A 230686-nucleotide genomic window follows, 5' to 3' on the forward strand; every position below is an offset into this window, starting at 1 on the left:
AGACTGATCCATTTCGAGCGCAATCATCCCAAGGCCGATCAGGACCCCATCGTCTTGCTGGTAGCGCCGCTCTCCGGCCACCACGCCACCTTGCTGCGTGAGACTGTACGGGCGCTGCTGCCCGACCATCGCGTGTATGTCACCGACTGGATTGACGCACGCATGGTGCCCCGCTCCGCCGGCCCCTTTCATCTGGACGACTACGTCCTGTATGTGCAGGAGTTCATCCAGACACTGGGGCCGACTGTCCATGTCATGTCCGTCTGTCAGCCCACTGTGCCGGTACTGGCCGCGGTGTCACTGATGGCCAGCCGTCGCTCGGCGGTCATGCCCCGCAGCATGATCATGATGGGCGGTCCCATCGACACCCGTCAGTCCCCCACGGAGGTCAATCGTCTGGCCACCACCAAGTCCTACTCTTGGTTCGAGAACAATCTGATTCATCGCGTGCCGGCTAAATACCCCGGCGCGCATCGTCGTGTGTATCCCGGTTTTCTGCAGCATGCCGGTTTTGTAGCCATGAACCCGGATCGCCATGTCAGTTCCCACTACGACTTCTATCAGCATCTGATCAAGGGCGACGACGATGACGCCCAGGCGCACCGCCGTTTCTACGACGAGTACAATGCGGTGCTGGATATGCCTGCCGAGTTCTATCTGGACACCATCCGCATCGTGTTCCAGGAGCACCGCCTGCCTAAAGGTCAATGGCATGTCCATGGCGAACAAGTTCGTCCTCAGGATATTGAAGGCGTGGCTCTGTTCACCATCGAAGGCGAGCTGGACGACATTTCGGGGCAGGGTCAAACCCATTCTGCCCAAGGACTATGCTCGAAAATCGCGCCTGCCCTCAAGCAACAATTTACTGCGCCCAACTGTGGCCATTACGGGATTTTCTCCGGAAGCCGCTGGCGCACGCTGATCTGTCCTAAAATCAGGGACTTCATCCGTCAGCACAACTGATTATCTGGCTTAAGCCGTTTCCAACGGGGCCGGAAGGCCCCGTTTTTGTATTCATGTCCGACACTTTGATACGGCGCATTGACGCCCTGCTTCCCCAGACCCAGTGCACCCGCTGTGGTTACGACGCCTGTCTGCCCTATGCCCAAGCCATTGCGCTTGAGGGTGAGGCCATCAATCGCTGCCCGCCTGGCGGGCAGGAAGGCGTACAGGCCCTGGCCGAGCTGCTGGGTCGTGCCCCCCTGCCTCTGGACCCGGACTGTGGGGAATTCACCGGGCCCAGCCGGGCGGTGATTATCGAAGAACACTGTATTGGTTGCACGCTTTGCATTCAGGCCTGCCCGGTAGATGCCATTATCGGCGCCAACAAACTGATGCATACCGTGCTGGCCGACCGCTGCACCGGTTGTGAGCTGTGCGTCCCTCCCTGCCCGGTAGACTGCATCAGCATGGTGCCTACCGACGAATGGAGCCAGGAGCAGGCTGCCCAGGCCCGCCAGGACACGGAGCAACGTCGCGAACGCCTGCTGGCCCGCCACAAAGAAAGCTCGGACCTGGCCGCCCGTACGCTGGCCAACAAGCCGGTACTGGCCAACCATGCCGACCAGGCCGACAAACGGGAGGCCTCCATCGCCTCTGCGCTAGCCCGCGCCCGTGCCCGGCGCGCCAGCAAAACCGCCGGTGAGACCACACCATGAATGCCGCCAAGCGCTACGAGATTTTCAGCCGTTTTCAGGCAGCCAACCCCAAACCCACCACCGAACTGGAATACGCTGACACGTTTCAACTGTTGATCGCGGTTATTTTGTCCGCGCAAGCCACAGACCGTTCGGTGAATTTGGCAACCGCCCGCTTTTTTCCGGAACATGGCACACCCGAGGGTATTCTCGCGATGGGCGAGGAAGGGCTACGCGAAGCCATCAAGACGATCGGCCTGTACAAAACCAAGGCTGCCAACGTCATCAAAACCTGCAAGATTTTGCTGGAACAACATCAAGGCCAGGTGCCCTGCGACCGCGCCGCTCTGGAAGCCCTTCCTGGCGTGGGCCGCAAAACCGCGAATGTTGTTCTGAACACTGCTTTTGGCTTGCCCACCATTGCTGTGGATACCCATATTTTCCGCGTCGCGAACCGCACAGGGATTGCACCGGGAAAAAATGTGGTGGAAGTGGAAAAAAAGCTGGAACGACTGATTCCCAAACCTTTTTTGCTGGATGCTCATCACTGGCTGATTCTGCACGGCCGTTATATCTGTGTTGCTCGCAAGCCCAAGTGTCCCCAGTGCGGGATAGCGGATCTGTGCGACTTCAAGCCCAAAACCGTTAACACTTAAGTAACAGATCAGTGGTTTGCCAACATTTGTTTACCAATCTGTGAAATAAAGCAAACCATCCTATGACAAACCCGCATGGTTTTGCGGGGCCAGGGCTCTCATACTGAAACGCATAAAGGACTCTGCCTAGCGTTTGCGAGAAATAACATCACCGCAGTCAAAGGCAAAGGACGCGTAACGGGTTCCTGCGCTGATCAGCCAACGTACAGGCCCATTTTGACGACTCACGACAAGGAGCGTTCTCATGATGCAGGCTGCCCTGGATATTGAGAATCTGTACGCTTGGCACCGAGAGTTTCCGCTCTTGCGCGGATTGAATCTACAGGTTGCCTCCGGCGAGATATGCACCGTCTTGAGCCGCAACCGGGCTGGCCGCAGCGCCATGTTACGTGCCATCGTGGGCTTGACGGACAGCCGTCGAGGCTCCATCCGCATTCAAGGCACCGAATCCATTCATCTGAGCCAACATCAGCTGGTGGATCTGGGGGTGGGCTACAGCCCTTATGAGCAAAGCATTTTTACGGGGCTAAGTTGTGAGGAAAACCTCCTGCTGCCTCCGGCTATCGGCACGACCTTGGGCGGCGGGATGTCGTTGATGCAAATTTATGAGCTGCTGCCCAGCCTGGAGCAGCGTCGGCATCATATGGCCACTCAACTATCGACGGGCGAACAAAAAATATTGGCGATTGCCCGACTGCTACGCACAGGGGTCAACCTGCTGCTACTGGACAAAGTCTCGGAAGGTCTGGCGCCGGTGCAGGCCCAGACCTTGATCAAACTCATCTGTACCCTGCGCGACGAAGGCTACACCGTCGTACTGGCCGAGCAATGCCCCCAATTCTCTGCTGCCTTCAGCGACCGCTTCTATGTATTGGAGCATGGGCAGATCGTAGAACGATTTACACGTAGCGAGCTGAGCCACAAATACGAAACCTTGCATGCCCTCCTGGGAGACTGAGACCTTTAGCCAGCGTCTTGCGCCTACATGGGGCCACCACCGCCGCTTGCCGGCCCTGCTCGCAAGTTGGCCGCCCTGCCCCAGCCATGCCCTCAGGCAAAAGCTGAAAAAAAGCACATAAGCCACGGGGTTTTTTATTTCCAGCGGTTTACCAAGTGATGCAAAAAAAACACACGAGGCTTGAATTGGCCTCAGATGATTTCCGCTTCCTTGATCTACAACAAGGTCAGGCAGTCAACTACTTCTGAAGCTTGCTTTGGATCAAGTCCGGGCCCTCTGGCCTCATGCACTCTGTAGGCTTTACACACACCTACGGAGCTCCTATGAAATCCCGCTACTTGTTTCCCGGTCTGCACCTGTCCTTGCTGGCTGCTGGGCTGGCCGCTGTTCTGTATGCCCCTCAAGGCCAAACACATGAAGCGGGTGATTTCTTGCTCAAGGGCGGCGTGACCTGGGTGTCCCCAAAATCCAACAATGGCACGGTTGCAGATGGCACCGTCAAGCTGGACGTGGGCAACAACGCCCGCCCCAGCTTCTCGCTGACCTACATGGCTACCCGCAATATTGGTGTTGAGCTGCTGGGCGCATTCCCCTTCCAGCACAATATCGACAGCAATCTGGGACGTATTGGCAAAACCAAGCACTTGCCCCCTACCCTGAGCCTGCAATATCACTTTCTGCCTGACAGCGACTTCCAACCCTATGTCGGCGTGGGCGTGAACTACACCATGTTCTTTGACACCGAATCGCGCGGTGCGCTGGCCGGTTCCGACCTGAAACTGAAAAACAGCTGGGGGTTTGCAGCCCAGGTCGGCGTGGATTACAAGCTGGACAAGAACTGGTTCCTGAATGCCGATGTGCGTTACATCAGCATCCGTCCCGACGTGCAACTGAACGGCCAGTCCATTGGCAAAGCCAAGCTGGACCCCGTGGTTGCCACCATCGGGGTCGGCTACCGCTTCTAAGCGTTCGCCTCTTCCTGCTCGCGTTTGCCCTGCCCCAAACCCAGATAGCTTTCTATCACTCGGGGATTATGAGCCAGGTCAGACGCGGGCCCTTGCAGCACCACATCGCCCGTCTCCAGAACATAACCGTAGTCAGCCACTTGCAAAGCGGCACGCGCATTTTGCTCGACCAGCAAGATGGCCACACCGGTACTACGCAGTCGGGCGATGATCATGAAGATTTCCCGCACCACACGCGGCGCCAAGCCCAGGCTGGGCTCATCGAGCATCAGGACTTTGGGTTGTGCCATCAAGGCACGTCCCACCGCCAGCATTTGTCGCTCACCGCCTGACAAGGTCCCGGCCAGCTGCGTACGACGCTCTTTCAGGCGTGGGAACAAGGTATAGACCTTGTCCATGGTGTCACGCCATCCAGCTTGACGAGCCCGATACAGACGAAAGCCGCCCAGCAGAAGATTGTCCTCGACCGTCATGCTGCCAAACAATTCGCGGCGCTCGGGCACCAGGGAAATACCGGCCGCCACGCGACGCTCCACTTCCCAATGACTGATCTCCTGGCCCTCGTACTGTACCGAACCGGTGCTGCGTCCCACGCTGGGCAAAGAGCCCATCATGGAATTGAGCAAGGTGGACTTGCCCGCGCCATTGGCGCCGATCACCGTCACAATGCTACCTGCCCGCACGTCCAGGCTGGCCCCCGTCACCGCGGTGACCTTGCCGTATTGAGCGGCCAGATTGTCTACTTTCAGGATAATGTCTTTCGATTGTGCCGAACTCATAGCGCTGCTCCTGCCGAGGCGGGCTCATTGACCTGGTCCAGATCCAGGTCGTCATCAATACCACCCAGGTAGGCTTCCAGCACGGCTGGATTTTCCTGAATTTCCTTGGGCAACCCTTCGGCCAGCTTGGTGCCAAAATCCATGACAACCAGCTTGTCCGTCAAATTCATGACAAAGTCCATGTCATGCTCAACCAGCAAGATACTCATGCCTTCACTGCGTAACTGACTCAGCACTTTGGCCAGCTCCTGCTTTTCTTTGTAGCGCAGGCCGGCGGCAGGCTCGTCCAGCAGCAAAAGCAGCGGATCAGAGGCCAGGGCACGCGCAATTTCCAAAATACGCTGTTGACCCAGGGCCAGATTACCCGCCTCTTCGTACAGGTAGTCGCCCAGGCCCACCCGATGCAGTTGCACCGCCGCTTCATGCAAAAGTTCCGCTTCACTACGACGCTCGGTATGCAGGACAGCGGACACCACGCCCACATTCCGACGCAAGTGAGCGCCCAATGCCACGTTCTCCAGAACCGTCATGGTAGGCAGCAATTGCACATGCTGGAACGTACGGCCCACACCGAGGCGGGAAATCTCGCGTGCAGGCTTGCCATCAATGCGTTGCCCCAGGAAGCTGACCTGTCCACTGGTGGCCGACAGCACGCCGGTAATCAGGTTAAAGGTCGTACTCTTGCCCGCACCGTTAGGACCGATCAGGCCCATGATCTGACCAGCATTCAAGGTGAAGCTGATGTCGTTCACGGCGACCAGACCACCGAACTCCTTGCGGATCTTGTTCACTTCTAGAACCAGCGAACCGGCCTGAGGACGCTCACGCTGAGGCAAAGCTTCGGCTTGTGGAGGAGCTGCCTGATTGCGCTTCTGTGCACCGAAGACCTGTTCCCAGACCTTGTGCAGGATGGGCCACAAACCGTCACGGGCGTACTGCAGAATAAGAACCATCAGGATACCGAAGACGATCAGCTCGAAGTTGATGTCGGTATTGAGCAGTTTAGGCAGCCAGTTCTGCAATTGATCTTTCAGGCTCAGCACCAGGGCCGAACCCAGAACAGCTCCCCAGACACTGCCTGCGCCCCCCAAGACGGCCATGAACAGGTACTCAATGCCGTAGTTCAGGCCAAAGGGGCTGGGCGATACCGCGCGCTGGTAGTGGGCATAGAGCCAACCGGATACGCAAGCCAGCAAGGCGGCATAAACGAACACAATGACCTTGTAGTTGGCCATGTTCACGCCAAAGGACTCGGCCATGCCGCTGCCATGCTTCAAAGCCCGAATGGCACGTCCAGGACGGGAATTGAGCAAGTTGCGTGTGCCCCACATGGCCAGCAAGGCAAAAGCCCAGATCAGGTAGTAAATATCCCGCCCCGAGGACAGTGAAATACCGAAGAACTCCAAAGGAGCAATACCGGAAATACCGTCGTACTGACCCAGAAACTCCAGGTTGCCAAACAGGTAGTACAAGGCCAGACCCCACGCCAAGGTACACAGGGGCAGGAAGTGGCCGGACAAGCGCAGGGTGATCGCGCCCAGAATGTAGGCCACCATCATGGTAATGGCCATGCCAATCAACAGGTTGAACCAGGGCGACCAGCCCAGGCGAGCGGTCAGATAAGCCGTGGTGTACGCGCCCAGACCCACAAACGCAGCCTGACCAAACGAAGTCAGGCCACCCACGCCCGTCAACAGTACCAGACCCAGCACGACCAAGCTGGTCAAGCCAATGTAGTTAAGCTGGGTAATCCAGAATTCGGGCGTTGCGCCCAACTGCGGCAAAATCAACAGAACCGCGATAAACAATAGCGTCAGCAAGTGTCTCATGTGATTTACTCCTCATCATCCACGTGCTTGCTACCGAAGGAGCGCCACAACAACACCGGTATCACCATGGTAAATACAATGACTTCTTTATAGGCACTGGCCCAGAAAGAGGAAAACGCTTCCAGAACCCCCAGGAACAAGGCGCCCAACAGGGTAACGGGATAACTGATCAGACCACCGAAGATCGCGGCCACAAAGCCCTTGAGACCGATCAAAAAGCCGGTGTCGTAGTAAATGGTCGTTACCGGAGCGATCAACATGCCCGAGAACGCACCGATGGCCGCCGCCAGGGTGAAGGTCAGCGAGCCGGACATGTTGGTACTGATCCCCACCAGACGGGCACCGCGACGATTGACGGCCGTGGCACGCAAAGCGCGACCATAAAGGGTCTTGCCAAAAAAACCCCACAAGGCCAGGATCAGCAACACGCAGGCCCCCATCACGAAGAAGGTCTGCGCCGACCAGCTCACCGCCCCCAGGGACACTTCACCTTCCATGAAGGGAGGCGTACGCCAGCCTTCGGGGCCAAAGAACACAAGACCCAGGCCCGTCAAGGCAAAGTGAACGGCTACCGAGGTAATCAGCAGCACCAGCACGCTGGCCTCGGCAATCGGCTGATAAACCAGTCGATACACCATCGGTCCCAGCGGGATCACAACGGCCAACGAGAACAGCACGGCCACCCACAGGGGCAACTGCGCGCTGACAATGGCAGGAGCGGCAAAATAAACCGCTACGGGAATGACGATATTGACCAGGAATTTGCGCGGCATACCGCTCAGGCTGCGGCTGCGCAAGGCAGAGAGCAGCTCCAGCAAAAACACCAGAGCACCGGCGATCAACAGCAAAATAACGGTTCCCGGCATGCGGCCATTGACCACAAAGGCCAGGGTCAAGGCGCCAAAGGTGACGAATTCACCTTGCGGGATGAAAATGACGCGGGTAACCAGGAAAACCAGAACCAGGGCAAGCCCGAGCAAGGCATAGATGGCACCATTCAATATGCCATCCTGCAACAAAATTAAAGCGATGGTGGTATCCATGTCGGACAACATCCTGTACAACAAAAAGGGCGGAGGGCTTACGCAAACGCAGGCCTGTAGCGGGAACGGGTGCCAGAACCTTCCAGCACCCGCCTCGGAAAAAACCGGCTATTGAGCCGGTTTTTGCCTGTCAGATATTACAGATCAGGCTGATAGGTCCATTTACCGTCGACCACTTTCACAATGACGTGGGCCCGTTTATCCAGACCGGCGTGGTCGGTGGCCGACATATTGAACACACCTTGGGAAGCCGCCAGTTCCTTGGTCTGCTCCAGTGCGTCACGCAGGGCGGCGCGGAACTCGGGGGTGCCGGGCTTGGCACCCGACTGCAAGGCTTGCGGAATGGCTTCGGTCACCAGCAAACCGGCATCCCACAGGTGGCCACCAAACGTGTTGATCGAGCCTGCGCCATACTTGGCCTCATATTTTTCCTTGTATTCCATGGCGGTCTTTTTAACCGGGCTGCTGTCAGGCAGCTGTTCGGCAACCAGCAAGGGACCGGCGGGCAAGATCATGTCGTTACAGTCTTTGCCGCAGACGCGCAGCACATCACTGTTGGCTGCCCCGTGGGTCTGGTAAATGATGCCGGCATAGCCACGGCCCTTGAGCTCGCGCTGGGGCAAGGCAACCGGCGTGCCCGAGCCGGCAATCAAAATGGCATCGGGCTTGGTGCCCAGCAGCTTGAGCACTTGTCCGGTCACGCTGGTGTCATTGCGACCATAGCGCTCGGCACCCAGCACCTTGATGCCTTTGGCCTGGGCGGCCTCGGTGATCACATTCAGCCAACCATCACCATAGGCGTCGTTGTAGCCGATAAACCCGAGGGTCTTGACGTTTTGCTTGACCATGGCCTCGGCCAGGGCGCCCGCCATCAACTGGTCGTTCTGAGGCGTCTTGAACACCCAGGTGCGAGCGCCTTCAACCGGCTCAACAATCTTGGCGTTGGCAGCCACACTAATCATGGGAGTCTTGGTTTCGCCGGCCACATCCACCATGGCCAAGGAACCCGGTGTCACGGATGTACCGATCACCACGTCCACTTTGTCATCGGTGATGAGCTTGCGCATATTGCGTACAGCCACCGTAGTGTCTGTGGCATCATCCAGCACAATGTATTCGACTTTCTGTCCGGCCACTTCGGTAGGCAGCAGGCTGACCGTATTGCGCTCAGGAATCCCCAGCGAGGCCGCCGGTCCTGTTGCAGCCACCGTCACCCCCACTTTGATCTGCGCGGACACCGCCACGGGCAGACTCAAAGCCAGGGCTGCAGCCAATGTCGTGAGGCGCCCAGTAGTAATGCAGTTCATCCTTTTCTCCCAATATTTGTTCATTGTTGTGGACCGGATTAACGGTCAAAAAATCGTAATACAGATAATCAACAGCACATACCAGAAACGTATCAAGTCACACGGATTTCAGATATTGGTGTTTACCTTAAATATTAAAAGTTTAAATAGTGCACTAACTAAACGGATTACTGACAGTTCAGGTGGTGCCAACAGGGGTTTTCCTGGTCAGGCAAGCGCAAGACCTTGCACTTTGGAACCCTCTGTTCCAAACACGCTCTAATTGTCGATTACTATGTAGGAATGCGCCTCCTGTAGGCATTGATCTGTTTTTCATAAGGCAGCACACGTGAAAAAAGTACATAAAACCGAGGCTGAGTGGCGCGCCCAGCTCAGCCCTGAAGAATTCTATGTCACCCGTCAGAAAGGCACCGAACGCCCTTTTACAGGCCGCTACTGGGACACCACGACGGCCGGCATCTATCGCTGCGTCGGTTGTGGCACCCCCCTGTTTGCTTCGGACACCAAGTTTGATGCCGGTTGCGGCTGGCCCAGCTACTTTACGCCCCTGAACCCGGACAATGTGCGCGAAGAACTCGACACCAGTCACGGCATGCGTCGTACCGAAGTGCTATGCAATGTCTGCGACGCGCATTTGGGCCACGTCTTTGAAGACGGCCCCCCGCCCACTGGGCTACGATACTGCATCAATTCCCTGTCCCTGACCTTTGAACCTGACGCATGAAGAAGCTTTTATTCGATCTGTTCCCGCTGGTTCTGTTCTTTCTGGCCTTTCGCTTCTCCGATATCTATGTGGCAACGGGTGTGGCCATGGCCGCCTCGATTTTGCAAATCGTATGGCTCAAGCTCACCAGCAAGGCCATCGAGACCTCGCACTGGATCAATCTGGCCGTGATTGTGGTCTTTGGAGGTGCCACCCTGTTTTTCCATAACGATGTCTTCATTCGCTGGAAACCCACGGTGCTGTACTGGATTTTCGCGCTGGTCCTGCTGGGCGGGCGCTACCTGATGCATCGCAACCTGATGCAAAAATTCATGGGCACCCATCTGGTACTGCCAGGCCATGTCTGGGACAAATTAAACCTGGTCTGGGCGAGCTTTTTCGTCGCTATGGGACTGGTCAATCTGTTCGTTGCCTTTTCGGGCCACTTTACCGAGTCCCAGTGGGTCAACTTCAAGGCTTTCGGCCTGCTTGGCTTGATGCTGGTGTTTGTCGTTGCCCAATCCTTGTGGCTGGGTCGCTACCTGCAAGACTCCTCGGACAACTCCACTCCCCCAAAATCCTGATTTCGCCATGACAGACGCACTTGCCTCCCTCATTCACGAACGGCTCCAGGCCCTGGAGCCTTCGGAGCTGGACATCATCAACGAATCCCATCTGCATGCGGGCCACGCTGGCGCACAAGGTGGTGCCAGCCACTTTCGGATCATCATCGCCTCGAAACAATTTGATGGAATTTCAACACTGGCACGACACAGACTTGTGTATGATCGCGTCCACGATCTAATGCCTTTCCCTATTCACGCATTGGCTATTCAAGCCAAACCCACCGCTTAAGGATGCTCATGAAACGTATTGCCGCATTTGCCTTGACCTGCGCCCTGGCTGCTCCCGTCTATGCACAGACGATTGCCACCGTAAACGGCAAAAACATCACGCAAAAAGACCTGGATCAGTTCGTCGCCGTTCTGGTCGAGCAAGGCGCCAAAGACTCGCCCGAGCTGCGTGAGCAGGTCAAACAGGAAATGGTCAACCGCCTGGCCGTGGTGCAAGCCGCTGAGAAGGCCGGTATCGACAAGACCAACCAAGTCCAGCAAGAGCTGGAACTGGCCCGCCAAAGCATTCTGGTCCGTGCCCTGATGGCGGATTACCTGAAGAAGAACCCCGTCACCGAAGCTGACCTGACCAAGGAATACAACACCATCAAGGCGATGGAAGAGGGTCAGCAGGAATACAAAGTACGCCACATTCTGGTCAAGGACGAAGCCGCTGCCAAGGACTTGCTGGCCAAGATCAAGTCCAAGAAAATCAGCTTTGCGGACGCTGCTAAAAAAGACTCCATTGATACCGGTAGCGGCCAGCAAGGCGGTGATCTGGGCTGGGCACCAAGCTCCACCTACGTGCCCGAGTTTGCCCAGGCTGTAGAAAAAATGAAGAAAGGCGAACTGAGCGCAGCCCCCGTGCAGTCTCAGTTTGGCTGGCATATCATTCAGGTGGACGATGCCCGTCCCGTGACCTTCCCGGCGATGGCGGAAGTCAAGCCTCAGCTGGAAGAGATGATGCGTCAGCGCAAGCTGGCCGAATACCAGCAAAAAATCCTGAAAGAAGCCAACATCAAGTAATGGCCTCAACCACCGCTTTGTCTGCTCGATAAAGTGGCTGTCAGGAATAACAACGATGGCGCCTCCAGGGCGCCATCGTTGTTATTGATCACAGCGAGGCTCACGCGCTTTTTCAGACTTGTAGTCCAGGCTCGCTTGCCCTGGGCTGATCACCGCCAGCTTGAAACAAGGAGTAAGGCATCACGAGGCCTACCTGCGTTTGCCCCGACCCTAGTCCCCAGCCAGTAAAGCCAGGAACTGAGCCTCGTCCAGAATGGTCACGCCCAATTCCTGTGCCTTGGTGAGCTTGGAGCCAGCCTCGGCACCGGCCAGGACAAAGGCGGTCTTTTTGGAGACCGATCCACTGGCCTTGCCGCCGGCCTCCAAGACGCGGCGTGTCGCCTCATCACGGCTCATGCTGGGCAATGTGCCCGTGATGACAACCGTTTTGCCCGCCAAGGGCAAATTGGCACTATTTGCGCGAGCCTGCGCCTGTTGGGGGCTCACTCCCGCTGCCAGCAAGGCGTCCAGCGCCTCACGATTATGCGGCTCCTGAAAAAAATGCCGTACAGAAGCAGCTACGACAGGGCCAACTTCATTGACCTGCAACAGCGCCTCTTCATCGGCCTGCTGCAAGGCCTGCAAGGTGCCAAAATGCTGGGCCAGGTCTCGGGCCGTCGTCTCCCCTACATGGCGGATACCCAAGGCGTAAATCAGACGATTCAAGGCTGGCTCACGCACCTTGTTGATCGCTTCAATCAGATTCTCGGCAGACTTGCGTCCCATACGCTCGAGCAGGACAAGCTTTTCGACCTTCAATTTGAAAATATCGGCCAAGGTATGGACCAGTCCGGTTTCCACCAACTGATCCACCAGTTTTTCCCCCAGGCCTTCAATATCCAGAGCTTTGCGACTGGCCGCGTGAATCAGGGTCTGCTTGCGTTGAGCGGGGCAAATCAGGCCGCCTGTGCAACGCCAGGCAGACTCACCCTCCAGCCGCTCCAGGGCGGAATGGCATGCCGGACACTCCTTGACCATTTCAAACGGCACACTGTCTTGCGGACGCTGTTCCAGCACCACAGCGACGACCTCCGGAATCACGTCACCGGCTCGGCGTACCACGACCGTATCGCCAGCGCGCACATCTTTGCGACGCACCTCATCTTCGTTATGCAAGGTGGCATTGGTCACCGTAACCCCGCCCACGAAAACCGGTTTCAAACGCGCCACAGGAGTCACCACCCCGGTGCGGCCGACCTGAAACTCAATATTTTCCACGCGCGTCATTTCTTCTTGCGCAGGGAACTTATGAGCGACGGCAAAGCGCGGGGCGCGCGCCACATAACCCAGTACGCGCTGCGCGGCCAGGGAATTGACTTTATAAACCACACCATCAATTTCAAAGGGCAGGCCGGAGCGACGCTCCTGAGTCTGGGTATAAAAATCCAGCAGGCCCTGTACCCCCTTCACAAGCTTACGATCGCGACTCAGGGGCAAGCCCAGACTCTCGAGCCAGCCCATCATGCCTGACTGGGTATCACGAGGCAGCCCGTCTCCCGTCACGTCCGCAAACAAGGTATTTTGCGGCTGATTCGTAAGTGGCAGGGGGCTGATTTCACCCCATCCATAGGCAAAAAAACGCAAAGGCCGTTTCGCCGTGACTTTGGGGTCCAATTGGCGCAGGCTGCCTGCCGCGGCATTGCGCGGGTTGACAAAGACTTTCTCGCCACGCTTGAGCTGACTCTCGTTCAGACGTTCAAAGTCCGCCCGGTTCATCAGGACTTCACCACGCACTTCCAGCACGGCCGGCAATTGCGCAGCATCGCCACGCAAACGCAAGGGAATGGATTTGACGGTGCGAATATTGCTGGTGACGTCCTCGCCTGTGGTGCCATCACCCCGCGTCGATGCCTGCACCAACAAGCCTTGCTCATAGCGCAGACTGATCGCCAGGCCATCAAATTTGTATTCCGCCAGATAATCAACCCGACGATCCAGGCCCACCATACCAGCCTCGACAAGCGTGTCGGCAACCCGTTTGTCAAATGCCTGGACTTCCTCATCCTCAAAGGCGTTGCCTAAAGAGAGCATGGGAACGGCATGCTGGACCGTCGCAAAGCCATCCAAGGGAGCCGCGCCCACGCGCTGCGTGGGAGAATCGGGGGTAATCCACTCCGGGTGCGCGGCCTCCAGCGCCAGCAGCTCGTTCATCAGTGCGTCATATTGCGCATCCGAAATGCTGGGCGCATCCTGAATGTAATAGGCCCAGTTATGCTGGGCCAGTTCTTCACGTAACTGCTGTACTCGCTTCAAACTCACGAAAAAATCCTGCCTGTACGTTCCTGACCTGCTGTGAAGCCTGCTTGCTCCAGACGCTCGTACAAGGTACGTAGTTGTTCATCAATATTCTGATCCGTGCTCTCGGGCAAGGGGCGGCCCTGGTCATCGAGCACCACACCATCCAAACGGCTGGCCAGATCGCGGGCCACGGTTGCCATTCTGCTGAAGGCGTGATCGTCCGCCGGGCTGTTGGGCAAATCCAGCAGCAGGTCGATGCGCTCGATGCTGGCGGACTGAATATCCTTGGGCTGGGCGCCGTCAAACATGGCCGTGAACCGGGGCTGGCCGGAATCGGCCAGCCAGGCCAGCTGCTGGCCAAACGGCAAGAAGCCCGCGTCCTTGACCATTTGAATGACGGACGAGGCCGGCAGGGGCCCAGGCAAACGCACCGACACGCCGACCAGCGCGTCCAGATCGGCGCAGGTATTGTCCAGGGCGGCCGCACGACGCAGCACCTCATCCTGCTCAGGACCCTCTACCGAGCCGTCAAACTGTTGCGCCAGACCCTGCGCAGCCATCCAGACCTGCGACCACTCAATGGCCGACAAGGGGCCGCTGCGATTGGCCAGCAAAACGGCAATCTGCATGCTGGCGTAGGATTCGCCCGCACGCAAACGGGCACGGTGCCCTCCCCCTTCGCATTCGGCAAAATAACGCACTGGTTTGGCGCCAGTACGCGACACAGCCTGTAGGGCCTGGGCCAAATCCTGGGCATCCACGGGCTGACTGAAACTGATGTCAATCACGGCCTCAGTGGTGCAGTCCACTTCGGACGGATCATGGTCCCCCTCGGTAGAGGCAGGATCACTGCCACGTCCCATGCTGGGCTCGCGCCGCTCCAATTCGCTGAGCTGGCTCATCAGAGGATCGGTGTCCCCGTCCGGGAATTGGCTTTGCATCTGCTGGCGCACCCGGCGGTCTTGCCACCAGTTAAAGACCACCACGAGCAAGATGAGCAAAATGCCCAATAAAATCAGTGCGATTTGCAAATCACTCATTGTCAGTTCCGTCGAATCAACACTACCGGATTAAAAAAAACAGGCTTACACATTGCTCATTTGCATGGCCGCGTCCACATCCACCGCCACGATACGGGACACACCTTGTTCTTGCATGGTGACACCAATCAGTTGTTTTGCCATCTGCATGGCAATTTTATTGTGAGAAATAAACAAAAACTGAGTTTGGTCACTCATACTGGCCACCAGATTGGCATAGCGTTCCGTATTGGCATCGTCCAGCGGCGCATCCACTTCGTCCAGCAAGCAAAATGGCGCGGGATTCAGTTTAAAGAAGGCAAAAACCAAGGCCGTCGCGGTCAATGCCTTTTCACCGCCAGAGAGCAAATGAATCGTGCTATTGCGTTTGCCCGGTGGCTGCGCCATCACTTGGACCCCCGCTTCCAGCACTTCGTCGCCCACCATCGTCAGTTTAGCCTCTCCACCACCAAATAGCCGTGGGAAAAGCTCGCCAAAGTGCTGATTAACGATGTTGAATGTTTCCATGAGCAACTGGCGCGTCTCGCGATCGATCTTGCGTATGGCGTCCTCCAGCGTCTCGATGGCATCACTCAGATCCTTGTGCTGCGCATCCAGGTAGGTCTTGCGTTCCTGGGCAGTGGTCAGCTCTTCAAGGGCGGCCAGGTTGACCGGCCCCAGGCTTTCAATCTGGCGTGAAATACGTTGCACTTCCGACTGCAGCCAGCCCACGCGTTGCCATTCTGGTGTTTTTTCCTGTAACAAGCTCCAGAGCTCGGAACGATTTACCTTTCGGCTGTCCAGTTGTTCTGCAAACTGCTCGACCGCCAGGCGCGAGGCTTGTTCCTGCAACTGCAATTCGGTGACCTGCTCACGCAAGGGGCCCAGATTCTTTTCGTGCTCGGCACGGGCCTGCTCATGTTCTCGTAATTGAGCAGCCAGCGTATCGAGCTGGATTTTTGCCAGTCGAACCGCCTCTTCACGCTCGGCGCGCAATTCCAGCGCGTCCTGCAACCCGGCTTGTGCGGCAGAAGCATCCAGATCCAGCAGCTCGCCTTGCAAGCCCTCCAACTGACCGACAGTGCGCTGCGCCTGCTCCTGCGCCAGGGCCAGATTGCGCTCCAACTCGGCCATACGCTGCACCAAGGCGCGCTCGGCAAACCGGGCGTCCTGTACCGCGCGTTCACGCTCATGCACCGTACGCCGGGCCTGCTCGGCCAGCTCCGCGCCCTGTTCGCCATCCATCTGCGCCTGGGCAAACGCCCCCTGATGCTCGGCCAGTTCTTCGTCCAAGGCTTCAAAACGGGCCTCGAATTCCTCACGGTTCGCCTGCAGCTCTTCACGCTGTACCGCCAACTCCTCCAGCTCCTCGTTGATTCGAGAACCTCGCTCCTGCGATTGCTGAGCTTGTTGCGCCAGCTTGGAATACTCCAGTTGCACATCGTGCATGCGGGCCGTCAGCTCACCGACACGGGCCCGGGCGGGAACCAAACCATTGCGAACCTGCTGCAAAGCCATTTCGGCCTGGGTGCTGGCATGCCCAAGCTCATCCACAATCAGTTGGGCACCACGCAGCTCACGCTCCAGATGAGCAATCTCCTGCTGGCGCGCCAACATACCCGCCTGCTCAGAGTCGGGGGCATAAAAGCGAATACTGTAGCGATCCACCACATGGCCATCCCGCACCACGATGGCCATTTGATCCGTCAATTGCTCACGCAAGCTCAAGGCCTGCTTCAAATCTGGGCAGACATAAATCTGCTGTAACCAGTTGTCCAGCAAACTGCGTAAACCGCCGTCCTGCTGTCGCAAAACCGAGCTCAACAAGGGCAGGTCCAAGCCCGCCTTGCCTGACACCCCCGCCTCAGGCAACTGATAAAAACTTAAACGGGCCGGAGGGGCATCACTGGCAAACGCTGCGGCCATATCCAGCCGACGCAGCTCCAACGCCGTCATGCGCTCGCGCAGGACCGATTCCAGCGCCGTTTCCCAACCTTTTTCCACGTCCAGGCTTTGCCAGAGCCGCTTCATGCTCTCCAGCCCATGCTTGGCCAGCCAGGGCTCCAACGTTCCCTTGCGAGCCACATCCTCCTGCAGACGGCTCAGGGCCAGATGGCGTGCCTCCAGACGAGCCATATCCTGCCCGCCTTGCAAGGCCTGTTGCTGGGCTTGCTTGCGCTCTTCTTCGAGCCGGGGCAACTGAGCCTCCAGATGCTGCATGTGTTCCTGGGCCTGCTGCAGCTGGCTCTGCAGCATGTTCAGATCACCTTGCAAACGCTCCAGATTGTCCGGGTCCGGGGCATTGAGTTCGCACAGCTCTTGCCTGAGGCGTTCCTGACGCTGCTCCAGCCCCTGAATCTGCCGGTCGGCATCGCGTTGGGATTGTGCCGCCAGCGCCAGGTTTTGTTCCAGACGAGCCAGGACCATACGCATTTCGTCACGACGCTGAGCCTGCTCGCGTACATGCTGCTCCAGTTCGGGCAAGGCGGCTTGAGCCTCTTCCAGCAGAATCTGCAGCTCTTCCAGCTTTACCGCTGCTTCTTCGCGCTGCTGCTCGCTGTTTTCCAACTCCTGCTGACAGTGCTCCTGCTGCTCGATCCAGTCATGCTGCTGTTGCTCCAGCTGTTCACGACGTTGAGCCATGCGGCTGCGCGAATCGAGCACATGACGGATTTCCGCCTCCAGGCTGGACACTTGGGAACCCGCTTCGTAAAGCTGGCTTTGCGCCAGATGCAAGGCGTCGCCCGCCTGCAAATGAGCCTGTCGTTGCGACTCCAGGGTCGCTTCGGCATGGCGCAAACCGGCAATGGATTGTTCCAACTTGGTCTGAGCCTGCTCAATGGCCAGAAATCGGGCTTTCTGATCGCTCTGCGCGTTGGACTCTTTCAAGAGCCACAATACATTTTGCTTGAGTTCACCGTCTTGCTGCAGATCGCGATATTGACGGGCCACTTCCGCCTGGGCCTGCAGTTTTTCCAACTGCGCATCCAGCTCCCGCTGAATATCCTCAACACGCAGCAGATTTTCACGAGTGTCGCGCAAACGGCTTTCCGTTTCGCGACGGCGCTCCTTGTAGCGCGACACGCCCGCCGCTTCTTCCAGAAATACACGCAGCTCTTCGGGCTTGGCTTCAATCAGGCGGTTAATCATCCCCTGCCCAATGATCGCGTAACCCCGCGCGCCCAGCCCAGTACCCAAAAAGATGTCATGAATGTCACGCCGGCGAACGGCTTGATTATTCAAAAAATAGCTGCTGGTGCCGTCCCGGCTCAGAACACGCCGTACCGAGATTTCGGCATAGGTGCTCCACTGGCCCGAGGCGCGCCCTTCGGAATTATCGAAAACCAGCTCAACCGAAGCTCGCCCAGCCGGTTTGCGTTGCGAGGAGCCATTGAAAATCACGTCCTGCATGGACTCGCCACGCAGTTCTGACGCTTTGCTCTCGCCCAGCACCCAACGCACCGCGTCGATGATATTGGATTTTCCACAGCCGTTGGGCCCGACCACCCCGACCAACTGACTGGGAGTTGGAATGGAAGTCGGGTCCACAAAGGATTTGAAACCGGCTAGTTTGATCTGGGTTAAACGCACAGGGTAGAAATCAGCTCAGAAAAGACCACTTTTGAACAAGCGCACAGGCGCATTTCGATCTGCCTGGCATTGCGAGTCGTATGATACCGCAGCACCTGCCGCCCACAGCAAAGACACGGAAAAAACAAATGAAAACCACCGCAGGATCAGCGAGGTGATAAGGCAGTAAACTAATTGCTGCCGTCAAGACCGGTTTACCCTGCCCGTTCAAGCAGCCAGACGCTGCAGGCCGAGATCTTACAATGGCGCTTTGCCCGCATCGGCCCGGTCTGAAAATTCGAGCATAGAGACAGGCGCAATGAATTTTCTAATACCACTGCCCCCGCAGTCCCTGTTATTCTTGCTCCCCATCTCTGTTCGTAAATTTCGCACCGGCTCAGGCTTTGTCAAGAAACTCAGGGCGAGCAGCCCACGGCAAGCTTGTTCTGTCTGATAGCTGGCTTTGATTCGTGCCCGTGGTCCGGCGACCGCAGTTTGGCGCACACGCATTCGGGATGTATTTTGAATAAAGGATTTTATCTGGTCATGGCCGCGCAGGCATTGTCGTCAGTTGCCGACAATGCCTTGTTGATTGCCGCCATCGCCCTGATCGCAGACCTTCACGGGCCAATCTGGATGGTCCCCATGATGAAATGGTGGTTTGCGCTGTCCTATGTGCTATTGGCCGCGTTTGTGGGAGCCTTTGCCGACTCGTATCCCAAAGGCCGGGTCATGTTCGCCACCAACGCCATCAAGCTGATAGGGTGCATGCTGATGTTCTGCCATCAGTACTTTGGAATGAGCGACTCCCAGCAACTGGTGCTGGTCTTTGTGTCCTACACCCTGGTTGGCGTGGGAGCGGCCGCCTACTCACCAGCCAAGTATGGCATCGTGACCGAAATGCTCAAGCCTGAACAACTGGTCAAAGGCAACAGCTGGATCGAAGGCCTGACAGTCCTATCCATTATCGCAGGCACCGTACTAGGCGGCATCCTGATCAATCCTTCCATTGCAGGCGCCCTGGCCGAACACCCGTTGATTGCCTCCCTGGCGCAGACTCGTGCCGAAGTTGCCATCCTGCTTATTTCCCTGATTTACCTGGCGGCAGCCCTGTGCAATTTGCTCATTCCCCGCACCAATATCCACTATCCACCACAACAGAAAAATCCCGTCCTGCTGCTCAAGGAATTTCGTACCTATGTACAAATTCTGTGGCGTGACAAGCTGGGCCAGATTTCGCTGGCGGTCACCACCTTGTTCTGGGGCGCTGGCGCAACCTTGCAATTCATTGTGATCGAGTGGGGGGCACAGCATCTGGGCTACCGCCTGGATCAGGCTTCGGTTCTGATGGGGGTGGCGGCATTGGGAACCGTCTTTGGCGCGATTTTTGCCGCTCGGGTTCCCTTGAAAAAATCGCTGGCAGTTCTGCCCGTGGGCGTGGCGATGGGCTTTGTCGTGTTGCTCATGCCGCTGGTCCACGAAAAATGGGCTGTCTATACCCTGCTGATGGCTATTGGCGGTCTATCGGGCTTTTTCGTGGTACCCATGAATGCGCTGTTGCAACATCGTGGTCACGTCATGCTCTCGGCAGGCCACTCGATTGCGGTCCAGAATTTCAACGAACAGCTCAATATTCTGTTCATGCTGGCGCTATACAGCCTGCTGCTATGGCTTCGCTTGCCGATCAATTACATCATTGTGTTTTTTGGCCTGCTGGTGGCATCCCTGATGACCGTCTTTATCATGTGGAAAAACGCTAATCTGCGTGAACATCCTGAGCTGGAAGCCTGCATTGGACAGGAAGGTCATGGCCAAGCCCTGACGGCAAAATAAAGAGGTACAGGCAGAGCGCCCTGGGCCTGCCGCTGCGTGGCGGCGACCCGCTCAGGGCTGAGCCTGCAACTGCCGTAACAAGGACAGATCCCGCCAAGCGTTGGCCTTGTGCTGCGGGCGCAGCAAGAGCGAAGCAGGATGGTAAGTCACCACCAAAGGCACGCTACGGCCCAGCGTGTCGGTGTAACTCAGGACCTGACCGCGCAAAGTTTCCAGATCCTGCTCGCAACCACTAAGCGCCATTGCGGCCACATGACCGACCGCCAGCAAACGTCGCGGCTGCACCAGACGAATCTGCGCATCCAGAAAGGCCCGACATGCAGCCAGCTCCTCCGGGGCGGGAGGACGATTTCCCAATGGGCGGCACTTGACCAAATGCGCTTTATAAATCGAGGCGTTAGGAATGGCGCTGTTGAGCATGGCCTGCAACAACAGCCCTGCCTTGCCATCAAAAGGCTGTGCGCTACGATCATCGCTGGTCCCTGGTGCTTCGCCCACAATCATCCAGTCGGGTTCGGCCACCAGCTCTGACCCAAAGACGACCTGCGCACGACCAGTATGCAGGCCACACTCCTGGCATGCCTGTGCCTGCTCCAACAAGCTGGCCATATCCCGCGCCTTCTCGGGCTGAATCAGCACGGCAGGGCGCTGAACCACCTCTTCGACTGGCACGGGAGCCGCTGGTCGGGCCCCCGATTTACGCAATACCGCCAAAGCCTGATCACGCGCTGACAGCGCATCGCTGGCTGCGCCGGAAACAGCGGCCACCGGCACAGGGCGGTCAGCAGGTGGAACCGCCCGCTCAAGTGCGGGGGCCGCAGCCGACGTACCGACTGGCGGCGCAGGTGCTAGCGCTTGAACGGCAGGCTGGGCCTGGGGCAAACGGGCCAGAAAGGCGCGCTCCAGCCCCAGCTCCAACAGCCAGCTACGCTGTAAGGGGGAGATAGGCTGAAAGTCGATCATGCCTCTGCCTTATCGGCCAGGCTCAAGCTCATCAAGACCGCGTCTTCCCGCACGCCTTCTTTGAAAGGGTAATAGTTTTTACGCACGCCATCGGGCTTGAAACCATACTTCTCATACAAACCGATTGCTGCTGCATTTGAGGCCCGCACTTCCAGAACGAGCCGCTCCACTGCGCGCTGTCGTGCCCATTGGAGACCGTCATCGAGCAACTGGCGCGCCAGACCTTGCCGCTGCTGCTCAGGAGCGACCCCGATCAGCAACAGCTCGATCATGTCCGGGGCCTGCAGCCAAATGGCATAGCCCTGTACCTGCCCCTGCTTATGGATGATCCGGCAGCAATACGCTGTGTTACCCAAGGCATCCGTCACGTTGCCCGCCGTCCAGGGGTGGCTTTCCACGCGCCGTTCTATATCCAGCACGGCCGACACATGCCCGGGCTGCATGGCTTCAATTTGCCAGGGCTGATCCAAAGCGGCCGGGTTGCCGCCCAAGCCCTGCTCGCGCTCCGAAATGGTGTAGGCGACTTTTTCGCGCACATACAACGGCATGGCCAGATCAGGAGCAATACCCTTCCCCTGGTCCAGATCATGCAGGGCCAGGCGTGCAACACTGGCGCTTGTCGCGCGCCATGCCGGCCCGACCTGCCAATCGTGCGCCCGTACAGCCGATGTCAGATCGGGGAACTGCTGCAAGGCATCTCCCACCACCAGAATCTGCTGGTGTCTCGCAATCACGCCCTCGGCCTGCAAACGGGCAATCCAATCAGTAAGCTGGGCGGCATCCAGCAACACCGGGCTTTGCTGCACGGTCCAGGCCGTCTGAGCCGACCAACTGTAGACGGCTGCATACACCTCCTGCATGCGCGCATCCTGCGCCACCACATAGGCTGTATTTTCGACCGGTGAACCACTGGCGGCCGCCGCCAGGAGAGAAGACACGGGCAAGACGGGCAGACCCAGCGCAAAGGCCATGCCCTGAGCGACGCCGCAAGCCACGCGCAGACCGGTAAAACCGCCCGGACCCTGCCCGAACGCAATGGCACTTAAGGCCTGCCGGTCAAGGCCGGCCTGCTCCAGCAACTGCTCGGCCATCGGCAAAAGCCGTTCAGCATGATCACCACTGCCCTCGTGGCTCAGCCCCACAAGCGAGATACCCGCAGGTGTGCGAGACAACAAGGTCAGTTCACAGAGATTGGAGGAAGTCTCCAGGGCAAGAATATGTGCATCCATCACGCTATTTTAGTTTAAGCGGACTGAAAATAGGCGGCTCTGAATACACGGGCAAGGACAAAGCCCGGTTCGAAGCAGTCCGGGACAGCTTGTTTGGCGGACGGGCGTTTTATAGACCAGAGCCAAAACGACCAATGAGACTATTTGCTGCCGTACAATCTCGCCGAAGAATGTGCCAAACCTGCCACAAGGCGCATAAATAGTACAAAACACTTAATGTGTAATATTTTTCTACACCCCCCTATACGCGCTTTCTGATGCCTGTTACATTTTCGCTATGAATACGCCGACCCCCCCCCTCACCCGCAAAATCCTTGTCGTTGACGACGATCCACGCTTGCGCGATTTGTTGCGCCGCTATCTGTCTGAACAAGGGTTCAACGTCTTCGTTGCCGAAGACGGTAAAGAAATGGCCAAACTCTGGCAACGCGAGCATTTCGATCTGCTGGTATTGGATCTGATGCTGCCCGGCGAAGATGGCCTGTCCATCTGTCGTCGGCTGCGCGGCGGACACGACAATACTCCAATCATCATGCTCACGGCCAAGGCCGAGGAAATCGACCGCATCGTGGGCCTGGAGATGGGTGCTGATGACTACCTCATCAAACCGTTCAACCCCCGCGAATTGCTGGCCCGTGTCAACGCTATCTTGCGACGCCGTGGTACCGAGGAACACCCCGGCGCACCTAGTCAGGAAAATGAATCGATCGAGTTCGGCCCGTATGTGCTGAACCTGTCCACACGCACACTGACCCGCAACAACGAAGTTGTCCCGATCACCACGGGCGAGTTCTCGGTGCTGAAGGTGTTTGCCCGCCATCCCAAGATCCCCCTGTCACGCGACAAACTGATGGAGCTGGCTCGTGGTCGCGAATATGAAGCCTTTGACCGCAGCCTTGACGTGCAGATTTCGCGTCTGCGCAAGCTGATCGAACCCAATGCCTCCAAACCCGTGTTTATCCAAACGGTGTGGGGCCTGGGCTACGTGTTCGTTCCAGACGGCGGTAACTGACCTTGTCTTCCGGTCAGCAAGAGGGGCGGCCCACCACGGCCGCCCAACGCCGAGCAAGAAAAAACTCGAGTATCCGGCTAGGTTTATTCAGCCGGTCTTTTTTATTGCTTGCCGCGTTAATGCTCGTCAGCCTGGGTGCCTGGCTGCAAGTATTCTTCAGTATGGAAGAAGGACCGCGTGCTGCCCAAATGGCGCAGCGCGTGGCATCCATTGTCAGCATCACCCGCTCGGCTCTGGTGTACGCGCCCCCGGCGGTACGCCCCGCCCTGCTGCTGGATCTGGCCACCAAGGAAAGTCTGCGCGTGCAGCCACGCGAGAACACCGACGAACTTGAACCCTTGCCACGCTCCAATTACTGGCAGCACGTCTCTACCGAAGTGCGTGGCGCACTGGGCAGCCAGACCCTGATCATGTGGTCGGTCAACAGCGTGCCAGGCATCTGGGTTTCCTTTGATATCAATGAAGACCAGTATTGGCTGGTTTTTGACCGCGAACAGTTAAGCCTGACTGCCGGCGTGGAGTGGCTAGGCTGGGGTGCCACCGCCCTGTTGCTGGCCTTGATCGGTGCCGCGGTCAGTGTGCGTTTCGTGAACCGGCCTTTGGCCCAGTTGGCCAAGGTGGCCCAGCAACTGGCCCGTGGCGAGACTCCCAGCACGCTTCCTGAAAAAGGCCCAGTTGAAATCCGCGACATGAATATCGCGTTTAACCGCATGGCTCGGGACATCCGCCAGACAGAGGCGGATAGGGAAATCATGCTGGCCGGTATTTCGCACGACTTGCGCACACCGCTGGCGCGCATGCGTCTGGAAATTGAATTAAGCCAGGTATCGGACGAAACACGCGCCGCCATTGACGAGGACCTGGCCCAGATCGACCACAGTATTGGTCAATTGATGGAATATGCCCGTCCCGCTACGGCTGTCCCTGAACATGGCATTGATGTTTCGGCCGTGCTCAATGACGTCTACGAACGCGAGCGCACGCATACCGAATCGCTGGGTGGGATTTTGACGGCCTCCGTCGAACCCAATCTGTATGCCCGCATCAGCGCCCACGACCTGAAACGTATCGTCTCCAACCTGATCGAAAACGCCCGTCGTTACGGACGCAGTCCCGAAGATGACCGGGCACGCATTGAGCTGTCTGCCCATCAGCACGGCAATATTCTGGTCATTGCCGTCAAGGATCAGGGCGCCGGTATTGCCAAAGGCGACATCCAGCGCCTGCTACGGCCCTTCTCCCGGGGTGTATCCGCGCGTACGGGGGTCAGTGGTGCCGGTTTGGGTTTGGCGATTGTGGAACGTCTCTTGGGCCAGGTAGGTGGGCACTTTGAGCTTATCAGCGCCCCCTCTGAAGGCCTGACAGCCCGCATTCAATTGCCCCGCATCCGCGCCAGTCGTAATGCACCAGGAACACAAGGCGATAAAGACACCAAAAACGCCTGAACCCACCGGGCCTTGGGTTGAAGGCCGCCTGCTTTTTGCCCAAGGCTTTCTTCAACCCTAGGTCCGATCAGGCTCGATACAGCAAGGCGACTGAAGTCACCGCGATCCCTTCCTGGCGCCCCACAAAGCCAATGGCCTCGTTTGTTTTACCCTTGATATTCACACTGCCGGGTTCCAGTTGCAGATCGGCCTCGATATTGGCCACCATCGCCGCAGCATGGGGAGCGATCTTGGGTTTTTGCGCATGAATCGTGGCATCCACATTCCCTACCAACCAGCCCGCAGCACGTACCTGTTCATAAGCATGACGCAGCAGCACGCGGCTATCGGCACCCTTGTATTTCGGATCGGTGTCGGGGAAATGGCGGCCAATATCCCCCAGGCCCGCAGCACCCAGGATGGCATCGGTAATGGCATGCAGCAAGGCATCGGCATCCGAATGCCCCATCAAGCCATGCGTATGCGGGATGGTGACACCGCCCAGAATCAAGGGTCGGCCTTCGCACAGCACATGCACATCAAAACCTTGTCCTACGCGAATCGGCATGCTCATAACCATTTCTCCATCAGTTCAAAATCTTCAGGCCAGGTGACTTTAAAATTCCGCGCCGAACCCAAGATTAATAAGGGTCGGCTACCCGCCAATTCCATGGCGCTGGCTTCATCCGTCACCGCAAAACCCTGTTCTTTAGCCACCTGCAAGGCCTCACGCAAGGCGTGGGCGGGAAACAGCTGGGGAGTCTGCGCTAGCCACAGCCCGTCCCTGTCCACCGTTTCCTGTACCGCGACCGGCTCGGTGGGGGTTGCGCGCTTGACCGTATCAGCAACGGGTAAAGCCAGCAAACCACCGCGTCGCGCTTGCAAGCAGGTATCAATCAGGCGCGCCAGGACTTGCTTGGGCAAACCGGGGCGCGCAGCATCATGAACCAGAACCCAGGCTTGCTCGTCCTTATCCAGGCTCTGCAAGGTATTGAGCACCGTTTCAGCCCGCGTTTGCCCACCACAAGGCAGACAGACCGTGCGCGGCAAATCTTGCAGTGCGTCGGCGGCCCAGATGTCACCGGGGGCCACAGCCACCCGCACCTGGCTGATACGTTCATCGGCCAGCAAAGCCTGTACCGAGCGGCGCAACATGGGCTGCCCGCCCAGCAAACGGTATTGCTTGGGCAAGCCTTGTGCCTTCGTGGCAGAATCCAGGGCGCGCGAGCCGATGCCGGCAGCTGGAACAATTGCAATCAAGGTAGTCTTCATAGGTGGGTGATTTTATAATGACAATCCTGATGGAAACCGAAAAACAGCACTCCCTGTCCCTGCCCAGCACCCAAGATGTGCTGGCTGCCCTACGTCCTGGTCAACGCTACACGCAACCCATGCCTCCGGGCTCCGGGGATGCCTGCCTGATTGCCGACCTGGCCCGCCAGCATAAGGCGCCTATTCTGGTGCTTTGCGCCGACCCCTTGACTGCCCAAAGGCTGGCCGAGGAAATCCTGTTGTTTGGCCCCGCCCTGCGCGTGCGCCAGTTGCCGGACTGGGAAACGCTGCCCTACGATAGCTTCTCCCCTCATCAGGACCTGATCTCAGAGCGCCTGCGCACCTTGCATGCCTTGACCATGCACGAAGTCGATGTACTGACCGTCCCGGTCACAACCGCCCTGTATCGGCTGGCGCCACCTTCTTTTCTGGCGGCCTATACCTTTTCCTTCCGTCAGGGTGATGAACTGGATGAAGCGCAGCTACGCGCCCAGTTGATGCTGGCCAATTACACGCACATGACCCAAGTCAGTGCCCCGGGCGAATTCAGCATCCGCGGCGGTCTGATTGACCTGTTTCCAATGGGTTCCGTGCTGCCCTACCGTCTGGACCTGTTCGACAACGAGATCGAAAGCATACGCAGCTTTGATATCGATACCCAGCGCAGCCTCTATCCGGTCAAGGAAATTCAGCTATTACCCGGTCGCGAGTTCCCCATGGACGAAGAAGCGCGCACCCAGTTTCGGGCCCGTTTCCGCGAGTTCTTTGAGGGTGATCCGTCGCGCGCCCTGCCCTATAAGGACGTAGGCAACGGCATTGCCTTTGCGGGCATTGAATACTACCTGCCGCTGTTCTTTGAAGAAACGGCGACCTTGATGGACTACGTGCCAGAAGGCAGCCTGGTGATCACGCACGGGGACGCGCAAAACGCCATCGCCCGATTCCAAAGTGATACGCACAGCCGCTTCTCGTTCCTGAAGAACGACCGTGAACGCCCGATCCTGCCACCTGAAAGCCTGTTTCTGTCCGATGAGCAGTTTTTCAATGGCATCAAGCCTTTCTGCCGTCTGAGCCTGAGTGCTCAGGCCGACAATCAGCCGATTGCTCACCCGGACTTTGAAGCCTTGCCCGTCGTGGCGGTCAACCGACGGGATAAAGACCCGCTGGCCCAACTGCGGCAAGAAGTCCTGGACCCGAGAAATCGCACCGTCTTGTGCGCCGACTCGGCTGGCCGGCGGGAAACACTGCTGCAAATGCTGCGCGAGCACAATCTGACGCCCGCGTCAGACTGCCAGAACCTGACGGATTTTCTACAGTCAGACGCGGCTTTTGCCTTGGTCGTTGCGCCCTTGTCTCGCGGCTTTGCCCTGATTCATGACAATCTGAGCCTGCTCACCGAAAATGATCTCTACCCTACCCAGACACGCACGCAAAGCAGCCGCCGCCGCAACGAACGCAGCAGCGATGTCGAGGCCATGGTGCGGGACTTGTCCGAGCTGCGTGAAGGTGACCCGGTAGTCCATGCCGAGCATGGCATTGGCCGCTATTGCGGCCTGAAAGAAATGGATTTGGGTGAAGGCCCGGTCGAATTTCTGCATCTGGAGTACGCCAAAGGCAGCACACTTTATGTTCCCGTTGCTCAGTTGCATGTGATCGCCCGCTACAGCGGCGCCGATCCCGAGCATGCCCCGCTGCATCAACTGGGCTCGGGTCAATGGGACAAGGCCCGCCGTCGTGCCGCCAAGCAAGCACGCGACAGTGCGGCTGAGCTGCTGGCCCTGTACGCCCAGCGAGCCGCCCGTGAAGGTTTCAAATTCAAGCTGCCCCTCAATGACTACCAGGCCTTCTCCGAAGGTTTTGGTTTTGAAGAAACCCCGGATCAGGCCGCCGCTATCGAAGCGGTCATCAACGATATGACGTCCGGCCAGCCCATGGATCGTCTGGTCTGCGGGGATGTGGGTTTTGGCAAGACCGAGGTTGCGCTGCGCGCTGCCTTCCTGGCGGTAGCCAATGGCAAACAGGTAGCCTTGCTCTGCCCGACCACCTTGTTGGCCGAGCAGCATGCCCAAACCTTCTCGGATCGCTTTGCCGACTGGCCCATCCGGGTTGCCGAGCTGTCCCGCTTTCGTTCCACGAAACAAACCCAGGCCGCCATCGCAGGACTTCAGGACGGCAGTGTGGATATTGTCATTGGAACGCACAAGATCCTGTCGCCCGATGTGCGCTTCAAGCATCTGGGCCTGGTCATCATCGACGAAGAACACCGTTTCGGCGTGCGCCAGAAAGAGGCCTTGAAGCAGCTACGTGCCGAAGTCGATATCCTGACCCTGACCGCAACCCCTATTCCACGCACCCTGGGCATGTCCCTGGAAGGCATACGGGACTTTTCCGTGATTGCCACAGCGCCACAAAAACGTCTGGCAATCAAAACCTTTGTCCGTCGTGAAGATGGCAGCACCATACGCGAAGCGCTGCTGCGCGAACTGAAACGCGGGGGTCAGGTCTACTTCCTGCACAACGAAGTCGAGACCATCCATAACCGTCGTGCCCGGTTGGAGGAATTGGTCCCGGAAGCCAGCATTGCCGTGGCCCATGGTCAAATGCCTGAGCGCGAGCTGGAAGCCGTCATGAAAGGCTTCTATCAAAAGCGCTACAACGTACTGCTATGTACCACCATTATTGAAACCGGCATTGATGTACCCACGGCCAATACCATCGTCATTCACCGTGCCGATCGTCTGGGTCTGGCACAGCTGCACCAGTTGCGTGGCCGCGTTGGCCGCTCCCACCACCAGGCCTATGCCTATTTGCTCACCCCAGGTGAGGACGCCATCACCAGCAATGCGAAAAAACGGCTGGAAGCGATTCAAGCCATGGAAGAGCTGGGTGCAGGCTTTTTCCTGGCCATGCACGATCTGGAAATTCGAGGTGCGGGGGAAGTGTTGGGCGAATCCCAGTCCGGCGACATTCAGGAAGTAGGCTATTCCATGTATGCGGATATGCTCAATACGGCCGTCAAAGCCCTGAAAGCGGGGGAGGAACCTGACCTGGATTCGCCCTTCGCCTTGCAATGCGAGGTCAATCTGCATACCTCCGCCCTGCTGCCCGCCAACTACTGCCCCGATGTCAATGCCCGTCTGGGGCACTACAAGACGCTCTCGCACGCCCGCACTGAGGACGACCTGATCCACATTCATGAAGAGCTGATCGACCGCTACGGCCTGCTGCCGGAGGCCGGCGAGAACCTGCTGGCCGTGCATCGTTTGCGCATCAAGGCCGAGCCCTTAGGTATTGTGAAGATTGATGCCAGTGAATCACAGGCGACGATTCAGTTTTCCTCCAAACCCAATGTAGATGCCGTCAGCATTATTGAACTGGTGCAGAAGAACAAACAGGTTCGACTGGCCGGCCCGGACAAACTGAAGATTGATATCACCAAAGGTGAAGAAATCAAGAATCGCATTCAGGCCGTACGCAATGTCTTGAACAGCTTGCGCCAAGAGAAGTAAGCCTTAATCGTCACGCTGGATGCAAAAAGAGCGCTGGACAAAGACAGCGCTCTTTTATGTTTGACCGTAACGCCCCTGACTGATGCATTTAGGCCTGCGAACCGAAACTTCTCAATACAGCCCCACTCCGGGTGCGGATGGACTGAAGCTAACATCCACCCTCCGATTTTGTAGCGCCAAACCACGCTGACGGTTCGTGTCCCTCACACGTCCAAACGGAACCAGTTCAATACGGCATCCAAGGGAGAATGATTCAAGGCAAAGCGGGCCTGCTCCTGCACGACAGGTTTGGCACGGTAAGCGACCGAGTACTTGGCCTTGGACATCATGGGCAGATCATTGGCCCCATCACCGATTGCAATACACTGCTCGGGGCTTGCCCCCAGATCGGCAGCCAACTCCTGCAAGAAGCGCGCCTTGGCCTGCCCATCCACAATGGCACCCAAGACTTTGCCAGTCAATTTACCGTCCACCACTTCCAAGGTATTGGAGTGGGCAAAACTCAGGCTGAAGCGATCTTTCATGCGCTCCGTAAAGAAAGTGAAGCCGCCCGACACCAGCAAGGTCTTCACGCCGTGCGCATGCGCGGTTGCGATCAGGCGCTCAGCCCCGGGATTGGGCTGCAAACGCTCTTCATAAACACGGCTCAGATCGCTGACCGGCACCCCTTCCAGAAACGCCACTCGACGAACCAGGCTTTCAGAAAAATCCTTGATCTCGCCCCGCATCGCCGCTTCAGTAATCGTGGCAACCTGCTCTTTGCGGCCCGCCATATCGGCAATCTCGTCAATGCATTCGATATTGATCAGCGTGGAATCCATGTCCATAGCCAACACGCGCATATCCTTGAGGCGATCGATCTGCTCCAGAAAGGCAAAGTCCATCGCGCCGCTCTTGCACAGGGTCTGCACGTCAGCACACTGCGAGGCATCCGCACCCAGAACGCGGACTGCAGTGGGGCCCAGTTCCTGCACGCCATCGGCTTGCACCACTGCCGCAATTTTTTCGATGATGGCGCTGTCAAGGCGCGGCCCTTGAAGAATGAGATGAGACATCAGATCGTCCACAAAGCAAAAATACAGCACAGGCACTGTGCCAAAAAACCAGTATTGTAGCCTGCCAACGGTCAGTCACAGCCTGGCCTTCACGCATCCCTGTCAGTTTTCAGTCTGAACTCATCCTGCTACGATAAACGCTATTGCGAAATGACCGAGGACGCCCTCCATGTACATCTGGCCCAACCATAGCTTGCTCGATCTGCTCCACATCGAACACCCCATTGTCCAATCTCCCATGGCCGGTGCCCAAGACAGCGAGTTGGCCATCGCAGTCGCTCGTGCCGGTGGCCTTGGCTCCCTGGCTTGCGCCATGCTCAGCCCGGACCAGATTCGTGAACAAGTGGCGCTATTTCGGCAAGCCGTCTCAGCGCCCATCAATCTGAACTTTTTTTGCCATGAAGATCTGCGTTTGGAGCCAGAGGCCCTGCAGGAATGGCGCTTGCGACTGATGCCCTACTACCAGGAATATGGGCTGGACCCGAACCAGGAGCTGCCCAAGGCGGCACGCGCGCCTTTCTCGCCGGTTCATGCTGAACTGGTGGAAGCGATCCGGCCCGAGGTGGTCAGCTTCCATTTTGGCCTGCCCACCGCTGACCTGGTTGAGCGCGTCAAAAAATCCGGCGCTTTGGTCATGTCCAGTGCCACTACCACCGCCGAAGCTGTCTGGCTGCAAGAACACGGTGCCGATATCATCATCGCCCAAGGCGTCGAAGCAGGCGGCCACCGCGGCATGTTTCTTGATAATAAAGTTCATACTCAAGTGGGCACCCTGTCTTTGGTTCCTCAGATTGCCGACGCCGTAAGCATTCCTGTCATCGCGGCTGGCGGCATTGCCGACGGACGGGGCATTGCGGCAGCGCTGGCCTTAGGAGCCTGTGCCGCCCAGATTGGGACCGCCTACCTGTTCTGCCCTGAGTCCAAGATCAGCCCACTACACCGTGAGGCCTTGGGACAGAGCCGCTCGGATGGAACAGCGCTGACCAATCTATTCTCCGGCCGCCCCGCCCGCAGTATCCGCACTCGTCTGATGGACGAAATCGGCCCATTAAGTGACAGCGCTCCTGTGTTTCCTCATGCTGGTTCCGCGCTGAGCCCCTTGCGTATCGAAGCGGAGAAACAAGGCCGCAGCGAGTTCACCTCTCTGTGGAGCGGTCAAAGCGCAGCATTGGGCCGCGCACTGCCTGCTGAGCAATTAACCTTGGTACTGGCTCAAGAAGCTCAGGGCGTATGTAAACGTCTGGGTTTGGCCGGCGCGACTCATGCCCCCCTGGATCAGCCCTGATTAAGGCCAGACCTTGCGACCTGAAGGGCCAGGCCCCCGTCCACACTGGCCGACAGACGGACTAAGTCACACATCCGAGACCTCCCCAAAAAAAAACTCGCAAATAGTTTTGCGAGGTTTTTTTTTACACGTGCCAGTCTTAGTCAAATTTACCCTTGGGATGACGCATCAAGTAGCGATACACAAAGCCGGGGTAGGCCATGACCAAAAACAAAGCGAAAGTAATGGTGTAAAACACCCAGGTCTGCTTGAACGGATTACCAATGCTGGCTTCAAAGGCAAAACCAAATGCGCCCACCATACCGTACAAGGCACACACCTCCAGAAGGCGGGACAGAAAGCCCTTGGAGATCTGTTGATGGCGAGCACGCCACGCGGGAAAGAAAAACAAAGCAGCCGCTAACGCTAAGCCTAGAAGCAGCTTGCCTACCATGAGCGGCAAGGAATTCAGACCCGAGCTGGACGCAATCAAGGTGTAAATGCCCAGTCCCAAAGCCGCCAGGACAAGCAGATACACCAGACCGACTATCAGTTGCAGCCAGGGCGAAAGACCAGACCGTTCGCCCGGCAAGGACCAAGGCAATACCAGCAAGGGCTTTTCCACGAGAAACGGCAGATTAGCCGTTATCACGGAAAGAACAATCAAGACCCAGATGGAAAGGCTTTGGTCCATGGGGCTACCTATTTAAAACTGCAAGGAAGACTGGATCACGCGGATGCAGGTATCCATCAGACCGCCGGGCAACAAACCCAGGCCGATAATCAGCACACCATTTACCAGCATGACCAGCTTGGTCAACAAACCGGTTGCCACCGGATGCTCTTCCCCTTCGGGCTCGTCGAAGTAAACCACCTTCACAACGCGCAAATAGTAGAAGGCGCCGATCAAGGACATGATCACGGCAAACACGGCCAGCCAGATATAACCTGCGCCCACCACCGCCTGCAGCACACTGAGCTTGGCGGCAAAACCGGCCAGCGGAGGAATGCCAGCCAGGGAGAACATGGACAACAGCCAGACCAATGCCAGACCGGGATTGCGACGGTTCAGACCTTTGAGATCGCTGATGTTTTCACATTCAAAACCGCGACGGCTCAGGATCAGAATCAGACCGAAGGTGCTCAGCGTGGTCAGCACGTAGATCACCACGTAGAACAGCGAGGCACCATAGGCTTGAGAGTGAGTCTCGCCGTCAAACACGCCTGCCAGCAAGCCCAGGAAAATGAAACCCATGTGCGAGATGGTCGAATACGCAAGCATACGCTTGAGATTCTTTTGCATGATCGCAGTCAGGTTACCCAAGGCCAGCGACAGCACAGCCATGATCAGCAACATAGGCTGCCAATCCACGGCAATACCGTGCAGGGCTTCAACCAGGAAGCGCATGGTTACCGCAAACGCAGCCAGTTTGGGAGCAGCACCGATAATCAGGGTGACCGTGGTCGGAGCGCCTTGATAGACGTCCGGTGTCCACATGTGGAAAGGAGCGGCCGTCAATTTGAAAGCCAGACCTGCCACCACAAACACCACACCGAAGACCAGCGCCAGACGCTCGGCCTGACCATTGGCAATCACTTCAGCAATGCGTGGGAACTCCAGATGACCGGTAGCGCCAAAAATCATGGACATACCGTACAGCAAGATACCCGATGCCAACGCACCCAGAACGAAGTACTTGAGCGCTGCTTCGATGGACTGACGATGTTCGCGACGCAAGGCAACCAGTGCGTACAGCGCGAAGGACATCAACTCCACACCCAGATAGGCGGTCAACATGCTGTTGGCCGAAATCATGATCATCTGGCCCAGCAGAGCCATCAGAGTCAGGGTATAGAGCTCACCGCCACGCTCCATCATGTCACGCTGTTCAGCGTACTCACGACCGTAAATCAGGGTAGCGGCCACAGCGGCACACGAGAGCAGCTTCAGGAAGTGCGCCATTTCGTCAACGACGAACAGACCACCGAACGAGACGCCGTTCACACCCTTGGACCATTGCCAGGCCACACTGGCCGCAACCACGGCAAGCGTCAGCAGGCTAAGAACAAAGGTCGAGTGGCGCTGTTTGTGTGTGCTGAACGCATCAAAAATCAGCACACACGAAGCCAGAACCAGGAGCAGGATCTCGGGCAAAGCCAGAGAAAAGTTAAAGGTAGTATCCATAGTGATTCGGCCTACAGTTTCGAGATGGAGACGTGTTGCAGCAACGCTTCAACCGAAACGTGCATGACCTCGGTGAATGGCTTGGGATACACACCCATGCCCAACACCGCAATCGCCATTACGCCAAGAACGAAGAACTCACGGCCGCTCAGATCGCTCATGCCAGCCACCTTGTCATTACCCACGGGGCCAAAAGCCACGCGCTTGAGCATCCACAACGAGTAGGATGCACCGGTAATCAAAGCAGTGGCTGTCAACAAACCGATCCAGAAGTTGTATTCGACCGCACCCATGATGACGGTGAACTCACCGATAAACCCGCTGGTGCCAGGCAAACCACTATTGGCCATGGAGAACAGCACGAAGAAGGTGACAAAGCGCGGCATAACCTTGACCACACCACCGTAATCGGCAATCTGGCGGCTATGCAGGCGGTCGTACAAGACACCAATACACAGGAACATGGCGCCAGAGACAAAACCGTGCGAGATCATTTGCATGATCGCACCTTCCATCCCCGTGGTGTTGAACACGAAAAAGCCCAGCGTGACAAAACCCATGTGAGCCACAGAGGAATACGCCACCAGCTTTTTCATGTCGTCCTGAACAATGGCAACCAGACCGATATAGATCACCGCGACCAGGGACAGGGCAATGATGATGCCGGCCAGACCTTGGGAGGCATCAGGCGCAATCGGCAGGGAAAAGCGCAGGAAGCCGTAAGCACCCAGTTTCAGCATGATGGCAGCCAGAACCACGGAACCGCCCGTGGGCGCTTCCACGTGAGCATCGGGCAACCAGGTGTGAACGGGCCACATAGGCACTTTCACGGCAAACGCCATAAACAGCGCAGCAAAGATCATCACCTGCGTGGTGTAATCCAGCGGCACTTTGTGCCAGGTCAGGATATCGAAGGTACCGCCAGACACATTCCACAAATAGATGAATGCAATCAGCGTCAGCAAGGAACCCAGCAGGGTGTACAGGAAGAACTTGACCGAGGCATAAACGCGGTTGGGGCCACCCCAGATACCGATGATCAGATACATCGGGATCAGCGTGGCTTCAAAGAACACGTAAAACAGCAAGCCATCCAGAGCCGCGAACACACCTACCATCAGACCCGACAGGATCAGGAAGGCGCCCATGTACTGGGCCACACGGCTGGTGATCACCTGCCAGCCCGCCAGCACCACAATCACAGTGATGAAGGCGGTCAGCAGAACAAACCACATGGAAATCCCGTCCACGCCAAGGTGGTAATTCACCTTGAAGGCGTCAATCCAGGGAGCCAGTTCGACAAACTGCATGTCAGCCGTGGCGGGATTAAAGCCCGTGTACAGAGGAATCGTGACAATCAGACCGGCAATCGAACCCAGCAGCGCCAGCCAGCGGGTGAAGGTGGGACGATCATCACGCCCCAGAGCCAGCACCAACAGGCCAGCGACGATAGGTACGAAAATCGCCAGCGTTAACCAAGGAAGAGTAGAAGACGCCATATCGCTAGCCATTTACCGAACTCGCCAGTACAAAAAAGGTTAAGAGCGCCAGAATCCCGAGGATCATGGCAAAGGCATAGTGGTAGACATAGCCGGACTGGATATGACGGCTGATTGCAGCCACCCAGCCCACCACGCGCGCACTACCATTGACCACCAGGCCGTCGATCAGGCCGCGGTCAGCACCTTTCCAAAGGCCCGTACCCAGGCAGCGAACGCCGCGAGACAGCACCTGCTCGTTGAACCAGTCAACGTAGTACTTGTTCTCCAGGATACGGTAGATAAAAGAGCAGTTCTTCTTGATGGCTGCAGGCAAGGCAGGATTGACCAGGTACATGTACCAGGCCACCACCGCACCAGCCACAACCAGCCAGAATGGCAAGGTCACAAAGCCGTGCAGAGCGTAAGCCATCCAGTCAGTCCAATGGCTGGCCAGGGTCGCCATGGCAGGATGATCCGGCAGAACCGTCACAATACCGTCAAAGTAGCCACCGAACAGCAAGGGTTCAACGAACCAGATACCGGCGAAAATGGACGGAATGGCCAGCAGAACCAAAGGCAGTGTCACCACCCAAGGCGACTCGTGCGGATCACCACCATGAGCGTGATGATCGTCATGACCATGATGCTCATCGTGCTTGACGTCACGGAAGCGCTCTTTGCCGTGGAACACCAGGAAGTACAGACGGAAGGAGTACAGCGAAGTGACGAACACACCGATCAGTGTGGCGTAGTAAGCGTAGGTCGAACCCCAGATACCGGCGTCGCCTGCCGCTTCGATGATGTGCTCTTTCGAGTAGAAGCCCGAGAAGAACGGCGTGCCCACCAGAGCCAGCGTACCGATCAGGAACGTCAGCCAGGTGATTGGCATGTACTTGCGCAGACCACCCATGTTGCGGATGTCCTGATCGTGATGCATGCCAATGATGACCGAACCAGCACCCAGGAACAGCAAGGCTTTGAAGAACGCGTGCGTCATCAGGTGGAACACCGCCGCCGAGTAGGCCGACGCCCCCAGAGCCACGGTCATGTAACCCAGCTGGGACAAGGTGGAGTAAGCCACAACACGCTTGACGTCGTTCTGGATAATACCCAGCAGGCCCAGGAACAAGGCACCCGTAGCACCGATCACGATAATGAAGGACAAGGCGGTCGTCGACTGCTCAAAGACAGGCGAGAAACGGGCCACCATGAAGATACCGGCCGTCACCATGGTCGCGGCGTGAATCAGCGCCGAGATAGGAGTGGGACCTTCCATGGAATCTGGCAACCAGCTGTGCAAAGGCACCTGAGCCGACTTACCCATGGCACCCACAAACAGGGCCAGGGCGGCCACCGTCAGCAATTGCCAGTCAGTACCGGGGAATGTCAGGGTACTCAGTTCCTGAACCTTGGCGAACACGTCGCTGTAGTTCATCGAACCGGTGTAGGCATAGAGCAGACCGATACCCAGGGCAAAGCCGAAGTCACCCACACGGTTGACCAGAAAGGCCTTCATGTTGGCAAAAATAGCGGTCTTGCGCTCGTACCAGAAACCGATCAGCAGGTAGGACACCAGACCCACTGCTTCCCAACCGAAGAACAGCTGCAGCATGTTGTTGGACATGACCAGCATCAGCATCGAGAAGGTAAACAGCGAGATGTAGGAGAAAAAGCGCTGATAGCCCGGATCGTCCTTCATGTAGCCAATGGTGTAGATGTGAACCATCAGCGACACGGACGTCACCACGACCATCATCAGGGCGGTGAGCTTGTCGATCAGAAAACCGATATCCCACTGGATGCTGCCAATGGTGATCCAGGTGTAGACCGGACCATTGAACGTCTGGCCTTCCAGGACCTGCAGCAAGACCATGACCGAGCCGATAAAGGAAATCAGCACGCCCGCGATCGTGATCAGGTGAGCGCCTGTCTTGCCGACAAATCGACCCAGAAAGCCGGTACCGAACAAACCGGCTAGCGCCGAGCCCACCAGGGGAGCAAGCGCAATCGTTAAGTAAAGATTTATGGAGTTCATTAGTGTGCTATCCCATCAACCCTTGAGCTGGTCGAGATCCTGGACATTGATCGAATTAAGGTTACGGAACAACAGAACCAGAATTGCAAGACCAATGGCCGCCTCGGCCGCAGCGACCGTCAGGACGAAAAAGACAAACACCTGACCTGCCTCATTGCCCATCCACGTGGAGAAGGCCACGAAATTCATGTTGGCCGACAAAAGAATCAGCTCAACAGACATGAGCAAAACAATCAGGTTGCGACGGTTCAGGAAAAAGCCAAACAGGCCAATCGTGAACAGCACAGCGCCCAGGACCAAATAGTGCGCAAGCGTCAGCGTCATCATCATTTGTCTCCTGGCACGACAGCGTCAGCCGAACTGGACACCGACGGCTTTTCGGTTTGAGAAGGAATGGAAACCATGCGCAGACGGTCTTTCGAGCGAACCTTGACCTGTTCGCTGGAAACGGTGCGTTTGACGCCTTCACGTTTACGCATCGTCAGTGCAATGGCCGAGATCATGCCAACCAGCAGCACAATACCGCCCAGCAAAACAGCCAGGACGTACTGGGAATACATCAGCTCGCCAATAACGCGCGTGTTGTTGTAATCCGCAGCCACGGCTGCAGCAGGGGCAGTGGTGAACCACAGCTTGGTCAGCACAAAGCCCATTTCCAGAACCATGATGGCGCCGATCAACAGCCCCATAGGCACGTAAGCCTTGAATTTCTGGGCAGCGGACTCCTGACGCACATCCAGCATCATGATGACGAACAGGAACATCACCATCACGGCACCCACGTAAACCACAACCAGCAGCAGGCCCAGGAACTCGGCCCCCATCGTGATCCACATCATGGCAGCGGTGAAGAACACCAGAATCAAATGCAATACGGCTGTAACCGGGTTCTTGGCGGCGATCACGCGATACGCGGCCACCACCATCACCAGCGCCAGCACATAAAACAGAACAGTAGTAAATAACATGAGTGTAGAGCTCCGGCCTTAGCGATAAGGTGCATCTGCGGCACGACGACGAGCGATCTCGTCTTCGTAGCGGTCACCGATAGCCAGCAGCATGTCCTTGGTGTAGTACAAATCGCCGCGTTTTTCACCGTGGTATTCGTGAATATGCGTTTCCACGATCGAATCGACCGGGCAGCTTTCCTCACAGAAACCACAGAAAATACACTTGGCCAGATCGATGTCATAACGTGTGGTGCGGCGGGTGCCGTCCTCGCGCTCTGCCGATTCGATGGAGATGGCCATGGCGGGACAGACGGCCTCGCACAGTTTGCAGGCGATGCAGCGCTCCTCGCCGTTCTCGTAGCGACGCAAAGCGTGCAGACCGCGAAAACGTGGCGAAGCGGGCGTGGTCTCAACGGGGTAACGCAGCGTCACTTTACGCTTGAAAAAATACTTCCCCGTCAGGCGCATGCCTTTGAGCATCTCGGACAGCATCAGGCTGCCGAAGAAATCTTTGATTGCTTCCATAATCTTGCCCCTTAGCCTTAATGCCAGATGTTCCAGGGCGTCTGCATCCAGATCGCCACAATAACCAGCCAAACACCGGTCAGCGGGATAAATACTTTCCAGCCCAAACGCATGATCTGGTCATAGCGGTAACGTGGGAACGTCGCACGGAACCAGATGAACATGGAGACGACGACAAAAGTCTTCAGCCCCAGCCACAACCACCCCGGAATCCAGGTGAAGGGAGCGAACTCGACAATCGGAGTCCAGCCACCCAAGAACATGATGGACGCCAGCGCCGACAGGAAAATCATGTTGGCGTACTCACCCAGGAAGAACAGAGCGAAACCCGTACCGGAGTACTCCACCATGGGACCGGCCACAATTTCCGATTCGCCTTCCACCACGTCAAAGGGGTGACGGTTGGTTTCAGCAACAGCGGAAATCACGTAGATCACAAACAGTGGCAGCAAGGGCAGCCAGTTCCAGGACAGGAAGTTCAAGCCCTTGTCCGCAAAATAACCCTGGGTCTGACCGACCACGATGCCCGACAGATTCAAGGTGCCGGAAACCAGCAACACCGTGATCAAGACAAAACCGATGGCCAGTTCGTAGGACAGCACCTGAGCAGCTGCACGCAGACCGCCCAGCAAGGCGTACTTGGAGTTGGATGCCCAACCCGCCACGATCACACCATACACACCCAGCGAGGTGATCGCCAGAATGTAGAGCAGACCGGCGTTCACGTCAGACAGCACCACATCGGGGCTAAAAGGAATCACAGCCCAGGCGGCCAGAGCGGGCATCAGCGTCACGACGGGTGCCAGCAGGTACAGGACCTTGTTGGACTTCGCAGGAACGATCAGCTCTTTGGTCAGAAGTTTGAAAACATCAGCAAAAGGCTGCAGCAGGCCGCGGTAACCGACACGGGTCGGTCCCAGACGAACGTGCATGAAGCCAATCATCTTGCGTTCCCAATAGGTCAGGTAGGCAACACACAGAATGACGGGCACCGCAATAGCGACAACCTTCAGCAGCGTCCACACCACATACCATGCATCCGGACCCAGCAGGTCCGTACCGTAGCTATTGATGGCAGAGAGAAAATCCATGTTATGCACGCTCCACTGTCAATTGACCGAATGCACTACCCAAAGCGGCAGTTTCAGAAAAAGCGGTGGCAACACGCACCGAGTTCAATGCCACGGTGTCATCCAGTTGAGCAGGCAAGCTGACTTCGCCTTGCGACGAACGAACCTTCACCAGATCACCGTCAACCAGACCCAACTGAGCCAGGGTGGCAGCAGCCATACGAGCTGTGGGCGGTGCCGAAGCCGGTGTTTGCTGAAGCGGAGCCGAACGACGTACCAGCGCATCGCTACGGTAAATAGGCACATCAGCCACACGCTCCAGGCCACTGCCTTCAGGCAGAACGCTGGCAGCCAGATTGATCTGATTGGACAGACGCGATTCCACACCGGCAGCCATGACAGAGTCACGCACCGACTCGGAGGTTTCGTCATCGAAACCGTCCAGCTGGAACAGATTGCCCAACACACGCAAAACTTTCCAGGCAGGACGTGTATCACCCACGGGAGCGGCTGCCCCCTTGAAGCTTTGTACACGGCCTTCGGCGTTGACAAAGGTGCCAGAGGTTTCAGTGAAGGGAGACACGGGCAACATTACATCGGCCCACTGCTCGGCAGCGGAACGATACGATGTCAGCGCCACCGAGAACGTAGCGGACTTCAATGTCTCGACAGCACGTTCGCCCAGATCGCTGTCCAGAGCAGGCTCAACGTTCAGAACCAGATAAGCACGCAAGGTTTGAGCCAGCATTTGCTCGGCGGTCAAGCCACCCTTGCCCGGTACGGCGTTAGCCAGATAACCACCCACGGTGTTACCACCCGCAGTCAGGAAACCCAGCTTGGCACCGCTAGCCTTTGCAATCGCATGAGCGTTGGCCGCAATCACGCTGGCCTGATCCGAGTTGACCGCCATATTGCCCAGCAGGACAGCGACACGCTCGCCAGACACCAGGCTGTCAGCGATCTGCTGAGCCTCAGCAGACACCTGCACGCTTTCCAGACCAGCAGGAACCGCAGTCTCCTTGGCCTTGGCAACCGCAACCAGCACTTGAGCCAGAGAATTGGCCAACTGGCTTGGAGCCACGGTCATACGACCAGCAATCGCATTGAACAATGGATTATCGGCAGCCGAATCGATAAAAGAAACCTGTGCCCCCCGTTTGACAGCCTGGCGCAGACGCTGAGCCATCAAGGGATGATCTTTACGCAGGAAGGAGCCCACAACCAGAACGCGATCCAGCTCGTTCAAGGCAGTCAGAGGCATACCCAACCAAGGTACACCGGCCAAGGCGCCATCCAGACGGGCATCGGTCTGACGCAGACGGAAGTCTACGTTTTCAGTACCCAGAGCACGGCCCAGACGAGCCAGCAAAGCCAGTTCTTCAGTGGTGGAAGTCGCCGAACCAATACAGCCCAACTGATCCGCACCAAACTTCTCGCGCACAGCGTTCATGCCAGCCACAATGGTCTGCATGGCGTCGTTCCAGGAGGCCTCGCGCCACTGGCCGTCATCACCACGCACCATGGGACGGGTCAGACGATCTTCGGTATACAGGCCTTCGTACGAGAAACGGTCACGGTCGCTGATCCAGCATTCGTTGACTTCCTCGTTCTCGAAAGGAACGACACGCAGCACTTTGTCCATCTTGGCCTGCAGCACCAGGTTGGCACCCACGCTGTCGTGCGGGCTAACGCTGCGACGACGGGCCAATTCCCAGGTACGGGCATTGAAGCGGAACGGCTTGGACAGCAAGGCGCCAACGGGGCAAACGTCAATCATGTTGCCCGACAGCTCGGACTCCACTGCCCGACCCACAAAGGTCGTGATCTCGGCGTGTTCGCCTCGGTTGAGCATGCCAACCTCTTGCACACCGGCGATTTCTTCGCCTGTACGAACACAACGCGTGCAATGAATGCAACGCTGCATGGCATCCGTGGAGATCAGCGGGCCCATGGACTTGGCAGCCACAACGCGCTTCTCTTCCTTGTAGCGCGACTCGGAGCCACCGTAACCCACGGCCAGATCCTGCAGTTGACACTCTCCCCCCTGGTCGCAGACAGGGCAATCCAGAGGGTGATTGATCAACAGAAACTCCATGACGCTCTTTTGAGCGGCAATGGCTTTTTCCGAACGAGTACGCACAACCATGCCGTTGGTGACGGGAGTGGCACAAGCAGGCAAAGGCTTGGGCGCTTTTTCCACATCCACCAAACACATGCGGCAGTTGGCGGCAATACTCAGTTTTTTGTGATAACAGAAGTGCGGCACGTAGACCCCGGCGTCATGGGCAGCCTGAATGACCATGCTGCCTTCCGGGGCGTCAACTTTAATGCCATCGATGGTGAGTTCTACCATTACGTTGTCCTGGCCTACAAATATTGAGGCACCACACAGCCTTTATGCTCGATGTGGTGTGCGAACTCGTCGCGGAAATGCTTAACGAAACTGCGCACCGGCATGGCAGCAGCATCACCCAGGGCGCAAATGGTGCGACCCATGATGTTATGTGCGATGTCGTCGAGCATGTCCAGATCTTCCGGACGACCTTGACCGTTCTCGATACGATGCACCATACGCCACAACCAGCCTGTGCCTTCCCGGCACGGCGTACACTGGCCGCAACTTTCGTGATAGTAAAAATAGGACAGACGCAGCAGGGACTTGACCATGCAACGTGTCTCATCCATCACAATGACGGCACCCGATCCCAACATGGAACCCGCCTTGGCAATCGAGTCGTAGTCCAGATTGGTGGCCATCATGATGTCAGCCGGCAAAACAGGCGAACTGGACCCACCCGGGATCACCGCCTTCAGTTTGCGACCATCACGCATGCCGCCAGCCAATTCCAGCAAGGTGGCAAACGGTGTCCCCAGAGGCACTTCGTAGTTACCGGGACGCTCTACGTCACCGGTAATGGAGAAGATCTTGGTACCGCCAGCGTTGGGGATACCTACTTCCAGGTATTCCTGACCACTGTTGCGCAAAATCCAGGGAACGGCCGCAAAGGTTTCGGTGTTATTGATGGTCGTTGGCTTGCCATACAGACCAAAGCTGGCGGGAAAGGGAGGTTTGAAACGGGGCTGACCCTTCTTGCCTTCCAGAGACTCCAGCAAAGCGGTTTCTTCACCGCAAATGTAGGCGCCATAACCGTGGAACGCATGCAGCTGAAAGCTGAAGTCCGAACCCAGGATCTTGTCACCCAGGAAACCGGCCGCACGGGCCTGCTCCAGCGCTTCTTCAAAACGCTGATAAATTTCGAAGACCTCACCGTGGATGTAGTTATAGCCAACGGTAATGCCCATGGCATAAGCCGCAATAGCCATGCCTTCGATCACGATATGCGGGTTGAAACGCAAAATGTCGCGGTCTTTGAAGGTACCTGGCTCGCCCTCGTCCGAGTTGCAGACCAGGTACTTCTGGCCTGGCAGGCTGCGGGGCATGAAGCTCCACTTCAGACCCGACGGGAAACCTGCGCCACCACGACCGCGCAAGGCCGAGGTCTTGACCTCTGCGATCACGTCTTCAGGCTTCATGCCGGTGGTCAGCACCTTGCGCAAGGCTTCGTAGCCACCGCGCTTGACGTAATCTTCCAGGCCCCAGTTATCGCCATTCAAGCCAGCCAGAATCTGCGGCTGGATGTGACGATCATGAAAAATCATGCTGCGCGACAGGTCGCCACCAGGGTTGGGTTCCAGTCCCTGTGCGAACTTGCGCAGAATGTCCGGTGCAATCATGCCGATTCTCCGTATGTCTTCAATTCTTCGAGCATGGCATCAATGCGCTCGGCTTCCATGCGCACGCACATGTGCTGATTGTTCAGCAACATGACGGGCGAATCACCACATGAACCCATGCACTCCCCCATGATCAGGGAGAACTGGCCATCTGCCGTGGTTTCACCGTAATCGATACCCAGCTTCTCTTTCAGGTACTCGCCGGCCTTGACGCCATCACGCAGCGCACAGGGCAAGTTGGTGCAAACGGAAATGGTGACGCGGCCAACGGGTTTGGTGTGGAACATGTTGTAGAAGGTCGCAACCTCCTGCACGGCAATAGGCTCCACGCCAATGTATTGGGCAACATCCTCGATAATTTCTGGCGATACCCAGCCTTTTTCCTGCTGGGCGATGGCCAGGGAGGCCATGATGGCAGAGCGACGTTGATCTGCCGGGAACTTGCTCAGTTCCTTATCTATCTGTTGGTAGGCTTTTTCGGAAAGCAACATAATTCGGTTCCGTTTTTCCAGGCGCGACCTTAACGGTCGATCTCGCCAAACACAATGTCCTGCGTGCCGATGATCGTGACCGCGTCGGCAATCATGTGACCGCGGCTCATTTCATCGAGGGCCTGCAAGTGGACGAAGCCCGGAGCACGGATCTTCATGCGGTAAGGCTTGTTACCACCGTCAGATACCAGATAAATGCCAAACTCGCCCTTGGGATGCTCCACACCGGCATACACTTCGCCAGTAGGCACGTGCATACCTTCGGAGAACAGTTTGAAATGGTGGATCAAATCCTCCATCCCGGTTTTCATGCGTTCGCGCGAGGGTGGCGCCACTTTGTGGTTATCCGTGATGACAGGGCCGGGATTGTTGCGCAGCCACTGGACACACTGACGGATGATGCGATTGCTCTCGCGCATTTCAGCGATACGAACCAGATAGCGGTCGTAAGAGTCACCGTTGCGACCCACGGGAATATCAAATTCGACGCGATCGTACACTTCATAGGGCTGCATCTTGCGCAGATCCCACTCCACGCCCGAACCACGCAGCATGGGGCCGGTAAAGCCCAGCGCCTTGGCACGATCGGGATCGACCACGCCCACACCCACCAGCCGCTGCTTCCAGATACGGTTATCCGTCAGCAGGGTCTCGTACTCGTCCACACAGGCTGGGAAGCGATTGGTGAAGTCCTCAATGAAGTCCAGCAGCGAACCCGAACGGGCTTCGTTCATGGCCTTCAATTCTTTGTCGGAACGGTACTTATTGGCCTTGTACTGAGGCATCGTGCCGGGCAAGTCGCGGTACACACCACCTGGACGGTAGTAAGCGGCGTGCAACCGAGCGCCAGAGACTGCTTCATAGCAGTCCATCAGATCTTCGCGTTCGCGGAAAGCGTACAGGAACACCGCCATCGCACCCACGTCCAGCGCATGCGAACCGACCGACATCAGGTGGTTCAGAATGCGGGTGATTTCGTCAAACATGACGCGGATGTACTGAGCGCGCAAAGGAACCTCTACGCCCACCAGACGTTCCACGGCCATGCAGTAGGCGTGTTCGTTAACCATCATGGACACGTAGTCCAGACGATCCATGTAAGGCAGGGTTTGCAGGAAAGTGCGGTGCTCGGCCAGCTTCTCGGTGGCGCGGTGCAACAGACCAATATGGGGGTCGGCACGCTGAATAACTTCGCCGTCCAACTCGAGCACCAAACGCAACACGCCGTGCGCAGCCGGGTGCTGAGGACCAAAGTTCAGGGTGTAGTTTTGAATTTCTGCCATGATGCTTATCGCCCAATTCCGTAATCATCCTCGCGCACCACTCGCGGCGTGATCTCACGCGGCTCAATGGTGACGGGCTGGTAAATGACCCGCTTCTGCTCGGTGTCATAGCGCATTTCGACGTAACCGGAGATGGGGAAGTCTTTGCGGAACGGGTGACCGATAAAACCATAGTCGGTCAGAATGCGACGCAGATCAGGGTGGTTCTCGAAAATAATGCCGTACAGGTCGAACGCCTCGCGCTCGAACCAGTTCACCGAAGGCCAGACCTCGAACAGGGTCGGCAATGTTGGAAAATCATCGTTGGGCACAAAGCAGCGCACACGCAGGCGCCAATTGTGCTTCAAGGACATCAGGTGCAGCACAACGGCAAAGCGATGAGGGAACTGACCCGCGGCCGCCTGATAGGTAGGCGCTTTCCAGGCGGAGTAATCAATCCCGCACAGGTCAATACAGGTTTCAAAGCGCAAATCAGCATGGTCGCGCAGCAAGGTGCAGGTATCAACCCACGCATCAGCCGGCACTTCCAAAGTGAGCTCATTGCGCGCTTGCGTCAACGCAGCCTGCTCGCCCAGGATGGAGAGCAGGTTGGTTTTTAAAGTTTCTAGCCGTGTCATAGTCTTGTTTAGCCTGTTCTAACCGTTCAGCGTGCGATGGTATTGGTCAAGCGGATCTTGTTCTGCATTTGCAGCAAGCCGTAAACCAAGGCTTCAGCGGTCGGAGGACAGCCCGGCACATACACGTCCACCGGAACGATGCGATCACAACCGCGCACAACCGAATAGGAGTAGTGGTAGTAGCCGCCACCATTGGCACAGGAGCCCATGGATACGACCCAGCGTGGCTCGGCCATCTGGTCGTACACCTTGCGCAAGGCAGGCGCCATCTTGTTGCACAGGGTACCCGCCACAATCATCAAGTCAGACTGACGTGGGCTGGGACGGAAAATAATGCCAAATTGGTCCAGGTCATAACGAGCCGCACCAGCGTGCATCATTTCCACTGCACAACAGGCCAGACCAAATGTCATGGGCCACATAGACCCTGTTTTTGCCCAGTTCAGAAACTTGTCTGCACTGGTCGTCACAAAACCTTCTTTGAGAATGCCGTCGATAGCCATAGTAGTTGCCTTTTGCCGGATCAGAGCCAGGGAAGACCCGGCCTGTCCTGTTGCTGACCAAACCCGCTGTCATCAAGACGCATCCTCGTGCCCCTTATGCCCAGCAGCAGACGCGAAAACCCTCAGGCGGGTCCTCTGTGGATGGGTTACTCCCAGTCCAGAGCGCCTTTTTTCCATTCGTAGATAAAACCGACCGTCAAAACGGCCAGAAACGCCATAACGGTCCAGAAACCAACCAGGCCTACTGTTCCATTGGCCATGGCCCAGGGAAACAGAAAAGCGATTTCCAGATCGAACATGATGAACAGAATCGCGATCAGGTAGTAACGGATATCCACCTTCATGCGCGAATCGCCGAATGCTTCAAAACCGCATTCGTAAGGAGAGAGCTTTTCAGCATCGGGCCGGTTGGGACCGAGCACTCGACCGACCAAAAGTAGCGCCAGGCCAATCCCAGTGGCAACGATGATAAATAGCAAAACGGGAAAGTACTCTTGCAGGTTCATGCAAAGCATCCAATCGCAGTAAATAAACTCTTGGATTGTAGCATTTTGAGAGCACAGTTTTGGGGGATAACCCCAAAGCATTACATCTATGCGCGGGTGTTGCACCCACGCCGCAAAAACTGTCAGCTACCTGACCAAAAACCCTTCAACTATTGATTATTTATTCTATTAAGGGTTGCGATTTAAGATCATGATTACCCATCTTACTCCGTTTTGTAAGGAAAATGTCAGCAATTAGGCATTAGAAAACAAATTTTCCTTATTAATTTGTAAGCAAGAAGAACACAGCAGATGCCTGTCGGCCCCAAAAGCTCCACTCCAACATCCAGCACAAAATACACTCAAGCCCGATATAGCCCGGCATGCACACCTAAAGCTTTCGGCCAGCCCAAAACCTGCCGTCTACGCATATCCTTCCACACATCCAAACTCGCAGCCGCAGCTCAAACCTACCGCAGCCGGCAACCGACTTCACCTGCGCGCACCCTCCTACAAACCAGCAATAAAAAAGCCATCCCGAAGGATGGCTTTTTTTACTTCTGCAGTTCAGGCAAGTCCTAAGACCTGCCCTTCGCAACGCGTAGACATGCTACGCGAAACGATTAGAACTGGTGACGCAGACCAACGCCGACCAGAGTCGACTTGCCGTCTGGCAAGAAGTGAACGTTCTTGGCGTAGGAACCAATTGCGTACACGTTGGTGCGCTTGCTCAGTGGGTGGCTGTAACCCAGGCTGAAAGTGTGCTGTTTCTTCATTTCCCACGAAGCACCGGTGTTAGCCAATGCGTCTGGAGCCGAACGAGGATCAGCCATCGTCCAGGAACCCATCACAGTACCGGCACCAACTGGAGCGGACAAGCCGACCAGGTAGGTATTAACTTTCAGGCCTTTCAGGTTGCTGGTGTCAATGCCAACACCGCTGAAGGACTGAGCTTCGAACAGACCGTCACGAGTTTGACCGAAAGCCAAGTGAGCTTTCACAACTTCAAAGTCGTAGCTACCGCCGATGTTCCAGGACTTGACAGTGTCGCCGCCAGTCACAGGAGCACCAACTGCAGCGCGGTTTTCACGAGTCTTGTACTGATCGTATGTCAGAGCAACACCGATAGGGCCGTTAGCGTAACGCAGACCGGTAGTGATACCGCGCTGGTTGCGCTCCAGACCATCTTCAGGGCTTACGCTGTTGGTGATCTTGTACTCTTCAGGACCATTGGTGTTGAAGGAGTAACCAACGCCGAACTGGAAGCCGGAGAAGTTAGGGGTTTGGTACATGACCATGTTGTCGTAACGAACGGTGTTAGCAGCTGTGAAAGCAGCACCGATGTTAGCTTGGTCGAAACCACCGCCGAATGGATCGGCTACGCCTGGCAGGTACTTGGAGGCGATGTTAGTTTGACGACCGAAGTCCAGTTGACCCCAGCTGTCACCAGCCAGACCCAAAGTGGCTTGACGACCGAACAGACGGTCACCTTGCTTGTGGGTACCGGTACCCAGATCGAAACCGCTTTCCAGAACGAACACAGCACGCAGGCCGTCACCCAGATCTTCAGAACCCTTCAGGCCCCAACGGTTGCCGGACTGGATGCCATTGATCATGCCGGTTTTCTTCTGGCTGATAGACTCCATACCATCACGGTTAGAAGCATAAGAATCAACACCTTTGAACTTCTGGTAACCGATACCACCGTCCAGAATACCGTACAGGGTGACAGACGTTTCTGCGTGTGCGACGCCAGCGAAGCCGGCCATCAGAGCAGCAGCGAGCAGAGTCTTTTTCATGTAAGAAATCTCCGTAGATTTGAGTAAATCAGAGCAGCCCAACTACAACAGTGCTGCTGCTCTTTCTAACTCCGCGATGGGAAGTTAACGTTATTGCATCAAAATTCCCGTCGCTTGACTACGAAAGCCTTCGGAAACGTGAATCTTTGTGCACAGGCTGTTGGCTATACACAACAAAAACCTGTTTAAAGAGGCTTTCCTGGCCGCTTTGAGTGAAGGCGACAATTAGCGGGCTAAGCCGGAAATCATCTTAAGAACTTGCTTTAAGTCCTTACAGCAATGCATCGCCAATACTGGATTCTGACAAAATAGAGCCGACCCCGCCAGAAAGCGCAACCACCCACCCACGCCCCCATCACCTCTCCAGCAAAGCCTCCATCCAAGACATCGGGTTTTCAGCTTTTCCATAATGCGGGAATTTTTACGACGGCCAGCCTGACCGCTATCAAATGAGCCAGGAAAGCGGTGAGACGAGTCCAAATCGCTCCACATTCCACACCCTCACCCCCACCGCACCGACAGCCTGGCGTCAAAAAAAGCAAAAAAAAACCTGTCCTTTTCAGGATCAGGTTTTATTTCAAAGCCGCACAAGCGCACAGCTTTTTGTTTGGTGCCGACGACGAGACTCGAACTCGTACAGCTTTCGCCACTACCCCCTCAAGATAGCGTGTCTACCAATTCCACCACGTCGGCAAGCAATCAAGACAGCGATATTAGCACGATAAAAGTGAGACTGTCAGCACAAAACAGCCTAAAACACTTAAAAAAGCCGGTACTGGGGCATATTTCACACAATCAGCCATAAACAACAAAGCCCGCCTTGAGGGCGGGCTTTGTCTGCTTACTTTTCAAACTGCCTTGTGATCTTTCCAGCCTCTTATAGAGAGAGACCAAATGCTCACAAGCCAGTCGCATTTACTTGGCCGCAGGAGTCGCGGGCACTTCCTGACTTTCCGAAGCTGCTGGAGGCACAGCCGCCGGTACGGAGGCTGCAGGCGCGGGCGCTGGAACTGAGGCTGCCCCCGTTGGAGCCGCACCCGGCACAGAGGATTCGTAACCTTGCATCACACCTGCGTCTGCCTTTTGCGCAGGATGGTGAGCCACCCATGCCAAACCGCCAGTAGAAGCAAAAAAGACGATAGCCGCCCATTTCGTCATACGCGACAGGAAGTTGGCCGCACCCGCAGCGCCAAAAACGCTACCTGCGGAACCACCACCAAAAGCAGATCCCATATCTGCGCCCTTACCCTGCTGCAACAGAACCAGACCAATAATCAACAGCGAGGAGATAACCTGCACCGCCATCAGAACGGAAGACATCCAATCTTGCATTTAAAGACTCCAGACCCTTTAAGCGGCCACAATACGTAAAAATTCTTGCGCATCCAAAGATGCACCACCCACCAAGGCACCATCAATATCCGGCATGGCAAATAGCTCAGCGGCGTTATCCGCCTTCACACTGCCACCATACAAAATGCGCACCTGATCCGATTCCATATAGGCACGAATCTGTTGGTGCATTTGCTGCGCTTGCTGCGGCGAAGCCGTCAGACCCGTGCCAATAGCCCACACGGGCTCATAAGCCAACACCAGACGAGACACGATCTGCGCGCCCAGCGCTTTAATCGGTTCGAGCTGGTCTTGTACCACGCAGACCTCCTGCCCTGCCTGGCGATCAGCTAACTGCTCACCAACACAGACTATCGGCGTCACGCCCGCATCCAAGGCAGCCAACACCTTGGCCGCAACCTGAGCGCTACTTTCCTGATGATACTGCCGACGCTCAGAATGCCCGACAATGACCCAGCGGCAACCGATATCGGCCAGCATCGCTGCCGAAATTTCCCCGGTGTAAGCTCCCTTGGCATGAACACTCACATCCTGAGCACCGACAGCAATAGCCGATCCTTTCAGGATACTCACCGCCTGAGGCAAATACACGTAAGGAACGCATACAAGCACATCACACTCTGCCTGCATCTCAGGCCGAACAAGCAGTTCTTGCAGCAGACGGCTGTTGCCATCAAGCGAGCCATTTAATTTCCAATTGCCCGCAACCAGTCGTTTACGCGAAGAATGTACGCTCATTGCTCCCTTGATGCCAGTCAGAAAGTTACACCAACGCCTACAAATCAAGGCGCAGCTAACCGGCTATTGTAGCGCGAGCCAATCATTTACGCGCATCTTTAGCTGAAAATTCCTTTCTTCAGCGCTAGAAAACGGGTGGCCGTGCCACCCTTTGCTGCTTTTAGGGAACAAGAATGATCTTGCCAACCTGCTCACCCGCCTCCATCATGGCGTGCGCCTCACTGGCTTTCTCCAGGGGGAAAGTAGCGTGAATCAACGGTCGTACCCGCCCGGCCTCGAGCAAAGGCCAGACATGCGTCCTCAGGGCCCGCGCCAACTGGGCCTTGAACGTAACGGGCCGAGAACGCAGGGTAGAGCCGGTAATCGTCAGGCGTCGGCGCAAAATCTCACCACAATTAATGGTCGCCTTCACGCCACCCAACATCGCAATAATGACGATGCGGCCATCGTCCGCCAAGCAAGCCAGATCGCGATTGATATAGTCACCGGCGACCATATCCAAAATCACATCTACGCCACGGCCTTCTGTTTTGCCTTTAATGACTTCTTCGTAAACCTGTGTTTTGTAGTTGATACCAATTCCGCCGAGACGATTGATGGCTTGCACACGCTCATCGCTGCCCGCCGTGGCATAAACCTTATGCCCTAGCGCCACAGCAAGCTGAATGGCGGTGGTTCCAATACCACTTGCTCCACCGTGAACCAGCAAGGTTTCGCCTGCGCTTAACTGCCCACGCTCAAATACATTGCTCCAGACTGTAAAAAAGGTCTCGGGCAAACCGGCCGCCTCCAGCACACTGAAGCCGGCGGGCACCGGCAAACATTGCTCTACCGGGACCACGCAGTACTCGGCATAGCCGCCACCGCTTACCAGCGCACACACCCGATCACCTATCTTGAACTCACTACCCTGCAGATCGCCGGACACGATTTCACCCGCTACTTCAAGCCCTGGAATATCAGAAGCCCCAGCAGGTGGCGGATAGGCGCCGGCACGTTGCAACACATCAGGCCGATTGACACCCGCCGCCAACACCTTGACCAATACCTCCCCGGCACCCGCCTGCGGCATCGGTCGCTCGCCAATTCGCAATACTTCTGGTTTTCCAAACTCGGTAATTTCCACTGCTCGCATGCCTGCTCCCTGTGATATCTCTACTATTTGCTTATCGCGGCCCGGATAGAAAACACCATGCGGCCACCATACCTGCTGCAATCTATCATATGCGCCGCTACAGGTGCCCGGCTTCGTAGAGGAAAACCGATTATTTCCATGACGTTGGCGAATTTATACGTTACACTTTAAGGCTTTCCTGGCCGCGGTGCTTAAAGGCACTAGTATGCGTCCAGTAAAAGTGCGATTGATAGGAAGCGTGCCAGAGCGGTTGAATGGACCGGTCTTGAAAACCGGCGATGGGGTAACCCATCCGTGAGTTCGAATCTCACCGCTTCCGCCATCAACTCCCGCTGCATCCATGGCGGAATTGGTAGACGCAAGGGACTTAAAATCCCTCGATCCTTGATCGTGCCGGTTCGATTCCGGCTGGATGCACCATATATTCTCGATAGTGGCGGATATCTTCGCCCGCGATAAAAGCATCCGTTTTTATTCGCTCATGGCCTCTGTCCAGTCATAAAAAACCCGCCCTAAAGCGGGTTTTTTTATGTCGACTCCCGGCCGAAAGCCAAGCCTGCGATGCAGGCACTTAGCAGGCACTACTTCAAGCAGCAGCCGCTCACCCCCAATGTCCTCCCCTGCCCGCATCGTACACACCAAGGCTGGCCCTTGCTAAGCCCCATGCAATACAGGCACAACAAAAAGCAGGGATGCCGCCAGCAACCTCCCACTAACTGCTACTGCTACTGCATCAATAATGTAGTCACCCAGACTTCCGGCACTGCACAGCACGTGCTGCCTTTGCTCTGTCTTACAGATGGCCGGGCACAAAAAAACCCGCCTTTGAGCGGGTTTTTCTTTCACCAAACAGCAGACTCTATCAAGAAGCAGCAGGAGCAGCCGGGCCGCCTTGAGCTTCAATGCCACCAATAGCCTTGATCGACAGACGCAGACGACCTTTCTCATCAGCCTCAATGATCTTGACCTTCACAATCTGGCCGACTTTCAGTACGTCATTGATATTGGCAATACGGTAGTTGGCAATCTCAGAGATATGCAGCAAACCGTCACGACCTGGCAGAACCTGAACGATCGCACCAAAATCCAGCAAGCGCATCACTGGGCCTTCGTATTCCTGACCCACTTCAACTTCAGCCGTCAGTTCTTTGATACGACGCTCCGCTTCGCGAGCCTTGTCCAGATCAGCGCTGGCGATGGTAATCGTACCGTCGTCCGAAATATCGATCTGCGTGCCCGTCTCTTCGGTCAGAGCGCGGATGGTGGCACCACCCTTACCAATCACGTCACGAATCTTCTCGGGGTTGATCTTCACGGTCAACATGCGAGGAGCAAATTCGGACATCTCGGTACGGGAACCGTCGATGGACTCTTTCATCTTGCCCAGGATGTGCATACGGCCTTCATGGGCCTGAGCCAATGCAACCTGCATGATTTCCTTGGTAATGCCCTGGATCTTGATGTCCATCTGCAAAGCAGTAATACCTTTCTCGGTACCGGCCACCTTGAAGTCCATATCACCCAGGTGATCCTCGTCGCCCAGAATGTCGGTCAGTACGGCAAACTTGTTGCCTTCCTTGATCAGACCCATGGCCACACCCGCCACGTGATCTTGCACCGGAACACCCGCATCCATCATGGACAGAGAGCCACCGCACACGGACGCCATAGAAGACGAACCGTTGGATTCGGTGATCTCGGACACCACGCGGATGGAGTACTGGAAATCCTCAGCTGCTGGCAGCAAAGGGGTCAGAGCACGTTTGGCCAGACGACCGTGACCAATCTCACGACGCTTGGGGGCACCGAAACGGCCGGCTTCGCCGGTAGCGAAAGGAGGCATGTTGTAGTGCATCATGAAGCGATCGCGGTACTCACCCATGATCGAGTCAATAATTTGCTCATCTTGCTTGGTGCCCAGCGTCGTCACCACCAAAGCCTGGGTTTCGCCACGCGTAAACAAGGCGCTACCGTGAGCACGAGGCAATACGCCCAAACGGATGCTGATAGGACGAACAGTGCGGGTATCGCGACCGTCAATACGGGACTCGCCACTCAAGATGCGCGAGCGCACAATCTTGCTTTCCAGATCAAACAGCATGTTTTCAACAGCCACCATGTCAGGCTGTTCCTGACCGTTAGCCTCTGCTTGAGCCAGAACGGTTTCTTTGGCGTGGGCGTATACCGCGCGAAGCTGCTCCGTGCGAGCCTGTTTTTCACGCGTTTGATACGCTTGCTTCAAACCTTCCTCGGCAGCGGCGCTAACCGAAGCCAATAGGCTTTCGTTGACAGCAGCCGGCTGCCAATCCCACTCGGGCTTACCTGCTTCCTCAACCAGCTCATGAATGCAGTTGATGGCAGCTTGCATTTGCTCATGAGCAAACACCACACCGCCCAGCATGACTTCCTCAGACAATTGCTTGGCTTCGGACTCAACCATCAAGACAGCTTGTTCGGTACCGGCAACCACCAGATCCAGATCCGAAGACTTCAGCTGAGTGGCCGATGGATTCAGCACATACTGACCATCGATGTAACCAACGCGCGCCGCGCCCACCGGACCATTGAAAGGAATACCCGAGATGGCCAGAGCAGCGGACGCGCCAATCATGGCAGCGATGTCTGGGTCAATTTCAGGGTTGACCGATACGGTGTGAATGATGACCTGAACTTCGTTGTAGAAGCCCTCGGGGAAAAGAGGACGCAAGGGGCGATCGATCAGGCGGGAGATCAGGATCTCGCGCTCGGACTGACGACCTTCACGCTTGAAAAAACCACCGGGAATTTTGCCGGCAGAGTAGGTTTTTTCAACGTAATCCACGGTCAAAGGAAAAAAGTCCTGACCGGCTTTCGCTTTGCTGGCGCCCACAACGGTGGCCAGCACAACAGTATCTTCGATGGAAACCAGCACGGCACCTGACGCCTGACGTGCGATTTCTCCGGTTTCCAGCACAACGGTGTGCTCACCGTACTGGAAAGACTTGGTGACTTTATTGAACATTAGGAGAATCCTTACAATAAAAAAACCGTGCACACAGCGAAACCAGTTCGCCGAATGCACGGTTGTTTAGCGGGGAGCCAGCCCCGGTATCACTTACGCAGACCGAGTTTTTCGATCAAAGCACGGTAAGCGTCTGGATTACGACCTTTCAGGTAATCCAGCAATTTGCGACGACGGCTAACCATGCGCAACAGACCACGACGGGAGTGGTGATCTTTGTTGTGAGCCTTGAAGTGGCCGGTCAATTCGTTGATGCGAGCGGTCAGCAAAGCCACTTGCACTTCTGGGGAGCCTGTATCGCCTTGTTTACGCTGAAACTCGGAAACGATATCGACTTTTTTGATATCTGCAACTGCCATTTTATATAGCCTCTAAGACTTGCGTTAGGACCGAGGTGCCCTAACGTGTTGAAAATGAAATTGAGTACACCGGCCCAACGGGCCCGTGCAAGCAAACGATTATAACGAAAAACCAGGATCAGCGTTAAGCATTTCGCCTTGCGCCTCCACTGAAGCCAACAACTTTAGTTGTTTCCACGCCGTAGTCGCGCCAAGGCACGGGCACGACGCCAACGCCAGGCCATCACAAACCATCCCGACAGCCCGTACAGGCAGAACAGACCAAACAGAAAGACGGGCGGATCGGTCGACACAAATACAAAGACCAGCACAAACAGCAACATGCCCCAAAATGGAACGCTGCGGCTGATGGCAAAGGACTTGCCGCTATAAAACGGCGCGTTGGATACCATGGCCAGGCCGGCGTAAATAGTCAGACCAAAGGCTACCCAGGGGATCACATTGACTTGCAGCGACAATTTATTGTCCACGGCCAGCCAGACAAAACCGGCTACCAGCGCGGCGGCGGCCGGACTGGGTAGACCTTGAAAGAAACGCTTGTCGACCACTTCAATATTGGTGTTGAAACGAGCCAGACGCAAGGCGCCACCCGCCACATAGATAAAGGCGGCCAACCATCCCCAGCGTCCCAAGCCCTGCATGGCCCAAACATACATGACCAGCGCAGGAGCCGCACCAAAAGAGATCATGTCTGCCATGGAGTCATACTGCTCGCCAAAAGCAGACTGCGTATTGGTCAGCCGAGCAACCCGCCCATCCATCCCATCGAACACCAAGGCCAGGAAAATGGCGATGGCCGCCGCTTCAAAGCGACCGTTCATCGCTTGCACAACGGCATAAAAGCCCGCAAACAAATTGGCGGTGGTAAAGGCGTTGGGCAAAAGATAGATGCTACGCCGACGACGGGTTTCATCATTGAGCAAATTGGGCATAATTTATGCTTTAAGAGTTGTTGCTAAAGACTGAACACTCGAATGTAGCATTGTCCACAAGGCTACAGAGCGCAAATAGTTCAAGCAAATATAAGCCAGGACAAGCAAAAAAGACCGAGAGGCCTGCGACCAGGGCGTTCGCGAAGAACGAGTAGATTTTATCGAACTCGCTTGCGCAGCACGCTGACAAGGACGCGATGCTCACAGCAAGAGCACTGCATTTTATCGCGCAGTCATCAATACAGCCACAAGACAAGGACACAACGCGGGTATGCCTCCCTTGGCCTGGGCAGCCGCGCTGCGCGCCCAACGCGTCCTGCAATAAAAAAACCGGCAGACGCCGCGAGACGTCAGCCGGTTCAGGTTCAAGACCAGAGCAGACTAGGCGCCTGCCCCGATATCAAACTTAGTTCTTGGACTTATCGACCAATTTGTTGGCCGCAATCCAAGGCATCATGGAGCGCAGCTTGCTACCCACTTGCTCAATCTGCGATTCGGCATTGATACGACGACGCGAGATCAAGGTAGGAGCGCCGGCGGCGTTTTCCAGGATGAAGTTCTTGGCATAAACGCCGGTCTGGATGTCTTCCAGGCACTTGCGCATAGCCTTGCGGGTTTCTTCGGTAACAATCTTCGGACCGGTCTCGTACTCGCCGTATTCAGCGTTGTTGGAGATCGAGTAGTTCATGTTGGCGATACCGCCTTCGTAGATCAGGTCCACGATCAGCTTGAGCTCGTGCAAGCACTCGAAGTAAGCCATTTCAGGCGCGTAACCCGCTTCTACCAGCGTATCGAAGCCTGCTTTGATCAGCTCAACTGCACCGCCGCACAGAACAGCCTGTTCACCGAACAAGTCGGTTTCGGTTTCTTCGCGGAAGTTGGTTTCGATGATACCGGCACGACCACCGCCGTTAGCCGATGCGTAGGACAGAGCCACGTCGCGAGCAGCGCCGGTCTTGTCCTGGTAAACAGCGATCAGGTGAGGAACGCCGCCGCCTTGGCTGTAGGTGCCACGAACCGTGTGACCAGGAGCCTTGGGAGCAATCATGATGACGTCGATATCGTCACGGGGCACAACCTGGCCGTAGTGAACGTTAAAGCCGTGAGCAAATGCCAGAGCGGCGCCAGGCTTGATGTTCTCGGCAACCTGGTTGCGGTAAACCTCAGCAATGTTTTCGTCGGGCAACAAGATCATGACGACGTCAGCGCTCTTGACGGCTTCGGCCACTTCCTGAACTTTCAGGCCAGCGTTCTCGGCTTTGCTCCAGGAAGCGCCGCCTTTGCGCAGACCCACAACCACATTCACGCCGGACTCGTGCAGGTTCAGGGCGTGGGCGTGGCCTTGCGAACCGTAGCCGATGATGGCAACGGTCTTGCCTTTGATCAGGGAAAGATCACAATCCTTGTCGTAGAAAACTTTCATTTCAGGTGCTCCAAATTTAATAATTTCGCTTAAACAGCAATTCGAGAATGGCCGCTCATGCAGCAGCGGCACAAAAAGGACCTTGACTCATTACTTCCAGGACGGGGACACCGGCGTCTACACAGCACCAGACTGTGCATACCCTTTATAAGGCGCTGCCGTGAACGGCAGCCCCTTGAATAAAAGCGGTCATTCTGTCCTGAAAGAGCCTTGGCTTACAGCTTTAAGACACGCTCGCCACGGCTGACACCAGAGACTCCGGTGCGCACTGTTTCAAGAATGGCCGTGCGATCCAGCGCATTAATGAAAGCAGCAATTTTGTCTTGAACACCGGTCAGTTCGATGGTGTATGTCTTGTCCGTCACATCGATGATGCGGCCACGGAAAATATCCGCCATGCGCTTCATCTCTTCACGTTCCTTGCCGACAGCCCGCACCTTGATGAGCATCAGTTCACGCTCGATGTGAGGGCCTTCGGACAGATCCACCACCTTGACCACGTCAACCAGACGGTTCAAGTGCTTGGTGATCTGCTCGATGACGTCGTCCGCCCCTCGCGTCACGATGGTCATGCGAGACAGGGTGTCGTCCTCGGTAGGAGCAACTGTCAAGGTCTCGATGTTATAACCACGAGCCGAAAACAGGCCAACCACACGGGACAGTGCGCCGGGCTCGTTTTCCAGAAGGATAGAAATGACGTGTTTCATGATTCTCTCCTTACAGATCGTCAGGGCCCAAGAGCATTTCTGTCAGGCCACGGCCTGCTTTCACCATCGGGAACACGTTTTCGGTTTGGTCCGTGATGAAGTTCAGAAATACCAGGCGGTCTTTGTGCGTGGTGAAGGCTTCGCGAATAGCGGGGACCACATCGGCTGGCTTGTCGATTTCCAGACCCACGTGACCGTAGCTTTCCACCAGTTTGACAAAGTCAGGCAATGCATCCACGTAGGACTCGGAATAGCGCGAGCCGTAATCGATCTGTTGCCACTGGCGCACCATGCCCAGATAACGATTGTTCAGACAAAGAATCTTGGGACTCAAGCGGTACTGTTTACACGTAGACAGTTCCTGGATATTCATCTGGATGGAGCCTTCACCGGTGATGACGGCAACATCCTGGCCTGGATTGGCCATCTGCACACCCATTGCGTAAGGCAAGCCCACGCCCATCGTGCCCAGGCCACCGGAATTGATCCAGCGACGAGGCTTATTGAATTTGTAGTACTGCGCCGCCCACATCTGGTGCTGACCCACATCGGAAGTCACGAATGCGTTGCCGCCCGTCACTTCCCACAGGGACTCCACCACAAATTGCGGCTTGATCAGTTCGTCCGACTTGGCGTAGGCCAGCGAGTTCTTGCCCCGCCAGACATTGATCTGCTTCCACCAGTCGCTCAGGGAAGGCTGGTGCTGCGATTCCTGACGGCTTTGCGCATACAGCTCATTGAACTCGGTCAGCACGTCTTTGACACAGCCCACAATCGGCACATCCACTTTCACGCGCTTGGAGATCACGGAAGGATCAATATCGATATGAATGATCTTGCGCGGATTCTGACCGAAATGACGGGTATTGCCGATCACGCGGTCATCAAACCGCGCACCGACAGCGACCAGCACGTCGCAATGCTGCATGGTCATGTTGGCTTCATAGGTACCGTGCATGCCGGGCATGCCGATGTACTGGTCGGCCGTGCCGGGATAGGCACCCAGACCCATCAAGGTCGTGGTGCAGGGTGCGCCACTGAGCTTGACCAGGTCATTGAGTTCGCTTTCTGCATTACCCAGCACCACGCCACCACCCACGTAGATCAGCGGGCGCTCGGCGCTGTTGAGAATCTGGACAGCCTTTTTGATTTGCCCCTGATGGCCCTTGGTCACCGGCGCATAGGAGCGCATCTTGACCTCGCCACGCTTGGGCGTGTACTTGCACGTTGCGGTCGTAATATCTTTGGGGATATCAATCAGCACGGGGCCTGGACGGCCGGTAGTGGCAATAAAGAATGCCTTGCGAATGGTATCGGCCAGATCACGGACATCGCGCACCAGAAAGTTGTGCTTGACGCAGGGACGGGTAATGCCAATGGCATCACATTCCTGGAAAGCATCTTCGCCAATGGCCTGCGTGCTGACCTGACCACTGATGATGACCATCGGAATGGAATCCAGGTACGCGGTCGCAATACCGGTCACGGCATTGGTGACGCCCGGGCCACTGGTTACCAGTGCCACGCCAACTTTCTGGGACGAACGGGAATAGGCATCCGCAGCATGAACAGCGGCCTGTTCATGACGCACAAGAATGTGCTGGAAGCGGTCCTGCTTGAAGATTGCGTCGTAAATATAGAGAACGGCACCACCCGGGTATCCGAAAACGTGTTCTACGCCTTCGTCCGCGAGCGTGCGCACAACAATATCTGCGCCATTTAATTCAGACATGAGTTTTCCTTTCAGTCTTGCTCTGCAATATCGATCGACCACGACGGTCCGAGCTTGAACCGATGTCAGCAACATGATCTGGCGCTTCATGGTCCACAGGACCACACCACCCAGACACATTACCGTCCGGCCTGCACTCTTCGACACCCAGTGCGTGCACACAAAAACGTATGCGTTAGCTTGAAACGGAAGTCCTGGCATCCCACGCTTGTGACGCGGCCAGCAACAAAGTTTTTAGGCGCAAAAAACCGGGCGGATGGCCCGGTTAACAGTGCCTCGCTACAATTTGCTCGGATACGGAGCAAAAACACCTGGTTACTTTACCTTGCCTGCACAAAGCGAGCAACTGTGATTGTTGGTAAAGTGCAAAAAAACAGGCTTAAAGCGGGCATACGTAAAACGATATACTGTCTACCTATGACGAGCTGTCCGGGTATTTTATGGCATCGCCCATTCCACAATTAAAACAATTCCTGTATAGCCACTACTTTTTCGGTGGACTGCGCCAGTCCATCGGGGTACTGCTGCCGGTCATTATTTTGGGCCGGTTTTTTGGTCACTATGACATCGGGGTCATTGCGTCCATGGGCGCGACCTGCGTTGCCATCATTGACCAGCCCGGCGGCCCGCGCCGCTACCGCAACAATGAAATGCTCGGCGGTATTGCCTTGGGCACGGTCACCGTGGGCCTGACCGGCTTAGCCTCCAGTTCCCCTTTGCTGCTGGTGCTGTGCGTCCCCTTGCTCTGCTTTCTGTACAGCATGTTTTCTGTCTTTGGTCGCCGCGGCGGGCTGATCGGTTTTGCTGCCCTGCTGCTGATGACCTTGACGATGCGCTTTCCCATGCAGCCTCATGAAGTGCTGGCGCACACCCTTTACTCGTTTGCCGGCGGCCTGTCCTATTATCTGTTCAGCACGCTGTTTCGACGCTTGTTCTGGTATCGGGAAGAACGTCAGACTCTGGCTGTTGCACTGTTTGCCACCGCTGAGTACATGGAAGCCCGATCACAGTTCTATGACTCCAGCTCGGATCTGGACGCTTGCTATCGGCGGCTGATCAACCTTCAATCCAATATGACCGAAAAGCATCAGGCGGCCCGCGATGTGGTACTGCGCGAACTGCCACGCGGTCATGGGCGGGGAGATCATCACCGCAAGGCGTTGCTGACCATCTTTCTGAACATGGTCAGCATTCTGGACTCGCTGGTTGCCACGTACACCGACTACACCGTCCTGCGCCGCCAGCTTTCCGACAGCGATTTTATGGTTTTTGCGCGTGACGGCTTGCACAAGCTGTCGCTGGATATTGGCCGCATCGCCATGAATGTTTCACGCAGCGCTCGCACAACCCGTCGCTCCAGCGTCAAAGCGGAAATCCGCGCCATGGAATACGAGCTGGAGAAATACAAACGTCAGGGTATGTCTCAATCCGACCCCGAAACGTATGCCCTGTTAGTCCAGGTGCTGCGCCGCATGCGCAACCTGAACCGGATCGTCGACAGCATGGCCAGCCTGTCACACAGAGCCAGCCAGAATCTTCCGGTCGACCAGTACCTGAACAAATCACTCAGCCGCATGCTGTCGCGCGAAGAGCTGCGTCTGGGCATGCTGACCAGTAATCTCAAGCTGAAGTCCTCGCACTTCCGCTATGCAGCACGCGTCAGCATCGCCTCCATCGTGGCCCTGGGAATTGGTGCTCTTAGCGCTCACTTCCAAAGCGAACTGGGCCTGGTCAGTGCCCTGACCGCTCACAGTTACTGGATCATCCTGACAATTCTGGTGATCATGAAACCGGGCTTTGCCATCACCCGTCAACGTAATGGCTGGCGGCTGTTTGGCACGATACTGGGCTGTGCGGCGGCCTTTCTGCTGCTCAAGCTCACCGATAACCGTGAGCTGTATCTGATTGCCATGTTGCTGGCCTATCTGCTTGGCAACAGTCTGGTTCAATTGAACTTCTTGTTATCCGCCCTGTTCAATACCATTTTTGTCATTCTGTCCTTCCAGTTCCTGTCTACAGGCGGCTCTTTCATTATTGGAGAGCGCCTGGTCGATACGCTGATCGGTTGCGGCATTGCCATGGCGGCCAGTTATTTGCTCCCGAACTGGGAATCCACGGCTATGACGGGCCTGGCACGCGCAGCCTTGGCCGCCAATAAAGAGTTCTGGCGGGCCGGTCTGGAGTTCGCTCGCCTGAGTCGTCTGCACAACCAGAACCTCAGAAATGATAAAGCGGGCGAACCCACGATGACAGAGGCTCAGAAAGCTCAGGTGGATCTGGATTTGATGGAAGCCGACACCGCCTGGCAGGTGGCGAACAAGAACGTGCACATTGCCTTTAGCAACTTTGCCTCGGCCTTCTATCGCATGATGGACGAACCTGTCAGCCGACAAGCCAATGTGTCCCTGCTGAACAATCTGCTGATTCAGAACCATGTGCTGGCCTCGCAGATCAGTGCCGCAGCCCCGCTTCTGGCTAATTTGAGCCAGATTCCGCCAGGCATCCAAAACGCTCTGGATGCGATTGGTGCACTCATCAACGATCAGGATGCAGACCCGCCCGCCTCCATCGAAACGGAAGGCGAACTGGCCATGCTAGCCTACCCAATCCGTCAAATGAGCAAGGCAGCCCAGTTGATTCGCCAGGATATGAGAGGGCTGGAATACAGTGCTGGCCCACAGCTGCCACCCGAGCGCAAGCAGGAGCTGAACCAGCAAGGGGCTTGATGACCATGCCCCGCTTACCTAAGGAACTCACTGTCAGAGCCGAATAAACAAAAGCACAAAGCACAAAGCACAAAGCACAAAGCACAAAGCACAAAGCACAAAGCACAAGAGCATAGGGCGCGAAGCCCTCATCTGGTCGCAGCACTAAAAAGAAAAAGGCAAGGCGCAATACATGGCCTTGCCTTTCCTTTTCATCTCTGCAACACCGCTGATCCGCTAACGAGCTGCCCCTACGGCGCAAGCCATAAATCTATCTGCGCATCAAGCCTTGGCGTCCTGCTCGGAGCGACGAAACACCAGCTTGTCCTCGCTGGAGAGCTCAGGCTGGAACACATAGCCTTCACGATCAAAGGCCTTCAAAGCCTCTACCGTTTGAACACGATTATCAATCACAAAGCGGGCCATCAAACCACGCGCTTTCTTGGCATAAAAACTGATGATCTTCCAGACGCCATTCTTCTCGTCCTGAAAAACACACTGCACCACGCGAGCTCGCAGGGATTTTTGATCCACCGCCTTGAAATACTCTTCCGACGCAAGGTTCAAGACAACAGGATCAGCATCACCTTCCTGACGCTCGTTCAGATAATTGGCAATACGGCTTCCCCAATAAGCGTACAAATTCGCACCACCGGGATTCTTCAAACGAGTGCCCATTTCCAAACGATAGGGCCGCATCAAGTCCAAAGGACGCAAGGCTCCATAAAGCCCACTCAAGATCACGATGTGATCCTGAGCCCACTTGAGTTCCTTGTCCGACAAATCCGTGGCAGCCAAGCCCTCATACACATCGCCGTTAAACGCCAAAATAGCCTGTCGTGCGTTGGAGCGGTCAAACTTGGGCTCCCACTCCTGATAGCGCTGAACGTTCAGGCGTGCCAGATCGTCACTCAGCTTCATCAGGCCCGCTATATCCTCTTCGGACTGAGTGCGCAAAATATCAATCAAGCCTTGCGCCTGCTCCACAAACAAGGGTTGGGTTTCCAGCTGTGTACGTACAGGAGAATCGTAATCCAGCTTCTTGGCTGGCGAGAGCAATAACAACATGCGCCTATATCCTTTCTAACCAAACAGATAAAGGGAGCCCCCTTTATCTGCCATGAACAAAAAACGCGCTGACCGCGATTAACGCGCCGTCCAGCCACCATCCAGGCTGAGCGTCGTCCCCGTCATCTGATCTGCAGCAGCCGAACACAGGAACACCGCCGCCCCACCCAATTGCTCGGGCGTCACAAACTGCAGGGAAGGCTGTTTCTCTGCCAGCAACTCGCGAGCAGCGGCTTCAATATCCATGCCTTTTTGCTGACTGATGGCCTCAATCTGCTTTTCCACCAGCGGTGTGCGGACCCACCCGGGACAAATCGCATTGCACGTAATGCCCTTGCCGGCATTTTCCAGCGCCGTCACTTTGGTCAGCCCAACAACGCCATGCTTGGCCGCCACATACGCCGACTTATTCACCGAGGCCACCAAACCATGGGCCGAAGCGATATTGATGATACGTCCCCACCCCTGCTTTTGCATGATGGGCAAGGCAGCGGCCGTACCATGAAAGACAGCAGACAGGTTCAGCGCAATAATGGCGTTCCATTTGTCGACAGGAAAGTCCTCAATGGTTGCTGTGTACTGGATGCCAGCGTTATTGACCAGAATATCCAGGCCACCCAGGGCTTGCGCGGCCTTGGCAACAAAATCACGTGTCGCCTGGGCGTCACTCAGGTCCGCATTCAGATAATAGGCGTGGATGCCGAATCTGGACTCCAGAGAACTGCGCTCGCGCTCGATATCTTCAGGCTGACCAAAACCGTTGATCACCACATCCGCACCTGCTTTTGCCAATTCGGTGGCCATGGCCAGACCAATACCACTGGTCGATCCCGTTACGATCGCTTTTTTACCTTTCAGCATAGATACCTCGTGAGTATGGACAACAGAGAACTGAAACCTCAAGTGTACTCGCCGCTCTGCATGGCCGGACAAGACGTCAGGAGAGTTTTGTCCGAGCTGAGCGCCCACCCCGCGGGGCGACAGATAGCCCCGTAACACCGGAGTAATCTGTGCTCACGTGGGCATCGACACAGGTCATGTCTGCCCAATCGGAACGGAGAACCCGCGTTTCGGCAGGCAATTGCCCGTCAGACAGCCATGCGTTTCCCACTTTAACGCCGCAACATGACAGGCAACTGGCCAACAAAACCGACAAGGCAAATAGAAAACAAAAAAGCCCTTGAATAATCAAGGGCTTTTAAAATTCTAAGTGGCGGACAGGGTGGGATTCGAACCCACGGTACGCTTGCACGTACGCCTGATTTCGAGTCAGGTACATTCGACCACTCTGCCACCTGTCCGCGATTGCTTATATGGTTACAAGCAAGCCCATAAATATAGATGAAAGAATGCGTTTTGACAAGCACTAACCGTGTAGAGTGCCTCGTTCCACGCGCACGGTCAGTCGGCGGAACCTGCCTCAGAACCCAAAGTATTCTTTTCGATCAAGGGTTTACCCTTTATTTTCGACTGTTTTGCTTGTTCGCTCTGGTAGGCGGGCCTATATTGGAATCACACATTGATGCATCGCAGCCCTGCCTTTTCTCCGGCAGTCCTTGTAATTCCAGTGCAAAACACTGGACTTGATAAAAGGAATTGTCATGCAAACCTTCCAATGGATTATTGATGCCAACGGCGATGGCCTGTACAGCCTGAAGGAAATCCTCCAGACCTTGCGCTGGGCTTTCCGAATTCCAGGCAGTCTAGTAGTGGAGACATTGGGCTCTGTTCCATATCTGTCAGACGTACTTCGTATCCAGGCCTCGGAAGCGACGGGCTACGCCTCCTTGCGAGGTGGGCTGGTCAATATCCTATCGCTATTTTTCTGGGCCGGCCTGTGCCTCTGGTTTCTGGAGATCAACTCCAAGCCCCGTGCGGAACCCCCACAGCGTAAAACTCGCCTGACCCCGCATCTGCATAAACAGAGTGATTCCGCGCACGCTCAACAACTGCACGCGAACCACAATCGCCGCCCGGTCCGTCACCGTCAGGTTGAACGGCACACCTTCTGACCCGACTGCATGGCTCCCCTGTCCATCCGGACAGGGGAAATAGTTGTTAAGAAAGGTAAATCCTGAGCATAGCTCATACGAGTCATGTTGCTTTTGGAAGTGCTTTGGCAGGTTTGCCTAACGTTTGAGCCTGCAAATCCGGGCAACAATCGCTGCAGCTAGAGTCACGTGAGGTGCAGCATATGAAAAAACTACTGTTCGCCAGTTTGATGGCCTTGAGCACCAGCACCGCCTTTGCGGGCGGTGTGAATGTGGACATCAATGTTGGTATTCCCGGGATTGGTTATGGGCCCATCTTCTACCCACCCGCACGTGTTGTGGAGCGCCCGGTTTATGTCGCGCCCCCGCCAGTGGTTTACCATCCACCCCGTTACGTCTATCGTCCCGGCTACGTGGAGTATGGGCGCGGCAGCAAAGAGTGGCGCAAAGAACAACGGCGGGCTCACAAACGCTGGCGCAAGCATCAGGAGCGCTACTGGGATGATGACTGACCCATCTGAACGGAGCCAAGCATAAAAAAGGGCTGAGGACCACAACGGTCATCAGCCCTTTCTCTTTTAAGACAGCCGCTTTACTGCGCAGGCACCAGACGTTCCAGACCACCCATGTAGGGGCGCAGAACCTTGGGCACAATCACGCTGCCATCTTCTTGCTGGTGATTTTCCAGCACCGCCACCAAGGCGCGTCCCACCGCCAGACCCGACCCGTTCAATGTGTGCACAAACTCGGGGCGAGCCTTGCTGTCAGCACGAAAACGCGCTTGCAAGCGACGAGCCTGGAAAGCTTCGCAGTTCGAGACCGAAGAAATCTCGCGGAACGTATCCTGTGCGGGCAACCACACCTCCAGATCATAGGTTTTGGCCGCCGAAAAGCCCATGTCGCCCGTACAGAGCTGCACCACACGGTAAGGCAGCTCCAGAGCCTGCAGCACGTGTTCAGCGTGGCCGACCATAGCCTCCAGCGCCTCGTAAGATTTTTCAGGGTGGACGATCTGCACCATTTCTACTTTGTCGAACTGGTGCTGACGAATCACACCGCGGGTATCCCGGCCACCGCTACCGGCCTCCGAACGGAAGCAAGGCGAGTGAGCAGTCAGACGCATGGGCAACGCATCACCAGCCAGAATCTCGTCGCGCACCATGCCCGTCAAACTGATCTCGGAGGTGGAGATCAAGTACAGGTCTTCGGGCTTGGATTCGGCCGGATCGGCTGGCTCATTGTCCTGACCACCCTTGGTGACCCAGAACATATCATCCTTGAACTTGGGCAACTGGCCAGTACCGTACAAGGTGGAGGCGTTCACGATGTAGGGGGTATAGCATTCGGTGTAACCATGCTCTTGCACTTGCGTGTCCAGCATGAACTGAGCCAGCGCACGGTGCAAACGGGCCAGAGGGCCACGCAGGACCATGAAACGGGCACCCGCCAGCTTACGAGCCGACTCAAAATCCAGGCCCAGCTTTTCACCCAGATCCACGTGATCGCGCGGCTCAAAGGTGATGTGCGCGGGCTTGCCCTGTTCATCTTTAGGGCCGGGAATCCAACGGCGCACTTCGACGTTGTCTTCTTCGGACTCGCCCACCGGCACGCTTTCGTGCGGCAGGTTGGGAATTGTGGCGAACCAGGAGGACAGCTCGGCCTGTACTTGGGACAGATCCTGCTCCAGCTGCTTCAAACGCACCGGGATTTGCTGGGATTGAGCCAATGCCTCGCTAGCGTCTTCGCCCTTGGACTTGAGCTGGCCAATACGTTTGGCCAGTGCATTGCGCTCGGCCTGCAGAGTTTCTGTTTCCACCTGCACCGCTTTGCGGCGGGCTTCCAGCTGCTGGAAACGCTCGGTGTCAAATTGCACGCCACGTTTCGCCAAGCCCTGTACCAGCGGCTCCAAGTCTTTGCGTAATTGGTTCAGATCTAACATTTAATAGCCATATAGGTGATGGTTCAATCCCGATTGATGTGGTGATTTTAACCGCAAGCCACCACAAGCGCAGCACAGCGCACGCAGTAGCGGGATATCGGGAAATACGGGGGTGACAGGCCCAGCAAGCGCCCGTCCTGTCTTAAGTGTCTTTTTTACCGGCCTGCTCGTCCAGTTGACGCAGGCGTTCCATTTTTTCAGCAATCTTGATTTCTAGACCGCGAGGTACTGGCTGATACCAATGGGGGTCGGGAATGCCGTCCGGCAGGTAGGTCTCGCCCGCCGCGTAGGCATTGGGCTCGTCGTGAGCATAGCGATACGCATGACCGTGGCCCAGCTCTTTCATCAGCTTGGTCGGCGCGTTACGCAAATGCACAGGTACTTCACGGCTCTTATCCTGCTTTACAAAGGCGCGAGCCTGGTTGTAGGCCTTATACCCCGCATTGCTCTTGGGAGCGATGGCCAGATAGATGACTGCCTGTCCCAGGGCCAGTTCGCCTTCGGGGCTGCCCAGCCGCTCGAAGGTCAAGGCAGCATCGTTAGCAATTTGCATGGCGCGCGGATCGGCCAGACCGATATCCTCCCAAGCCATGCGAATGATACGACGCGACAAATAACGGGCATCCGCCCCGCCGTCCAGCATCCGAGTGAGCCAATACAAAGCCGCATCCGGGTTGGAACCACGCACCGATTTATGCAAAGCAGAAATCTGGTCATAGAAATTATCGCCCCCCTTGTCAAAGCGTCGGGAGTTCAAGGTCAAGGCGTTTTGCAAAAAGTCTGTGGTAACCAGCTCGGTGCCCGAGGTCTTGGCAGCTGTATTGGTCTGCTCGAGCAGGTTCAAAAAACGTCGCGCATCGCCGTCGGCATAGCCGATCAAGGTATCAACAGCTTGATCCTCAAACTCCAGACCCTCCAGCGCGTTTTGCTCCTGTACGCGGCGCAGCAGCCGTTTAAGTTCATCATCCGTCAGGGATTTAAGTACATAAACTTGCGCCCGCGACAGCAAGGCCGAATTGACCTCAAACGAGGGGTTTTCCGTCGTGGCACCAATAAAGGTCACCAAGCCGCTCTCGGCATAGGGTAGCAGTGCATCCTGCTGGGACTTGTTGAAGCGATGAATCTCGTCCACAAACAGGATGGTGTGCTTGCCCATGGTCAGGTTATGCTGGGCTTGCTCCATGGCGGCACGAATATCCTTCACGCCCGAAAAAACGGCCGACAAGGCAATGAACTCGCACTCAAACGCACTGGCTGTCAAACGAGCCAAAGTGGTTTTACCAACACCCGGTGGCCCCCAGAAAATCATGGAGTGGGGTTTGCCAGACTGAAACGCCAAGCGCAAGGGCTTGCCCTCGCCCAGCAAATGGGACTGCCCTACTACTTGATCCAGTGTTTTGGGGCGCAGTGCTTCGGCCAAGGGTGCGGCGGGTTCCTGAGCGAACAAATCACGCATGGCGATCGCCCTTCCTAAAATGGCAAGACCTGGCCAAGCAGACCAGGTCTATATTGAAAACGTGTGGTACTAAAGCGAACGGCACGCTGGCTCTGACTGTCTTGGCACCAGAGCCACAACGCCTTAGGGCATGGACACCACATCCACGCCGGCGGGAGCTTTGAAAGTAAACGTGCTGGCGCTAATACGGGGGTTGGGTTCCAGAGCGGTGAAATCAATATAGGTGGTCTGCCCAAATGAGTCCTGCAACTCAAGACGACGAGGCTCACTGCCCTTGAAGCCAATATCCACATAGGAAAAGCCAGCATCAGTTTGCAGAGGCGTGGCTCGTATCCACTCCATCCCATCCCGCGACGCCTGCTCGACCAGTCGGAACGAATCTTCCAGATTGCCAGTACCAAACAATATAGCGGCAGGCGAAGCGCCAATAGACTGATCCACTCCACGCTCGGTGACCTGTGCCAGATCCGGGTCGTATTGATACAGTACCTTGCCGTCCGACACGATCAACTGCTCATAAGGGCGCTGCACATGCCACTTGAACTGGCCCGGACGCTGAAACACGAACTGCCCTGACTGCGGCGCACCTTTGGATTGGCCGTTGCTGTCTACGGTGCGCTGAGAGAACTCTCCCTTGGCGGCACGTACATCCTGCACAAAGGAGCGCAATTGCTCGCCGCCCGATGCGGCCAGGGTCAAGGCAGGTGTGGCAGCCAGCAACATGCTGGCCAACAATGTCTTAATCTTCATCTTTGGCACCTCCTGCGGGGACCAGAATTTCACGGTTACCATTGGGCTGCATGGCCGATACCAGCCCCGCCTGCTCCATTTGTTCCAGCAGCCGTGCTGCCCGGTTATAACCGATACGTAAATGACGCTGTACCGAGGAAATCGAAGCGCGACGATTTTTGATAATGACCTGAACAGCCTGGTCGTACAAGGGATCGGCTTCCGCATCCGCCATGCCCGTTATGGGATTGACGCCCTCGCCCGACTCTCCTTCGATGGCGCCTTCCAGCAAACCTTCAATGTAATCGGGCTCACCATGTTCTTTCAGATGCTCGACCACCCGGTGAACCTCGTCATCGCTGACAAATGCACCGTGTACACGTTTGGGCAAACCGGTGCCAGGAGGCAGATACAGCATATCGCCCTGTCCAAGCAAGGTTTCCGCACCCATCTGATCCAAAATGGTGCGCGAGTCGATCTTGGAGGACACCTGAAAAGCGATACGGGTAGGAATGTTCGCCTTAATCAGACCCGTAATCACATCCACACTAGGACGCTGTGTAGCCAGAATCAAGTGAATACCGGCCGCACGGGCCTTCTGAGCCAAACGGGCAATCAACTCTTCGATCTTCTTGCCTTGCACCATCATCAGGTCAGCCAGCTCGTCAATAATGACGACAATCATGGGCAGAACGGACAGTGGCTCGGGAGCATCCGGCGTCAAGGAGAAAGGATTGGGGATAGGCTCTTCACGCTTTTGCGCTTCGCGTATCTTGGCGTTGTAACCGGCCAGATTGCGCACGCCCAGCTTGCTCATCAAGCGGTAGCGTTTTTCCATCTCCGCCACACACCAGTTCAAGGCGTTGGACGCCAGACGCATATCCGTGACCACCGGCGCCAGCAAATGAGGAATCCCTTCATAGACACTCATTTCCAGCATCTTGGGATCGATCAGGATCAGGCGCACATCGGCCGGGTCTGCCTTGTACAGCAACGACAAAATCATGGCATTAATCCCGACAGACTTACCGGAGCCCGTCGTACCCGCCACCAGCAGGTGAGGCATTTTGGCCAAATCTGCCACCACAGGCTTGCCGGCAATATCCTTGCCCAACGCCATGGTCAGCAGGGATGCACTGCTGTGATAGGTCTGCGATCCGACGATTTCCTCCAGACGCACCATTTGACGACGAGGGTTGGGTAGCTCCAGCCCCATCAGGTTCTTACCGGGAATGGTTTCCACCACCCGGATGCTGACCAGACTCAAGGCGCGGGCCAGGTCTTTGGCCAGATTCACGATCTGGCTGCCCTTCACGCCCGTGGCTGGCTCGATCTCGTAGCGTGTAATAACCGGACCGGCCTGGGCAGCCACCACCGTTACTGCCACGCCAAAATCCGACAGCTTCTTTTCGATCAGCCGCGAAGTGAACTCAATGGTCTCTGGCGATACGGTCTCCACATTGTCAGCGGCCGGGTCCAATAAGGACAGTGGGGGTAAATCACTCACCTCGCCCGCCTGACGGGGTGCCTTGAACAAGGTTTGCTGCTTTTCTTTCTCGACACGTTCGGATTTGGGCACGGCTACAAAAGCGGGCTCGATCCGAACAGGCTGCTCATGAACCAGTTGTTCCTGCTTGGCCACGACGCTTTCCGTACGCTCGGCACGTTTGACCTCGCCCACACGCCGATCCTGACGGGCCGACCAAAATGTCATGAGCCGGGCAATCGCCCCTTCAATCAAGCCGCCCAGACGTTCCGCCAGCGTCAACCAGGAAAAACCGAAGAACAAACTGGCCCCACCGGCAAGCAGGCCCATCAGCACCAACGTAGCACCACCAAAGCCTATCGACGTTACCAACAGTTGCGATAATAATTGGCCCAACTGCCCGCCAGCGCCAGCCGGAAGCTGCCACTGCTGGCCTAGCTCTTTAAAAAAGAGTGATTCCAGGCCCATGCTGCCCAGAAACAGAAAGAAAAACCCGATACCCGTTTCCCATCGCACTCGGGGCAACACGTCCTCGTTCTTGGTGCTGGGCAAAAGTAACGCAGTCAGCCGGTAAAAACCCACGGCAACGCGTTGCACCAGCAGCACAACCCAAAGCCAGGACGTCAGCCCGAAAAGAAACAATAGAAAATCGGCGATGTGGGCACCAAAGATGCCCCCGCCATTTTGTGTAAGGCCGGAATGCACAGAGTGCGACCAGCCGGGATCACCCGGGTCCCAGGTTGCCAGTACCAGACCTAGCCAGGCTGCCAGTGCAGCGAAGATGATCCACCGTGCTTCGCGCAGCAATCCTGTCAGGCGCTGCTGCAAGGCAGAGGGCCCATTGCGCACATTTTTGGATGACCGGGACGAACGAGGGGATGTTGCAGGTATTCTTGCCATGGACTCATTATAATTGGAGATCGTCTTTTTCGGATTTTCTGTGATGTCGACTACTAAGCACGCAAAAGTACTCATTCTGGGCTCAGGCCCGGCCGGCTATACCGCAGCGATCTACGCCGCCCGCGCCAACCTCAAGCCTGTCTTGGTCACTGGCATGGAGCAAGGTGGCCAACTGATGACCACCACGGATGTAGACAACTGGCCGGCCGATGCCCAGGGCGTCCAGGGACCTGATCTTATGGCACGTTTCCAGGCTCATGCAGAACGATTCGAAACAGAATTAATCTTTGACATGGTGTCCTCGGTCGATCTCTCCACCCGCCCCCTGACCCTGCACGGCGATAGTGGCACAGTCTACACCTGCGATGCGCTGATCATTGCGACAGGCGCATCGGCTCAGTACCTGGGCTTGCCAACAGAACAGGAGTTCATGGGCCGTGGTGTGTCCGGTTGCGCAACGTGTGACGGTTTCTTCTACAAGAATCAGGACGTGGCTGTGGTCGGAGGTGGTAACACGGCCGTTGAAGAGGCTCTGTACCTGTCCAATATCTGCAAAACCGTGACGCTGATTCACCGTCGCGATACCTTCCGCTCCGAACCCATCCTGACCGACAAGCTGATGGATCGCGTCCAGAACGGCAACATCCGTCTGAAACTGCACAGCGAACTGCAGGAAGTACTGGGTGATGCATCCGGCGTGACAGGTGCTCGCATCATCAACAATCAGACTCAAGCCACGGAAGACCTGGCAGTGACCGGCGTATTCATCGCCATTGGCCACAAGCCCAATACCGGTATCTTCGAAGGCAAGCTGGATATGCACGACGGCTACATCACTACGCGCAGTGGTCTGCAAGGCATGGCAACCATGACCTCCGTTCCGGGCGTATTTGCAGCGGGTGATGTACAAGACAATATCTATCGTCAGGCCATTACCAGTGCAGCCAGCGGTTGCATGGCCGCCCTGGACGCACAGCGCTGGTTGGATGAAAACCAATAAACCCAAAGCCGTGGGCCGTAGCCTGGCAGACCTGAAGAAGTTGCAAGGTCAGGTCCGCCAGGATCTCAATCCGCCTCCAGCCCCCGCCCGTCCTCAAGCCCGCAAGCGCCCGCGCCCGCCCGACCCAGGTGGCAAGCCAGCCCGACAAGCAGCCCTTGCCAGCACGGGAGTCCAAGATCCAGTTTCTTTACTGGACCCCAGCGACAGAGCCTGGCTGCGCCAGTCCCTGCGCGATGTGGCGCCCTTGAAAAAGCGCGGCCAACGCCTGATCGCCAATCGCCCCGCAGCCAGCCCGGAGCAATTGGAGCAGCGTCGCCGCCACGCAGTGGGCGCGCCCGCTTCTACCCCTGCCCTGCCGCAGGCCTCTGACCTGTATGTCAGCGCACAGGTTGAGAGCAATGATATCCGGCACCTGCGTGCGGGCTGTGGCCCCGATGTCTTGCGCGATCTGGAACGCAATCGTTGGCCCATCGAATCCAGTCTGGATTTACATGGCTCGGATGTAGAGCAGGCCCGCGAACGACTGGACAATTTCTTGCGTTCCTGTCTGGAACATGGCCTGCGCTGTGTACGCATTGTCCATGGCACGGGCTATGGCTCGCGCAATGGGGAACCCGTTTTACGCCATGCGGTGCGTCGCTGGCTGACCCAATTGCCCGACGTTCTGGCTTATGTTGAATGTGCCCCCAATGAAGGGGGGCAGGGCGCTGTCAAACTCCTGCTGCAGGCTGTGACTGAGCCCGGCGTTTGATTGTCCTGCGTGGGATAGAGACGTAAAAAAGGCCAGCTTTCGCTGGCCTTTTTTTTGTTGTTGTTATGTTGTACTGCCTATTGCTTTTGTAGTAGTGACCGTTTTGCTTCGGTCTTTATTGCCCAGCTTTGCGGGCTATGTCTCCTCACCTGCATGGAACGTATTGTGCCCCATTTATAAAAGTGTCACACTTAGGGAATGCACTGATACCCGCATGGTAAGAAAATATCAGCCACTACCTTCGGCGCTTCTTATTGGGTTGCCGGGCCCTGCCCCTTCACAGCCCGTTTCAAAAACACCTGCATTTCTTTCTCTGCCTGTTTGTCGCCCTGCTCCTGGGCAATCACCAGACCTTGCTCCAGAACGTGCTGCGCCTGCGTAAATTGCCCCAGGTTGACCAGTACCCGCCCCAACAACTTCCAGGCTGCGGTGTAACGCGGATTCATTTCTACGGCTTTAGAAAAATGCTCGCGAGCCGCCTCCAGATCGCCCTCGCCCATACATGCGTTACCCAGGCCAAAGCGCAGTAAAGCGTTATCCTTGCCAGCAACCAGCAATTTTTCCAGTCCTTCACGCATAATCCGTACCCTTGAAAACAAAGCAAGTCGTGGTTGCGCTGTCTTCGTACAAAACACAATAGCGACTCGCACAAGCCTAAATAGCTTGATAGCTCTTGAACGGTCCGGCCATCAAGCATTGAGCCTGGTTTTGTACCACGGAATATCAAAAGGCGGCCTCAGCAGGCCAGGCTCTGTAGGTCCATTCTCCGGCGAGTGCCGCCTTTAGGCCAGATCGCCTTGCAAAACCCCCTTGCTGACGACCTCACGCCCATCCAGACTCACGGTGCAATTGCGCATGGGGTAGTCAAAATGGCAATCAGAAAAACGGCCTGCAGCGGGATTCGCTCCGGTAGAGAAAAGGAAGTTACCGGCAAAGGCACGCAACTCGGTTCCGTTGGTATCGCGCTTGTCGTACATGGCCATGGAATCCCAGCGAGCCGCCGGTGCCATGCCCCAGCCCACATGACTGACGGCATAGGCATCCTTGTCGTTCCAGCTGGCGTAATAAGAACGGATCAAATCAGCGTCTACACCCTTGCCCTCAATCGCCACGACATAATCATTTTCGATACGCAGGGTCACGGCCGACTCCAGATAGCGCTTGAAGGTCAAGTTCACATCTCCGCTATCGAGCACCAGCGTCCCATTCACACTACCATTGCTGGGGTAGCAAATGCACAGACCTGCCGGCCAGTATCCAAAACTGCCCGGCTTGTCGGCAATTCCGGCGCTGCCGCGTCCAATCACCCCCTCCAGGCTGACTGTCAGATCCGTGCCGGCCTCGGAGCTAATGTGCATGACACTCGCATCGGTAATCAGCTTGCCGCCAAGATCGCACTTGCCTTGCAGGTAAGGACTGGGTTTGACCCGCTCCAGAATCTCGGGGTGCTCGTCGCTAATCATCATGATGCGGGCCCCTTTGGCCAGCAGTGCGGCACGCTCGGGCGAATGCAGCAGCCCTTCTACGGTGCAGTCCACGATGAACTGGCTGCCTGCCAAAGCCTGGACTATCGGGTCCATGCCTTCCAGAGCCAAGGAAGTCCCAGTCGAGCGCAGGGCAATATTGCTTTTCAGTCGTGGCGAGACCAGTTTCACATGACAAACCCGCGCCCCCATTTGCGTCAGGGCCAACTCGGCCAGCTCGGCCAGCACAGAGCGCGATTGCGTCTCGGACAGCACGACTGCCATTTCACCGGGCTGCACCTTGCACAGTCCAAACACTTCTACAAAATCAGCAATCCACTTGCCTTCAATATGCTCACGCAACATCTCACTACTCCTTGAAAATTCAAAAAAGGCGCTGCGCGGCTTTTTCAGCCGGGCGGCGCCTCTGCACATCAGTCGTGCAAATCCTTGCCCCTGGTTTCAGGCGAGGCAATCGTGGCCCACAAAGCCAGAACACACAGGCCGATCAAATACCAGTCAAAAACCTGCTTTTGATTGATCGAATGCAGCCAGGCTTGCAAATAGGGAGCAGTCCCGCCCGTCAAGGCACCGGCAACCGAATACGGCAGCCCCATGGCGACCGCACGGATGCGTGTCGGGAACTGCTCAGGAAAAAAAGCGGGCATGATGGCGGTAGGCGCCGAGATCAGAAGCATGCCGCCCATCATGAATACCACCAGACGCCAGATCTCGCCCTGTCCGCCGGTCAGCACCATCGTCAATGGAATGATGCTGATGATTGAACCGATGGAAAAAAAATACCAGTTCACCTTGCGACCGAAACGATCGGAGAACGCCCCCCAGAAGATCAGGCACAAGATCAAAAATATATTTGCTCCTACGCCCACCCACATCACCTTGGCAGCAGGCATGCCCAGGGAGGTGATGGCAAAGGTCGGCGCCATGATGGCCCAGACGTAATACAAGACGGTGCCGCCTGCCGACAAAGCGAATACACGCAAGCAGGCGCTGCGGTACTTCCAGACCTCGGCCCAGAACACGCGCGCGCCAGGGCGTGCCGTTTTGCCCGAGGCTTGTGCTGCAGCCTGACGGGCTTTGAACATGGGGGTTTCATCGAGCTTTCTGCGCAGATACAGCGCATACACTCCCAAGGCACCCCCCAATACAAAGGGAACACGCCATGCCCAGGCTCGAACGACCTCCTCCCCCAGCAGACTGGTCAGGCAGGCACTGAGCAAGACCGCGGCCAGCACGCCAATTGTGACAAACACAAAAACAGAGGACGACCACAGCCCGCGTTTATGAGCGGGCGCCATTTCCGTGACATAAGTGAAGGAAGAAACCACCTCACCACCATGACCAATCCCTTGTAACAAGCGCCCCATCAACAAGAACAAAGCGGCAATCGGCCCCACCATGTCATAGGTGGGCGCAATGCCGATCACCAGACTGCCCAACGCGGTAATCAACATGGACAAGGTCATGGTGAACCGTCGTCCCTTGCGGTCGGCCAGCCAGCCAAAAAAGATGCCTCCCAGAGGGCGCATGAAAAAACCAACGGCAAATACTGCCAGCGTGCCCAGCAATGCGGCCAGCGGGTCCTCGCTATGGAAAAACTGCTTGGCAAAATAGGCGGCAAAAATCGAATAAGCCGTCCAGTCATACCACTCCAGGGCGTTGCCCGCCCCAACCCCCAAAATAACGCGTCGACGCTGCGCGGCAGTCATGGGCTGCTCGCGCAAAGATGATGTAGGTGCGTCCAAGAGATGTCCCCTTCACTGTGATAGTTGTGCTTCTTGTTTTTTGTTGTTGATCCGGCGGCTTAGGCCACCAACTGCGTGAAACGAGAGCGATGGAAGATCAATGGCGAGACTTCGCGCTCGATCTGCACATCGTGGATAAGCAATTGCACGGCATCGTGGTCCCCAGCCGGATGCACTTGAAAAACACTGCAGTCAAACCAGACTGATGCCCCTTTTATATGGACGGCCCCCTCCTCGGTCAGCTCGACCTCGACATCGCTGAAGCGGCTGTCCTTATCAGGCCCGGCCAGCTGACGACAAATAGCCGCATGTTCAGCACTCAAAATGGATACCCCCAGACGCGAGGCGCGAGACAGCAGCGCCCAGGTCGAGGAACTTTTCTGTACAAAAAAGGCAGCCAAAGGCGGGGCTAGCGAGACCCCTACGGAAAAACTGGACGCAACAATGACGTGCGGCTTGCCATCGAGCACGGCTGCAATGGCTGCAACCCCCGACGGAAAATGCCCGAAGGCTTCGCGTACCGCCTTGGCCCCCAACCCACTTATGCTTTCTTTCATGACGATGACCCTGCTCAGGCGTTAAAGAACCAGAACCCAATAGGTGAAGAGCGTTTCTAGCGCTCACCCACCTGAACTCAATTCTGTTTCGATCGTCATTTATTTGCAATAACAAATTTGCTTTTACTAGGGTTTGTTTATTGATTTTAGGTATTAACCCTATGAAAAAACGTCGTTTTAAAAGCTATAGACCTATACAATTTATATAAATTTTATTGCGTATTATCTTTCTCGATAATTTATTTGCAACAATACAAGCTATTCTACAAAGGACAATATGTACCTGCATATCGTTTTGATGGCGCCCCACGCCCCCATTAAGCCCGAACTGGCATCTACACTGGATCACGCTTTTATCCGCATACGGCAAGAGTGCCCAGGGATAGAACGCTTTGAGTGGGTGCCAAATCTGTCACGCAGCTCCGCACGCTACAGCCATGCTCTGCTATCGGTATTCCGCTCCCAGGAAGCGCTGGACGCTTATAGAGAAAGCGACGCTCATCAGGCCATGCTGGAGGCCATCACCCCGCACATTCAGGACATTGTGGTGCTCGATAGCGTGCTGGAGGAAAGCTTGCCCTAAAGCGCCTGAGCGCCCGCTCAGGTACATAGCCCCCCCCTGCAAGTCCCAATCCGACAACGCTAGCGCCGCTGGGGTACGCACGGTAAAATGGCTCGCTGCAAACCTACTATCAAAAATGGGTAGCCATCCGCCCCACCACCGGAAAACAGAATGAAAGCAAGCATCGCGATTGATGAGTTCATCGCCAGCCGCGACCATGGCGAACACGAACAACTTGCCCCGCATCATTACATTCTGACGCTTTATGGTTTGTTCGCCCGCCCCGCCGGCATCACCATCCCCGTGGCCAGCGTCGTTCAGTTGCTGTCCGATCTGGGCGCAGAGCCCTCCAGCGTGCGCTCTGCCATCTCACGACTCAAGAAAAAAGGCGTGCTGATCAGCCAGCCGGCCGCCTCAGGAAAAGGCTATGCCTTGGCCGCCGAGCTTGAGCCTCACATGCAAGCGGGCGACGAACGGATTTTCTCCTCGCCCTCCCTGAATATCCGCGACCCTTGGCTCCTGGTCTCTTTCTCCGTTCCCGAAAGTGAGCGTCAGAATCGCCACAAGATTCGAACGGGCCTGTCACGGATGGGGTTCGGCACGGTAAATGCTGGTTTGTATATAGGCCCGGCTCGCTTGCAGGCCGAAGCCGTGGAGTACATCCGCGAGCACCAACTGTGGCCTTATATTGAGCTGTTCACCTGTGAGCCTAGCGGCCTGAGCGATATTCAGGAAAAAATCTCCCGCTGGTGGAATTGGGACAAGCTGGCTAATGAGTACCAGTCTTTTTTGAACGCGTATCAGCACGAGGTTGAAGTCTGGCAAACCGCTTTGCGCCAAGGCACGGGCGACCCTCTGGAAGCCTTCCGCCTCTATATGCCCATGGTGACCCGCTGGCGCCGACTGCCCTTTCTGGACCCCGGCCTGGCACCCGAGCTGTTGCCAGACAACTGGGTAGGCAATTCGGCCCGCAAACTGTTTGGTGACTTGCATCGACTGCTGAGCCCCTTGAGCTCGCAACACGTGCAGCAGGCCATTCCAAACTCGAAGGCCCGCGGGACGGACTAAGTCCACTCCTTTCGTTACGCCCCTGCAAAGCGAGCGATGTCACCCATCAAGTCCTGGGCGACACGCTCAAACCGCTCCAGCGTCACCCCCTGCATCATGGGTGCATCCTGCCAGGCCTGGAAGTTGCCAAACTGGAACGGCAAATCAAAACAATGCCCACTGAACACAGCCTCCAGCGGGCTTTGTTCCGTGAAGTCACTCCAAATCACAGAATGCCCCGCTGCCTTCAAACTGGCCGCATAGTGCGTGGGAAAACGCTGAAATTGCAACCATGACGAGGCTGCAACAACTTGCCGATACGGCGTCAGGCCCGACCCCGCTCCCTGATACATTCCATTTCGTAACAGAATGGCGGGCAAATCCCCCACAGGCCATTCACCCAACGCCTGATCAACCTGCTCTTGCGTCGCCTGCCGATGAAAAGGCACGTCAAAAAAGAACACCGAGGACTCTTGGGCAGTACAGCGCAGATACACCGCCTGTGCATGGCAGGCGTGCGCCGCCCAGTCAGGATTCCATAAATCCGGTGGCATCCCGGCACTGATCACAGGCAAGAATGCTGACGGAGCATGAGCCAAACGTGGTGGTTCTTTGTCCAAAGCCATCATGCCGTGCTGCATCACGATATCCACATCCGCGGTCAGCCACTGATCGCCCAGGCTTTGTCGCACGCGTTCCGTGGTTTTTCTTTGCTGCTCGGGCGACCATGGCGTGCGCGTTCCCATGCTGAGCAAGGCCACACGATCAATCCAGCCTCGTGTGGACTCCAGCACGCTAAGCAAATGCGCGTACCAGCCACCCGCCGACTGCCCCATCAAGGTGATCCTGTCCGGATCGCCACCAAAGGCGTGGATGCGATCCTTCACCCATTGGAGCGCCAAGCGCAAATCGGCTGCCGGCAAGGGCAAGTCGTCCGCTTGTGCATCACCCAAGTGCCCCAAGGCACCGAGGCGATAATTCACATTGACCACCACCATGCCCTGCGCTGCCAGACGGGTGCCGTCATACCAGTCCAAAGAAGCGCCGCCACTCATCCAGGCACCGCCGTGGATAAAGAACAGCACGGGCAGACCTTGCGCTTGGGCAGGTGCCCACACATTCAGAAAATATGCGTCTTCAGATTGCGGATTGGCACTGCCTGCGCCCATGACCGCAGCAAGACGGCTAGGGCGCTGCGGAAAGACAGGCACCTGATCCAGCGATGTCGCTGCCATCCGCCCGATCGCCGCCTGCGCCGCTTCAAAACGGCGCGTGCCTTGGGCGTAACGCAGGCCATACCAGGCCTGCACTTTCACGCCATCGGCACGACAACGACGCGAGGGGTCATGGATCCGCAATGTCGCCGTCATGGCTTAAAGCTTGTTGGAAATATAAGGCGTACCGGTCATGCCGTTGCCGTGAAGCTCGTAGCCCATCGGTGCCGTAATCGAAGCATGGCGAGTGCCTGTATTGATATCGCGCCACATGCGGCCCAGCAGACTGTTTTCCGCAAAGGAGGCAGTGCCATGCAACCAGCACAGATTATTCACCGCATCCACCAGTTCATGCCCAGCATGACCGATCCCGGCGCGGTGGCGGGCACGCAGCGCCAAGGGCATGGGCACTATGCCAGAAGCAGCCGCATCAATCTGCGCTGCAGCGCGCTCCAACAATAAACGCGCGCTATCAATCTGAATACTGGCTGCCCCCAGGTTCTGAACGAACGCCCCTGAGTCCGACTGTTTCGTGTAATGGGTGTAGGTAATGCCACGCTTGCCACTGACGCCGCTGGTGAAATCCATCGCGGCCTGAGCCGCACCTAACGATGGCGCTTGAATGCAGGTCGACATGGTCAAATGCGGGGTCAAACGACGGCCAAATGTGGCCAGAGGGTCTTGCTCCTGTACATCCCCCATCAATTGCTGAAAGGTAATCAGTCGCTCTTTAGGCACCCACAGGTTTTCAGCCACCATCGTGTTGGAGCCCGAACCGCGCATACCGATGGTGTACCAGGTATCCTGAATTTCAAACTCATCACGACGCATTAACACAAAGCCCACGGTGGGCTCGGCCTGCTCGCTTTCTTTAATGAACAAAATCCCAAGCGCCCAGTCCGAGTGATTGCTGTTCGAGGCGAAGGGCCACTTGCCTGTGATACGCCAGCCTTCGCCGTCGGGCCTTGCTGTGCCTTGGGGCTGGGCAAAGATAGACGCAGCGCGGATGGGGCCATCCGCAAACACTTCATCCAGCATGGCATCGCTGAAACGATTGGCAAGCATCACCGAACCATTTGAAATCACCACACACCAGGCGGCCGCCGGATCGTAATAGCCCACCGCGCTGGCGCACTGTAACAGCATCTCGGCCCCACCCTCGTAACCACCGTAACGCTTCAAGGCTGAAATACGCCAGGCTCCGGTGGACTCCAAAGCTTGAACCGTCTCGTCTGACAACACGCGATTACGGTCAGCCTGAGGGGCCAACTCGCGTAGCAGCGGGCCGATGTCGTGGATACGTTCCAGAATCTCCTCTGTCTCCTGACGGGACGGGGCCTGCGTGACGATCGTCCGCTCACGCTCGACAAGCAATGGTGCTCCTGTGATAGCCATAACCGCTCCTTAGAATTATTTGATATTTCAAATTTATAGCCATCGTTAAATAATCGCAATATCAATTGCCAGAAAAATATACAAAACCCCTTGTTTTATTGGGTTTATAGGGGTATTTACCTAGTAAAAATTACAATTCATCCGCCGTTTAAATTGCATAAAACTAACGATCAAAAATAGTTCGAGCACAAAAGCAGAAATAAAAAAGGCGCAGAACAGCCTGCCAAAGCATGGGGCGAAAAAAAAACCGCCGACCCGAAGGTCGGCGGTTTGTCATGTAGAAAACTGGCTTAAAAGCCTGTTTTCATTACATGTTTTCGATCATCACGTCACCGAAGCCGGAGCAGGACACTTGGGTCGCACCTTCCATCAGACGGGCAAAGTCATACGTAACTTTGCGCGAGGTGATGGATTTTTCCATGCTGGAGATGATCAGATCAGCAGCTTCTGTCCAACCCATGTGACGCAGCATCATTTCAGCAGACAGGATCAGCGAACCTGGGTTCACGTAGTCTTTGCCAGCGTACTTGGGAGCCGTACCGTGGGTAGCTTCGAACATGGCTACGGAGTCGGACAGGTTGGCGCCAGGAGCGATACCAATACCACCCACTTGTGCAGCCAACGCGTCGGAGATGTAGTCGCCGTTCAGATTCAGTGTGGCGATAACGTCGTACTCGGCAGGGCGCAGCAGAATCTGTTGCAAGAAGGCGTCAGCAATCGAATCCTTGACGATGATCTCACGACCGGTCTTGGGATTCTTGAATTTGCACCATGGGCCGCCGTCGATCAGCTCGGCGCCGAATTCTTTTTGAGCCAGTTCGTAAGCCCAATCACGGAAGCCACCTTCGGTGAACTTCATGATGTTGCCCTTGTGAACGATCGTCACGGAAGAGCGATCATTGTCGATGGCGTACTGGATGGCCTTGCGCACCAGGCGCTCGGTACCCTCGCGGGACACGGGCTTGACACCAATGCCGGAGGTATTGGGGAAGCGAATCTTGTTCACGCCCAGGGTGTTTTGCAGGAAGTCGATCAGCTTCTTGGCGTTTTCGGACTCGGCAGCAAACTCGATACCAGCGTAAATGTCTTCGGAGTTTTCGCGGAAAATGACCATTTCGGTCTTTTCTGGCTCACGCACAGGCGAAGGAACGCCCTTGAAGTAGCGCACAGGGCGCAGGCAGACGTACAGGTCCAGTTGTTGACGCAGGGCCACGTTCAAGGAACGGATGCCACCGCCAACGGGAGTGGTCAGAGGGCCTTTGATGGAAACAACGTAGTCTTTAACGGCATCCAGGGTTTCTTCTGGCAGCCACACGTCGGAACCGTATACCTTGGTGGATTTCTCGCCGGCGTACACTTCCATCCATTCGATCTTGCGCTTGCCACCGTAAGCTTTGGCAACGGCAGCATCGACCACTTTGATCATGACTGGCGAAATATCCACACCCGTACCATCACCCTCGATGTAAGGAATAATGGGTTGATCGGGAACATTCAGGGAAAAATCCGCGTTAACTGTAATTTTCTGCCCCGACGCGGGGATCTTGATATGCTGATAGGACATGGATGCTCCAGTTGTGCTCCAATATTAGGGATAGCTGAACACGGAACGCTTTCGCGTTTCCGAAGTCTTATATAAGAGTTTAACTTAATTCGCGCGTATTCAGGCACCTGTAAACTCAAAGCTTGCCAAAAATGCTTGCATTCTTGACAACTTATCTATTCTACACGGCCCCGTTTGCCGCTTGTATGGGCCTATCGCCTACACAACTGGACGCCACTGACGCAGCATCCGTACCGATTTCCTGACCCTTTTTTCTTGATTCCACCATGTTCAACCCCTCTCGCGAACAGGTTCGCCAATTTTTCATCGAAGCCTGGGATAAGCACCAGAGCGGTCATCTGTTGACGGCTCTGGAGACCATGGCGGTGGATCTGGTGCAACAGCACCCCGAATACCACGAAGATTTGCGCAACGCCGATGCCCTCAACCAGGACTACTCGGTCGAGCAAGGACGCAGCAACCCCTTCTTGCATCTGTCCATGCATCTGGCCATTAATGAGCAGCTATCCATTGATCAGCCACCCGGCATCAAAAACGCCTACCAGCGCCTATTGGCCACGCACGACCCACATGCCGCAGCCCATATCATCATGGAAGCGCTGGGCGAAGTCATCTGGGAGGCACAACGGCTGGGCACACCGCTGAACAACGAACGCTACATCGAACTCATCTTGCGCCACAGCACGCGCGATTAACATCGCCACGCCTTTGCGCCGGGTAATGCTTACTTGCGGGTGCTCAAGGGACCAGGCTGGCGCGAGAGCCAGACTGACACGCTGTCAATGTCGGCCTGACTCATGGTGTTGGCCATGGCGCCCATGACGGCATTTTTGCGAATGTTAGAGCTGGCCGGCGCCCCCTTTTGTCCACGCTGATAAGCCATCAAGGCCTGACGCAGGTAATCTGCATGCTGACCGGCCAACACAGGGTATTCAGGGTTCAAGGGGGTTTTCGCGTCCTCTCCGTGACAGGATGCGCAATTGAGTCTCTTCCAGGCTTGCCCACCTGCCGTAACCAGATCGTCGGCCGCCATGGCTTGAGCGCCCGCACCGGCCATCAATCCCACCAGCACCAGCACGACTGCTTTTTTCATATCCACCTCCCCGTCCTTAAGGTTTGATGGCCGCGTAGTACGCGGCAATATCGGCCATGTCCTGCTCTGACAAACTCTGGGCAATGGCCTGCATGGTGGGGAAGGTTCGGGCACCACTGGCGTACTCTTTAAGCGCTGCTTCGATGTACGCGGCTCCTTGCCCGGCAATCATGGGGACGTGATAGACCTCGGGAAAGCTGGCCTTGTAACCGGGCAAGCCATGACAGCCTATACACATGGAAATCTTGTCGCGCGCCGCCTCGGGATCGGCCTTGATCGGCGCGGAATCCTGCGCCTTGGCTGCCCAGGGCAGGCAGGCGCTTGAGGCCAGAAGAAAGAAAGAGACATACCGCTTCATTTGCAACTTCATCATCGCTATTCGCTTTGTTGTGGAGTTGAAAACGGTCTGGGTCAGGCTCTGCGTCCATTGCAGCAAAAGGTGAAACAACGCGACACCTGGCTCTGTGATGCTGACCGACGAGTACTGAGTCGATTGTATGATAATTGCCAAGGATGACTGATACTAGTATTTATACCCGAGTTTCTATTCTTGACAGATCAACATTTTAAGTACAAGTTTGAGCCGCTTTATGACTACTACGACCCGTTTTGAAGGCACCGATCAATACGTTGCCACCGATGATCTGAAGTTGGCCGTCAACGCCGCGTTGACACTGCAGCGTCCGTTGTTGATCAAAGGTGAACCTGGCACCGGCAAGACGCTGCTGGCCCTGGAAGTGGCCCGCGCCTTGGGCCGCCCGCTACTGCAGTGGCACATCAAGTCCACCACCAAGGCACATCAAGGCCTGTATGAATACGATGCGGTCTCGCGTCTGCGCGATTCGCAACTGGGCGATGAAAAAGTCCGCGATATTGGCAACTACATTGTGCAGGGCACACTGTGGCAAGCCTTTGAGTCCGAAGAGCCGGCCGTCGTATTGATCGACGAGATCGACAAGGCCGACATCGAGTTCCCCAACGATTTGCTGCAGGAGCTGGATCGCATGGAGTTTCATGTTTACGAAACTCGCCAGACCGTCAAGGCACGCCATCGCCCTTTAATCATCATTACGTCCAATAACGAAAAAGATCTGCCCGACGCGTTCCTGCGCCGCTGTTTCTTTCACTACATCCGTTTCCCCGAGCGCGAGACCATGGAACAGATTGTGGCCGTGCATTACCCCAATCTGCGCAGCGACATCCTGGCTAGCGCCTTGGATACTTTTTTTGCCTTGCGCGAGGTACCGGGGCTGAAGAAAAAGCCCTCCACCTCGGAGTTTCTGGATTGGCTGCGTCTGCTGCTGGCCAACGACATTCCTGCCGAGGCCCTGCACGAACTGGACGAAGGTCTGCCCCCGATGGCCGGAGCCCTGTTGAAAAACGAACAGGATCTGTCCTTGATGCAACGCCTGGCCGCCATGAGCCAACGCAGCCAGCGCAGGAGCTGATATGCAAGCGAGCGCTTTCTCCCAGCCGCTTGCCCCCCTGACACTGGAAGGATGGGGAGTGCGACTTGAGCCTTTGCAGCTGGCGCATGCGGAACTGCTGGAAGCCGCCGCGGCCGACGGCGAGCTCTGGAATGTACGGGTAACCAGCGTGCCCGCCCCCGGCCAGGCCCAGGACTATGTCAAAAAGGCATTGGACGGTCTGGAGCAAGGCCATATGCTGCCCTTTCTGGTACGCGATCTGACGACGGCACGCGCCGTCGGCACCACTCGCTACCATGACATTGTCGCGCCAGTGGCCCGGCTGGAAATTGGCTACACCTGGTACGCACGCAGCGCGCAGCGCAGCCATGTCAATACAGCGGCCAAGCTACTTTTGCTGCAACACGCCTTCGAGACCTTAGGGGCTGGCGTCGTGGGCTGGCGTACCGATCATCTGAACCTCAAATCCCAACAAGCCATCACTCGCCTGGGAGCGCGTTTTGATGGGCGGGTTCGCCACCATGCCCTCCGCCGCGACGGTACCATCCGCGACACGATGTTCTACAGCCTGATGGCAGGCGAGTGGCCCGACACACGCGCCCACTTGCTCGACAAACTAAGGCAGCACAGCCATGTTGCTTGATTTTTTCTACCACCTGCGCGAGCGCGGACTACCGGTTTCGATCCAGGAGCACCTGACCCTGCTGGACGCCCTGTGCAAAGGCATCATGCCGCCCACCCTGGACGATTTCTATCATCTGTCCAGGTTGGTGCTGATTAAAGACGAAACGCTGTACGATCGCTTTGATCTGGCCTTTGGCGAGTTTTACCAGCCACAACTGGAAGCGCTGGCCAAAGACAAAACCTTGCCGGAAGATTGGCTGCGCAAAACGCTGACGCGTCATCTCAGCCCCGAGCAAAAAGCCGCTCTGGAAAAGCATGGCCTGGACAAACTGCTGGAGATGTTCAAGGAACGTCTGAAAGAGCAGCAGGGACGTCACGCGGGGGGCAGCAAGTGGATTGGCACCGGCGGCTCCTCGCCCTTTGGCCACGGGGGCTACCATCCCGAAGGTATCCGTATCGGTGGCCCATCGGCCGGCAATCGCACCGCCATCAAGGTCTGGGAAAAACGCGAATTCGTGGATTACGATGACCAGCAGGAGCTGGGCACTCGCAACTTCAAGATGGCCTTGCGTCGACTGCGACGCTTCGCACGGCAAGGTGCCGCCACCGAACTGGATCTGGAGAGCACCATACGCGAGACCGCCCGTAATGCGGGCATGCTGGATCTACACATGCAGGCGGAGCGGCAAAACCGCGTCAATGTGCTGATGTTGCTGGATGTGGGCGGCAGCATGGATGACCACATCGCTCAGGTGGAATCTCTCTTCTCGGCGGCCCGCTCGGAGTTCAAGCACCTGGAAGCGTATTACTTCCATAACTGCGTGTATGAGTCGGTATGGCGACACAATTCACGACGGCAAAGTGAACGACTGGATACCTGGGATTTGCTGCGCAAGTACAACGAGGACTGGCGCATCATCATTGTGGGCGATGCCACCATGAGCCCCTATGAAATCATGGCGCCTGGCGGCTCGGTCGAGCACTACAACAAGGAGACCGGCGCGGCCTGGCTGCAAAGGCTCAACGACCACTGGCCCCGCATCGTCTGGCTCAACCCCGAGCCGAAGGCTTACTGGCCTTACCGCCAGTCCATCGCCATCATCCAGAACCTGATGTCCGATCACATGTACCCCGTTACCAGCGCAGGGCTGGAAGAGGCGATGCGGTACTTGTCACGCTAGCGTCAGCCTTCTATCAAGCAGGAAACAAAAAGACCCGGGTTTCGGGTCTTTTCAATCAGCTGTAAAAAACCCGCAGAGCCATGAAACCATGCGGGTTTTTCTTCACATTTTTAAAATGGAGCGATCAGCGCCCTTTCTGCCGCTGCAACATCCCTGCCCGTTGCTGCTCCAGTTCCTTGATCTGCCGCTGCAATTCACGCAGCTGCTCACGCGCCTCCCGTTCCTGCTCGGCCAGGGCCTGTGCCTCACGGCGCGACTCCTCACGCTGGGCAATGGCCAAGGCTTCCTGCTGGCGCTGCAAAGCCAGATCGTTTTGCAAAACCGTCAATTGGTCTGCGCTTTCATTGAGTTTCTTTTCTGCATTGGCCACTTCTGCCTGCAGCTTGATGCGTTCCAGATCGGCGGCAGCAAAATCAACCGTATCCTGACGGTACTGGGTGTACATGCGTTCAGCCAGGGATTCGTCCGTGGTCTTGAAGACACGCCAGAACTCACGCTGCTGGAACAGAGCCACGTAGTAGGTCATGGTTTCGGCCGAGAACAAGAGACTGGCTCCAAAGCGACCGTTGTAGGCCGTGCGCAGCTCCTGTACCCCACGCGCCTGGATCAACTGCTGCAACTGGGCCACGGTGGTGTTCTGATAAGCTGGTGCTGCTGCTGGCGCAGAGGCAGGCTCGGCTGCCGCGACCGGGGCCACTTCCTGGACTTCCTGCTCTTGGGTTTGCGCCACCACGGGACGCTCCGGCTCCTGGACCAAAGACACCGAGCTGCACGCCGACAATAAAAGAAGTCCGCCCACGGACAGCAACATAGCCGTCTTCTGACTAAGGTTCACCATACCCATCCCTTGTTAATCAATTTTTTGTGTTTAGCTTGATACACAGAATCAGCCCCGTATTCTAAACGCGCGATGTCGCGTCTTGTGCCTTTATGTTGAATTTGCGCATCTTTTCCCACAACACTTTACGGGAAATGCCTAAAACAGCCGCCGTGTCCTGGCGCCGCCAGTTCTGCGTGTCCAGCACAGCGATAATGCGGGCGCGTTCTTCCTGCTCCTGAGCACTGAGGCTGATGGCCGGCTCGGGCCGTTCCAGAATGGTCGCGCCTTCGGGCAGGGCCGTCGCCGGGGTCCTGACCGGCGCATTAAAGCGTTCGAGCACCTGCCGCAACTGCACGGACTCCCAGGCTCCGAACTGCTTGCTCATGACCGCCACGCGCTCCACCAGATTGGCCAGCTCACGCACATTCCCGTTAAAGCGCATGCTGCCTACGGCATCCAGGACCCACTGGGGAATGTCCTCGACATCACACTCCAGAGCCTGCTCCAGCAGGGCACAGAAAATAGCAATTTTTTCTTGCGGGCCCCGCTGCTCCAGGTTCGGGACCAATAGTTCCACCACCGCCAGACGGTAATACAGGTCCGCACGGAACTGACCCTGCTGTACCAGTCCCAACAGGTTCTTGTTGGTGGCGGCCACCATCCGGAAATCCACCGGAATCACTTGCGTTGATCCGAGGCGCGTCACAGAACGCTGCTCCAGTACACGCAGCAGCTTGACCTGCTGATGCAAGGGCAAATCTCCGATCTCATCCAGAAACAAGGTTCCCTGGTCGGCTTGTTCAAAATAGCCCTTGTGAGCCCCGATTGCGCCGGTGAAAGCCCCTTTTGCGTGACCGAAGAAATGCGCTTCGAACAAGCCTTCTGGCACCGCTCCGCAGTTCACGGGAACAAAAGGGCCTTGGGCACGCGAGGAGCGCTCATGCAGCAATTGGGCAATGCGCTCCTTTCCCACCCCGGTTTCCCCATGGATCAGCACGCTGGCCCCGCTGTCAGCATACATATCCGCCTCGGCAATCAGGGCCCGCATCACAGGCGAGACGGCCACCAAAGGCTGTGGCCCACCCCGCCCTTCCCGCTCGAGCTGTGCAGTCAGTCCGGCCAGTTTGGCCACTAGCGTACGCAACTCGGCTGGACTGAAGGACAAGGGTAATGTGTAGGAATACGCCGAGGGATAAAAGCGAGGGTCGTAGCCCCGCTCCTCCGACGCCACCCAGATAACCGGAATCGCATGCTCCACCAGCCACTGATGCTGCTCGAACCGGCCCTGCGCCATCACACTGACCGACACCAGCGCGACCGCATGGCGCGTGGGATGGCGCTCGGCGTCCAGTACCAGGGACGGCTCCACGCGCATGACCGCGACCGAGCTGGGCTCCATGGCGCGCTCAGCGCGGGTCACCAGGTCAGAACTCCCCTCCCAGACATACAAAACCGGCTCATTACCCATAAAGCTGACACTCATTGCCGTGCTCGCCTCCCGCCTTATTGCACCAGATAGGCAGTACCACACTGCACATCATGAAGTTTCACATCGGCCTCGACCAGACTGAGGCCCAGCAGTTTAAGCAACTCCTCCAGCAACAGGCTCAAGCCCTGCAAGACTGGGTCCAGCAAGGCAACGACCAGGCTCAATACCGCGCCGACCAGGTTGGAATCCTTGAAAACCAACAGTTCCACGGCGCCGGTACGGCACTCACGCATGGCTGTCTGGCCCCCGATTCCACCAATCACACAGGCCAGATCACTTAAGGGGGCCCCTAATAACGTGGTGAGCAAATTATCGACAAAACCCAGGGTCCCGCCCAGTACACCAATCAAGCCGTTCTGACTCATGGTCCGGGCCAGTTGGTCCATGCGTTCCTTGGACCAGTTCATCTCGTTGACGACCTCAGACACGGAGCGCCCCGCCCCATCCCCGACCAGACTCTCGGCCATCTGGCGCTTGCCAGAGGCGCCACTCCAGGGCGTGTTGAGCAAATCGCCCAAAATGCCCGACAAGACCGCGTCCGAGAGCAAACGCACGCTGCGGGACAGATCCAGTTGAGTGGCGTTCACGGTCTTTTCGGAGGGTTCGCCCGGCGGCGCGGTCAGTGTTACCTGAACGGGATTCTTGGTATCAATCAAGGGCAGGGTCACTTTGGCGGTCAAGGGCAAAATACCGAGCACATTAATGACGCGATGACGCTGAATCTGCCCGAAAGAGTCATCCTTGCAACTGTTGCTGGTAGAGAAAAAGTCCGAATGCGGGAACTTGCCCAGACACACGTTCACCAGCGAGGAACTGACCGCGATCGTGGCTTGATTTTCAGCAATCGGGGCGCGGCAGACATTCACCAGTTCCCCGGTTGCTTGGGACAGTTCGATAATAATAGGCAGACTCACTTCGGTGCCCAGCACTTTCAGGATCGGGCCCGCCAGTGGAATCTTGGAGCTGTCCAGATTCACATACACCCGCACTCCCGCCGAGTTTGCCTTGGTGCCTACGCCACCCATGGCAATGCTGGGCGGCTCCACCACCCGCACCCGCAAGTCCAGGGCGTTATTGAACATATTGGTCAGGCTCGAGGGCAAGGCCGTCAGGTTCAAATCAATCAGATTCTGTCCATTGGCCACCACCAGCCCGGTATTGACCAGTTGCAGCACATCCAGATTCACATTCAACGCTGACAAGGGGTCCACCCCGTTGATCAGGGCCAAGATGCCGCCCTCGCCCAGCAATTTGACTGGCAAATCCAACGGCCCCACCCCAAGCAGCAGCCTGATGTAATCCTGCAAAGCGCCCACATCCAGGCCCAATGTCTTTTGCTGATCCAGCAAATCCAGACTGGCACTGAGCAAATCAGCCAGAGTCAGCCGCTCCAGGCGGGCCAGCTCCTCAGGCGTACCCACACCGGCAATCACCGTTGCCGGCAGGCCCAGTGCCTTCAACAGTCCCGACGGGGTGATCTTGGCATTGACCAGTCCGGCCGAATCCAGCACCGTCAACTGATCGGGACGCAGGCCCACGCCACGTAGCAGGTTATAGACCAAGCCGTTGCGTTTTAAGGACAACAGACGACTGCCCACCGAAAACGTGGCCACCGGCTCACTGTTCCTGGCCGTGGCCACAGCCTCAATCACCGGAGAAGTATAAAAAGGGAATAAGGAAGGCGGCTGATAGCTCAACTTCACTCGCACCGCGTCCGCCGGCAAGGTGGGAACAAAGCGTTGTGCCGGCTCGCTATGGCTGCTATTCCATTTCCCACACAGAACGATGACCCCGTCCCCTTTCAAGGCGGCAGCCGGTGAATCTGGCTGGCTACGCAGGCTGAATCGGGCCATGCCCTCACCCTGCTGGCAACCAACCTGATCCCCGGAGCCCAGGGCCTGTGCTCCCGCGAGGGCTGCCAGATCCGCGGCATTTTGCAGACTGCGCTTCACGTAGAAACTGTGTCCCACATGGGCCGCCCCCAGCAGCACCACCCCGACCAGCAGTGCAGCGGCCGCGGGCACAATAATTGAGCCTTGCTGCTTGTGCGCCGGTTCACCCTGGGTTCGCGTTCTTCCCCATTTCATCTCGCTCTCCTGACCCGCCCTGGCCCCGCAGGCCTTAATCGCCACTGTTGGTTTTGATGCGCTCTGTCATGTACTCAGGGATGGGATGCTTAAAGCTGTTCAAATAGCGCTCCCAGGCCAGATTGGCGGCGGCTCCATGCACAGGCAGCACCTGACCTTCACGCTCAGGGTCCGCCTGCATACTGAGCAGGCTGCGAGTATCCGGCCCCACTTCCAGACGCGGTGGAATATGACGACGTTCGTTCTGTACATGCACGGGCAACCCTTCTACTTCTGGCCAAGGATGCACCTCCTTGTCAGTCAAACGGTACGTTTCGTAAGGCTGTCGTGGCGCTGACGTGGCCGCGGGCGGCTCATCGGCAGGCACTGCCGGCGTGTGAACGCCCTGATTGCCGGCGGCGACCGCAGGGGCATTGAGCGGATAAGTCCTTGTGCCAGAGCCCATGGTGCCGGTGACCGGCGCTTGTGTCTGCGCCCACGCGCCCGTGGCCATCAACAAAGTGCAGCAGGCCAAAATTCGGGATCGATTCATTGCGATATCCTTGAAAAAACGGCAATCAATTCATTGAAGAAGGCACAGAGCCCAGGCTCTCGAGCAAGGGCCGGTTCAAGCCCGCTTGGGACGAAGAAACCACGGCCGGGACTACACGCGATGCCGCCTGCGGCGGTGACGGCACAGCGCGATTACCCCCCTGAACCGGCCTGATCGAGGCGGACGGACGCAATGCCACCGCCTGGACACGAGCCTGTTCATCCCGGGTCGCCTCGGCCAGATACTGCTCCTGCTGTTTTTGCTGTTGCTGACGCACGTGCAGTTGTTCGAGCTCCTGCCCGATTTGCTCGGCCATTTGAACCACCGCCTGTTGGGTCGCGGCATCCATACCGGCTTGCTGCATGACAAAACCAGCGCGTTGCGTCTCCTGACTGACCAGTAGATACAAAGCCATATTGCTCAGAATCTTCGGGTTCTCCGGAGCCAGCTCGGCCGCCTTGCCCAAGGCCAGGCGCGCTTCCTGAGGTCGGCCGGAACGCAGATAGGCGTAAGCCAGGTCACTTTGCAAAATCGCATTGGTCGGATCTCGCCCGGCAGCCTGTTTGAGAAAATGGGCGGCCTGTTCAAAGTGCTGTTGTGAGCCGGCAATCAGCCCCAAACCTTGATATGCCCTGGCGGCAACCGGTGTGTTGAGCAGCGCGTTAAAGGTGTGCGCGGCTTGCTCAAGCTGGCCGGTTTGACGCTGGGCCTCCGCTCGCAACACCATGATCTCAGGGTCGGCCCCATACTCTTTTTCCATGGCCTCGGCATAAGCCAACGAGGCAAAATACCGCCCTTGCGTCTGCGTCTCTTGCAGCATGCGCACGGCCATCTGTCTGTCGGTAGGCTTGCGCTTTTCCCAGTGCTCAATTTCCTTGCTCTGCAAAAAGGCCTCCTGTTCCTGTTGCTGACGCACCAGTTCGTAGGCAGAGTCCGTGGTAGAGCACGCCACCAGCCAGGTGCTGCTCAAGCCCAGTGCAGCCCAGCGCAGCACGGGACGAATCCAAGTCGATATCTTCATCACAATCATCCTCCGGCCACTTGGCTCAAGCCACGGAACAAAGCCAGAAAGCCTGACCCTGCCGTAATAATCAATAAAGCAGGCAGCAAGGTCAGGACCATGACACCTGTCATCTTCACGGTTAATTTGCCTACCTTGGCTTTCAGCTCCAGACGTCGTTGCTCGCGCAAACGCACACCAAAACGGTGCAAAGGTTCCTGCATGGCGCCACCATGCTGATCCACCTGCACAATCAAGCGGCAGATCACGGCCAGATCCTCGTTGGTAAAGCCGTTGGCAATCCGCTCCAATGACTGCTCGCGGGTACGGCCGCGGGCATATTGTTCGACAGCGATGGTCAGCTCTGAACCCATAACCGGGATCACATCGTGAAATTCGCGCTCAATAGTATGCAAGGTCTGGTCCATCGACAGGCCCACTCCCTGCAGCAAACGCAGCAGGTCTACAAACAAGGGCAGCTCGGTCGCGATACGCTGGCGGCGTTGTGACACACGGCGCAACAACCACCATTTGGGCAGCATCCAACCCAGTGCAAAACCGATGAACACCGACACAAAGGGCACGAAGTCATTGAGTTGGCGGGTCATCGGCAGCAAGCTGAATACAAGGATCAACACGACGCTCAAGCCCACTCGACTCAAGACAAAATATTGACGCGCCACATCCAGCTGCCTGAAACCCGCATTGGCGATCAACAAGCGGTCTTCCTCGCTCAGCAAACTGGAGCCGAAGCGGCCTTTGAGCCAGCGCTCCCCCAGACTGCCCGCCTGCATCTTGATTTGTTCCACCGTCTGGCGAGACTGACTGGGCGTATGCCCCCCCTGTGGTGCCCCTTTCAGTCGCTCATCGACCACCTGGCTCAAGCGCAGAGCCTGCTGGCGCTGCTGCCAATAGTGATGCAACCACAAAGCCAACAGGATCAGGCCGGCCAACGCACACGCCACCGCGGCCCAGACCAAAACAGTTTGTGCTTCCAAGGCCATCATGTCTTGCTCCTAGACATTACGCGCCATCCAATACAGCCAATAACAGCCCACACACTGCAGGACCGCTGCAAACAACAACATGCGAAACCCCACCGGGTCATTCCACATGGTCAGAAAAAGCTCGTTATTGAACATCAGGATGTAGACGCCGATCAGGATCGGCAATAAAGCCAGTATCCAGGCCGACAACCGCACTTCCGCCGACAGGGCCACCAGCTCGCTGCGGGCGTTTTCCCGGTCACGCATGAAGCCGGCCATCCGTTCCATGGTCTGATCACTGCGCCCCCCAAAACGCATCGCCACACTAATGACTGCAGCCACCAGAAAAAGCTCATGCAAGCCGTGCTGACGCGAGACCGTACGCAAGGCCACATCCAGATCCTGACCGGAGCGATGTAAGGAGTTGGCATCTTGCAGCACCTGACCCAAAGGCTGTGGCGTGTTGTCGGCTGCATTCAGAAATGCCGCTCCCATGCTATTACCGATGGTGATCAGGCGCACCATCAAGTCCAGAAAATCCGGGATCTGGGAGACGATCTTGCGGTGACGCTTGTCACTTCGAAACCAGAGGTAGGTGTAGGCGCCCAAAACGGTCGCAATCAGCATGGCCAGGCCAGCCACCGGGCCGACCAGAGCCAAAAGAAGCGCGGGCGGGACCAGTGTCCCGAGCAGAAGGATCAGATAGAAACGACGCGACGGCTGAATCCCTGTGCGCAACATGAACTCGCGCCAGCCTTTGGGCGCAGCCAGCCAGGCATCCTGAGCGGCAGGCTGGGCCCGTACGCTGCTTTGAACGGCAGGACGCAATGCCAACTGCTGTTCCAGCACTTGTGCCGAGCGCCGGGCCTGCTGGCGCTGAGCGCCTTTGGCCCAGAGCAACAAAGCGACCAGCATCAAGATGACCGCCGCCAAGGCGCTATACAAAGCCATCATTTAGCGTCTCCAATCCCAGAATCCGCCACCCTCCTTGGGCGCATTTTCCTGAGCCTGAACCTGCTCATTGGCCAGTTGATCGCGATACTGCATCAGCTTGCGCGTATGTGGGTGAATGCCCAGGCTGACCCAGCGATCCTGTTCGGTGCCGTCATCGAGCACATAGGACTCGTGGCGATACAGCTCTTGCATGGCGATGACACCATCGCCCATGCCGGTGATTTCCGTGATGGACAAGACCCGGCGTTTACCGTTGGGCAAACGACCGATTTGAATGATGAAGTCCAGCGCACTGGCAATCTGCCGACGCAAACTGTCCTCACTGCCCTGAAAGCCGGCAAAACCGGCCAGCATTTCGACTCGGTAGACACATTCGCGCGGCGAGTTGGCATGGATTGTTGCCATGGAGCCTTCGTGGCCGGTGTTCATGGCCTGCAACATATCGATTACCTCGGCCCCTCGCACCTCGCCCACGACGACCCGATCCGGGCGCATACGCAAGCTGTTGCGCAACAGTTCACGAATCGAGATTTCACCACTGCCGTCATACCCGGCCTGACGCGCCTCCAGCCGCACCACATGGGGATGGTTCAAGGCCAGCTCGGCGGTATCTTCCACCGTCACCACCCGTTCTGTTTTGGGGATGTAAAACGCCAGTGCATTTAACAAGGAGGTTTTGCCCGAGCTGGTGCCACCCGAAATCAGGATGTTGCAGCGCGAGGCTACGGCGGCCTGCAACAGACGGTCCACCGGCTCATCAAACGCCCCCAGTCGCAGCAAGTCTTCTGGTTTGAGCGGGTCCTTGCGAAACTTGCGGATAGACACCATGGGGCCATCGACCGCCAAAGGATGAATCACCACATTAAGGCGACCACCATCGGGCAAACGGGCATCGACCATGGGCACGGATTCATCCAGCCTGCGCCCCAAAGGGGCCAGAATACGGCGCACAATGCGCAGCACATGCTGATCATCGGTAAAGCCACTGGGTTCACGCTGCAGAACGCCACCGCGCGAGACGAACAACTTGTCATGACCGTTGATCAGAATGTCTTCAACGCTAGGATCTTCCAGCAAGTCCTCCAGCGGCCCCAGCCCTGCCAGTTCGCGGGTCAAGGCCTGGACGATCTCCCGAACCTCCTGTTCGTTGACCGGCACCCGTTTCAAACGAACAAAGCTGGCCAGTTCAATGCCAACAAAATCCTGAATGGCCTGCCGTGTCCAGCGACCAAACTCGGCTCCCAACTCCTCGATACGAGCCAGCAAATGTTCATGGGCCTGTTCCCGGACCTGAATCAGGTCGGGACGCCCACCGAGCAATGAAGTATTGTTCATGCCTTACTTTTCCATGCTTGGGCCTGTTCAGCCCCCGAACCTGAATTTCAACCGTCCCAAAACCGTACTGACCTTGTTTTGCGACAGCCCCTGCCTGCGTCCCGTCAACCCCGATGCCAGATTCTGCAACGCGCGGGTATACGGGTCCCTCTCATCGACCTGCACTAAAATCTTGCCCAGGCCCGCGCTGCGCATATGCCCCAGACGCCGGTCCGGCAGCACGGCAGCCAGCTCCAGATCAAAACGCTCGGCAATCGCCTGACCGGAAAAGCCATAGGCGGGATCGAACTGATTGACCACCAGGCGCACATTGGCCAGCGCATCAAACTGGGTCCTTAGCGCCAGGAACTCGGCCAGCGAGACCAGCGCACCCATGCTCTGATCCGTGACAATCAACACCTCATCGACCAATGACTCCAGCTCCACCAGAAAACGCGGGTTGGGAAAGCCACCGGCATCAATGACCAGACATCCCATGCGTTCGCGCAGGTAACTGCACAGACTCAGGGAGTCCTCCAGGCTGATCTGATTGAGCGTATTGACATCAGCCGGCAAGGACAGCAGGTTCAATCCGCTGCTGTGCTGGGCCAGCGCCGAGTGCAGCATGGTGTCGTCCATGCGATGACGCTGCGCGGCAGCCTGAATAAAGTCAAAATCCGACCGCAAGCCCATGTAGAGCGCACAGTCTCCCGTCGGAGCCCCCAGATCCAGCAGACCCACACGTTCACTCAAGGGCACCAGCTCGACAGGCAAGGGCTTGGCCGATGACACTCCCCGCATCTCTTTGCCCAAACGGTTCATTTCCTGCTGCAACAACCAGGCCAGACTGCTGGCTGCCGTACTGCAGCCAACGCCGATACGGGCACTCATCAGCAAAATGCTGCGAAAAGGTTTGTCCAACAAAGGGCTGTGCTGGGTCTGGCCCAGCTTTTCTATCAACACCTGCAATTGATGATGCAGGTCCTCCCTGGCATCCAGATCCAGAAATTCATTCGCTCCGGCTCGCAGGGCATTGACCGGACCTTGCGGAACCGACGCCCGGCCCACTGCCACACGCTGCACGCTGGCATCGAGTCGGGCCAGGCTGCGCACCAGCGCCACCACCTGCCCGTTCTCGTCCCCATGCTGCCCATGAACGAAATCAAAAAACACCAAAGGCTCTGCCTGCTGGGCCAGCTCCCGGCGCAAACTCTCGGTCGTGGGTTCAATGGCCCGCACCGTCAGCAGCCCCGCGGCGGCCGCGTTAATCATCACGGCCAGCTCGGGGTGCTCTGTACACAAGAGATATTCCCGGTATCGTTGCACGTCACCACTCCACGCGCTTAGCGCGAAAACCCTGGCATCTGCTCATAGCCGTGTCGGCCCAGCAAGAAATAGCCCCAGGCATTCGGCGCGTCATCCAGCTTTTCCTGACGCCCTCCCGGCAGGGCTATCGTTGCCCCCTTCTGGATCGGTTTAATCAGACGAGGGGTGACGACAATGACCAGCTCCAGCTCGCTCTGGCTGTACTGCACATTGCGGAAAAAACTGCCCAGAATCGGCAAGTCACCCAAGAAAGGAATCTTTTTGACCGCTGCGGCAGTCTGACGGGACACCAGGCCACTGATGATGTAGCTCTGGCCATCACCCAGCTCGATCGTGGTGTCGGCTCGTCGGGTACGCAAAGACGGCATCACGCCCCCGCCCGGCATTTCCACAACGCGCGAGTAATCCAGCTCGCTGGCTTCTGGCGCGACTTTCAAGGCAATACGTTCGGCTGAGAGCACCGTCGGCGTGACCGTCAACCCAATACCAAAAGGTTTGTACTCCACCGTGGTGGTTCCCAGGCCCCCTGAGCTGGGAATGGGAATCTCACCACCGGACAGGAAGCTGGCGCTATGACCGGACATGGCGACCAAGGTTGGCTCGGCCAGAATCCGGGCCAGTCCGTTTTGCTCAAGCAGATTCAACGCCGCACTGAAGTTGCGGGAGTTATACGCCAGACTCAATCCGCCCGAAATCGCCTGGGGCAGCAAGTTCACCCCGCCTGTCCAGGGCTTGCCACCGATGGCATTGGCACTGAGGCCAATGTCTTTCATGACTTCGCGGGAAACTTCCACCACTTTGACTTCCACCTGGACCATGCCGCTGGTACTGACCTCGGACAGGTCCAGCACGGGCGCATCCGGGCTTGCGCCGGAACGCGCGGCCGCCATGGCATCCTGATGGTCCAGCAAAGACGGGCTGCTGCCGGTAATCAAAGCCTGTTGTCCGGCGCTGGAGACTTGCGCCGACATGGGACGACCGGCCTGCGCCAGTTGCTGTTGCACCTGACTGCTCACTTCAATCGTCCACCGATCCGGATTCGTGCGGCCCGGCATCCAGACACGCAGATCCGCCGTGCCCGCGCGTTTACCAATCAGCAGCACCTCGCCGCGTTGCCCGGCCGATGCGGACAGAATTTGCACATCCGCCACGCTTTCATCGCTAATCGCCACACGCAGCGGGACTTGCGACAAACGTAAAATATCCTGATCGTTGGCCACCAGGCGTATCACCTTCTGGCTGGCGCTGGTTTGAGCCGTTTGCGCCATGACAGGCACCGGTGCCAAAACCGACAAGCAGAGCGCATACCAGCACCCCAAACCCAGACCTGCTTTTCTGATTTTCTGTCTCATGTGTTTAATCCATGCTGCCTTGCGTCGCTTCTCGTCAACCGCCTCTGGCAGGCTGACCCGTCCCCACAACAAGCTCCTTGCTGCTTAATGCTGAATAAGCTCTAAACGCCCACCGCGAATCACCTCTGTGCGCCTTGGCGGCGCGGCATTCGGCTGCCCGCTGGCCTGAGCTCGCGCCTGAACCTGCTCTTTCTCGCTCTGGCTGATCGTGAACTCCCGTAAGCCCAGACCTGCCATGGCACGGTTATCGGGTAGCTTCAAGGCCTCCCGCTGCTCCGCATCCAGCCCGGTGCGCGCTGGGATCAGCCCCGCAAACTCGGGAAACAAGGAGGGATCAGGCAGGCTCTCGTCCTTGGGTGCACGCAAGACAACTTGCAAACTGCCACTGCGACTGGCCAGCAAAAGCTCGTTTACCGACTCCAGAGGGACTGCCAGCATGGCATGGCGAACCTGCGTGTCAGCACGATTGCCCGAGGTGTTTTCGGCGGGGTCCGGCCCGGACAGGGAGGCACTGCCATAGGCCAGCACCCGTACCCGTGGCATCAGCAAGCGAGCCTGGGTGTCCTTGACCTCGTTGCCATTGTTGAAGGTCATGAAGATATCGACCAGGTCGCCGGGTTCGACCCGGTTGCTGGCGCCCGAGATCACATCAACCGGAATCGTGACCGCGCGCTCGCCTGCGTCCAGATAGCTGGCCAGACTTTTGGCGATGAAGCTGCTCAATACCGGCTGCCCCTGCCCCAGATCAAAACGCAGCGTCTTGCCCGTCAAGGATTCCAGCGTATCGAAAGACTGTGCCGGCGCGGCAGGCCACTGGGCCAGCTCCAGCGCGTCGGCCTGCAAGGCTTCTCCCGCTTTAACATCCCGTTTAGCGACTACGACCGGGTAAAGCGTCGCCGCTGGCTCGGCGCTGTGCGTGCCCACTACAGGCTGGACCACTTCAGGGTTGGGCTGCATGCCCAGGTACAAAGCAACTGCAACCAATACGGCTGCGACCAGCAATAAAAGGACTGCTGCCCCCTTCATCATGCCGCTCATGAATGTGGTCTCCTGAGTACAAGTAATGTCTTGGCGCTTAAGCTGCGCAATGGATCCGCCCCTTCCTTTTCAGGGGTGAGCAGGTCCAGGGTTTGAGAAAGAATGCCGGGCTCGAGATCCAGCTTCAACGAAAGTTGCGCGCAGTCGTACAGGGGCTCGGACGTGCAGGCCTGGGACTGGACCTCGGCGCTGAGATCACCGAACCAGTTCAAAAATGCGTCGCTCTTTGCTTGGCCCTTGCCATAGTTCTCGGCCAGTTGCTCATTGACAAAGGACTCTATCCCGTCAGCCGCCTTGACCTGCATGCTTACTTGGCGCGAAAGGTCGCCCAGCAAATGGTTCATCTTTTGCTGGGCCAGAAAGAATGAGCTGAAGGTAAGGATGCCGCTGAAAATCACCAGCAACAGCCCCACCATCAATGCAAACTCGATGGCGGCCACGCCATGCTGACGCTGGGCAACGGCAATGGACGCGCGGGCATGAGTCATGGCGTGCCCCCCTCTGAGCCCACCTCACCCGCAACCAGCAGATTGATGCGGGCATGCCCTTTTAGCTGTTCGGGCACGACCAGTGAAAACAGGGTATCGGGTGCAAAACGCGGAATCAGCGGTGCCTGCACGTAGTCGTAAACAATCCCGACGCTGATTTCCTCGCGTGACAAATCGGCGCTGACGCGCACATGCTCACTTCCCACCCAATGGCTTAACCATTGAACGTGATCGGCAGCTACTTGCCGGGCCCGGTCCGCCCGTGCCTGCAAGCGAGCCGGGCTGCTCATCGGATCGCTGTTTCCTGCCGCTGGCTCAATCAACGCCGCCCGCGCACCGGATTCGGCGGCAAAATTCAGAGACTGCTGCGCGGTCATAATCAAACCGAAAGTCAGCAAGCCGTACATAAAAAGAAACAACAATGGAAAAACCAATGCAAATTCCAGCGCGTAGGCTCCGTATTGATAGTTTTTATCGACGCCACGCCGCTTTGGTAATTGACCCTGTCGTGGGAGCATTATTGATTTTGCATCCATACCCACCCCATTGTTGCGAGGGATAACCAGGCCCCCAAGGGGACACTGCGCGCCTTGACCCGGGTACCCGGCAAGGCGAATCCGTACTTGCGCTCCAATGATGGAATCAGCACCAACGCCAAGGCATGCAAACCCGCCAGCACTGTGCCGAACAACACCACCATGCCTGCCTCTTTCCACCCCAGCGCCAACCCCAACACGGCCATCAGTTTCACATCGGCCGCGCCCATCAGGCGTGCGAGCCAAATGGGATAAAACACGAGCAAGGCAGCGGCAAAACCGATCAGCGAATCTCCCCACCCCACCACCGATCCCCAGGGAAGGCCATAGAACACACTGACCAGGATCTTGTGCAGCAGAAGCGCCAAACCATAGAAAACTAGTAAGGTATTAGGGATTTTCCGGAATTTCAGATCGCAATAAATAATCTGAATGGAAAAGAAAAGCAGAAAAAAAACAAAAGAAATTTTTATTAAAACAAACATAAGCATCAGCCATTCAAACTTAAAGGCTCAGCCATTGTTTAATTGGCTGATGCTCAAACAATCGCCCTACTCGGCTTCTGCAGCAGAAGTCAGCTCAGTAGATATCCTTGTAAACAAACCCTTCAAATCTCCACTTAGGGTGCTCAAAACACCAATGATCGCCACAGCGATCAGGCCAGCGATCAAGCCATACTCGATAGCGGTCGCACCGTCTTCGTCTTTCCAGAATTGCTGAAGTTGAGTCTTCATGACTGTCCCCATGTAAAAAGAAAAAAGCACCCTCAAGCGCGAGGGTCAGATACCCCTGAAGGCACAAAACGTTGCCAAATCCGGCAACAACCACTGCGAACTGTTATCAATTTTTGTATTTTTCCGTTGAAATCATCTTAAACCTTCGTATGTCTATGTTTTTACTAGGGTTTACGTGTAACAGCCGTCAAATACACAAACGAATTCTAGCCTAAAGATACGAAAAACGCATGATTGTGTATTTACAACAGCCAAAATCCCGTGAAAAAAGGCTAAAAAACCGCTAATTTGAAACCTTTTCTTACCTGAAATGTGTCTAAATTTGATAATGTTACCGTTTTTATCATTTCAAAATGCAACAGAAAATGCTGCTCCTGTTCCCTGACAGGACACGCTGATGACACTTTAATTACTTGAAAGAAAGTAACTTTTTCTTTTGGGCTTGCGGCGGAAGTGAGCCATTTTGCAGCGCCGCAAGTAGACGTGAATACAGCCATAAAGGACTGTTTGCCAACACCCTAAATCAGGCCTATTTTTTTTACGTTTCAAAATGTAATATTTGCGGTCTTTTAAATCACTATGTGGAAATAGATTGTTTTCAAACAGCAAAAAGTGACAGCGAAGTTAAACTACGGCACAGTAGAAAAAAGCGCCCGATTTTCAGCGAATAATGATTAATGCAAATGAATGACAAGCACCCCGTATCACTGGCCTTCCTTAGAAAAAAAAATCCCAGCCTGATTGCGAGCGTGGGATGCATGATGGGCCTGGCAGCGACAAGTCCGGCTAGCTGGGCAGACGCGCCCCTGCGGGGTAACCCCGTCGACGCGTTGCCGCCCATCAGCGCACCAGCCCCCAGGACGACTACGCCGTCTTTAAGCATCCCCCCCGCCGCGGCACAAAACCAACTTCAACAACAACTCCAGCAGCAAGTGCTCGTTCGCAGCTTTGACGTCAGTGGCAGTCGCAGCATCCCCTTTGAACAGATCACGGCCATTCTGGAGCCGCTGGCGGGCAAAACACTGACCATTGCCCAGTTGATCAACGAAGTGAACAAGATCACTGCGCTTTATCAACAAAAAGGCTACCCGCTGTCCTTTGCTGTCTTGCAGCAACAAGACTTCGCGCAAGGTCACATCAAGGTTACGGTCGTGGAAGGCCATGTTGGCAGTGTCCGCATTGAAGGCGATCCGGGCCGCAGCCGGGCGCGGATCGAACGCATTGCCCAGGCGATGGTGGACGAAAAGCCGCTGACCCAACGCACGCTGGAGCGCACCATGAACTTGCTGCGCACCGTGCCTGGCCTGAAGATCGACCCCAAGCTGGACATGCCTGTGCGCACGGATGGCGCCTCCGAGCTGCTGATAGAGGCTCAACACAAATCATTTAGCGCAAATGCCAGTATCGCGGAGATGGGGTCCAGCAAACAGGCGCTGGTGCAACTGAGCGCCAACAGCCTGACCCCCTTGGGAGAAGAGCTCAAGCTGACCGCCGCCATTCCCACCGGCCCCGAAGACGTCAAATACGTCAGCGGCAATCTGACCATCCCTCTTAACGGCAACGGTCTGAACCTGGAAATAGACGGCTACCACTATCGCTCCGAGCCACGCGACGAAGTCCTGGAAAGACAGGGCTGGAATCGCAAGGTTATCAACGAGCGCATCGGCGCAGCCATCAGCTACCCCTTCATTCTGAACAATCAGCGCAGCCTCAAAGGTACGGCCGGCTTTTATGCCAGCCGGTCTCTGGACGATTACACCCACAAAACGCTGGACAATGTCTGGATCGAAAACACCACCGATGTACGCGCATTGAAGGCCGAGCTGCGCTATACCGATGCCTCGGCCCGACAGTCGCGGGAACTGAACCTGGGGGTATACAAGGGCTTGGACGCCATGGGCGCTCGTAAATCCTTGAACACGTACTTGCAGCGTGACGCCGAATCCGATCTGGACCTGGATTTCACCCGCTGGACCGCTTCCTTCAGACAGAATCTGGCCTTGCCGGGACAATTTGGCATGAGCTTTTCTGCCAGTGGCCAATACAGCTCCAATGTCCTGCCCAATTCCGAACAGATCTCGTTTGGCGCATGGCGACACGGCTACGGGTATCCCCAAGGTGAACTGGCCGGTGACAAAGGCCTGGGCGCGACCTTGGAAATCAATCGTCGTTTTACCAACTCCTCGCGCTGGCTCAATAGCATCCAACCCTATATCGCTTATGACTGGGCACGCGCCTGGTATAACCTGGATCGCCTGAACAGCTACAACAACCGTGAATTGCGATCGGCAGCCATTGGGGTACGGCTGTCCAATAACAAGCATTACTTGTTTGATATCAACGTGGCAAAACCGCTGGGAGATTTGCCGGTCAATTCCGACCAACGAAAACTACGGTTGAACACGAATTTCCTGTTCTTCTACGACGGCTTTTAAAGTCGAGCCGTTGGCCGGACACATGTTTTTTCTCAGGCCATCGCAAGATGGCCTTTTTTTGTATTCCATCGAGCCATTTTTTAGGCTCAGGTGTTACGAAAAACGTTACGTAACAGGAACAGAACAAAGCGTTAAAACCGGGCTACCCCCCTCTTATCCAGGCTTAAAAACCACACACCAGCGTGCCTGAAAAAACAAAAACCAAGCCCAAGCCAATGATTTAAAACCAAAAAACAAAAAACAAAACCATACACAATAAATTGGCACTATTTTTGCTCAAAGACTGACAACAGCCCTTGAAGGGCGTGCTTACACTTCAAACCGGAGTCAGTCATGAAAGCAAGGAATTCAGCAAGAAACGCCTCAAGCCAACGCAACTTGCAACGTGCGCTTGTCGCGACATTGATCATCAGCGCTACCGTTCTGGCCGGATGCTCCTCACGCGGCGGCGTGCGTGATGGTCTGGACCTGTCGGCTCGCCCGCCGGCTATCGATCCCAACCTGCCCACACCCGGCGACGGGGGCACAGGAGGCGGCGGCGATGGTGGTGGTGGCAACAACGGCGGAGGGGACAACGGCGGTGGTGACAACGGCGGCGGCAAAGACAACAGCCTGACCCAAAATGCGTTGGGTAATCTGGGCCAGGCAGTCGACAACGTGGTTCCCCTGAATCTGAGCAAGACTGGCAATCAACTGGGCGAAACACTCGATGGCGCATTGAAACCGGTTACGGATATCGTGACCGACACAAGCCGTACTGTCGGTAGTGTGACCGGACTGGGTCAGCCTGTTAATGGACTGACTCAACAAGTCGGCGGAGTAGTGACCAATCTGGGCGACCAATTGGGCAAGACCGGCCTGCCGCTGAATCTGGGTGAAGGTGCAGGCGGCCTGCTCTCTCATCTGGGTCAAGCCGTCGGATCGGTTGGCGGGTTGCTGGTAAATGACCCGCAAAATCTCAACCCGCTGGGCAACACACTGCACCACGCCACCAAGGGCGTAGAAGTCCTGACCGGTTCTTTGCTGGGTGAGGGCAGTCTCCTGCATCCCCTGACCGCTCAACTGGGACTGGGTGGTCTCTTGCTGGCAGAAGAAGGGGAGCCGGTGCTCAAACCGGCCTTGGGCAATGTCGGACAAACCGTAGATAACATTTTGCCTCTGGGCCTGAACCCCATTTTAGGTGACGTGGGCGGCGCTCTGGACAATACCGTTGCACCGGTGGTCGCTACCGTCACCAATGTGACTCAGCAAGTCGGCGACGGTCTGGGCGTCGGGCAGCCTATCAATGCCCTGCTTGGCGGCGTGGGTAGTGCTTTGGGGAATGTAGGCAGCCAATTGGACCATGCTGCGCCGTTGGGGCTGGGTGGTGTGGTAGGTCATCTGGGCCAGGCCGTGGCTTCAGCAGGTGGTTTGCTACACCACACAGACAGCAACACCAATCCCTTGGGTGACACCCTGAATCACGCTACCCAGGCGGTTGCCTCCCTGACAGGCGGGCTGGGCGGAATTACGGGTGGAGAGGGAGGTGGCCTAATAGCTCCTGTAACTGGCCTGCTGGGCGGGCTGGGTGGCGGCGAAGCTGCTAATGGCGGTTTGCTCGCACCCGTGACCAACCTGGTCGGCGGGCTGACGGGCGGACTGGCTGGCGGTGACGCAGCCAACGGCGGTTTGCTCGCGCCAGTGACCGGTTTGGTCGGTGGGCTGGTTGGTGGCCTGACAGGCTCGGTCAGTGCCCCGGCCAATACTGGCGAGAGCGGCGCTCAAGCCAATGGAGGATTGCTCTCACCCGTCACCGGCCTGGTCGGTGGCTTGCTCGGAGGTGGCCGCAAATGATGAATAAAGTCATGAATCCGGTAAGTTTGCCGGTCAACTTTCACCCAGGTACATCAGGCGCAGGCAGCCGTTCCAACTGGTCCTCCCACGATGAACAGCAACACATGCTGTCAGAAAAGATGTTGATGGATCTGGGCAAAATGCTGGGCCGTCAGTTCACCATTTATGCAGAGGCCCTGAAAGCCAGTCTGGCCGAACAGGCCAATATGCCCCTGAATGATTTCAAGGCCTTGGAATACATCATGGAGTTCGATGCCCTGCCAACAGGACAACTGGCACACCTGATGGACTTAAGCGCCAGTGGCGTCAGCGCCCTGATTAATCGCCTGGAGCACAAAGGATACATCACCCGCGGTCGCCACCCCTTGGACAAGCGGGTCATTGCCCTGCACCCGGTCATGGACAAATGTCGCGAAGTCCTTGCCGTGAAAGAGCGTGCCATCAATCAAGCGATCAACACGGCGGCCAGCCAGAATCCCGCCCAACTGATCGCCATGTATGACTTTTTGGTCGACAGCATGAGCACCTTCCGACAAAACACCAAAGCATGGCTGGATGCGAAGGCACTGGTACCGCGGTCCTCCTGAACCTGTTGCCACGCCTTTAAGAACCGCTGCTTGTCAGCGGTTCTTTTTTTGTTACGTAACACGTTCCTCCCAAGCGCCGAAACCCGTAACAAATAGCCCTCTTTTTTTCTCGTACTTTGCACCAAACCGAGCATCGATGCGGGTTTCATAAAACCAAGAAAATTGGCATGCGAATTGCTTGAACCTCAACCAAGAAGCAAGCAGGTACCCCGATCATTTATTGGAGCAAGCAATGCATAACAATACAGACAGCAAGAAACCAGGCCTTCGCCTGACCATCCTAGCCACCTTGATGGCCAGTACTCTGGCTTTAACCGCCTGCGGCAGCCTAAGCGGCGGCGGTTCTTCGGGAGGCTCTGACAATTCCATCCCAACCAATCCAGACACAGGCAACGGAGGTGGTACAGGCGGCGGTGGTGACAACGGCGGTGGTGACAACGGCGGCGGTGACAACGGCGGTGGCGACAACGGCGGTGGTGATAACGGCGGAGGTGATAACGGCGGTGGTGACAACGGCGGCGGTGACAACGGCGGTGGTGATAACGGCGGCGGTGACAACGGCGGTGGCGACAACGGCGGTGGTAATCCTCGCACTCCCGGACCACTGGAAACCACGCTCAACAATGTCGGTGAAGCAGTCGATAACGTGCTGCCGGTAGGCTTGCAAGATACAGGAGCAGGCTTGGGCCAAGCACTGGATACCGTCGTCGCCCCGGTTGTGGATACTGCCACAGGCCTGACCCAACAAGTTGGAGGTGCCACAGGTTTGGGCGAGCCCGTCAATAATCTGCTGGGGCAGACGGGCGGCGTGGTCGTCAATCTAGGCGAGCAACTGGGTAATACCGGCCTGCCACTAAACCTGGGTCAAGGTGTGGGCGGTCTGTTGACCGGGCTGGGCAATGCGGTGGGCAGCGCGGGTGGTTTGCTGCATGCAGACGCCAGCAACCCGAAGCCATTGACCGCCGTGCTAGGTCATGCGACAGGAGGGGTTGCCGCTTTGACCGACTCCTTGTTGGGTGAAGGCAGCCTGCTCTATCCATTGACGGGTCAGTTGGGTTTGGGTGGCCTGCTGGACGGCACAGACGCCGCTCCCATTCTTGAGCCATCACTGGCGAATGTAGGCCAGACGGTAGACAACATCCTGCCCCTTGGACTGAACCCCATTCTGGGCAATGTCGGCCAGACTCTGGATACCGTCGTTGCTCCAGTCGGCGCAACGGTCACTCATGTGACGCAACAAGTCGGTGACGGCCTGGGCGTGGGCCAACCCATCAACGCCCTGCTAGGCGGCGTGGGCAGCGCCCTGGCTAATGTGGGCACGCAGCTAGATGGCGCTGCCCCTGTGGGGCTGGGCGGTGTTGTGGGTCATCTGGGCCAGGCAGTCGCCTCGGTGGGCGGACTGGTTCACCAAACCGATAGCAACACGAACCCCCTGGGTAATACCCTCAACCACGCGACACAAGCCGTTGCCTCTTTAACCGGTGGTCTGACTGGCAATGGTGACGGCGGCTTGCTTTCGCCTGTAACCGGCTTGCTGGGCGGGCTGACGGGCGGTTTGGGTGGCGGTGATGCCGCCAATGGTGGCTTGCTCGCCCCTGTCACCAATCTGGTCGGTGGCCTGACGGGCGGTTTGGCCGGTGGTGATGCCGCCAATGGTGGCTTGCTCGCCCCTGTCACCAATCTGGTCGGCGGCCTGACCGGCGGTTTGGCCGGTGGTGATGCCGCCAATGGTGGCTTGCTCGCCCCTGTCACCAATCTGGTCGGCGGCCTGACGGGCGGTTTGGCCGGTGGTGATGCCGCCAATGGTGGCTTGCTCGCCCCTGTCACCAATCTGGTCGGCGGCCTGACCGGCGGTTTGGCCGGTGGTGATGCCGCCAATGGTGGCTTGCTCGCCCCTGTCACCAATCTGGTCGGCGGGCTGACCGGCGGTTTGGCCGGTGGCGATGCCGCCAATGGTGGCTTGCTCGCTCCTGTGACAGGCTTGGTCGGTGGCTTGACGGGAGGACTGCTGGGTGGGACAAGCGTCTCGGTTGACGTGGGAGCTTCGGGCAGCGTGGACGCGGGCGGTCCCGCTACTGCAAGCAACAACAATGGCGGCCTGCTGGCACCGGTAACCGGTTTGCTGGGCGGCTTGCTCGGTAGCGGGCCTCGCTAAACCAGAGGAAGGGGCGCATCCCGCCCCTTCCTTCAAAAGCTCATCCATTTCTCATGGAGTAAGTCATGACTCGCAGAAGACACAGGCATTATGAATCTGGCAGACTTGGCTTACTCAGCCCAAGGATTACCTTCTTGACAGCATTTGCCAGCTTGGCAAGACAGGCTGCCAAGTCATCACTCACACCCGGCACGGTGAGCATGACAACGGCTGTCACAACGCCCCGTACAGGGGCCGCTTCCCCCTCTTTCGCACACACTAAACAAACCTGGTCCATCAGGGGCCAGCTCATGGTCGCCCCAGCATCCAGTCCCCAGCAGTCCGCTGCTCTTGCCCACTCTGTCCGCTGCGTATCGGGCGCTCCTGACGGCGACCCTGCTCTTTACCACAAGCGTCTGACACCCTTTACCGGTTTGCTGGGTGCTCCCCCACGCTAGGGATATATGCGTATGCCCAATAAACAGCCCCTGACAACCGTGTGGACCGAGCCAGAAGCAAGGGACGAAGTTTTGTCAGGGCATATGCAAAACGATATCGTGCGCATGATGTTGCGCCAGTTTGATGTCTACCTGGAAGCAAACAAGCACCAGTTGGCACGAGCCGCTGGTTTGAGTCTGAATGAGTACAAGGCCCTGGAGTTTGTGCTGGAACTCAAACCCCTGTCTCCGGGGAGGCTGGCCCAATTACTGGATCTGAGCCCCAGCGGCACTCAAGCCTTGATTACCCGACTGGAAAACGCAGGTTACTTGCTGCGCAAGCCCCATCCGCGCGACGGACGCATGACCAGCCTGTATCCCAACCAGGAACGCTGCAAGCGCTTGATGGGCGACATGGATTTACCCGCGCAGCAGGTCATGCAGGCCGCGGCACACTACAACCCTAAACAAATCACCGCTCTTTACGAATTTCTTCTTAAAAGTCTTGAGCATCTGCGTCAGGATGCCCTGGACAGGCTCAAGCACAAAACCACCTAGGGGTGCCGTTTTCTTGCTGTTTTGCCCACCAGCCACCACTGGTGGGCTTTTTTTTTGACAGAACAAACTTTTTGCAGGGATTGCCGCCTACCCAGCTAAACGGCCCCATGCTACAAAAGACACTGGTCGGCCTGGCTGGCTTATTTCTCGCTAAAACCGTAAGGATGTGTTCATGAAACTCTCTGTACTGATTGCCGCCCTGCGCCTGCGCCATCTTGCAGGAGCTGCGCTGCTGTCAAGTTCACTGGCCGCTTATGCGCTACCCCCTGGCCTGGCCCAAGGCCCCTCTGTCGAAGGCGTTACGCAATATACGCTGGACAATGGTCTGCGCCTTGTTCTGGCCCCTGACGATTCCAAACCTACGACCACCGTCAACATGACCTATCTGGTCGGCTCACGACACGAGAATTATGGGCAGACCGGCATGGCGCACTTGCTCGAGCACATGCTGTTTCGCGGCACGCCCACCTTGCGCAATGCGTTAGGGGAGTTCTCCAAGCGTGGTCTGGAGGCCAATGGCACCACCTCCAGTGACCGTACCAATTACTTTGCCAGTTTCGCTGCCGATCCTGAAACCTTGAAATGGTATCTGGACTGGCAGGCCGATGTCATGGTCAACGCCCTGATCGACAAGCAGGATCTGGAAGCAGAAATGCCCGTGGTGCGCAATGAAATGGAAAGCGGCGAGAACAGTCCTTTCCGGGTGCTGATGCAAAAGCTCACTGCCGCCGCTTATCAATGGCATAGCTATGGCAAGACCACCATCGGCGCACGATCGGACGTAGAGAACGTAGACGTAGAACAACTGCGCAAGTTCTATCACGACTACTATCAGCCTGATAACGCCGTACTCTTTGTAACCGGGCAGTTCGATACGGACCAGACCCTGGAGAACATTGCCAAGGCCTTTGGCTCCATCCCCAAACCCACCCGCCACTTGCGCCCGGAATACACGGTCGAACCCGTGCAAGATGGCACGCGTACGGTGACCTTGCGTCGCCAGGGCGGCACGCCGCTGATCATGTCGCTCTATCATCTGCCCAGCGCCGCCAGCCCGGACTATATGAACCTGAGCCTGGGCATCAGTGCCTTGGGTGACACACCCAGTGGCCAGCTTTACAAGAACCTGGTCAACAACAATCTGGCTACCAGCGTATTTAGCTTTGACTCCGAAAATCACGATCCAGGCTACGCCCTGTTTGGTGCGGAACTCAAGTCCGATATGGACCCGCAAAAAGCCTTAAAGGTCATGAATGAAACGGTGGAAGGTGTCGCCAAGTCCCCACTGAAAGAGGCGGACCTGGAACGCGTGCGCAGCCAGTGGCTGACGGGCTGGACGCAAACCTACGCCAATCCCTCACGCCTGGCCAGCGCCTTGTCCGAGGCAGCGGCCAGCGGCGACTGGCGTTTGTTCTTTCTACAGCGTGATCGGGTAGAAGACGCCAAGCTACCACAAGTGCAAAAGGCCTTGGAAACCTGGCTGGTGGCCAGCAACCGCAGCAATGGCTTGTACATTCCCACCGACAAACCGGTACGTGCTCCTGAGGCCACACCAGTGGATGTCGCCAAGCTGGTGCAGGATTACACCGGCAAGGACAGCGGCAAAGCCGTCGAAGCGTTTGATCCCAGCCCAGCAAACATCATGGCTCGCACTGATTTGCAGCCCCTGTCCTTAGGCAAGGATCTGGGCGAAGTCAAAATGGCACTGCTTCCCAAAGCGACCCGCGCCGAGCGTGTCGAGGCCCGGATGTCCTTCAAGTTTGGCTCGCCTGAGCAACTGAAAAACCAGAGCGCCACAGCCGCGGCAGTGGCCAGTCTGCTAAGCACCGGCACCAAAAAGCTCAACCGGGAACAGATTTCCGACCAGTTTACGGCCATGCAAACCCAGTTCAGCACTAGCGGCTCCAATGGCCGTCTGTATCTGAGCCTGTCGTCCAACCGCGAAAATCTGCCCAAGGCCATTGCGCTGGCACTGAACGTGCTGCGCGAGGCAAACTTCCCGGAGGACGAACTGAAGAAATACCAGCAGGCCGTCGTTACGGACCTGAAATCGGCCAGCACCGAGCCGGCTGCCCTGGCAAGCCAAACCATTGAACGCTACACCAACCCCTGGCCCAAAGACGATATCCGCTACACCCCTACTTTTGAAGAAGGGATAGAGCGGGTGCAGGCCGTCACCCTCAAACAGGTACGGGATTTCCATCAGAAATTTTATGGAACAGGCGATGTCGCCTTTAGCGCCGTGGGTGACTTTGACGAGGAGCAGGTTCGCAAGGCTCTGTCGGACGGTTTGAAAGGATGGCGTAAAGCGCCGACGTATCAACGGCCGGACGACCCGCTGCACCCTGTCCCGCCCAAGGTATTCGATATCAATACGCCGGACAAAGCCAACGCCTTTTATCTGGCTGAACTGGGCCTGAAGCTGCAAGATACCGACGCTGACTTCCCGGCCGTCTATCTGGCGAATTACTTGCTGGGCCTGTCGGAAACCTCGCGTCTGTGGAATCGTGTGCGGGTGGAGGATGGCCTGTCCTACAACGTACGCAGCCAGCTCGATGCGTCCAGCTATGAGCCCCATGGCTCATGGACGGTCTACGCCATCCACGCTCCCACCAACAGCGAAAAACTGGGCAACACCATTAATGAGGTGCTGAACCAGACACTGAAGGACGGTTTTAGCGAACAAGAGGTCAAGGAAGGCATCACTGCCCTGTTGAACTATCGCCGCCTCTCGCGCAGTCAGGATGCTGTGGTTAGCAGTGCCTGGTTGAACTACCTGGATCTGGGCCGCAGCTTTGAATGGTCCGAGAAAATGGATCAGGACCTGCAAAAACTCGATGCTCAACAGGTCAACGCAGCCTTGCGCAAATATCTGAAACCTCAGGACATGGTGGTTGCCATTGCCGCCGACCATGAGCGTCAGAAAGACGATGTTGCACCTGCAACAAAGACGGCGACAGACGTCCCGGACAACACTGCTGAACCGGCCCTGATGGAGGCCCAACCCTAAGAGGCAGGTTGGGTCCTGAAGCCGTCCTGAACAGAAAGAAAAAAGCCCGGTACAGCAGTACCGGGCTTTTTATTTCGCTATGCCTTGGAGGACTCAGGAAAAGAAACTTTTTACCTTGTCCGTCCAGGACTCACTTTTGGGCGAGTGCTTGACACCTCCATCATTGAGAGCCTGTTCAAACTGACGCAGCAATTTCTTTTGCTCTTCGTTCAGGCGTACAGGCGTCTCGATCTGAATGTGACAATACAAGTCACCGGGGTAACTGGAACGCAGGCCCTTGATCCCCTTGCCACGCAAGCGGAAGGTCTTGCCCACCTGAGTACCTTCAGGGATGGTGATTTCACCTCGTCCAGTCAGCGTAGGCACCTCAACGGTGCCGCCCAAGGCGGCGGTCGTAAAGGGGATGGTCAGCTCGCAATGCAGATCCTCGCCGTCACGCTGGAAGATTCCGTGCGGCTTGATGCGGATTTCCACATACAAGTCACCGGGTGGCCCACCGTTCACGCCCGGTTCGCCATTGCCGCTGGAACGGATGCGCATACCGTCATCAATACCGGCAGGAATCTTGACCTGCAAGGTTTTGGTCTTCTTGACCTTGCCCTCGCCGTGGCACACCACGCAGGGATCAGGAATTTCCTTGCCGCTACCGTGACAGGTTGGGCAGGTTTGCTGCATGCTGAAAATACCCTGCTGCATACGAACCGCGCCACTGCCCTGGCAGGTGCGACACGTCTGTGCCGATGTCCCAGGCTTGGCACCCGTACCCGAGCAAGTATCGCAGTTTTCCCAGCTTGGTACTCGAATTTCCGTATCAAAACCGGCAGCCGCCTGCTCCAGGCTGATATCGAGCGAATAGCGCAAATCCGCGCCGCGGTAAACCTGAGGGCCACCGCCACGGCGCCCACCGCCACCACCGAAGATCTCGCCAAAAATATCACCAAAGGCGTCTGCAAATCCGGCCCCGCCCATGCCGCCACCCATACCGCCCATGCCAGCGTTGGGATCGACTCCGGCATGACCATAGCGGTCATAGGCTTCGCGCTTCTGTTCATCGGACAGGATTTCGTACGCTTCCTTGGCTTCCTTGAACTTTTCCTCGGCGTCCTTGCTATCCGGATTACGGTCAGGGTGGAACTTCATGGCCAGCTTGCGATACGCCTTGCGGATTTCATCCTGCGTCGCATTTTTGGCCACACCGAGAATTTCGTATAAATCGCGTTTTGCCATGATTGATTAACGACGTCCAAACGCCGCTGTTTGAATAATAATGCCCGATCTCCAGCGTAAGCCGCCAAAGATCGGGCCAGGGAACCTTACTCAGGCTCGCAATTACTGATCGCGTTTGACTTCTTTAAAGTCAGCGTCGACCACGTTCTCGTCGGCGGGCTGCTGAGCCGTCGCTTCCGCACCTTGTTGTGCAGCGGCTTGGGCCTGCATGTCGGCGTACATCTTCTCGCCCAGTTTCTGCGAGGCCACGCCCAGCGCTTCCACCTTGGCGTCGATCGCTTCCTTGTCACCGTCTTTCAGCGTTTCTTCCAGATCGGCGATCGCCTTTTCGATGGCTTCTTTCTCTGCAGCTTCCAACTTGTCGCCGTAGTCCGTCAAGGACTTGCGGGTCGAATGGATCAGGGCTTCAGCCTGGTTGCGCGCCACTGCCAGTTCCGCGATGCGGTGGTCTTCTGCCGCGTTGATCTCGGCATCTTTCACCATGCGCTCGATCTCCTCATCGGACAAACCGGAGTTCGCCTTGATGGTGATCTTGTTTTCCTTGCCCGTACCCTTGTCTTTGGCGGATACATGCAAGATACCGTTGGCATCGATGTCGAAGGTCACTTCAATCTGTGGCAGGCCACGTGCTGCTGGTGGAATGCCTTCCAGGTTGAACTCGCCCAATGCCTTGTTACCAGCAGCGATTTCACGCTCACCCTGGAACACCTTGATGGTCACGGCAGGCTGGTTATCATCAGCCGTGGAGAACACCTGCGAATGACGCGTAGGAATCGTGGTGTTCTTCTGGATCATCTTGGTCATGACACCACCCAGGGTTTCAATCCCCAGGGACAGCGGGGTCACGTCCAGCAGCAGAACGTCAGTGCGGTCGCCCGACAGCACAGAACCTTGAATCGCGGCACCGGCAGCAACCGCCTCATCTGGGTTGATGTCTTTGCGAGGATCGCGGCCAAAGAACTCTTTAACACGTTCCTGTACCTTGGGCATGCGGCTCATGCCACCGACCAGGATCACGTCGTCGATTTCCGAAACCTTCACACCAGCATCCTTAATGGCTACGCGGCAAGGCTCGATCGTGCGTTCAATCAGGTCCTCAACCAGCGCTTCCAGCTTGGCGCGGGTGATCTTCAGGTTCAAGTGCTTAGGACCGGAAGCATCAGCCGTGATGTAAGGCAGGTTGATTTCGGTCTGCTGCGTCGAAGACAGCTCGATCTTGGCTTTCTCAGCGGACTCTTTCAGGCGCTGCAAGGCCAGCACGTCTTTGGACAGATCAACGCCGCTTTCCTTCTTGAACTCGGCAATGATGTAGTCAATGATGCGCTTGTCAAAGTCCTCGCCACCCAGGAAGGTGTCACCGTTGGTCGAGAGCACTTCAAACTGCTTCTCACCGTCGATGTCGGCGATTTCGATGATGGACACGTCAAACGTGCCGCCACCCAAGTCGTAAACAGCGATCTTGCGGTCACCTTTGTCAGCCTTGTCCAGACCGAAAGCCAAGGCAGCAGCAGTAGGCTCGTTGATGATGCGCTTGACGTCCAGGCCAGCAATACGGCCGGCGTCCTTGGTTGCCTGACGCTGGCTGTCGTTAAAGTAAGCAGGCACGGTAATGACGGCCTCGGTTACTTCTTCGCCCAGGTAGTCTTCGGCGGTTTTCTTCATTTTGCGCAAGATGTCGGCAGACACTTGCTGAGGAGCCATCTTCTTGCCTTGAGCTTCCACCCAGGCGTCACCGTTGTCGGCAGCGACAATGGTGTAAGGCACGTGTTCAATATCTGTTTGAACTGCCTTTTCAGTGAACTTACGACCGATCAAACGCTTGACCGCGAAGATGGTGTTGGCAGGGTTGGTAACCGCCTGGCGTTTGGCTGGAGCGCCAACCAGGATTTCGCCATCCTGCATGTAAGCCACGATGGAAGGCGTTGTGCGACCGCCTTCGGCATTTTCGATAATACGAACCTGGTCGCCATCCAACACCGATACACAGCTATTGGTGGTTCCAAGGTCAATACCAATGATTTTGCCCATGATTTTTTACCTGACTAAAAGATTGATTGCGAAAGCAAATTATTCGATGAAATGCATATGGGGAAAGGTACGTGCATTTCAAGAGCCACTGCCTTAATTTTTTTCACTGGGCAAGCGGCAGGTCCGAAGCAAGCACGCAAATGCGTCTATATTCTGGACGGCCTGCCGGCCCAGTTTGCCAGGCGCGATTACTTGGGCGCCGACACCATCACCAAGGCAGGACGCAAAACCCGGTCCGAAATGGTGTAGCCTTTTTGCAGCAGCTGGGCCACCGCGCCTTCTTCAAACTCCGAGGGCACAGCAGAAATGGCCTGATGCAGGTGTGGATCAAACTTGTCCCCGGCTTGCGGTGCCACTTCTTTCAAGCTATTGCGCTCGAAGGCCTTGTTCAACTGGCGCAACGTGGTTTCCACGCCTTCCTTCCAGGCCTCCGGGGTTTGCTCGGTCTGGGCCAGAGCGGCTTCCAGACTGTCGCGCACCGGAATCAGGCTTTCAGCGAAAGACTCGGTACCGAACTTGCGGGCTTTGGCCACATCGTCGTCCGCACGGCGGCGGATGTTTTCCACTTCGGCCTTGGCACGCAACAACTGGTCGTAGTACTGCGACACTTTTTCCTGAGCCTGGGCCAACTCGGTCGCCAGATCAGCTGGGTTTTCCTCGGGCTGCTGGGCCAAAATCTCTGGCTGGTCCTGCTCGACAGCGCCCTGTTGTGCCTGTTCAGGCGTGTTTTCCGTCACTTCCCCGTCCAGAGGCTTATTGGGATCGGCATGTGTAGCCATTCGATGTATCTCCACTACAGAATTCGTTGATCGTATAAAAATGGGGGCATCTGCCCCCAGTTCAAGACCCGCGTTCGTATTTTGCTGAGCTGAGCCTGAAACACTGCCTCATCCTAACGGGCGGGCACCAGACGACTGGGCAGCCAGCCGCCCAAGTGCTGCACGGCCAGCCGTCCCAGGCCCTCTATCCACTGGGGATCGTCATTCAGACAAGGGATGTAATGAAACTGGCCGCCCCCTTCTTGCAGAAAGGCGTCTCGACACTCCACCTGGATCTCCTCCAGGGTTTCCAGGCAGTCGGCCACAAAGCCGGGGCAAACCGCATCCACGCGCCCCACACCCTGCTTACCCCATTCACGCAAAGTCGGCTCGGTGTACGGCTCGAGCCAACGCTCCGCACCAAAGCGGCTTTGAAACGCCATATGCACCTCTACGCCGGGCTCATCGAGCGCGGCACGCAAGGCATTGGTCGTTTCACGACAATCCCGGTAATACGGGTCACCCAGTTCCACGCAACGGCGCGGCAAGCCATGAAAGCTCAACAACAAGCGCTCGGGCTTGCCGTGCTCATCCCAGTAACGACGGATCTTGGCCGCCAGCGGGCCGATATAATCCGGATGGGTGTGGTAGCGCTTGATAAAGCGCAATTCAGGCTGATTGCGCTGTTTGGCCAGATGCCCGGCCACGCAATCCACGGCGGTCGCGGTGGTGCTGGCGGCATATTGGGGATACAGCGGCAGGCCCAAGATGCGTTCGCAACCGGCCGCTTTCAACTTATCCAGCCCACTGGCAATGGACGGGTTGCCATAACGCATGCCCAGCTCCACCTTGACATCATGGCCTTGCGCCTGCAGCAGCGCCTGCAATCCATCGGCCTGCGCCTGGCTGTAAACCAGCAACGGCGCGCCCTGCGGCAACCAGATATCCTGATAACGCGGGGCCAGCTTGCGCGGGCGCAGCGGCAAAATGAACAGGCGCAGAATAATTTGCCAAAGAGGCTGAGGGATTTCGATCACCCGGGGGTCCGACAGGAACTCGCCCAGATAACGGCGAATGGACGCAGCATCAGGCTGATCGGGCGTACCCAGGTTAAGCAGCAAAATACCGACAGGCCCGGCCGGTCTGACCGGAGCCTGGGCATTGAACATATCGGCATCCTTTGCTTCGGGCAAATAAGGAGAGGCAAACAACTTGGGCATGATTTGATTAATACCTTAGACAGCCAGCGAACCTTGCGCCTACCAACAGGTTAAAGGTCTATCCATTAACTGGCCGAGTGATGGCTCAGGGCATTGGACAATAGCCGGGCTGTAATGTCTACGATCGGAATCACACGATCATACGCCATCCGTGACGGCCCGATCACACCCAGCGTGCCCACGACTTTACCGTCCACCCCATACGGTGCGGTAATCACGGAGACATCGTCCAGCGGCAGGAGCTGGGAGTCGCCACCAATATAAATCTGCACCCCTTCAGCCTGGCTGGACACATCCAGCAGATGCAGCAGATCGGTTTTTTTCTCGAACAGGGAAAACAGGCGGCGAAGCCTGTCCATATCCGCCACCATTTCAGTGACGTTCAGCAACTTGCTCTCGCCTGCAATCACCACCGCTTCCTCGCTGTCGGGTTGGTGACTGCCAACATCCACGGCTTGTTGCATGAGGCGCGAAATATCCAGCTGCAAAGAGCTGAGCTCTTTTGACAAAGCCAGCTTGACGGCCTCAAAGGACATGCCCGAAAAATGCTGGTTGAAAAAATTGCTGGCCTCGATCAGTTCCTGTTCCAGATAGTCGCGCGGCACAAACAGGATACGGTTTTGCACATCCCCATCCGGGGTGACGATAATCAGCAACACCCGCTTGTCGGACAAACGGATAAATTCAATTTGCCGAAAGGTCTGTGCTTTTTTGGGTGCCAGAACCACGCCGGCGAACTGCGACAGGTTCGATAGCAGGGACGCGGCGGAACTGACCGCACGGTTGGGTTCATCAAAGGGCAGGTACTGGCTGAGATTGCGGGCATCGGGGCGCTCAAAACGCTCGGCTGCCAGCAGACGGTCCACAAACAAGCGGTAGCCTTTAGGCGTGGGGATGCGCCCCGCCGAGGTGTGAGGACTGTGAATCAGGCCCAGACCCTCCAGTTCCGCCATCACATTACGAATCGTGGCCGGAGAAAAATCAAAAACGGTCGATAAGGTGCGAGACCCCACCGGCTGACCATCGGCGATGTAACGCTCGATCAGCACCTTCAACAAGGCATTTGCTCTGTCATCCATGTCGCGTACGTCACTTAAAAACACCAGCTCTGCATGATAAAGGGGAGAATCTTACAGCCAAGCCTAGAGTGGCAACTCTATAATCCACTGATCGCCATTATTTCATTAATCATAAGGTTTTCGCCCCATGCATTTCAAAACGGTTGCCATTGTTGGTAGATACCAGGACTGTGGCTTGGATGCGCCCATCCGGTCGCTGGCCAACACCCTGGTCAACACGGGCTGCTCAGTACTAATTGAGGCTACAACCGCCCAAAATGCCGGTATAACCGAATTTCCCATCGGCGATTATGCCCAGATCGGCCAGCGCGCCGATCTGGCGATCGTGATGGGCGGGGATGGCACCATGATAGGCGCTGCACGCGAATTAGCCCACAGCAAGGTCCCCCTGATCGGCATTAACCATGGCCGCCTGGGCTTTATTACCGACATTCCCTTGAATGATGCCAACGAGGCCTTGCTCAGTGTTCTGAAAGGCGAGTACGACATTGAAGAACGCTCCATGCTGGAAGGCCGCGTGGTGCGTGACGGAGAAGTGCTGTACTCGGGCGTGGCCCTGAACGATGTGGTCATCAACCGCGCCGGACGTGGCGGCATGATCGAGCTGCGTGTGGAGCTGGATGGCGTTTTCATGTACCGACAGCGATCGGACGGCCTGATCATTTCCACCCCCACCGGCTCAACCGCTTATGCCCTGGCGGCCAGTGGCCCCTTGCTGCACCCGTCGCTGAAAGCCTTTCTGCTGGTGCCGGTCGCCCCGCAAACCCTGTCGAACCGCCCCATTGTGCTGCCCGATACCGGCACCCTGAATTTGACCATTACCGCCCTGGGTCGGGTGGAAACCGGCGGCAGCGTGCACTTTGATATGCAAACCTGGTCGGACTGCCAGCAGGGAGACCGGATTGATGTGCGCCGCTCCCAGGACACCAGCCGCTTTATCCACCCCAAGGGCTACAGCTTTTTTTCCACCTTGCGCCAGAAGCTGGGCTGGAATCACATCCCTTTGCCTAACGACGAAAACGACTGAACCCCTATGCTCCGTACCTTGCACGTTCGAGACTTTGTAATCGTGGATCAAGCCACGATTGATTTCGACTCCGGCTTCACGGTTTTTTCCGGGGAGACCGGCGCTGGCAAATCCATCCTGATTGACGCCCTCTCACTGGTACTGGGAGCTCGCGGTGACGCCAAAGCCATACGCGAGGGCTGCACCCGTACCGAGGTCAGCGCGCATTTCGATTGCCCGCCCGATATTCAAGGCTGGCTAAGCGAGCGCGACTTCGATGTCTCTGATGAGCTGATACTGCGCCGCCTGATCGACCAGCAGGGTCGCAACCGCAGTTACATCAATGGTGGCGCAGCCACCTTGACCCAGTTGCGTGAACTGGGCGAACTACTGGTCGATATTCATGGCCAGCACGCGCACCAAAGCCTGATGAATCCCCAAAGCCAGTACGACCTGCTCGACAGCCAGGGTGGCCATTTGCCACTGGCACGACAAGTCGCCCAGGCCTGGCAACAACTGAGCCAGGCCCGCAAGGCCGTCGAACAGGCCAGCCAGAGCGCAGAACAGGGCAAACGCGAACAGGAACGCCTGGAATGGCAGATCAATGAGCTCTCCAGCCTGAATCTGCGCCCCGGGGAATGGGATCAGCTGCAGCAGGAACACACTCGCCTGTCCCATGCCCAAGCCCTGATTGATGGCAGTGCCCTGGCCTTGAACGCGCTGGACGGCGAAGAGACCTCGGTACAACAATTGCTGGGCAAAGCCAGTCATGAAATGAGCGCTCTGCTGCGCCACGACCCTGGTCTGCAGGCCATTGTCGATGCCCTGGAGTCGGCGCAAATTGCCGTGACCGAGGCGGCGTCAGACTTGAACAGTTATTTAAGCGATATGGAGCTGGACCCGGAACGCCTGGCTCAGGCGGAGGAACGGGTATCGGCCATTTTCAGTGCCGCTCGCAAACTGAAAGTCGAGCCGCAAGACCTGCCCAGTCTGCTGGAAACCTGGCAAGAACAGCTCGCTCAGCTACAGCAATCTTTTGATTTGCACGCCTTGCAAGCCAGGGCTCGGCAGGCTGAACAGCACTATCAGGAGCTGGGCGGAAAACTGAGCGCGGCACGGCGCAAAACCAGTGTGCAGCTGAGCAAGCAGGTCAGCCAGGCGATGCAGTCCATGGCCATGCAAGGCGGCCGTTTTGAGGTTGCCCTGACCGCCTGCGCCCCGCAGGTTCACGGTCTTGAACAGGTGGAGTTTCTGGTGGCTGGCCATGAAGGGGTCACCCCTCGACCGCTGGCCAAAGTAGCCTCCGGCGGTGAGCTGGCCCGGATATCCCTGGCACTGTCCGTCATCGCCAGCCAGGCGGCTCGTGTGCCCACCTTGATTTTTGACGAAGTAGATACCGGTGTGGGCGGCGCCGTGGCCGAAGTGGTAGGACGATTGCTGCAAGAACTGGGGGCACGCCATCAGGTCTTGTGTGTGACCCACCTGCCCCAGGTCGCTGCTTGCGGCAATCATCATTTAAAGGTCGAAAAAACAAGCGAGCAAGGCCAGACTTTTTCCTCCATCCGCCCCTTGTCTGAACAGGAGCGGGTAGATGAAATTGCCCGTATGCTCGGAGGACTGGAAATTACCCAGACCACGCGTGAACACGCACGAGAAATGCTGGCACGCCAGCGTTGAATTCGTCTTGTCGTTCAATGACAATTTGAACCACCAGCGCCAAAAGCCACTGGTGGTTTTTTTTGTGCCGTCCTGATCAGCCCTGCAGCCCCGATCTGATTATTCTTTGAATTTTCAGGATGCCTGCCTGGCTATCCTGCCCCCAATCATCAGATTACACGCCTGCGGGCACTATCAAAACGGATTAACCGCGCAAGATAGGCTTGGCCTGTTTGCCCGCTTCCGAACATTTAGGGCAAATGCCATACAACAGCATCGTATGGCTTTCCAGCACAAAACCGTGGTCCTTGGCGACCTGGTGCTGGCGAGCCTCGATATTGCTGTCGGTAAACTCTTCAACCACACCACAATTGGTGCAGATCAGGTGATCGTGATGATCGCCGTCATTGAGTTCAAAGACGGCTTTGCCACCGTCAAACTGGCTGCGCACCAAAATGCCGGCTTGCTCGAACTGGGTAAGCACACGATACACCGTGGCAAGACCAATATCGACTTCTTCGGCGATGAGCAGGCGGTAGACGTCTTCCGCGCTCAGGTGTCGTTGTCCGTCCTGATCGGAGCGGCGAAAAATATCCAGAATCTTCAGGCGCGGAAAAGTCGCCTTAAGCCCCATGTTCTTCAGTTCATTTTGATCGTTCATGGCTAAATTATCGCATCTTGATGGGGATGGATCTCAAGTCCGCCCTGGTTAAAAACCAGCTCGTCTTGAGGCGGTTCAATGCGCAATTCATGCGCTTTTTCCTAAACCCTTATATGATAACGATTTTATTCCTACTGGGGCATTTCGTGCAGAAGAAGGCCAATTCATTCACTCCTGTCATCCGCGCCATACTCGCAGCCAGTCTGGCTGCCGCCGCCCTGAGCGCTTGCGGATCTTCCAAATGGGGTTTCCCATACCGCGCCGACATTCAGCAGGGGAACTGGATCACTGCCGAGCAGGTGGCGCGCCTGCAACCCGGGATGACGCGCGAACAGGTTCGCTACCTGCTGGGCTCTCCCACTTTGCAGGACATTTTCAACGCCGACCGCTGGGACTACCCCTACCTGAACAAGCCCGGCTATGGCAAGAGCGAACAACGCAAGTTCACGGTCTGGTTTGAAGGCGATACGCTGGTTCGCTGGCAGGGCGATGAGCAGCCGGATCGCCAGCCTTTCGAGCGCAGCGACACCGGCAAAAAACAGACGCCGCCTCCCGCAGACAGCGATAGTGCCGCCCCCACCCCCAGCGTGAGCGGCTCCCAGCCCACGCTTTAAGCTTTACGTTAAGGACACAGGATTCATGCGCATTGCCATTGCTGGCGCAGACGGCCGTATGGGCCGTATGCTGATTGAAGCTGTCTTGAACAGCACCGACCTGACCCTGGCCGCTGCCTTGGACCACCGCGGCTCCCAAGCAATCGGTCAGGACGCTGGCGCTTTTCTGGGCAAAGAAACGGGCATCATGGTCACGGACGACCTGAACGTTCTGGCCCAGGCCGACTGCCTGATCGACTTCACCCGTCCCGAAGGCACCCTGGCCCATCTGGACGCCTGCCTGCAACACGGCACCCGTCTGGTCATTGGCACCACCGGTTTTTCCGAAACCGAGAAACAGCAGATTCAGGCGGCTGGCCGCGAAATTGCCATTGTCTTTGCGCCCAACATGAGCGTTGGTGTCAATGCCACCCTGAAATTGATCGAAATGGCCGCTGCTTTGCTCCGCCAGGGCTACGACGCCGAGGTATTTGAAGCCCACCACCGCAACAAGGTAGATGCCCCTTCGGGGACCGCACTGGCAATGGGCGAGGCCATCGCCAAGACTTGGGGAGAATCCCTGAATGACGTAGCTGACTGGGCCCGTCACGGCCACACCGGCGTGCGTCAGGACGGCCGCATTGGTTTTTCCGTGGTGCGCGGTGGCGATATTGTGGGCGACCACACCGTATTTTTTTGCGGTGAAGGCGAACGCATCGAGATCTCGCATCGCTCCAGCAGCCGTGCCGGATACGCCAATGGCAGCCTGCGTGCGGCCCGTTTCCTGGGTGATAAAAGCACCGGTCTGTACAACATGCAGGACGTGCTGGGCCTGTAAGTGCCGCACTTGCAAACGCGCTCATAACAAGCCGGCTTTCGAGCCGGCTTTTTTTTCCCTCAAGCGGCGTCTGCCCGGCAAACAGTGTATTGAAAGACGCTTCTTTTCTCACTGATCTGCGCCCCCTTACGGTCTCTTTCTCCCACCCTAAACACGTTTCCAGGCAGGCGCCCACAAGGGCGTGCGCGTTTCAAACGCACTGCGCTGGTGCACCCCCCCTATTTTCCCTGCTTGACGTAAAGAAAAATATCACTAATATGTCAGTTGGATATTCAAAGAATAAACTTTTCTGCAGGAGACAGACAAGATGATGAGCGAACGCCAACGCAAGTTCCGCGAGGAATACAAATCCAATATCAGCCCCGCCTATAACGGTATTGTTCATGTCCTCGTAACGTATGTCGTGGGGCTGGCAGCGATTTACTACAGCATCAGTCAGTTGCAGTCGGTAGGCTGGGAATGGCTGATCATCATCCCCGTCTTTCTGGCGGGCAATTTTGTGGAATGGGCCATGCACCGCTATGTCATGCATCGGCGCATCAACATTATTGGTTTACGGGAAATTTATGAGCGTCACACCCGCCAGCACCACCAATACTTCACCGATAACGAAGCAACCATTGATTCGAGCAAGGAGTTCCGGATCGTCTTTTTCCCTTGGCGAGTCCTGCTCACCCTGGGTATCGGGGGTGGCATCCTGGGCTGGCTGGCCGCTACCCTTATCAACCCCAATGCGGGCTACTTTGTGTTCATGACCATGGTGGCGCAATACCTGGTGTACGAGGCTTTTCACTATTGCTGTCACGTCCATGAAAACAGCTTTGTGCGCAACATGCCCTTTATCAACACAATTCGCCGCCACCATACCGCTCATCACAACCAGGGCATCATGATGAAGTACAACATGAACCTGACCTTCCCCATCGCCGACTGGGCCATGGGCACCACCGATCTGCGCCGTGGTCTGCTGGGCCACCTGTTCAATGGCTACAGCGAAAAACACGTCAAGGAAGAGCTCAAGCCCATTATTCGCCGCTTCCGCTTTGAAGACACGGGTGACACCACCGATGGCCCCGCCCTGAAACAGGAAGAGGCACACGCGCTGGAGCGCGGTCTGGCTAACTAAGACCCCGACCTTGTTTACAAGCTGGAGATCAGCGTCGTGCGAGCGAGCTCTTCAATGTAATCCATCAACCGGTCCAGGCTTTTTCCGGCCTGGTCCACATCACCGCCCGCGATAGTCATGGCCAGATCGGCATGCAGTCTGCCCATTTCCGTCAAGTCCGGGTTTTGCTGATAGTGGCAAAACCAGAATCGGCGGGAAAGGCCGTGAGTCAGGCGCATGGCCCCTTCCGCGAACTCGTTGCGTGCGGCCTCGATTTCCAGCTCATTTAACCGTCGATCTGCCCGGATGAAACTGACTTCATCATTCTGGGCAGCCGCTTCCAGGAAAGCGTCATGCAAGCCCTTGAACTGCTCGCGTTGGTCCCGTGTCGCCCGCTTTGCCGCACTGCGGCAGATCAAGCGTTCGATTTCCCGCCGTGTCTCGATCAGACGCAACTGCTTGGGCATATCCAGCTCGGGAATCAACAGGCCGCGTTGCGGCAACACCAACATCAAGTGTTCACGTGCCAGGCGCTGAATGGCTTCCCGAATGGGGGTGCGGCCAATCTCGAACATCTGGCTCAAGGTCAGCTCCGACACAATGCTGCCCGGCGGCAACTTCAAGGTAATGATGGCTTCTTCCAAGCGCTCGTAAGCAATGTCCGTGAGCTTGGGCTTGGGTTCTGTCAAGGCCTTGATTTCCCGCGTCTCGTCCTGAGACCGCTCCTTTCCCGCTACCTTCCGCTTGCTTGTGACCATGCTAACCCTGCCTTAAAAACGCAGCGTTCGCTGCTGAAACCTGATACCTGAGGTCTGCTGCCCCCCCGGTGCACGCACTGAGCAGAGCCAGACAACAATCTCATATCTTAGTTGTATTTCTTTACTCCAGGAAGCCACATGAGCATTGCCTGCCCTTCAACTGCCCCGGCCATCCTTGCTGTTCATGGCATTCAAGGCACTCAACGCAGCTGGCTGCCAGTCGTCCAGGCCAGTTCACTTTCACCGCATTGGCAGACTCCGGATTTACGAGGCCGGGGGGACGCCCACTACGGTACCTGCCAGCAGGATTATGAGCTGAGCCAATTTGTCCACGATCTGCGCATCCCTATTGCCGCCTTGCCGGCCACGACACCCTATGTTCTGGCTGGCTGGAGCCTGGGCGTATCGATTGTGCTGCAAACCTGCCTGACGCTACTGGAAGAACAGGCTGTGCTCCCTCAGGCCCTGGTGCTGATATCGGGTACCCCCAGCCTGAATCAAACCCGCTGGTTCAAGTCTGAGCACACCCCCGCCTTGCTGCAGGAAATTGCAGAACGTGAGCAACGCCTGGGCCTGAGCCAGGCGGCCGGCCATCAAGATGTGGCCTGGACCTGGCTGGCCAACCGACATCACGACCAGTACGCACAGTTGCCTCGCATTTCCATCCCCTCATTGATTATTCATGGCGATCAAGACCAGGACTGCCCCATTGAACATGCCCGCCTGTTAGCGCAGGCACTGCCGCAAGCCAGCTTGCACAGTTTGCCTGGTGCGGGCCACAGCCTTTTAAGCTCGCATCCCGACCGGATCGCTTCTTTGATCGACTCTTTTTGCACTGCAAGGACTACCACATGAACACGCACGTTTTCTTTTGCCCGCCCCCCCGTACCTTGATGGGGCGCGGCTGCCGCCATGAGCTTCCTGCCTTGATCGCCCATTTGGGCTGGCGCCGCGGCTTAGTGATTACTGACCGTTTTTTCACCACCCAGACCCGCTGGGTTCAGGACCATATTGACGCCTGTAAGGAACAGGGCATTGAGATTGTGGTGTTTGATGGTGGCCAGCCCGATCCTTCCACCACTTTGTGCGATCAGGCCACGCAGCACGTGCGGGCTCATCTGGCCGAGCAGCCCATCGACTATGTATTGGCTATGGGAGGCGGCAGCAATATCGATCTGGCCAAAGCGCTGTGCCTGACCGTGCCAACTGGCCAAACCATACGAGCGTACAGCGGTACCTGGCCTGCCCACACCCGCCCCCTGCCTCTGATCGCCTTGCCCACCACCTCCGGCACAGGCTCGGAAGCCACACCAGGGGCGATTCTGGTCGATCCCGACAACGCCACCAAGATCGCCGTGATGGGCAACGCCCTACGCCCCGCCATTGCCGTCATCGACCCTGAACTGAGCGATAGCTGCCCGCCCCGCGTCACCGCCGATGCCGGTATTGACGCCCTAACCCATGCAATTGAATCATTTGTCACACAAGACGCCAGCCTGTTTGACCGCGGCGGCAGCCCTGACCCGGGCTATAGCGGCCGCTCCGGCCTGACGATGATGTTTGCACGCGAAGCGATACGGCTGTGCGGACACTACATGCTGCGAGCCTATCGCGACGGCACCGACACCGAAGCCAGGGACGGCATGGCCAGCGCCAGCTACTATGCAGCCCTGTCCTATGGCACGGCGGGCTTAAATGCCGTGCATGGCATCGCCTACGCTCTGGCCGGCTTGACGCATCAGTCTCACGGCACCACCAATGCCGTCTTGCTGCCCTATGTTCTGGACGAACTGCGTGAGACCCGTGCCCCAGAGTTGCGGGAAGTCGCCCAGCTTCTGGGCATGCCAACCGACCAGACAGAAGACGCCGTGCTGGCACTGCCCGCCTATGCGCGTTCATTAATCGAACAATTGGGCATCCCCACCGATCTACGCCAATGCGGCGTGCAGGAACACCAACTGGAAGGCCTGCTGCACGATGCGCTGCAAGTCACCCGTCTTGCCAAAGCCTTCCCGGTGGCTGATCGTACCAGCGCCTATCAGCGCATTATCCGACACGCTTTTGAGGGCTCATTGGCCACTCATTTCATCCTTAATTAATTAGCCAGCTAAGTACATACCAGTATTTAACCCTGGGCCAGATACCACTAGTATCCATGTAATATATCAGCAAAAGAACAAAGACCTGTCCTGGCCTGACGACAGGTCACCTAGTCATAAAACCCGCCACAAGAGCGGACCTACAGGAGACACCTATGACAGCCGTATCCCCCAATGTGGCCAATCGTCTGGAGCGATTGCCCATGACTCGCTATCAACGCATGCTGTTCGGTATTATTGCGACCGCCTGGTTCTTTGACTCCATGGACCTGGGCATCATGACTTTTGTATTGGGTTCCATCAAGGCAGAAATGGGACTGAGCACGGCGCAGGCAGGTCTGCTGGCCAGCTCCAGCTTTTTAGGCATGTTTTTAGGTGCGGCCATTGCAGGCATGCTGGCAGACAAGTACGGCCGCAAGCCCGTCTTTCAATGGAGCATGATTTTTTGGGGAGTGGGGAGTCTGGCCTGTGGGCTGGCCCAAAACGTCGAGCAACTGATGGCCTTTCGGGTACTGCTCGGGTTTGGCATGGGGATGGAATTCCCTATCGGCCTGGCGATGGTCTCGGAAATTGTGCCCGCCAAAAGCCGTGGTCGCTATATTGCAATTCTGGAAGGTTTCTGGCCGCTGGGCTTTATCAGTGCCGGGATTCTGACCTATCTCAGCCTGGACTATATAGGCTGGCGTGGAATCTTCATTGCCTTGTCCATCCCTGCCCTGTTTGTATTCGTAATTCGCCGCTGGGTACCGGAGTCACCCCGCTGGCTGGAAGAAGCAGGACATAACGAACGCGCCGAGCAGGTGACCAGCGCTTTTGAGCATAAAGTCATTCAGGCCAATGGTGGTCAGGCACTGCCCTTGCCCCTGCCTCCCAGCCCTTGTGAAAAACTCAAGCGCGGCGCCTTGTTTGCCCAACTCTGGCAAGGCCAATATGCACGCCGCACCTTGATGCTGTGGATGCTGTGGTTTTTCTCCCTGCTCGGTTACTACGGCTTGACCACCTGGCTGGGTGCGCTGTTGCAACAGGCAGGATACGCGGTCACCAAGTCCGTGACCTATACCATCTATATTTCCCTGGCAGGCATTCCGGGCTTCATTTTCTCGGCCTGGTTGCTCGAAAAATGGGGGCGCAAGGCCACCATGGCACTCATGTTATTCGGTAGCGCAGGCTGCGCCTTTATTTATGGGCACGTCGCCACCAGTCAGGCGCCGGTCGCACAATTGATCGGTGCCGGGCTATGCATGCAGTTCTTCATGTTTGGCATGTGGTCGGTCTTGTATGCCTATACACCTGAGCTCTATCCCACGCGGACACGCAGTACCGGAGCCGGGTTTGCATCGTCTATTGGTCGCCTCGGTTCCCTGCTCGGCCCTCTGCTGGTTGGCATTATCTTGCCGTGGACCGGGCATACCGGCGTATTTACGCTGGGCGCCATCTCTTTTTCGATTGCCGCCTTAGTGGTCGTCGCCCTCGGGGTGGAAACCAAAGGTCGTTCTCTGGAAGAAGTATCAGCCTGACGAACAAGAGCCGGACGGGCTGCCAGGCCTTTTGAACAAGCAGCAACGTCACCAGCAAAAACCCCGTGTCAGTGCAACGCGCCGACACGGGGTTTCCCTTTATCGGTCTGCCTCATCCCTGAGTTGACCGGGCTTGCCCGACGCAACGTAGCTACGAGCCACGATTCGCCAAACCCTAGAGAGCCGCCAGGCCTAAGCCACCACAACGGGTTCTTGCTCCAGCTCGACGCCGAAGCGCTCCCGCACCGAGGCTCGGATCGCTGTTGCCAGCCGCCCAATATCCGCAGCGGTTCCACCACCATGATTGACCAGCACCAAAGCCTGCCTGTCGTGCACCCCCACAGCGCCATCCGTCCGCCCTTTCCAGCCGCACTGCTCAATCAACCAGCCCGCTGCCAGCTTGCACCGCCCCTGTCCCACGTCGTAAGACACCAGATCAGGCCATTGCTGTTTTAGCGCATCGCGCTGCGCGGTCTGCACCACCGGATTCTTGAAAAAGCTACCTGCATTAGCCAGAACCTTGGGGTCTGGCAGCTTTTGACGACGAATATCGCAGACGGCCTGAAAAATCGTTTCCGGGTCCGGCTTACCTGCCAGGTGGGCTTGTTTGTTCAGGTCGGGATACTCCAGCACGGGCATCCAGGGACGAGGCAGCATGAAACGTACCGCCACAATCAACCAACTACCGGCAGGATCGCGTTTGAAACGGCTGTCTCTATAAGCGAAACCACATTCTGGTGCTGACAGTTCCAGCAATCGGCCCTCTTTAAAACTCCAGGCCAGCACACTGTGAACTCGTTGCTCCAACTCCAGACCATAAGCACCGATATTCTGAACCGGAGCGGCGCCCACTGTGCCGGGGATCAGCGCCAGATTTTCCAAACCGGGCCAACCCTGTTGCAAACAGTACTGCACAAAGTCATGCCAGCATTCGCCTGCCTGCGCTTCCACTATAAAGCCATCGTCATGCTGGGCCAGCAAGCGAATTCCTTTGCTTTGCACTTTGATCACCAAGGCATCGAGTTGCTCGGCCAGCACGACATTGCTGCCCCCGCCGAGGACGAAAACACGTTCGCCCTGCTCCACCGCAGCCTGCAACTCCGGTAGCTGGCCAAGCTGTTCGTACACCACCAGATCACGTGCACAGCTATCCAGACCCAAGGTGTTAAAAGCGCTCAAATCAACATTATGCTGCCTGTCCACGACCCAGTCCCACGATCCAAGAAAGCAATAAGCATAGCTCGGACAGACAATTTTCCGGAAAAAATTACAGAATCTCTTGACAGGGATACGTCTTGCAGACTAAATTTACGTTCTTGCTTGACGCAGCGTCCGTTTGGCAGCAAAAAGCAGTTTGCAGGCAGTAAAGTTTGTTCAGCAGTTTTGATGAAAGCGTGTGCAAATTATCAAAAAAACTTGACAAACAAAAAAAGCCACTTTAAACTAGCTTTCTTTACTTAATCAGCACCAGCTAATAAGTAAAACGCTGAAAACAGATTCAATCTGCACAGCAAAATGCGGGAGTAGCTCAGTTGGTAGAGCGCAACCTTGCCAAGGTTGAGGTCGCGAGTTCGAGACTCGTCTCCCGCTCCAGATTCCTAAGGGAAGCCTAGGCTTCCCTTTTTAATCGACCACGGCGCAATGGCAGAGTGGTTATGCAGCGGATTGCAAATCCGTCTAGGTCGGTTCGATTCCGGCTTGCGCCTCCAGTAATGCTGGTCACAAGTCGGTAATGCAGTAAAAATGCGGGAGTAGCTCAGTTGGTAGAGCGCAACCTTGCCAAGGTTGAGGTCGCGAGTTCGAGACTCGTCTCCCGCTCCAAATTCAAAAAGCCCAAACTTCGGTTTGGGCTTTTTTTCGTCCTGCCATTTCCCTCTCCTCCCAAGAACATCCGTACCAAACCCGGCTCGTCCCTGTCTGAGGCGCATCACCGCTAGCGTCTCAATAAGGCAACGTGCCCCGCCCCGAGGTATAAATACCGCTAAGCTGTCATGACGTGGAACAAACGGAAATCATCATCGTCCACCAGCGTCACTTTATCGAGATGGGCCCCGTTACTGATTGTTTTTTACAGCCGACCCTATGGAGCACTGGACAACCATGAGCGCCCCCTCCTACCCGGTATCTGTCGAAGAAGATCGTCGCCTACGCGCCCTGGCGGAGTACAAACTGCTCGATGCCCCTCCCACCGAGGAGTTTGACCGACTCGCCAACCTGGCGGCCAGGCTATTCAAGGTTCCCATCGTTCTGATCACACTGATCGATAAAGATCGACAGTTTTTCAAGGCGCGCGTGGGTACGGACCTGAACGAGATCAGTCGCGCTGATTCCTTGTGCGCACATGCCATCCTGTCCAATGACATTCTACTGATCCCCGATGCCCTGCAAGATCCACGCTTTGCTTCGAACCCTTTAGTCACAGGCCCGCCCTTCGTTCGCTTTTATGCCGGAAAGCCGCTGCTGGCCCCAACAGGAGAACGATTAGGCACCGTGTGCCTGATTGATACCAAGCCACGACAAGCCTTTAGCGATGACGAGCGAGCCAATCTGTCCGATCTGGCCAGCCTGATCATGGAACGCATGCAAGCCCGTCGTCTGGAACAGACTCCATCAGTCAGCAAAGCCCGATTTGAAAATATCGCGACCGCCTCTCCCGATGCCATCATCGGCTCGGATGAGCATGGCCGCATTACCTTATGGAATCATTCTGCCGAAAAGATCTTTGGCTATGTAGCGGAAGAAATTCTGGGGCAACCCGGCTCGATCATTGTGCCTGACAACTGGCGCAAGGTTTACGAGCACGAACTTGTCCGACTCCAGCAGGGCGAACAGATGAAACTGCCTGACCGCAGGATCGAACTGTCCGCTTTGCGCAAGGATGGCACCGAATTCCCGGCAGAGTTCTCCCTATCGACCTGGACTGAGGCCGGCTCACGCCATATCGGCGCCATTGTTCGAGACACCACGGCGCGGCGGCACCATGAAGAAAGACTGTTCCAGCTGGCTTCGCTCGATGCCCTGACAGGGCTTGCCAACCGGGGAATGTGGCAGGCACGCCTTGCCCAGACACTTGCCGAAGAAGCGCCCGCCACCATCTTGCTGATTGATCTGGATGACTTCAAGGAGATTAATGACACCTTCGGACATTCCGCCGGCGATGCCGTCCTCAAACATATCGCACAGCAAATGAAGTCCGCCTTTCCTGACGCGATCATGCTTGCTCGACTGGGCGGCGACGAGTTTGTGGCCTTGCTACCCGGCAATCAGGAGCAGGCTGCCCGCATCGCGGCTCAAACGCTGCTCAATACCTTGGCGACACCCTGCAACTTTGCTGGCCAGGTTATTGAAACCAGTGCCAGCATGGGAGTGGCGCTGACGCTGGTGCACGGCACCAGCGCCGAGGAGGTTCTGAACGCTGCCGATCTGGCGCTGTACAAAGCCAAATCCTCCGGGAAACGACACTACGTGATGTTCTCTTCACTCTTGCGTGAAGTGGCGGTCGCACGCAGATCGTTCGAGCGGGAGCTACGCCTGGCTTTTGAACACGGGGAGTTTGAGCTTTTCTACCAACCCCAGGTCTCTACCCGCAGCGGATTGCTAACCGGCGCGGAGGCGCTGCTCCGATGGAATCATCCAACACGAGGCTTGTTATCCCCGGTCTCTTTTATTGATGTGCTCAACGAAAAGCAGTCTGCCCCTGCCATAGGGGCGTGGATAATACGCACGGCATGCCGTCAGGCCGCGCACTGGCACGCGACCATCCCCACTTTTCGGATTGGCGTGAACCTGTTCGAGGCACAGCTACGAACCAATCGTCTGCGCTCCACGATCAGCACCATCCTGGCTGAAACAGGCCTGCCAGCGCACTGTCTGGAACTGGAGATTGTGGAAACATCCTTGTTCCGCAACGACATGGTGACCAAGAACCTGCTCCACAGTTTACGTGACCTCGGCATTGGCCTGGCCTTCGACGACTACGGGACGGGCTATGCATCATTGAGCCTGCTCAAAACCTACCCAGTCAGCCGACTGAAAATTGACCGCTCTTTTATCCGCAATGTCCACGAAGATACCGGGAACGCCGCCCTGGTCAAGGCGATTATCTACTTGGCTAAAAACTTTGGTCTGGATGTCATTGCAGAAGGCGTGGAAACCGAGGAGCAACTTCAGTTCCTGAGAAGTAATGAATGCCCCGAAGTACAAGGTTATTTGTATGGCAAGCCGGTTTGTGCCGACACATTCACAACACAATTCATCCAGCACAAAGGCCCACTCAAACCTTGCCTACTCGATAGAAAACCCATTATCGGTCCCTAGCATCGGCACAAGCGGGCTTCACAGAAGGGCGAGCCCGCCCTTGGCCCAGTCTCAATATTGCGCCTTCAGGGACAGCATTACGTTCTGAGGCGCGCCATACCAGCCCTGATTATAAAAACCGATCTGCGAGTAGTACTTCTTGTCAAACAGGTTGTTCACGTTCAAGGTGGCAGACATACGCTTGTTAAAGTCATAGCGGGCCATCACGTTGACGATGGCATAGCTGCCCTGCTCTACCTTGACCACGTTGCGCCCCGGCGCGGTCGCATCCTGGTACATGCGGTTTTGCCAATCGATGCCACCGCCCACTGTCAGTCCTTGCCAATCTCCCTGCATGCGGTACGTGGTAAAGAGCTTGAACAAGGTACGCGGCTTGTTTGTGTTAATAGGCTTGCCCTGTGCATCCTTGGCGGTAAACGTAGTCAGGCTGCTGGCCACGTTCCAACCGGGCATCACTTCACCGCCCAGTTCCAGCTCAATCCCCTCTACCTTGGCACCCGAGACCGGGCGATAAGCAGGGGTGTTGGGCGGCGCGCCCATCACCTGCTTGCCAGTAGCCTGAGCCAGGTTGTCCTGTCGCGTCTGAAAGACAGACACCGCAGCATTTAACCGTCCGTCCAGCCAGGCCGCTTTCAGCCCGAGTTCGTAACTTGTACCCGTGATCGGCGCAAGAATCTCACCTTGCTCATCGCGTGCATTTTGCGGTTTGAAAATCGCTGTATAGCTGGCGTAGGCCGTATAGCTGTCATCAAAGTCATAAGTCAGGCCAGCATAAGGAATCAATTCATTCCGATGACGATACTGACGTTTAGCACCAAAGTAGGTCTGGTCCGTTTCCCAATTGCTCAACCGCCCGCCCACCATCAAGCGCAGATTATCCCGCAGGCTCAGACGGGCCACGGCATAAGCTCCCGATTGTCGGTTATCCGTATCATCCGCCTGGGAAGGATTGGCGGACCAGACCGGCTCGGACACAAGCCCGGGCTGATAAAAGCTGCCCGCATCCGGCAACGGCGCCATGGCACGATACTGGGGAAAGGAGACTCGATCCCGAGATGTCGTCCACCCCACCGAAAACTCGTGCTCTTTGCCAAACAGCTCCACAGGCCCCGACAAAGCAGCATTGAAAGCCTGGCGACGCACTTCCCCCTTATAAAACGAATAGGAGTTGGACATCCCGAGACCCGTGTCCCGGTCCGGATAGCCCCCGCGGAAAATCTGTTTCATGGACGCATCCGTATGCGACTGGTTATAGCTCAGGCGCAGTTTCAAGTGATTGGCAAACTGGTGGCTGACATCCACAAAGCCAGTGAGTGTGTCGTTCTCGATACGTGACCAATCACTATTGTTGGAAACCGAGCGCTTGAAGTCCGTACGCGAGCCGTCGCTATAAAACAGCGGGAAACCGCTGCCAAAGCCATTATTGGCGCTGGACTGATAGGCCACCCCGCCGCTCAGCTCCATCCCCGGGATCAGGTCAGCCGTCATTACGCCATACAGCGTACGCGTCTGCGTATCCTGCCAATCCGTGTAGCTATTACCCTTGCCATAAGCGCCCACGAGACGCCCGCGCACACGACCATCCTGGCTAATCGGTGCAGAAACGTCTGCGTAGCCTCGTGCGAAATCCCAACTACCGGTCTGCACCCCGGCCGAGAACGCCAAGTCCCGTAAAGGCCGTTTGCGCACATAGTTGACCGCTGCAGAAGGGTTACCCGCGCCTGTCATCAAACCGGTGGCACCGCGCACCACCTCCACCCGGTCAAATACCACCAAATCCAGATTACTCTCTCCGAACGCCCAGGGAGACAGAACAGGCTGAGTCCAGCCGTCGAATTGGTAGTTATCTATGGCAAAGCCACGGGACGAGAACGAATAGCGGTTGGTGTCGCTGCGCGTCACCGAAACACCCGGCGCGCTTTGCAGCGCATCTGCCGTCGTTTGCATACCCCTATCATCCATCATCTGACGGCTGACCACGCTGACCGACTGTGGCGTTTCCCGAATGGACAGTGACAAACCAGTGGCCGTGCTCATGGCCTTGGCGGTGTAGGACCCGCTGGTTTCTGTCACACCCGGGTCCCGACTGCCTTGAATGGTAATCACGGATAACTCCACCGGTGAGGGTTCAGGCGCACTGCCTTGCGCCCAGACGGGGCTGGCGGCCGTCGCCAACCACAGGGCTGACCGGGAAAGGGACGTCAGTAGACGGACACGCAAGCAGGCAGAGCTGGAAAAAACAGCAGACATGAAGGTCAATCTCGGCATAGGTTTTAGATGCGAATAATTATCATCTACACATTTGGTAGTGATGTATTCACAAACGCAAAAACGCTATGCCAAACACCCGTCCTGGCTGTACTGGCGCCCAGCTCGCCACCGCCGCCGAATCGCATCGGCCAGCACATCTATCAAGCTTGGCTCAACTCGCTAGGCGATATGCCGTAGCGCTCGCGAAATGCCGTCGCAAAGTTGGTGGCATGGCGGTATCCGACAGAGTGCGCCGCCTGCTGCACGCTCCCCCCTTGCATCAGATATTCACGCGCCAGTTCCAACCTGCGTTCACGCAGCCAGCTAAAAACCGAGCATCCATAGACAGCCTGAAACTTCAAGCGCAAGGTGCTGGGGCTCATGCAGGCCAGCCGCGCCAGTTCAGCCAGAGTGTGATCCTCGCCGGGGGCCTGATAGAGACATTCTTTAACGCGTTCGAGCAATTGCCGATCACGGATCGAGACAGGGGAATTTTTTTCTGTGCTTCGAGCCAGTCCATCCAGCGCGTGGGCCAACACTTGCAGGCTGATCCCCTCCAGCAACAGGTGATGCAATGCTCCTTGCAAGGGGCTGTCGATCAATTGGTCGATAGCGGTCAGCAAGTGAGGGGGTACGGCCCAGGGTTGCAACCATATTTGCGTTGAAGCCATGACGCCAGTCAGGGCTTCGCCCAGCGGCGAATCAGCCAGACTGTCTGGGGTGCTCATGGTGATATTAAGGCCCCGCAGGCGCTGCCCGGCAGGGTGAATTCCTGTCACGTTCAAGGCATCAGCATGGGCAATTGTGGCTCCCCGTTGGGCCGTCATGCTAAGCGAACTCTGCTTGGCAAGCTGCGCGTGTGCCCGCCCCCGCACAATGACAATTGCTGAAAACTGCGGGGCGGCCAGTGAGGTCGCTGCGTATTGATGATGAGTGATGATGTCCGACAGCACCATCTTCATGCCTGGCCGAAGCTCATAGTCCTGCACCTTGCCCTGAGCAATGCACAGCTGCTCCATGTCCTGCTTCGGGCCGGTGTACTCCGGCAAGCAATAGCGGAAACCCATCGGACTACCGAGCCGGTTAAAGTCCGATACCGTAAATCTGATCATAGCAATCGAGAGGGGGAAATGCTCAAGCCAGACCCGCAGCTCCTTCTCTTTACCAGAGCAGGCCACGACGGCAAGGGGAAACGGCGTAATTGAGAATAACACACATTCTCAATTATATGGTGGCTTTATGTCTCCCTCGTGCCCGTCAACCGCGTTGGGCTTATCAAAAGGGACGGGAAAACAAAATGGGTTTACTCTTCCTGAAGCCCTGAGATGTAATAATAATCATTAGCAATTAATTTTCCCGTTTCACACCTTGATAATGACTTTCCTACCCCGCTTTCTGCTCAATGCCGTCACGCTCTGCTTGACCCTCACCCTTGCCGCTCATACTTACGCCCAGCAAAGCACCCGCCCCTGGGACGAGCCAGTAGGTCCTACCATCGTGGACCAGCAACAAAGCCTGTACCGCTTTGAGACGCTGTTCATGAACTCGCAGGACGGCCAGCGGCGCTACAAAATCCAGATCGGTACGCCAAACCGCCCTGCTCCTGCACGCGGTCATCCCGTGATTTACATGCTGGATGGCAATGCCGCCATGGCCAGTATCGAGGTGGACGACTTGAAAGCCATCAGTGCCCTATCTGCCCCGGTTCTGGTCGCCATTGGCTATGAGACCGATGCCCGCCACGATGTGCTTGCCCGTTCTTTTGACTACACGCCTCCCGTCATAGACAACGGCCCGAACAAAACGGTGGAAGTCCGGGGCCGTTTGGGTGGCGGCGCAGATGTTTTTCTGGACTATATCGAAACGCAGATCAAGCCGATGGTCGAAAACCGCGAACTGATTGACCGCTCGCGCCAGACGCTATGGGGCCACTCGTACGGCGGCTTGTTCACCTTGTACACCCTGTTCAACCGTCCCGATCGATACCATCGCTACGTCGCGGGGGATCCCTCCTTATGGTGGCACGATGGCATTCTGGTCAAGACTGCCCTGGCCTTTGATACGTCGCTGGCGAAGGACAAGCACATCGCCATCCTGGTTGGCGGGCAGCGCAGAAATACCTCCATGAGCAATGCCGCAGCACACTGGTCTACCCAGGATCTGGCCACGTATCTGCGGGATGCGGGGCTGAATGTCAGTTACGAAAACTTTAGCGAACTGAATCATAGGCAAATGCTGGCCGCCTCCTTGAAACCAGCGCTGAGAATGGCCGCACAATAATAATGCCCACCCAAAGCCTCCTCCTGAGCCGGTCAGCCCCTATTCCCAACGGCACTGGACGACGCCGCCTTGAGTAGAAAACAGCCCTAGTCCTCGTCGCGCAGCTGACGCAGCAGCACAGCGGGCTGACACCGAGGCCAAAGAAAAAAAGAAAGGCAAAGCAGACGACGTGAGCAACACCCTACCTTAGTCTGCAGACTCGCAAGTACCCGCTTGGCTACCCCTTCCTGCCCTACTCGTTGAGGCTTGCTTTTCCTAGAACAAAAAAAACCTGAGCCGGCACAGCACCAGACTCAGGCAAAACGGTTTCCGCTGTAAGCGGTCTATCAGAACGCGGCGCTGTAAATAGCGAAAGCGTCGTCTTCGGTCACGTCGCGGGGGTTGTTGCCCAGCAGACGGGTTTGTTTCATGGCTTCCTGGGCCATACGACGCAAGTCGCTTTCCTTGATACCCACGTCGCGCAGTTGGCGCTCGATGCCGGTATCAATGGCGATCTGTTCCATGAAGTGGATGAAGGCTTCGGTCTTGGAGGCCTCATCACCCTGGATGCCGGGAATCAGCACTTCAGCCAGCTCGGCATACAACGGGGCTGCAGCCGGAGCGTTAAAGCGCAGAACGTGCGGCAGAACCAGCGAGTTCGACAAGCCATGTGGCACGTGGAAAATACCGCCGATCGGGTAAGCCAATGCGTGTACGGCACCCACGGGGGCGTTCGCAAAAGCCTGACCAGCCAGCGTGGCGCCCAGCAGGATGTCCTGACGTGCAGCGGCATCCTGGCCGTTGCGACAAACGTGTACCAGCTTGCCGCCAATCAGACGCAGGGCTTGTTTGGCCAGGTTGTCCGAGAGCGGGTTTTTCAGGATACGGCTGGTGTAGGCCTCGATGGCGTGGACCATGGCGTCGATACCGGTCGCCGCCGTAATACGGGGAGGCAGACCTAATGTCAGTTCCGAGTCCAGAATGGCCAGGTCGGCGTACAGCTCGGGAGCGACCACACCGGATTTGGTGGTCTCGCCGGTGGTCACGATGGAAATAGGCGTCACTTCCGACCCTGTTCCCGCTGTGGTCGGAATCTGCACCAAGGGCAGGCGTGAGCCGCGCACCTTATCAATGCCATACATCTCTTGCAGGGGCTGGTCCGACGCCAGCAACACAGCCAGCAGCTTGGCCACGTCCATCGACGAGCCGCCCCCCAAACCAACCACGATTTCCGTCTTGGCCTGACGGGCGCGCTCGGTCGCCTGCAGGACAATATGCTCGGGCGGATCGGCAATCACATCATCAATCACTTGCACGGTCCAGCCGTTGGCTTTCAGATCAGCCAGTGCAGGGTCCAGCAGACCGCTTTCGTGCAGGAATCGGTCAGTCACCAGACAAACACGCTCTTGCGAGTAGCGCTTGCGCAGGATCTGGCCGAGCCGGGCAGCGGCTCCGCTTTCAACGTAAATAGCGGGGGTGGTTCTGAACTCGAATGCCGACATGGGCTTTCTCCTTATGGTATGGCGGGCTGCGGTACTTCGATACGGCCGCGGTCCATCCGGTAGGTGTAATCAATCACATTGCCGGCGTGCTGCAAGTCGGCACCCGACAACAAAGCACTGAAGCCTTCTTTGCTCAGCTCGCCCACCACTTCCGCAATACGCTTGGACAGCGCAGGCGCGACGCCTTCAAAAGGCTCGTCCAGCAACAGCAGCTTGTCGGCAGTCATCAAGGCGCGCCCAATGGCAACCAGCTTTTGTTGCCCTCCGGACAACTGCAAGGCACGGCGCGGGCCAAACACCTTCAATTCCGGGATGATGCGCCAGACACGGTCCAGACGCGCTTCGATATCCTGAGATTTCAGTGCCCAGGCGGGCAGGCGGATGTTCTCTTCCACGCTCAGCTCAGGGATCAATTTGCGATCCTCGGGGGCAAAACCCATGCCCAAGCTGGTGCGACGGTAAGCGGGCATCTTGGCCAGCTCCTGCCCATCGAACTGAATCGAGCCGTTTTCCACGGCCAGCAAGCCCATTACCGTACGCATCAGCGTGGTTTTACCTGCCCCATTACGGCCGGCCAGACCCACGATCTGGCCTTGGCGCACTTGCAGGTTTACCTGGCGCAAGATGCTGGTCGGGCCAATACGTACATCCAGATTTTTGACATCAAGCAGCATGATCGGCCTCCTGTTTATTGCGTCCCACCGGCTCGCCGATGATGTATTCACGAACCTGCTCATGGGCCAGCACTTCGTCTGGAGTGCCGTTGGCCAAAATGGTGCCGTCGTAGAAAGCCAGCACGCGATCACTGTAGCGACGCACGATTTCCATATCGTGCTCCACAAACAGAACCGTCACGCCCGCATCACGGACCACTTTCATGACGCGGTCCATCACTTCAAATTTCTCGTCACTGGCAACGCCACTGGTGGGCTCGTCCAGCAAGAGCACTTTAGGCTGGGCCACCATGGCCAGCGCAATGTCCAGCAACTTGCGAATCCCTTCGGGCAAGGTGCCTGCCTGGGACTGGGAGAAAGCGCTCAGGCCGAAACGCTCCAGAATTGCACTGGCTTCGGACAAGGACTGTTTGGCCACGCCCAGGGCAATTTCCACGTTTTCCAGGGCGTTCAGCGAGGTAAACAGCTGCGGAATCTGGAAAGAACGGGCGATACCCATGCGGGTCACTTCCCGTGGTGGCAAACCCGTAATCTCGCGACCGGCAAAAAAGATATTGCCCGAGTCCGGCTTCATGTAGCCGGTCAACATGTTCACGAAGGTGGTTTTACCTGCGCCATTGGTGCCAATCAGGCCCGTAATGGTTTGCGCATGGATATCAACGGTCATATCGCGTGCAGCGTGGACAGCGCCAAACTGCTTGCACAAACCTTTAGCGGAAATCAAGGGTGACTGACTCATGAGCGGGCCCCTGTCGGTGAAGAAGAATCGTTGGAGGTAGCAGCCGCATTGCGACGGTTCAAAATACTGATCAGGCCACCGGGCAAAAACACAATTAGGGCCAACATGCTGACACCCATGACAATCTGCCAGGTGTTAGGGGCATATTGGTAGGCCAGTGTGCGGATCAGTTCCAGGCTCAAGGCACCCAGGAAAGGCGCGTAAGCATTACGAGTACCGCCCAGCACAGCAATGAAGATGAACTCGCCCGAGGTGGTCCAGAACGCCAGTTCAGGGTCTACGTGACCGATGCTCAGCGAGGACAGGGCACCGCCCAGACCGGCCAGCGCGGCAGCCAGCACGTAGCTCAGGTGAATATTGCGGTAGGCCGAAGCCCCCAGGTATTCAACGCGGATTTCATTGTCCTTGATCGCTGGGCCGAGACGACCGGCGCGGCTGCGCAAGAAGCCTTGCATGGCCCACAGCACCACACCGACCAGCACCACGGTCAGGACAAACACACCCGGACGCGACAACGTATCGGCGAACGTTCCCCACAGAAAAGAGGGAGCATGAACATTAAAACCGTCACTGCCGCCCAGGCTGGGGTTACGCACCAGCAGGCCGTACATAATCATGGACAGCGCCAGACTGAGCATGGCAAAGAAAATATCGCGGTAGCGAGCCAGCAGAAAACCCAGCACCCAGGCAAGCAACGCGGCACAAGCGGCGGCAAAAGGCAGCAGGATGACGGTTTCGCGCCAGTCCAGATAGTTCATGGCCATGCCGACGCCATAGGCGCCAATGCAGTAGTACAGACCCTGACCGAAAGAGGCCAGGCCCGAGCGCAGCAACAGCACCACGCCCAGGGCAACCAACCCCTTGGCCAGCGCCACTGTAATCAGAAACTGCCAGGATGGCAGGCCAAAGCCCACAATAAGGGCAGCCACCGTAATGGTCAGGGCAATCATGCCCTGCTTAAGCGTAATGTTGGTCTTGTTCATATCTTTCGGGCCTCGGCAGCAGCAAACAGTCCTTTAGGACGGACGGCCAGCACCAAGGCCATTACCGCGTAGATGGAGAAAAGTTCGATTTCGGGCCAGTAGTGAACAGCAAAAGAGCGCACCAGGCCAACAATCACTGCGCCAAGCGCAGCGCCGGGCAAGGAGCCCAGACCGCCAATCACGACCACGGCGAAAGCCATCACAATGACCTCCACCCCCATGCCGGGCGCCACAGAAATTGTGGGGGCCGTCAGCGCGCCACCCAGCGCAGCCAGTGTGGCACCGGCAATAAAGGTCAGCAGGAAGTAGCGTTGCACATTGATGCCCATGGCCTGACTGACTTCACGGTCATGAATCACGGCCAGCAAGATGCGGCCCTGACGCGAATACTTCAGGAACAAGGTCAGGCACAAGCCAGCCAGAATGGCCGCCACGACAATCACAAAGCTGTAGGTGGGGTAGAACAGATCACCGAATTCGACGTTACCCAGCAAACCGTAAGGCTCGGCGATCACGTAAGGATCGACACCCCAGACCAGTTTGACGGTATCTTCCAGGATCAGGAATACCGCATAGGTAATCAGCAAAGAGACAACCGGCTCTTCCTGGTAGAAAAAGCGCAGCAGGCCGTATTCAATGACAAGACCCAGCACCAGACCGGCAATGACCGCGGCCAGGATCAGCATCAGATAGCTGCCGTACGGGCTGTGATCGGTAGAGAGCCACTGCGTCACCATGGTGACAGCGGTGTAAGCGCCAATGGTATAGAGGCTGCCGTGGGCCATGTTCAGGATCTTCATCACACCATAGATCAGCGTGAGTCCGACCGCGACCAGAAACAGCCAGGCGGCGTACATGATGCCATCTATTAAGGCAGCAGAAAGAAGAGACATAGTCGGTTTCTGTGGAAATGGAATAAAAAATGCCACCACGCCGCAGCGTGGGTGTGCCTCCCCCAAACGGGGGAGCTTTTACCTGGGGAACAGCCCGGCGGTAAACATGCGCCCTGGCTACGCCTTCGGCTTGCTTCCCCCCGAGGGGGCCTTTACCCTGGGAGCGTCCCCGTGGTAAAGACCGGACATACAAAACAAGGTCTTGCAGGCCCTCAGGTTCAGAGCAGCGTCCTTGTCAGGACGCCTGTCCGTATCAGTGCTTCAAGCCGCCCTTGATCCAGTCGATGGATTTCACGCCTTCGGGCGGTGTCACTTCTTCAGGTTTGAAGTGACGCAGATCGGTGTAGCTGATCACGCCCTTGTCGTTTTTCACCACGCCCAAGGTCGTACCTTGAACAGCCTGGTGGCCTTTGCCCAAGGACATGCTGACATCACCCGATGGGCTCTCGAAGGTCAGATGCTCGAAAGCACTGATCACTTGTTCGGTGGACGGTGTTTTACCGTCGTTGGCAGCCTGGGCTTTTTCATAAGCGGCTTTCAAACCCAGCAACGTCTGTGTCATCTTGTAGGAAGGGTAGCTGGGGTCCGCATTGAACTGCTCGCGGTAGCTGGCACGCAACCACCGGTTCAATTCATTGTCAGGGGCAAACGCAGCGTGTGGACCGCGAGCGCCAATGATGGTGCCTGTGGGGATCTGGTTGTTGGCTCGGTGCGTTGCTGTTTCGCCAGCAGTCAGCACGGTCAGGGTGTTGCGGAACAAACCACGTGGCAGAGCCTGCACCACAAAGCCTTCCAGATCGCCACCCCAGAAGCTGGAGTGAATCACTTCTGGACGGGCCGCCATCAGGGAAGAGATCTCGGCATTGTACTGGCCCGCGCCCAGTTTGGGCATTTGCGAGGTCTTGGCTTCTACGCCGGGCTTGAGCGCTTGCAATGTGCCTTCAAAGTCGTGCCAAGCATCCTGACCCCAGGCGTAGTTCTGGTTGATACCGGCGTAGCTCTTGAGTTCGGGGTTGCGCTCCAGCACAAAGCGGGCAGCGGCCACGTTGTCCATCGTGGCGTGGGCCACCGGACGGAACACGTATTTGTAGCTGGCATCTTCAAACAGACGCGGTGTGCCGCAGTCGAAAATCAGGGTCAGTTTTTTCAGTTCTTCAGCAACGGGGGCCACGGCCAGACAATCGCCCGAAGAGATGTAGCCGACCACGATGTCCACGTTTTGTTGCTGAACCAGGTTGCGGTATTCGCTGACCTGCTTAGCAGTACCACCGTTCTCGTCAATGAAAACCAGTTCAATCGGTGCACCGCCCAGACCCTTGGTGTTGTAAGGGGCGGGGACCTTGCCTTCGTTCAACTGGGCAGCCGTCAGTTCAGCGGCATTCTTGGCAGGCACGCCAAAAGGACCGGAGGCCGCGCCGGACAAGAAGGTGACCACACCAATCTTGATGGGTTTGACCTCTTCTGCCAGGGCAGTCGTGCCGGACAAAAGGCCAGCCGTGGCCAACGTCAGGGCCAGGGTCAGTTTGCGTGGGGTTGCAGACAGGATAGACATAACGTCTCCTTATTTAGCTTATTGTGGGGTTCTGCTGATGGGGCGCTCTGCGCTATCGGCAAAGCGGCCCCCTTCGCTGCGCGGGGCGCGGGTATGTATCAACTTACAGCTGCTGGCACATGTATTTGATTTCCAGGTACTCGTCGATCCCATAACGGGAGCCTTCACGACCCAGACCGGATTGCTTGACGCCGCCAAACGGGGCGACTTCGTTGGAAATCAAACCGGTATTGACGCCGACCATGCCGTATTCCAGCGCTTCGCCCATGCGCCAGGCACGGGCGTTGTCACGCGTGAACAAATAGGCAGCCAGACCATACTCGGTGTCATTGGCCATCGCGATGGCTTCGGCTTCATCTTTGAAGCGGAACAAAGGTGCCACAGGGCCAAACAATTCTTCACGGGCCACGCGCATGGCGGGTGTCGCCTCACCCAGCACGGTGGGTGCAAAGTAGGTACCGCCCAAAGGATGGGGCTGGCCGCCTTGCAAAACGCGGGCCCCCTTCTGAACGGCATCATCAATCAGTTCGCGCAGGCGATTGACGGCCTTTTGCTCGATCAGCGGACCTTGCTCTACGCCTTCGTCCATACCGTTGCCCACTTTCAGGGCAGCCACACGTTCGCCCAGGGCTTTGGCAAAGCGGTCATAAATACCGTCCTGCACCAAAAAGCGGTTGGCGCACACACATGTCTGACCGCTGTTGCGGTACTTGGACGCCATCGCGCCTTCAACGGCCGCATCCAGATCCGCATCGTCAAATACGATGAAGGGCGCATTGCCACCCAGTTCCAGCGACAAGCGCTTGATGGTGGGAGCACACTGTGCCATCAGCAAGCGACCCACCTCGGTGGAACCGGTAAAGGACAACTTGCGCACGATAGGGCTTTCCGTCAGGGCGGCACCCACCACGCGGGACTGGCCAGTTACCAGCTGGAACACACCCGCGGGAATACCCACGCGCTCGGCCAGGACGGCCAGCGCCAGGGCGGTCAGGGGAGTCAGGTCGGCAGGACGAACAATAATGCTGCAACCAGCCGCTAAAGCGGGTGCAACCTTGCGGGTAATCATGGCCGCCGGGAAGTTCCAGGGGGTGATGGCCGCGCATACGCCCACGGGCTGCTTGACCACCACAATGCGTTTGTCCGCCTGGGGGTGGCCGACCACGTCGCCATACACGCGCTTGGCCTCTTCGCTGAACCATTCCACAAAGGAAGCCGCGTACAGCACTTCGCCACGAGCCTCGGCCCAGGGCTTGCCCTGTTCCATGGTCATGATGGTGGCCAGGTCATCCGCATTGGCCACCAGCGCATCGAACCAGGCGCGCAACAGCTTGGCGCGCTCGTGCCCGCTGCGTGCCTTCCACTCGCGCTGGGCCACTTCAGCATCGCTGATGACCGCTTCAATCTCTTTCGTGGCCAGGCTGGCGACATTGGCCAGGCACTCACCCGTGGCCGGATTCAGAACGGCAAACGTGTTGCCATCCCCCGCGCTGACCCAACCCTGAGCGGTCCAGGACTGATCTTTGGCCAGGCTGGGGTCCTTCAGTTTGCTAATCAATGATGCCGCGATATTGTTCATTATGCTGAACCTGTTTCTCTTATAGTGAACTTGGTAGAATTATAGGAGCCGAAAAAACGCGTCGTCAACGAATCGGCTTACGGGTTTACCCGTATAAGATCAGTCGCCGTATTTTTTGTTTTAGGGCGTTTGAGGGCACAATGGAGCGCTGGCATCAAAGCGGCAAATCTGGCCTAATGCAGGACCTGTACGTCTGGTCCGGCCGGCTCGATTATGGGATGCTGCACCTTGTACGGACGGTCCCTTACCCCTGTTTCCAGAGTTCAGCACCCGTGCATCCGGGCTCACTGGACTTCCTGTGTGTTGTTATGGAGTTAGTCGTAGTGGAAGAGAAGAAACTGGTTCCGGCTGTAGTACGCGCAGTCACCGTACTGGACGAATTGGCGGCCTCACCGGAGCCCCTGTCATTTACGGACCTGGTCAAACGTCTGGGTATGCCCAAAAGTTCCCTGTATGGTCTGTGCACCACGCTACTGGATCTGCACCTGATCCGTAAGCTGGAAAATGGCAGTTTCACCTTGGGCACACACGTCATGGGCTGGGCCAATGCGTTCCTGTCCCAGCTGGATCTGACACAGGAATTTTTTGCCGCCTGGGACGACATGCGCGTCCTGCCGGAAGAGACGATTACCCTGTCCATTCTGGATGGTGAAGATGTGGTCTACATTGCCTGTCGAAACGGGACCCGGCCGCTGGGTTTCACCTTCCGCGCCGGCATGCGCCTGCCGGCGGTCTACACCGCCACCGGTAAAGCCATGCTCAGCACGTTGCCAGCGCCGGAACTGGACCAGGCCCTGAATCATCCCTGGCCCGACCCTTTGACGGCGCACGGCCCGCGCAACAAGGAAGAATTGATGGTGGAGCTCAGCGACGTGCAGCGCCTGGGCTATTCGGTGGATGCCTGTGGCGTACGGGATGGCATGCACTGTTTTGGAGCCGCGGTGTTCGACTCCAATAACCGTGCTGCCGTGGCCGGGGTCGCGGTCAGTTTGCTCACCCAGGAAGCGGACGAGGCAGCCCAGCGCCGTGCAGGGGAAGCCATGCGTAAACTGGCCAATCGCCTCTCGGAGCGTCTGGGCGCATCGCGCAAAGCATAAGCGCATCCAGATCTGTACGACGCGCTGCAAAAAGGGGCCGCTTCTGCCGCCCCTTTTTGTTTGAATCATGATCGGCAACTGTCCCCGCTCGGACTGCCTTCTATTATTTCCCAGCCATCGGTCCGCAAACGGTAAACTGTCGCTAAATCCTTTATTTTGCAGTTCTTTTTGATGTCTCCCATCGTGCCACATACCTCTTTCAGTACCCTTCCCCTTCTGCCCGCCTTGCTTGAAACCCTCGACAGTCTGGGTTTTGAAAACATGACGGCGATTCAGGAGCAAAGCCTGCCGCTGATTCTGCAAGGCCGTGACCTGATCGCCCAAGCCAAGACCGGCAGCGGCAAAACGGCCGCCTTTGGCCTGGGTCTGTTGCAAACCCTCAACCCCAGCAAACTGACACCGCAAGCCTTGGTGATCTGCCCCACGCGCGAACTGGCCGATCAGGTCACCACCGAGTTGCGCCGTCTGGCTCGCCAGATTCCTAACGTGCGCATGCTGACCTTGTGTGGGGGCGTGCCCTCGCGCCCGCAGACAGAAGCCTTGCGCAATGGCGCTCACGTGGTAGTGGGAACACCAGGCCGGATCCAGGATCATCTGGAGCGAGGCAATCTGGACTTGTCGGCCCTGAAAACACTGGTTCTGGACGAAGCCGACCGCATGGTGGACATGGGTTTTCATGATGATATTGTGGCGATTGCTTCGCACTGCCCTCCCCGCCGTCAGACACTGCTGTTTTCGGCCACCTACCCCGAGAACATCCGTAAGCTCAGCGCCCGCTTTTTGCATAAACCTGCAGAAGTCAAGGTGGAGGCGCTGCACGATGCCAGTCAGATCGAGCAGATCTTTTATGAAGTCCACCCCGAGCAACGCCTGTCTGCCGTGGTGACCTTGCTGGAGCACTTCCGCCCCGCCTCTACCCTGATTTTCTGCAACACCAAAATGCGGTGTCAGGAAGTAGTGGAAGAGCTGCAATCCGAAGGCATCCAGGCCCTGGCGCTGACCGGCGATCTGGAGCAGCGTGACCGCGACGAAATTCTGGTGCAGTTCTCCAACCAGAGCTGCGCTGTACTGGTAGCCACCGACGTGGCCTCGCGCGGTCTGGATATTCAGAATCTAGGCGCTGTCATCAACGTGGACGTTACCAAAGACAGCGAAGTGCATATCCACCGTGTGGGCCGTGTGGGTCGTGGTGATCAGAAAGGCCTGGCCCTGAATCTGGTCTCGCGCAGCGAACAGCGCTGGGTGAAGTTGATCGAGGAGTTTCAGGGCAGCGAAGTCAAATGGAGCAACCTGAAAGGCTTGCGCCCTCAGTCCAAAGAGCCGTTACGCGCGCCCATGATGACGCTGGAAATTCAGGGCGGCAAAAAAGACAAGTTGCGCCCCGGCGACCTGCTCGGTGCCTTGACCCGCGATGTGGGGCTGAAAGGTGAGCAAGTCGGCAAGATTGCGATTACCGATGCCCGTTCCTACGTGGCGCTGGATCGCCGGATTGCCCGACAATACGTTGATCGGATCGCCGAAACGAATATCAAGGGCCGCCGCTTCCGCATGCGCTTTGTGGAAGATAAGTAAGTCGTCCCTTCTCTGCGATCCCGCCACACTGAGGCAGCCCCCGAATGGGGGCTGTTTTCATGCCCAAAGCCATGCTGGGAAGGCTGTGCCGCCCCGCCACAGCCAGACAGAAAACCGGCCCCTCCAGGCCTTTCACAGACAGGCGATCTTGCTGGGTGCCTGTTTCAAATGACTGGCGGCTGACGGTCCCGAACCATGCCAGCGTGCCAGCTCCCGTATGCGTTCTATCAGGCTGACAGCCGCCTCGCTCATGCAGCCTGTCTCACGAGGGTAAGCCATAAAAAGTTCACACCGCGGCCCGCCACCAATCAAGGGGCGTGACACCACGTTCTTGGGCATGAAGTATTCCGCGTACGTGGGCAACAAGGTATAACCCAGCCCGGCCGCCACCAGATTAATGCTCATCAAGGGGTTGGCCGAGTTGTAGGTATGCTCGGGCACCACTTTATGGTGAGCCAGGTAGCGGGCCAGCACATCATGCATGGACCGACCGTAAGAGCGGTCAACGGCGATCATGGGCAGACGATTCAAGCGGGCGGGAGGTATCAGGCTGTAGGCTTCCAGGCGGTGCCCTTTGGGCAAATAGACCCGCAAGGGCTCATCCAGAACGACCTCGCTACAGACATTGGTGGCGCGCACCGGCCCGCGCATAAAACCCAGATCCAGCTCTCCCCGGGCCAGGGCTCCTTCCTGCTCATTGGAGGTCAGGCTGCGCAACACCACATCCACTTGTGGAAAGGCGGCACGAAAGGCAGGGAGAACAGAGGGGAAGATACGCACCTCTGCAGCAGGCACAAAGCCTATCGTCAGCACTTCCCGAGCCTGTGAAGCCACCCTGCCCGCACGTACCAGAGCCTGCTCCACTTTATGCAAGATCTCGCGCGCATCCTCCAGGAAAACCACCCCGGCTTCCGTCAACTCAACTTTGCGCCGCGTACGGTTCAGCAAGGGGTAACCGATCTCCTCTTCCAGATTGCGGATCTGCTCACTCAACGAGGGCTGAGAAGTGTAGAGCCGTTCCGCAGCACGGGTGAAATTCAACTCTTCCGCGACGGCAACGAAATAACGCAAGTGTCGCAATTCCAAGTTTGTCTCCTGTCAAATTGATCACGCCTGCCCGGCTCAAACCCGAACAGGGTCTGGTCCGGCCAGCAGTTCTCCCACCGGGCCAGCCCGTCTTGCAAGCCCTATTGTCGCTGCTCTACGGCCTTCAAAATCAGCCCCCAGGTTGAATGCTGCATCGCAGCATTCATGCCTATCGTAAACCCTAACCCCTCTCAAACCCGCATCAATACTGGACCTCGCCCTTAGACCCTACCCAAACCAGGGTCTTAAGCCGGACTTATCGGCTTTGCCGATCACCCGATCTAAAGCAAGTATTGGTCGGATTCATTTCAAGCTTCTACATTTTGCCCTTGGCGACAAAAACCTGTTTTGCAAAAGCACGCATTGCAATAGCGAGGAGCAAGCGATGGGAATCAACCCTGAAAAAATCGAAGCCTTGGTCGATGCGCGTAATGGACGCGTTACCCCTTCCATTTACACCGACCCGGATATTTATGAGCTGGAGCTGGAACGCATCTTTGGCCGTACCTGGCTGTTTTTGTGTCATACCAGCCAGATTCCCAAAGCGGGAGATTTCTTCAATACCTATATGGGTGAAGACCCGATTATCGTGGTCCGTCAAAAAGACGGCTCGATCAAGGCCTTCCTGAACCAATGCCGACACCGCTCGATGCGCGTGTCCTATGCCGACTCGGGCAATACCAAAGCCTTTACCTGTCCCTACCACGGCTGGAGCTATGGCACCAACGGCGATCTGGTGGATGTACCGCTGGAGCCGCGCGCCTATCCGCAAGGCTTGTGCAAGGAAAAGTGGGGTCTGCAGGAAGTGACCCGCGTCAAAGTATACAAAGGCCTGGTCTTTGGCAATTGGGACGCCACCGCTCCCGATCTGGAAGAGTACATGGGCGACATTGCCTGGTACCTGGACGGAGTTCTGGACCGGCGCGAAGGCGGTACCGAAATCATCGGTGGTGTTCAGAAATGGACCATCGAGTGCAACTGGAAGTTCCCCGCTGAACAGTTCGCATCCGACCAGTATCACGCCTTGTTCTCGCACGCTTCTGCCGTGCAAGTGCTGGGCCAGAAACCGGGTGACGAGGATAAAGCGCTGGGTGCCGGCCAAACCGCACGCCCGGTGTGGGAAACCGCCAAGGACGCCGTTCAATATGGCCAACGCGGCCATGGCAGTGGCTTTTTCTTTACCGAGCAGCCCGATGCCAACGTATGGGTGGACGGTGAAGTGTCGCAGTACTTTCGCGACACTTATGCCGAAGCCCACGAGCGCCTGGGCGAGGTGCGTGCCCTGCGTCTGGCCGGTCACAACAATATGTTCCCCACCCTGAGCTGGCTGAACGGCACGGCGACGCTGCGCGTCTGGCATCCACGTGGCCCGAACCAGGTGGAAGTCTGGGCATTTTGCATTGCCGATGCCGCTGCACCCGACGATGTGAAGGCCGCCTTTGAGCGCAGCGCCACCCGCGCCTTTGGCCCCGCCGGTTTCCTGGAGCAGGACGACTCCGAGAACTGGGCTGAAATTCAGAAAATCCTGCGCGGCAAGCGCGCACGCAACACCCAGCTGTGCATGGAAATGGGCCTGGGCAACGAAGGTCTGCGCAGCGATGGCGTGCCGGGCGTCACCAACTACATCTTCTCCGAAACAGCCGCTCGCGGTCTGTACAAGTACTGGGCCGACCTGATGGTGTCCGAGACCTGGGATGAAGTGCTGGAGCGCAGCCGTGTCTATGAAGAGGAGCTGGTGAAATGAGCGCCGTCATTGAAGAACCGACCCAAACCGCCATCGTCGACATGCACGTGCATCACGAAATTGCCGACTTCCTTTACATGGAAGCCGAACTGCTGGACGACTGGCAATTTCGCGACTGGCTGGATCTGCTGTCCGAGGACGTGCATTACCACATGCGCAGCACCACCAATGCGCAAACCCGTGACCGCCGTCGCAGCGTACAGCCGCCCACCACCTGGATTTTCAACGACAACAAATTCCAGCTGGAACGCCGCGTCGCTCGTCTGGAAACCGGGATGGCCTGGGCGGAGGAGCCGCCCTCGCGCACCCGCCACTTTGTCAGCAATCTGCGTATCCGGCCCACCGCTGACGGGCAGGGTTACCAGATCCGCAGCAACTACATCCTGTACCGCGCCCAGAAAGAAAAGGACGAAACCTGGTACGCCGGCAAGCGCCTGGATTATGTACGTCGCGCAGACAACCGCTTTGGCTGGGAACTGTATGAACGCGAGATCGTTCTGGATCAAGTCGTCATCACATCCCACAACCTGAGCGTGCTGTTCTGACCCCGCTCACCTTCCGATGTTGATTGATATGACACGCATTACCGCATGTGAAACCGGTGCCCTGGCCGATGGCGAGGCACTGAAGATAGACACCCCCGACCGCCAGATTGCCTTGTTCAATATTAATGGCACCTTCTATGCGACGGATGACCGTTGCACACACGGCAACGCGTCCATGTCCGAAGGCTATATCGAGGACGACGGCACCGTGGAGTGCCCGCTGCACGCTGCCCGTTTCTGTCTGAAAACGGGCGCTGCCCTGTGCCAGCCGGCCACCGAAGCATTACGCACTTATCCGGTGATCATCAGCGAAGGCATGGTTTATATCGATCTGGAGGCCCAGGCATGAACGGCTGGCTGCAAAACGAGGTGGCCCTGATCACCGGCGGCGGCTCCGGCCTGGGTCTGGCATTGGTAGAGCGCTTTCTGAAAGAAGGCGCATCCGTGGCCGTGCTGGAGCGCTCGGCAGAAAAATGCGCCGATCTGGAACAGAAATTCGGCGGCAAGGTGCTGGCCGTCCAGGGTGATGTGTGCAGCGCAGCCGACAACCAGAACGCCGTGAAGGCCACGGTGGCCCGCTTTGGCAAGCTGGACTGCTTTATTGGCAATGCTGCGGTCTGGGACCACGGCGCACGGCTGATCAACACCAGTATGGAGCAACTGGACAAAGGCTTTGACGAGCTCTTTGCCATCAACGTCAAAGGCTATCTGCTCGGTGCCAAGGCCGCTGCCGACGAACTGGTCAAATCCTGCGGCAGCATGATTTTCACCTTGAGCAATTCGGCTTTTTACGCCGAAGGCGGTGGCCCGCTTTATACCGCCAGCAAACATGCCGCGGTCGGTCTGATCCGCGAACTGGCTTTTGAACTGGCCCCTAAAGTTCGTGTGAATGGCGTAGGCCCTTGCGGTATGAAAACCGATCTGCGTGGCCCCCAAGCCTTGGGCCAGCAAGATACCCGCATCATGGACTCGCGCTCGCCCGAGGCCATCAAAGCGATCCTGCCCCTGCAATTCTTTCCTGAACCTGAAGAATTTACCGGCCCCTTTGTGCTACTGGCCTCGCGCCAGAACAACCAGACACTGACCGGCGTCATGATCAATGCCGACGCAGGTCTGGGAGTACGCGGCATACGCAATGTGGCCGGTGGACTGGAGCTGTGATGCAGACACCTCATATTGTAATTGTGGGCGGGGGACAGGCCGGTGCCACGGCTGCTGCTGAACTGCGCCGCCGAGAATTTGCCGGACAGATCACCCTGGTCGGTGAGGAACCTCACTTACCTTACGAGCGCCCACCCCTGTCAAAAGACGCCTTGCTGGACCCGGACAATGTGCAGCTGAACCTGCATCCGGCCAGCTTTTACAGCGAACAGAACATCAGCCTGAAATTGGGTATCCGTGCCGAAGCGATTGACGCTCAGCAAGGCTGCATCACCCTGTCCAACGGCGAAACCCTGCGATACGACAGCCTCTTGCTGGCGACTGGGGCACAAGCCCGACGCCTGCCCGAACTGGACGCGTTGGGGTCGGTGTCGCATGTTCTGCGCACCCTGGACGATGCCCACCGCATTCGCGCTCAGCTCAAACCTGGCAGCCATGTGCTGGTGGTCGGTGCCGGTGTCATTGGCCTGGAACTGGCATCCAGCCTGGTCGCTTTGGGTGCCACGGTGGAACTGATCGATCCGGCCAGCCGCATCATGTCGCGCAACGCGCCCGAAGTCCTCAGTCAGTATCTACAGTCCGTGCATGAGGCTCGCGGCGTGCGCTTTCACCTCGGTGCCCACGTCCACAACGCCCGACTGAACGATCAGCAGCGCGTGGTACTGACGCTGGACAATGGCGAACAACTGCAAGGTGAGCTGCTGATTTATGGCGTGGGCGTGAGCATTGACACCCGTCTGGCCGACAGTGCGCGATTGCACACCGAGCAGGGTGCAATCGTGATTGACGAGCATGGTCGAAGCTCTCAGCCCAATATCTATGCGGCGGGCGACACTACGGTGCAAATCGGTCTGGATGGCCGCTGGCAAAGACAGGAGACCTGGGAAAACGCCAATCGGCAGGCCAGCATGGCCGTTTGCCACATGCTGAACCAGGAACCCGCCAAGCCCTGCCCTGCCTGGTTCTGGACCGATCAGTGCGACCTGAACATTCAGTTTGCCGGAGACATGGCCGCTGCCCACTGGGTGTTGCGCGGCACACTGGACATGCCCCCCTTTGTCCTGATTGGCCTGGACCCGGAAGGTGCCATCTGCGGCGCCATCACCGTCAACCAAGGCCGCGACATGCGCCCGCTCAAAGAGCTGATCGAACACCGCGCCGTCCTCCCATTGGAGGTCTGGAACGACACTGCCCAGAACCTGCGCAATCTGGCCAAACAAATCACGCAGACCACACGCAGCCAAGCCACCAATGCCGCCTTGACGGACGAGGCGGCTGCCCCTGCACACCCATAATCAGAATCAGGAGACTGACATGCTGGCACACCTGGAGTGTCTTTCACACACGCCTTTGCTGGGTCATCACGATCCGGCCCAAGCCGTCCTGGACGAAGTGTTTGCGGTACAAAAAGCGGCCCGCGAACGGGTCGCTGCCTTCAAGCCTGATCTGATCGTGTTGTTCACCCCTGATCATTTCAACGGCTTTTTCTACAACGTCATGCCCAGCTTTTGCATCGGCACCGGCGCGCATGCGATTGGCGACTTTGACAGCCTGGCCGGACGCCTGGACGTGCCCTTCGAGCTGGCCACGGAATGTGCCACCCATGTCATCCATAGCGGCGTGGACGTAGCCATTTCACACGATATGCAATTGGATCATGGTGCCGCCTACCCGCTGGAACATCTGGTGGGCAGTCTGGACCATTACCCGGTCATTCCCGTTTTCATTAACGCGGTGGCAGCCCCCTTGCCCACCTTCAAACGTGCCCGTTTGCTGGGCGAGGCCATCGGCCAATGGGCCCGCTCCACGGGCAAGCGTGTGCTGTGGATCGGTTCGGGCGGCTTGTCGCATCAACCTCCCGTCCCCGTCTACGCCGAAGCCCCCGATGCCGTGCGACGCTCGCTGGATGGCGAAGGCTACACGCTCTCGCCCGAAGCCCGTGCCGCCCGCACACAACGCACGATCGATGCTGGCAGAGCCTTCACCCGGGACCCTTCTGTTCTGCATCCGCTCAACCCCGAATGGGACCAGAACTTTCTGGATCTGCTGCAAACGCAAAGCTATGCCCAGCTCGATGAGGTCGCCAACGACGACGTGTCCGCCCTGGCAGGCCGCAGCGCCCACGAAGTCAAGACCTGGGTGGCTGCTTTCGCGGGTCTGTCGGCCTATGGCCCCTATGAAGCGGCGCACCGCTATTACCGAGAAATTCCCGAGTGGATTGCCGGCTTTGGCGGCTTGTCCGCCCATCCGCGCAAGAACTGAAATCCACCACCCAAAAATACCAGGAGATTGTCATGAGTCTGAATGAATCTGATTACAGCCGTTTCGCGACCGTGGTCGAGGAAGGCAAGGAACTGCGCATCCATTACAACGATCTGGGTCAGGGCGAACAGACGGTTGTCATGCTGCACGGCTCGGGCCCCGGTGCTACCGGCTGGGCCAACTTCAATCGCAATATTGAGCCGCTGACCCAGGCTGGCTACCGCGTTTTGCTGATCGACTGTCCTGGTTGGGGCAAGAGCGATTCCATCGTCAACAGCGGCTCGCGCTCCGACCTGAACGCCCGTGTGGTGAAAAGTATTATTGACCAGCTGGGCATAGACAAAATTCACATGCTGGGCAATTCCATGGGCGGCCATAGCTCGGTGGCCTTTGCCCTGACCTGGCCCGAGCGCGTGGCCAAGCTGGTTCTGATGGGCGGCGGCACAGGTGGCATGAGCCTGTTTACCCCCATGCCCAGCGAGGGCATCAAGCTGCTGAACGGTCTGTACCGCGAACCCACGCTGGAGAACCTGAAGCGCTTTAACAATGTGTTCGTATTCGACGCCAGCGTGCTGACCGACGAGCTGCTGCAGGCCCGTCTGAACAATATGCTCAGCCGCAAGGACCACCTGGACAACTTCCTGAAGTCCCTGGAAGCCAATCCCCGCCAGTTCCCCGACTTCAGCCCTCGTCTACCCAGCATCACCGCCCCTACCCTGATCATCTGGGGCCGTCAGGACCGGGTTGTACCTTTCGATACCGGCCTGCGTCTGCTGGCAGGCATTCCCAACTCCGAGCTGCACGTCTACAACCAGTGCGGTCACTGGGCGCAGTGGGAGCATGCCGAGAAATTCAACCAGCTGGTTCTGGATTTCCTGGAGCGTTGAGATGAACAAGGCACCCAGCGATCTGCTCGATACCCTGGCCAGCCGTCTGCGCCAGGCCGAGAGCAGCAATCAGTCCATAGACCCGATTCGCAGCCTGATTGGTGAAGATAATGCCGAGGCAGCCTACACCATACAGCGCATCAACATTGCCCGTGGACTAGCCCAAGGTCGTCGCCTGACGGGCCGCAAGATCGGCCTGACCAACCCCAAGGTCCAGCAGCAACTAGGCGTGTCGCAACCCGACTTTGGCGCCCTGTTTGCCGACATGGCCTATGGCGATGGCGAGACTGTCCCCATTGAACGTGTGCTGCAACCCAAGATTGAAGCCGAAATTGCTCTGGTGCTGGAGCGCGATCTGCCCCACGCCGACACCGGCTTTAGCGATGTCGCCACGGCCGTAGGCTGGGTCATGCCCTCCCTGGAGATCGTGGGCAGCCGCATTGCCAACTGGGATATCCGCTTTGTGGATACCGTGGCCGACAACGCCTCCAGCGGCCTGTACGTGCTGGGCGGCCCTGCCCGTCGCCTGGACGGTCTGGACCTGCGCGCCGCGCGCATGAGCCTGCATCGCAATGGCGAGCTGGCCTCCAGCGGCAGTGGCGCCGAGTGCCTGGGGCATCCCTTCAACGCCGCCGCCTGGCTGGCCCGCACCATGGCCAAGCTGGGCGAACCGCTACGGGCCGGCGATCTGATTCTGACCGGAGCCCTGGGCCCGATGGCCCCCGTCGCCCCCGGTGATCACATTGAAGCCGTGATCGAGGACCTGGGCTCGGTATCCGTCACCTTCAGCGCAGGCTAAGTCCTCTTTGTACGGAGTAACACACATGACAAACCCCAACGGCATTGCCGTCGCCATCATTGGCTCGGGCAATATCGGCACCGACCTGATGATCAAGGTGATGCGCCAAAGCAAACACCTGAAAATGGGCGCGATGGTCGGAATCGACCCCGCCTCCGATGGTCTGGCCCGTGCGGCCCGCCTGGGCGTGCCCACCACCCACGAAGGACTGGATGGGCTGTTGAAGCTGCCCAACTTCAAGGACATTCGCATCGTATTTGATGCGACCAGCGCGGGGGCACACGCCCGTCACAATGCCGTCCTGCAGGCGCACGGCATTCAGGTCATTGACCTGACACCGGCGGCTATCGGCCCCTACACCATCCCGGTGGTGAACCTGGACGACAATCTGGACGCCTCCAACATCAATATGGTCACCTGTGGCGGACAAGCCACCGTGCCCATTATTGCGGCAGTCTCGCAGGTCACCCCCGTGCACTATGCCGAGATCATTGCCTCGATCTCGTCCAAATCAGCCGGTCCCGGAACCCGTGCCAATATTGACGAATTTACCGAGACCACCAGCAAAGCCATGCAGGTGGTGGGCGGCGCCACCGTGGGCAAGGCCATCATTGTGCTCAACCCGGCCGAGCCACCTTTGCTGATGCGCGATACCGTCTACACCCTCAGCGATCCGGGCAAAGAAGCGGAAATCGAACAGTCTATTGAGCGCATGGCCGCCAAGGTTCAGGCCTATGTGCCTGGCTACCGCCTCAAGCAAAAAGTGCAGTTCGATGTGATCCCCGAGGACAAGCCCATCAATGTGCCTGGCCTCGGATGGCGTTCGGGTCTGAAAACCTCGGTGTTTATCGAGGTAGAAGGCGCGGCCCACTATCTGCCCGCCTATGCCGGCAACCTGGACATCATGACCAGCGCCGCGCTGGCCTGCGCCGAGCGTCTGGCTCAAACCCGCCTGCTGACGCAAACCGCATGACACGCAAGGACATCACAATGGCACACGATCCCAACAAAAAGCTCTTTATTTCCGACGTGACGCTGCGCGACGGCAGCCACGCCGTACGCCACCAATACAGCGTGCAAAACGCCATGGATATTGCCCGTGCCCTGGATCAGGCCAAGGTCGATTCCATCGAGGTCGCCCACGGCGATGGGCTGTGTGGCTCCAGCTTCAACTACGGTTTTGGCGCACACACCGATCTGGAATGGATTGAGGCGGTGGCCTCGGTTGTCACCCATGCCAGGATTGCCACCTTGCTGCTGCCAGGCATTGGCACCATCCACGATCTGAAAGCCGCTTATGACGCCGGTGCCCGCATTGTGCGGGTGGCCACACACTGTACCGAGGCTGACGTCAGCAAGCAGTACATCGAATATGCCCGCAATCTGGGGATGGATACGGTGGGCTTTCTGATGATGAGCCACATGATCACGCCTCAACATCTGGCCGAACAAGCCAAGCTGATGGAAAGCTACGGAGCCACCTGCTGCTACGTGGTCGACTCGGGCGGGGCCTTGAACATGAATGATGTGCGCGACCGTTTCCGCGCTTTCAAGGATGTGCTCAAGCCCGAAACCGAAACCGGCATTCACGCCCACCACAATCTGTCCCTGGGTGTGGCCAACAGCATTGTGGCCGTGGAAGAAGGCTGCGACCGCATTGATGCCAGCCTGGCGGGCATGGGTGCCGGAGCCGGCAATGCGCCGCTGGAAGTGTTTATTGCTGCCGCCGCACGCATGGGCTGGAACCATGGCACGGATCTGTACACCCTGATGGACGCAGCGGACGACATTGTGCGCCCCTTGCAGGATCGCCCGGTGCGCGTAGACCGCGAAACCCTGGCCCTGGGCTATGCCGGTGTGTACAGCAGCTTCTTGCGTCACAGCGAAGTAGCCGCCCAGAAATACGGTCTGAAAACCGTGGACATTCTGGTCGAGCTGGGCAAGCGTCGCATGGTTGGCGGCCAGGAAGACATGATTGTGGACGTGGCTCTGGACTTGCTGCAACGACAAGCCGCGACGGCCTGATTCCAAAAAATCGAAAAAAAAGCTCTACCCCGACTCACCGCCGCTTTAGCGCGCGGTGAGCGGATTTCTGCGCCCTGAATTCGGGGCGGGCAGGTCGCAGAAGCAATAAAAAAACGTCCCGGTCAACCGAGGAGACATTGCAATGACACAAACCCATGGCCGCAAGCATGCGGTCCTTACCGTGGCGATCTGCTTTCTGATCGCTGTTATCGAAGGCATGGACATTCAGGCCGCCGGCATCGCCGTGAAAGGCGTGGCAGCGGAGTTTGGACTGGATAAAACCTATCAGGGCTACTTTCTGAGTGCAGGCATTCTGGGGCTGCTGCCCGGTTCACTGATGGGCGGGCGCTGGGCAGATAAATACGGGCGCAAAGCCGTGCTGATTGTCTCGGTCGCCGTATTTGCCCTGTTTACCCTGCTCACTGCCTGGGTCAACAGCCTGGCTATCCTCCTGATGGTACGTTTTCTGGCCGGGGCTGGCCTGGGCGCAGCCATGCCCAACCTGATCACTCTGGCCGCCGAGTCGGTCAAGCCCGAACACCGTGCCCGTGCGGTAGGCATGATGTATGCGGGCATGCCGGTGGGGGCAGCCATTTTGTCGCTGGTCGCTGCCTCCAACTTCGGGGAAAACTGGAAAAACATCTTTTATCTGGGCGGTCTGCTGCCCCTGCTGGTCATCCCTGTCATGGTGTGGCTGTTGCCTGAATCACGCGAGTTTCTGCAGGCACGAGAAAGCCGAACCGCAGTTCAGGGACGCTTCCAAGATCTGTTCAGCAATGGTCTTGCCGCCCGTACCCTGCTCTTGTGGGTCAGCTATTTCTTCACCTTGATGGTGGTGTATCTGATGCTGAGCTGGCTGCCCTCCCTGTTCCAGGAGCTGGGCTTTAGCCGTAAACAAGGCAGCACCGCCCAATTCTGGTTCATGGTCAGTGCAACCGTGGGCACCGTCTTGCTGGGCTATCTGACCGACCGCTGGCACAAGGCTTTGGTCATCGCCCTGATGTATGGCGGAATCCTGGCCGGTTTGCTCAGTTTGAACGGTGCTTCCGGGCTGGAGCAGATGTATTGGGCCGCCGCCTTGACAGGTGCTTTTGTAATCGGCTGCCAGGGTGTCTTGTATGCCTTTGGCGGCATCGTCTACCCCACTGCCGTGCGTGCCACGGGTGTTGGCACCGCCGCCGCAGTAGGCCGTATTGGCGCCACCCTGGGCCCGACCATTGCAGGCATGTTGCTTAGCCAGGGCTATGGCGCTGCGGGTGTGATCACCTCCGCCATTCCCTGCATTATTGTCTCGGCACTGTGCATGTTCCTGGTGGTACGTCAGATCAGTCAGGAGCAGACACAGGCATCCGGCACCTACGCCCTGCCTGCAGCAGGGAAAGCCTAAAAGCAGAGCGGATTGCAGACCAACACCAAGCTGTGGTCCGCAGGGCAATCCCTCCATAAGCAGCCCTTGTGCTAAGGCTGCTGCCGACCAAGCGAAGGCACTCCAGACATGAGCCACTCCCCACAGCCAAAGCCCGTATTCGACTTTGGGGGTGGCTCGAGATGGCAAGGCCATCTTTCACAATGCCATGCCTGTTTTGCCGCGCATCAGGGCTTCGTGTTGAGCCTGGCAGTTTGCCAGCAGCAGGTGATGGTGCTCGGCCTGATTGTGATCGGCGGCCATCCCTGCTAAGAATGAAAACAAGAATAAAGAATGACGGGATACAATGGCCGGCTGCTACGTTGACAGCATTATTCTATGGCCTGGCCTAACCCTGCTGCAGGAAACAAGAACAAGGCGCCAGGCCCAGCACGGAAACACGAGTGATGGACACAGTCATACTTCTTCTGATCGCCGCTATTGCCCTTCATTTTGTACGGGCACGCTATCAACGCGGGCGCATTATCTTGCTGGGCCAGCATCTGAGTAGCTTTCAGTTGGAACGTCATATGGAAACGCTGACAGAAGGTTATACCCGCGCGATTGGCGAACAAGACTCCTCACGCCAACTACAGGTATTGGAGATGTTTGCCCAGACCGAAAACGCGGTAGCCACCCAGATTCAATCCTTGGCCGATGCACTACAAAAAGAACCGGCAGAAAACACCCGTGTGGGCATGTTGCCTTTTTGTGTGCCTTACGCGGAACGAATCATCCCGTCCATGACGCGCGACTTTCGCCAGCTTTTGCAGATTCATGCCGCCGGTTTGCGCCATGTTGTCGACAATCCCGAGCAGTTGGACCCCAAAAGCCGTGCCTATCATTTGTCAGCCGAACTTTATCTGTTCCAGCATAGCTGCCACTGGTTTTGCAAGTCCAAAACCGTGGCCGATGCACGCTTGCTAGCACGCCATAAAGTCACGCATCAAAAAGTACTGGAGTCCGTCTCTGCCCAGACTCGCCACGCGTATTTACGCTGGCAGGAGAACCCCACCAGCAAATAAAAAAGCGGAGCCCCTTGGCTCCGCTTTTTTTTCCTGCTTATCAGGGATACACAACTACAAAAGTTGCAGCCGCTTCCATAGGCCCTGATGTAATATCAGCTTCGGTTGTATTCGGAAGACGTACATACTGAGCAGTAAAGGAGGCAGAGAGCGTAGCCCCGTTTACCGTTGCAGGTCCTACAGAGGGCGCATAGCGCGATGGTACTCATGACCCTGAAGGTGCGGGCCCCAAAGACACAGGATCATTTTCACTCCCATGAAACATGCGTATGCCCACTGCAGGATTGCTAGTCAAGATATAGGTTTTAATCGTTGCCATATCCCGAACATCAGTAAGATAAAAATTCAGCTTGGTATTTTTCGCACAGCCTGTACCCTTAATTAGAAAATGACTCTGCCCTGTTTCTCCAAAAATACGAGGGGATGTCGTAAGTGGAATCTGATCACGACCAATCGGCCCCAAGGTGACAAGTTGTGCCAATGAGTCGGCTGAGAACGAACAACTTGGCAAGATTGGTCTCGGTAATTCGGGCACCAACAGGCTGTCATTCAAAGCCCCCATCAGATCTATAACACCTCCAATACAGCTTACAGGGTCCGAGGAAGCTGTTTGATGGGTAGAGATAATAGTACAGACTTTATTATACTCTGCACCTGCACCACCCAACTTACCTCCTTCGTAAAGGTTGGCGTCAATCACAACAAGTTGAAAACGGTAATACAGGGTCAGAGTATGAGCAAATTTAGCTTGTCCCTTGAGCGCCGTCTGCAAGCGTGCTGAGCTCGAAAAAACCGTTTCTGGCGGCATCGTAGGGAGAATAAGCGTCAAATTCTCAGTTGAGTTGCTCCCCGACCAGCGCACAACCAAGCCCAGTCCTGGCATCCCCCTTAAAGGAACAGCATTGTACGAATTACCCACATTGCTTCCCAGAACGGCAACTGAGTCCACAAAAGATTCCAACCTAAAACTGGTGTAAGCGAGTGTGCTCGCTACGATACCACCATTCTTAAACCCACTACCACTGGGGACTATAGTCCAGGTAGTAGTGTGTGTCAGGTCTTGGCTTCGATAGCACGCCAAAGCAGCCTGAGCATTTTCCATGCCTGTGAATAATACGAGAGGCAAAATTAGCGCTAAAAGATTTAAATACCGAATTCGGAACAACCTCAGCCTGTTAAATAAATAGGTCAACATATGGCACACTTTATTTTTTACAATTCACCACACTCCTCACGAAGGCCAATTACTAATAAAATCTTAAAAGCTCACACTACTTAATAGCTTAAGATTAATCCGAAGCTGTTTGATTATTCTCGGTAAATGCCATAGCTAATAAAAATGAATCACCAAGAATTGAAAAGCCATCAAAAAAAAAATTTATATAAGTCTCACTTACCACTATCTAATTCATAGCACCGCATGTTGAAGGACCAAAAATACATGGCTATGTATGTGACCTGCTCGGGAATTTCCTGCCATCAAGAGTACGAAAACTTACTAAATCCCTTCACGCTATTCCGCGATGAACCAAAATTAAATACACTTCCGACCTGAACTGACCCTATAAAGCTGGACAGTTAAAAAAGCCAATTTACGAGCAGTCCAAACCGACCTTCGCAGGCCGGTTTTTACTCCCGGTTATCAAGGGTACACGATCACGAGGACTGATGCAGCCTGCAGAGGCCCCGACTTAATATCAGCTTCGGTTGTACTCGGAAGACGTACATACTGAGCGGTAAAGTAGGTAGAGAGCGTAGCCGCGTTTGTCATTGCCGGCCCTATAGTTGGCGCATAACGCTGCGGCAACATGCCGCTGTTTGCAGGTAGAGGTCCAAAGGGCATAGGAGCATCTTCATCTCTATGAAACAGACGTAAGCCCACTGTTGGGTTACTAGTCAACATATAGTTTTTATCTGTTCCCGTATCCCGTGTATCAGTAAAGTAGAAATTCAACCTGGTGCCTTGAGGGCAGTCTGTTCCCTCAATTGAAAAATGAGCCTGACCTACTTCTCCGGAAAAACGGGGGGAAGTAGCGTGCGGAATTTGGTCGGAATCAACCGGTCCCAAGAGTACTGTTTGCTGCAATGTACCAAGTGAGAACCTGCAACCTGGTAAGTTAGATCTAGGCAGTTCGGGTAACTGAAGAAACTCAATCAAACCTGTCATGAGATCTACCGAACCATTGATACAAAGCGCAGCGCCGCCCATCATCTTTTGGTAGCTTGTCATAACCTGAACTTGATTCGGCTCTGTATAGGCCAGCCACCCCCCCCTATATATGCTCTCGTCAATCACCACCAACTCATAACGATAAAACTGAGTGAGCGTGTATACGCCGGGCAAAATCTGTGCCGCAAGCAACGTTTTTCGCTGTGGTATGTTGGAAATGATTGTCCCTGCCTTAGCAGGAGGTACCAGATGTACCGGGTCGGTAAGCCCGCTGAAGCCTGTCCAACTCACCCTCACACCAAGTCCAGGCATCCCATACAAAGGAGCAGCACTATAAGGATTGTTCACCATCTGCCCAGCGCCCTCAACAAGAATTACTCCCGGCTGCTCTTCTCTTACAGCGTACTGGAGATAGGCGCGCGCAGACGCTACGATATCGCCGTTCTTAAAATTGCCACTCGGTGCCATGCTCCAGCTACTAGACGGCGTAAGGACTCGTGATAAAGAACACGCTTCTTGGCCTTGAACCTGTTGCATGCCTATGAGCAAGACGATAAGCAACATTAGCGCTTTGAGCCTCAAAAAGCACCGACGGTGCAACTCCGGTCTTTTGAATCGATGGTTCCGCATATCGAACTTCTTATTCATCACAGTTCGCCCCCCTTTATATGAACTGATTAGTGATGAAATTTTAAAAGCGCAACCTATTTAATAGATTAAGACTAATCCTAACCCCCACGGTCTGTAATAGTCGCCTGACACTAGCTATGCTTAATTATCAAGAATTGCAAAACCAGTAAAAAAACAACTTGACAGAAACATTACTTGTATAAACCGATTAACAGACCATAGTTTAAGAATAGTCTGAAACTTCGTCGCCGATTAATTTCCTAAACTTCACTCGTGCCCTGCTAACAGAGCATACATACATGGAAAACAGCAGTGCGCCCCAAAGCGCACAACGGCGCTGCTCCATTAGTCCAACAAACGGAATTCACGCTAATCATGAAACAAACCTTTTTAGGCCTAACCCTACTTTCTGCTTTCACTGCGGCCAGTGTTAACGCTGCACCCTCCATCGGTGCCGTAGGCAACATCAGCTTTATCGGCAGCATTAACGCTGACAGTTGCACCGTGCGTTCTTCTGGTGCAAGCAGCACCGGCGCCAACATGCTAGTCGACATGGGCCCCGTCTCAGTCAATTCGCTGGGTAACCAAGATACGCCAGCCACCTCCGGCAATAATGGCAGCACTGCAATTGCCAAGAATATCGATATGCAGATCGAATGCGTCGCAGGCACTAGCGTTAAACTGAAGCTAATTCCATCTGCGGTCTCTGGTAAAGGTATTGATGTTACAGGTGGCGCACAGAACGTGCAGATTATGCTGGTCAGCAACCAAACCACTCTAGACTTCACCCCTGGTTTCTACGAGTTGGCGGCCCCTTATACCAGTGGCTCCATCCCTCTGACCGCGTACTACACCTTAAAGCCGGGTAAAACCAAGGCGGATGTAGTCAGCGGCCAAGCCAATGCAACCGTTGCCTACGAGCTTTCTTACGAATAAAACAGCATTAGCTCCTGGCGAGAAGCGATCCTCTTCGCCAGGAGATTAAAAAGCATAAACCATGTCTATCTTAACATTCAAGAAACTGGCTTTCAGTTGCCTAACCCTCAGCGTTGTGCTGTTATGCAACCAAGCACAAGCAGCGATCTCCTTGAGCAGCACCCGTTTGATCCTGCCCGAAAAGCAACAAGAAACCAGCATAACGGTTCGCAACGACAATTCGCCTATCCTGGTTCAGTCCTGGCTTGAAGCAGATAACGATCAAGCCGAACTGCCTTTTGCGATTACCCCCGCACTGGTCAAAGTTGCCCCTGAAGGACAACAAGTGGTTCGCATACTCTATGCCGGCGGTGATCAAGGCCTTCCCCGCGACCGAGAAACCGTGTTCTGGCTAAACATCCAGGAGATCCCTCAACAGGGTCCCGGTGAGAACCAGTTACAGATAGCCATTCGTCAGCGCATCAAATTATTTTTCCGTCCGGATGGCCTGCCTGGTTCCGCAGACGAGGCCCCTGTCAGACTGCAGTGGTCTGTAGTGAACAACCAGGATAAGTCCATGCTTGAGATTCACAATCCAAGCGCGTATCACGTATCTATATCCACCCTTCGAACCGCCAAAGGCCAGGCCATAGAAGATCCCGGCATGATTGCCCCCGGCCAGACTCGTCTGCTGCCATTGGGCCGCTCGAGCGATCAAGACACCTTGCTGTTTCGCGCCATCAGCGACTACGGCAGTGCTGATCCGTATGAAGTGCGCCTGAACGGCAAAGCCAAAGTCCAGCCTCGAGCATCGGATACGGACACGCCATAAGAAAGCGACATAACCTGCCGCTGTCCCCCGCCTCACATCTGAACCTTTCGGCTACTGGCATTCGGTCAGTAGCAGGAGTACCTGTACGTCTACGAATCGTCAATTACACCCTCTGGGTGCTGAGTCATGTTCACAAAAAACCGGCAGTTCTGCCAACGCATTTGCCTCATCAGCCGCCAGCCACTGGACGCTCTGTGGCTGATCTTACTGTCCTGCATGGTCCTAGCGGCTGACTCTACCCTAGCTCAGACGAACTCAGCCACCATTGCCGCTCCCCAGGATAATCAGGCTAAAACCATTCAAGTGGCTGCTCTGGACAACACAGAATCACTGCGTTTTAACATGGCCTTTCTGCAAGGCAAGGCCTCCACAGCGGACCTACGCACCTTGCTTGCGAGCAGCAACGTACCCGAAGGCATACAGCGCGTGGACTTACATGTAAACCAGCAACGTACCGGGCGGCGCGACATCACTTTCAAGCGCAACCCACGCACCGACGAAAATGAGCCCTGTTTCAACCAAGAAATGCTCGATCAGGCTGGGATTGACATGGGCAAGCTGCCCGCTCCGATATCGGCTGACGCCACTTGCCTACGCCTGCCCGAGATCGTTCCTGAAGCTACGGTAGTGTACGAAAGTGCTCAACTGCGTCTCTTGCTAAGTATTCCACAAATTTATCTAAATCCCAGCAAGCGCGGCTATATAGACCCATCACTATGGGATTCGGGTAAGACTGCGGCTTTTTTGAACTATGGCGTCAATATGCGCCGTGACCAGAGCAAGAGCATGTCCGCCACCAATGACCTCAGCGCAGACCTGCGCATGGGTGTGAATATTGGCTCCTGGCGTGTACGCAACAACTCCTACTACAGCTCAGGCACCAATCGTTCCGGCTCCTTTACCAGCCAGAACACCTATGCCCAGCGCGATGTCGTAGCCCTAAAAAGCCAATTGCTGGCTGGGCAAACGTATACCAGCTCGCCACTTTTTGACAGTGTGCGTTTTATGGGTGTGCAAATGCGCTCGGACGAGGCCATGCGCCCCGACAGCGAGCAAGGCTACGCGCCGGTTATCCGTGGGACGGCCGAAAGCAATGCCACGGTGGAAGTACGCCAGAACGGCTACGTGATCTACACCACTAACGTCGCCCCCGGTCCTTTTGCCATCAACGATCTGTCGCCCTCGGGCTCGAACGGTGATCTGGAAATCACCATTATCGAAGCCGATGGTTCGCGTCGCATCTTGCGCCAGGCTTTTTCTGCCCCCCCGCTGATGGTGCGTGAAGGCCGAGTAAACTATGACATTGCTGCTGGTCAGTTGCGTCTGACCGACGAGATGCAAGAACGCCCCCACTTTGTCAGCAGCTCCATGCTGTATGGCATCAGCGCCAACACCACCCTGGCTGCTGGGGTGCAAGTGTCCAAAGACTTCAATGCCTATTCCTTGGGAGTAGGCATGAATACCCGACTAGGTGCCGTGTCGCTAGATGCAACCCGCTCCAACAGTCGTATCCAGGGACAGCAATCCCAGGGCAGCAGCATGAACCTGCGTTATAAGAAGTTCATCGAGACTACCGGCTCGAATGTGTCGATCAATATGCGTCACAACTTGAGCCGTGGCTATCGCACCCTGTCCGATCACGTCACTGCCTCTGAAGCACCAGCACACCTGCGCCTGTACAGTCAGCGCGATTCACGCCAGCGCATCGATGCCAATATCAGCCAGCCTGTAGGCGGTGGCAATCTGTACCTAAGCGCTTCCTACAACAAAAACTGGGAGAACAACTCCCTCAATAGCTTATCGGTAGGCTACGGCAACCGTATCGGCAAGGTGAACTACAACCTATCCTATACCCGTACTCAGAACCTACAGTCCTCCTTTGACCCTTCCCGCTCACACAACAATACCGTCATGTTGACCCTGAGCATCCCTTTGGGTAGCGGACCCAATGCAGCACAAAGCTTTACCACAATCAACCGCAACAATCGTGGCAACACGATCCAAGCCGGTGCAACCGGTCTACTGCCTACCGAACGCAAGATCAGTTACGGCGTTGCAGGTGGCAGCAGTGCTGCCGATGAAAGTCGTACCTCATTCAACGTAGCGACATCAACGTCCTTTGCTCAAATGAATGCTGGTTACTCCTATAGTAGTAGCGGGCACAACTCCGGTAATTTCTCGGCCAATGGTTCGGTTGTGGCGCATAGTGGTGGAGTGAACTTGGGACAGACCCTAGGCGAAACCATCATATTGGCCAAAGTGGAACCACCCGTTGCCGGTGTAGGTATCTCCAGCCACGTCGGAGTCGAGACCGGTTCGAACGGCTATGCTGTCGTCCCCAACGCCACCCCATACCGCAGCAACCACATCAGCTTAGATACTCGTCACGCCCCTAAAAATGCCGAATTCGATAACGCAGTTCAGCAAATCGTCCCTACCCGCGGGGCTGTTGCCCTGGCCACCTTCAAGGCCGAGGTCGGTTATCGCGTACAGTTTGAATTGCGCGATGAACAAGATGCAGCTTTACCCTTTGGCGCAATGGTACGGGATGCCACCGGCCAGCAATTGGGCATGACGGACCCGCGGGGCCGTATCCTAACCATGGTCTCCCCTGAACAAATGCGCGGCCATCTGGATATCAGCCGTAATGGTCAGCAGTGTCGTGCCCACTACGAACTGGCCGAACAAGCCCAAAGCATGAACTATCAGTTGCTTCGCCTAAGCTGTGTTAAGCGCGAACCCAATCCCATGCTGCCTGGCGATCTGGCAAAACAAAGGGCAAACCAGGACGAAACAGTATGAGGCCTGTTTTGCTAACAGGCAGCCCCATGCGAGAGAACCTGCCCTGCATGCAGATTCCTCGCTTTCCCAGCGTCTTGCTGGGTGCATTGTCCTTAATCCTTATCCTGTGTGCCTCCTTGGGCACTGGAGCATATTTATATGCATCCGCTACGCACCTGATTTCTGAATACCGTCGGCAACTGAACGGCGCAGCCGACCGCGCACAATTATTTTTTGACCAGCGTGAGGTCCTGCTGCGTGCCGTGGCCGCGACAGCGGTTTCTCCCGACACAGTTCAGATCTCGTCCAACAGACAAAACCTGGAAACGCTAGACACCCCGAACAATGGCTCAACCGATCGTTACGTCTTTTTGCTGACGCGTCGCCATTGGAACGCCATCCATCGCACGGGGACATTGCGATACAGCGAGCTGGACCCTGCACGTGACTACCGTCTGGAGCGCGATAGCCAGCGCCGGTTCTGGGAGCCACAGGTGGATGCGCAGGCCATACGCCTGAACGCGATTAATAAAAAACCGTACGCCCGTCAAGTTCCCGTGCTCTGGCTAAATCAGGGCAATGACTCTAATTCACAACTGGTGGCATACACCCCAATAGATAGAGAAAACCGTCAGGGGGCCTGGTTGGGTCTTGAGCTGCACAATATCGACCGCGCTCTGACATTAACGTCGCCCCCACCTGGGACGGAATACCTTTTGTTCGATGTACGCGGGCAAACTATTTTGTATAGCAGCTCCCCGCCTGATGCTTCTGAGTTGCGCTGGGTTCATCAAGACTATTTTGGTTTTGACGGCAAAGGCTGGCCCAAACATATTATTCTGAGCAAATCCATTGGGACGGGCGGTCTGCGAGTACTCTACGCCCTACCTACCATGCAATTATTACACGATGGCCGCAATGCCTTGATTACGGCATTGCTAGCCCTCATGGTCTTTACCGCCGTTACCCTCATCGGCGCTTACCTGATCCGAAAGCGCTTGCTGCTGCCTGCACGCCAGCAGCAACAAAGCCTAGTCGACAGCGTGTCCTTGAATCGCATGCTGGTTGCTATGGCTCCCGTCGGTCTGGCCTTAGTCGACGCACAAGGTGAAATAGTTTTTCAAGAGAACCTACTGGCACGCACCTGGATGCAAGGTGACAATCAATGGCGTAAGCGCTTACCCGGTGAGCATGAGTCAAGCGTGTGCTACGACGTTACTCTGAGTAATGGCCGCAGTGTGCGTGTACATGCTATAAATTTGAATTACCGCGGACATCCTGCGGCTCTGTGCTCCGTTGTTGACGTCACCACTGAAAAGGCTGAAGAGGCTGCCCTGCGCCACTCCCGCCAAATGGCGGAGAATGCCAATATTGCCAAAACTCAATTCTTGACCACTATGAGTCATGAAATCCGCACGCCCCTGTACGGAATTCTAGGGACACTGGAACTACTGTCTCTGTCAGAAAAGCAGCAACACCCTTCGATCTACCTGGATACCTTGCGCCGCTCGGCCGAAACACTATTCAAGGTAGTAGGCAAGTCGCTAGACTTGTCTCGTATTGAAGCGGGGCACGTCACCCTGGAACCTCACGAATTCTGTGCGCAGGAGCAGGTGGAAGAAACTATTGCGGCGTTTGCTGCAACCGCAGAAAGCAAAGGCTTGCTACTATATTCCATCACCCCAGTCAGGGCGTTAGTCCCCACCATTGGTGACTCTCTGAAAATTCGCCAAATTCTAAGCAACCTGATCAGCAATGCCATCAAGTTCACCACTTCTGGTCATGTGGTGCTACGTCTGCATACTGAACCGCAGCCGGATAACCGCCTTTCGCTGCGTTTTCAGATTACGGACACCGGGCAGGGCATCAGTGCAGAGGTTCTGCCCAAACTATTCCTGCCCTATTTCAGTCTTACCAAAGGCGGCGCTAACAAGCAGCCCGGCACGGGTCTGGGCTTGCCCATTTGCCAGCGTCTAGCCAGACTGATGGGCGGCTCTCTGTCCGTAGTTAGTGAGCTGGGTCTGGGCACCAGCATCACGTTCGAAGTGACTCTGCCTATAGCCTCACCGCCCGGCACAACTCCGACACCTGCATTCCAATTGGCGTTCCGCCCCGTCTACGTGACTGGGGACATCCCGGAAGTAGTCTTGAACGTCAGCAAATGGCTCCGTCATTGGGGGGCCTATGCCATGCCCTACACCGGACAAGAAGCTAAAGCGGGTGCTGTGCTGGTGCATAGCTGGCCGTCTTTTACCACCGGTACACCAGAATGGACAGGCCGCAGAGTAATAGTTCAACCCAATACCCAGACCCAAGCTCATAAAGAAAATAATTCCGACAACTTCTACACCGCCTCAACCGCTATAGAACACATCATGCAAGCCGTGCAACAGGCTCAAGCGCTGAATTTGCCGCCCCAGTCGGCCAAAGAGGCATTAAAACCCTCCATGTACACCCAACATGCACTGATCGTGGACGACAACCCGGTTAACCGGCAAATTCTTCAGGACCAATTGACTTTGTTGGGCTGCACTACTCATCTGGAAGAAAGCGGTGAAGCCGTATTAACACTGAAAAACCGCAATCAGTTTGATATTGTGTTTACAGACCTGTTCATGCCCGGTACAGATGGCTACTCTCTGGCCCGTACCCTGCGAGCGGAAGGTTACCAAGGACGCATTATTGGCATTACCGCTAATGCCATTTTGGATAAAGACAAAAAATGGGCCGCCTCAGGCATGGATGCTCTATTGATCAAACCTCTGTCCATGGCAGCCTTGCGTGATAGCCTGCAGGCGTCGCCCCCTAAACCCGCCCGATTACCCACAAATACTGCGTAGCTACCACTGCGCCGGAGGGTATGATAAGGCAGGAATTGCTCAAATCGGCGACCCCACGGAGAACCATGCCCAACACACCTTTTAATCGTATGACGCGGCGTTCGCAGGGACACACACGCCTACTGCTTAGCGTTATTCCTGTCTCCTTCGTGTTGCTGGGCGCTCTGGTCGTAAGCGGCCAGCATTTTTTCAGCCAAGAGCGCCATCGGCTGACATCCGATTTCACCGTGACGGTAGCCTATATCCACGAACAGGAACGATTTTTAGGGCAACTCAAGGCAGATGCAGCCAAACTGCAAGCTGGGCCGAAACCAGAACCTCCACCGGTAGAAAGCGGCCATTCAGTGAATACCTGGCGGCCAACAGCCAGCGTCTCTTTTTCCATGATTTGCGAGCAGCTCTGCCGTGCCCCAAAAGAGGCATACGGAGCCTTAGGGGCCGATCTGGCTGACAGCTTTGCGTCCTTTTGGGCCAGATCCTATTTTCCGTCCGGCTACCTGTTCCTGTTCCATCCCGACATGGAGGACAGTCTGAGCATTCCGGAGCTGGAATCCTCCCGCACAGATACGGTCCTGCCTATTGCGTCGCACAAAGAAGCGCGCGACCACGTTCAGCCCTGGAGCACGCCTTTACCCGGTCCACAAGCAGTGAAGTGGGTTTCCCTGCCCGACCACCCCTTGCATATGCTGGGCATCATCCCGGTTGCCTTGCCCGGGCTGCCCGTACCTGGTGCGGACCCCGCCCGATTCCAGGCAATGAGTCTGTTTGACAAAGGCAGGCTGCGAGAATTTTTCAATCAGTCCGAAGCGCCTGTCGGGTATCGATTTTGGCTGCACCATGCCCAGCAGGGTTTGCTGATCGGTAAAAACGACTCCCCTGATTTGCAGCACGATGGTTTTAGCATCAGTTGGCGGGGCCTGGCCTTTCAAATGAGCGATCCCTCGGGCACCTGGACAGGGCGCTACCTGATCAGTCCCGGTCAGTTGCTCGACAGCACATGGGTGTCCCTGGGCACGGTCGCATTTTTATTGTTGAGTTTGCTAGGCGGCATGGCTTATGCCCGCTGGTACGGGCGCCGTGTGGTAGAGCCTGCACGTCAAGCTCAAAGTGCGCTGCTTGAGAGCCAGGACTTCAACCGCAGCATTATTGATACCTCACCGGTGGCACTGTGCGTGATCAGCAAAGAAAAACGGCAGATTATTTTTGGCAACCCCCAAGCGCTGGAATGGCTGGGGCTGGATGCGGGGGATATATTACCTGAACAGACACCTCTAGCCTTGGCCCTGAGCGCCTTGCAGCAACAGGAAGCGCAGGCCACCGAGGGCAAAGTAGATCTAGCAGATGGACGCAGCCTGCATCTGGTCTGTGCACCCAGTCGCTATCATGGGCAGGACGTTCTGCTATGTGTGTTGATGGACCTCACGGCACAAGAAGAAATCCAGCGTGAACTGAAACGCGCGCGTGCGGCGGCCGATGAAGCCAGTACAGCCAAGTCCGCTTTCCTGGCCACAATGAGTCATGAGATCCGCACGCCCCTATACGGAGTTTTGGGCTCCCTGGAGTTGCTATCCATGACAGAGCTAAATAACCAGCAGCATCAACAGGTCGCCCGGATTCAAGGTGCCTCACGCCTCTTGTTACAGATCATAAGTGACATTCTGGATATCAGCCGTATTGAAGCGGGCCAGACCCATGTGCAATCGGTATCCATGGACCCGATTGCTTTGGTCCAGGATTGCACCGCCACTTATAGCGCCATGGCTCAGCAAAAAAACCTGCTGCTGTTTTGCAATATAGAACCGGATGTACCCCCTTGCGTCTTGGGCGATCCTCTGCACATACGTCAGATCCTGAGCAATCTGATCAGCAATGCCGTCAAATTCACCCATGCAGGTCACATTATTGTCCGACTTCGTCTTGAGCATGTTGTTCAAGGAAAAGCCCAATTAATGTTTCAGGTGGCTGATAGTGGCGTTGGCATTGAGCACGAGCGACAGGACAAGCTGTTCACCCCTTTTTATGTTGCACATGCGGGCGAGCACACTATACGAGGAGCTGGCTTGGGGCTGTCCATCTGTGCCCGTCTGGCTGAATTGATGGACAGTCAGATTCAGTTAACCAGTGAGCAAGGACTAGGCAGCAGTTTCTCCTTTACGTTAAACCTGGACATAAAGACCCAAGAGATCAAAATCCGCCCTGCCCCAAACCTGCATGGCATGAAGCTGTATGTGCGAACACCGCATGCCGAACTGTCCGAGTCAATCTGCAAATGGTTCAATCGCTGGAATGCCGAGGCACAAACCCTGCAGCCTAGCGAATCCCTGACAGGCAAAGACGAAGAGATCTTGCTTGATGTGATGATGCCTTACAGCCAGCCGGTGCCTCATTGGGTAGGCCGCTACCTGAGTGTCTCGGCACGCGATGGCAGTAGTTCCTTGCCAGAGACAGATGGCATTAATCCCGAAAGCATCGCTCGTTACCTAGAGGGCTGGCGGGAACAACAACAGGCCACACCGGCGCAAATCTTGAAGTGCGCGCCACCTGCCAAAAAAAAGATCGAACACCACAGTCGGCCTGGCCTGCATGTGCTGGTCGCAGAAGACAACCCGATCAATCAGGCGACCTTGCGTGAACAGCTGGAGCGTTTGGGATATCAGGTAACCATGACTCAGGATGGTGAAGAAGCTTTGAGTCTGTGGAATGAAAACAACCATGATTTGCTGCTGACAGACGTCAATATGCCCAATATGACAGGCTACGAATTGGCCCGACGTCTGCGTACTCAAGGTATGAATGCCCCCATCATTGGAATTACCGCCAACGCCATGCGAGACGAAGCCCAGCGCTGTACACAAAGCGGCATGAATGCATGCTTGGTCAAGCCCATGAGTCTAGCCACCCTGAGCAGTCTACTGGAATCCTTAATCAGCTCACCTGTGCCCAAACGCTACCGGGAAATTTTCCGTAGCAGCATGAGCAGGGATTTACAGAGTCTGGAACAAGCTCTGCAAAAGCAAAATGCGGCACAAAGCCAAGCCATCTTGCATCGTATAGCCGGAGCTCTGGTGGTAATGGGTCTTCATGAAATCGCTGACAAAGTGAAAGAACTGGAACAAAATTTCAGGCAAGATATCCAACAAGCTGACACACAAATTCATGAAGCAGCTGCCGTGTGCCGGGCACTACGCGAGCTGATTGAAAAAGTCTAGGAAAACAGACAAGGAAACCCGAATGACCACCATTCAGAAACTGCGCGTCATCATTGCAGACGATCACCCATTGATCTTAATGGGTATACGCGAACTGCTAAGCCGCGATATCAATCTGAGCGTTACGGCCGTAGCAGTCAGCCCCTCGGAGCTAGTCGAGCACCTGCAGAAAAACCAGCCTGATGTCATCATTACCGACTACTCCATGCCCGGAGATGGACAGTATGGCGACGGGATGCGCTTCATTTCTTATTTACGGCGCCACTTTCCCGATGTCAAGTTAATTATCCTGACCATGGTGTCCAACTCCATGATTATTTCTTCTTTGTACGATGCTGGCGTACAAGGAGTTGTCCTCAAACAAGACGAGCTATCTGAAGTTCTGGTCGCACTGCACTTGTTGCGCCAAGGCGTGAAGTACTACCCGTCTAATTTCAAGCAAGATACCCAAAAAGATCTGCTGTCCAGTTCGGTACAGGAACGTAAGAAATCCCTGAGTCCCCGAGAATTTGAAGTCCTGCGCCTGTTTTCCATGGGTAACTCCATTAGCGCCATTGCCAAGCAGTTGAACCGCAGCATCAAAACCATCAGTGCGCAAAAAGCATCAGCCATGCGCAAGCTTAATGTACATAACAACCAGGACCTGATTGCGTTTTGCACTCAGAACAATCTGTTTACCTAGGCACGCCAATGCTGCCGCATCCACATATCCAGTTCAAAGGCCGGAGCTGGTTTGGCGAACAAATAGCCTTGAGCATAGTCACAGCCCATCTGCCGTAAACAATCCAGATCCTTCTGATGTTCTACTCCTTCGGCGGTAACACGCAGGCCACGCTGCTTGGCCTCCTTGATCCAGCCTTGCACTTGTTCGATTTGTTCGCGACTGTGCGCTAAGCCATTCACACTTTGCCGGTCCAGTTTGAGCTCTGAAATCGGGGCTAACATCAAACGCTCCATTGAACTGTGGGCCACCCCGGCGTCATCTTGCGCCAGCACAAAACCCATCGCCGCCAAGCGCGAAGCCCCTAGAAACAAGGCACAGGGCGTCCGGGTGTTGGAGTTTTCCAGCAACTCCAATGTAATTTGGCTGGTCTGCCCCTGCAGATCCTGTACACAAGACATCAAACGATCTGGCAGGCTAACATCATCAAGCAAATGAGTGGGCAAGTTCACTGCAACAGGCACCTCCAAACCCTGACGAAGCCAATAAGCCTGCAAACCTAGTACCTCTTGCAGCATATGTAACAGCAAAGCCTCATCAAGGCCATGGTCACGGAACCAGGGCAAAAACACATCGGGTGGCAATACTCCCCATTGAGGGTGACGCCAGCGCGCCAGGGCCTCCAACGCAACTAACTGCTGGGACCGAACCGAAACCTTGGGCTGCAGCCAAGCCTGGACCTGGTCCTTTCGCAATGCATCGAGTAAAACGGCTCGCGTAATCAGCATCCCGCTCTGCTCTGCGTGAGCACACACTCTATAGCCCGGAAAGCTGTAAGACCGGACTACGTGGCTGCTAAAAGCCTTGTCGTCTAAAGACGTCGCGCTTGCATTAACAGAACGCACGACAGCAGGTATAGCGCATCTGGGCATGCTCAAGCCGGACCCCGCACGAGGCTGACGAAGCACATTTATAACCTTTGTAGGTGACATGCGAGAAGTGGATGGTGCGAACATGAATGTCCCCGGCTAACAATGAATAGACTTGAGATTCCAAGCCAGAACTGACAACGTGAATCATAAGATTTCCCGTGGATTACTGATCTAGGAGTAGTCTGAAAACCCCAGCCTTTACAAGTGCAGCCCGCGACTTGTATGCTCGGATGCCATAACAGTCCTATCCATACATGAAAGTGCCTACGACTTGGCGTGCAAACCGCCAAGTGTCACGGCGCCGCTTTATATATGAGCAGCCCCGGCCTGCCTGTTCAACTCTACGAACATCCCTACGCTATGGTTGCTGCCATATGCAGCCACCCTCGCGATTGTGATTGGCGACATGGTCACCACCCGACGCAGTTTCGCAAACGCGCAGCTCGAGGCGTGCGGTGTATGTATTTCGGAAACTTCGCCCAGTTTTACCAAAACCGCCATCAAATTAAGAAACTGATTGATTTAAATTTTTCCGCCTGCCAAACTAATTCCAAAAAATAACAACTACTCACCCATGAGAAACCAAAAAAATCATATATTTATTTTTTCCACATCGATCAATACAGTTTCTTATTTAAAAAAAAAAGAAAACAAAATTTATTTAATATGAAAACGAAAAATAATAAAATTTCAAAAATTGTTAAACTGATTACAGAAAAATCTTACCCCAATCCAATGCCTCCGCCATAGAGATAAAATTATAAAATCAAATACTACCAGCCAATTCCAACCATCTAAAATTGCTTTGCATTTGCATGAGGAAAAAAGCGTCGATCTTATAAACATTGATATTATTAATTAATCGTTTTAAAATTATTTACATAAAACAAAATTACTTATCATTGGAATTTAAGTTTTTAAAAAATTTTATTATCAAAAACAATAGGCTTAATTAATAAAATATTAAAAATCAAACCTCAATATTGAACGAAAATTATTTACAAATTTTTTATAAGATTTTTTATATTTAAAAACCGTCCATAACCCCGCCAATTTATACGCCAATAAACCAACAATCTATTCCAATAGCGCTTTCCTCTCCCTGACTAAACCAGTGGACACAACCGGCTCAAGACCATATATCAGTGGCCGTAAACGGCAAAATCGTCCTACCTTTCCCGACCCCGACGCCATCTGGTAAACCCTAGTATGTATAGGCATCAATATTTTGTAGATTAAATAAGCAGACACCTGAGTCTGCCAAAACAGATGCATGCGCTGCCAAAGTTGCCAGCGACATGCAGGCAATAAAGCCTCACTCCCTTTGCACAAGGGGTGGGGCTTTTTTTGTGCGCGTCATTTGCGCATGCACGGTTTTGACAACGATAAGGAGAGGACAAATGACTGTAAGTGTCAAAGACACCCTGGCTGCAAAAGGGATACACCCAAGCCCCGAACATCTGGCCAAGCTGGAGACCAAATGGCGTGAAATTCAGGCCATGAAGGGCAATCTGGAAGGGATCGCCATCGACGATGCCGACCTCGCGATCAAGCATCTGGCCGGAGGGGACCACCATGAATAAGGAACTGCTTGAACTCAGCGTGATTGAACTGGCGGATAAACTGCGCACCAAGGCGGTCTCCCCTGTCGAAGTCACTGACAACCTGCTGGCCTACATCGATCAGTCGAACCCGCAGACCAACGCCTACATTTCCATCACCGCCGAGCAGGCGCGCCAAAGCGCGCGTCAAGCCGAGCAAGACATCATGGCCGGCAAGTACAAGGGCGTATTTCATGGCGTGCCGCTGGCCCTGAAAGACAATATCTACTTTGCCAACGAGGTCACCACCATGGCCTCCAAAATCCACAAGGATTTCGTCTCCAAGGACGACGCAACAGTTGCCACCAAGCTGCGCGATGCCGGCGTAATTTTTACCGGCAAGCTGAACATGCACGAGTACGCCTGGGGCATCGACAACAACAACCCTCACTTTGGCCCCGTGCATAACCCCTGGAATCCAGACCGTGTGCCCGGTGGCTCCAGCGGTGGCTCGGGCGCTGCCGTGGCCTCACACAGTTCCTACAACACCCTGGGCACTGATACGGCCGGCTCCATCCGTATCCCCTCCGCCGCATGCGGTATCGTCGGTCTGAAGCCCACCCACGGGCGTGTGAGCAAGTTCGGCGTCTACCCGCTGGCCTGGACCCTGGACCACGTCGGCCCCATGTCCAAAACCGTGGCCGACGCCGCTGCCATGCTGGAAGTGATTGCTGGCTTTGATCCGCGCGACCCAACCTGCGCCAACGTCCCGGTCGGCTCCTACCTGAGCGCCCTGAACGGTGAGGTCAAAGGCCTGCGCATCGGTATCATTGAGGACTACTTCTTCAAAAACGTCGACTCGGGCATTGAAAAAGTCATCCGCGAGCGCCTGGCCGACCTGGAAAAACAGGGCGCCAAAGTCATCCCTCTGACCGTGCCTGCCCTGCGTTATTCCGAATGGGCCGAGCTGGCCGTCAGCCTGACCGAGGCTGCGACCATCCACCACCAGGACCTGATCAAACGTCCCAACGATTTCGGCGGTGACATTCGCTTCCTGTTTGAACTCGGTGAGCTGTTTAGCGGCATCGATTATTTGCAAGCCCAGCAAGTACGCCGCGCCCTTAAACAGCAATTTACCGGCACCTTCAGCGACGTAGACGTCATCATCGCTCCCACCCTGCCTTGCCAGGTGCCCGACATTGGCGTCGATACCGTCAACATTAATGGAAAAACGCTGGACTTCATCGACGAAGGCATCCGCTTTACCGGCCCCAGCAACCTGACTGGTCTACCGGCCGTCACGGTGCCCGCCGGTATCGCCAACGGTATGCCCGTAGGACTGCAAATCATCGGCCCCGCCTTTGAAGAAGCACGCATCCTGAATGTTGCCTACGCCGTGGAATCGATGAAACCCATGGCCGGACACCAGCCCGTTCTGAAGCCTTAAGCTGCCCCCTGCCCCCTCTGTACGCCTGGTCAGACGGGGCAGGGTTTTCACACCAGCACGCCGGTATCAGCAGACCCCCTGTGCTCTCCAGCCGCTGAATGACGCCGGTCAACTCCGGCAGATCTGGATGTCGCCATCCTGACCAGCAAGACCCTCCTAAGCGGCCGGCCTGCAGGCCCAAAAGAAAGACCGGCGCCCAGTCACGGGCGCCGGTCTTTCTTTCATCAGCAAACATTGTTTTGCGCCACCTAACACACCGTGGCAGCGATAACACGCAACGCCGCACCCCTCATCCACACAGCACGGCCAGAGCATGAATGTTTCATACTCGGCACTCCGTCACAATGTCATGCGCACCCGGTTTCAGGATTTGCGCGTCCGTCCTTTGGCCGTGCTGCGACCCGTGGCAGCGGACTTGCCCGCCACCTTTCCGGGTGCTGCGGTCCGGGTAGCACGGCTGGCAGTTTGCGGCGTCGTTTTGGTCGCGCTCCTGGGGGCCGCGGAAGCTCTCGCTTCAGGCGCGGGTTTGGCGACAACTGCAGCAGCCACCTCAGGACCAGACTGTGCAGCCGCGGGCGCAGCCACTTCAGGCGCCAGTTTGGTGCCCGCTGCGGTCTTTTTCACCGGAATACCTGCCCCAGTTTGAGCCAGTGGTGTCGACATAGCACCGGGCGGTGACCCGGGCACTGTCTCGCTCGTCGCCTTGGCTACCGGCGTGGCTACTGTCCTTGCAAGCGGTGTGCTTTCAAGCGGTACGGACTGTTCTGCCTGCTCCCGCTGCCGGGCCGCCGTCTCGAACAAATCCAGCACCTCTTGCGAGGCCTTGGCCACCGCCGCAGGTGCCGCATCCTGCTCATCAATCGCACTGATCAGCTTCTTGATCAGGGACGCCACCAGACGAATTTCCTCCGGCGTATGTCTGCTCAACAAGTGCGGAATCGCTTCCACCGCCTTATGGCCATGATGGGCCAGCACCAAGGCCTGCTCGCGAATCGCGGCACGCATTTTTTCAATATCAAACTTGCCGGCATCGTACTGCTCGCGCAAGCGCATGGCGGCATGGTGATAACGCTCGTCCACACTATTGCGCTGTTTGGCAATATGGAACAAACCGCGCAGCGCGGCTTCCAGCAAACCGCCTTCATTGAGCAGACCGTCCAGTCTGTGCATTTGCTCACGGACAAAAGCCAGATGCTCGGGTGAACTACCCGGATGCGGGCGCGCCGGCGTCGAATCACCGGGGGCGTGACCGGCCAGGGCCAGCAGCAAAGGCGAACCATACACCGTGTCAAACCAGATCTGATAGATGCTGTCACGACGATCGCGGTAGTTATCCAGAGCCCGTTCCATGGCCTGCGAGAAATTCTCTTGCGCTTGCAGCAGGGGGTTGTCCTGGTCCACCGCCTGACGCTGCTGGGCAATATTCTCGGCCCATTTATGAATCGTGTCCGCCCAAGGGTGAGCGCTGGTCCAGGACTCGTAAGACAGGCGCATAGGATGCAAGGCCTCCAGCAAGGCGGCGCTATACGGCGTGGACAGAGCCTTGACCCAAGGCTGCAAGGTGCTCTTGTAGAAAGCCAGATTAATCTCGGACAGACGCGCAGCAGCGGCAAAACGACGGTCCGACTCGGGGTCCGGCTGCACAATCTGCGCGATTTCAGCCAGACCACTCTGGCGCACTGACATCAGATACGGATCATTCAGCAAGGTGTCGTCGCCCGGAGTTTCCTCTACCGTGGCCCGGTAAATGCCAGCGGGCAACAGATCAATCTGATCGATGGTACTGGCAAACTTGCGATGTTCTTTGCTGCCCACACTGCCCGATACAAAAATGCCCAGGTGGCCGATACGATCATGCGTGGTGAACACGATGGTCTGGTCATGGCTGCGCACATCGTCATCGTCCAGATACAGGTCCGTGATCCAGCCCAGTGCCTGGGCCGGTGGCGTGATGTTGTCGCCAAAGGAGCTGAACACCACAATGGGCGAACGGATATTGCGCAGATCGATGCGAATGCCGTCCGAGGTCAGAAGCTGAGCCGTGGACAGTTTGTTGCCGATAAACAAGTTGTCCACGATGTACTGCATTTCCACATCATTCAGAAACACATAACCGCCCCAGTATTTCTCAAAGCCGATGTAACGCTCAGCCTCCGTGTCCGCCTTGGCGTAAACGTGGTACTGCTTGGTCCACAAGGTATTGGCAGGGTCCAGGTTCTCAAAATTCTTGACCAGCCACGCACCATCAAAACGGCCATGCCCCACATCACTGGTCAGGGCGGTCAGCCAACTGCCCCCGAGCAAACCGCCGGCATAGCGCATGGGATTGCGCCCCGCCCAATAAGACAGCGGGGCGCCAGCCAGAATCAACGGTCCAAACAGATCCGGCCAGACCGCGGCGGCCATCATGACCTGCCATCCAGCCTGACAATTGCCAATGACCACCGGCTTACCCTGGCTGTCGGGGTGCAGCTCGGCTGCCTTGCTGACGAAGGCGGCGTGTGCGCGCATCACATCCTCGACCGTCTGGCCAGGGACAGGGTCAGGTAAAAAGCCCACAAAATAGCAAGGGTGCCCCGCTTTGAGCGCAGCACCAATTTCGCTGTCGGATTTGAATCCACCGATACCCGGCCCATGCCCGGCCCGGGGGTCCACCACCAGAAACGGGCGCTTGCCAGGGACGGTAGGCTGATCGTCGGGCGGCACAATCCGTACCATCAGATAGTTGACGGGTCGGGGAAGCGTCAGCCCCGACATGACCAGTTCCGCCGGAAAATTCAGCACATTGGGCACGTTCATCTTACGTTGGGCCTGGTACTGGTCCCCGACCTGACGTTCGATATCGGCATACAAAATGGCGCGCTGCCAGGCATCCACCCAGTACGAGGAGACGGTCTGACCCAGGTTCCAGGGATTCATCATCCAAGGGGACCACGCCGTGCTGTCGTCACGAGACTTATCTGTCATCATCTTCTCCCTTCATTCTGCTACCGGTTCATGCGGCCTCAATAGCGATAGCCACACCTTGACCGCCGCCAATGCACAAGGTGGCAAGACCCTTACGCGCACCGCGACGACGCATTTCATGAACCAAGGTGACCAGCACACGGGCGCCCGATGCACCAATGGGGTGACCTAAAGCGATGGCCCCACCATTGACATTGACCTTGTTCATGTCCCACTGCAAATCCTTGGCCACGGCGAGCGATTGGGCGGCAAAGGCTTCATTGGCCTCGATCAGGTCCAGCTCGTTCAGGTCCCAGCCTACCTGCTTCAAGACCTTGCGGCTGGCCGACACAGGGCCAATCCCCATGATGGCTGGATCTACCCCGGAGCTGGCCCAGCCCCGAACCCATGCCAATACGGGTAGGCCCAATGCCTTGGCCTTGTCGGCGCTGGCCAGCAAAAGCACGGCGGCACCGTCATTAATGCTTGAGGCGTTGCCCGCCGTGACGGTGCCCTCTTTCTTGAAGGCAGGGCGCAATTTGGCCAACGACTCCAGCGTGGTTTGCGCACGAGGTTGCTCATCGGTCTCCACACGCAGCGGGTCACCCTTACGCTGAGGCACCTCAATCGGGGTGATTTCTTCCTTGAAACGTCCCGCTTGCAGGGCAGCCACGGCTCTGCGCTGGGACTCAAGGGCAAACGCATCTTGCTGCTCGCGGCTGATGCCGTAACGCTCGGCCAGATTTTCTGCCGTAATGCCCATATGGTAGTTGTGAAACGCGTCTGTCAAACCATCACGCAGCAAGGTGTCATCCATCATGGCATGGCCCAGGCCCAAACCTGTACGCGCCTTGTGAACGGCAAACGGGGCCAGACTCATGCTTTCCTGTCCACCGGCCAGAACCAGATCGGCGTCACCTGCAGCAATGGCCTGCGCCGCCAGATGGACCGCCTTCAAGCCCGAACCACACAGCTTGTTGAGCGACATGGAGGGCACCTCGTAGGGCAGACCCGCATTCACGGCAGCCTGACGGGCCGGATTCTGGCCTGCGCCGGCGGTCAGGACCTGGCCCAGAATGACCTCGTCAATCTGATCGGCGGCTACGCCCGTCGCCTGGAGCACGGCACGAATCAATTGGGCGCTCAAATCGTGGGCGGGCACCGTGGACAGCCCCCCCTGAAAACGGCCGATGGGGGTACGGGTCGCGGCAAGAATCGCGATATCTTTGTGCATATCCATTCCTTTCCTAAGTCACAGGCCCGACAAGCGGGCCCCCTACAGGCAGCCAGTGGTCAGCGTCAGGATCAGTACATATGCTGGCCGCCATTCATGGCGACGTTACTGCCTGTCATAAAACCAGCCGCTTCGCTGGCAATAAAGGTCACCAACGCGGCAATTTCCTCGGGCTGTCCCAAACGGCCCACCGGAATGCCCGCGATAATGCTGTTGCGCACATCCTCGGGCACCGCCATGACCATCTTCGTGGCCAGATAGCCGGGAGAGACGGTGTTGACGGTCACACCCTTGCGTGCCACTTCCTGTGCCAGCGCCTTGGTAAAACCATGCATGCCCGCCTTGGCAGCCGAATAATTGGTCTGGCCAAACTGTCCCTTGCTGCCGTTGATGGAGGAGATGTTGATCACCCGGCCCCAGCCGCGCTCGAGCATGCCATCGATAAAGGGCTTGGTCACGTTAAACACCGAGTCCAGATTGACCCGCAAGACCTCGTCCCACTTGTCCTTGCTCAGCTTGCGAAAAGTGCCGTCACGGGTAATGCCGGCATTGTTGATGAGGATGTCAACGTGCTGGCCGTCCTTTTCAATGGCCTGGGCCATCTGCTGGCAAGACTCGAAATCGGCAACATCAACGTGATAGCCCTGAAACTCATAACCGGCCTCGGCCTGTTCCTTGAGCCAGACCTGGGCATCGGCCTCGCTGCGCGAGTGGGTCACCAGTACCCGATGACCCGCATCATGCAGGGCACGGGCGATCTCTTGACCCAGACCGCCCATCCCTCCCGTCACCAACGCCGTGCGTTTAACCGTAGACATACCGCTTATGCTCCCTTTTGAGTGTCAGAGGCGCTGGCAGCATTTGCCCAAGGCGCGCCCCACTGCTTGAAAATATCCATGACCGGTACTGCAGCACTGGTCTCGCTGACCACGGCCAGCACCGACTTTTGCCAGGCTTCCAGCGCTTCTTGCAAACCGGAGGTGAACTTGGTCTGGTTCTCAATAGCCAGCTGGTTGATGGCCTGGCTGTCATTGACCCCGTGCTGGAACAGACGCCAGAACGTGTCGGCCGGCAGAGTTGCCAACGACTGCCAGTTGCCGGTTTGCAGCAAGTTCTCAATCTCAGCCGTGGTCTGCTCCACGCTTCTCAGGCTGCTTTTCTGTACGGACTCCAGCCAGCGGTGACCGCCCTCCTGCAACAGGCGCGTGATACGCAATTGCAGCTCGACATTGGCCTTGTACAGGTCCAGGGGAAGTGTCTCCATGCTCATCGAAATCTCCTTAAAGGAAAAAAGTGCCCCCTGACGGGGCCCAGTCCATCAAGCCATCTGAGAGATGGTGTTACGAAAACGCCGTAGCGACAGAACGAACAAAACCGTCCCGATCACCAACAGGGCCAAAAAGGGTTGCCACACCGTTTCAATACCGGCACCACGGAACAAAATGGCCTGCCCTAACGACACAAAATGCGTGGTGGGGGCAAGCTGCATCAGATGCTGCACAATTTCAGGCATGCTTTCACGGGGCGTGCGCCCGCCCGAGAGCAGGTTCATGGGCAGCAGGGTCAGCATCAGCAACAGGCCAAACTGGGGCATGCTGCGCGACAAGGTCGCCAGATAGATACCCATGGAAGTCATGGCAAACAGACACAGCACTGCGCCGCACAGAAACAGCGCAATGGAACCTTCAATCGGCACACCCAGCAGACCTTGCACCACAAACTTGAGCGATGCAGCCGTGGCGATCAGAACCACCAGCCCCATGGCCGTCACTTTGGAGGCCATAATCTCGCCCGGCGTGACGGGCATCACCAGCAAGTGTTCAATGGTGCCGTGCTCGCGCTCTCTGATCAGGGCAGCCCCGGTGAGAATAATGGACAGCATGGCAACCGAGTTGATGACTTCGGCAATACTGCCAAACCAGGCTTTTTCCAACGTGGGGTTAAAGCGGACACGCAAGGCCAGGTCCACCGGCAAGGTGTCAACGCTGCGGTAGCGCCGCACGAATTCGTTGACCTCACCCATTACCACCTGCTGGATATAGTTATTGCCGGTAAAGGCCTGGCTCATGCGAGTGGCATCAATATTGAGCTGCACCTCGGGGCTACGCCCCGCCAGGACATCGCGCTGAAAATTGGGAGGAATGTTCAACACAAAAGTGAACTGCCCAGTGTCCATACCCGAATCCATTTCGCCGTATTCGATCATGTGCGGGCGAATGAACTCCGGCGGATAAAAGGCCGACGCAATACGGGCCGACAAGGGGCTCTGGTCCTGATCCACAATTGCGATAGGCGCATTGTTCAAGGTTTCCGGCTGGGCAGTGGCCGAGGTGTAAATCGAGACCGAAAACACGTACACAATCAGCAGCAGCATCATGGGATCACGCCATAGACTCCAGAGCTCCTTGCGACCCAGCAACAGTACATTCTTGAGTTTTCTCATCTCAGCTCTCCTGCTTTCTGAGCAGCATGACCGCAGCGCCCAACACCACCGGGATGGCCAGCAACAAGGCAAACAGGGCGCCATGCAGGTCCGAGAAGGTCAAGGCCTTGTTAAACACCCCACGACTGATGTTGAACATATGCGTGGCAGGGTAAAGCTCGCCCGCCCAGCGACTGAGACCTTGCATAGAGGACACCGGATTCAGCAAGCCGGACAGTTGGGTGGCGGGCAGCATGGTGCCAATCATGGCAAAAAACATGGCGGCAATCTGACTGCGAGTCACGGTAGAAGCCAGCAGCCCCATGCCGGTCGAAATCACGCAAAACATCAAGGTCGCCAGACTCAGGGTTAGAAAGCTGCCCTTGATGGGTACATCGAATATCGTGATGGCCAGCAAGCACATGCACAAAAAGTTGACCATCGCCAGGCCAATATAGGGAATCTGCTTGCCCAGCAGGAATTCCACGCGCGTAACCGGGGTCACGTAGAGATTGATGATGGAGCCCAGCTCTTTTTCACGTACCACAGACAGCGCGGTCAGCATGGCCGGCAACATCAACAAGAGCACAGGAATGACGGCCGGAACCATCGCAGGAAGGCTCTTGACATCGGGGTTGTAACGGTAGCGGTCCTGGATACTGGCGGGCGTCACCAGCGCCCCTGCTCCCAAACGTTCTTTGGCCTGCGTAATCAGCCACTGCTGATGCATGGCTTTCACATAGCCCTGGATGGTCTCAGCACGGGTGGGCATGGAGCCATCCACCCAGGCGGCAATTTCAGGATTGCTGCCACGCAACACATCGCGACCAAAGCCCGGCGGAATCTCAATGGCCAGGGCAATCTTGCCGCGTCGCATTCTATCGTCCAGATCCTGATAATCCGTCAGCGGCGGCTGCTCCAGAAAATAGCGCGACCCTGACAGATTCAAGGCGTAGTTCTGACTGATGCTGGTCTGATCACGGTCCAGTACCGCATAGCGCAAATCCTCCACGTCCAGAGTAATGCCAAAACCCATCACAAACAGAAGAATCAGGGAACCGGCCAGAGCCAGGGTTGCCCGCACCGGATCACGGCGCAGCTCCAGCGTTTCGCGCCAGGTGTAACTCAACAGACGCTGCAGACTGAAACGCTCCTGATGCTCCTGCTGCTCGGGCGCTTCGACAAGCGTCGTCTGTTCGGTCGCGGGCTCGGCCTGCGGCTCGGGGCCACTGGCCTCGAGCAGGTAGCCGATAAAAGCCTCCTCCAGCGTGGCCGCTCCCCGTTTTTTCACCAGATTGGCGGGCGTGTCGCTATCGAGCACTTTACCGGCATGCATCATGGACATGCGGTCACAACGCTCGGCCTCGTTCATGAAGTGGGTGGAAATAAAAATGGTGACCTTGTCCCGTCGGGACAGCTCGATCAGCAAACGCCAGAAATTGTCGCGAGCCACCGGGTCCACCCCCGAAGTTGGCTCATCCAGAATCAGTAGCTCGGGCTTGTGGACCATCGCCACCGCCAGAGACAGGCGCTGACGCATGCCCAACGGAATGGCATCGGGCAGGCGATCCAGAATCTGGCCCAGCTCAAAGCGCTCCACCATTTCAGCGACACGCGCTTGCACCTGGTCATCAGGAACGTGGAAAAGCTGGGCATGCAGCACCAGGTTTTGTCGAACCGTCAGCTCGCCGTACAGGGAGAACGCCTGCGACATGTAACCCACACGACGGCGGGTATCGATGTCTTTGGGATTGACTTCGTGACCAAACAGCCAGGCCTGACCCTCTGAAGCCGGCAGCAGGCCCGTCAGCATCTTCATGGTGGTGGACTTGCCGCAACCATTCGAGCCCAGAAAACCAAAAATCTCGCCACGCCGGATGCGAAACGATACATGGTCCACGGCGGTAAAGTCGCCGAAACGGATGGTCAGTCCTTCGGCCTCAATGGCGATATCGTTCGCATCCACATCCAGTGGTGGTATCACAACCTCCTGGTGGCCCTGACGCTTGTCCTCGGGCAAAAGGCGAATAAAAGCCTGCTCCAGATTTTTGCTCTGTGTGCGTTCCAGCAATTCCCGGGGTGAACCCGTTGCCAGAATCCGCCCATCATCCATGGCCACCAGCCAGTCAAAGCGCTGAGCCTCATCCATATAGGCGGTGGCCACAATCACGCTCATGCCTGGGCGCTCACGTCGTATGCGCTCGATCAGGTCCCAGAACTGTTTGCGGGCCAGGGGGTCCACGCCGGTGGTGGGCTCGTCCAGCAGCAAGAAATCCGGGTCATGAATCAGCGCGCAACACAGCCCCAACTTTTGCTTCATGCCACCCGAGAGCTTGCCAGCCGGGCGCGTCAAAAAAGGATACAGTCCCGTGCTGCGTGTCAGATCGTCAATCCGGCGGCGGCGCTCGGCGGCATTGTGCCCAAACAAACGGCCAAAAAACTGCAGGTTCTCTTCCACCGACAAGGTGGGGTACAAATTTTTGCCCAGCCCCTGGGGCATGTAGGCAATGCGCGGGCAAATCTTATCGCGATGGCTTTTATCTGCCATATCGCCGCCCAGTACCTCAATGTGGCCTTCCTGAATCACGCGTGCACCGGCCAGCAAGGACAGCAAGCTGGACTTGCCCACACCATCCGGACCAATCAGTCCGACCATGCAAGCGGCAGGAACATCCAGGCTTAAACGGTCCAGGGCGAGCGTATCGCCATAACGCTGACTGAGCTCCGTTACACGAGCAACAGCCGTCGCTTGCTGCTTGGGCATGGTTTACTCCGTCAGGGTGGAAGTCAGCGACTCAGGCCAGCTGGCATTGGGGTCCAGCTTCACCCAGGCCACCCCAGGCAGGCCTGTCTTGACTTGCTCCAGGTGTTTTTTCAAGAGCTCTGGAGCAATCTGAGCCTTGACACGAAACATCAGTTTTTGACGTTCTGACGCCGTCTCGACACTCTTGGGCGTGAACTGGGCCGAGCTGGCAACAAACGACACGGTGGCAGGAACAGGCATATCGGGGATCGCATCGAGCACCAGACGCACTTCGGAGCCCAGGGCCACCTTGCCCGCCACTTCACTAGGCAGAAAGAAGGTCATGTACACATCGGACAAGTCCAGCACATTGAGCACCCGTCCCCCGGCCCCCAGCACCTCACCAGGCTGGGCAACCCGAAACTGCACCCGTCCATCGCGCGGACTGACCAGCTCACTGTCGCGCAAGTCCGCTTCGATGCGGGCAACCGCGGCATGGGCGGCCTCAACCGCAGACTGGGCGCCGATCAACTGGGCCTTGGCCGCATTGATGGCAGCAACCGCCGCATTGGCTTGCGCTTGACTGGCAGCAACAGCTGCCTGAGCGCCCCGCACGCGGGCGCGGTCATCGTCCAGTTCCTGCACCGACGCGGCCCCTTCTTTGGACAAGGTGGTGGAACGAGCCAGACGACGCTGGGCAGCATCCAGTTCGGACTCACGCTGCCCGACCATCGCCTTGGCGGCAATCGCATCGCTTTCACGCAGTGCCACCTGGGCCTGCGCAACGGCCACATTGTTCTCAGCCTGCCGCAAACCGGCAACAGCCTCATCACGGGCAGCCTCCAGACTGTCTTGCTGCATGACAGCCAGCACTTCGCCTTTCTTCACAAAGTCGCCTTCGCGGGCCTCAATGCTCTGGATACGGCCGGCAAACTTGGTGGAGATATCAATCTCGGTCGCCTCGATACGACCATTACCGCTGACAAAGCCGTCACCCGGACCGGTATTGGACATTTTCTGCCATGCCCACCAACCCAGGCCTAGAACCCCGGCAACAATCAGGACAGGAACAATGTTTTTTTTCAAGGTAGAGGGTGTGCTCATAACTGGCTCGAAGATGAATCCGATTGAGAAGGGATAGAAATGTTTGTCAGGGTGTCGGCGGGGTCCAAGCCACCGCCCAGGGCGCTGTACAGCGCAATCTGACTGGCTAGCAGTGCGCGGCGCGTTTGCACCACCTGCTGCTCCACATCCAGCAAGTCTCGTTGCGCATCCAGCACTTCCAGATATGCAGCCGACCCATTGTCGTAGCGCATCTGCGCTAAACGGGCGCGCTCGGTCTGGGCCTGACGGGCGACCAATTGGACCTCCAGCTGCTGACTTAACCAGCGACGCGCCGACAAGGCGTCCGAGACTTCACGAAAGGCACTCTGAATGGCTTTCTCGTACTCCGCCACTCGTATGTCACGGCGTACATAAGCCGCATCCAGGTTGGCACTGCGGCGGCCGCCATCAAAAATAGGCAGGGAAATGGTAGGAGCGAATGTCCAGGCCTTGCTGCCGGAATCGAACAAACCGTCCAACTCAGCGCTGGCCGTGCCGAAACTGCCCGTCAAGGCAATGCGTGGGAAAAAGGCCGCACGCGCCGCTCCAATGTTGGCATTGGCGGCGCGCAATGTATGCTCCGCGGCAATAATATCCGGCCGCCACAGCATCAGGTCCGAAGGTAAACCAGGGGCCAGCTCGGCCAGCATCACGCTCTCGTTGAGCGGAGCGCCGCTCAGGGGGACGCCCGGGTCCGCGCCCAGAAGTTGCTGCAGGGCATGCACTTGTACCGCCCGCTGCTGCTCCAGTTGAGCCAGTAGCGACTGAGCCTGTGTCAGCAAGGTTTGCACCTGGGTGACATCCAGCCTGGAGGTGGCCCCCACCTCGTAGCGGCGGGAAAAGATACGATAGGACTCCTGACGGCTCTCGACACTTTTGCGGGCAATCTGTACGCGTTCATCCAGTTCGCGCACGACCAGATAGTTATTGGCTACTTGCGAGACCAAGGCCACATGCACCGCCTGACGACCCGCCTCACTTGCCAGCCAGCCCTGCAACGCAGCATCTTCCAGGCTGCGCACCCGTCCCCATAAGTCCAGCTCCCACGTGGTCAAACCAATCTGCGCACGGTAATCCCCGCCTGTAACGGCCTGCCCGGAGGGATTCATATCGCCCGGCACACGCGACCGGGCTGTCTGACCGCCCACCGTAAACGCCGGAAAACGCTCGCTACGCTGCAAGTTCAGCGCGGCGCGCGCTTCCTCAACCCGTAACACGGCCACTCGCATATCGCGGTTATTGGCCAATGCGGTTTCAATCAGCTTGCTCAGAACCGGATCTTTAAAGTACTGACGCCACCCCAGGTCCCGCGCCCGCACCGCCTCGGCCTGCCCTGCGGACAGATCCGGATAGGCGTGCGGAACAGGGGATGCGGGCTGAACATAATCGGGCGCCATCGAGGCACAACCTGCCAGCGTGACCAGCAAGGCAGCCAGCGCGAAATAAGGACGACGCGCAACGCTTTGATGCTTGATACTCACATCGTGGGTCTGTGGAGCCATTTGGAAACATGCCTAATGAGAAAAAAGAAAACTGCCGTCAAGGCAATACAGCATGTCAGCAACTGGCGTTGCGCCGGTTGCCGACCTGGAACAAAGCGGCAAGCTCACAGTTGTGCAAGCTTGTATGACCAGACTGCTTACTTCATCAATACGTATTGACCGGGCGCGGGGCCTAGAGGGGCGTAACCCTGCTTGGCGGCACCCATCTGCGGTGGCTTTTTTGTTTGCGCGCCCGAGCGCGCTTTCAGCCATGCACTCCAAGCGGGCCACCAGGAACCTGAATGCGAAGCGGCTTGTGCCTGCCACTCGTCCACCAAAACAGGCGCTGTGCCTGCTGCACGGGTATGAATCTGATAATGACGGCGCGGATGGCCCGGTTCGCTGACGATTCCGGCGTTATGACCGCCTGTGGTCAAAACAAACGTGATCTCGGCAGGCACCAGATAATGCAGCTTATAAACAGAGCGCCAGGGGGCAACATGATCAGAAACAGTGCCGACGCAAAAAATAGGCAAATTAATGTGCGCAAGAGAAACGATACGACCTTCCACCGGATAACGGTTTTGACTTAAATCATTATTCAAATACATGCGCCGCAAATATTGCGAATGCATGGTGGCAGGCATACGGGTAGCGTCCGCATTCCAAGCCATCAGATCGTTAAGCGGACGGCGTTCACCCAATAAATACTTATTGACCAAAGGCGCCCATACCAAATCCGCGGAACGTAGAAGCTGAAAGGCCACTTCCATCTGATTGGCGCGTAAATACCCTTCATCGGCCATCTGGGCTTCCAGCAGACTGACCTGGCTTTCGTCGATGAACAAGGACAAATCGCCCGGCTCTGAAAAGTCCGTCTGCGCAGCAAAGAAGGTCAGGGAAGCGAGGCGCTCATCGCCATCCCGTGCCATGGCGGCTGCCGCGATCGCCAGCAGGGTGCCGCCCAGGCAATAGCCCGTAGCATGAATTTTCTGGCCGGGGACAATCGCGTTGATCGCATCAAGGCTGGCTTTCCAGCCCAGACGAATGTAATCGTCCATGCCAAAAGCATGATCCTGGGCCTGGGGGTTCTTCCAGGACACGCAAAATACGGTATGGCCTTGATCTACCAAGTATTTAATCAGGGAGTTATGGGCCGACAGGTCTAGAATGTAGTACTTCATGATCCAGGCCGGAACAATCAAAACGGGTTCCGGGTGGACCTGCTTGCTGCTGGGCGCATACTGAATCAGCTCGGCCAGCTCGTTGCGCAACACCACCTTGCCGGGTGTAGCGGCCACATCCTTTCCTACCTGAAAATCCTCGGTCCCGACAGGCGGCTCACCCGCTAGTTGGGCCTGCATATCCTGCTGCCAGTTCTCCAGACCGCGACTGAAATTCGCGCCCTGCTCGGCCAGGGTTCTGTCCCATACCAGGGGGTTGGTCCAGGCAAAATTGCTGGGACTCAGCATGTTCAGCCATTGCTCGGCACCAAAAGCGACCAGCTTTTGATGATGCGGCTCAACGCCAGCCACTCCTTCAGTGGCACTTTGCCACCATTGCTGCTGCGCCTGATAGGTCTGTCGCAATAAATTGAATGGCCAACGGTCCCATGCAGGATCAGAAAACCGACGGTCGGCAACAGCAGCAGACGACGGGGTCTGAACAGAGGCGTGAGCAGGAAGTTGAGCCGCCGCTGCCAGCTCTTGGCTCCATTCGCGAAACAACTGCTCCCACTGGCGTTGAGCCAGTTGTCTGAGCTGCTCCTGTTTACCTGGGCTCAAACCCAGATGGCGTATCCAGTCCATCCAGGCTAGAAACTGCGATTCAGGAGAGAGCGAGCTCCAGATACGAGCCCAAGCGGCTCGTGCGGATGCGTCCAGATGCTCAGTCTGATCAGGGGACTGCCTACTCACCATTGTCACTCCGCAAAAAGTACATCCAAAGAAAAAGCAGATACGACCGCTTAGTCTTTTTGATAATACACCAGTTTACATCTAAACTTTTTGCATGCAGGCCTTTTAACAAAAACCTATAAAAAACCTTTGCGTTAGATCAAGCTCATGACACATAAAAACACAACATCCAAGCTGCACTTGTTGTTATACCGTGCCTGAAATGAAATAGGGAAATAAAACGGAAATGAAAATAAATAAACCTTACCTAAAAAGGGAAGAAACCTAAAAGAAAAACCAATGAAATCTATTGAAACAAATACGGTTTTAAAGTCAGGACAGAACTATTATTTCTGCCGCCATATGACAAAACAAGCATGTGCCCAGGACACGCTTACCTTCTGGCAAACCGGGGCCCGAAACTGACGGCCTGATATACTGCAAGCCCCCATCTCTTGCCCATCCCTACAGGATGACATGACAGACTCACCTAGCAATAAATCGACAAAAAACGAAAGCACAAACAAGCGACGCTACCTGTCCTCGGCCGAGCGCAAACGCGAAATTCTGAGCGCCGCCTTTGAAGAGTTTTCTCACCGGGGATTTCTGGGTACCTCGCTGGAACGCATCGCGGCCCGCGCCGGCATTTCCAAGTCCGGAATTTACGCGCACTACAGCAGCAAAGACGAGGTATTCGAGGACATGCTTCGCCACACTCTGCTGCCTGCTCAAGGCCATGCCTTCGAACTATCGGATTCTTACCAGGCCGATACTTTGTCCTGTATCGTGGACGAGTATCTCAAGCAACTGTATGAACGTCTGTCCAGCCCGGATGTGCAAGCCATGTTCAGGCTATTGATGACAGAAAGCGGTCGAGTGCCTGATCTGGCGCATTACTGGGGCAAGCAGCTCCTGAGCCAGAACTACATGGCTAACCAGGCTTTCTTTGAAGCGGGAATACAGCGTGGGCTCATCCGCCCCGATGTCAGCGCCTCGGACTACACGCTGGCTGCCTCGCCCTCCCTGATGTGGCTGATGGTCCTGCTGGTCCTGGGACCGGAAAACTCGCCCGTGGCCTTTGAAGAAGTCCGTCTGTTGCACAAGCGCCTGCTGATGGAACAACTGCAACCCACCGCTTAAATGGGATCGGTCAGCCCAGCCCCAGGCGCCGGGCTGCTGCAAACCGCAAGCGGGGGTGCAATCGCCCCACTCCTGCGTTGAGCCATAAGCCTTATCAAGCCAGACATATAAGGCGGTCGGGCGCCCACGCTACACTGGCGACCGGTACACATTCCCTCAAACCGCAACTGCCCGTACAATAGTTGGTTGCAGTCCATTTTCAATGGGTTCCCTCACCCCATCCACCAAAAAGGTTCAGACATGATTCTGCCCGCTATGCCGTCTTCACGGCTGTCGCTGTATGTGCGACTTCTCATTGCCTTTCACGTATTCATCGTGATCGCCAGCAATTATCTGGTTCAACTTCCTATTGAGCTGTTTGGCTTTCATAGCACCTGGGGCGCTTTCAGCTTTCCTTTTGTGTTTCTGGCAACCGACCTGACCGTGCGCCTGATGGGTAAATCGCAGGCACGACGCGTCATCACCCGCGCCATGTTTCCGGCCCTGATCGCCTCCTATGTCGTCTCCGTGCTGTTCCATGAAGGCCAGTTCAATGGCTTGCAGGCACTGGGCGAGTTCAACAGCTTTGTCTTTCGTATTGCACTGGCCAGTTTCGCGGCCTATGTGCTGGGACAGTTGCTGGACGTACAGGTCTTTGACCGCATCCGCCGCGATTACACGCAGTGGTGGATCGCCCCGGCCGCCGCCTCAGTTTTTGGGCAGGCACTGGATACTCTGGCCTTTTTCGGCATCGCCTTCTGGCGCAGCAGCAATCCTTTCATGGCGGAGCACTGGGGCGAAATCGCGCTCGTCGATTACGTCATCAAGCTGGGGGTGAGCCTGTTGCTGTTTGTTCCTATGTACGGTGTCTTGCTCAACTCGCTGATCAGCACCATGAAACGCCGCGCCCTGAGCCCTGCGCAGGTCAAAGCATGAAGCCGCAGCTTGCCCGTCGTCGAGCCCTGGTCCTATTTTCGGGGGGACAGGATTCGGCCACTTGTCTGGCATGGGCTCTGGATCGTTTTGCGTTTGTGGAGACCGTGGGCTTTGACTACGGCCAGCGAAACCATGCGGAACTGCAATGTCGCCAGACGTTGCGAGAAAATCTGTGCCGACACTTTCCACATTGGGCAGAGCGCCTGGGCGAAGATCATGTGCTTGACGCCGGTGTTCTGGGACAGATAGGCGGCAGCGCCATGACTGAGCCTATGCGCATTGCGGTGCAGGACGATGGCCTGCCCAATACCTTCGTGCCCGGTCGCAACCTGCTGTTCTTTACTTTGGCCGCTGCCTTGGCCTACCGTCGCGGGCTGGATACGCTGGTAGGCGGCATGTCTGAAACTGACTACTCAGGCTACCCGGACTGCCGGGACAACACCCTTAAAGCTTTGCAAGTCGCCCTGAGTCTGGGCATAGAGCGTCCCCTAACCATAGAGACGCCCCTCATGTGGCTGGACAAGGCTGATACTTGGGAGATGGCCGACCAACTGGGCTCAGATGCTCTGGTCAGGCTGATCCAGCAAGACAGCCATACCTGTTACCAGAATGAGCGGGAAGCGCTGCATGACTGGGGATATGGCTGCGGACGCTGCCCCGCTTGCGAACTGCGCGCCAAAGGATATGCAAACTGGAGCAGGCGGCGTGCCGATCCCGGTCATTGAGCATTTCGGCAGGGATGCAGGATTCGATGCAAACGCAATGCGGTGGACAAAGAGTGGCTTTTCAATAGCAGCAGAACAGAACACCACATCAGAAAAATCAGGATGGGCGCACTGAAATAACGCTGGAATTTCACCGTTGAGTGTAAGCTGGAAAAATAATCTCCTGACTTGACCGCCGCACAAACCCACTCCCTTTCATCCTCAAGAAAAGGAACAGTCTGGGCTTGTTTCGGTAGTGAGCAATCGGAAAGATCATAAACCCATTTTTTATCTCCTGACGCCAGGAAAGAGCGCAAGCCCTTCTCGCCCTGCCATGCCCAAACCTCGCTTTCTTTAAATTTAATAATCGCATCGGGACGGATGACTAAAGTCGCGAAAATCGCGATCAAAAAAGTGATCAAAACCCAAAAAATCGGCAGCACCACCCGTTGCACAGCCTTGGGTTTCTCTACTCTTTGCTCTTTCCAGTTGACCCAGACCCCTGCTTTGCCCAGTGCTCTCAGAGCAATGGCGCTGGAGTGCGCCCATTTCACCGCGCGATGTGTGTCTTTCACTGTCTGAATATCATCAACGCGGTGGAGCCCGAACATGATCTTGAAACGCTCTACATCCAGCGATTTTTCTCGCTCGGCATCCAAATAAGCATCATAAAATTTGTCGCGATGAAAGAAAGACCATAGCTTATTGAAAAATATGAAATACGCCCCCCTTAAGAACAGGTAGAGCAAGCCCGCCAACACGCTCAGAAAGATAAATAAACTAAAAGCGGCAGAAAAATAAGAAAAAAGACTTGAGATAGTATTCATCATAAAAAAACCCAACCACCGAAGTGGCTGGGTCCTTATCAACAGAATGACACATTACAGCTGGGCTGGTTCCGTTTGTACCTGATACACCGGGTACGTACGACACAAGGTGACGATCTTCTCACGAATATCGTGCTTGACGGCCTCCAGCGTGCCCGCCTCATAAGCATCGAGCACATCGCACAAGTAATGCGCCAGTTGCTCGCAATCGGCCACGGTAAAGCCCCGTGTCGTCACGGCAGGCGTTCCGATACGGATACCCGAGGTCACCATGGGCGAGCGCGGATCGTTGGGCACTGAGTTTTTGTTGACGGTGATGTAAGCATCCGCCAGGGCATCACTGGCTTCTTGCCCGGTATAAGGCTTGGTCGACAGGTTAATCAGCATCATGTGGTTATCCGTACCCCCAGACACGATGGTATGGCCACGCTGAATCAGTATCGCTGCCATCGCTCGGGCATTACGCACCACATTTTGCTGATAGGTACGGAACTCGGGTTGCAAGGCTTCCTTGAAGGCAACGGCTTTGGCTGCAATAAGATGCATCAAGGGCCCCCCTTGCACGCCGGGGAACACCGCTGAATTCAAACGTTTGTAGAAATCGTCGCTTTGCCCTTTAGCCATGATCACGCCACCACGTGGGCCGCGCAGGGTTTTGTGCGTGGTGCTGGTAACCACATGTGCGTATGGCAAGGGGCTGGGGTACTCACCCGCCGCCACCAGGCCGGCCACATGAGCCATATCGACCCAGAACCAGGCACCCACCTTGTCAGCGATCTGGCGCATACGCGCCCAATCCTTCACGCGTGAATAGGCAGAGAAACCGCCGATCAACATCTTGGGCTTGGTCTCGATAGCAATCCGCTCCATTTCGTCGTAATCGATCAGCCCGGTTTGGGTATCGACGCCGTAAGGAACAATGTTGTAAAGACGCCCCGAAATATTGATGGGATTACCGTGCGTCAGGTGCCCGCCCTGCGCCAGATTCATCCCCATTACCGTATCGCCAGGTTTGAGCAGGGCCAGAAACACGGCGGTATTGGCTTGTGCTCCGGCATGAGGCTGCACGTTGGCATAATCGCAATCGAATAGGGCCTTCAGGCGCTCGATGGCCAAACGCTCGGCCACGTCCACAAACTCGCAACCGGCGTAATAGCGCTTGTCCGGATAACCCTCAGCGTACTTGTTGGTGAAAACGGAGTTCTGAACCTGCATGACCAAGGGGCTGGCATAGTTCTCCGAGGCAATCAGTTCTACATGATCTTCCTGACGGCTTTGTTCACCAGCCATGGCCTGAGCCAGTTCCTTGTCGAATTCAGCCAGAGTGAGTGTGTTGTCGTACATCGCTTTTCCTTAAAAAATCTTAGGTCAAATCGCAGCCACCTGCCTGGCCGCTCTGAGAGGCGGGCATCGCCCTTAACCGTGCGTGCGCACGAATTCGCGCATGAACAGCGCCAGCTCCTGTACCGCATCCAGGGTGACGGCGTTGTAAATGCTGGCGCGCAAGCCCCCAGTCGACTGATGGCCCTTCAAACCATGAAATCCGTTTTCCTGCGCTTCCCGAACAAATAGATCCTCCAAATTTCTTTCGAAAATATGAAAAGGAACATTATTGATAGATCGATAATCAGGCAAAACATGATTGATATAGAAACCATTACTGCCATCAATCACGTTATAAAGATGGCGTGACTTTTTCTTATTGATTTCATGCAGCACTTCTATTCCACCCGTACGTTCAATCCACTCCATCATCAAGCCCATCACATACCAGGAAAACGTGGAAGGAGTATTTAACAGGGACTGCTTTTTTGCCTGAATGGAAAAATCCAACGCCTGTGGCGTTGCAGCCAAAGGCTTGTCTAAAATAGCAGGATTGAGCAATACGAGCGTGACACCGGCAATACCCATATTTTTCTGGGCTGAGGCATAAACCAAATCATGTGCGGCAATGTCAATCGGCTTGGACATCAGGCTGGAGCAGGCATCACACACTAATGGAATAGACGAAATGGGTGGTTTTGAAAATTGCAAGCCCTGTGCAGTTTCATTCTCCGTGTAATGCAAGTAAGCCGCATCCAGATTAATATGAGATTCATTAATTTCAGGAACACGATCAAATCCAGTTTCATGAGAACTGGCAATGGTTCGCACAATCCCATATTGCCTGGCGGCATTAGCCGCTTGCTCCGACCACAAGCCCGTGTGTATATAGTCCGCTGTGTTTGTTTTATGAAACAGGTTCATCGGAATTTGAGAAAACTGCAGATACGACCCCCCTTGCAGGAGCAACACGTGATAGTCCGATGGAACTGCCAGAACGCGACGCACCGCGGCGTCAGTCGCGTGGGCAAAATCCATAAAGGGCTGGGAGCGATGGCTGATTTCCATCACGGATACCCCCGTGCCGGCAAAATCGAGCAGTTCATCGCGCACTTGCAAGAGAACATCGATCGGCAAGGCGCTGGGCCCTGCGCTGAAATTAAAGGGTCGGGACATACTTGCTGAGATCCTGTACAAACCTGAACGCCGGAACAGGCCCCCCCCTATTTCGGCAACGACAATCAAGTCTACGAGCACAATGGTCTGACTAGTCAGACCATTAATCTTCTCTGGAGCAGACCGCATGACGCGTTCGTTTGAACTGGACACCTTGAAAATGCGTCTTAACGATGACGAACTTCAATCCCTGGATCTTCACCAGCGTATTCAACGTGCCCTACGGGCGCTGATTCTGGATGGCGCTCTGGGTCCCGGAGTCAAGCTGCCTGCCACGCGCTCACTGGCCAAATCATTGAGCATGGCGCGCGATACCGTCGAGAACGCCTATGTCCAACTCCACCGCGACGGCTTTATCGTGCGACGTGAAGGTTCGGGCAGTTATGTCTCTGAATCCGTGGGAACCGAGCTGCGAGGCAGCGCCTACCGGCGCATCAAGGCCCAGGATCTGAAACGCAGCGTCATGGAACCGGGTACCGGCTTGAGCCGCCGGGGCCGCGCCGTATTTGAAAGTGGCGGTATTGCCGATCAGCAAACCATCAAGGCCTTTGCCACCGGCTTGCCTGAAACCCGCAACTTTCCGACCGATGTCTGGGAGCGCCTGCAGCGTCAGGCCATGAAGGACTTTCGCGCCAACATCCTGCTACATGGTGATCCCCAGGGCACCGAGTCCTTGCGCAAAGCGATTGCCGTATACCTGAATCTGGAACGAGGCGCCAAGGTATCCGCGGATCAGATTCTGATTTTGAGCAGTACGCGCCAAGCTCTGTTCCTGTGTGCGCAACTGCTGGTCGATGCGGGCAAGCCCATTCTGGTTGAGAATCCAGGTTACTTCGGCGCGCGCAAGGCTTTTGAAGCGGCCGAAGCCCGTGTCGTACCTATTGGGGTGGACGAACAGGGCCTGCGCACCGAGCTTTTGCATGAAGACCGCAGCGGTGCAAACTGCATTTATGTCACCCCCTCCCATCAGTACCCAACAGGGGCGACCCTTTCACTGGAACGTCGCCTGGAACTGATACGCTGGGCGGCCGAAAATGGCCGCTGGATTCTGGAAGACGACTACGACAGCGAGTTTCATTATGACGGCCTGCCCACCGCCTGCGTGCAGGGTCTGGACAAGTATCAGCGTACGATTTACCTGGGCACGTTCAGCAAAACGCTCTATCCGGGGCTGCGCATGGGGTATATGGCTCTGCCGCCGGAGCTGGTCAAACCCTTTACACAAGCCCGCAGCATCATGGATGGGCACACTCCCCAGATACTGCAGCTGACCCTGGCGCGTTTCATGGAAGACGGCCACTACAACTCGCACATCCGGGCCATGCGCAAGCTGTACACGGGGCGTCGGGAGATCATGCTGGAGGCCATTGAACAACATCTTCAAGGTATTGTGCGCGCCGCCAGACCTGAGGGCGGCTTGCAGATACCCTGTTTCCTTGAGCCAGGCTGGTCGGAAGAACACACCTTGCGCCGCGCCCTAAGCGCTGGCGTACAGCTACCCGGTTTGAGCCGGCTGTATATTGGTGAGGAAAAACAACAGGGGTGGCTACTGGGCTATGCATCCTTGACGGCCTACGAGATTGAATCCGCCATGTTGCGTCTGGCCAACGCCTTGCGTCAGGGCAAGGGTTGAGCCAGGCTGCAGTCAATATGCAAGGGGATATCGCCGGTTCAGATCGGCTACCCCTTCTAAAATGGCATTTTCGGTGCGCGCGCTGCGAGCACCGCTGCGCACGCCGCCCAGCAACGCCAGAATCATGTCGCCAATTTCCTTGAAGTCATCCTCCCCCAGCCCCCGGGTCGTACAGGCGCCGCTCCCCACCCGTATGCCGGAATAGGCCGCATAAGCCTGCTCATACGGCACACGATGTTTGCTCAAGCTGATACCCAACTGCGCCAAGGCCCGTTCTACCAAGGGCCCGGACAACTCCCAGGGGCGCAGATCCACCACGCCAAAGTGGCAGTCCGTGCCTCCCGACACCACAGTCAGGCCACCTTCAGCCAATCGGCGGCACAAACTGCGCGCATTGATGATGACCGCCTGTGCATAGGCTTTATAGGCAGGGCTCATTGCCTCTCCCAGTGCCACTGCCTTGGCCGCCATAATGTTCAGCAAAGGCCCACCCTGCAGGCCCGGATACACAGCCTGACTCAGACGCTCCGCCAACTTGGGCTCATTACATAAAATGATGCCACCTCGGGGACCGCGTAAAGTGCCATGCGTGGAAAAAGTGGTCACATGGGCATGCGGTACGGGCGACTCCATCAAGCCCGCCGCCACCAGTCCGGCGCTATGAGCCAGATCCACCATCAGATATGCATTGACCTCGTTGGCAATCGTTCTGAACTCGGCAAAATCGGGCGTCCGTGAATAGGAGGAGCCACCCGCGATGATCAGGCGAGGACGCTCCTTGTGAGCCAAAGCACGCACCTCATCCATGTCCACCCACTGGGTCTGGCGATCCACACCATAAGAACAGGTCCGAAACCAGCGCCCCGAAACATTCACATGCGAGCCGTGACTGATATGGCCGCCGGCACTTTGATCCAGCGCCAAAATAGTATCACCCGGCGAGAGCAGGGCCAGATAGACCGCCAGATTGGCCTGGCTGCCCGAGTGGGCCTGCACATTGGCAAACGCCGCCCCGAACACCGACTTGGCCCGCTCGATAGCCAGCTCTTCGGTTTGGTCGGCCTGTTCGCACCCGCCATAAATCCGTTGCCCTGGGTATCCCTGCGCCTGCTTGTTGCTCAGCAAGGACCCCTGTACGTCCAGAACGGATCGGCTCAGGTAATTCTCCGAAGCAATCAGCTCAATGGTGTGCTGCTGTCGGCGTCGCTCGGCCTCGATGATGTCCCAAAGATTGCGATCGCTTTGCTGTAGAAATTGCGAACCCACCACAGGCAGGTGGGAGGTGTCGCCACCGGCAAGACTCTTCATGGGAGTTCCTGTTTAGATATAAGCCCCTTGACGGTCGCGACCGTTTTTCAGTCACGAGACAAAAGGGCAAGCCCGGGTATGTCGTTTTCCAGGGCGAAAGATAAACATCCTATTCTGTTTATCGTCCAATCAAACAGTCCATTAAAAATTAATTCACCAGACCACTTTTAATCATTATTGTCCGGATAAACATTCAAGGCATAAAGAATTAAAAATCCCTTGAAACACAGCAAGAAAGCCAATCCCGATTATTTCAGTCAAGAATTAAAACAGAAATCAAATTTTTATTCTTAAGTGGTCTGTTAAATATCCTGAAAATGGTCTGTCATTTATTGTCATAGGATCATTAGAATGCAGCCAACGAATACTCAATGCCCATACTTCTAAACGCTCAAACAGATTATCACTCTTTTCAATCTGCGCATTAAAACCACCCCCAGTTTTCCCATAACCACAGGAAACGCCATTGCTTTAACGGCAGTTCAACCGCGCTGATCTTGCAAGGTTCCTAAAGACCCGGTAACGGGCTTTTTTTGAAACCGGGCTGAAAGAGCAGCAAATCCTTTTAAGCCTGCGAATTTCCATTCGGAAATAGAGACAGGTGGAATAACAAAACGATCTGTTCATTTCGAACGGATCGCAACCAACAGCAAGGAAGTTTGAAATGACTATCAAAAGCTACGAAACCGATGATGCTGTACGTAATATGCTGCAAAAGCTGTCTGTACTTTGGAAAAACCGGGCGGCGGTCAATCAGGAGCTGCCGGACTACAACAATTTGGCATTCGATCCGAACAAGGCCGATTTCAGCGAATGTCTGCTGCCTTTCCGTGAGCACCAGGCCTGGCTGGAAGCACCTGAGGAATTGAAATCGCAGTGTCTGTCTTACGCTTGGGGGATCTACAACCTCAAGACCATTTATGTGGAGTGCAACGTCGTCACTCCGTCCTGCGAAGACATCATCAAGACGCCGCCACCGAGCGCCAACCGCAATCTGCTGCAGGATGTGATGTCCCAGGCCTTGCTGGATGAAGCCCTGCACACCCGCATGTCCATCATGGCATGCAACTACATCTATTCCATGCGCGGTCTGCAACCTTTGGATTTCACCAACTTCAACCTGGTGCAATGGCGCAACGACATCCTGAGCCAGTGCAGTTCTGAATCCGAGCGTCGCCTGACCCGCTTTGCCATTGCCTGCGCGTCCGAAACCCTGATTACCGACTACCTCAAGACCATGGCTGAGGACAAGAGCATCCAGACTATCTGCCATGAAGTGACCCGCACGCACGCCATGGACGAGTGGAGCCACTCCAGCGTGTTCAGCTTTGTCGCCTCGGACATCATTCACGGTCTGAGCCAGAAAGAGCGTGAGCATATGCGTGCCGTTATCCTGCGCACCGTGGAAATGTTCGCCAACAACGAAATGGGCGCCTGGGAAAAAGTGTTCTCCATGGTGAACTTCCCCAATGCACGCGACATTTTGCACGACACCGGCGATTCCAACGAAATTGGCGTGTACACCGGTTCGGTTGAAAGCCTGATCGAGCGCATTGGCTTGAACAGCAAATCGGGGCAGGCACAGGCCCAAGACGAGCAACAGGAGGCGCTGCAATGACAGCCATGATTCAGGCGCGCTGCGAGACCGTTCGCCCCGAGGCCGGAAACGTCAAAGTGTTCACCTTGCGCGTGCAAAGTAAGCATTTCGATTTTCTGAGCGCCTTGCGGGCCGGCAAGCATGTCGCCCTGAGCTACCCCGATACCGGTGGCACGATTCAACAGCGTATGTATTCGATCACTCGCGTGGCCGATCCAGACCTGATTGAAATTGCTGTCAAAGGTTCGGGCCGCAATAGCGTCTCCGATCATTTGCACGCCACGTTGCGCGAGGGCATGAGCGTGCCCCTGCAGTATGTGGCAGGCGAGATTTCGGTAGATTCTATTGTCGGTTATGAGCGTATCGCCATGATCGCTGGCGGCATTGGCATTACCCTGCCCATTGCCTTGCTGCGTGAACTGGCGGCGCGAGCCCAGGACGGCTTGCCAGTACCACAAGTACATTTGCTGCTCAGTATTGCCCGTATTGCCGACATTCCCTTTTTGCATGAACTATTGCAACTGGATCTGACCAGCAGCTGGTTCACGCTGACGGTGTTTGTCACGCAGGAAAAAATCCGTGAAAGCGCTCATTTCAAGGTGGGACGCCCCTCCTTTGAAAATATGGAGCAACTAAAAGATCCGCAGGCCGTCGTCATTTGCGGCAGCCACGGCTTTGCTCAAGCCCTGCGCGAATACACCAAACAGGCACACCCCATCTCGCATATGTTGATCGAGGCGTTCTCCCCGCCGGCCAGCTCGGCCGCAGAGATCCAGCCTGCAGCTGGCAGCGCCCCCTTGCAGATCAATGTACGCAGTACCGGACAAACACTCTCGCCCGAACCGGGCAGCAGCCTGCTGGAAATGCTGGAAGCAGCCGATGTACCCATTCGCAGCCAATGTCGGTCGGGCATTTGCGGCGCGTGCCGGGTACAGATCTCGGAGGGCGAATACCGCTCTGAACCTGACTTTTGCCTGAGCGATCAGGACAAGGCGCAGGGCCATGCTCTGGCATGTTGCACCTTCCCGCTATCGGGTGCCATGAATGTAGACATCGGCACCACGAGCTGACATCCTTACCCTCTGGACTGAAAGAAAACCTTATGAAGAAAGTCATCGCACTGCGTCATATTCATTTTGAGGACTTGGGCACGCTGGAGCCTGTTCTGATCGAGCAGGGCTACCAAGTTCACTATATTGACCCTTCCGTCGAGTCTGTGCGTCACTTGGGAGCACAGGATGCGGACCTGCTGGTGGTATTGGGCGGGCCGATCGGCGCTTACGACGAAAAAATCTACCCCTTCCTGAGCGATGAGCTGGAACTGATCCACAAGTTCCTGCTGGCTGGCAAGCCCCTGCTGGGCATTTGCCTGGGCGCACAATTGATTGCGCGCGCGCTGGGCGCCAATGTCTACCCGCTAGGTGTCAAGGAAATCGGTTTCTCTCCTCTGAAACTGAGCGAGGCAGGCAAGGAGTCGCCTTTGGCCGCCATCAGTGGCATTCCCGTTTTGCACTGGCATGGGGATCAGTTCGACATTCCGGATGGCGCCGTTCATCTGGCCAGTACCGATGTAGGCCAGAACCAGGCCTTTTCCTTCGGCACTCAAGTCCTGGGCCTGCAATTTCACCTGGAAGCCGACACCAGCAAGCTGGAGCGCTGGCTGGTCGGTCATGCCAATGAGCTAGGACACGCTGACATCGATCCGCAAATGCTGCGCCTGGAGGCCATGGCAGTACAGAAACGCCTGCATGCCGCTGCCGCTACGGTTCTCAACAGCTGGCTCAGCCAACTCAAGCAAGCCGACAAAGCCGATTGTGCTGCATGAACAATGCGGTAACGTTTGTTGATCGGGAACGACATCCCTACCATGTGGATGTCGTTTCCATTCAGTCCCAAGTGGTTTACGGTCGGGTGGGCAACAATGTTGCCGGCCCGACCTTGCGCCGATACGGCTTTAAGGTGGCGACCGTTCCGACTGTGCTCCTGAGCAATAATCCCCAGTATCCAACCGTCCATGGCGGCGCCGTGCCCGACGAGTGGCTGGAAGGATTCTTGAACGACCTGGTGTTACGCGGTGCTCTGGACCAGGTGCGCGCGGTCCTGATCGGCTATCTGGGCAGTGCCCAACAGGCCGTCATCATTGCGCACTGGCTCCAAACCTTGCTGCGCCAACACCCGGATGTACTCGTCATCGTCGACCCTGTCATGGGCGACCTGGATGTAGGCGTCTATGTGGACCCGGCACTAATCGACAGCTACCACGACACCTTGCTGCCACTGGCCAATGGTCTGACCCCGAATAACTACGAACTGTCCCTGTTGGCCCAACAGCCCTGCGATACCGTTCAGGCCAGCTCCAGCGCCGCGCACAAACTGCTTAACGGTCGCACGGAGTGGGTCATTGCCACCAGTGCTGCTCCCCAATCCTGGCAGGATGGGCAGATCAAACTGTTAATGGCCCGCAAAGAGCCCCGCGCCGACACCTTGCTGGGTCACCCCCGCGTCGACTGCGCCGCCAAAGGCACCGGCGATCTGTTTGCCTCGACCTTGCTCGCCCATCTGATCCTGGGCGCAGACCTGCATTCGGCCGTGCATACAGCCAGCGCCAGTGTGCTGCATCAGCTGGAGTTGACCCGGCAGGCCGGACACCAGGAACTCATTTTGCCAATAGATCCTTTCCGACCCTGAGCAAATATTTCCTAATCTAACAAACCTTTCAAGCGGCAGTCGTTCTCGTTAAGCTGTGCCCTCTTAGTTACAAACGGAGCATGACATGGGGCTGCCTTTTAAAAGCACGCTACATCCACGGGTGTTCTGGGGATCGACCTTTATCGTCCTGATCTTCTTGCTGATCGGAATTATTTTCCCTAAAGACGCCGCACTTATTTTTGAACAGCTACAAAACTGGGTCATTAAAAGTTTCGGCTGGTTTTATATCCTGGCTGTGGCCCTGTTTTTCTTTGCCGTGGTCTACCTGGCCTTGAGCCGGTATGGCAATCTGAAATTGGGGCCGGATGATTCGGAACCCGACTACCCGTACCTGACCTGGATGGCCATGCTGTTTGCAGCAGGCATGGGCATTGGCCTGATGTTCTTTGCCGTGGCCGAGCCGCTGCAACACTTCTCGGCCCCACCCTCGGGCCTGGCCAGCACCGTCGAGGCGGCACATCAGGCGCAGATCATCACCTTTTTTCACTGGGGCGTTCATGCATGGGCCGTTTACGCGGTTGTGGGTTTATCCCTGGCCTATTTCTGCTTTCGCTATAACCTGCCCCTGACCATTCGCTCGGGACTCTATCCCTTGTTTGGCAAACGCATTGAGGGCTGGATTGGCGACAGCGTCGATATCTTTGCCGTCTGCGGCACCTTGTTCGGTATCGCAACGTCCATGGGCCTTGGGGTGCTGCAAATCAACGCTGGCCTGGAACATTTATTTGGCTGGCCTCAGGAAACCTGGCTGCAAATTGTTCTGATTGTGGTGGTTACCGCCTTGGCCACCCTGTCCGTTGTCAGTGGACTGGATGTAGGTATACGCCGGCTCTCTGAATTGAATCTGCTGGTTGCCGTTGCCCTGATGCTGTTTGTGCTATTTGTGGGCCCGACGGCCTTTTTGATGAATGCTTTTGTACAGAATATCGGCGGTTATCTCGATAACTTTTTTGCGCGCTCATTCAGTACACAAGCATTCCGCGGGCAAAGCTGGATGAAGGCCTGGACCCTGTTTTACTGGGCCTGGTGGATTGCGTGGTCACCCTTTGTAGGCATGTTTATCGCCCGTATTTCCCGTGGTCGTACAGTCCGCGAATTCGTGCTGGGCGTACTGCTGGTGCCCACGGTGTTTACCTTCTTCTGGATGACCGTCTTTGGTAATACCGCCATCTTTCTGGACATGGGTGTGGCCGCTGGCCAGCTGGCCCAGGATGCTGCTGCAAATGCCTCAGTGGCCCTGTTCGAGTTTCTGGAATACCTGCCCTGGTCCAATGTCACCTCGACCTTGGCAATTATTCTGGTAGCTATTTTCTTTGTGACCTCAGCCGACTCGGGCTCCCTGGTTATCGACACTCTGGCCGCCGGTGGGGTGGAAGATGCCCCCGTCTGGCAACGCATTTACTGGTGCGCCCTGGAAGGCACCGCCGCTTCCCTGCTCTTGCTGGCTGGTGGTCTGACCGCTTTGCAAACCGTGACTCTGGTCAGTGCCCTGCCTTTTGCCATCATCATGTTCCTGTTGATTTTGGGGCTGTTCAAAGGCATGAAGGCGGATATGTCCCGGCTACGTCGTCAAGGCCCACTGTCCGGCCCGGCGCCTGGCTCGGAGGTGTCCTGGCGACGGCGCCTTTCCACCATCCTGCACACCCCTAATCAGCGCGACGCCCGTCGTTTTCTGGCTGACACTGTCATTCCCGCCTTGCAGGCTGTGGCAGAGGAACTGGGCAAGCGAAACCTGAATGTCAACCTGGAAACCGGCGAAGCAGACACGGCCCAGTTGACGATTCAGGCCGATAACCAGCGCAACTTCGTCTATGGGGTGGAACTGCGTGCGCGCCGCGTCGCCAGTTTCACCGCGGCGGCCGCCCGTAACGAGCAGACCCGCCCTCAGGAATGGCAGGTGCGCACGGTGTTTGCCGATGGCAGTCGGGGTTACGACCTGATGGGGCTGTCTTCCAGCCAGGTCATCAACGATATCCTGAACCACTTCGAGCGCTACCAGGCCCTGGTTACCTCGGAGGCAACGGCGCTTTACGCGCAGTCGCCCGACCCGAGCTAAGACGCTACGCCGGTCTCCAGCTTTCTTTCCAGAATCTGGGGACCGGGCCCTTGCTGGCCCAAAATGTCAGCCGGATTGCGCAACGGGCATTCATTCATCGACAGGCACCCACAGCCAATGCAATGCATCAGCTCATCTCGCAGACGCGTCAACTGTTCAATACGCTCATTCAAACTGTCTTTCCAGCGGCGCGACATGGCTTGCCATTGCTGTGCGTTGGGCTTGCTGCCCGCCGGCAAGCCACGCAAGGCATCGCGGATTTCGTCCAGCGGAATGCCGGTGCGCTGGGCGACTTTGATAATCGCAATATAGCGCAGCACCACTGAATCAAAGCGGCGCTGGTTTCCACTGTTGCGCGTGCTGGCAATCAAGCCCTTAGACTCGTAAAAATGCACGGTGGAGACAGGCACGCCGCTGCGTCTGGCCACTTCCCCCACCGTCAGGGTACGGCTGGGATCGACTGTTTTTTCCATTTCGGCCCCCTTGACCTCAAGTTAACTTGAGGTTTTATAGTCCAGGTCCCTAGTTAAGGCAAGCCATGTCGGCTGCCTTTTTGTCGTCACAGGAACCTGCCATGTTTTCCCTTTTCTGGACTCTGTTTGCCAGACCGTTAGTCTGCATGCGGCCCGGCATGTCTACGCTAAGCGCGCTCATTGCCATCGTGTTCTCCCCGCCCTGCAAACCGCTTGTGCGCGCCACCTCTTTCAAACCCGAGGACTGGGCACAACGGGACCAACGATCCGGACGGACGCATCCACCCAGACAGCCGCTGTGGCGGGAGCACCAGGCAGGAGGGCAAAGCGCATGAGTTCACGTCGCATCGGAATCATGATTGTCGTTCTAACCAGCCTGGGGGTATTGAGCTGGCGGCTGCTCCCAGCCACGGAACAAACCCAGTCTACCGGGGGCTACCCGCCTGCCGTCGTCGAACTGTCCAGCGTGCAATCCCAGATCCCCCCTCGTCTTTTACATGCAGTCGGTACGCTGGAAGCCTGGCAACAAGTGTTGCTCAGTGCACAGACCAGCGGACGCATCCGCAAGATTGAATTCGCCTCAGGACAAGCGGTTCAGACAGGTCAGCCCTTGCTCCTGCTCGATGATGAGCTCGAACAGGCCGGTGTGCATCGTGAGCAGGCAAAGGTCAAACAGACCGCGATCCAGCTCATGCGAGTGCGCAAGCTGAAAGAGCAGCAGGCGGCCACCCAGGAACAACTGGACCAGGCGCAGGCAGATCATGCGATGGCACAGGCACAGTTGCAGTACCAACAAGCCGCTTTGGGTTTGAAGCAGGTCAATGCTCCGTTTTCGGGCCAGATAGGCATTACCCACTTGCATCAGGGCCATTATCTGCAACCTGGCCAGCCTATCGCCAGCCTGGTCGACGATAGCCGCTTGCGAATCAACCTGACGGTTCCGGAACACAGCCTGCCTGACTTGAGCGTCGGCCAACAACTTCAGGTGCAGCTTGATGCCTGGCCGGGCGAACACTTCCAGGCGCAAATCAGCGCCATCGACCCGCTGATCGGCGACTCGCGCACGGTGCGCTTGCAAGCACTGCTGCCCAATCCAGAGCGGCGCCTCAAGGCAGGGATGTATGCCCGAGTACAACTGAAGCGCCCCGCGCCGTCTTCCGTGCTGACCGTGCCTGAAACAGCGCTGACCTATACGGCCTACGGTCAGACCGTTTTTGTCGCCTCCCCGGCCAGCCAAGGCTTGTGGCAAGTCAAACGTGTGGCAGTGCAAACTGGCGAGCAATGGGATGAGCGCGTCGAGATCACGGATGGTCTGAAAGAAGGTGATCGGGTGGTGAGCGCCGGACAGATCAAGATCCAGGACGGCTCCACGGTACAAACTGCCCAGCGCAAGGAGCCTGTATGAATACCGCTTCCCGTCCCGGTTTTACCGATTTGTTCGTGCGGCGCCCGGTCCTGGCCCTGGTGGTCAGCGCTTTGCTGTTGATGGTGGGTCTGTTCTCCCTGAACAAGCTGCCGATCCGGCAGTATCCCCTGCTGGAGAACTCCACCATCACGATTACCACCGAATACCCTGGCGCCTCTGCGCAGCTGATGCAAGGCTTTATCACGCAACCAATTGCCCAGGCCCTGGCCTCGGTCGAAGGGGTCGATTATCTGTCCTCCAGCTCCGTGCAAAGCCGCAGTGTCGTGAGCTTGCGCATGGCACTGAATCGCGATTCCACCCAAGCTCTCACAGAGGTCATGAGCAAAGTCAGCCAGGTACGTTATCGCTTGCCCGAAGGGGCGTATGACCCGGTTATCGAGCGCTCCTCCGGCGACTCCACCGCCGTCGCATATGTGGGCTTTTCCACAACCTCACTCTCCATCCCGGAACTGAACGATTATCTGTCTCGCGTGGTGGAACCCATGTTCTCCACCATTGACGGGGTGGCCAAAATTCAGACCTTTGGTGGTCAGAAACTGGCCATGCGCCTGTGGCTGGACTCGGACCGCATGGCTGGCTATGGCCTGACGGCGGCCGATATTGCCCAGGCCGTGCGTGCCAACAACTATCAGGCCGCCCCCGGCATGGTCAAAGGTCAACATGTGCTCAGCACCATCCAGCTCAACTCCGACCTGACCAGCGTGGCCGAATTTCAGGACCTGATCGTGCGTGAGGACGGCACCTCCTTGGTGCGACTGCGCGATGTGGGCACGGTGGAGCTGGGCGCGGCGACACGCGAAACCAGCGCCCTGATGGATGGCCTGCCGGCGGTTCACCTGGGTTTGTTCCCGACGCCCGGCGGCAACCCCCTGCGCATTGTGGACGGCATTCGAGAGCGTCTGCCTGCCATTGAAGCCACCTTGCCGCCGGGCGTGGAAGTGGAGCTGGCGTTTGAAACAGCACGCTTTATTCAGGCCTCTATTGATGAGGTACTCAAAACCCTGACGGAAGCCATGCTGATCGTGGTGTTGGTGATTTACCTGTGCCTCGGCTCCTTGCGAAGCGTGCTGATTCCGCTGGCCACCATTCCTCTGTCCATGTTGGGGGCCGCTGCTCTGATGCTGGCGTTTGGCTTTAGCCTCAACCTGCTGACCTTGCTGGCCATGGTACTGGCTATTGGCCTTGTGGTGGACGATGCCATTGTGGTGGTGGAAAACGTACACCGACATATTGCGGCGGGACGCTCGCCCGTAGTGGCCGCCCTGCTGGGCGCGCGTGAAGTTGCGGGCCCGGTCATTGCCATGACCCTGACGCTGGCCGCCGTCTATGCCCCGATTGGCCTGATGGGCGGATTGACTGGCGCACTTTTCAAAGAGTTCGCCCTGACCCTGGCGGGCGCAGTGCTGGTGTCCGGGGTAGTGGCCTTGACCCTGTCCCCGGTCATGAGCTCTTTACTGCTACCCGCGCAACAAGAGGAAGGCCGCATGGCCCATCTGGCCGCACGATTTTTCAACGCCCTATCGGTCCGGTATGGCCGTTTATTAGCGTATTCCTTACGTCACCGCTGGCTTAGCGTGACCGTCGCCCTGGTGATCTTCATCAGCCTGCCGGTGCTCTATCAAATGACGCACAGCGAACTGGCGCCGGTTGAGGATCAGGCCAGCGTGCTCACCGCTGTCAAAGCCCCCCAGAACGCCAACCTGGCTTATGCCCAGCGCGATGGTAAACAGCTGGATGACATTTATCGTGACATCGCCGAAACCGAGAGCACGTGGCTGATTATGGGAACAGACGGCCCAGCCGCCAGCTTTGGCGGAATCAACCTGAAAGACTGGGGCGCACGCGAACGCAATGCCAACGAGGTTCAGGAAGAACTGCAAGCTCGCGTCAGCCAGATTGCAGGCAGCAGTATCTTCGCGTTCCAGCTCGCCCCCCTGCCCGGTTCCAGCGGCGGTCTGCCGGTGCAGCTGGTATTGCGCAGTCCCGGCGACTACCGCACGGTGTACGACACGATGGAATGGGTGAAGCAGCAAGCCCGTGACAGTGGCCTGTTCGTCGTGGTCGATAGCGACCTGGACTATAACAAGCCGGTTGCCCGTCTCGAAATCGATCGTAGCAAGGCGGCCAGCATAGGCATCAGCCTGCGTGACATTGCCGACTCGCTGGCCGTGCTGGTCGGCGAAAACTACCTAAATCGCTTCTCGCTGGATGGCCGCTCGTACGACGTCATTCCGCAAAGCCAGCGTGAACTGCGCCTGACGGCTCAAGCCCTGACACGCCAGTTTGTACGCAGTGCCAATGGCGAGCTGGTGCCCTTGTCGACCATGGTTCAAATCCAAAGCGAAGTGGAACCGAACAGCCTGCGCCAGTTCAACCAGCAAAACTCGGCCACACTGCAGGCCATTCCAGCCCCTGGCGTCACCCTGGGGCAGGCAGTCGCGTACCTGGACGACCTTGCACGCCAACTACCCGCCGGCTTTACGCATGACTGGCAATCGGAATCACGCCAATTCACCCAGGAAAGCCAGTCGTTGGCCTGGGCCTTTCTGGCCGCGCTACTTGTGATTTATCTGGTGCTGGCCGCGCAGTACGAAAGCCTGTTGGACCCCATCCTCATTCTGGTGACAGTGCCCTTGTCCCTGTGCGGGGCCCTGCTGCCTTTGGCCCTGGGATTGGGCACGCTCAATATCTATACGCAGATCGGTCTGCTCACACTAGTGGGGCTGATCAGCAAGCACGGCATTCTGATGGTGGAGTTTGCCAATGAGCTGCAATCCCGAAAAGGGCTGACCAAACCCGATGCCATCTTGCAGGCGGCCCGCATTCGCTTGCGCCCTGTGCTGATGACGACCGCAGCCATGGTCTTTGGCTTGATACCCCTGCTCTTTGCCTCCGGGGCGGGGGCGAACAGCCGCTTTAGTCTGGGTGTGGTACTGGTCTCAGGCATGTTGATCGGCACCGTATTTACCCTGTTTATTTTGCCTACCTTATATACCTTGCTGGCGCGCAATCACGCTCATCAGGCCGACACTCCTCGGGCACGTGAGCTGGCCCAGGCGCTACGCTCTTGCACCGGAGAACAGGCATCATGACGCGCCTCACTTTACGCCAGTCGCTTGCCCCTTTGACGCGTGCTCTACAGTGGATGATCCCCTGCCTGATGCTCAGTGCTTGCGCCGTGGGGCTGGACTCCTCCATTCCCGCCACCCCTCAGCTGGACGCCACCATCTGGAGCGGCCAGTTTGCCAATCCCGCCAGCCAGGACAAGAACTGGTGGACGCTGTTGCAGGACCCGCAACTGGATGCCCTGATCGCCCAGGCCCTGGATCACAATCTGGATATTGCCCAGGCGCAGGCTCGCTGGCGAGCCTCCCGCGCCCTGATCGATGAACGTCAGCACGACCGTCTGCCGGCCGTCACGGCTCACGCTAACTATCACCGTAGCGGTTCGCAGTTTGCTGCACCAGACGGGTCGATTGATCATGGCGTTCAGGAAAATTGGCGACTGGGCATGCAGACCTCCTGGGAGATTGACGTTTTCGGCCGCCTGGAACAATTGGCCCGTTCTGCCCAGGCTCGCAGCCAAGCCAGCGCGGCGCAGTTGGACCTGACTCGCCAGGCCATTGCGGCTGAGCTGGCCCGCCAGTATGTGCAGGCCCAAGGTTTGCAACGACGGCTGGCGCTGGCCGAGGACGATGTACGCAGCTGGGAACAGACCATCAGGCTGGTAGAAGCTGGCGTGTCACTGGGCCGGGAGTTGCCCGAGAATCTGGACAATGCCCAGGCCAGTCTGGAGCGTGCAAACGCCGTGGTGCCCCAACTGCGCAGCGAGCTCGAACGAGCCCGTTTGCGCATGCAGGTGCTAAGCGGTGGAAAAGCTCAGGCTCTTGATGCGCCGCTGCCCAGTGCGCAAGCCCCGTTGGCCGCCGCCCTGCCGTTGGGGGATGTGAATGCGCTGCTGTTTAACCGGCCTGACGTACGGGCCGCCCGACAGGAGATTCTGGCCAGCTCGCACGACGTGGCCGCAGCAACAGCAGAGCTGTATCCACGTCTGGATCTGGCAGGCTTTATCGGGTTTTTCGCTCTGCGGGGCAGTGATCTGGGTCATGCCGCCCGGGCCTTTGATGTCTCGCCCGCCCTGCAATGGCCTGCCTTGCGTCTGGGCCATGCCAAAGCTCGTTTGCGCGGCATGCGCGCTCTTGCAGACGAGTCCCGTCTGCACTATCAACAAGTCCTGCTGCAGGCTCAGGAAGAAATTCAGGGGGCTTTGCACCATCTGACTCAACACCAGAAAAGCCTGCTTGGTCTGACCCGCGCCGCGCGTCATCTGGAACAAGCACACGCCCGTGCCGTAACACGCTACGAGATCGGCGCGGGAGCCTATCAGGATGTGCTGGAAAATCAGCGCGACTTAAACCAGACCCGACAGGAGCTGGCGCTGGCAGAAACCGGGGCTTATCTGAACGTGATTGCCTTGTATCAGGCGCTAGGCTGGGGCGTCGCGACCTCACCGATAAGGGAGTAGTGGCAGACCGGATCGGTCCAGGAGCGGTCTGTCTCAAGGACAGACCGCCCTTTGTCTGTGTGCAGTGCGTCTGCCTGGGGAAACTCGTCCTGCTGCGCACGGCTGTTTTGCATCAGCCGATTCGAGCGCTTGCCGCTCACACACCACACAAGGGCAGGTAAAACAACACCCGCAAACAGGGCTGCGCTTGTCCCACTCCTTGAGGCTTCCCGCCCCCCTGAACAACCTTAGGCAAGGACACCGGACAGGAAGAAGCAGAAGGAAAACATCCGCCTAGCTCCCCCGCCAGGGCGCTCCCTGCTGTCCCAGAGAAAGCACTTCACTGGCATTTACAATGGCAATCGAAATATCTTCAATCGTGCTGCGCTTGTTCATCGCCTGCTCGCGGATCAAATCGTAGGCCTGATCCTCGGACACCTGATGAGTTCGCATCAGGATTGTCTTGGCCTGCGCTACATGCCGCTGCCCCATCAGCTTGGTCTGCAGTTTGCTGATCAGGCGACGCTGCTGGCGCAGTTCCTTGTGGTATTTTCGGGCCAGCACCACCGTGGAGAGTAAGCCGAAGGACCGGATCGGCGAAGGCAGAATGGCCTGAATATTCAGATCCAGCACGGCAGAGACAATCGTGGGGTTTTCGTAATTGACCACCGCGATAATGGTGGGCGCATCCTGCTCGCACACCCAGTCAAGACGCAGATGCAGCAGATCGGGCTGCACGGCCAGAAAGACCAGATCCGTTCCGCAGGGCAGATTTTGCGTCGGTGGCCAGATTGTCTGGACGGAACACCCCATGCGCTGCAGTTGTTGGGTCAGCAATCGGCCGTCACTGTCGTCCGGATGCATGACCACCATTGTCAGCTGCCGCAGTTCCTTGAGCTGCGGCGAGGTGGCATGCGGAAAACGATTTCGTGCTCGCAAGGGCTTGTTTGCCGGCTCATCACCGTAGGAAGAGGAGTTGGCCACGCTTTATGTCTCCAAAGTATCCAGCTTGGCAGTCCAGTCACCCAAGGAGTGGGTGACCAGATAGGGGTCGGGCGAGACGGGACGGGTTGCCTGACGCACAATCGTAAAATTGCCCTCGGCGTTGATGCGCCCGATTCGTGGATAGAGCCAGGTGTGATGATTGGAGGGATCGATTTTGATCCGCCCCTGCGGGGCATCCAGCTCACTGCCCAGCAGATAGGGCAGCAAGTCCCCAATGGCATCACTGGCCGATTGTCGATAGGCATTGGCGAACAAATGCATCTGTGAATAGGCGGCCTCCCAACACAGATTAGGGTGACAATCCGCCCCAAAACGCTTGCGCAAACTGGCCAGGCAGCGTGCATTGACCTCGGACTCGATGGATTGGAAATACGGCGCCGCCGTGAAGTGTCCACAGGCAATGTGCGCCCCCATCTGGGCAACTTCGGCCTCGGAGGTCGTCAGGCTGGCAATGGGCATGGTCTGCGGGTTAAAGCCGGCATGGGCATAGGCGCGGTACAGATTGGCCGTGGAGTCCCCCACTACGGTGGAGAAAATAAAGTCCGGCTGCTTCTGCCGTATATCATCCATAATCAGGCTGTAATCGCTCTCGCTAGCATCCAGGGGCAGATAGTGTTCGCCCAGCACCTTGCTATCGGGATGCTGCATGACCAGCTCGCGCATGATCCGATTGGACTCGTAAGGGTAGATATAATCCGAGCCGATCATATAGACCCGCGCGCCAAAATTGCTGGTCATGAAATGCGCCAGCTGGACACTATTCTGATTGGGTGCGGCCCCCGTATAGATGACATTGCCCGAAAACTCAAAACCCTCATACAAGGTGGGATAGAACAGCAGCTTGTTCCACTTTTCCACAATCGGGATGACAGCTTTGCGGCTGCTGGACATGTAGCAACCGAAAATCACGTTGACACGATCCTGCACGATCAGCCGCTCGGCCTGCTGTGCGTAGCACGCTGGCCGGGAGGCCGGATCGTAGCAAACGGCCACCAGTTCGCGTCCCAGCAAGCCGCCAGCTTCGTTGATCTCCTCTATCGCCAGTTTGGTCCCCTGCCATTGCGACTGACCAATTGTCGAGGTCATGCCGGTTGCCGAATAAAGAACGCCGACGCGTACGGGGTCGTTGTGAGCCAAAGTCCATCTCCTGTCTAGCATGGTAGGGCAGCAGGTCTACAAACCTGCCGGTGAACACTACGAGCGAGCATCAGGTTACTCCAAAAAAACAGCATGCCTGCGGCCTCTCCTCCCGGCCGGTCTGCCCAGCCGCACTACCAGGCATCCATCAACATCAGGGTACCGGGCAACCAGCAGGTCAGTACCCCGATCAGGACGGTGTACAGGGGCAAGATGCGCAAGGACCGGCCCAGCCCCAAGGACAGAAAGAACAAAAACCACAGGCTGGACCACAAAAGCCACAAAGTGACCAGGCGTGGATCACTGGCAGTCCAGGCAAAGGCCAGAGCGCTGATGGCCACAAACAGGCAATACCAGCCAAAACCCACGCCCTTCAAGCCATACCACTGCACGACGGCCAGATACAGATAAGTGAAAGCAAACAGCAGTCCACCGGCAACGGCAAAATAATCTGCCATGTGCTCGCCGCGCTGCAATCCCAGCAAATTGATGAACAGCGCCAGCAAGCCCACCAGCAAATTGAAGGGAGCCAGGTCCCGACTTTCAATACGCCCGGTCAACCCCACGCCATTCACCATCAGCACGGCCCCAATAAAGAAAAGCGCAACACCCAACATGGCATAAGCCTCCAAAACAAGGTGACGATTCCGGCCTGGCTGGCGTCAGACCGTGCTGACGCTGCGTGAGCTCTGTGTCTCGCAATGACATACTGCCGCGAAGCAGGGCCTCAATTAGTTTGCGACCTAACTACAAAGTCGGATCTATTTGAGGCAAACGAAAAGGCCCAGACGGGTTCAAGCATTGAACCAGTCTGGGCCTTTTTGCCCAACACCCACGCTGGCATCATTGGCAGCGGATGTCGTCTCTATTCGAACATATAGCAGCGATCTGAAATCGCGATCGAAGCAATTCTTACATAGCCTGCACTATCGTCTGTACTAGCGATTACCCTAGCGGCTGATTATGTGTGGCCTAACACTACGCTGTGTCAGTGCGCTTAATCCTTTTAACGATTTGTTTGCGCTCATCCCTGAGCAGAACACCGTGACCCTGTGCCGACGATTCCGGGCGATTTATGCCGCCCCTGGCTATTTCAGAAATGACGGACTGTCAGCCGATGGGGCAGGTTTCAGAGCCTTGACTCGCTCTCGAGCACACGAAGGAAATAATCCACAATCGCATGGGCCCGCCTGTCCTTGCGCATGGCCAGCGATAAGGGAATCGTAAATCGGCGTTGCTGCGGGTCCACGGCAATCATCTGCTCTTTTTCCACCCAGCGCGCGGCGACGTGCTCAGGCAAGAAACCAATGTATTGCCCCGTCAGAATCAAAAAAGCAATTCCTTCCCGATCACTGGCCGTGGCGACACAGTTCAAATCCTGGTGCTGTCCAATCGCCTCCGGGCTCATCCGGTAGGCAGGCGCAATCGCTGCCGCCCGACACAGGGACTGTGCAGAGACCTCCCCCTGTTGTGCTTGCTCAAACAGTGGGTGCTCCCAGGAACAGTACAGAAAATAGGGCTCATCATAAAGCCTGCGGTATTCCAACCCACTGAGCGCATTGGTTTCGGGCAGGACCCCCATGTGCAAACGGCCTTCCAGCAAACCGCGCTCGATCTCTCCCGGCGTACTCATGCTGATGTGTACACGTACCGCCTCACTGTTCTGACGCAAGGTGCGCAAGGCCGAAGTGATGTGCATATGTGGCTGGGAAATCAGGCTGTTCATCAAGCCTATGTTCAAATCCCCCCGCAAGCTGGAATGCAGCTGATTGACCTCGCTACGGAAATTTTCTACTGCCGCCATCAGCGTTTCACTGGCCTGCAACACCTGCCGTCCCTCTTCGGTCAAGGCAAAACCTGCCCTGCCACGCTGGCACAGCCGCATGCCACCCAGACGTTTTTCCAGATCACTCATATGCAAGCTGATGGCCGAGCGTGTAATCCCCAACACGCCCTCCGCCGCCGAAAAGCTGCCCACCTGCGCCACCGTTCTGAACACACGCAACAGGCGCAAATCAAAATCGGAAACCTGCAAGAGTCCTTTCAGTTGCATATGGGTGAGTAAAACAATAAGTGAAGTTAAATAAAAACGTATTTTACTCAACAACTTAGCCACCTACACTGGGGGTATTCACCGCCTTGAGGAGACCGCTATGAACTCACCCTACTTTGCGCCACAGCAGATTGCCAGTGAACTCAATCTCCAGTCCCACTGGATGCCCTTTACGGCGAACCGGCACTTCCAGCAAGACCCGCGCCTGGTCGTCAAGGCGGAAGGAAACTGGCTCTACGATCAGGAAGGCCGCCAGATTTTTGACAGTCTGTCCGGGCTTTGGACTTGTGGTGCCGGACACGCTCGCCATGAAATCCAGGCAGCCGTACATCGTCAACTCGGGCAACTGGACTACTCTCCCGCCTTTCAGTTTGGACACCCCGCCGCATTTCAACTGGCCGACAAGCTGACCCAGCACACCCCCGACGGTCTGGATCATGTTTTCTTCACGAACTCCGGTTCGGAATGTACCGATACCGTCGTCAAGATGGTGCGGGCCTACTGGCGTATCAAAGGCCAGGCCAGCAAAACCCGTCTGATTGGCCGTGCTCGTGGCTACCACGGCGTGAACGTGGCCGGCACCAGCCTGGGCGGCATAGGCGGTAACCGCAAAATGTTCGGCCAGTTGATGGATGCCGACCACCTGCCCCACGTACTGCAGGCAGACTGCGCCTTCACGCGCGGCCAGCCCGAAACAGGGGGCCCTGCCCTGGCCGACGAACTGTTGAAACTGATCGAACTGCACGACGCCAGCACCATCGCTGCCGTGTTTGTCGAACCCGTTTCGGGCTCGGCAGGCGTGCTGGTGCCACCTGCCGGCTACCTGCAGCGCCTGCGCCAGATTTGCGATCAACACAACATCCTGCTCGTCTTTGATGAAGTCATCACCGGCCTGGGCCGCCTGGGCACCTACACCGGGGCCGAATACTTTGGCGTCACCCCCGACATCATGACCATGGCCAAGCAGTTGACCAACGGCGCCATCCCCATGGGCGCAGTCGTTGCCAGCCAAGAAATCTACCAAACCTTCATGGGCCAGGACTTGCCCCTGCACGCCGTGGAATTCAGCCACGGTCACACCTATTCTGCCCACCCCGTCGCCTGCGCCGCCGGACTGGCTGCCCTGCAGTTGCTGGAACAAGACAATCTGCTGCAACGCTCCGCCGAACTGGCACCGCATTTTGAGCAGGCACTGCATCAACTGCGCGATAGCCCGAATGTGATCGACATTCGCAACTGCGGCCTGGCAGGCGCCATCCAGCTGGCCCCCCGTAACGGCGACCCAGCCATCCGCCCCTTTGAAGCGGGCCTGCAACTGTGGAAACAGGGCTTTTACGTACGCTTTGGTGGCGACACACTGCAGTTTGGTCCCACCTTCACCAGTACACCTGCTCAGCTTGATTCACTCTTTGATGCCGTCGGTGGCGTCTTGAAGCAACTGGCCTAAGCACAAAAAGGGCGGCCTGCCCTGGGCCGCCCCAAACCACGCCCAGTCGTAGCAACTGGAAACCTTAACTTTCTTCCCAAGCAGCCCCCACAGCCTGCTCCAAACCCCACAAACGCGCCATAATACGAGCTTTGCTCCACAAGAAACGTTCAGCGCCATGAGTTCACCCATCCCGCCCCCCTTGGCTCAGGCCCCGATCGGCCTGTTTGACTCGGGCGTGGGCGGCCTGTCCATCTGGCGGGCCCTGCGTCAATCCTTGCCCCAGGAAAATCTGCTGTATCTGGCCGACTCACAATGCGCCCCTTACGGTGACCGCTCCCCGGCATGGATCATTGAGCGCACCCAGCGCATGGCACAACTGCTGGTTGACCACGGCTGCAAAGCACTGGTCATCGCCTGCAACACGGCTACCCTGGTCGCCGCCCCGACCCTGCGCGCCACGCTGAACCTTCCCATCATCGCCATCGAACCGGCCATCAAACCCGCTGCCGCACTGAGCCGCAGCCGTAGCGTTGCCCTGATGGCTACCAGTCGCACCCTGGACAGCAAAGGCCTGCAAAGCCTGATCGACCGCTACGCCAGCGACATTGAAATTATCCGCATTCCCTGCCCCGGACTGGCTGACCGCGTTGAAGCCCTGCAACTGAGCGGCCCGCAAATCGAGGCGGAACTACGCGAGCGCCTGGCCCCCGCCCTGCAAAGCCGGGCCGATACACTCGTGCTGGGTTGCACCCACTACCCCTTCCTGCGCCCCACTATCGACGCCATCAGTGGTTCGCGCTTCCATATCCTGGAACCTTCCTTCGCCGTTGCCGCTCAAGTCCATCGGCGCCTGCAACAAGCCAACTGCCTGAACCCTCAAACACTGGCGGGCACCAGCGCTTTCATCAGCAGCGCCCCCATGGACCAAGCCCAAAAAGTCATCCAAGCACTGACAGGGCTGGCCGAACCCACCATGCTGGCGTTCCCGACGCAACCGCTACACGCGCTGTAAAACCGGCTGCACTCCATCTCCCGATGCATCCAATCAAGAGCAGCCTGAATTGGCTGCTCGACCCGAGTGAGCACCACCTTCTGCCGCCCAACTACAGCTTCACTCATTCATCGTCTACGCCCCACTCCGCGTCCACACCGCCGCCGTGCCTTTAAACCAGCCATCGGCCCAAGCAAAGATTCCAGACATTATTCCTTAGGCCCTTGAGCACTGTTCCAGGTGCATGCACAGGAGGCACAGGCACGTTCGGGCTGCGCCCCGATTGTCACTTTGCCAAGGGTGCCGACGCGCGGCGTCGGCAAGGGGACCGCTGCGCCCCATCCGGCCATCCAACAACAACGTTGAGCCTAAAGCACAAAAACTCGCTCAAAACTCACGCGCCTTCTTCCCCTGTAACAAACCATCCATCAAACCGCCACATCCCCGCCGAGCCGCGGCCCGTCACCACTCCCCGCCCTTCCTATCTGCCCTGAACAAGCCCACCGCATAAAACACAATCCAATCATCGGCGGATTTGCTGATCCGTTCACAGCGCAGTCATACGCCCTTCCTACACTGCCCGCAGTCCTGATCCGATGCCGACTGGGCAGCCCACCCCCACGCACAGTCCGGCCTCTCTTTTTACCTCCTCTTCTTGAGTGGCTGTATGACCTTCACCTCACGTCCCCAAAAATCCCCTACCGTGCAACGCCTGCAACAGGCGGGGCTCTCCCTGTCACTGGCACTGCTCCTGACGGCTTGCGGTAGCGGCTCCGGCACCAATGATGGTGCAGCAAACCCCGATGTCAATCCCGAGTCCCCCACTGTAGAGCCGGGCGATAAACCCCAGGCATTGGGTGGTAAAAAAGCCCTGATTGTCACTATCGACGGTCTGAGCTACGACGCACTGCAGCAAGCCCGCCAAGCGGGTCAGCATCCTGCGCTGAAAAACCTGACTATTGCCCCGGCGCAAACCGGCGGCTATACCGGCACCCCCAGTGAACAACGTACCCTGCCCCTGCCGGGCTGGGCCTCCCTGATCACGGGCGTCTGGGCCGATCAACACGGCCTGCGTGGCGTCGGCCAGGAACCGGTACAACTCAAGAGCCCCACTCTGGTTGCGCTGGCCTCCGAGCCAACACCGGCCGCCCTGGCCGTAAGCACAGCAGACTACCGCACGCTGTGGGCGCCAGACCTGCAAGAAGGCCGGATCATTGAAGCCGCCAACTGTACCGACTCGGACAGTTGCGTCAGTGAGCAGACCCAGAAATACCTGCAAGAGGGCAAATCCCTGATTCTGGCCCAGATCCAGGCGCCGGCTCGTGCGGCCTCACAAACCGGATTGGGCAGCCCCCAATATCAGGAAGCGGTTCAAGAGTCGCTGGCTTCCCTGGACAAGCTGCTGGCCCTGATTGAGAAGCGCAAGCAGGCTGATGCGTCCGAAGACTGGTTGCTGATCCTGACGAGCAGCTACGGCATGGACGAGTTCGGCAGCGCCACCGGCTCGCAGTTCAACCGCAACAAAACCAGCTTTATCGCCACCAACAAGACCCTGGCGTCCTTGCCTGCCATCGATGGCCAGGTCACCAGCAGCACCGACATGAACACGCTGGCCGCCGTGATCGATATCGCTCCCACTGTTCTGTCCCATCTGGGCGTACAGGGTGAGCAATACGCCTTTCGCGGTTCGCCTTTGCAAGCCCAGACCCGTATCCGCAACCTGAGCTTCAACAAGCCAGCCGATAAAAACATGGTGGACCTCAACTGGGTTCTGGACGGCGATGCCTCGCAGGAAATCCAGATCATGCGTGATGGCAAACTGATTGCCACCCTGCCCGCAGGCTCGACCCAGTACTCCGACCCGCTACCTGTCTCGGAGAACGCCCAAGTCTACTCGCTGAGCTACTCGGTCAAAACGGGTCAGGCTGCCTCCACCTTGCAAGCTGAAGCAGGCTACCAGCCTCCTCCAAAACTGGCCGATACCCTGAGAGACGGCCTGCGCAGCTATTACACCTTCAGTGCTCAGCCTTTTACCGACAGCAAGGGCGGCAGCAGCCTGCAACCAGCCAGCCCGGGCGTTCCAGCCGGCGAACTGCTGGCAGCCGACTTCCTGGACCCTACCCAGCCCCAAGGTGGCTTGCGTCTGCTCGGCAGCAAGGCCGATGCCAATGGCAACCGGGGCTATCGCCTGGCCTTGAGCCGCGAACTGTTGGGAACCGGTGGTGCACAAAAACTGACGATCGGCTTCTGGTTCCGCACCCCGGACAACTGTCACGGCTATGGCGCCTCCATCATGGCCAACAAAAACTACGACTCGGGCAACAACCCCGGCTTTGCGCTCGGCCTGTTTAACGCCAACGGTTGCGACATCCGCTTTAACACCGGTTATGGCGGTGGTCGCAATGAAAGTCAGGGCTACAACATCACCCCTGACCAGTGGGCCTATGTGGCCGTGGTGATCGACAAATCCAAGGGAATCATGCGTGGACATGTCTTCGACACTAAAAAAGGTGCGCAGTTTGGATCGGTCGCCCTGGAAGCCCGCACCATCGCCGCGCTGGGCGGAACCGGCACCAGCGAGCTGGGGCTGAACGAAGACGTCACCGGCCAGTACTACAAACGCTGGGGCCGCAGCGACATCAATATGGACTTTGGCGAACTGGCCATCTGGGACCGCGATTTGAGCACGGACGAGCTGACCAGTATTTATGAATCGCGCAAGCCCCTGTCCAGCCTCCAACCCTGATTGCACAACCAAGGATTTTTCATGACCCCAACACACCCTTCCATCACCGTTGAGCGCCTTAAACGCGCATCCGTCCTGCTGATGCTCTGCGGCCTGCTGGCTGCTTGCGGTGGCGGCAGCGACACGGACAGTTCGGGTGGCTCCGGCTCGACAGAAGAGCCGACAGAGCCGGGCAAACCCACTCCCGAACCCGCAGCACAACTCAAATGCGCCCCTTAATTGTTGACGAGATCACGAACAATGACTTCACGCCGTACCTTCCTACGTAACGTCACTGGCGCCGGCCTGGCTGCCGGATCACTGGCTGCCTTTCCCCCCAGCATTCGCAAGGCCTTGGCCATTCCTGCCAACAACAAGACAGGCACCATCAAGGACGTGGAACACATTGTGGTTCTGATGCAGGAGAACCGCTCCTTTGACCACTACTTTGGCACCCTGAAAGGGGTACGCGGGTTTGGTGACCGATTCACCATTCCCCTGCCCAATGGCCGCAATGTCTGGCAGCAAAACGTCAGCTCGAACGAAACCGTCCTGCCCTATCACCTGGATGCCACCAAAGGCAATGCCCAGCGCGTGAACGGTACGCCCCACTCCTGGTCAGACGGTCAGGCCGCCTGGGACCACGGTCGCATGGATTTCTGGCCCAAGCACAAGAACCGTCACTCCATGGGCTATTACCGCGAAGCCGAGGTGCCGTTCCAGTTCGCAATGGCCAACGCCTTCACCATCTGTGACGCCTATCATTGCTCCATGCACACCGGCACGAACTCCAACCGCATGTTCTTGTGGACGGGTACCAACGGTCCGACCGGCTCGGGCGAATGTACCGTCAACAACGCCTGGGACAGCCTGCGGCCCTCAAGCGTTGGCGGCTACACCTGGAAAACCTACCCTGAGCGTCTGGAAGAAGCCGGAATCAGCTGGAAGGTCTACCAGAACCTGCCCGACAACTTCACCGACAACTCGCTGGCGGGCTTTTTGCAATACCGCATTGCCAACGAGCAATCGGGCAAACCCACCAACACTCCTTACGAACCTTCGGACGATATTGGCAACCCGCTGTACAAGGGCATTGCCAACACCATGCCCGACGGAGGCTTTCTGGAGCAAATCCGCAAGGATGTCGAAGCTGGCACGCTGCCGCAGATTTCCTGGGTCGTGGCCCCAGCCAACTACTCTGAGCACCCCGGCCCATCAAGCCCGGTACAAGGTGCCTGGTACACCCAGGAGCTGCTCGATGCCCTGACGGCCAACCCCGAGGTCTGGAGCAAGACCGTTCTGTTCGTCAACTTCGACGAAAACGATGGTTTCTTTGACCACGTCCCCTCGCCCTCGGCCCCTTCGATTGACCCGGTCACCGGCAAACCGGCCGGCAAGACGACCCTGAGCAAGGAAGAGCTGGCTTTCGAGTACTACAACTACCCCAGCCCTCAGGGTCTGGCCGGCCAGCCCCCGCAAGACGGCAAGGTCTTTGGCCCCGGTGTACGGGTTCCCATGTATGTCATCTCCCCCTGGAGCCGTGGCGGCTGGGTGAACTCGCAGGTGTTTGACCACACCTCTGTCATCCGTTTCATGGAAGAGCGCTTTGGCGTGATGGAACCGAACATCAGCCCCTACCGCCGCGCGGTGTGTGGCGATCTGACCTCGGCCTTTAACTTCGCCAGCCCGAACGATGAGCCACTGCCCACCTTGAATGGCCGACGCAGCCGTCAGGATGCCGATGCCATTCGCAGTGCCCAGGAGCGTCTGGCCCAGGTACCCCAGCCCGTGGACAACCAGCGTATTCCCGTCCAGCAAACGGGTGTGCGTCCATCCCGCGCCCTGCCCTATGAACTGCACGTCAGTGCCCGCTGCGATAGCGAGAAAGGCGTTCAGCTGCTGTTTTCCAACACCGGCAAAGCGGCCGCTGTATTCCACGTTTATGACAAGCTCAACCTGGATCGCATCCCACGCCGCTACATGGTCGAACCCGGCCAGATGCTCGATGATGTCTGGGACGCGCAGGCAAACAACCTGGGACACTACGATCTGTGGGTACTGGGTCCGAACGGCTTTCACCGCCACTTCCGTGGTGATGTCAGCGTGCTGGGCCAGGCCGAGGCCGCCCGCCCCGAGATCCGTGTCTGCTACGAAATCACCAAAGGCGATATCTATCTGGAAATGATGAACGGTGGCCAGTCCGCCTGCACCTTCACCATCCAGTCCATGGCCTATCGTGAAGACGGTCCATGGGAAGTCACGGTGGAACCCGGCCAGCAGTCCAAACAATCCTGGGCCTTGAAATCCAGCGGTCATTGGTACGACTTCGTGGTTCGCAGCAACAGCGACCCCAGCTACTACCGCCGCTTCGCAGGCCGGGTGGAGTTTGGCGCGCACGGCGTCAGCGATCCAGCCCTGGGGATTCCCGCCTACCTGTAAGACTTCAAGGCGCTGAATCTATCGTTCTATTGTCTGACTAAGTGTGTGTGCGCACCACGCACACTTTTTACCCCGATGCCAAATACAGGCATCGGGTTTTTTTTACGCATCCGTAGTAGCAACGGCAGGTACCCACGCATGGGGCTGCCATCAGTGAGCTATGCCTGGCAAATGGGCACACCGCCTCAAGGAATGTGAAGTCTCTGTACCTGACCCGCATAGACAAGCGGGCAATGCAAAAGCCAAGCACAGGCTACGGGCTGAACACGCCGCGCCCTACTGACTGCCCCCAGGCGATGGGGCAGGCCCAGCACGGCATGCTGCATCAGGATGAACCGCTCTGCGCCTTTCGCCTTGCATGTGTATTGCCACACCCGCTTACTGCACCAACTGATTCATCTCAATAATGGGCAACATGACGGCCAGCACGATCAGCAATACCAGGCCGCCCATCAGCAAGATCATCAACGGCTCCAGCAAGGCAGTCATGGTCAGGGCCTTGCGCTCCAGCTCGGTCGACAAAGTCCTTGCCGCCCGGTCCAGCATGGGAGCCAGTTCACCGGTTTTTTCTCCACTGGCAATCAATTGCACCAGTAAGGGCGGAAACAGGCCACTGCGTTGCAATGCGCTCGCCAAAGGCAGACCCTCACGCACATGGACAGCTGCCTGATTGACGGCGTCACGCAAGGCCAGATTGGACACCGTGCGTCCGGCAGCTTCCAGAGCAGTCAGCAAGGCCACATTACTGCCAGCCAAAATCGCCAGCGTGGCAGCAAAACGAGCAGTGTCCACCCCCAGCAAATAGCTGCCCAGAATCGGCGCCCCTAACAAGCGTCGGTGAAAGGCCTGCTTCAAGGCCGGTTGTCGCAATAGAAACGCCACCAGGGCGCCCCCCAGCAACAACACAAGAAACAGAACCCCTCCCCATTCACGCAGCAAATCGCTGGCGCTGATCATTACACGGGTCAGCAAAGGCAACTGCTGCTTGGCCTGAGTAAACGCGCCCACCACTTGCGGGACCACATAGCTGAGCAAGAACACCACCATCGCCACGGAGATCAGGCTGACGATGGCGGGATAAATAAAGGCCGTCAAGACCTTGCCTCGCAGGGCACCGCTCTCTTCGATAAAACTGGCCAAGCGGTCCAGCACCTGCTCCAGCTCTCCGGACTGCTCGCCCGCCCGCACCAGTGCCCGATAAATTTCCGGGAAGTCGCGCGGGTGACTGGCCAAGGCATCACTCAGGCTATGACCGGCACGGATATCCGCACGCAGGGCTGCCAGCAGCTGGACCATCGGACGTCGGGTGGACTGCTCGATCACCACGCCCAGACTGGCTTCCAGAGACAGCCCAGCCGCCACCAGACTGGCCAGTTGACGGGTCAACCAGGCCAGCTCGGTACGGCGCAAGCCTGCACTACGGGCGCGAGCGGCGGCACGACTTCGTCCCGCTTTCAGGGAAACAGTCAACAGACCACGGGTCAACAACTGCTGGCGTGCCAGACGCTCACTGTCGGCTTCCACGACGCCCCGCTCGCTGCGCCCGGTCTGATCCACCGCCTCATAGTGATAGGTACCCATCTTGTTTGACCCGCCTATAACTCGCGCGTGACGCGCAACACTTCTTCCTGGGTGCTGATGCCCTGCTCCACCCAGCGCTGGGCATCCTCGCGCAAGCTGCGCATGCCCGATTCACGGGCTGCCTGTCGCAAGGCGGCTTCGGCACCCGCGGCATTTAACAGGTGCTGGGCCCGCTCATCAATCCGATACAGCTCGTGAATACCGGTGCGCCCCTGGTAACCGGTATGGCCGCACTGTTCACAACCTTCCGGGCTGGCTCGATACTGCCCCTGGTCCGCGGGCTGACGACAATGCAGGCACAGCTTGCGTATCAGCCGCTGGGCCAGCACACCGCGCAGCGTGGACGCCAGCAAAAACGGCTCCACCCCCATATCCACCAGACGGGTAGCAGCAGACACGGCATCGTTGGTGTGCAAGGTGGCCAGGACCAGATGGCCGGTCAGGGATGCCTGCACCGCAATCTGCGCCGTTTCCAGGTCGCGGATTTCTCCGATCATGATAATGTCCGGGTCCTGCCGCAAGATGGCACGCAAGGCGCGTGCAAAGCTAAGTTCAATACGCGGATTGACCTGCGTCTGGCCTACGCCAGGCAAGTCATACTCAATCGGGTCTTCGACGGTGAGCACATTGCTGCGCGCTGTGTCGACGCGACCCAAGGCTGCATACAAGGTTGTGGTTTTCCCGCTGCCGGTGGGCCCGGTGACCAGCACAATGCCATGAGGCTGGTGAATCAGCTCATCAAGCTGGGCCAGGATGTCCGGGGCCATTCCCAGCCGCTCCAGCTCCAGTTGTCCGGCCGA

General features: G+C 56.8%; 188 protein-coding genes and 7 tRNA genes (2 of these 195 only partly in view). 85 read left to right on the forward strand and 110 right to left on the reverse strand.

The window, feature by feature from the left end:
• From VF694_RS03390 to VF694_RS03410, 5 genes are all read left to right on the forward strand, one after another.
• Window positions 1-963, forward strand: the 3' portion of a protein-coding gene (locus tag VF694_RS03390; RefSeq protein ID WP_003800993.1) for a polyhydroxyalkanoate depolymerase. It extends 261 nt beyond the left edge of the window; the window shows 963 of its 1224 coding nt (coding positions 262-1224); its start codon lies off the left edge, out of view; it ends in the stop codon at window positions 961-963.
• 53 nt (window positions 964-1016) lie between these two features.
• Entirely contained in the window at window positions 1017-1658 is a 642-nt protein-coding gene (locus tag VF694_RS03395; RefSeq protein ID WP_003800996.1) for an RnfABCDGE type electron transport complex subunit B, read from the forward strand.
• Window positions 1655-2293, forward strand: a complete 639-nt coding sequence (gene nth, locus VF694_RS03400) for an endonuclease III (protein WP_003800998.1) — start codon at window positions 1655-1657, stop codon at window positions 2291-2293. The genes VF694_RS03395 and nth overlap by 4 nt, the downstream gene beginning before the upstream one ends.
• A gap of 244 nt (window positions 2294-2537) precedes the next feature.
• On the forward strand, window positions 2538-3251 hold the full coding sequence (locus VF694_RS03405; protein WP_081050043.1) for an ABC transporter ATP-binding protein: 714 nt from the start codon (window positions 2538-2540) through the stop codon (window positions 3249-3251).
• A gap of 323 nt (window positions 3252-3574) precedes the next feature.
• Complete coding sequence (locus VF694_RS03410) at window positions 3575-4216, forward strand: OmpW/AlkL family protein (protein ID WP_003801001.1); 642 nt, start codon at window positions 3575-3577, stop codon at window positions 4214-4216.
• Here VF694_RS03410 and VF694_RS03415 read toward each other — a convergent pair.
• The 4 genes from VF694_RS03415 to VF694_RS03430 form a co-directional block, all read right to left on the reverse strand.
• On the reverse strand, window positions 4213-4995 hold the full coding sequence (locus VF694_RS03415) for an ABC transporter ATP-binding protein (RefSeq protein ID WP_003801003.1): 783 nt from the start codon (window positions 4993-4995) through the stop codon (window positions 4213-4215). The two genes, VF694_RS03410 and VF694_RS03415, sit on opposite strands and share 4 nt — an antisense overlap.
• A complete protein-coding gene (locus VF694_RS03420) occupies window positions 4992-6824 on the reverse strand; it encodes a branched-chain amino acid ABC transporter ATP-binding protein/permease (RefSeq protein ID WP_440163688.1) in 1833 nt (610 codons plus the stop codon). Before VF694_RS03420 ends, VF694_RS03415 begins: the two co-directional genes overlap by 4 nt.
• A 5-nt stretch (window positions 6825-6829) precedes the next feature.
• Window positions 6830-7867 carry a branched-chain amino acid ABC transporter permease gene (locus tag VF694_RS03425; protein WP_003801008.1) on the reverse strand — a complete coding sequence of 346 codons (1038 nt, stop codon included), beginning with the start codon at window positions 7865-7867 and terminating at the stop codon, window positions 6830-6832.
• Between the two features lie 137 nt (window positions 7868-8004).
• The gene (locus VF694_RS03430) at window positions 8005-9174 is read right to left on the reverse strand and encodes an ABC transporter substrate-binding protein (protein WP_003801010.1); all 1170 of its coding nucleotides are present in this window, start codon (window positions 9172-9174) and stop codon (window positions 8005-8007) included.
• Between the two features lie 328 nt (window positions 9175-9502).
• Here VF694_RS03430 and msrB point away from each other — a divergent pair, with 328 nt between their 5' ends.
• From msrB to VF694_RS03450, 4 genes are read left to right on the forward strand one after another with little or no spacing between them, the layout of a single operon-like run.
• A complete protein-coding gene (gene msrB, locus VF694_RS03435; RefSeq protein WP_003801011.1) occupies window positions 9503-9898 on the forward strand; it encodes a peptide-methionine (R)-S-oxide reductase MsrB in 396 nt (131 codons plus the stop codon).
• Complete coding sequence (locus VF694_RS03440; RefSeq protein WP_003801013.1) at window positions 9895-10461, forward strand: septation protein A; 567 nt, start codon at window positions 9895-9897, stop codon at window positions 10459-10461. The genes msrB and VF694_RS03440 overlap by 4 nt, the downstream gene beginning before the upstream one ends.
• A 7-nt stretch (window positions 10462-10468) precedes the next feature.
• The gene (locus tag VF694_RS03445; RefSeq protein ID WP_003801015.1) at window positions 10469-10732 is read left to right on the forward strand and encodes a BolA family protein; all 264 of its coding nucleotides are present in this window, start codon (window positions 10469-10471) and stop codon (window positions 10730-10732) included.
• Between the two features lie 8 nt (window positions 10733-10740).
• Window positions 10741-11517, forward strand: coding sequence for a peptidylprolyl isomerase (locus tag VF694_RS03450; protein WP_003801016.1), 777 nt, complete (start codon window positions 10741-10743; stop codon window positions 11515-11517).
• Window positions 11518-11727: 210 nt separating this feature from the next.
• Here VF694_RS03450 and ligA read toward each other — a convergent pair whose 3' ends face one another.
• Genes ligA through smc form a run of 3 tightly spaced genes read right to left on the reverse strand, consistent with a single transcriptional unit; the run spans window position 11728 to window position 18404 of the window.
• Window positions 11728-13815, reverse strand: a complete 2088-nt coding sequence (gene ligA / locus VF694_RS03455) for an NAD-dependent DNA ligase LigA (protein ID WP_440163690.1) — start codon at window positions 13813-13815, stop codon at window positions 11728-11730.
• Window positions 13812-14834: a cell division protein ZipA C-terminal FtsZ-binding domain-containing protein gene (locus VF694_RS03460; RefSeq protein ID WP_003801018.1), complete on the reverse strand. Its 1023-nt coding sequence runs from the start codon at window positions 14832-14834 to the stop codon at window positions 13812-13814. The genes ligA and VF694_RS03460 overlap by 4 nt, the downstream gene beginning before the upstream one ends.
• A gap of 45 nt (window positions 14835-14879) precedes the next feature.
• Complete coding sequence (gene smc, locus VF694_RS03465; RefSeq protein WP_440163692.1) at window positions 14880-18404, reverse strand: chromosome segregation protein SMC; 3525 nt, start codon at window positions 18402-18404, stop codon at window positions 14880-14882.
• A gap of 501 nt (window positions 18405-18905) precedes the next feature.
• Between smc and lplT the strand changes: the two genes are divergently transcribed.
• A complete protein-coding gene (gene lplT, locus VF694_RS03470; protein ID WP_003801020.1) occupies window positions 18906-20216 on the forward strand; it encodes a lysophospholipid transporter LplT in 1311 nt (436 codons plus the stop codon).
• Window positions 20217-20267: 51 nt separating this feature from the next.
• Here lplT and VF694_RS03475 read toward each other — a convergent pair whose 3' ends face one another.
• Together VF694_RS03475 and tsaB are read right to left on the reverse strand one after the other, a co-directional pair.
• A complete protein-coding gene (locus VF694_RS03475; RefSeq protein WP_003801021.1) occupies window positions 20268-21179 on the reverse strand; it encodes a uracil-DNA glycosylase in 912 nt (303 codons plus the stop codon).
• On the reverse strand, window positions 21176-22408 hold the full coding sequence (tsaB, locus tag VF694_RS03480; RefSeq protein ID WP_131070742.1) for a tRNA (adenosine(37)-N6)-threonylcarbamoyltransferase complex dimerization subunit type 1 TsaB: 1233 nt from the start codon (window positions 22406-22408) through the stop codon (window positions 21176-21178). Before tsaB ends, VF694_RS03475 begins: the two co-directional genes overlap by 4 nt.
• Before the next feature lie 277 nt (window positions 22409-22685).
• Between tsaB and ompR the strand changes: the two genes are divergently transcribed.
• Entirely contained in the window at window positions 22686-23420 is a 735-nt protein-coding gene (gene ompR / locus VF694_RS03485; RefSeq protein ID WP_003801024.1) for an osmolarity response regulator transcription factor OmpR, read from the forward strand.
• 104 nt (window positions 23421-23524) lie between these two features.
• Window positions 23525-24865 (forward strand): ATP-binding protein, encoded by a 1341-nt coding sequence (locus VF694_RS03490; protein ID WP_440163694.1) that lies wholly within the window; start codon window positions 23525-23527, stop codon window positions 24863-24865.
• 67 nt (window positions 24866-24932) lie between these two features.
• Here the strand turns inward: VF694_RS03490 and ispF are convergent, their stop codons facing one another.
• On the reverse strand, window positions 24933-25418 hold the full coding sequence (gene ispF / locus VF694_RS03495) for a 2-C-methyl-D-erythritol 2,4-cyclodiphosphate synthase (protein WP_039943200.1): 486 nt from the start codon (window positions 25416-25418) through the stop codon (window positions 24933-24935).
• Window positions 25415-26116, reverse strand: coding sequence for a 2-C-methyl-D-erythritol 4-phosphate cytidylyltransferase (gene ispD, locus VF694_RS03500; RefSeq protein WP_003801028.1), 702 nt, complete (start codon window positions 26114-26116; stop codon window positions 25415-25417). Before ispD ends, ispF begins: the two co-directional genes overlap by 4 nt.
• A gap of 29 nt (window positions 26117-26145) precedes the next feature.
• Between ispD and mfd the strand changes: the two genes are divergently transcribed.
• A complete protein-coding gene (mfd, locus tag VF694_RS03505) occupies window positions 26146-29625 on the forward strand; it encodes a transcription-repair coupling factor (protein WP_039943202.1) in 3480 nt (1159 codons plus the stop codon).
• Between the two features lie 203 nt (window positions 29626-29828).
• Here mfd and serB read toward each other — a convergent pair whose 3' ends face one another.
• The gene (gene serB / locus VF694_RS03510) at window positions 29829-30680 is read right to left on the reverse strand and encodes a phosphoserine phosphatase SerB (protein ID WP_039943217.1); all 852 of its coding nucleotides are present in this window, start codon (window positions 30678-30680) and stop codon (window positions 29829-29831) included.
• A gap of 169 nt (window positions 30681-30849) precedes the next feature.
• On the opposite strand from serB, the gene VF694_RS03515 reads away from it, so the two are divergent.
• The gene (locus tag VF694_RS03515; protein ID WP_003801035.1) at window positions 30850-31965 is read left to right on the forward strand and encodes an NAD(P)H-dependent flavin oxidoreductase; all 1116 of its coding nucleotides are present in this window, start codon (window positions 30850-30852) and stop codon (window positions 31963-31965) included.
• A gap of 139 nt (window positions 31966-32104) precedes the next feature.
• Here the strand turns inward: VF694_RS03515 and VF694_RS03520 are convergent, their stop codons facing one another.
• The 20 genes from VF694_RS03520 to VF694_RS03615 all read right to left on the reverse strand — a co-directional run bounded on the left by VF694_RS03520 (window position 32105) and on the right by VF694_RS03615 (window position 52329).
• Entirely contained in the window at window positions 32105-32638 is a 534-nt protein-coding gene (locus VF694_RS03520) for a DUF2818 family protein (RefSeq protein WP_440163696.1), read from the reverse strand.
• 12 nt (window positions 32639-32650) lie between these two features.
• The gene (gene nuoN / locus VF694_RS03525; RefSeq protein WP_003801040.1) at window positions 32651-34129 is read right to left on the reverse strand and encodes an NADH-quinone oxidoreductase subunit NuoN; all 1479 of its coding nucleotides are present in this window, start codon (window positions 34127-34129) and stop codon (window positions 32651-32653) included.
• Window positions 34130-34140: 11 nt separating this feature from the next.
• Window positions 34141-35628: an NADH-quinone oxidoreductase subunit M gene (locus VF694_RS03530; RefSeq protein ID WP_003801041.1), complete on the reverse strand. Its 1488-nt coding sequence runs from the start codon at window positions 35626-35628 to the stop codon at window positions 34141-34143.
• A gap of 4 nt (window positions 35629-35632) precedes the next feature.
• A complete protein-coding gene (gene nuoL / locus VF694_RS03535; protein WP_003801044.1) occupies window positions 35633-37645 on the reverse strand; it encodes an NADH-quinone oxidoreductase subunit L in 2013 nt (670 codons plus the stop codon).
• 15 nt (window positions 37646-37660) lie between these two features.
• Window positions 37661-37969 carry an NADH-quinone oxidoreductase subunit NuoK gene (nuoK, locus tag VF694_RS03540; protein ID WP_003801046.1) on the reverse strand — a complete coding sequence of 103 codons (309 nt, stop codon included), beginning with the start codon at window positions 37967-37969 and terminating at the stop codon, window positions 37661-37663.
• Window positions 37970-37971: 2 nt separating this feature from the next.
• Window positions 37972-38613: an NADH-quinone oxidoreductase subunit J gene (locus tag VF694_RS03545; protein WP_003801048.1), complete on the reverse strand. Its 642-nt coding sequence runs from the start codon at window positions 38611-38613 to the stop codon at window positions 37972-37974.
• 18 nt (window positions 38614-38631) lie between these two features.
• On the reverse strand, window positions 38632-39120 hold the full coding sequence (gene nuoI / locus VF694_RS03550; RefSeq protein ID WP_003801051.1) for an NADH-quinone oxidoreductase subunit NuoI: 489 nt from the start codon (window positions 39118-39120) through the stop codon (window positions 38632-38634).
• 17 nt (window positions 39121-39137) lie between these two features.
• Window positions 39138-40211: an NADH-quinone oxidoreductase subunit NuoH gene (gene nuoH, locus VF694_RS03555; protein ID WP_003801052.1), complete on the reverse strand. Its 1074-nt coding sequence runs from the start codon at window positions 40209-40211 to the stop codon at window positions 39138-39140.
• 1 nt (window position 40212) lies between these two features.
• Window positions 40213-42543, reverse strand: a complete 2331-nt coding sequence (gene nuoG / locus VF694_RS03560; protein ID WP_440163697.1) for an NADH-quinone oxidoreductase subunit NuoG — start codon at window positions 42541-42543, stop codon at window positions 40213-40215.
• Window positions 42544-42557: 14 nt separating this feature from the next.
• On the reverse strand, window positions 42558-43925 hold the full coding sequence (nuoF, locus tag VF694_RS03565) for an NADH-quinone oxidoreductase subunit NuoF (RefSeq protein ID WP_003801054.1): 1368 nt from the start codon (window positions 43923-43925) through the stop codon (window positions 42558-42560).
• Window positions 43922-44416, reverse strand: coding sequence for an NADH-quinone oxidoreductase subunit NuoE (gene nuoE, locus VF694_RS03570; protein WP_003801055.1), 495 nt, complete (start codon window positions 44414-44416; stop codon window positions 43922-43924). Before nuoE ends, nuoF begins: the two co-directional genes overlap by 4 nt.
• A 29-nt stretch (window positions 44417-44445) precedes the next feature.
• On the reverse strand, window positions 44446-45699 hold the full coding sequence (locus VF694_RS03575; RefSeq protein ID WP_003801056.1) for an NADH-quinone oxidoreductase subunit D: 1254 nt from the start codon (window positions 45697-45699) through the stop codon (window positions 44446-44448).
• Window positions 45700-45704: 5 nt separating this feature from the next.
• Complete coding sequence (locus VF694_RS03580) at window positions 45705-46316, reverse strand: NADH-quinone oxidoreductase subunit C (protein ID WP_003801057.1); 612 nt, start codon at window positions 46314-46316, stop codon at window positions 45705-45707.
• Between the two features lie 26 nt (window positions 46317-46342).
• Window positions 46343-46819 carry a NuoB/complex I 20 kDa subunit family protein gene (locus tag VF694_RS03585; RefSeq protein WP_003801059.1) on the reverse strand — a complete coding sequence of 159 codons (477 nt, stop codon included), beginning with the start codon at window positions 46817-46819 and terminating at the stop codon, window positions 46343-46345.
• Between the two features lie 146 nt (window positions 46820-46965).
• The gene (locus VF694_RS03590; protein ID WP_003801061.1) at window positions 46966-47325 is read right to left on the reverse strand and encodes an NADH-quinone oxidoreductase subunit A; all 360 of its coding nucleotides are present in this window, start codon (window positions 47323-47325) and stop codon (window positions 46966-46968) included.
• A 602-nt stretch (window positions 47326-47927) separates the two neighbouring features.
• Complete coding sequence (locus VF694_RS03595; RefSeq protein WP_059318018.1) at window positions 47928-49103, reverse strand: porin; 1176 nt, start codon at window positions 49101-49103, stop codon at window positions 47928-47930.
• Between the two features lie 608 nt (window positions 49104-49711).
• Window positions 49712-49796 (reverse strand) — tRNA-Leu (locus VF694_RS03600).
• A gap of 222 nt (window positions 49797-50018) precedes the next feature.
• Window positions 50019-50435, reverse strand: coding sequence for a preprotein translocase subunit SecG (gene secG, locus VF694_RS03605; protein WP_003801063.1), 417 nt, complete (start codon window positions 50433-50435; stop codon window positions 50019-50021).
• A gap of 18 nt (window positions 50436-50453) precedes the next feature.
• Window positions 50454-51194, reverse strand: coding sequence for a triose-phosphate isomerase (gene tpiA / locus VF694_RS03610; RefSeq protein ID WP_059318019.1), 741 nt, complete (start codon window positions 51192-51194; stop codon window positions 50454-50456).
• Window positions 51195-51354: 160 nt separating this feature from the next.
• Window positions 51355-52329, reverse strand: coding sequence for an NAD(P)H-quinone oxidoreductase (locus tag VF694_RS03615; protein ID WP_003801065.1), 975 nt, complete (start codon window positions 52327-52329; stop codon window positions 51355-51357).
• A gap of 232 nt (window positions 52330-52561) precedes the next feature.
• On the opposite strand from VF694_RS03615, the gene VF694_RS03620 reads away from it, so the two are divergent.
• Window positions 52562-52651: transfer RNA gene (locus VF694_RS03620), tRNA-Ser, on the forward strand.
• Window positions 52652-52663: 12 nt separating this feature from the next.
• Window positions 52664-52749 (forward strand) — tRNA-Leu (locus VF694_RS03625).
• Between the two features lie 442 nt (window positions 52750-53191).
• Here the strand turns inward: VF694_RS03625 and pnp are convergent.
• The 6 genes from pnp to ilvB form a co-directional block, all read right to left on the reverse strand.
• A complete protein-coding gene (gene pnp / locus VF694_RS03630; protein ID WP_003801066.1) occupies window positions 53192-55330 on the reverse strand; it encodes a polyribonucleotide nucleotidyltransferase in 2139 nt (712 codons plus the stop codon).
• A gap of 89 nt (window positions 55331-55419) precedes the next feature.
• Window positions 55420-55689: a 30S ribosomal protein S15 gene (rpsO, locus tag VF694_RS03635; RefSeq protein ID WP_003801068.1), complete on the reverse strand. Its 270-nt coding sequence runs from the start codon at window positions 55687-55689 to the stop codon at window positions 55420-55422.
• Window positions 55690-55853: 164 nt separating this feature from the next.
• The gene (gene pssA / locus VF694_RS03640; protein ID WP_003801070.1) at window positions 55854-56621 is read right to left on the reverse strand and encodes a CDP-diacylglycerol--serine O-phosphatidyltransferase; all 768 of its coding nucleotides are present in this window, start codon (window positions 56619-56621) and stop codon (window positions 55854-55856) included.
• Window positions 56622-57027: 406 nt separating this feature from the next.
• Window positions 57028-58044 carry a ketol-acid reductoisomerase gene (ilvC, locus tag VF694_RS03645; protein WP_003801073.1) on the reverse strand — a complete coding sequence of 339 codons (1017 nt, stop codon included), beginning with the start codon at window positions 58042-58044 and terminating at the stop codon, window positions 57028-57030.
• 215 nt (window positions 58045-58259) lie between these two features.
• Window positions 58260-58751 (reverse strand): acetolactate synthase small subunit, encoded by a 492-nt coding sequence (gene ilvN, locus VF694_RS03650; protein ID WP_003801075.1) that lies wholly within the window; start codon window positions 58749-58751, stop codon window positions 58260-58262.
• Window positions 58752-58761: 10 nt separating this feature from the next.
• Window positions 58762-60483 (reverse strand): biosynthetic-type acetolactate synthase large subunit, encoded by a 1722-nt coding sequence (gene ilvB / locus VF694_RS03655; RefSeq protein WP_059318022.1) that lies wholly within the window; start codon window positions 60481-60483, stop codon window positions 58762-58764.
• A gap of 440 nt (window positions 60484-60923) precedes the next feature.
• On the opposite strand from ilvB, the gene VF694_RS03660 reads away from it, so the two are divergent.
• Window positions 60924-63209 carry an FUSC family protein gene (locus VF694_RS03660; RefSeq protein WP_003801079.1) on the forward strand — a complete coding sequence of 762 codons (2286 nt, stop codon included), beginning with the start codon at window positions 60924-60926 and terminating at the stop codon, window positions 63207-63209.
• Between the two features lie 261 nt (window positions 63210-63470).
• Here the strand turns inward: VF694_RS03660 and yaaA are convergent, their stop codons facing one another.
• The 3 genes from yaaA to VF694_RS03675 form a co-directional block, all read right to left on the reverse strand.
• Window positions 63471-64256 carry a peroxide stress protein YaaA gene (gene yaaA, locus VF694_RS03665; protein ID WP_003801081.1) on the reverse strand — a complete coding sequence of 262 codons (786 nt, stop codon included), beginning with the start codon at window positions 64254-64256 and terminating at the stop codon, window positions 63471-63473.
• A 78-nt stretch (window positions 64257-64334) separates the two neighbouring features.
• Complete coding sequence (locus VF694_RS03670; protein ID WP_003801083.1) at window positions 64335-65117, reverse strand: 3-hydroxybutyrate dehydrogenase; 783 nt, start codon at window positions 65115-65117, stop codon at window positions 64335-64337.
• 350 nt (window positions 65118-65467) lie between these two features.
• Window positions 65468-65557, reverse strand: a tRNA-Ser gene (locus VF694_RS03675).
• A gap of 300 nt (window positions 65558-65857) precedes the next feature.
• On the opposite strand from VF694_RS03675, the gene VF694_RS03680 reads away from it, so the two are divergent.
• Window positions 65858-66268, forward strand: a complete 411-nt coding sequence (locus VF694_RS03680; RefSeq protein ID WP_440163701.1) for a hypothetical protein — start codon at window positions 65858-65860, stop codon at window positions 66266-66268.
• A gap of 182 nt (window positions 66269-66450) precedes the next feature.
• The gene (locus VF694_RS03685; protein WP_003801088.1) at window positions 66451-66759 is read left to right on the forward strand and encodes a hypothetical protein; all 309 of its coding nucleotides are present in this window, start codon (window positions 66451-66453) and stop codon (window positions 66757-66759) included.
• Window positions 66760-66839: 80 nt separating this feature from the next.
• Here VF694_RS03685 and serS read toward each other — a convergent pair whose 3' ends face one another.
• The 4 genes from serS to VF694_RS03705 all read right to left on the reverse strand — a co-directional run bounded on the left by serS (window position 66840) and on the right by VF694_RS03705 (window position 72757).
• Entirely contained in the window at window positions 66840-68186 is a 1347-nt protein-coding gene (gene serS / locus VF694_RS03690; protein ID WP_003801090.1) for a serine--tRNA ligase, read from the reverse strand.
• A 142-nt stretch (window positions 68187-68328) separates the two neighbouring features.
• Window positions 68329-69642, reverse strand: a complete 1314-nt coding sequence (locus tag VF694_RS03695) for a replication-associated recombination protein A (protein ID WP_003801092.1) — start codon at window positions 69640-69642, stop codon at window positions 68329-68331.
• Window positions 69643-69765: 123 nt separating this feature from the next.
• Window positions 69766-70392, reverse strand: a complete 627-nt coding sequence (lolA, locus tag VF694_RS03700; RefSeq protein ID WP_003801094.1) for an outer membrane lipoprotein chaperone LolA — start codon at window positions 70390-70392, stop codon at window positions 69766-69768.
• Entirely contained in the window at window positions 70382-72757 is a 2376-nt protein-coding gene (locus VF694_RS03705) for a DNA translocase FtsK (protein ID WP_039943203.1), read from the reverse strand. Before VF694_RS03705 ends, lolA begins: the two co-directional genes overlap by 11 nt.
• Before the next feature lie 43 nt (window positions 72758-72800).
• On the opposite strand from VF694_RS03705, the gene trxB reads away from it, so the two are divergent.
• Together trxB and VF694_RS03715 are read left to right on the forward strand one after the other, a co-directional pair.
• A complete protein-coding gene (gene trxB, locus VF694_RS03710) occupies window positions 72801-73757 on the forward strand; it encodes a thioredoxin-disulfide reductase (RefSeq protein ID WP_003801097.1) in 957 nt (318 codons plus the stop codon).
• Window positions 73744-74508: a Smr/MutS family protein gene (locus VF694_RS03715; protein ID WP_003801100.1), complete on the forward strand. Its 765-nt coding sequence runs from the start codon at window positions 73744-73746 to the stop codon at window positions 74506-74508. The genes trxB and VF694_RS03715 overlap by 14 nt, the downstream gene beginning before the upstream one ends.
• A 251-nt stretch (window positions 74509-74759) precedes the next feature.
• Here the strand turns inward: VF694_RS03715 and VF694_RS03720 are convergent, their stop codons facing one another.
• From VF694_RS03720 to VF694_RS03735, 4 genes are all read right to left on the reverse strand, one after another.
• Window positions 74760-75086, reverse strand: coding sequence for a tetratricopeptide repeat protein (locus VF694_RS03720; RefSeq protein WP_003801101.1), 327 nt, complete (start codon window positions 75084-75086; stop codon window positions 74760-74762).
• Between the two features lie 204 nt (window positions 75087-75290).
• Window positions 75291-76337: a peptidase M29 gene (locus VF694_RS03725; protein ID WP_131070794.1), complete on the reverse strand. Its 1047-nt coding sequence runs from the start codon at window positions 76335-76337 to the stop codon at window positions 75291-75293.
• Between the two features lie 68 nt (window positions 76338-76405).
• Window positions 76406-77737, reverse strand: a complete 1332-nt coding sequence (locus VF694_RS03730) for an MFS transporter (RefSeq protein ID WP_301605909.1) — start codon at window positions 77735-77737, stop codon at window positions 76406-76408.
• Window positions 77738-77796: 59 nt separating this feature from the next.
• On the reverse strand, window positions 77797-78294 hold the full coding sequence (locus tag VF694_RS03735) for a flavin reductase family protein (RefSeq protein WP_440163702.1): 498 nt from the start codon (window positions 78292-78294) through the stop codon (window positions 77797-77799).
• A gap of 277 nt (window positions 78295-78571) precedes the next feature.
• Between VF694_RS03735 and VF694_RS03740 the strand changes: the two genes are divergently transcribed.
• Both VF694_RS03740 and VF694_RS03745 read left to right on the forward strand, forming a co-directional pair.
• Window positions 78572-78877 carry a Dabb family protein gene (locus VF694_RS03740; protein ID WP_003801105.1) on the forward strand — a complete coding sequence of 102 codons (306 nt, stop codon included), beginning with the start codon at window positions 78572-78574 and terminating at the stop codon, window positions 78875-78877.
• A gap of 150 nt (window positions 78878-79027) precedes the next feature.
• The gene (locus VF694_RS03745) at window positions 79028-79924 is read left to right on the forward strand and encodes a PaaX family transcriptional regulator (RefSeq protein ID WP_440163703.1); all 897 of its coding nucleotides are present in this window, start codon (window positions 79028-79030) and stop codon (window positions 79922-79924) included.
• Window positions 79925-79938: 14 nt separating this feature from the next.
• Here the strand turns inward: VF694_RS03745 and VF694_RS03750 are convergent, their stop codons facing one another.
• The 3 genes from VF694_RS03750 to icd form a co-directional block, all read right to left on the reverse strand.
• Window positions 79939-81273: a carboxylesterase family protein gene (locus tag VF694_RS03750; RefSeq protein WP_426345212.1), complete on the reverse strand. Its 1335-nt coding sequence runs from the start codon at window positions 81271-81273 to the stop codon at window positions 79939-79941.
• Window positions 81274-81276: 3 nt separating this feature from the next.
• Window positions 81277-82512, reverse strand: coding sequence for an acyl-Coa dehydrogenase type 2 domain-containing protein (locus VF694_RS03755; protein ID WP_003801110.1), 1236 nt, complete (start codon window positions 82510-82512; stop codon window positions 81277-81279).
• A gap of 307 nt (window positions 82513-82819) precedes the next feature.
• Entirely contained in the window at window positions 82820-84076 is a 1257-nt protein-coding gene (gene icd / locus VF694_RS03760) for an NADP-dependent isocitrate dehydrogenase (protein ID WP_003801112.1), read from the reverse strand.
• Between the two features lie 266 nt (window positions 84077-84342).
• Between icd and VF694_RS03765 the strand changes: the two genes are divergently transcribed.
• Window positions 84343-84771, forward strand: coding sequence for a DUF1841 family protein (locus VF694_RS03765; protein WP_003801114.1), 429 nt, complete (start codon window positions 84343-84345; stop codon window positions 84769-84771).
• A 29-nt stretch (window positions 84772-84800) separates the two neighbouring features.
• Here VF694_RS03765 and VF694_RS03770 read toward each other — a convergent pair whose 3' ends face one another.
• Window positions 84801-85169, reverse strand: coding sequence for a c-type cytochrome (locus VF694_RS03770; RefSeq protein WP_003801116.1), 369 nt, complete (start codon window positions 85167-85169; stop codon window positions 84801-84803).
• Between the two features lie 16 nt (window positions 85170-85185).
• A complete protein-coding gene (locus VF694_RS03775; protein ID WP_193353488.1) occupies window positions 85186-85527 on the reverse strand; it encodes a c-type cytochrome in 342 nt (113 codons plus the stop codon).
• Between the two features lie 232 nt (window positions 85528-85759).
• Here VF694_RS03775 and VF694_RS03780 point away from each other — a divergent pair, with 232 nt between their 5' ends.
• The 3 genes from VF694_RS03780 to VF694_RS03790 are packed head-to-tail and all read left to right on the forward strand — an operon-like array spanning window position 85760 to window position 88401.
• Window positions 85760-86617: an AAA family ATPase gene (locus VF694_RS03780; protein ID WP_003801120.1), complete on the forward strand. Its 858-nt coding sequence runs from the start codon at window positions 85760-85762 to the stop codon at window positions 86615-86617.
• Window position 86618: 1 nt separating this feature from the next.
• On the forward strand, window positions 86619-87239 hold the full coding sequence (locus VF694_RS03785) for a GNAT family N-acetyltransferase (RefSeq protein WP_131070798.1): 621 nt from the start codon (window positions 86619-86621) through the stop codon (window positions 87237-87239).
• On the forward strand, window positions 87229-88401 hold the full coding sequence (locus VF694_RS03790) for a vWA domain-containing protein (RefSeq protein WP_059318026.1): 1173 nt from the start codon (window positions 87229-87231) through the stop codon (window positions 88399-88401). Before VF694_RS03785 ends, VF694_RS03790 begins: the two co-directional genes overlap by 11 nt.
• A gap of 124 nt (window positions 88402-88525) precedes the next feature.
• Here the strand turns inward: VF694_RS03790 and VF694_RS03795 are convergent, their stop codons facing one another.
• The 15 genes from VF694_RS03795 to VF694_RS03865 all read right to left on the reverse strand — a co-directional run bounded on the left by VF694_RS03795 (window position 88526) and on the right by VF694_RS03865 (window position 103057).
• Window positions 88526-89212, reverse strand: a complete 687-nt coding sequence (locus VF694_RS03795) for a DUF2968 domain-containing protein (protein WP_003801125.1) — start codon at window positions 89210-89212, stop codon at window positions 88526-88528.
• An 88-nt stretch (window positions 89213-89300) separates the two neighbouring features.
• Window positions 89301-90704: a sigma 54-interacting transcriptional regulator gene (locus VF694_RS03800; RefSeq protein ID WP_003801127.1), complete on the reverse strand. Its 1404-nt coding sequence runs from the start codon at window positions 90702-90704 to the stop codon at window positions 89301-89303.
• 20 nt (window positions 90705-90724) lie between these two features.
• On the reverse strand, window positions 90725-92797 hold the full coding sequence (locus VF694_RS03805) for a pilus assembly protein TadG-related protein (protein WP_131070799.1): 2073 nt from the start codon (window positions 92795-92797) through the stop codon (window positions 90725-90727).
• A gap of 34 nt (window positions 92798-92831) precedes the next feature.
• Window positions 92832-93329 carry a DUF3613 domain-containing protein gene (locus VF694_RS03810; RefSeq protein WP_059318029.1) on the reverse strand — a complete coding sequence of 166 codons (498 nt, stop codon included), beginning with the start codon at window positions 93327-93329 and terminating at the stop codon, window positions 92832-92834.
• Window positions 93330-93354: 25 nt separating this feature from the next.
• Entirely contained in the window at window positions 93355-94350 is a 996-nt protein-coding gene (locus VF694_RS03815) for a tetratricopeptide repeat protein (protein ID WP_440163708.1), read from the reverse strand.
• A 5-nt stretch (window positions 94351-94355) separates the two neighbouring features.
• Window positions 94356-95336 (reverse strand): type II secretion system F family protein, encoded by a 981-nt coding sequence (locus VF694_RS03820; RefSeq protein WP_003801131.1) that lies wholly within the window; start codon window positions 95334-95336, stop codon window positions 94356-94358.
• A 9-nt stretch (window positions 95337-95345) separates the two neighbouring features.
• On the reverse strand, window positions 95346-96269 hold the full coding sequence (locus VF694_RS03825) for a type II secretion system F family protein (RefSeq protein WP_003801132.1): 924 nt from the start codon (window positions 96267-96269) through the stop codon (window positions 95346-95348).
• Entirely contained in the window at window positions 96270-97604 is a 1335-nt protein-coding gene (locus VF694_RS03830; protein ID WP_059318031.1) for a CpaF family protein, read from the reverse strand.
• A 27-nt stretch (window positions 97605-97631) separates the two neighbouring features.
• Window positions 97632-98885, reverse strand: coding sequence for an AAA family ATPase (locus VF694_RS03835; protein ID WP_235587657.1), 1254 nt, complete (start codon window positions 98883-98885; stop codon window positions 97632-97634).
• Window positions 98886-98926: 41 nt separating this feature from the next.
• On the reverse strand, window positions 98927-100261 hold the full coding sequence (locus tag VF694_RS03840; RefSeq protein ID WP_059318032.1) for a type II and III secretion system protein family protein: 1335 nt from the start codon (window positions 100259-100261) through the stop codon (window positions 98927-98929).
• Window positions 100262-100345: 84 nt separating this feature from the next.
• Window positions 100346-101299: a Flp pilus assembly protein CpaB gene (gene cpaB / locus VF694_RS03845; RefSeq protein ID WP_301605913.1), complete on the reverse strand. Its 954-nt coding sequence runs from the start codon at window positions 101297-101299 to the stop codon at window positions 100346-100348.
• The gene (locus VF694_RS03850; RefSeq protein WP_003801141.1) at window positions 101296-101787 is read right to left on the reverse strand and encodes a TadE family protein; all 492 of its coding nucleotides are present in this window, start codon (window positions 101785-101787) and stop codon (window positions 101296-101298) included. The genes cpaB and VF694_RS03850 overlap by 4 nt, the downstream gene beginning before the upstream one ends.
• Window positions 101784-102305, reverse strand: a complete 522-nt coding sequence (locus VF694_RS03855; protein ID WP_003801142.1) for a TadE family protein — start codon at window positions 102303-102305, stop codon at window positions 101784-101786. Before VF694_RS03855 ends, VF694_RS03850 begins: the two co-directional genes overlap by 4 nt.
• The gene (locus VF694_RS03860; protein WP_415301853.1) at window positions 102305-102814 is read right to left on the reverse strand and encodes an A24 family peptidase; all 510 of its coding nucleotides are present in this window, start codon (window positions 102812-102814) and stop codon (window positions 102305-102307) included. The genes VF694_RS03855 and VF694_RS03860 overlap by 1 nt, the downstream gene beginning before the upstream one ends.
• Window positions 102815-102874: 60 nt before the next feature.
• Window positions 102875-103057, reverse strand: coding sequence for a Flp family type IVb pilin (locus VF694_RS03865; RefSeq protein ID WP_059318064.1), 183 nt, complete (start codon window positions 103055-103057; stop codon window positions 102875-102877).
• A gap of 683 nt (window positions 103058-103740) precedes the next feature.
• Between VF694_RS03865 and VF694_RS03870 the strand changes: the two genes are divergently transcribed.
• The 6 genes from VF694_RS03870 to VF694_RS03895 all read left to right on the forward strand — a co-directional run bounded on the left by VF694_RS03870 (window position 103741) and on the right by VF694_RS03895 (window position 114051).
• Window positions 103741-105492 (forward strand): ShlB/FhaC/HecB family hemolysin secretion/activation protein, encoded by a 1752-nt coding sequence (locus tag VF694_RS03870; protein ID WP_230406185.1) that lies wholly within the window; start codon window positions 103741-103743, stop codon window positions 105490-105492.
• A 378-nt stretch (window positions 105493-105870) separates the two neighbouring features.
• Window positions 105871-107325 (forward strand): collagen-like triple helix repeat-containing protein, encoded by a 1455-nt coding sequence (locus tag VF694_RS03875; RefSeq protein WP_440163711.1) that lies wholly within the window; start codon window positions 105871-105873, stop codon window positions 107323-107325.
• A complete protein-coding gene (locus VF694_RS03880; RefSeq protein ID WP_003801147.1) occupies window positions 107322-107912 on the forward strand; it encodes a MarR family winged helix-turn-helix transcriptional regulator in 591 nt (196 codons plus the stop codon). Before VF694_RS03875 ends, VF694_RS03880 begins: the two co-directional genes overlap by 4 nt.
• Before the next feature lie 232 nt (window positions 107913-108144).
• Entirely contained in the window at window positions 108145-110067 is a 1923-nt protein-coding gene (locus VF694_RS03885) for a collagen-like triple helix repeat-containing protein (protein WP_440163712.1), read from the forward strand.
• 449 nt (window positions 110068-110516) lie between these two features.
• On the forward strand, window positions 110517-111041 hold the full coding sequence (locus VF694_RS03890) for a MarR family winged helix-turn-helix transcriptional regulator (RefSeq protein WP_003803326.1): 525 nt from the start codon (window positions 110517-110519) through the stop codon (window positions 111039-111041).
• A 172-nt stretch (window positions 111042-111213) separates the two neighbouring features.
• A complete protein-coding gene (locus tag VF694_RS03895; RefSeq protein ID WP_440163714.1) occupies window positions 111214-114051 on the forward strand; it encodes a M16 family metallopeptidase in 2838 nt (945 codons plus the stop codon).
• Window positions 114052-114144: 93 nt separating this feature from the next.
• On the opposite strand, the gene dnaJ is transcribed toward VF694_RS03895, so the two are convergent.
• The 5 genes from dnaJ to hrcA all read right to left on the reverse strand — a co-directional run bounded on the left by dnaJ (window position 114145) and on the right by hrcA (window position 120363).
• Window positions 114145-115278 (reverse strand): molecular chaperone DnaJ, encoded by a 1134-nt coding sequence (gene dnaJ, locus VF694_RS03900; protein ID WP_003803324.1) that lies wholly within the window; start codon window positions 115276-115278, stop codon window positions 114145-114147.
• Between the two features lie 102 nt (window positions 115279-115380).
• Window positions 115381-117306 carry a molecular chaperone DnaK gene (dnaK, locus tag VF694_RS03905; RefSeq protein ID WP_003803323.1) on the reverse strand — a complete coding sequence of 642 codons (1926 nt, stop codon included), beginning with the start codon at window positions 117304-117306 and terminating at the stop codon, window positions 115381-115383.
• 188 nt (window positions 117307-117494) lie between these two features.
• Entirely contained in the window at window positions 117495-118085 is a 591-nt protein-coding gene (grpE, locus tag VF694_RS03910; protein WP_003803322.1) for a nucleotide exchange factor GrpE, read from the reverse strand.
• A 113-nt stretch (window positions 118086-118198) separates the two neighbouring features.
• A complete protein-coding gene (hemH, locus tag VF694_RS03915) occupies window positions 118199-119284 on the reverse strand; it encodes a ferrochelatase (RefSeq protein ID WP_003803321.1) in 1086 nt (361 codons plus the stop codon).
• A 65-nt stretch (window positions 119285-119349) separates the two neighbouring features.
• Entirely contained in the window at window positions 119350-120363 is a 1014-nt protein-coding gene (hrcA, locus tag VF694_RS03920) for a heat-inducible transcriptional repressor HrcA (protein ID WP_003803319.1), read from the reverse strand.
• A gap of 127 nt (window positions 120364-120490) precedes the next feature.
• On the opposite strand from hrcA, the gene VF694_RS03925 reads away from it, so the two are divergent.
• Window positions 120491-121390 carry an NAD kinase gene (locus VF694_RS03925; RefSeq protein ID WP_003803315.1) on the forward strand — a complete coding sequence of 300 codons (900 nt, stop codon included), beginning with the start codon at window positions 120491-120493 and terminating at the stop codon, window positions 121388-121390.
• Between the two features lie 6 nt (window positions 121391-121396).
• The gene (recN, locus tag VF694_RS03930) at window positions 121397-123046 is read left to right on the forward strand and encodes a DNA repair protein RecN (RefSeq protein WP_003803314.1); all 1650 of its coding nucleotides are present in this window, start codon (window positions 121397-121399) and stop codon (window positions 123044-123046) included.
• Between the two features lie 184 nt (window positions 123047-123230).
• Here recN and fur read toward each other — a convergent pair whose 3' ends face one another.
• Window positions 123231-123686, reverse strand: a complete 456-nt coding sequence (gene fur, locus VF694_RS03935; protein WP_003803312.1) for a ferric iron uptake transcriptional regulator — start codon at window positions 123684-123686, stop codon at window positions 123231-123233.
• A gap of 146 nt (window positions 123687-123832) precedes the next feature.
• Between fur and VF694_RS03940 the strand changes: the two genes are divergently transcribed.
• From VF694_RS03940 to VF694_RS03950, 3 genes are all read left to right on the forward strand, one after another.
• Window positions 123833-124300: an outer membrane protein assembly factor BamE gene (locus VF694_RS03940; protein ID WP_230406187.1), complete on the forward strand. Its 468-nt coding sequence runs from the start codon at window positions 123833-123835 to the stop codon at window positions 124298-124300.
• Between the two features lie 25 nt (window positions 124301-124325).
• Window positions 124326-125117, forward strand: a complete 792-nt coding sequence (dapB, locus tag VF694_RS03945; RefSeq protein WP_003803308.1) for a 4-hydroxy-tetrahydrodipicolinate reductase — start codon at window positions 124326-124328, stop codon at window positions 125115-125117.
• 307 nt (window positions 125118-125424) lie between these two features.
• On the forward strand, window positions 125425-126243 hold the full coding sequence (locus VF694_RS03950) for a sterol desaturase family protein (protein WP_003803307.1): 819 nt from the start codon (window positions 125425-125427) through the stop codon (window positions 126241-126243).
• Between the two features lie 14 nt (window positions 126244-126257).
• On the opposite strand, the gene VF694_RS03955 is transcribed toward VF694_RS03950, so the two are convergent.
• Window positions 126258-126980, reverse strand: a complete 723-nt coding sequence (locus tag VF694_RS03955) for a GntR family transcriptional regulator (protein WP_003803305.1) — start codon at window positions 126978-126980, stop codon at window positions 126258-126260.
• 138 nt (window positions 126981-127118) lie between these two features.
• Here VF694_RS03955 and VF694_RS03960 point away from each other — a divergent pair, with 138 nt between their 5' ends.
• From VF694_RS03960 to VF694_RS03970, 3 genes are all read left to right on the forward strand, one after another.
• A complete protein-coding gene (locus VF694_RS03960) occupies window positions 127119-127835 on the forward strand; it encodes an alpha/beta fold hydrolase (protein ID WP_059318037.1) in 717 nt (238 codons plus the stop codon).
• On the forward strand, window positions 127832-129079 hold the full coding sequence (locus VF694_RS03965; RefSeq protein WP_440163721.1) for an iron-containing alcohol dehydrogenase: 1248 nt from the start codon (window positions 127832-127834) through the stop codon (window positions 129077-129079). The genes VF694_RS03960 and VF694_RS03965 overlap by 4 nt, the downstream gene beginning before the upstream one ends.
• 155 nt (window positions 129080-129234) lie before the next feature.
• Window positions 129235-130596, forward strand: a complete 1362-nt coding sequence (locus VF694_RS03970) for an MFS transporter (protein WP_440163723.1) — start codon at window positions 129235-129237, stop codon at window positions 130594-130596.
• Between the two features lie 192 nt (window positions 130597-130788).
• Here the strand turns inward: VF694_RS03970 and murB are convergent, their stop codons facing one another.
• On the reverse strand, window positions 130789-131799 hold the full coding sequence (murB, locus tag VF694_RS03975) for a UDP-N-acetylmuramate dehydrogenase (RefSeq protein ID WP_062946408.1): 1011 nt from the start codon (window positions 131797-131799) through the stop codon (window positions 130789-130791).
• 314 nt (window positions 131800-132113) lie between these two features.
• Between murB and VF694_RS03980 the strand changes: the two genes are divergently transcribed.
• The 4 genes from VF694_RS03980 (at window position 132114) to VF694_RS03995 (ending at window position 134913) form a co-directional block, all read left to right on the forward strand.
• Window positions 132114-132189, forward strand: a tRNA-Gly gene (locus tag VF694_RS03980).
• Window positions 132190-132231: 42 nt separating this feature from the next.
• A tRNA-Cys gene (locus VF694_RS03985) sits at window positions 132232-132305 on the forward strand.
• Between the two features lie 36 nt (window positions 132306-132341).
• Window positions 132342-132417: transfer RNA gene (locus VF694_RS03990), tRNA-Gly, on the forward strand.
• A gap of 279 nt (window positions 132418-132696) precedes the next feature.
• Complete coding sequence (locus VF694_RS03995) at window positions 132697-134913, forward strand: putative bifunctional diguanylate cyclase/phosphodiesterase (RefSeq protein WP_440163725.1); 2217 nt, start codon at window positions 132697-132699, stop codon at window positions 134911-134913.
• A 51-nt stretch (window positions 134914-134964) separates the two neighbouring features.
• Here VF694_RS03995 and fauA read toward each other — a convergent pair whose 3' ends face one another.
• Together fauA and VF694_RS04005 are read right to left on the reverse strand one after the other, a co-directional pair.
• Window positions 134965-137163, reverse strand: coding sequence for a TonB-dependent alcaligin siderophore receptor FauA (fauA, locus tag VF694_RS04000; protein WP_240209386.1), 2199 nt, complete (start codon window positions 137161-137163; stop codon window positions 134965-134967).
• Between the two features lie 161 nt (window positions 137164-137324).
• The gene (locus tag VF694_RS04005) at window positions 137325-138275 is read right to left on the reverse strand and encodes a helix-turn-helix transcriptional regulator (RefSeq protein ID WP_219235005.1); all 951 of its coding nucleotides are present in this window, start codon (window positions 138273-138275) and stop codon (window positions 137325-137327) included.
• 262 nt (window positions 138276-138537) lie between these two features.
• Between VF694_RS04005 and VF694_RS04010 the strand changes: the two genes are divergently transcribed.
• Window positions 138538-139443 carry an alpha/beta hydrolase gene (locus VF694_RS04010; protein ID WP_440163727.1) on the forward strand — a complete coding sequence of 302 codons (906 nt, stop codon included), beginning with the start codon at window positions 138538-138540 and terminating at the stop codon, window positions 139441-139443.
• Between the two features lie 326 nt (window positions 139444-139769).
• Here VF694_RS04010 and VF694_RS04015 read toward each other — a convergent pair whose 3' ends face one another.
• The 7 genes from VF694_RS04015 to VF694_RS04045 all read right to left on the reverse strand — a co-directional run bounded on the left by VF694_RS04015 (window position 139770) and on the right by VF694_RS04045 (window position 147344).
• On the reverse strand, window positions 139770-140924 hold the full coding sequence (locus VF694_RS04015; RefSeq protein WP_219235009.1) for an iron-containing alcohol dehydrogenase: 1155 nt from the start codon (window positions 140922-140924) through the stop codon (window positions 139770-139772).
• An 11-nt stretch (window positions 140925-140935) separates the two neighbouring features.
• Window positions 140936-141598, reverse strand: coding sequence for an ABC transporter ATP-binding protein (locus VF694_RS04020; protein WP_003803284.1), 663 nt, complete (start codon window positions 141596-141598; stop codon window positions 140936-140938).
• On the reverse strand, window positions 141588-142337 hold the full coding sequence (locus tag VF694_RS04025; RefSeq protein WP_003803282.1) for an ABC transporter ATP-binding protein: 750 nt from the start codon (window positions 142335-142337) through the stop codon (window positions 141588-141590). Before VF694_RS04025 ends, VF694_RS04020 begins: the two co-directional genes overlap by 11 nt.
• On the reverse strand, window positions 142334-143320 hold the full coding sequence (locus VF694_RS04030) for a branched-chain amino acid ABC transporter permease (protein WP_003803280.1): 987 nt from the start codon (window positions 143318-143320) through the stop codon (window positions 142334-142336). The genes VF694_RS04025 and VF694_RS04030 overlap by 4 nt, the downstream gene beginning before the upstream one ends.
• A complete protein-coding gene (locus VF694_RS04035; protein WP_039943692.1) occupies window positions 143317-144213 on the reverse strand; it encodes a branched-chain amino acid ABC transporter permease in 897 nt (298 codons plus the stop codon). The genes VF694_RS04030 and VF694_RS04035 overlap by 4 nt, the downstream gene beginning before the upstream one ends.
• A 253-nt stretch (window positions 144214-144466) precedes the next feature.
• The gene (locus VF694_RS04040; protein WP_131070808.1) at window positions 144467-145765 is read right to left on the reverse strand and encodes an ABC transporter substrate-binding protein; all 1299 of its coding nucleotides are present in this window, start codon (window positions 145763-145765) and stop codon (window positions 144467-144469) included.
• A gap of 103 nt (window positions 145766-145868) precedes the next feature.
• Window positions 145869-147344, reverse strand: a complete 1476-nt coding sequence (locus VF694_RS04045) for an NAD-dependent succinate-semialdehyde dehydrogenase (RefSeq protein WP_003803274.1) — start codon at window positions 147342-147344, stop codon at window positions 145869-145871.
• Window positions 147345-147652: 308 nt separating this feature from the next.
• On the opposite strand from VF694_RS04045, the gene VF694_RS04050 reads away from it, so the two are divergent.
• Entirely contained in the window at window positions 147653-148441 is a 789-nt protein-coding gene (locus VF694_RS04050; RefSeq protein WP_230406188.1) for an IclR family transcriptional regulator, read from the forward strand.
• A gap of 171 nt (window positions 148442-148612) precedes the next feature.
• Window positions 148613-150013 (forward strand): ATP-dependent RNA helicase DbpA, encoded by a 1401-nt coding sequence (gene dbpA, locus VF694_RS04055; protein ID WP_440163732.1) that lies wholly within the window; start codon window positions 148613-148615, stop codon window positions 150011-150013.
• Between the two features lie 132 nt (window positions 150014-150145).
• On the opposite strand, the gene VF694_RS04060 is transcribed toward dbpA, so the two are convergent.
• Entirely contained in the window at window positions 150146-151099 is a 954-nt protein-coding gene (locus tag VF694_RS04060; RefSeq protein ID WP_003803266.1) for a LysR substrate-binding domain-containing protein, read from the reverse strand.
• Between the two features lie 385 nt (window positions 151100-151484).
• Here VF694_RS04060 and hcaE point away from each other — a divergent pair, with 385 nt between their 5' ends.
• From hcaE to VF694_RS04120, 12 genes are all read left to right on the forward strand, one after another.
• Window positions 151485-152843: a 3-phenylpropionate/cinnamic acid dioxygenase subunit alpha gene (gene hcaE, locus VF694_RS04065; protein WP_003803265.1), complete on the forward strand. Its 1359-nt coding sequence runs from the start codon at window positions 151485-151487 to the stop codon at window positions 152841-152843.
• Window positions 152840-153388, forward strand: a complete 549-nt coding sequence (gene hcaF, locus VF694_RS04070) for a 3-phenylpropionate/cinnamic acid dioxygenase subunit beta (RefSeq protein ID WP_003803263.1) — start codon at window positions 152840-152842, stop codon at window positions 153386-153388. Before hcaE ends, hcaF begins: the two co-directional genes overlap by 4 nt.
• Window positions 153389-153416: 28 nt before the next feature.
• The gene (gene hcaC / locus VF694_RS04075) at window positions 153417-153737 is read left to right on the forward strand and encodes a 3-phenylpropionate/cinnamic acid dioxygenase ferredoxin subunit (protein WP_003803262.1); all 321 of its coding nucleotides are present in this window, start codon (window positions 153417-153419) and stop codon (window positions 153735-153737) included.
• Window positions 153734-154549, forward strand: a complete 816-nt coding sequence (gene hcaB / locus VF694_RS04080; protein WP_003803259.1) for a 3-phenylpropionate-dihydrodiol/cinnamic acid-dihydrodiol dehydrogenase — start codon at window positions 153734-153736, stop codon at window positions 154547-154549. The genes hcaC and hcaB overlap by 4 nt, the downstream gene beginning before the upstream one ends.
• Window positions 154549-155844: a 3-phenylpropionate/cinnamic acid dioxygenase ferredoxin--NAD(+) reductase subunit gene (gene hcaD, locus VF694_RS04085; RefSeq protein ID WP_240209390.1), complete on the forward strand. Its 1296-nt coding sequence runs from the start codon at window positions 154549-154551 to the stop codon at window positions 155842-155844. The genes hcaB and hcaD overlap by 1 nt, the downstream gene beginning before the upstream one ends.
• A 19-nt stretch (window positions 155845-155863) precedes the next feature.
• Window positions 155864-156811, forward strand: a complete 948-nt coding sequence (locus VF694_RS04090; protein ID WP_003803255.1) for a 3-carboxyethylcatechol 2,3-dioxygenase — start codon at window positions 155864-155866, stop codon at window positions 156809-156811.
• A gap of 32 nt (window positions 156812-156843) precedes the next feature.
• Window positions 156844-157698: an alpha/beta fold hydrolase gene (locus tag VF694_RS04095; RefSeq protein ID WP_003803253.1), complete on the forward strand. Its 855-nt coding sequence runs from the start codon at window positions 156844-156846 to the stop codon at window positions 157696-157698.
• Between the two features lies 1 nt (window position 157699).
• Window positions 157700-158497 carry a 2-keto-4-pentenoate hydratase gene (gene mhpD, locus VF694_RS04100; RefSeq protein ID WP_440163736.1) on the forward strand — a complete coding sequence of 266 codons (798 nt, stop codon included), beginning with the start codon at window positions 157700-157702 and terminating at the stop codon, window positions 158495-158497.
• Window positions 158498-158522: 25 nt separating this feature from the next.
• Complete coding sequence (locus tag VF694_RS04105; RefSeq protein ID WP_003803250.1) at window positions 158523-159470, forward strand: acetaldehyde dehydrogenase (acetylating); 948 nt, start codon at window positions 158523-158525, stop codon at window positions 159468-159470.
• Window positions 159471-159487: 17 nt separating this feature from the next.
• Entirely contained in the window at window positions 159488-160522 is a 1035-nt protein-coding gene (gene dmpG / locus VF694_RS04110; protein ID WP_440163739.1) for a 4-hydroxy-2-oxovalerate aldolase, read from the forward strand.
• Window positions 160523-160664: 142 nt separating this feature from the next.
• The gene (gene mhpT / locus VF694_RS04115; RefSeq protein WP_440163741.1) at window positions 160665-161909 is read left to right on the forward strand and encodes a 3-(3-hydroxy-phenyl)propionate transporter MhpT; all 1245 of its coding nucleotides are present in this window, start codon (window positions 160665-160667) and stop codon (window positions 161907-161909) included.
• Between the two features lie 425 nt (window positions 161910-162334).
• Entirely contained in the window at window positions 162335-162952 is a 618-nt protein-coding gene (locus VF694_RS04120) for a hypothetical protein (RefSeq protein ID WP_440163743.1), read from the forward strand.
• Between the two features lie 205 nt (window positions 162953-163157).
• On the opposite strand, the gene VF694_RS04125 is transcribed toward VF694_RS04120, so the two are convergent.
• On the reverse strand, window positions 163158-163901 hold the full coding sequence (locus VF694_RS04125) for a hypothetical protein (RefSeq protein WP_440163745.1): 744 nt from the start codon (window positions 163899-163901) through the stop codon (window positions 163158-163160).
• A 693-nt stretch (window positions 163902-164594) separates the two neighbouring features.
• Window positions 164595-165770 (reverse strand): fimbrial protein, encoded by a 1176-nt coding sequence (locus VF694_RS04130; RefSeq protein WP_440163747.1) that lies wholly within the window; start codon window positions 165768-165770, stop codon window positions 164595-164597.
• Between the two features lie 357 nt (window positions 165771-166127).
• Here VF694_RS04130 and VF694_RS04135 point away from each other — a divergent pair, with 357 nt between their 5' ends.
• From VF694_RS04135 to VF694_RS04160, 6 genes are all read left to right on the forward strand, one after another.
• Complete coding sequence (locus VF694_RS04135; RefSeq protein WP_440163749.1) at window positions 166128-166688, forward strand: fimbrial protein; 561 nt, start codon at window positions 166128-166130, stop codon at window positions 166686-166688.
• A gap of 61 nt (window positions 166689-166749) precedes the next feature.
• Window positions 166750-167499 carry a fimbrial biogenesis chaperone gene (locus tag VF694_RS04140; RefSeq protein WP_440163751.1) on the forward strand — a complete coding sequence of 250 codons (750 nt, stop codon included), beginning with the start codon at window positions 166750-166752 and terminating at the stop codon, window positions 167497-167499.
• 126 nt (window positions 167500-167625) lie between these two features.
• Window positions 167626-170301, forward strand: a complete 2676-nt coding sequence (locus tag VF694_RS04145; protein WP_440163753.1) for a fimbria/pilus outer membrane usher protein — start codon at window positions 167626-167628, stop codon at window positions 170299-170301.
• Between the two features lie 26 nt (window positions 170302-170327).
• Window positions 170328-173120 carry an ATP-binding protein gene (locus VF694_RS04150; protein WP_440163755.1) on the forward strand — a complete coding sequence of 931 codons (2793 nt, stop codon included), beginning with the start codon at window positions 170328-170330 and terminating at the stop codon, window positions 173118-173120.
• 65 nt (window positions 173121-173185) lie between these two features.
• Window positions 173186-176329, forward strand: a complete 3144-nt coding sequence (locus VF694_RS04155; protein WP_440163757.1) for a response regulator — start codon at window positions 173186-173188, stop codon at window positions 176327-176329.
• Window positions 176330-176351: 22 nt separating this feature from the next.
• Window positions 176352-177011 carry a response regulator gene (locus VF694_RS04160; protein ID WP_440163759.1) on the forward strand — a complete coding sequence of 220 codons (660 nt, stop codon included), beginning with the start codon at window positions 176352-176354 and terminating at the stop codon, window positions 177009-177011.
• On the opposite strand, the gene VF694_RS04165 is transcribed toward VF694_RS04160, so the two are convergent.
• Window positions 177008-177778 carry an EAL domain-containing protein gene (locus tag VF694_RS04165; protein ID WP_440163761.1) on the reverse strand — a complete coding sequence of 257 codons (771 nt, stop codon included), beginning with the start codon at window positions 177776-177778 and terminating at the stop codon, window positions 177008-177010. The genes VF694_RS04160 and VF694_RS04165 overlap by 4 nt on opposite strands.
• A 1544-nt stretch (window positions 177779-179322) precedes the next feature.
• Between VF694_RS04165 and VF694_RS04170 the strand changes: the two genes are divergently transcribed.
• Entirely contained in the window at window positions 179323-179505 is a 183-nt protein-coding gene (locus tag VF694_RS04170) for a hypothetical protein (RefSeq protein ID WP_003803240.1), read from the forward strand.
• On the forward strand, window positions 179498-180910 hold the full coding sequence (locus VF694_RS04175) for an Asp-tRNA(Asn)/Glu-tRNA(Gln) amidotransferase GatCAB subunit A (protein ID WP_003803238.1): 1413 nt from the start codon (window positions 179498-179500) through the stop codon (window positions 180908-180910). Before VF694_RS04170 ends, VF694_RS04175 begins: the two co-directional genes overlap by 8 nt.
• 363 nt (window positions 180911-181273) lie before the next feature.
• On the opposite strand, the gene VF694_RS04180 is transcribed toward VF694_RS04175, so the two are convergent.
• The 9 genes from VF694_RS04180 to VF694_RS04220 all read right to left on the reverse strand — a co-directional run bounded on the left by VF694_RS04180 (window position 181274) and on the right by VF694_RS04220 (window position 194759).
• Window positions 181274-183877: a DUF3141 domain-containing protein gene (locus VF694_RS04180; protein ID WP_440163764.1), complete on the reverse strand. Its 2604-nt coding sequence runs from the start codon at window positions 183875-183877 to the stop codon at window positions 181274-181276.
• 28 nt (window positions 183878-183905) lie between these two features.
• On the reverse strand, window positions 183906-185090 hold the full coding sequence (locus VF694_RS04185) for an acetyl-CoA C-acetyltransferase (RefSeq protein WP_440163821.1): 1185 nt from the start codon (window positions 185088-185090) through the stop codon (window positions 183906-183908).
• A gap of 71 nt (window positions 185091-185161) precedes the next feature.
• Window positions 185162-185908, reverse strand: a complete 747-nt coding sequence (gene phbB / locus VF694_RS04190; protein ID WP_039943686.1) for an acetoacetyl-CoA reductase — start codon at window positions 185906-185908, stop codon at window positions 185162-185164.
• Between the two features lie 5 nt (window positions 185909-185913).
• Complete coding sequence (locus VF694_RS04195) at window positions 185914-186354, reverse strand: phasin family protein (protein ID WP_230406189.1); 441 nt, start codon at window positions 186352-186354, stop codon at window positions 185914-185916.
• Between the two features lie 54 nt (window positions 186355-186408).
• Window positions 186409-187533, reverse strand: a complete 1125-nt coding sequence (locus tag VF694_RS04200; protein ID WP_003803229.1) for an ABC transporter permease — start codon at window positions 187531-187533, stop codon at window positions 186409-186411.
• Between the two features lies 1 nt (window position 187534).
• Window positions 187535-190276 carry a ribosome-associated ATPase/putative transporter RbbA gene (gene rbbA / locus VF694_RS04205; protein WP_003803227.1) on the reverse strand — a complete coding sequence of 914 codons (2742 nt, stop codon included), beginning with the start codon at window positions 190274-190276 and terminating at the stop codon, window positions 187535-187537.
• A 3-nt stretch (window positions 190277-190279) separates the two neighbouring features.
• Window positions 190280-191359: an HlyD family secretion protein gene (locus VF694_RS04210; RefSeq protein ID WP_003803225.1), complete on the reverse strand. Its 1080-nt coding sequence runs from the start codon at window positions 191357-191359 to the stop codon at window positions 190280-190282.
• On the reverse strand, window positions 191356-192861 hold the full coding sequence (locus tag VF694_RS04215; RefSeq protein ID WP_440163768.1) for an efflux transporter outer membrane subunit: 1506 nt from the start codon (window positions 192859-192861) through the stop codon (window positions 191356-191358). The genes VF694_RS04210 and VF694_RS04215 overlap by 4 nt, the downstream gene beginning before the upstream one ends.
• 137 nt (window positions 192862-192998) lie before the next feature.
• Window positions 192999-194759 carry an alpha/beta fold hydrolase gene (locus VF694_RS04220; protein ID WP_039943683.1) on the reverse strand — a complete coding sequence of 587 codons (1761 nt, stop codon included), beginning with the start codon at window positions 194757-194759 and terminating at the stop codon, window positions 192999-193001.
• Between the two features lie 453 nt (window positions 194760-195212).
• On the opposite strand from VF694_RS04220, the gene VF694_RS04225 reads away from it, so the two are divergent.
• The 3 genes from VF694_RS04225 (at window position 195213) to queC (ending at window position 197515) form a co-directional block, all read left to right on the forward strand.
• Complete coding sequence (locus tag VF694_RS04225; protein WP_003803218.1) at window positions 195213-195875, forward strand: TetR/AcrR family transcriptional regulator; 663 nt, start codon at window positions 195213-195215, stop codon at window positions 195873-195875.
• A 240-nt stretch (window positions 195876-196115) separates the two neighbouring features.
• A complete protein-coding gene (locus VF694_RS04230; protein WP_003803216.1) occupies window positions 196116-196790 on the forward strand; it encodes a 7-cyano-7-deazaguanine/7-aminomethyl-7-deazaguanine transporter in 675 nt (224 codons plus the stop codon).
• A complete protein-coding gene (gene queC / locus VF694_RS04235; protein WP_003803214.1) occupies window positions 196787-197515 on the forward strand; it encodes a 7-cyano-7-deazaguanine synthase QueC in 729 nt (242 codons plus the stop codon). Before VF694_RS04230 ends, queC begins: the two co-directional genes overlap by 4 nt.
• Here the strand turns inward: queC and VF694_RS04240 are convergent.
• The 3 genes from VF694_RS04240 to serC form a co-directional block, all read right to left on the reverse strand.
• A complete protein-coding gene (locus tag VF694_RS04240; RefSeq protein WP_440163771.1) occupies window positions 197509-198324 on the reverse strand; it encodes a DUF6216 family protein in 816 nt (271 codons plus the stop codon). The two genes, queC and VF694_RS04240, sit on opposite strands and share 7 nt — an antisense overlap.
• A 51-nt stretch (window positions 198325-198375) precedes the next feature.
• Window positions 198376-199665, reverse strand: coding sequence for a serine hydroxymethyltransferase (glyA, locus tag VF694_RS04245; RefSeq protein WP_003803210.1), 1290 nt, complete (start codon window positions 199663-199665; stop codon window positions 198376-198378).
• Between the two features lie 72 nt (window positions 199666-199737).
• The gene (serC, locus tag VF694_RS04250; protein WP_415301869.1) at window positions 199738-200820 is read right to left on the reverse strand and encodes a 3-phosphoserine/phosphohydroxythreonine transaminase; all 1083 of its coding nucleotides are present in this window, start codon (window positions 200818-200820) and stop codon (window positions 199738-199740) included.
• Window positions 200821-200947: 127 nt separating this feature from the next.
• Between serC and pdxR the strand changes: the two genes are divergently transcribed.
• The gene (gene pdxR / locus VF694_RS04255; RefSeq protein WP_003803206.1) at window positions 200948-202453 is read left to right on the forward strand and encodes a MocR-like pyridoxine biosynthesis transcription factor PdxR; all 1506 of its coding nucleotides are present in this window, start codon (window positions 200948-200950) and stop codon (window positions 202451-202453) included.
• Between the two features lie 12 nt (window positions 202454-202465).
• Here the strand turns inward: pdxR and glyA (VF694_RS04260) are convergent, their stop codons facing one another.
• Window positions 202466-203761 carry a serine hydroxymethyltransferase gene (gene glyA / locus VF694_RS04260; protein ID WP_440163775.1) on the reverse strand — a complete coding sequence of 432 codons (1296 nt, stop codon included), beginning with the start codon at window positions 203759-203761 and terminating at the stop codon, window positions 202466-202468.
• Between the two features lie 664 nt (window positions 203762-204425).
• Between glyA (VF694_RS04260) and VF694_RS04265 the strand changes: the two genes are divergently transcribed.
• The 5 genes from VF694_RS04265 to VF694_RS04285 all read left to right on the forward strand — a co-directional run bounded on the left by VF694_RS04265 (window position 204426) and on the right by VF694_RS04285 (window position 210123).
• A complete protein-coding gene (locus VF694_RS04265; protein ID WP_003803202.1) occupies window positions 204426-205379 on the forward strand; it encodes an AurF N-oxygenase family protein in 954 nt (317 codons plus the stop codon).
• Window positions 205376-206428 (forward strand): 2Fe-2S iron-sulfur cluster-binding protein, encoded by a 1053-nt coding sequence (locus tag VF694_RS04270; protein WP_003803200.1) that lies wholly within the window; start codon window positions 205376-205378, stop codon window positions 206426-206428. Before VF694_RS04265 ends, VF694_RS04270 begins: the two co-directional genes overlap by 4 nt.
• A gap of 32 nt (window positions 206429-206460) precedes the next feature.
• Window positions 206461-207183: a glutamine amidotransferase gene (locus VF694_RS04275; protein WP_003803198.1), complete on the forward strand. Its 723-nt coding sequence runs from the start codon at window positions 206461-206463 to the stop codon at window positions 207181-207183.
• On the forward strand, window positions 207180-208046 hold the full coding sequence (gene pdxK, locus VF694_RS04280; RefSeq protein WP_003803196.1) for a pyridoxine/pyridoxal/pyridoxamine kinase: 867 nt from the start codon (window positions 207180-207182) through the stop codon (window positions 208044-208046). The genes VF694_RS04275 and pdxK overlap by 4 nt, the downstream gene beginning before the upstream one ends.
• Before the next feature lie 85 nt (window positions 208047-208131).
• Entirely contained in the window at window positions 208132-210123 is a 1992-nt protein-coding gene (locus tag VF694_RS04285; RefSeq protein WP_003803194.1) for a BCCT family transporter, read from the forward strand.
• On the opposite strand, the gene soxR is transcribed toward VF694_RS04285, so the two are convergent.
• A complete protein-coding gene (gene soxR, locus VF694_RS04290) occupies window positions 210120-210596 on the reverse strand; it encodes a redox-sensitive transcriptional activator SoxR (RefSeq protein ID WP_003803192.1) in 477 nt (158 codons plus the stop codon). The genes VF694_RS04285 and soxR overlap by 4 nt on opposite strands.
• A 331-nt stretch (window positions 210597-210927) precedes the next feature.
• Here soxR and VF694_RS04295 point away from each other — a divergent pair, with 331 nt between their 5' ends.
• From VF694_RS04295 to VF694_RS04305, 3 genes are read left to right on the forward strand one after another with little or no spacing between them, the layout of a single operon-like run.
• Window positions 210928-212001, forward strand: a complete 1074-nt coding sequence (locus VF694_RS04295; protein ID WP_003803190.1) for an efflux RND transporter periplasmic adaptor subunit — start codon at window positions 210928-210930, stop codon at window positions 211999-212001.
• A complete protein-coding gene (locus VF694_RS04300; RefSeq protein ID WP_440163778.1) occupies window positions 211998-215114 on the forward strand; it encodes a MexW/MexI family multidrug efflux RND transporter permease subunit in 3117 nt (1038 codons plus the stop codon). The genes VF694_RS04295 and VF694_RS04300 overlap by 4 nt, the downstream gene beginning before the upstream one ends.
• On the forward strand, window positions 215111-216547 hold the full coding sequence (locus VF694_RS04305; RefSeq protein WP_440163779.1) for an efflux transporter outer membrane subunit: 1437 nt from the start codon (window positions 215111-215113) through the stop codon (window positions 216545-216547). The genes VF694_RS04300 and VF694_RS04305 overlap by 4 nt, the downstream gene beginning before the upstream one ends.
• Before the next feature lie 273 nt (window positions 216548-216820).
• On the opposite strand, the gene VF694_RS04310 is transcribed toward VF694_RS04305, so the two are convergent.
• The 4 genes from VF694_RS04310 to VF694_RS04325 form a co-directional block, all read right to left on the reverse strand.
• The gene (locus VF694_RS04310) at window positions 216821-217510 is read right to left on the reverse strand and encodes an ANTAR domain-containing response regulator (RefSeq protein ID WP_003803183.1); all 690 of its coding nucleotides are present in this window, start codon (window positions 217508-217510) and stop codon (window positions 216821-216823) included.
• 3 nt (window positions 217511-217513) lie between these two features.
• Window positions 217514-218668, reverse strand: coding sequence for a transporter substrate-binding domain-containing protein (locus VF694_RS04315; protein ID WP_235587707.1), 1155 nt, complete (start codon window positions 218666-218668; stop codon window positions 217514-217516).
• A 134-nt stretch (window positions 218669-218802) separates the two neighbouring features.
• Window positions 218803-219285, reverse strand: a complete 483-nt coding sequence (locus VF694_RS04320) for an AmiS/UreI family transporter (protein WP_003803176.1) — start codon at window positions 219283-219285, stop codon at window positions 218803-218805.
• Between the two features lie 512 nt (window positions 219286-219797).
• Window positions 219798-220703: a LysR family transcriptional regulator gene (locus VF694_RS04325; RefSeq protein ID WP_235587706.1), complete on the reverse strand. Its 906-nt coding sequence runs from the start codon at window positions 220701-220703 to the stop codon at window positions 219798-219800.
• 118 nt (window positions 220704-220821) lie between these two features.
• Here VF694_RS04325 and VF694_RS04330 point away from each other — a divergent pair, with 118 nt between their 5' ends.
• The 5 genes from VF694_RS04330 to VF694_RS04350 all read left to right on the forward strand — a co-directional run bounded on the left by VF694_RS04330 (window position 220822) and on the right by VF694_RS04350 (window position 228305).
• The gene (locus VF694_RS04330; protein ID WP_003803174.1) at window positions 220822-222168 is read left to right on the forward strand and encodes an aspartate aminotransferase family protein; all 1347 of its coding nucleotides are present in this window, start codon (window positions 220822-220824) and stop codon (window positions 222166-222168) included.
• 157 nt (window positions 222169-222325) lie between these two features.
• On the forward strand, window positions 222326-223162 hold the full coding sequence (gene murI, locus VF694_RS04335) for a glutamate racemase (RefSeq protein ID WP_003803172.1): 837 nt from the start codon (window positions 222326-222328) through the stop codon (window positions 223160-223162).
• A 646-nt stretch (window positions 223163-223808) separates the two neighbouring features.
• A complete protein-coding gene (locus VF694_RS04340) occupies window positions 223809-225887 on the forward strand; it encodes a LamG-like jellyroll fold domain-containing protein (RefSeq protein WP_440163781.1) in 2079 nt (692 codons plus the stop codon).
• A 21-nt stretch (window positions 225888-225908) separates the two neighbouring features.
• Complete coding sequence (locus VF694_RS04345; RefSeq protein ID WP_100214876.1) at window positions 225909-226106, forward strand: hypothetical protein; 198 nt, start codon at window positions 225909-225911, stop codon at window positions 226104-226106.
• A gap of 21 nt (window positions 226107-226127) precedes the next feature.
• Window positions 226128-228305 carry a phosphocholine-specific phospholipase C gene (locus VF694_RS04350; RefSeq protein WP_219235039.1) on the forward strand — a complete coding sequence of 726 codons (2178 nt, stop codon included), beginning with the start codon at window positions 226128-226130 and terminating at the stop codon, window positions 228303-228305.
• Between the two features lie 378 nt (window positions 228306-228683).
• Here the strand turns inward: VF694_RS04350 and gspF are convergent, their stop codons facing one another.
• Together gspF and gspE are read right to left on the reverse strand one after the other, a co-directional pair.
• The gene (gene gspF / locus VF694_RS04355; RefSeq protein WP_003803166.1) at window positions 228684-229886 is read right to left on the reverse strand and encodes a type II secretion system inner membrane protein GspF; all 1203 of its coding nucleotides are present in this window, start codon (window positions 229884-229886) and stop codon (window positions 228684-228686) included.
• Window positions 229887-229900: 14 nt separating this feature from the next.
• Window positions 229901-230686, reverse strand: partial view of a type II secretion system ATPase GspE gene (gene gspE / locus VF694_RS04360; protein ID WP_003803163.1) — the 3' portion only. It continues 633 nt past the right edge of the window; the window shows 786 of its 1419 coding nt (coding positions 634-1419); the start codon falls outside the window, past its right edge; it ends in the stop codon at window positions 229901-229903.

It is taken from the genome of Alcaligenes sp. Lyrl_28 (assembly GCF_051948705.1).
Lineage (GTDB): Bacteria > Pseudomonadota > Gammaproteobacteria > Burkholderiales > Burkholderiaceae_B > Alcaligenes > Alcaligenes ammonioxydans.

Bases quoted from the DNA above. Each gene is read 5' to 3' on its own strand.
- VF694_RS03395 (WP_003800996.1), top strand. From the start codon at position 1,017: ATGTCCGACACTTTGATACGGCGCATTGACGCCCTGCTTCCCCAGACC.
- nth (WP_003800998.1), top strand. From the start codon at position 1,655: ATGAATGCCGCCAAGCGCTACGAGATTTTCAGCCGTTTTCAGGCAGCC.
- VF694_RS03405 (WP_081050043.1), top strand. From the start codon at position 2,538: ATGATGCAGGCTGCCCTGGATATTGAGAATCTGTACGCTTGGCACCGA.
- VF694_RS03410 (WP_003801001.1), top strand. From the start codon at position 3,575: ATGAAATCCCGCTACTTGTTTCCCGGTCTGCACCTGTCCTTGCTGGCT.
- VF694_RS03415 (WP_003801003.1), bottom strand. From the start codon at position 4,995: ATGAGTTCGGCACAATCGAAAGACATTATCCTGAAAGTAGACAATCTG.
- VF694_RS03420 (WP_440163688.1), bottom strand. From the start codon at position 6,824: ATGAGACACTTGCTGACGCTATTGTTTATCGCGGTTCTGTTGATTTTG.
- VF694_RS03425 (WP_003801008.1), bottom strand. From the start codon at position 7,867: ATGGATACCACCATCGCTTTAATTTTGTTGCAGGATGGCATATTGAAT.
- VF694_RS03430 (WP_003801010.1), bottom strand. From the start codon at position 9,174: ATGAACTGCATTACTACTGGGCGCCTCACGACATTGGCTGCAGCCCTG.
- VF694_RS03440 (WP_003801013.1), top strand. From the start codon at position 9,895: ATGAAGAAGCTTTTATTCGATCTGTTCCCGCTGGTTCTGTTCTTTCTG.
- VF694_RS03445 (WP_003801015.1), top strand. From the start codon at position 10,469: ATGACAGACGCACTTGCCTCCCTCATTCACGAACGGCTCCAGGCCCTG.
- VF694_RS03450 (WP_003801016.1), top strand. From the start codon at position 10,741: ATGAAACGTATTGCCGCATTTGCCTTGACCTGCGCCCTGGCTGCTCCC.
- VF694_RS03460 (WP_003801018.1), bottom strand. From the start codon at position 14,834: ATGAGTGATTTGCAAATCGCACTGATTTTATTGGGCATTTTGCTCATC.
- VF694_RS03475 (WP_003801021.1), bottom strand. From the start codon at position 21,179: ATGATCGACTTTCAGCCTATCTCCCCCTTACAGCGTAGCTGGCTGTTG.
- tsaB (WP_131070742.1), bottom strand. From the start codon at position 22,408: ATGGATGCACATATTCTTGCCCTGGAGACTTCCTCCAATCTCTGTGAA.
- ompR (WP_003801024.1), top strand. From the start codon at position 22,686: ATGAATACGCCGACCCCCCCCCTCACCCGCAAAATCCTTGTCGTTGAC.
- ispF (WP_039943200.1), bottom strand. From the start codon at position 25,418: ATGAGCATGCCGATTCGCGTAGGACAAGGTTTTGATGTGCATGTGCTG.
- ispD (WP_003801028.1), bottom strand. From the start codon at position 26,116: ATGAAGACTACCTTGATTGCAATTGTTCCAGCTGCCGGCATCGGCTCG.
- mfd (WP_039943202.1), top strand. From the start codon at position 26,146: ATGGAAACCGAAAAACAGCACTCCCTGTCCCTGCCCAGCACCCAAGAT.
- serB (WP_039943217.1), bottom strand. From the start codon at position 30,680: ATGTCTCATCTCATTCTTCAAGGGCCGCGCCTTGACAGCGCCATCATC.
- VF694_RS03515 (WP_003801035.1), top strand. From the start codon at position 30,850: ATGTACATCTGGCCCAACCATAGCTTGCTCGATCTGCTCCACATCGAA.
- VF694_RS03520 (WP_440163696.1), bottom strand. From the start codon at position 32,638: ATGGACCAAAGCCTTTCCATCTGGGTCTTGATTGTTCTTTCCGTGATA.
- nuoN (WP_003801040.1), bottom strand. From the start codon at position 34,129: ATGGATACTACCTTTAACTTTTCTCTGGCTTTGCCCGAGATCCTGCTC.
- VF694_RS03530 (WP_003801041.1), bottom strand. From the start codon at position 35,628: ATGGCGTCTTCTACTCTTCCTTGGTTAACGCTGGCGATTTTCGTACCT.
- nuoL (WP_003801044.1), bottom strand. From the start codon at position 37,645: ATGAACTCCATAAATCTTTACTTAACGATTGCGCTTGCTCCCCTGGTG.
- nuoK (WP_003801046.1), bottom strand. From the start codon at position 37,969: ATGACGCTGACGCTTGCGCACTATTTGGTCCTGGGCGCTGTGCTGTTC.
- VF694_RS03545 (WP_003801048.1), bottom strand. From the start codon at position 38,613: ATGTTATTTACTACTGTTCTGTTTTATGTGCTGGCGCTGGTGATGGTG.
- nuoI (WP_003801051.1), bottom strand. From the start codon at position 39,120: ATGGAAGCAATCAAAGATTTCTTCGGCAGCCTGATGCTGTCCGAGATG.
- nuoH (WP_003801052.1), bottom strand. From the start codon at position 40,211: ATGGATTTTCTCTCTGCCATCAATAGCTACGGTACGGACCTGCTGGGT.
- nuoG (WP_440163697.1), bottom strand. From the start codon at position 42,543: ATGGTAGAACTCACCATCGATGGCATTAAAGTTGACGCCCCGGAAGGC.
- nuoF (WP_003801054.1), bottom strand. From the start codon at position 43,925: ATGATTGCACCGGACATTCTGCGCAAGTTCGCACAGGGACTGGAACCC.
- nuoE (WP_003801055.1), bottom strand. From the start codon at position 44,416: ATGTTGCTTTCCGAAAAAGCCTACCAACAGATAGATAAGGAACTGAGC.
- VF694_RS03575 (WP_003801056.1), bottom strand. From the start codon at position 45,699: ATGGCAGAAATTCAAAACTACACCCTGAACTTTGGTCCTCAGCACCCG.
- VF694_RS03580 (WP_003801057.1), bottom strand. From the start codon at position 46,316: ATGACACGGCTAGAAACTTTAAAAACCAACCTGCTCTCCATCCTGGGC.
- VF694_RS03585 (WP_003801059.1), bottom strand. From the start codon at position 46,819: ATGGCTATCGACGGCATTCTCAAAGAAGGTTTTGTGACGACCAGTGCA.
- VF694_RS03590 (WP_003801061.1), bottom strand. From the start codon at position 47,325: ATGAACCTGCAAGAGTACTTTCCCGTTTTGCTATTTATCATCGTTGCC.
- VF694_RS03595 (WP_059318018.1), bottom strand. From the start codon at position 49,103: ATGAAAAAGACTCTGCTCGCTGCTGCTCTGATGGCCGGCTTCGCTGGC.
- secG (WP_003801063.1), bottom strand. From the start codon at position 50,435: ATGCAAGATTGGATGTCTTCCGTTCTGATGGCGGTGCAGGTTATCTCC.
- tpiA (WP_059318019.1), bottom strand. From the start codon at position 51,194: ATGAGCGTACATTCTTCGCGTAAACGACTGGTTGCGGGCAATTGGAAA.
- VF694_RS03615 (WP_003801065.1), bottom strand. From the start codon at position 52,329: ATGCGAGCAGTGGAAATTACCGAGTTTGGAAAACCAGAAGTATTGCGA.
- pnp (WP_003801066.1), bottom strand. From the start codon at position 55,330: ATGTTCAATAAAGTCACCAAGTCTTTCCAGTACGGTGAGCACACCGTT.
- rpsO (WP_003801068.1), bottom strand. From the start codon at position 55,689: ATGGCAGTTGCAGATATCAAAAAAGTCGATATCGTTTCCGAGTTTCAG.
- pssA (WP_003801070.1), bottom strand. From the start codon at position 56,621: ATGCCCAATTTGCTCAATGATGAAACCCGTCGTCGGCGTAGCATCTAT.
- ilvC (WP_003801073.1), bottom strand. From the start codon at position 58,044: ATGAAAGTTTTCTACGACAAGGATTGTGATCTTTCCCTGATCAAAGGC.
- ilvN (WP_003801075.1), bottom strand. From the start codon at position 58,751: ATGAAACACGTCATTTCTATCCTTCTGGAAAACGAGCCCGGCGCACTG.
- ilvB (WP_059318022.1), bottom strand. From the start codon at position 60,483: ATGTCTGAATTAAATGGCGCAGATATTGTTGTGCGCACGCTCGCGGAC.
- VF694_RS03660 (WP_003801079.1), top strand. From the start codon at position 60,924: ATGGCATCGCCCATTCCACAATTAAAACAATTCCTGTATAGCCACTAC.
- yaaA (WP_003801081.1), bottom strand. From the start codon at position 64,256: ATGTTGTTATTGCTCTCGCCAGCCAAGAAGCTGGATTACGATTCTCCT.
- VF694_RS03670 (WP_003801083.1), bottom strand. From the start codon at position 65,117: ATGCTGAAAGGTAAAAAAGCGATCGTAACGGGATCGACCAGTGGTATT.
- VF694_RS03680 (WP_440163701.1), top strand. From the start codon at position 65,858: ATGCAAACCTTCCAATGGATTATTGATGCCAACGGCGATGGCCTGTAC.
- VF694_RS03685 (WP_003801088.1), top strand. From the start codon at position 66,451: ATGAAAAAACTACTGTTCGCCAGTTTGATGGCCTTGAGCACCAGCACC.
- serS (WP_003801090.1), bottom strand. From the start codon at position 68,186: ATGTTAGATCTGAACCAATTACGCAAAGACTTGGAGCCGCTGGTACAG.
- VF694_RS03695 (WP_003801092.1), bottom strand. From the start codon at position 69,642: ATGCGTGATTTGTTCGCTCAGGAACCCGCCGCACCCTTGGCCGAAGCA.
- lolA (WP_003801094.1), bottom strand. From the start codon at position 70,392: ATGAAGATTAAGACATTGTTGGCCAGCATGTTGCTGGCTGCCACACCT.
- VF694_RS03705 (WP_039943203.1), bottom strand. From the start codon at position 72,757: ATGGCAAGAATACCTGCAACATCCCCTCGTTCGTCCCGGTCATCCAAA.
- trxB (WP_003801097.1), top strand. From the start codon at position 72,801: ATGTCGACTACTAAGCACGCAAAAGTACTCATTCTGGGCTCAGGCCCG.
- VF694_RS03715 (WP_003801100.1), top strand. From the start codon at position 73,744: ATGAAAACCAATAAACCCAAAGCCGTGGGCCGTAGCCTGGCAGACCTG.
- VF694_RS03720 (WP_003801101.1), bottom strand. From the start codon at position 75,086: ATGCGTGAAGGACTGGAAAAATTGCTGGTTGCTGGCAAGGATAACGCT.
- VF694_RS03725 (WP_131070794.1), bottom strand. From the start codon at position 76,337: ATGTTGCGTGAGCATATTGAAGGCAAGTGGATTGCTGATTTTGTAGAA.
- VF694_RS03735 (WP_440163702.1), bottom strand. From the start codon at position 78,294: ATGAAAGAAAGCATAAGTGGGTTGGGGGCCAAGGCGGTACGCGAAGCC.
- VF694_RS03740 (WP_003801105.1), top strand. From the start codon at position 78,572: ATGTACCTGCATATCGTTTTGATGGCGCCCCACGCCCCCATTAAGCCC.
- VF694_RS03745 (WP_440163703.1), top strand. From the start codon at position 79,028: ATGAAAGCAAGCATCGCGATTGATGAGTTCATCGCCAGCCGCGACCAT.
- VF694_RS03750 (WP_426345212.1), bottom strand. From the start codon at position 81,273: ATGACGGCGACATTGCGGATCCATGACCCCTCGCGTCGTTGTCGTGCC.
- VF694_RS03755 (WP_003801110.1), bottom strand. From the start codon at position 82,512: ATGGCTATCACAGGAGCACCATTGCTTGTCGAGCGTGAGCGGACGATC.
- icd (WP_003801112.1), bottom strand. From the start codon at position 84,076: ATGTCCTATCAGCATATCAAGATCCCCGCGTCGGGGCAGAAAATTACA.
- VF694_RS03765 (WP_003801114.1), top strand. From the start codon at position 84,343: ATGTTCAACCCCTCTCGCGAACAGGTTCGCCAATTTTTCATCGAAGCC.
- VF694_RS03770 (WP_003801116.1), bottom strand. From the start codon at position 85,169: ATGAAAAAAGCAGTCGTGCTGGTGCTGGTGGGATTGATGGCCGGTGCG.
- VF694_RS03775 (WP_193353488.1), bottom strand. From the start codon at position 85,527: ATGAAGCGGTATGTCTCTTTCTTTCTTCTGGCCTCAAGCGCCTGCCTG.
- VF694_RS03780 (WP_003801120.1), top strand. From the start codon at position 85,760: ATGACTACTACGACCCGTTTTGAAGGCACCGATCAATACGTTGCCACC.
- VF694_RS03785 (WP_131070798.1), top strand. From the start codon at position 86,619: ATGCAAGCGAGCGCTTTCTCCCAGCCGCTTGCCCCCCTGACACTGGAA.
- VF694_RS03790 (WP_059318026.1), top strand. From the start codon at position 87,229: ATGTTGCTTGATTTTTTCTACCACCTGCGCGAGCGCGGACTACCGGTT.
- VF694_RS03795 (WP_003801125.1), bottom strand. From the start codon at position 89,212: ATGTTGCTGTCCGTGGGCGGACTTCTTTTATTGTCGGCGTGCAGCTCG.
- VF694_RS03800 (WP_003801127.1), bottom strand. From the start codon at position 90,704: ATGAGTGTCAGCTTTATGGGTAATGAGCCGGTTTTGTATGTCTGGGAG.
- VF694_RS03805 (WP_131070799.1), bottom strand. From the start codon at position 92,797: ATGAAATGGGGAAGAACGCGAACCCAGGGTGAACCGGCGCACAAGCAG.
- VF694_RS03810 (WP_059318029.1), bottom strand. From the start codon at position 93,329: ATGAATCGATCCCGAATTTTGGCCTGCTGCACTTTGTTGATGGCCACG.
- VF694_RS03815 (WP_440163708.1), bottom strand. From the start codon at position 94,350: ATGAAGATATCGACTTGGATTCGTCCCGTGCTGCGCTGGGCTGCACTG.
- VF694_RS03820 (WP_003801131.1), bottom strand. From the start codon at position 95,336: ATGATGGCCTTGGAAGCACAAACTGTTTTGGTCTGGGCCGCGGTGGCG.
- VF694_RS03825 (WP_003801132.1), bottom strand. From the start codon at position 96,269: ATGATGGCTTTGTATAGCGCCTTGGCGGCGGTCATCTTGATGCTGGTC.
- VF694_RS03830 (WP_059318031.1), bottom strand. From the start codon at position 97,604: ATGAACAATACTTCATTGCTCGGTGGGCGTCCCGACCTGATTCAGGTC.
- VF694_RS03840 (WP_059318032.1), bottom strand. From the start codon at position 100,261: ATGAGACAGAAAATCAGAAAAGCAGGTCTGGGTTTGGGGTGCTGGTAT.
- cpaB (WP_301605913.1), bottom strand. From the start codon at position 101,299: ATGAGCGGCATGATGAAGGGGGCAGCAGTCCTTTTATTGCTGGTCGCA.
- VF694_RS03850 (WP_003801141.1), bottom strand. From the start codon at position 101,787: ATGACTCATGCCCGCGCGTCCATTGCCGTTGCCCAGCGTCAGCATGGC.
- VF694_RS03855 (WP_003801142.1), bottom strand. From the start codon at position 102,305: ATGCTCCCACGACAGGGTCAATTACCAAAGCGGCGTGGCGTCGATAAA.
- VF694_RS03860 (WP_415301853.1), bottom strand. From the start codon at position 102,814: ATGCTTATGTTTGTTTTAATAAAAATTTCTTTTGTTTTTTTTCTGCTT.
- VF694_RS03865 (WP_059318064.1), bottom strand. From the start codon at position 103,057: ATGAAGACTCAACTTCAGCAATTCTGGAAAGACGAAGACGGTGCGACC.
- VF694_RS03870 (WP_230406185.1), top strand. From the start codon at position 103,741: ATGAATGACAAGCACCCCGTATCACTGGCCTTCCTTAGAAAAAAAAAT.
- VF694_RS03880 (WP_003801147.1), top strand. From the start codon at position 107,322: ATGATGAATAAAGTCATGAATCCGGTAAGTTTGCCGGTCAACTTTCAC.
- VF694_RS03885 (WP_440163712.1), top strand. From the start codon at position 108,145: ATGCATAACAATACAGACAGCAAGAAACCAGGCCTTCGCCTGACCATC.
- VF694_RS03890 (WP_003803326.1), top strand. From the start codon at position 110,517: ATGCCCAATAAACAGCCCCTGACAACCGTGTGGACCGAGCCAGAAGCA.
- VF694_RS03895 (WP_440163714.1), top strand. From the start codon at position 111,214: ATGAAACTCTCTGTACTGATTGCCGCCCTGCGCCTGCGCCATCTTGCA.
- dnaJ (WP_003803324.1), bottom strand. From the start codon at position 115,278: ATGGCAAAACGCGATTTATACGAAATTCTCGGTGTGGCCAAAAATGCG.
- dnaK (WP_003803323.1), bottom strand. From the start codon at position 117,306: ATGGGCAAAATCATTGGTATTGACCTTGGAACCACCAATAGCTGTGTA.
- grpE (WP_003803322.1), bottom strand. From the start codon at position 118,085: ATGGCTACACATGCCGATCCCAATAAGCCTCTGGACGGGGAAGTGACG.
- hemH (WP_003803321.1), bottom strand. From the start codon at position 119,284: ATGCCCAAGTTGTTTGCCTCTCCTTATTTGCCCGAAGCAAAGGATGCC.
- hrcA (WP_003803319.1), bottom strand. From the start codon at position 120,363: ATGGATGACAGAGCAAATGCCTTGTTGAAGGTGCTGATCGAGCGTTAC.
- VF694_RS03925 (WP_003803315.1), top strand. From the start codon at position 120,491: ATGCATTTCAAAACGGTTGCCATTGTTGGTAGATACCAGGACTGTGGC.
- recN (WP_003803314.1), top strand. From the start codon at position 121,397: ATGCTCCGTACCTTGCACGTTCGAGACTTTGTAATCGTGGATCAAGCC.
- fur (WP_003803312.1), bottom strand. From the start codon at position 123,686: ATGAACGATCAAAATGAACTGAAGAACATGGGGCTTAAGGCGACTTTT.
- dapB (WP_003803308.1), top strand. From the start codon at position 124,326: ATGCGCATTGCCATTGCTGGCGCAGACGGCCGTATGGGCCGTATGCTG.
- VF694_RS03950 (WP_003803307.1), top strand. From the start codon at position 125,425: ATGATGAGCGAACGCCAACGCAAGTTCCGCGAGGAATACAAATCCAAT.
- VF694_RS03955 (WP_003803305.1), bottom strand. From the start codon at position 126,980: ATGGTCACAAGCAAGCGGAAGGTAGCGGGAAAGGAGCGGTCTCAGGAC.
- VF694_RS03960 (WP_059318037.1), top strand. From the start codon at position 127,119: ATGAGCATTGCCTGCCCTTCAACTGCCCCGGCCATCCTTGCTGTTCAT.
- VF694_RS03965 (WP_440163721.1), top strand. From the start codon at position 127,832: ATGAACACGCACGTTTTCTTTTGCCCGCCCCCCCGTACCTTGATGGGG.
- VF694_RS03970 (WP_440163723.1), top strand. From the start codon at position 129,235: ATGACAGCCGTATCCCCCAATGTGGCCAATCGTCTGGAGCGATTGCCC.
- VF694_RS03995 (WP_440163725.1), top strand. From the start codon at position 132,697: ATGAGCGCCCCCTCCTACCCGGTATCTGTCGAAGAAGATCGTCGCCTA.
- fauA (WP_240209386.1), bottom strand. From the start codon at position 137,163: ATGTCTGCTGTTTTTTCCAGCTCTGCCTGCTTGCGTGTCCGTCTACTG.
- VF694_RS04005 (WP_219235005.1), bottom strand. From the start codon at position 138,275: ATGATCAGATTTACGGTATCGGACTTTAACCGGCTCGGTAGTCCGATG.
- VF694_RS04010 (WP_440163727.1), top strand. From the start codon at position 138,538: ATGACTTTCCTACCCCGCTTTCTGCTCAATGCCGTCACGCTCTGCTTG.
- VF694_RS04015 (WP_219235009.1), bottom strand. From the start codon at position 140,924: ATGTCGGCATTCGAGTTCAGAACCACCCCCGCTATTTACGTTGAAAGC.
- VF694_RS04020 (WP_003803284.1), bottom strand. From the start codon at position 141,598: ATGCTGCTTGATGTCAAAAATCTGGATGTACGTATTGGCCCGACCAGC.
- VF694_RS04025 (WP_003803282.1), bottom strand. From the start codon at position 142,337: ATGAGTCAGTCACCCTTGATTTCCGCTAAAGGTTTGTGCAAGCAGTTT.
- VF694_RS04030 (WP_003803280.1), bottom strand. From the start codon at position 143,320: ATGAACAAGACCAACATTACGCTTAAGCAGGGCATGATTGCCCTGACC.
- VF694_RS04035 (WP_039943692.1), bottom strand. From the start codon at position 144,213: ATGTCTCTTCTTTCTGCTGCCTTAATAGATGGCATCATGTACGCCGCC.
- VF694_RS04040 (WP_131070808.1), bottom strand. From the start codon at position 145,765: ATGTCTATCCTGTCTGCAACCCCACGCAAACTGACCCTGGCCCTGACG.
- VF694_RS04045 (WP_003803274.1), bottom strand. From the start codon at position 147,344: ATGAACAATATCGCGGCATCATTGATTAGCAAACTGAAGGACCCCAGC.
- VF694_RS04050 (WP_230406188.1), top strand. From the start codon at position 147,653: ATGGAGTTAGTCGTAGTGGAAGAGAAGAAACTGGTTCCGGCTGTAGTA.
- dbpA (WP_440163732.1), top strand. From the start codon at position 148,613: ATGTCTCCCATCGTGCCACATACCTCTTTCAGTACCCTTCCCCTTCTG.
- hcaE (WP_003803265.1), top strand. From the start codon at position 151,485: ATGGGAATCAACCCTGAAAAAATCGAAGCCTTGGTCGATGCGCGTAAT.
- hcaF (WP_003803263.1), top strand. From the start codon at position 152,840: ATGAGCGCCGTCATTGAAGAACCGACCCAAACCGCCATCGTCGACATG.
- hcaC (WP_003803262.1), top strand. From the start codon at position 153,417: ATGACACGCATTACCGCATGTGAAACCGGTGCCCTGGCCGATGGCGAG.
- hcaB (WP_003803259.1), top strand. From the start codon at position 153,734: ATGAACGGCTGGCTGCAAAACGAGGTGGCCCTGATCACCGGCGGCGGC.
- hcaD (WP_240209390.1), top strand. From the start codon at position 154,549: ATGCAGACACCTCATATTGTAATTGTGGGCGGGGGACAGGCCGGTGCC.
- VF694_RS04090 (WP_003803255.1), top strand. From the start codon at position 155,864: ATGCTGGCACACCTGGAGTGTCTTTCACACACGCCTTTGCTGGGTCAT.
- VF694_RS04095 (WP_003803253.1), top strand. From the start codon at position 156,844: ATGAGTCTGAATGAATCTGATTACAGCCGTTTCGCGACCGTGGTCGAG.
- mhpD (WP_440163736.1), top strand. From the start codon at position 157,700: ATGAACAAGGCACCCAGCGATCTGCTCGATACCCTGGCCAGCCGTCTG.
- VF694_RS04105 (WP_003803250.1), top strand. From the start codon at position 158,523: ATGACAAACCCCAACGGCATTGCCGTCGCCATCATTGGCTCGGGCAAT.
- dmpG (WP_440163739.1), top strand. From the start codon at position 159,488: ATGGCACACGATCCCAACAAAAAGCTCTTTATTTCCGACGTGACGCTG.
- mhpT (WP_440163741.1), top strand. From the start codon at position 160,665: ATGACACAAACCCATGGCCGCAAGCATGCGGTCCTTACCGTGGCGATC.
- VF694_RS04120 (WP_440163743.1), top strand. From the start codon at position 162,335: ATGGACACAGTCATACTTCTTCTGATCGCCGCTATTGCCCTTCATTTT.
- VF694_RS04130 (WP_440163747.1), bottom strand. From the start codon at position 165,770: ATGAATAAGAAGTTCGATATGCGGAACCATCGATTCAAAAGACCGGAG.
- VF694_RS04135 (WP_440163749.1), top strand. From the start codon at position 166,128: ATGAAACAAACCTTTTTAGGCCTAACCCTACTTTCTGCTTTCACTGCG.
- VF694_RS04140 (WP_440163751.1), top strand. From the start codon at position 166,750: ATGTCTATCTTAACATTCAAGAAACTGGCTTTCAGTTGCCTAACCCTC.
- VF694_RS04145 (WP_440163753.1), top strand. From the start codon at position 167,626: ATGTTCACAAAAAACCGGCAGTTCTGCCAACGCATTTGCCTCATCAGC.
- VF694_RS04150 (WP_440163755.1), top strand. From the start codon at position 170,328: ATGCGAGAGAACCTGCCCTGCATGCAGATTCCTCGCTTTCCCAGCGTC.
- VF694_RS04155 (WP_440163757.1), top strand. From the start codon at position 173,186: ATGCCCAACACACCTTTTAATCGTATGACGCGGCGTTCGCAGGGACAC.
- VF694_RS04160 (WP_440163759.1), top strand. From the start codon at position 176,352: ATGACCACCATTCAGAAACTGCGCGTCATCATTGCAGACGATCACCCA.
- VF694_RS04165 (WP_440163761.1), bottom strand. From the start codon at position 177,778: ATGCTGATTACGCGAGCCGTTTTACTCGATGCATTGCGAAAGGACCAG.
- VF694_RS04170 (WP_003803240.1), top strand. From the start codon at position 179,323: ATGACTGTAAGTGTCAAAGACACCCTGGCTGCAAAAGGGATACACCCA.
- VF694_RS04175 (WP_003803238.1), top strand. From the start codon at position 179,498: ATGAATAAGGAACTGCTTGAACTCAGCGTGATTGAACTGGCGGATAAA.
- VF694_RS04180 (WP_440163764.1), bottom strand. From the start codon at position 183,877: ATGACAGATAAGTCTCGTGACGACAGCACGGCGTGGTCCCCTTGGATG.
- VF694_RS04185 (WP_440163821.1), bottom strand. From the start codon at position 185,090: ATGCACAAAGATATCGCGATTCTTGCCGCGACCCGTACCCCCATCGGC.
- phbB (WP_039943686.1), bottom strand. From the start codon at position 185,908: ATGTCTACGGTTAAACGCACGGCGTTGGTGACGGGAGGGATGGGCGGT.
- VF694_RS04195 (WP_230406189.1), bottom strand. From the start codon at position 186,354: ATGGAGACACTTCCCCTGGACCTGTACAAGGCCAATGTCGAGCTGCAA.
- VF694_RS04200 (WP_003803229.1), bottom strand. From the start codon at position 187,533: ATGAGAAAACTCAAGAATGTACTGTTGCTGGGTCGCAAGGAGCTCTGG.
- rbbA (WP_003803227.1), bottom strand. From the start codon at position 190,276: ATGCCCAAGCAGCAAGCGACGGCTGTTGCTCGTGTAACGGAGCTCAGT.
- VF694_RS04210 (WP_003803225.1), bottom strand. From the start codon at position 191,359: ATGAGCACACCCTCTACCTTGAAAAAAAACATTGTTCCTGTCCTGATT.
- VF694_RS04215 (WP_440163768.1), bottom strand. From the start codon at position 192,861: ATGGCTCCACAGACCCACGATGTGAGTATCAAGCATCAAAGCGTTGCG.
- VF694_RS04220 (WP_039943683.1), bottom strand. From the start codon at position 194,759: ATGGTGAGTAGGCAGTCCCCTGATCAGACTGAGCATCTGGACGCATCC.
- VF694_RS04225 (WP_003803218.1), top strand. From the start codon at position 195,213: ATGACAGACTCACCTAGCAATAAATCGACAAAAAACGAAAGCACAAAC.
- VF694_RS04230 (WP_003803216.1), top strand. From the start codon at position 196,116: ATGATTCTGCCCGCTATGCCGTCTTCACGGCTGTCGCTGTATGTGCGA.
- queC (WP_003803214.1), top strand. From the start codon at position 196,787: ATGAAGCCGCAGCTTGCCCGTCGTCGAGCCCTGGTCCTATTTTCGGGG.
- VF694_RS04240 (WP_440163771.1), bottom strand. From the start codon at position 198,324: ATGATGAATACTATCTCAAGTCTTTTTTCTTATTTTTCTGCCGCTTTT.
- glyA (WP_003803210.1), bottom strand. From the start codon at position 199,665: ATGTACGACAACACACTCACTCTGGCTGAATTCGACAAGGAACTGGCT.
- serC (WP_415301869.1), bottom strand. From the start codon at position 200,820: ATGTCCCGACCCTTTAATTTCAGCGCAGGGCCCAGCGCCTTGCCGATC.
- pdxR (WP_003803206.1), top strand. From the start codon at position 200,948: ATGACGCGTTCGTTTGAACTGGACACCTTGAAAATGCGTCTTAACGAT.
- glyA (WP_440163775.1), bottom strand. From the start codon at position 203,761: ATGAAGAGTCTTGCCGGTGGCGACACCTCCCACCTGCCTGTGGTGGGT.
- VF694_RS04265 (WP_003803202.1), top strand. From the start codon at position 204,426: ATGACTATCAAAAGCTACGAAACCGATGATGCTGTACGTAATATGCTG.
- VF694_RS04270 (WP_003803200.1), top strand. From the start codon at position 205,376: ATGACAGCCATGATTCAGGCGCGCTGCGAGACCGTTCGCCCCGAGGCC.
- VF694_RS04275 (WP_003803198.1), top strand. From the start codon at position 206,461: ATGAAGAAAGTCATCGCACTGCGTCATATTCATTTTGAGGACTTGGGC.
- pdxK (WP_003803196.1), top strand. From the start codon at position 207,180: ATGAACAATGCGGTAACGTTTGTTGATCGGGAACGACATCCCTACCAT.
- VF694_RS04285 (WP_003803194.1), top strand. From the start codon at position 208,132: ATGGGGCTGCCTTTTAAAAGCACGCTACATCCACGGGTGTTCTGGGGA.
- soxR (WP_003803192.1), bottom strand. From the start codon at position 210,596: ATGGAAAAAACAGTCGATCCCAGCCGTACCCTGACGGTGGGGGAAGTG.
- VF694_RS04295 (WP_003803190.1), top strand. From the start codon at position 210,928: ATGAGTTCACGTCGCATCGGAATCATGATTGTCGTTCTAACCAGCCTG.
- VF694_RS04300 (WP_440163778.1), top strand. From the start codon at position 211,998: ATGAATACCGCTTCCCGTCCCGGTTTTACCGATTTGTTCGTGCGGCGC.
- VF694_RS04305 (WP_440163779.1), top strand. From the start codon at position 215,111: ATGACGCGCCTCACTTTACGCCAGTCGCTTGCCCCTTTGACGCGTGCT.
- VF694_RS04320 (WP_003803176.1), bottom strand. From the start codon at position 219,285: ATGTTGGGTGTTGCGCTTTTCTTTATTGGGGCCGTGCTGATGGTGAAT.
- VF694_RS04330 (WP_003803174.1), top strand. From the start codon at position 220,822: ATGAACTCACCCTACTTTGCGCCACAGCAGATTGCCAGTGAACTCAAT.
- murI (WP_003803172.1), top strand. From the start codon at position 222,326: ATGAGTTCACCCATCCCGCCCCCCTTGGCTCAGGCCCCGATCGGCCTG.
- VF694_RS04340 (WP_440163781.1), top strand. From the start codon at position 223,809: ATGACCTTCACCTCACGTCCCCAAAAATCCCCTACCGTGCAACGCCTG.
- VF694_RS04345 (WP_100214876.1), top strand. From the start codon at position 225,909: ATGACCCCAACACACCCTTCCATCACCGTTGAGCGCCTTAAACGCGCA.
- VF694_RS04350 (WP_219235039.1), top strand. From the start codon at position 226,128: ATGACTTCACGCCGTACCTTCCTACGTAACGTCACTGGCGCCGGCCTG.
- gspF (WP_003803166.1), bottom strand. From the start codon at position 229,886: ATGGGTACCTATCACTATGAGGCGGTGGATCAGACCGGGCGCAGCGAG.